Below are 227,502 nucleotides of genomic sequence, written 5' to 3' on the forward strand. Positions count from 1 at the left end.
AATAAGCAGCGGTTACATCAAACCTTGGGCTATCAAACGCCTGCCGCCGTCGAAGCCGCATTCCGTGTGCCTAAATAACTGTCCAGAAAGTCCGGACCACCTCAGGTCTGACATTCGGACACGTTCTCAGCCTTAAAACAGATCATTACAGCTTGGAAGGCTCGAGACAATCACGCTTTGGTTAAGGACTGCAGAGCACGTGTCCGATTGTCAGACCTGACCCCGAAGTCTGACCCCGAAGTTCAAACGGATCAATTAGGCATCACCATCAGCTGGAGTCCCGAGGCCGTCCCCGGCGCGCGATACACGCGCTGGGTCGCCTTCCTGAAGTCTTCCGGCTTCGCGTCGGGAATGCGCATGAAGGTCTGTGGATTCAGGTCGATCAGCGGGAACCACGAGCTCTGCACCTGCACCATGATGCGGTGGCCGCGGCGGAAAGTGTGGTTCACCGCCCCCAGCTCGTAGCTGATCGCTTCCACCTTGCCGGGCACGAAGGGCTCCGGTTTCTCATAGCCGTTGCGGAACTTGCCGCGCAGCGGATTGCCGCGCACCAGCTGCTGATAGCCGCCCAGTTTCAGGGCCGGCGGTCCGACGTCGTTGGTCGCGCGCGGCGGCGCCGGCGTCGGATAGTCGCTTGGGTAGACGTCGATCAGCTTGACTACCCAATCGGCGTCGGTGCCGGTGGTCGAGACAAACAGCTTCGGCAGCACGGGGCCGGCAACCGTCACGTCTTCTTCCAGCACCTCGCTCTGGTACACCAGCACGTCGGGACGGGTCGCGGCGAAGCGCTGGTCGGACACCATGTACTCGCGCGGTACGCCGTGCGCGGGGTAGCCGATGTAGGGCACTGGACGCTTCGGATCGGCCACATACTCGTCATAGCCTGCGCCGCCGCCAGCCGGCTGTTGCCAGGTCAGGCTGCCGTTGGCGTTGAAGTACAGGGTGCGCGCCCGGACCGGCTTCGGTGGCCAGGCGTCGTAGCTGCGCCAGACATTGGTGCCGGTCTCGAACATGGTGACCGGCGCCAGTTCCGTGGCCGGCTTGACGCCTTTCAGGTGCTGCTCGAAGAACGGGAACTGGATGTTGCGCCGGAAGTAGTCGCTCGTATTGGCGTCGAAGCGCACGTGGCCGAGGCGCGCACCAATGCCGCGCATCCAGCCTCCATGCACCCATGGCCCCACCACCAGCTTGTTCACCGCGGCCGGATTGTGGCGCTTGACGGCATCGTAAACGGTGAACGGCCCCTGGAAATCCTCCGCGTCGAACCAGCCGCCCACGGTCAGAATCGCCGCCCTGACGTTCTTCATGTGCGGGCCGATGGCGCGCGAGCGCCAGAACTCGTCATAGGTGTCGTGCTCGATGTTCGGCATGAATAGCTCGCGCTGGCGCTCGCTCATCGTGCCCGCGATCGCGCCCAGGGTCAGGCGCTTGAGGAAGAAATCGTAGCCGTCGGCCTCGTCGTAGTCGAAGCCGCCGCCCGATGCCGACTTGGGCGATGGATTCGGCGCCGCGACGAAGGACGAATAGAAGTCGAAGTTGGCGGCCAGCTTGAACGCGCCGCCATGGTAGGAGTCGTCGCCCATGTACAGGTCGGCGATCGGCGCCTGCGGCGAGGCGGCCTTGATCGCGGGATGCGAATCGATCACGCTGGCGGCGGCGTAGAAGCCGGGATAGCTGATGCCCCAGATGCCGACCTTGCCGTTGTTGTTCGGGACGTTCTTCAAGAGCCAGGCCACGGTATCGTGCATGTCCTGTGCTTCGACGCCCTCCCCCTTGCCCAGCGCCGGCTTGGCGTGCGGCGTCATTTCCTGCCACACGCCCTCGGACATGTGGCGGCCGCGCACGTCCTGGACCACGAAGATATAGCCGGCTTCCTCGAATTCGCGCGAGGGCCCGAGCGATTCGGGCATCCAGTCCACGCCGTAGCGCAGCTCTCCTTCGGCGCGCACGCCGGCGCTGTAGGGCGTGCGCTGCATCAGGAAGGGATAGGACCGGGAAGCGTCCTTCGGCACGTACACGGTCGTGAACAGGCGCACACCGTCGCGCATCGGAATCCGGTATTCGTACTTGGTATAGGTTTCGCGCACCGGCCGCTCCCTCGCGGACGGCGCGGCATCCATGCCGGCCGCAAGGACGGGCGAAGCGGCCGGCCAGGCCAGCAGGCAACCCAGGACGAGGGCGGAGAACGAACGGCGGATCATGGCTTCCTTCGGGACGGTACAAGGGGCCGCCAGTGTAATCCGTTTGCCCCGGGCGTGCCTATGCCGACAAATTCCTGGCCGGCTGCCGCAGCTCGCAAGCGACCACGCGGTCGCGGCCCTGCGCCTTGGCCTGGTACAGCAAGGCGTCGGCGGCTTCGACCCATGCCAGGGCGGGTCCGTCGTCGACGGCGGGATGGGCGGCCACCACGCCGATGCTGAGCGAGACGCATCCGTGCGGACTGTCGGCATGCGCGATCCCGAGCGCCGCCACCGCGGCACGGATATTCTCGGCGACGGCGCGTGCGCCATCGAGGTCGGTGTCCGGCAGGATCACTGCGAATTCCTCGCCGCCATAGCGCGCCGCCAGGTCGGTCGGACGGCGCGTGCCCGCGCGGATCGCGCCGGCCACCAGCCGCAGGCAATCGTCGCCCGCGACGTGGCCATAGCGGTCGTTGTACTTCTTGAAGTGATCGACGTCGGCCAGGATCAGCGCGCAGGGCTGGCCATTGCGGCGCGCGCGCTCGTGTTCCGCCGCCAGCGTCCGCTCGAAGCCGCGCCGGTTCGCCAGGCCCGTCAGTCCGTCACTGTCGGCCAGCGCCTTCAGCGACGCGTTCTGCTCCTTGAGTTTCAGGCGCGCCCCGCGCAACTGGCCTTCGAGCGCGTCGCGCACCCGCAACTGGCCGATCATGCGGTGGGTTCCCCAGGCCAGCAACGCCACCGCGAACAGGACCACGCCACTCATCTTGATCACCACCACCCACCATCCGTACAGCACTTCCTCCTTCGACTTGGCGATGGCGACCAGCAGCGGGAAGCGTTCCACGTGGCGGTAGCTGTACAGGCGCTCGATCCGGTCGATCTTCGAGGTCAGCATCGCGGTGCCGACCGGACCTGTCCTGCGGTAGAGCTGGAAAATCGGGCCGCCGCCGATATCGGAGCCGACCATGGCCTCGCTGAACGGCCGCCGGTACAACAGCGTGCCGTCGTCGATCGCCAGGATCAGGGTGCCGGTGCGGCCGACGTCGAAACTGTCGTAGAAGTCGCCGAAGAAGCTCAGCCTGAGCGACGCCATCGCCACGCCGCCGAAGCTGCCATCGGGCCGGTCGATGCGGCGCGTCAGCGGAATGCTCAGGACGCCCGTCGAACGACTGCGGATCGGCTTGCCGATCCGGGTGCCGCGGTCCGCGTGCTCCTGGTGGTAGCGGAAGTACTCGCGATCCGCCACGCTGCCCGGAAGCCTGGTGGGCAGCGAGGTGGCCACCCGTTCGCCATTGACGCCATAGATGAACAGTTCCTGGATCTGGGGCGTGACGGAGGCGATATGAGCCAGCCGTGCTTGCAGCACGGAATCCTCGTCGTTCACCGTCGTGCCAGCCTCGGCGCGCGCCGTCATCTCGTCCAGGATCGCGTCGCCCAGGTCGATCGTGCGCTCGGCATGCGAGGCGAGCGCACGCGCCATGTTGGCGGTACTGGTGCCCGTATTGTCGATCTCGGCCTGGCGCGACGCCAGCAGGCTCCACGCATGCAGGCCCACCAGCAGCAGGCAGACGCTGACGATCAGGAAGACCGAGCGCGTCACCAGGGGCTTGCGCAGGCGGTCCAGGCGATCGATCGCGGGTTGGTCGGAATCGGGCATGGGAGCGGAACCGGATCAGACGCTGCCGCGCACCGGCGTGCCCGGCGGCGCATCATGGCCCGCGTCGCCTGCCGCGCCATCCTGCTGCCAGCCGCGCACGCGCTCGCGCACCAGGTGGATGTGGCTGCGCAGCCGGTACAGCTCATCCGCATAGGCGAGCGGCACCGAGATGTGGTTGACGCGGTCTTCGAGGCTGTCCAGGCGCCGTTGCAAGTCCTTGCGCACCTTTTCGTCCGGCGCCACGCCGCTGTCCTCGAACGCCTGCTCGATCGCACGCAGCTCGCCATACCAGCGGTAGACGCGCGAGCGCACGCGCCACACGTAGATCGGCGGCACGATCTTCGACAGCGGGATCAGGAGCGCGGTGAGCGCCACCACCACGATCCACAGGCGTTCGGCCAGGTTGGCCAGCCAGAAGCTCAGGTAGCGCTGCATGAAGGGCGGACCGTCGCGGTAGTAGCGCGCGGCTTCCGGCGCCACCGGGATCTCGGTGTACTTCGGCGAAGGGAACTGGCCCTGCTGCTGGAACCAGCCGGCGCCGCCATGGATGTTCGTCGCGGCCTTCACCAGGAGGCCCACCAGGGCCGGATGGATTTCCTCGCGCGCCACCAGGGTCGCGGTCGGCGCGATCAGGTGGTAGTCCTGGGCCGGAATATTGCGGCCCAGGTCGACGATCCCGCGCGGCAGCACCACGTGCGTGAGGAAAGGCAGGCGCCGCGTATACGCCTCGGCCTGGGCGAAGTCGAACAGCCGGATGCCGGGCGTCTGCAGCAGCATCTGGATCAGCGGCGCTTCCGGCGCCGACGAAAACACCAGGCCGTCGATGCGGCCGGCCAGCAGCTCCACCGTGGCCGGCGTATCGGCCAGGTCGCCGATGCGCAGGTCTTGCGGTGCGATGCCGTTGGCGTCGAGCACCTGGCGCAGCAGGCGCGGCACGCCGGTGCCTTCCGGCCCCAGGTTGATACGCTTGCCGCGCAGGTCGGTCAGCTTCGAAATATTCGCCTCTTCGCGCAGGAACAGCCAGACCGGTTCGGTGAACAGGCTGCCCAGCGACACCAGTTCCTGGCGTTCGGCGGCATCGCCATCCTCGGCATTCATGGTGTCGCCGTCGGTCGAGCCGCTCTGCACGAAGGCGACGTCGGCCTCTCCCGCCAGCAGGCGCTGCAGGTTGTCGCGCGAGCCGAGGGTCGGCTGCAAGGTCACCTTGATGTCGTCGCGCGCGAGCAGGCTGGCGTACTGCTTGCCGAAGGTCTCGTAGGCGGAATTCTCCTGGCCGGTGGCCAGGCGCAGGCTGCGCGGCGGCGCCGGATCGACCCACCAGTAGGCCAGCAGCAGGGCCGCCGCCACCATCAGGATGGTGGGGCCGGACGCCACGACCAAGTCGCGCAGCGAGACGATGGAAAAATTCTGCAGCCGCGCGCGCAAGCCCTTGCCCGGCGCGCCGCCGCCCTCGCCCGCCGGCTTCAACGCACGCACTGGCGCTGGGCCACCGCCGCAGGTGCTGCTCCCGCGACCGGCGCCGGCTGGGGCTCGATCATCGGCATCAGGCTCGGCGCCAGCGTCACCAGCAGCTGCACCGGCAGCGCGCTGGTGAAGTCATAGTGTTCCGACTGCGGGCCGTGCACATAGGCCGTCATGCTGCCGTAGAAGCGTTCGCCGATATTAAACACGAAAGTCGCCGAACGGTTCACGTAGCGCGATTCGACCAGGCGGCCGCCGCGCGCATACACGTCGAAGCGCTGGTCGCCGGTGCCGGTCTTGCCGCCCAGCGCGATCACGCTGCCATCGGCCTGGACGAAGGCGGTCTTGACGCGCTTGGCGGTGCCGTCCGAGACCACGCCCTGGATGGCGTCGGCCACGGTGCGCGCGACTTCCGGCGCCAGCACCTGCTCCTTGCCGCCGCCCTTGTTGCGCTTGACCAGGGTCTCGTATGGCGTGTCCTTGGCGAAGTGCAGCGAATCGATGCGCTCGGTGGGTTTGCGCACGCCGCCGTTGACGATGATGCCCATCAGCTCGGCCAGCGAGGCCGGACGGTCGGCCGAGGCGCCCAGGGTGGTCGCGTACGACGGCACCAGCGAATCGAAGGGATAACCCATCTTCTTCCACTGGGCGTGGATCTTGAGGAAGGCCTCGACCTCGAGCAGGCCGGCGATGCGCTTGTCCTGGGCGTTCTTGCGGCTGGTCTTGAACAGCCATTGATAGACTTCCTGGCGCTCCTTGACGCTGGCGGCCGTCACCTCGGACCAGCTGGCCTTGGGGTGGGTGCGCAGATAGCTCACTAGCCACAGCTCGAGCGGGTGCACCGAGGCCACGTAGCCGCGGTCGGCCAGCGACATATTGCGCGGGTCGTACATCTCGTACATCTTCGGGATGCGCTCGGGATCGACCTCGTTGGCCGATGGCAGCGTCGCGTTGATGAAGGCGCCGAACTGGTCGAGCGTGGCGTTCGGCGCCACCGTGCGGTGGGCCGCGGCCAGCTTCGAGGCCAGCGGACGCACGCCGGAGAACAGCAGCGCCTCGATCTCTGCCGGGGTCTTGCCCTTGTACTTGTTCCAGAACTTGGCCAGGAAGTCCTTGCCTTCGTTGTCGGCGAAGCGCGCCAGGTAGGACGCGCGGCGCGGATCGTTGGCGTCGGCCAGCAGCTGGGCCGAGGAACCCGGCAGCTGGAACATGTAGTAGCGCACCACGTCGCGCATCATGCGCACGAACACCAGGTTCGTCGACTGGCGCAGGGCCTGGTGCACGTCCATGATCTTGCTGTCGTCGAGCTTGCTGAAGTTGCCGAAGGTGTGCAGGCCGCCGCCGGTCATGAAGCGCTCGCCCGGGCTGGCCGAATAGCGGCGCGCCATGGCGGCGTCGAGCATGGGTTTCAGGCCGCGGTCGGCGCCTTCCGGCAGGGTCTGGAAGTATTCCAGCGCCCATTGCGACATGCGGTCCTTCGGATCGACCTCGACGCCGTGCAGGCCGATCTTGTCCAGCGGCTCGAAGCGCTTGTGCAGCTGATCGAAGATGTCGAGATAGGTCACCAGCGTGCGCAGCTTGGCGGTCGAACCGAGGTCGAGCTTGGCGCCCTCGTTGATGTCGAGCGGCTGGTCGTAGTTGTCGGTCTGGACCCGCAGGTAGTTGACGTGCTCGCCCCGCTCCATCAGGGTGAAGCTGTACACCACCTGGGCCGGGTCGCCATTGCCGAGCAGGCCCTTGCCGGTCAGGCCGGCCGCCTTGGCGTGCTCGGCGTCGGACAGCTGGCGCAGGGCCGCCGTCACCGCCTGCTGGGCATTGCTGTCCAGGGTCGAGACCACCGACAGGTCGAGGCGGTCGACGTTGTACAGGCGCGAATCGCCGATCAGGTAGCCGAGGTGGTTGCGCACCGCATTGGCCGCCTTGCGAGAAACAAAAGCGTCGGCCGGTGGCGGCGCCACGCCGCTGTGCAGCGCCGGCTGCAACTTGACGCTCAGGGCGGCGTCGCGCAGCTGAGGCGAGATCACGCCGGCCTGGGCCAGCACGCGCAGGTGGCTGTCGGTCAGGATTTCGAGGTCGGGTTCGCCGGCGCCCAGGTAATAGGCCGGGCGGCGCTGGGCGATCATCAGCGACAGCGCTTCCTTGTAGGCCAGCACGGCGTCGGGGCTCGTCATCGGGCCCTTCAGCATCTGGTTCACCTTGTCGAAGTCGCGGCCATACCAGACCCACAGGCCGTCGCCGATGCCGTTCACTTCGCCATAGCCGGACTTGGCCGACAGCGGCACCGTGTTCAGGTAGTCGAGCACGATCTGGCGGCGCGAGCCGGTGGTGTCTTCGCCATCCTGGTAGGCGCGCAGGGTGGCCGAAGCCATCTGGATGATCTTGTCGGTGGTCGAGCTGGTGCGACCTTCGGGCGAATGCCGGTATTTTTCGATCTGGGTCGCCAGCGTGCTGCCGCCGGCCACGCGGCCGCCACCGCCCAGGCCGACGCTGGACAGGGTCTTGTCGAACACGGCCTTCGAGAAGCGGTCCCATTCGACCGCCGGATTGCGACGCGGATGGCTGGCGTCGAGCAGCTCGCGGTTCTCGATGAACAGCAGGCTCTGCACCAGCAGCGGCGGTGCGGCGTCGAACTTGTCGTAGAAGCGCTCGGGGAAGCGCGAGGTGAAGATCGGCTGCGAGCGGCAATCGAGGATCTCGAGGCCGACCTTGGTCTTTTCGTGGTAGGTCGCGTACAGGCCCAGGTCGGCCATCTTGACCATCTGCGGCGAGATGCGCGCCTGGCTTGCTATCGCATAGTCGCGCGTCTTCAGGCGCTCGAGGTAGTGCGGCAGGCCGGCATAGCCGAGCCGGGTGTCATACGGACTGGCGGCAGGGAAACGGATCGCATTGCTGGGACCGTTTTCCATGCGATAAGTGAGCTCGCTGGCCATGTCGGCGAAGATTTTCGCTTGCAGGCGCGAAGTGCGCGTCTCCAGCACCGCCCAGGCCGCCAGCACGGCAACCAGCAGCAGCAGGCCGAGCAACAGCCACAGCTTCCAGCGGCGCTTACGCGGGGCCGGCTCGTCGTCGCCGGGCTCGCCCGACGGGCCGCCGGGGATGCCACCATTGCCCGCCAGGTGCGGGAAGGCTTCGTACAGGGGAACGTCGTTGCCGCCGGCCGCGAGCGCAGGGACGCTCTCCACGGCGGCCGCCGCGGCACTGGCACCCGCTGGCGCGGCCGATGTCGCGACCGCGTCGCCAAAGGTCGGCTCACTGCGCTCGCTGGCGGCACGCTTGCCGGACACATTACTTGGCCGTCCTTGACGGCGAATACTTTCCATGATGGCTTAACCGGTCTGAATCAAAACGCTAGCAATCCCCGCCAACCTGCTCGCCATCCGTGGTGCTGCTGGTCCGTTCGAGTGATCGTGGTCTTTGTTAGTTCGCACGCTGATGGTGCAATCCCACTCCAGATCGCACCGTCCATAGGCAATATTCCACCACATCAATACGTCTCACGCGAGGCGCCGTTTAACAAATTTGCTGCGCTTGGAATATTTTCGCAAAAAAACAACGAGGTCTTGGCTGAGTGATATTACCGTGTGTAATTCAGGCAATACCGCTGCTAGTTTTAGCCACCAATATTTAACGCGCTGGAAATGCTTTTGGTGCACAGCTACGTTTGATCCATATCGAAAGATGGATCACGCAGGCTGCGTCACCTCTTCCGCACGTAGCTCTTCAAGTGCCTGCAGGCAGTAGTACTGGAACCACAGCCCGGCGAACAGGAAAATCATGACGTAGAGCCATAGCGACACCAGGGCCAGGATCGGGAACAACACGATCGACAGCACGGCGCCGCCCATCCAGACGATGCCGGGCAGCGCGCCCGCCAGGCCGGAAGTGAAGCCGATGGCGAGCAGGGCCGGACGGCGGCGGCGCATCAGGGCCAGGCGCTCGGCCTCGCTGGCGTGGGCGGCCAGCGCGTCGTAGCTCATCACGCGCGACGTCACCCAGGCCCACAGGCTGGCCTGCACCAGCCAGGCCAGCGGCGGCACCGCGTACAGCGGCAGGGTGAACAGCCACAGCAGGGCGAACACGGCGGTGCTGCCCAGGTTGATCGCCACGCTGCCGAAGAAGGAGCCGCCCTCCTTTTTTGCGAGCCCGGGAAACTGGCGCTTGCCGACGTGGGCCTCGATGGCCGGCATCGCCGCCACGCCCACGAACAGCAGGGCCGAGCCGATCATGAGCGGGAGCAGCAGCACGATCGCCATCAGCGGCACCACCATCACCTTGAGCATGCCCAGTCCCACCATTTCGAGCATGCTGCCGCTGGTCTCGAAACCGCCGTAGTCGGCGAACATGCCGTGCAGCCAGTCCAGCAGCGGCTGCAGGCCCAGCCACATCGCCACGCCCCACAGGACCAGCGCCAGCAGCAGCGGCGCCAGCGACAGCAGCAGCATGCGGCCGCTGAACTGCGCGCCCAGGGCGCGCCGGCAGGCGGTCAGTACACCGTTCATGGCATTTTCCTTTGCGGCATGGCGTCTCCTGATGGCAGTTCAATGCCGTCATTCTACGGGATGACATCCGATGGACCCATCGACTACAATCGTCGTTCAATCTGAACAACAAGGAAGACCATGTCCACCATCACCACCGAATCCGGCCTGCAATACGAAGACCTCGTCACCGGCGAAGGCGCCGAGGCCAAGGCTGGCCAGCACGTCACCGTGCACTACACCGGCTGGCTGCGCAACGACGACGGCAGCCTGGGCGCCAAGTTCGATTCGAGCAAGGACCGCAACGACCCGTTCGAGTTCGCGCTCGGCGCCGGCCACGTGATCCGCGGCTGGGACGAAGGCGTGCAGGGCATGAAGGTCGGCGGTTCGCGCCGCCTGACCATCCCGGCCAGCCTGGGCTACGGCGCACGCGGCGCCGGCGGCGTGATCCCGCCGAACGCCACCCTGATCTTCGACGTCGACCTGCTGGGCGTCTAAGCGGTTTTACCGTGCGCCGTCCTGCGGCGGCGCATGGTGCGGCCGTCTTGACGGCAGCTTTTGAACTTCCCTTCTAAAATGCGGCCGGATTCCCCGTGCCCGCCTCTCTCCTGCGCTAAGATTCCTGCCGCATTGTCCAAGCGACAATACCGCAACCAACCATCACAGGAGTTTCCATGAGCTTGCAGGAACAGTTCAACCAGGCCCAGGCCGATTCGAAGAACCTGTCGGAGCGTCCCGACAACATGACCTTGCTGAAGATCTACGCGCTGTTCAAGCAGGGCTCGAGCGGCGACGTGACGGGCGAGCGCCCGGGCATGACCGACTTCGTGGCGCGCGCCAAGTACGACGCCTGGGCCGGCCTCGCAGGCACCTCGCAGGAGGAAGCGCAGCAGCAGTATGTCGACCTGATCGAAGAGCTGAAGGGCTGATCGCCCACCGGGCCGGCGCCTGCGCCCGGCCCATCGCCCCGGTTACGCCGCGGCGGCGAAGGTCTTGCGCATCTTTTCCGCCACCTTGGCCTCGATGGCCGGCGCGAAGGCGCCCATGAAGAAGCCCAGGCGGATGCGCATCGCGGCGCGCTGGTCTTCCAGGGTCAACATGCCCTCCACGCCGCTGCGCTCGAAGCGCAGCACATCGCCGTCCCACCTGCATTCCAGCCCGTATTCGGCCGCGATACGCTGCGCCACCTGCTCGGCTGCCGAACGCGCCGCGTCCGGGCTCAGGCTGTGCTGCTGGACGATGCTGATTTCCGCCATCTGACTGATCCTTCCTGAATCGATTGCAAACAATCCGCCATGATGCCAGTTGCGGCCGGGCTATGCCAGAGCTCGCTACAACAGACCGGCTCGCGCGGACTCAATTGATGAGTATCAAAGCGTGCCCGGCAGGGAGCGCGAGGATGAAGGCGCAAGCCCGTCATTACGCGAGGAGTCGATATGGAAACCCCCGTCGTGCAGCCGAACCGCCTGTTACCGAGCGACCCCGAAGCGCCGCAGGCCGCGCAGCCTCCGGTGCGCTTCGTCCCCACCCCGAGCGCGCCCTACCGCCAGCAGCACCGCGCGGCGCGCCTGCTCGAAGAACCCGATGCGCCCGATCCGGCCGCGCCAGCGACCACCGAGCCGCCGCCGCACGCCTTCGGCGCCCGCGTCCTCATGTGGAAGCAAGATCCTTCGGTCACCGAAATCGGCACCCGCAAGGCCTTCCTGCCCGGCGTGGTGCTGGCCGGCCCGCGCGATGCCCGCATCGCTCCCGGCGAGCCGGGCATCGCCGCGGTCGAGCCGAACGCCTTCGGCGACTTCGTCACCCAGCCCGACACGCCGCAGTTCGACGCCGTCCACACCTTTGTCGTGGTGCGCCAGACGCTCACCATGTACCAGCGCGCCCTGGCCGCTGCCGGCGGCGCGATGCCGCTGCCCTGGCAATGGAACAGCAGCACCGACACGCGGCCGCTGCTGGTCTTCCCGCACGGCCTGCCGAACGTCATGAACGCCTTCTACAGCCGCAGCCAGGCCAGTCTCAAGTTCGGCGACTTCATCCCCAACGGCGCCACCGAGCGGGTCTTCACCTGCCGCTCGTTCGACATCGTGTCGCACGAGACCGCCCATGCGGTGCTCGACGGCATCAAGCCACTCTGGCTGCAGGCCGACGCCCCGCCCCAGACCGGCGGCCTGCACGAAGCCTTCGGCGACCTCACCGCGATCTTCCTGGCCCTGTCCCAGCTCGACCAGTGCGAAGCCGTGATCGCTCAGACCAAGGCCGACCTGCACGACAAATCCTTCCTGACCGACATCGCCGAGCAGTTCGGGCTGGCGCTCGGCAACAGCACCGGCCTGCGCAATGCCGACAACGACCTCAAGCTGAGCGAGGCCGGCACCCAGGTGCACGCCATCTCGCAGGTGTTCACCGGCGCCGTCTACGACGTGCTGGCCGACCTGTTTGCCCATGAACGCGATCCCGAGCGCGAAGACTGCGCCGCCGTCCTGCACCGGGTCGCCGGCTACCTGAGCGGCGTACTGCTCCGCGCCCTGATCGCCGCGCCCGACGCAGCCGCCACCTATGCCGACGTGGTCAACGCCATGCTCCAGGCCGTGACGAGCGACGGCAAGCCGGCCGCCTACGCCGACGCCATCCGCCTCCAGTTCAGCCGCCGCGAAGTGGTCGAGGCCAGCCATGGCGGGCCCGACGCGGTGGCCGCCTTCGTCCCCGGCCTGCCCCTGGCGGCGCGGGTGTGCGACGCGCCCGGCGCGCGGCAAGACCGGCGTTCCTGCTGCGGCACCATGCAGCTGGCCGAATACGATTGCGCCGAGCGCGTGCTGGCCTTCGAGGCGCGCCTGCTGGCGCGCTGGTGCGCCGACCACGGGCGCCACGGGCGGGCGCTGCCGGGGCTGCCTGCCGCCGGGGCGCCGACCGCCGGAGCGCCGGCCGCCGGGCTGCCGGCCGGCTCGTCGGCCGAACCGTCGACGCTCGCATGAAGATCAGCGCCCGCGCCTGTGGCGGCTTCGCCGGGCTGGCCGAATCCTACGAACTGGATACCGCCCGCCTGGCCGACGGGCCGGCCCTCGAGACGCTGCTGCGCCGCCTCGACTTCTTCGGCGTCGCGCCCACCTGCCCGGTCGGCGCCGACCTGCCGCGCTGGGAAATCACGGTCGAGGACGGCCCGCTCTGCCACACCGTGTTCCTGCGCGAGGATGGCAGCGGCGGCCAGTGGCAACATCTGCTCGACTACCTGCGGCAGGCCGGCTGAACCGGGTCTGCCGGTCTCGGCCGGTCCGGACGCCCGCCTGTCGGCGGTGCTTCTTAATCCCGGTCATCCGCCAACGCACGGCGGCTTGACAGCCCAAAAACCGCACGCTCGTGCGGATTCTTGCTTCATTTGCTTATGTAGATTGTGTATATAGGCGAATTTGTGAGAAAAGCCGAATTGCCCTAAAATACAGTGCTTTGCTCTGTCCGGCCGGCCTACTCTTCGTTCTTGCGCCCGGCGACGCGACATCCCACCAATTGATAGGACTGTTATGACCCACGTTGTCACCGAATCGTGCATCCGTTGTCGTTACACCGACTGCGTCGATGTATGCCCGGTAGATTGTTTCCGGGAAGGCCCGAATTTCCTCGCCATCGATCCTGACGAGTGCATCGACTGCGCCGTCTGCGTCGCCGAGTGCCCGGTGAATGCGATCTACGCGGAAGAAGACGTGCCTGGCGACCAACAGCAGTTCATCAAGCTGAACGCCGATCTCGCGCGCTTCTGGCCTTCGATCACCAAGACGAAGCCGGCCCTGCCAGACGCGGAAGAGTGGAAAGACGTCAAGGACAAACTCGACCAACTGGCCCGCTGATACCGCCGCTGCGCCGCCCGTGTCGGCGCCGGCCCGGGGTCGTTCTGCATGGCAGTGCTGGCTGCCATCGCCTCACCAATCAAAAATCACAGGAAGTAAGCGCATGACTATCAGTGCCACCCACGAAGCGGGCAGCATCGCTCCCAACAGTTCCTTCGCCGGCGCCATCGAAGCGGATGCCGTGATCATCGGCGCAGGCCCGGTCGGCCTGTTCCAGGTGTTCGAACTCGGCCTTCTCGAAATCAAGGCCCACGTCATCGATTCGCTGCCGGCCGTCGGCGGCCAGTGCGTGGAACTGTATCCGGACAAGCCGATCTATGACATCCCTGCCGTGCCGGTGTGCACCGGCCAGGAACTGACCGACAACCTGCTCAAGCAGATCGAGCCGTTCGAGCCGACCTTCCACCTGGGCCAGGAAGTCACGACCGTCCAGCGCCGCGAAGACCAGCGCTTCAACGTCGAGACCTCGACCGGCACCCGCTTCATCACCAAGACCATCTTCATCGCAGCCGGCGTCGGTTCGTTCCAGGCGCGCACGATCAAGGTCGACGGCATCGACAAGTACGAAGGCGAGCAGCTGTTCTACCGCGTCAAGGATCCGGCACGCTTCGAAGGCAAGAACATCGTCATCTGCGGCGGCGGCGACTCCGCGCTGGACTGGGCCCTGAACTTCGTCGGCAAGGCCGAATCGGTCGTGCTGGTGCACCGCCGCGAAGACTTCCGCGCCGCCCCGGCCTCGGTCGCCAAGATGAAAGCCCTGTGCGACGAGTACGAGATGCAACTGATCACCGGCCAGGTGACCGGTTTCGACGAAAAAGACGGCCAGCTGACCGAAGTGAAGGTCACCGGCGCCGACGGCGTCACCCGCCGCGTTCCGCTGGACATGTTGCTGGTGTTCTTCGGCCTGTCGCCGAAGCTGGGTCCGATCGCCGAATGGGGCCTGGACATCGAACGCAAGCAGCTGAAGGTCATGGACACCGAGAAGTTCGAGACCAACGTCCCGGGCATCTTCGCCGTGGGCGACATCAACACCTATCCGGGCAAGAAGAAGCTGATCCTGTCGGGCTTCCACGAAGCCGCGCTGGCCGCCTTCGGCGCCGCGCCCTACATCTTCCCGGACAAGAAGATCCACATGCAGTACACGACGACCTCGCCGAAGCTGCACAAGATCCTGGGCGTCGAAACCCCGGTGTTCGATTAAAGAAGGCCTTGCCGCCACGGTTACCACGTTCAACGGGCATTCAGTAACTTGGCGGCGACAGAGTCCCCTGAAGCGCCCCGCCTTGCGGGGCGTTTTGCTTTATGTGGGCCGACCAACGGAGCGGGTCCGGGTAAATATGCTACAAGTGCACCATGCATAAGGAATAGCGGTGGCCCTTGTTTCCACCCGCCAATGCAAATCCCCTATAATCGGATGAAGCTTATGCGCGGGCGATATTAGCGCAGTGTCAATACGAAGGATTACTTTATGCTTTATCAACTGCACGAGATGCAACGCTCCTTCCTGACCCCGCTGATGCAGTGGGCCGATGCGTCATCGAAACTGTTTTCCAATCCCGTGTCGCCGTTTGCGCATACCCCATTTTCCCAACGTATCGCCGCCGGTTACGAGCTGATGTACCGTCTCGGCAAGGAATACGAAAAACCGGCCTTCGGCCTCAAGACCACCACCATCAACGGTGAAGAGGTCGGCGTCAATGAGCGCATCGTCGTCGACAAGCCGTTCTGCAAGCTGCTGCACTTCAAGAAAGACATGGGCGACGCCGCCTTTGCCGCCCTCGGTCAGCCGACCGTGCTGGTCGTGGCGCCATTGTCCGGCCACCACGCGACGCTGCTGCGCGACACCGTGAAAGCCCTGCTGGTCGAGCACGACGTCTACATCACCGACTGGACCGACGCCCGCATGGTGCCGCTGTCCGACGGCCCGTTCCACCTGGACGACTACGTCTTCTACGTCCAGGACTTCATCCGCCACCTGGGCCCGGACGTGCATGTGATCTCGGTGTGCCAGCCGACGGTGCCGGTGCTGGCCGCGATCGCCCTGATGGCGAGCAACAAGGATCCGAAGCTGCCGAAGACGATGACCATGATGGGCGGCCCGATCGACCCGCGCAAGTCGCCGACCGCGGTCAACGACCTGGCCATCGAAAAGCCGTACTCGTGGTTCGAGAACACCGTGATCTATGCGGTGCCGGGCAATTACCCAGGCTTTGGCCGCAAGGTCTATCCGGGCTTCCTGCAGCACGCCGGCTTCATCGCGATGAATCCGGGCCGCCACGCCCAGAGCCACCGCGAGTTCTACCAGCACCTGGTGCGCGGCGACGACGACTCGGCCGAGGCGCACCGCAAGTTCTACGACGAGTACAACGCCGTGCTCGACATGCCGGCCGAGTACTATCTCGATACCATCAAGACCGTGTTCCAGGACTACAGCCTGCCGAAAGGCACCTGGAAAGTCGGCGGCCAACTGGTGCGTCCGCAAGACATCGAGTCGGTCGCCCTGCTCACCGTCGAAGGCGAGCTGGACGACATCTCGGGCCTGGGCCAGACCAGCGCCGCGCTGACCCTGTGTACCGGCATCCCGAAGGACAAGAAGCATGACTTCGTGGTCGAGAAAGCCGGCCACTACGGCATCTTCTCGGGCCGCCGCTGGCGCGAGATCGTTTGTCCGAAGATTACCGAGTTCATCCGCGCGAACGGGTAATCCGGCATCGACAATAAAAAAAACCGTGGCCAGGCGCCACGGTTTTTTTTTCGTCAGGCCGGTATCAGCGCACCGCCACCACCTGCGCCACCCGTCCGGTCGCGATCGCCACCAGCGCATAGCGTCCGCCCGCGTCGACCCACTGGTGTCCGCGCGGCGGCTTGGACAGCCGCAATGCGCGCCAGTCCTCGACCACGTGCTGGTGCGCCTGGTAGCGCGCCGGCAGGCGCTCGCCGCGCCGCAGTTCCCCATTCCCTTCCACGCTGCGGTAGCGCGCCGGATGCACTTGCGCGACCTGTGCGCGTCCCACGGCCGCTTCGGTGTCGGCCCTGTCCCGTTGCAAACCATCTCCTGCCGAAAAGATGGCGGCGACCAGCAGCGGCCCAATCAACTCGTTCATGTTCCATCCCCGGTGATCCAGCGTGAGCCGACAGTACAGCAGGATCGTGACAAGTCGTCTGTTAGCTTTCCCACGTAGTCGAATGGATGAGCACAGCCGGGTTCGCCAAAGCCGGGCCGGTCGCCTCCGGCACCGTTTTGGCGGATAATGTCGGCTTGACCAGATTGAACCCGCAAAGCCCGCCCGCCGTGACCAAGCCCCTCGCCGACCAGCTCGAAGACCTGCTGCCGCAGACCCAGTGCACCAAATGCGGCTATCCCGCCTGCCGCCCGTATGCCGAGGCGATGGCGCGCGGCGAGGCCGAGATCAACCAGTGCCCGCCGGGCGGCATGGAAGGCGTGCGCCGCCTGGCCGCCGCGACCGGACGCAAGGTCATCCCGATCAATCCGGCCAACGGCGTCGAGCGCGCGCGCCCGGTCGCCTTCATCGACGAGTCGCTGTGTATCGGCTGTACGCTGTGTATCCAGGCCTGCCCGGTCGATGCGATCCTGGGCGCGGCCAAGCAGATGCACACCATCCTGCCGAGCCTGTGCACCGGCTGCGACCTGTGCGTCGCGCCCTGCCCGGTCGACTGCATCGCGATGATCCCCGTCACCGGCGAACGCACCGGCTGGGATGCCTGGACCCAGCAGGACGCCGACGCCGCGCGCGACCGCCACGACTTCCGCACCGCGCGCCTGCGCCGCGAGCGCGAAGAGAACGATGCCCGACTAGCCGCCAAGGCCGTGGAAAAAATGCGCGCGGTCACCGCCGAAGTCACGAACACCCCGGAAGAACTGGCCGAGAAGGAGCGCAAGCGCGCCATCATCGCCGCCGCCATGGAACGCGCCCGCCTGAAGGCGGCCGGCAACCAGGAAAAGAACTGACCCAGATGAATCCCGCCAAACGCCTGGAAATCTTCACCCGCTTTCGCGCCGCCAATCCCAAGCCGACCACCGAACTCGAGTTCACGACGCCATTCGAACTGCTGATCGCAGTGCTGCTGTCGGCCCAGTCGACCGACGTCGGCGTCAACAAGGCAATGCGCCGCCTGTTCCCGGTGGCGAACACGCCGCAGGCGATCCTCGACCTCGGCATCGACGAGCTCAAGACCTATATCTCGACCATCGGCCTGTACAACACCAAGGCGAAGAACGTGATGGCGACCTGCCAGATCCTGGTCGAGCAGTATGGCGGCGAAGTGCCGCCCGTGCGCGAAGCGCTGGAATCGCTGCCGGGCGTCGGCCGCAAGACCGCCAACGTGGTGCTCAATACCGCCTTCGGCGAGCCGACCATGGCGGTCGACACCCACATCTTCCGCGTCTCGAACCGGACGAAGATTGCGCCCGGCAAGAACGTCGACATCGTCGAACAGAAGCTGTTGAAATTCGTGCCCAAGGACTTCTTGCACGACGCCCACCACTGGCTGATCCTGCACGGCCGCTACACCTGCGTGGCGCGCAAGCCCAAGTGCTGGAACTGCCTGATCGCCGACCTGTGCGAGTTCAAGGACAAGACGCCGGCGCCGGCCGGCGTGCTCGATCCGGCAGTGGCCGCGGCCAACGCGGCGACCTAGGTCCGCTTAGATCCGGGTTTCGCCGGTGGCGAACGAGGCGCGCACGATGCGCCCCTCGACCACCTCGTACACGCACAGCATCTCGACCGTGCCCTTCCCTTCGGGGAGGTTGCGGGTGACGATCTCGAGGTCGGTGACGAAGTTGCCGAGCACCGTGCGCGACAGCAGGCGCGCGTGCAGGTCGGGTTCGGCGAAGCGCATTTCGTAGCGCGGGCGGATCTGCTCGTGTCCTTCGGCGAGCAGCGAGCCGTGCAGGGCGAATTGCTGCGCGTCGGGCGCATAGGTGGCCATCAGGGCGTCGAGGTCCTTGGCGTTATAGGCGTCGAGTTGGGCCTGGACCACGGCGAGAGGGGAAAGTAGCGTCATGTAGATCAAAGCAGTGGCGCGCCGCCGCTTGCATGGCCGATCCAGGAAAGCGGGCGCGGGCTCATCTTACCCCGACGATCAGGGTTTGGTAGCAGTGGCAATGAGGACTGGCGACACCATGTGCGTCCGCTCGCCCACGGTGTACGCGTCGAGCGTCCGCAGAATGGCCCGGTCGACCTCGCGCCGGCCCTGCTCGTCGAGCGCGGCATAAGGCGGCATGAAGCGGTGCAGGTCGTGCAGCTCATCGAGATAAGCTTGCCCGGTGGCGCCTTGCCACACGGCTTGTACCTCAACGACATGGACGTCGACCAATCCAGCCTCCTCCAGCTCGGTGACGATCCGGGCCGGGTCCGCCAGTGCGATGAACCCGCCCGGCGGCGCAGGAGGCATACTTTGCGGGAATACTGCACGGATGGCTTGAGCCATGACGAGGAAGGGGCCGCCTCCGGGAGGCGTTTTCCAGGTCGCGATACAGGCCTTGCCTCCCGAACGGAGCACACGGACCTGCTCCGCCAATCCTGTCCTCCAATCGTTGAACAGGCTGACGCCGAAGATCGAGAAGGCAAGGTCGAAGCTATCGTCATCGATCGCCAGCGCCTGCCCATCCATCACCGACGCTTGCGCATTCGGGAAGGGTTTGAGGCGTTCCGAGAGAAGATTCACCATGCCTGGCGCGATGTCGACCGCCATAACGGTGGCGCCGCTGAACGCGGCCGGGATGCTCAATGCGCCGGCGCCTGCGGCGATATCGAGAATACGCGTGTACGCGTCGATGGGCCCGGCAAGCCGCAAGGCCTGGACGGCCACCGGCCCCGTGATCCGGTGCGCAGTCAGCTCGTAGACCTGGGCGAACCGGTCGCTCATATGGGGGTTGCCTGCGGGAGCCGATTCCTTCGGCAGCCATTGCCCGCCGTTCGCTGTTTCACGCATTCCTGCCCCCTTATCTCGTCGTCAATACTCCCTATTATGCAGGCATTTTGCGCCGTCACGCTGCCTGTTCTTCCGCGAAATATGCCTATCCGGACGAGCGTGTGCCTGGCCTCAGGCCTCCGCCAGCGCGCTGTGCGGCGGCGCGGCCCGTAACGCCTGCGGCTGCTCTTCGACCTTGAACACGCTCACCACCTGGGTCAGGGCCACGGTCTGGTCGCGCAGCGACTGCGCGGCGGCGGCGGCTTCTTCGACCAGGGCCGCGTTCTGCTGGGTCGCGCTGTCCATCTCCGTCACCGCCTCGTTGACCTGGGCGATGCCCTGGCTTTGTTCGCTGCTGGCGGCGCTGATCTCGCCAATGATGTCCATCACCTGACGCACGCTGGCGACGATCTCGCCCATCGTCGCGCCGGCCTCACCGACCAGGCGGTTGCCGTCGTCGACGCAGGCGGCCGATTCGGCGATCAGTGCCTTGATCTCCTTCGCCGCGACGGCCGAACGCTGGGCCAGGGTCCGCACCTCGCCGGCGACGACCGCGAAGCCACGGCCCTGCTCGCCCGCGCGCGCCGCCTCGACCGCGGCATTGAGCGCCAGGATATTGGTCTGGAATGCGATGCCGTCAATGACGCCGATGATGTCGGTGATCCGGCGCGACGAGGTGCTGATCGACGCCATGGTGCCCACCACCTGCTCGACCACCTTGCCGCCCTTGGCCGCCACGTCGCAGGCCGACACCGCGAGCTGGCTGGCCTGGCGCGCATTGTCGGCGTTCTGGCGCACGGTCGAGGTCAGTTCCTCCATCGACGACGCGGTCTCTTCGAGCGCGCCGGCCTGGCGCTCGGTGCGCGCGGAGAGGTCCAGGTTGCCCTGCGCGATCTCGTGCGAGGCCACGGCGATGATCTCCGCGCCGCCGCGCACCTGCAGCACGATGCGCTGCAGGCTGGCCGACATCTCCTTCAGCGCGAGCAGCAGCTGGCCGGTCTCGTCGTCGCTCCTGACCGTGATCGCGGTGCGCAGGTCGCCGGCGGCCACGCTGCGCGCCGCCTCCACCGCCGCGTCGAGCGGCCGGGTGATCGAACGCGACACCAGCACGCCGGCCGCCACCGCCGCCAGCGCGCCGAGCAGCATCAGGCTGTAGCTGAGCGTGGTCGCGCGCGCACCGACGGCGTCGGCCTGCCGCACGCTGGCGGCGCTGAGCGCGGACATCTTTTCTTCCGCCTGCACCAGCAGTTCGGCCGGCGCCCGGTCCTTGCCCTTGACCGCCACGTCGCCGGCGGCGGGATCGAAGCCGGCGGCGACGAAGTCCTGGTAACCGCGCCGGTAATCAAGGCCCATCTGCGCGTGCGCGGCGCCGAACTGCGCCACCAGCGTACGCACCTCTCCCTCCGGAAGGCTTGCCAGCAAAGCCGCAACCTGGACCGCCACCTCGGTTTCGTTCTGCTGGAACGCAGCCCAGTACTTGGCGCGTTCGCCGTCGTCCTTGCCGCGCAAGAGCGTGTTCTTCCACTCCTGCAGCTGCTTGCGGAAATGGGCCAGCATGGCCTCGACCTGCGTCGACTGCCCCTCCATGGCGACGGCCTGGCGGTAAGTGTCGACGGAACGGTTCATCTGGCTCATGCCGAAGAATCCGGCGCAGGCGACGAGCAGGGTGACGGCTGCAAAACCCAGCGGGAGCTTGCGGCTTAGTTTCATGGGGTGATCCTCGGATGGGTGGGCGCCGCGCGACGGTAACGCCGGCGACCCCTGGAAAACATGGAATGCGGCCCGGATGGGCGGATATGCACAGTGTATAGGCTGGCGCGTGGTTTACCGCCGCCAACTGTGCATTCCAGACGGAAAGTGATGCGAAACAGCCCTTACGTCCTGCCGGCGCAACACATATCCGAAGTAAGCAAGCGCTTACTGATTACAGAAGCACCATATTATCGCGATGAACCAGTTCGGGCCCCTCGACGAAGCCGAGGATGCGCTCGATCTCGGTCGAGGAATGGCGCATGATGCGCCGCACCTCGCTGCTGGCGTAGTTGGTCAGCCCGCGCGCCAGCGGCTTGCCGGCTTCGTCGACGCAGGTGATCACCTGGCCGCGGCCGAACTCACCGTTCACGGCCAGTACGCCGATCGGCAGCAGCGACTTGCCCTCTCTGGTCAGCTTGGCCGCGGCGCCGGCGTCGATCACGACCTCTCCCGTGGTGTGCAGGTGGTCGACCATCCACTGGCGGCGCGCCGTCAGGCGGCCGGTGGCGGCCAGCAATTGCGTGCCGATCGATTCGCCGCCGGCCAGGCGCGTGAGCACGTCCGGCTCGCGGCCCCAGGCGATCACGGTATGGGCGCCGGAGCGCGCCGCGCGCTTGGCGGCCAGCACCTTGGTCAGCATGCCGCCTCGGCCGATGCTGCTGCCGGCGCCGCCGGCCATCGCCTCCAGGGCCACGTCGCCGGCCTGGGCCTGTTCGATCAGCTGGGCGTTTGGATCCTTGCGCGGGTCGGCCGAGTACAGACCGGGCTGATCGGTCAGGATGACCAGGGCATCGGCCTCGATCAGGTTGGCGACCAGGGCGCCGAGCGTGTCGTTGTCGCCGAACTTGATCTCGTCGGTGACGACGGTGTCGTTCTCGTTGATGATCGGGACCACGTTCAGGCGCAGCAAGGTGGTGAGCGTCGAGCGCGCATTGAGGTAGCGTTCGCGGTCGGCCAGGTCGGCGTGGGTCAGCAGCACTTGCGCGGTCTTGACGCCGTGGGCGCTGAAGCTCGATTCGTAGATCTGGGCCAGGCCCATCTGGCCGCAGGCGGCGCAGGCCTGCAGTTCGTGGATGTCGGTCGGACGCTTGCCGAAACCGAGGCGCAGCATGCCCTCGGCGATGGCGCCCGAGCTGACCAGGACGACGTCCTTGCCGAGCGCGCGCAACGCGGCGATCTGGCTGGCCCAACGGGCGATGGCGGTATGGTCGAGGCCCCTGCCCTCGTCGGTGACGAGGGAGGAACCGACCTTGACGATGATGCGGGAGGCTTGTTGGAGTGCTGAGTTCATGGCGACAGAATCTTCCCCCGCGGTCGCAACGCGAGCAGGGAAAGTCCTGCCAGCAGTTCGACCGCGCAGACGACTAATAATACCCCCGTGGGCAAGCCGATCGCGAATGCCGCGACGAGGCGGCCGGCCGGCTGGGCCAGGAGGAACAGGGCAGTAAGGTCGCCGAGGATGGGCTGGTCGCCCTGCCTGGCCGCCAACAGCGCCAACCCCGCGGTAGCGAGGCGGATGCCGACGTAGATGGCGTAGAACTGGCTGTAGCCGTTTACGCCGACGAGAAACAGGCCCATCACGGCCGCGATGCGGTCGGGATCGAGCATGGCCGCGAGCGCGGCCAATGAACTTGCGGTGGCGACCAATTGCAGCAGCTGGCCGCGCAGCCATGCGCGCGACCAGGTGTTGGTCTGGGAAGCGCTGGCGCTCAAGTTCAGTCTTCGATGATCTTGAAACGTGGATCGTCAGGATCGATCGACGAGATGCCACGCGCTTCCTCGGTCATCGAGGTTTCTTCGGCGCGCTGCTCGGAATGGCGCTTTTCTTCGAGGTGCAGGTAGATCGCATTGATCAGGTCCTGGCAGCCTTCGCGATTCAGGGCCGAGATCTCGAACACCGGACCCTTCCAGGCGAGGCGCTTGATGACGTCCTTGACGCGCCTCTTGCGCTCGGCATCGTCGAGCACGTCGAGCTTGTTCAGCACCAGCCAGCGCGGCTTGTTGAGCAGCTCTTCGTCATACTTTTCGAGTTCCTTGATCAAGGCCTTGGCTTCCTTGACCGGATCGACCTTCTCGTCGAACGACGACAGGTCGACGATGTGCAGCAGCAGGCCGGTGCGCTGCAGGTGACGCAGGAACTGGTGGCCCAGGCCGGCGCCTTCGGACGCGCCTTCGATCAGGCCCGGAATGTCGGCGATCACGAAGCTCTTTTCGTGCGACACGCGCACCACGCCCAGGTTCGGGTGCAGGGTGGTGAACGGGTAGTCGGCGATCTTCGGCTTGGCGTTCGACACGGCCGTGATGAAGGTGGACTTGCCGGCATTCGGCATGCCCAAGAGGCCCACGTCGGCCAGCACCTTCAGCTCGAGGCGCAGGGTACGACGCTCGCCATCTTTACCTTCGGTCTTCTGGCGCGGCGCGCGGTTGGTCGAGGTTTTAAAGTGGATATTGCCCCAGCCGCCCTCGCCGCCCTTGGCCAGCAATTCGGTCTGGCCGTGCTCGGTCAGGTCGGCGATGATCTCGCCATTGTTGTCGTCGATGATCAGCGTACCGACCGGCATGCGGATGGTAATGTCTTCGGCGCCCTTGCCATAGCAATCGGAGCCACGGCCCGGTTCGCCATTCTTGCCGGTATGGACTTTCGAGTAACGGAAGTCGACCAGGGTATTCACATTGCGGTCGGCAACCACATAGATCGAGCTGCCCTTGCCGCCGTCGCCGCCGTCCGGACCACCGAATGGGCGGAACTTCTCGCGACGGAACGAGGCGCACCCGTTGCCGCCGTCGCCAGCGATGACTTCAATTCTTGCTTCGTCAATAAACTTCATGATTGTGACCGCTAAAAAACTAAAAAGGCCCTACCGTGGGCAGAGCCTTTCGATGGAAGGCTTGCGCCTTGCAAAGAAGCGCCGCTGGTGCGGCGCAGATGCGTTATTACGCTGCGACTGCTTCGTTAGCAACGACGGTCACGAACTGCTTCGAGCCCACGCCTTGCTTGACGAACTTGACGGTACCGTCGACCAGCGCGAACAGGGTGTGATCCTTGCCGGTGCCGACGTTGGCGCCAGCGCGCACTGGGGTGCCGCGTTGACGAATGATGATGCCGCCGGCGTTGATTGCCTGGCCGCCGTAGACTTTCACGCCAAGGCGTTTGCTTTCTGAGTCACGGCCGTTGCGGGTAGTACCGCCGCCTTTTTTGTGTGCCATTGTATTACTCCTTGATGACTAATGCTGGGAACCGGACGGCGATTAGCCGTTGATCGAAACGATCTGGATTTCGGTGAAGTTCTGGCGATGGCCCTGACGCTTCTGGTAGTGCTTACGACGGCGCATCTTGAAGATACGGACCTTGTCGTGACGACCATGCGAAACCACTTTCACCAGCACCGTTGCACCTTCGACCAGCGGAGCACCAAACTTGATGCTGTCGCCCGCGCCAACGGCGAGGACCTGATCGATCGTGAGTTCGGAACCAATGTCAGCCGGTATCTGTTCTACTTTGAGTTTTTCACCAGCGACAACTTTGTATTGCTTGCCACCGGTTTTTATGACCGCGTACATGATTTGAAACCTCATCAAATGTTAAAAGAATCCGCCAGCAACAGAGCCCCGCGCAAGCGCGCTGGACTGTTCTTAAGCCGGGGAACAGGGGATTATACATAAATCGCCGCGATGCGTCAAAAGCGACTGACGATCTCTTCCGTACGTGGCAGGCTGCCAACGGCGCACGGGCGCCCGATGTCCTCCCAAGGGCGAGCTCTACCCTGCTGGCAGGACGGATACCCCTTGCATACCGTATAATCGCGGCACTCTTATAGTTAACCCACGTTTCGCAGGTCAGCCTTGTCAGCCGCCACTCAACACGCCCAACAGAACTCCATCGTCCAGTCGATCGCTCCAGACATGGAGGCCGTCAACACGGTGATCCGCCAGCGGCTGCACTCCGACGTCACCCTGGTGAACCAGATCGCCGAGTACATCATCAGCGCGGGCGGCAAGCGCATCCGTCCAGTGCTGGTGCTGTTGCTGGCCAATGCCTACGGCTACCGCGGCACGGCCCACCATGAACTGGCCGCCGTGGTCGAGTTCATCCACACCGCGACCCTGCTGCACGACGACGTGGTCGACGAATCCTCGATGCGCCGCGGCCGCCAGACCGCCAACGCCCTGTTCGGCAATGCCGCCTCGGTGCTGGTGGGCGACTTCCTGTACTCGCGCTCGTTCCAGATGATGGTCGGCCTGAACAATATGCGCGTGATGCAGATCCTGTCCGATGCGACGAACGTGATCGCCGAAGGCGAAGTGCTGCAGCTGCTGAACATGCACGACCCGGACGTGACCGAAGCGGCCTACCTGCTGGTGATCCGCTCGAAGACCGCCAAGCTGTTCGAAGCTGCGGCCGAGCTCGGCGCACTGGTGGCCGGCGCCAACGACGCGCAGATCGCCGCGGCCGGAGAGTACGGCCGCTCGCTGGGCACCGCCTTCCAGCTGATCGACGACGTGCTCGACTACGCGGGCGACGCCGCTGAGATCGGCAAGAACCTGGGCGACGACCTGCGCGAAGGCAAGCCTACCCTGCCGCTGATCTGGCTGATGGAACACGGCACGGCGGAGCAGCGCGAGCTGGTGCGCAACTGCATCGAACAGGGAGATGAGCAGCAATTCGATGCGGTGCTGGCGGCGGTGACGTCGAGCGGCGCGCTGGATTACACGCGTCAACAGGCCGAGGATGCGGCCCGCCGCGCATCGGCTGCGATCGCCGATTTGCCCGACAGCGTCTTCAAAAACAGCCTCCTCCAGCTCAGCAGCTTCGCTGTTGACAGGAACCATTGAGTGAAATTATAGTAATGCCTTCCTGGGATGTTGTACTGACATCCCAAACCGTCGGGGTGTAGCTTAGCCCGGTAGAGCGCTACGTTCGGGACGTAGAGGCCGGAGGTTCGAATCCTCTCACCCCGACCACAGAATTCAACAGCCAGACCAGGCATCAGCCGGTCTGGCTTTTTTTGCATTTCCGCCAAGCGCTCAGCTCAGGCTGGCCGGCGCAAGCCGTACCAGCCCCCTACCGCCACCACCGATCCCAGGGTTACGGCGGACAGCGCATCCCAGATACCATCGCCCATCAGTGCGCTTACAAGGCCGACGACGGTCAGCACGCCGATCACGATCGGCGCGGTCCAGACAGGTCCGGATGGCTGCATCATGCCGCCTCCGCCGCGCACACGTCTGCCGGCTTGGCGGCCTCTGCCTTGCCACGCTTGAACCACAGGTACAGGCGCGTGATCAGCACGACGATGGTGCCGATATCGAGCGAGGCCCACAGCAGTTTCAGGGCCTGGCCACCGTAATCGCCGAAATGCAGCGGCTGCGGCACGCGCAACGCGACCATATACCACGGCAAATCGAGGCTCGCCATCACCGCGCCGGTCTGGGCATCGACCAGGATCGGCTTTTGCTGGCGCGACGTCAGCTGCGTGTTGCCATGCATGAAGACAATGTAATGATGAGGGGCGAACTTGGTGCCGGGGAGGCAACGTAGCGCACTTGCATGCCGGGCTCGGTTTTCTGGGCGAAGTCGATCACCTCCTGCATCGACCCCAGTTTGGTCACGGGCGGCAGGGCCGCGTACGGTCTCGTCATCTCGGCGAGTTCGACCTTTGCCATACCTTGAGCAGCAGGTCCGCCCACATTGGATAGGTCAGGTCTGACATCTCGACACGGCCTCAGCTTGATCCGCCAGTTCTTGTCGAGGTCGTGTCTCAATGTCAGACCAGCCCATGATTCTGCTTAGGTAAAACAGCGGGCTATCAGCCTGCTGTTTTACTTTGTGCGGTGGCTAGTGGCAGATCATTGGGAATTCTTATGCGATTTTCCTCTAAAGAACAACTCCCGGCTCCTCTAACGCTATTCGCAAGTAGCCTTCGTCAGGCTGCTTGCTTGTCCTCGTGATTCTTGTGATTCAAGTCTTGAGCAACCCTACCACTTTGCAGAACGATCACACGCTCGGCCATTTGAATCGTTTCCGGACGGTGCGCCACGATAATGCGGGTCAACGGAATCCGCTGGATCGCCTGATTGACGGCCTGCTCGTTCCATACGTCCAGGTGGCTGGTTGCTTCGTCCAGCACTAGGATTCTCGGATTTTTGTAGAGAGACCGTGCCAGCAGGATGCGCTGCTTCTGCCCTCCCGACAGTCCCGTACCGATGTCTCCCACCAAGGTATTGAAAGCCATCGGCATGGCGGAGATTTCAGCACCGATGGCGGCAAGCTCGGCACATTGATAGACGCGCTGCATGTTGATCATCGGGTCGAAGAAAGCAATGTTATCCGCGATCGATCCGGCAAACAGGGTATCATCCTGCATCACCGTGCCCAGCATTTCGCGATAGTTCGTCATGCCGAGTGAACCGAGAGGCACGTCGCCGATGCGGATCTCGCCACTTGTCGGCGTTAGCAAACCCAGGAGCAGTTTCATCAAGGTGGTCTTACCGCAGCCCGAGGGACCAGTGATCGCCACACATTGCCCGGCCGGAATGTTGAGGTTGAGCTCGCAGATGACTTCGGGCTCGCTGTCAGAATAGCGAAAGCTGAGATTCTTTATCTCTATCGAGGGCATGACGTGACTCACATCGGTCTCCGCCGCCCCGTCATCGCGCTCGGCTTCGGTCAGTACGATGTCGGCGAGGCGCTCGCCGTGCAGGCGAATCATACGCAGTTCAAAAAGTTTATCGATCAGGCCGGCCATGCGCTGGCTGAACTGGTCCTTGTAGCTGATGAAGGCGAACAGCATACCGACGGAAAACTCGTTGTTGAGCACCGCCAGGGCTGCAAGCCAGATCACGATCACCCGCTCGCCACTGAACAGCATCGTATTTGCGGTCTGGTAGGACACAGCTAGCCTGGCGATGCGTAGCTGGGCATTGAATTCGTCAGTCAAGGAGTTCATCCAGCCCGAGCGGCGCTCGTCGCTGCGTCCAAACAGCCGGATGCTCTGCATGCCGCGCACCGTTTCCATCAAATGGCTTTGCTGTTTTGCGGCGTGGATGATCTGCTCAGAATTAGCATCGCGCAAGGGCCGGAACATGGCCCATCGCAGCAGCGCGTACAGCAATACGGCGACACACGCTACCGCCGCAAGCTTGGTGCTGTATAGCAGCATCATAATGAGGGTGCCAAGCACCAGCACGCCATCGATGAAGCCTTCCACAAACTGGGTGGTCAGACTAGTTTGCATCTGCTGGATCGACCCAAAACGCGACACGATATCGCCGGTATGACGCTTTTCGAAATACGGCAGCGGCAGCTTCAAAAGATGTGAGAACGCATTACCCATCCATTGCAGATTGAGGCTGGTCGCCAGCACGGTGATCACCCAGGAACGCACTGCTCCGATTGTGGTCTGCAACAGGACCAGCAGCAGAAAGCCGCAACCAAGTACCGTGATCAGGTCGCGATCCGCCCCCAACAATGCCTCGTCCACGATCCATTGCATATAGAAGGGTGTAACCAGGGCGCACGCCTGCAGGGCCAGACCAAGTGCAAGCAGTTGAAGCAAGCCACGACGCAGACCGACTACGTGACCCATTAGGGAGAACAGCGAGAATTGCTGACGCTCTTCCTTGATCTCGAACTGCGCGGTAGGCGTCAGCTCGAGCGCGATGCCGGTGAAGTGTTTTGCAAACTCGGCCATCGGCAGGCGCCGCTCCCCTACTGCCGGGTCGTGCACGACGACGTGCTTGGCCGAGAGCGACTTGAGTACCACAAAATGACTCAGATCCCAGTGCAGCACGCACGGCAGCTTTAGTTCAGGCAAATGCTGCAGATCTAGCTTGAGCGGGCGCGTCTGCAAAGACAAGCCATTCGCCATCGCCATCAGGCCCTTCAGATTGACGCCCTTCATCGACACGGAGAAACGGCGGCGCATGCTTGGGATATCGATCTGATGACCCCAGAAGCTGGCGATCATGGCCATGCATGCCAGACCGCATTCAGCTGCCTCGGTTTGCAGCAAAACGGGCAGTCGACGGTTGTTCCAGAAGGCTAACTGATAAAGAATGGGCAATTGCATGAATCTGGTCAGGAATGCGCCAACCGAGGTAACGGGGTCACGGCCGACTGGATAATAGAGAGAGTTGTTTACAGGCGGCCGGAAATACTGAACACCGGTTCCAGCACCCATTCGTAGAGTTTGCGACGTTCGAGCATGACGCTCGCGTCGACGAGCATCCCTGAACGCAGAGGCATCGGATTGCCATAGGTTCGGACGTGCTGCTGGTCCAGTTCAAGTCGCACGCGATACACCGGTTCGGACTGGGCTGCACCTGGCATTGCAGCCGCCGACGTCTGCAGTTCCTCTGGACGCACCGAAGTGGTGGCTACCTCGCGCACGCGTGCCGAATGCTGGCCGAATTTCTGATATGGGAAAGCATGGTAGCGCAGCAAGGCGACCATATCCGGCTTGAGGAAGCCGACTGCCCGCGATGGGACATACATCTCCGCTTCCAACTTGCTCCCTTCCGGCAAAATCGACGCGAGCGACGTGGATATCCCGACGGTCTGGCCGAGATTTGCCGCGATCGTCGTGACCGTACCGCTCTGGCGCGCCCGTACCGTCACCTCACGCCGCGCCTCGTTCTCTGTTAAGTCCTGTTCAAGCGTCGAGGCATTGCGTCGCAAGGCATTTTCGTCCCGCAGCGCCTGCATAGCAATGTCTTGTTCCTCCGCTAGGGCACTTGCCAAGTCGCGTTGGGTCACAGAGCGGACGCGTTCGATTTCGAGCAGGCGCTGGCGCTGGTCGAGCAGGTCGGCTTCGCGCTCTTGCAATTGCGCAGCCGAGATGTAATTGGTCGCTTTCAACTGCGCAAAGCGTGCCACGGTTTGCTCGGAGAGGGCAATACGCTGCTTCTGCATGAGCGCCTGGTTATCCAGCCGCTTGATCTCGCCTTGCAGATCGGTGGCACGCTGCTCCAACACCGCGCGGCGATGTTTGGCTTGTACCTTTGCCTGCTGCAGTTCGGTATGAAAGCTATCGCGGCGCTGCACCAGTAAATCAGATATCAACGCTTCGGTGGAGCCTGCGTCAGCATTGCTGCGCTCACTAGAGACGACGAACAGTATCTCGCCTTCTCGGACGAACTGGCCTTCCTGAATGTGGACTTCCTTGATCACGCCCGTCTGATTTGAGTAGACCCGGATGACGCCGGCGGTCGGTACCAGCATGCCTTGCACGTGCGATTTGCGAGTCGTTTCGAAGAAGGCAAAGAAAGCGATCAACAGCAAGGTCAAGGTCACGAATACGCCGGTAAGTATTACATGGCTGACGGGGCGAGTCAGGATGACAGTTCCGTACTGACGAACAGTCACATGCTCAATAGCCTGCTGGCGAAATAATGTTTGAGATGCAGGGGGAGAGGGGATGCGGGCAGAATCATAGTTCCCCTGCTCTTCCGAACTGGATGCGTTATCGCGCAAGATAAAGACTCTCTAAATTGAATTCAATCGCACATTTTCCTGCGTAGAAAAAAGTCATCCCGACAGGCTTTTCAGCGTTTAGTCAGTCGAAAAATCGATTGCGACACCAAACCGAAATATATTGGCATTTAAGCAAGAGTCAGCCATTTCAAAAAATACTAAGAAAATCAATTATTCAAATTTTTTAGTATTTACAAATCCAATAATTTACTATCACCTCCCCAAAAAACCCGCAAATGAACTAATCAAAATTAAAAATGAAGAAAATAGTACAGAAACCAAAAAACGCTTTGCAAAAATAATAACCCAAGATGCCGACCGCTCATCAACGGTGTCGTTCCGGATTATGAGTGGAGAAAGGTTCGAGACAAAAATAATACCAAACAGCAAGAGAGGAGAGAGAGTAATTTCCGCCCGGAAATTTTGAGGTATTATTAATGATAAAATCACTATGATGACAAAGAAGGTCAAATAAGTGACCAATTCACCTGAATTTCCTTTTGAGTTGTTTTCTTTATTACTCATCTATTTGGCCTCACTTATCCGAACGCCTAACAGTAAGGCGTTCGGCTTTGTCTAATTTCTATTATTGCGCGACAGTATATGCAGCCCAGGCGATACCGCCAAACACGACTGCGCCTCCAATGATCCCTAGTGCCCCCAAGCCGATGCCACGTAGTGCGCCAGCCCCAGCAGCCCTCGCGATAGCTGCGCCCGCTCCCCCACCACCCATGCCGCCCACAACTGCACCATTTGCAACGGCATCGCCACGATCACCACCAGAAACCATTGCGATTTCATCATAAGACAAAACTTGCATAAACTCTCCTTGGATAATTGCCTGTAGTAGGCACGCTTTAGATTGCCGATTCTAAATATTTCTGTCAAGAATTTTTATTTATTATTGAAATTCCATTCGTAACGCATAGAGGTATCTCGAAAACCAGGCACAAACCAGGGCGAAATCGCAGAGCAGGGCCAGGTCCGATATTTGGACGAGCCCTTAGCTTAACCTTTTCCATCTATGCCTCGTAACAGACCGTTTCTATCAGCCGGTCGAAAGGCTCGGGGTATTTTCAGCATGTCGCCGCAATGCCCCGAACCGCCATAAATCGCTTCGCTCCATAACGAGCGGCGCACCAACTGTCTGGCGGTCAATGCTACGATTGAGTAAAACGCCAAGATGATCGGTGTGGTGCATGCGATAGCACGATCGGACCATTGCCGCTGCGTTTCCATGCCCAAATGCACACACATTTCTTCAAAGGTAACCTCGGTCTGCCAGCGACGAATAAACCCCGAGAAGATTTTTTCGGGTTTGACGGCCAGATCGGTGCAGAGAAACGCTTGCGCAGTAAGTTTGTGTTGTTGATCGCGTACCAGCACCCAGTGTAGCGGCACTGTTGCCATACCTTTGTGATAGCAGACGGCGGTACCGGTAGTTATCACGACGACCCTGTCTCCTTGACGTACGATTGGGGTAGTGTCACGCTGCGCCAACAGGTGCTCTCGGTAGTCGAAATGGCTTTCAATGTTGGCTGCCGCTCGCCCTTGCGGCGAGGTCGTCCAAGCTCGCCAGGTTCGCGCTGCGGCGCTGGATCATACAGAGCGGCGTCGAGGTGCAAGCGAATAATGATGCAGACCTTGCAGCGCGTTGCATCAAGCAGTTCCAACGCCGCAAAACTGCTGTCTGCGACGACCACGATGTGACGCTTGGGCACCCATCGCCTGACCATCAAAAGCGACTGCCGCGCATGGTCGGTGAGCTTGTTGGGTCCGTGGGCCAGGTAGCTGGTAATAGCGTTTGGATGGCGCGAGCACTGTAAAAAGCGGTAGCTCCCAGCACCGCTTCGCCCATGGGATCGGCGCGACTAGCGTTAAACAAGGCAGCGCACGCCGCTGGCTCTGACGAAATGACCGTGGCTCCAACGCACCGGGTCACGGTAGATTCCCTTTGCTGCAATCTTGGCTCCGCGGCGCCGCTCGATCGTGTCGTCCAGCGCCATGACCAGCGGACCTTCCGGCGCGAATGCCTCGATCAGCAGCTTTAGCAGACGTCAGCTGGCTCCTAACGTTGACCATCTGACGCGGTTCAACACACGATGGTATTTCTGAAATTGCCGTTCCTCCGACAAGCCCATGTTGCGTCGCGCTTATTTTTGGCGAGCGCCGTTCAAATGGACAAGTCGAGCTTAGCTCTATGCGCTGGGCAGGGTCAGTTCTGACATCGCATCTGAACACGGTCTCAGCTTTATCCGCCAGTTCTTGTCAAGGTCAGTCTCAATGTCAGACCTGCGCTAATTCCTCTACGTTCGGGACGTAAAGGCCAGAGGTTTGAATCCTCTCACCCCGACCACAGAATTCAAAAAGCCAGACTAGGCATCAGCCGGGCTGGCTTTTTTCATTTTTACATGCCTTACCTAGGCCACTTCAGTGACAAACTGAGAAAACGGGCGCCGTACTTTCTTCAGGTCGACCAACCAGTCGCCTTCGTCCGCACGATAGCCAATCGGTAAGAGAATCACCGAACGCAATCCCCGTTCGCGCAGCTTCAGGATCTCGTCGACCTTGGCTGGATCGAACCCTTCCATCGGCGTGGCATCCACCTGTTCCTCGGCCGCGGCAATCAGCGCACTACCGAGGCCGATGTAAGCCTGGCGCGCGGCGTGTTCGAAATTGGTCTGGGCGTCGCGTTGCGGATACGTCGACAGCAGTTGCTGGCGGTAGGCTTCCCAGCCTTCGTTCCTGATGCCGCGCTCGGCGTTCACCAGATCGAACATCGCGTTGATGCGCTCAGCCGTATAGGTATCCCACGCGGCAAACACGAGCAGATGCGAGGCTTCCGTCACCTGCGCCTGGTTCCAGGCATGCGCCCTGATCTGTTCACGCAGAGCCTCGTTCGTGACCACGAACATTTCGTACTGCTGCAGCCCACTGGAACTGGCCGTCAGGCGCACCGCTTCGAGAATGCGGTCGATCTTCTCCTTGGCGACCTTTTTAGTGGGATCCATTTTCTTGGTGGCGTAACGCCACTGCAAGGTTTGCAAGACATTGGACATGCAGAATTCCTTCTATGTGAGTGAATAATGCGCCATGATGCCCGACCCCGCAGTTTCTTGCCGAGCGCCGCCCAATCTGCCCGCGGCACGTCCTGGTGTCACTTACCTCTTCCACTCAAAACGTACTGCGCAACCGGACCCCGAGCTGACGCGGCGTCCCCACCAGCACGCGCATGGCGCCGTCGGCGGACGTGTAATAAGCCCGATCGAAGGCATTACGCAGCAACAGATCGAGCTTGAGCGAGGTCCCATTCCATTTGAATGCGGTCCCAACTCCCAGGTCGGCCACGGTGTACGACGGCAAGGTCACCGAATTGGCGGAGTCGCCTTCGCGCTCGCCCGCATAACGCACGGCAGCATTCGCATGCCAGGCAAGATTCCCAATGCGCCAACCCGGCGCATAGTGAGCAGCCAACGATGCCGCATGCCGCGGTGCATTCGGCAGCCGATTCCCCTTCAGCCCGCTCGCATCTTCCAACACTTCCGTCTCGGTATAGGCATAGCTCCCGATGACACTGAGCCGATCACCCACCTGCCCGACCACGTCCAGTTCGGCGCCACGCGAACGTGCCTTGCCGATGGCCTGCGCAGTGTCGTCGTCCAGGTTCACGACAATATTCTTCTTCTCGATGTCAAACAGCGCCACCGTCCCCGAAACGCGCTCGTCGACCCTGAACTTGCTGCCAAGTTCCAGCGAACGCCCCTCGGTCGGGTCGAACGCGCCCTGGGTCGGGCTGCTGGCCAGGTTCGGCACGAAGGACGTGGCGTAGTTGGCGTACAGCGACAGCTGCGGACCGAGCTTGTAGAGCGCGCCGAGACGCGGCAGCACTTGCGAGCCGGAGATATTCTGCGTCTCCACGAACTCGAGGCCGGCGCCCTCCTCCTGGCGGTAGCGCTGGAACCGTACCGAGGCCGCGACGATCCAGCGCTCGCCGAGCGCCATGCTGTCCTGGGCGAACACCGAGGTGGTGGAGAGCAGCGAGCGTGCGTTGCGGGTCTCGTCGTCGATCTCGGTCGGCACCGGTATCTGGCCATAGACCGGGTTAACGGTATCGAATCCATCGTGCGTCACCCGCGCCAGCTCGCCCATGGTGCGGCCCAGCGTGCGCTCGTGGTCCACGCCCACCAGCACTTCGTGACCGACCGCACCGGTGCGGAACTTGCCCACGACGTCGGCGACCAGGTAGTGGCTGTTGTCGTGGACGCCCAGGCGGCCGTCGACACGGCGCCGCAGCAGGCCGGTCGCCTCGTCGTAGCGGTTGGCGCGCACGCGCCAGTCGCTGTATCGATGCTGGTTGAAGGCGTAGTTCACGCGCGCCGTCCACTGGCCGTTGATCGCATGCTGCAGGCGCGTGTTGACGAAGTCCGAATTGCCCTCCACGTGAGAAAACGGCTCGCTGAGCCGGCGTTCGCGCGGGATGTCGATCGGCCGGCCGTTGGCGCCAAAAATGGCTCCGTCGTCGAAGGGCACGTCGTAATCCGTATGTTCGTAGCTGACGATGAATTCGGTGCCGCCGCTGCGCCAGGCAAGCGACGGCGCCACCAGGTCGCGCCGCGTGACGCCGAAATTGCGCCAGTCGTCGCGGTCTTCGGTCGACACGATGAGCCGGTATGACCAGCCGCTGTCGCCGATCGGGCCGGTGTGGTCGAACTGGGCGCCGTAACCGCCCGCTTCTTCGGCATCGAACTGCAGATCGGTGCGCGCACGCGCCAACGGCGCCTTGCTCACCACATTGATCACCCCACCCGGCTCCTGGATGCCGTAGAGTGTCGAGGCAGGTCCCTTGAGGACTTCGACACGCTCGGTGGTGGCGCTGAAATTGCGCGCCTGGACCGAGCGCACGCCGTCGCGCAGTACGCTGCCCGCGGATTCAGCGGTGAACCCGCGGCGCACGAAGGCATCCTGCGTCCCCGCGCGGGTAGGCGCCTGGGCAATCCCGCTGACCAGCGACAAGGCATCGTCGAGCGTGCGCACCTGCAGGTCTTCCAGCAGGGTCGGCCCAACCACCTGGACCGACTGCGCGACGTCCATCAACGACTGGTCCGTACGGGTGGCCGTGGAAGCCTGGCTCGATTCATTGATGACATTCAGGGCGCCCTTGATTTCGACCACCGCCGGGCTGGCGGTTTGTGCAATGGCGGTCAGGGCTGGGGCGGAAAGAGCAAAGAAAGTGACAAGGTGTTTTGGTGACATGGAGGCTTATGCAAAGTCTCACGCGCCTGCCAGGGACGGCAGCCGCGCAACGACAAGTATTGAATGATAATGATTCTCATTCAAGATCGTACACGATAACAGTTCGCCAAGTAAATTGGTTTTGTATTTTGTATGCCACCTCCGATGGCATTCCCCTCCGCTGTGGCCCCTTGGATAAATACGGCAAGCTCAAGCCCGGGAACTCTGGACGATTGTCCTTTGGTCTGATTGAACGATGAATATCTCTCCCTTAGGATGAAATTCTCAAACTCAGGTTTCCCGGGAGGCGCCCCATGATCCTCGCTCAACTTTTCCATCATCCGTCACGCGTGGTGGCGGGATGCTTTCTTCTTGCCCTGTCCGCGTGCTCCAGTTCAGAGTTAAACCACCAGCTTGCCACCAGTCGTGAGGCGGTCGATCAAGCGCAGATGGCGGGTGCGCAGGAAAACGCTCCTGCGGACTTCGGCGCCGCGGCCGATAAGCTGGCGCGGGCCAACGCTGCTGCCACCGGCCACCACAAGCACGACGCGATGCGCCTGGCCCAGCAAGCGCAGGTCGATGCCAATCTGGCGCGCGCCAAGAGCGAATCGACCCAGGCCAGGATCGCGGCTACCGAACTGACCAAGACTAACCAGACCTTGCGCGATGCAATCAACCGCGCAAACCAGAACCAGTAGAGGTGCGAGATGAACCACATCCTCCGATCAGCCACCGGCGCGGTTGTGGCCGGTATCATCGCAACGGGATGCGCGACATCCCCGCCGGCGTCCGAGGTGGCTGCCGCACGTACGGCAATCGACAATGCCGGGCAAGCCATCGACCATGCGTCAGCCGATCCCCACGTGGCCAAATACGCTCCCAGCGAACTGGAACGCGCAACGGCATCACTGCAAAAGGCAAAAACGGTGTGGAACGACAAGCACGACCTGACGGCCACCAGGCATTTCGCCTATCTTGCACAGCAGCGCGCAGCCACGGCGCAAGAATTTGCCAACGCGCGTGCTGCGGACGATGCAGTGAAGGTTGCGGCCGCGGAACTGAACCAGACAATGACGGTAGCGATCGAACAACGACGTGGCAAACCGAGCGCAATCGCGGAGCTGGCGCAAAAAGACCTGGTGGGTTTCGCCCCCGGAACCGCGAAAATCCCGGCCAGCGCCAAACGCGCGCTTGACGAACTGGCCGCCACACTGAAAAGCAATCCCGAACGCGAGGTCGTGATTGAAGGGTATACCGACAATGTCGGCGGTCCCCGTTACAACCAGGCCCTGGCGCTGAAACGGGCGGCGGCGGTGCGTACCGCCCTGCTCCAGCGTGGAATTGCTTCCAGCCGCATCGCGATCCGGTCTTTCGGCGAAGAGAATCCTGCGTCCAGCAACGCCAGCAGAATCGGGCGCCTGGAAAACCGGCGGGCGGAGGTCATCACTGGCGACGTGGACACGCAAATGCGCGGAGCATCGCAAATCTCCTCCACGCAATCGAGCGACGAGAACGGACAATCCAAGCAACCCGAGCGATGATGTCAGGAACACGAATCTTCATGTGCATGGGTTGAGTATTCTCGCCCCAGCCAGAGGATTGGAAAAGCCAGATACGGTGCGCCGGTCTGGCTTTTTGTCGATTGCGGGCCGACTACGCAATCGCGCGCACGTTCAGCGCGCGCGTGCGCCGGCGCGATTGCTGCCGGCGACCTGCGGCGCGTTCAGCACTTCACCCAGGCGCTCGAGCAAGTTGCGGCGCGCGAATTCTGCATGCTGCTCGGACAGTTGACCAGCCAATTCCACCTCGCCGGCGGCGATCGCGCGAGCAATGCCTTCGTGTTCGTCCCAGATCGATTCGCGCTGTCCGGCCGACTGCAGCGCCGCGCCCATCACCCGGCGCAGGTGCACCCAGTGCAGCTGGGTGGTCTCGAAAATCAAGGGATTGCCTGAAGCGCGGTAGATCGCGGTATGAAAGGCGATGTCGGCATCGATCATGGTCTTGACGTCGCCGCTCCTGGCCGCGCGCCGGCCGGCGGCGATGATGCCGGGCCCGAGGTCGATCTTCTGCGCCGCCGCCAGGCGCGCCGCCAGCGCATCGAGGGCGCCGCGGACCTGGTACAGGTTGCCGATCCACTGCGGATCCATGCCGGCGATCAGCACGCCGCGCCCGGGCGCATCCTGGATCAATCCATCCTTCTTGAGCAGGCGCAGCGCCTGCAGCACCGGCGAACGCGACACGTTCATCTGTTCCGCGATCTCTTCTTGCGTGATGCGGGCGCCGGGCGGCAGCGTCCCGGCGCTGATCGCGTCCAGCAGGTTTTGATAGACCTCGTCGACCAGGTCGGGACGAGCTTGAATCTTGGTAAGTTTACTTAACATGTCGGCACCTTTGTATTCAGTATACGTGCAAACGGAACGAAGTCAATTGCTGCGCCGCGTCAGCGAAATATGCGCGGATGCGGCATCAAAACGCTTGACTTTGGATACGCAAGAATGGATTCTGTATACAGAACACAGAATACTCATAAAGGAGACCCATGAAGGTTTTATACGATAAGGACGGCGATCTCGCACTGATGCGTACGCGCCGCGCCGCCATCATCGGCTATGGCTCGCAAGGCCATGCGCACGCCCTCAACCTGCGCGATTCCGGCGTCGACGTCACGGTCGGTCTGCGCCGTGGCGGCGCATCGTGGCACAAGGCAGAGGCCGCCGGCCTGAAGGTGGCGCAAGTGGAAGACGCGGTGCGCGCTGCCGATGTGATCATGCTGCTGCTGCCGGACGAGCAGATCGCCACGGTGTATGCCGAGAGCGTTGCGCCATACGCCCGCCAGGGCGCCGCGCTCGGCTTCGCCCACGGCTTCAACATCCACTACGGCCAGGTGGCGCCGCGCGCCGATCTCGACGTGTTCATGGTGGCGCCCAAGGCGCCCGGCCATACCGTGCGCAGTACCTACGTCGCGGGCGGCGGCGTGCCGCACCTGGTCGCCATCCACCAGGACCCTTCCGGCGCCGCGCGCGCGCTGGCCCTCGCCTACGCGATCGCCAACGGCGGCGGACGGGCCGGCATCATCGAGACCGACTTCCGCGAAGAGACCGAGACAGACCTGTTCGGCGAGCAGGCCGTGTTGTGCGGCGGCGCCGTGGAACTGGTCAAGGCCGGCTTCGACACCCTGGTGGACGCCGGGTATGCGCCCGAGATGGCCTATTTCGAGTGCCTGCACGAACTCAAATTGATCGTCGACCTGATCTACGAAGGCGGCATCGCCAACATGAACTACGGCATCTCCAACAATGCCGAATTCGGCGAATACGTGACCGGCCCGCGCATCGTCACCGAGGCCACGCGCGAGGCGATGCGCGCCTGCCTGCGCGACATCCAGAGCGGCGAGTATGCCAAGCAGTTCATTCTCGAGAACCGGGCCGGCGCCCCGACGCTGCAGTCGCGGCGGAGGCTCAATGCCGCCCATCCGATCGAGGTCGTCGGCGAACGCCTGCGCGCCATGATGCCGTGGATCGCCGAAGGCCGGCTGGTCGACCGCAGCAAGAACTGATCGCCAAAAAAATTTGCCACCATTGTTTGTATACAGAGTACAGAACACCCTGCACATGTGAACCCGGAGGAGACCCACCCATGAATACCCGAGACAAAGTCGCCGAAGCCGGCGCCCAGCCAACCGTCAAGAAGCTGATCCCGTTCGGCGGCTACCACACCAGCAAGGTCCCGGGCCACGATCCCGAACTGACCGAGGTCGGCCCCGGCACCCCGATGGGCGAATACATGCGCCGTTTCTGGCATCCGGTCTGCATGTCGCTGGAACTCACCGACACGCCGCACTTCCTCAAGATCCTGGGCGAGGAACTGGTCGCCTTCCGCGACGGCTCGGGCCGGGTCGGCTTGCTGCATGCCCACTGCGTACACCGCGGCGCCTCGCTCGAATACGGCGCGATCCAGGAGAAGGGCATCATGTGCTGCTACCACGGCATGGTGTTCGACATCGACGGCACCTGCCTGCACGTGCCCTTCCCCAAGGGCGAGGAAAAAGAGGCCGAGAAGTACGCCTGCTCGATCAAGCAGGGCGCCTACAAGGCCTTCGAGCGCCACGGCCTGGTGTTCGCCTATATGGGCCCGCCGGAGGAAGAGCCGCCCTTCCCCGAGTGGGAAGGCGATTTCACCGTGGCCGAGGGCGACGAGCTGGTTCCGTATTCGAACTTCCAGCACTGTAACTGGCTGCAGGTGCAGGACAACGCGGCCGACAACTTCCACCCGACCGCCCTGCACGCGGCCAAGAACGTCGTCAAGGGCCAGTTCCAGGGCACCACCTTCGACGAAGTCGGCGCGGCCTCGATGGAAGTGGCGCCGGACATGCAATTCATTCCGGTGCACGGCGGGCGCGGCCTGGCCTGCGCCGGCGCGCGCCGCGTCAACGGCGACAAGCTGTTCGTGCGGGTCCAGCACCAGGTGCTGCCGAACCTGAGCCTGCACGCCTACACCTCCGAAGACGGCTCGAACAAGAAGCTGTTCTCGCGCTTTCACATCGTGCGCTGGACCGTGCCGGTCGACGACACCAATGCCAAGATGATCGGCTGGCGCGTGATGGGTCCCGGGATCGATACCCGCGGCGTCGGCAACAAGGAGATGGTCGGCTACGAAACCATCGACTTCCTCGAAGGCCAGGTTGCGATGCGCCGCCCCGAGCGCTTCGGCAAGTACAAGCTGGAAGACCTGCCGCCGATTCCATCGGACCACCGCGCGCGCGCGAACTACAAGGAGTGCCAGTACGCGCCGGGCGACTACGAGGCCATCATCAGCCAGCGTCCGATCGCCGTGCACGCCCTCGAGAACCCGACCAAGTTCGACGCCGGCGTGTTCATGTTTCGCAAGCTCCTGCGCGATGCCGTCCGCGGCAGCAATCCGGCCGCCGGTCCGCAGCAGTTCGCCGAGTGGCTGCGCGAGTCGGGCGGCATGCCCAACAGCTACTGCTCGGGCAATGTGCTGGAAGTGAAGGAAGGCGCGACGGTCGAGGAAGAAGTGGCGCAGCGCCGCCATGTGACGCGCCAGATCGTGGCCATCATCACCGAGAGCGAAAAGCTCAAGGGCGACGAGCGCGCCGCCTTCGTGCGCCAGCGCCTCGACGAACTGGAAGGTTCGACCCGCAAGTAAGGCGGGCAGGCACCATGGGCCCGGGCGCTCCCGGGCCGACCAGGAGACAAGCATGGAAATGACACAGACCCACATCACGCCTTCCGACACCCGGCTCTCGCTACTGGTGCGCCAGATCCGCTTCGAAGGCCATGGCATCAATTCGTACGAGCTGGTGCACCCGCAGGGCGAAGACCTGCCGCCGTTCGAGGCCGGCGCTCACATCGACATCCACCTGCCGAACGGGATGACGCGCCAGTACTCGCTGTGCAATGCGCCGTGCGAGCGGCACCGCTACGTGATCGCGGTGCTGCGCGACGAGAAGGGCCGCGGCGGCTCCAAAGCCCTGCACGACACGCTGAAGGTGCAGGACATCGCCAGCGTCGGCGCGCCGCGCAACAACTTCGGCCTGGCGCCGGGCGCCCGCAAGGTCATCCTGCTGGCAGGCGGCATCGGCGTCACGCCGGTCAAGTCGATGGCGCACGCACTGGAAGCCCAGGGCATCCCCTTCGAGCTGCACTACTGCGCGCGCAACCGCGACTGCGTGGCCTTCGGCGAGCAGCTCGGCGCGAACTGGGAGCACGGCAGCGTGCAGTTCCACTTCGACCATGGCACGCCAGGCGAGGGCCTGGACATCGCCGGCCTGCTGCGCGAGCCGGCCGATGATACTCACCTGTTCTACTGCGGCCCGGCCGGCTTCATGCAGGCCTGCGCCGACGCCAGCCGCCACTGGCCGGCCGGCACCGTTCACTTCGAGCACTTCAAGGCGCCCGAGCCAAGCTTTGATGCCTGCGCGCCGGCGACGGCCGGCGCCTTCCTGCTCAGGATCGCCAGCACCGGCGCCGAGATCGAGGTGCCGCCCGAACGCAGCATCGCCGAAGCCCTCGAACAAGCCGGCGTGCGGGTCGAGACTTCGTGCCAGGCCGGCCTGTGCGGCACCTGCAAGATCCGCTACCTGGAAGGCTCGGTCGACCACCGCGACTACATCCTCGGCGCCGACGAGCAGGAGCAGTGGCTGACGGCCTGCGTCTCGCGCGCCACCAGCCCGGTGCTCGTGCTCGACCTCTGATCCCACCCAATCCGACGGCCACGCCCGCAGCGCCCGCATGGCGGCGGCCGGCCGTGCGCATCACCCCAACGAAGGAGACATCATGCTGGACAAAGTGAAACCCACGACCGCCCAGGCGGCCCCGATCTCGATCTACCAGCCCAAGCAGACCGGGCTGATTTATCCGGAGATCCCCGTATTCGACAGCTTCGCCGACGAGCGCCAGCACCGCAAGGAGCGCCTGGTGGCGGCCTGCCGCGCCTTCGCCCAGCACAAGTTCGACTACGGCTTCGCCGGCCACCTGACGGTGCGCGATCCGGAATTTCCGGAGCTGTACTGGACCAACCCGATGTGCGTGCACTTCGACCAGGTCAAGATTTCGAACCTGATCCTGGCCGACCACAAGGGCACGGTGGTCGAGGGCGACTACGCGATCAACCGCGCCGGCTTCGTGCTGCACGCGGCGGTGCACGAAGCGCATCCCGACATCATGGCCATGTGCCACGCCCACACCGTGTACGGCACCGCCTTCGCCGCGCTGGGCCGCCCGCTCGACCCGATCAGCCAGGATGCCGCCGCCTTCTTCGAGGACCATATCGTGATCCGCGACGAAGCCGGCCAGGTGGCGGTGGAAGAAAAGGCGGGCCTGGCGGTGTGCGACTGGTTCAAGGACGTCAAGGCGGCGATCCACCAGAACCACGGCCTGCTCACCGCCAGCCGCCACAGCATCGAGTCGGCCGCGTTCTGGTTCATCGCGCTGGAGCGCTGCTGCCAGCAGCAACTGCTGGTCGAGGCGACCGGCATCAAGCCGGTCATGGTGCCGCCGGACCGCTCGCGCTACAGCCGCGAGCACGTCGGCAGCGACTACATCGGCTGGCTGCACTTCCAGCCGATCTGGGACCAGCTGAAGCGCACCCAACCTGATATGTTCGACTGAAGGAGGATTATTTTCACCATTGCTGCACGCCGCGCCGGGGCAACCCGAAGGCACATGAAGGTGCCCTGGCGCGTATTTCATATAACAGCAGGAGACAAGACAATGTTGAGTTCTACTTCCGCGGCGGGGGTCGCGGCTACCCGTGACGAAGAAGGCGCCGTCTATGCCAAGGTGATGTGGCGGCTGCTTCCCTTCCTGTTCCTGTGCTATGTATTCGCCTATCTCGACCGGGTGAACGTCGGCTTCGCCAAGCTGTCGATGATGAACGACCTCGGTTTCAGCGAGGCGGTCTACGGCCTCGGCGCCGGCGTGTTCTTCGTCGGCTATGTGCTGTTCGAGGTGCCCAGCAATATCGTGATGCTGAAGGTCGGCGCGCGCTTCTGGATCACCCGCATCATGGTCACCTGGGGGATCATCTCGGCCTGCACCATGTTCGTCACCACGCCGACCCAGTTCTACGTGCTGCGCTTCCTGCTCGGGATGGCCGAAGCCGGCTTCTTCCCGGCCGTGCTGCTGTACCTCACCTACTGGTTCCCGTCCTCGCGCCGCGGCAAGGTGACGGCGCTGTTCATGACCGGCATCCCGATGTCGGGCGTGATCGGCGGGCCGCTGTCGGGCTTCATCATGGCCTCGATGGTGGGCGTGGGCAGCCTGTCCAACTGGCAGTGGCTGTTTTTGCTGGAGGCGATTCCGACCGTGCTGCTGGGGGTGATCGCCTTCTTCTTCCTGGATGACCGCATCAAGGACGCCAAGTGGCTCGATGCCCGCGAGAAGGCGCTGCTCGAACATAACCTGGCCCAGGACGCCCAGGGCAAGCACCTGCACAAGCTGCGCGACGGCCTGACCAATCCGCGTGTCTGGCTGCTGGCCACGATCTACCTGTTCTTCACCATGGGCCTGTACGCGATCAGCTTCTGGCTGCCGTCGATCGTCAAGGACAGCGGCGTGGTCGACGCCTGGCACATCGGCCTCCTGACCACCATCCCGTATGCGGCGGCGACCGTCGCGATGGTGATGACCGGACGCAGCTCGGACCGCCACGGCGAGCGTCGCTGGCATCTTGCGCTGGCCGGCTTCGCCGGCGCGGTCGGCCTGGTGTGGAGCGTGCTGTATGCCGGCAACACGACGATCGCCCTGATGGGCCTGACGCTGGCGACGATGGGGATCATGACCACGATCTGCCAGTTCTGGACCCTGCCGCCGACCATTCTCAGCGGTGCGGCGGCCGCGACCGGCATCGCCTTCGCCAACTCGGTCGGCAGTTTCTCGGGCCTGATCGCGCCGTCGATGCTGGGTTACGTGAAGACAGCGACCGACAGCACCGGCAACGGCCTGCTGGTGATCGCGGCATGCCTGGTGATCGGCGGCCTGCTGGTGTTCACGATCCCGGCGCACCTGGTGTCGCGCAAGAAGTAACAGGACTTCGGCGCAATCGAAAAGGCCCCGCTGCGGCAACGCAGCGGGGCCTTTTCTTACTCGTCCAGTCAGAAGCTGTGGCGGATGCCAACGCTGGTGGCCCGGTCTCCCGAGCCGGCCTCGATGGCGCTGCCGACCGTATAGCTGGCGCCGTTGCGGTTGTCGATGCGCGACCACGCGGCATGCAGCTCGGTGCGCTTGGACAGGACGTAGCGGTAGCCGAGCGCGAACTGGCTGGCGTCCTGGTTGCGCGCGCCGCGGTCGTCCTTGTGGATCCACGAAGCCATCAGCGCATGCTGGCCGAAAGGCACCGTCAGCCCGAGCAGCGCATCCTTGCTGTCGGTCGAGGCGAGCGGCGCTTCGGCGTAGCCATAGGGATTGTCATTGTTGCGCCACACCGAACTGTTCAAACCGCGGTTGCGGCCATAGCTGGCGTGGGCCTTCAGGATGCCGAAGTCATAGACCGCGGCCACGATGGCATTCCTGGCGTTCTTCGTATTGCGCAAGGTGGCGGTGTCGTTGTTGCGGTCGTGGTAGCCGAAGCGCAGGCGCAGCGGACCGGACGTATAGTCGAGCGCCATGCCGAGCTGGCGTCCGCTCTCGCGGTCGGCGGCGGTCTCGCCCGCGGCGGCGACCAGTTCCAGGAACACGCCGTACATGGTCGGCGACACGTATTTGACCGTGTTGTCCATGCGGCTGAAGGAGTTGCCGGTCACCGCCAGCATGTTCTTCGAGTCGCCCACGTAGCCGGAACCGAAGGGATCGGCCAACACCGTCGTCATGTAGTGGGGCGTGTACTGGCGGCCGACCGTCACCGTGCCGAGCCGGCCCTGCAGCCCGACATAGATCTGGCGCCCGAACAGCAGGCCGCCCTGGCCCATGGCGCCGGTATCGGCCTGGAAGCCGCTCTCCATCAGGAAGATGGCCGACGTACCGCCGCCGAGATCTTCCGACCCACGGAATCCGATGCGCGAACCCGCGCCGACCCCGCTGGTGAGCTTGGTGACCTTCCCGGCGCTGCCTCCAGCTTCCTGGACCATGGCCATGTCCACCACCCCGTACACGGTCACCGCATCCTGGGCCAGCGCCGGCGCGCCGGTGGCAGCCAGCAATGCCGCGGCCAGGCATCGGCGCCTCGTCTGCATCGTTTTCATTGTCGTCTCCTGTTTTTTGGTCCGGCAAAGGCATGCTGATGCATGGGCCCACCGGATTCATATACAGTATTCTGTATACGGAATCCATTGTGCGAGGAGCGTGATGCGGTGTCAAGAACGCGAACCTGTTCCGATAGCGCTATCGGCTTTATGATATGTCTTGCAACGGCCGGTCGCATGCATCCACCGGCCGGCATCCACCCTTCAACCAAGAGGAATCCCATGTCCGAAACCCTCACCGTCACCACCGCCGACCGCAGCTTCGACTGCTACGTCGCGCGTCCCAATGTCGTGGGTACCTACCCGGTCATCGTCGTGCTCCAGGAAATCTTCGGCGTGAACGGCGGTATCCGCAGCATCGCGGACAACTACGCCGCCAAGGGCTATATCGCCGTCGCCCCCGACCTGTTCTGGCGCACCGACCCGGGCATCCAGCTGTCTGAGGCGAACGAAGCCGACGTCGCCAAGGCCTTCTCGATGTACCAGGCTTATGACTTCGACCACGGCGTGCAGGACATCGCCGCCACCATCAGCGCCGCGCGCACGATGGAAGGCAGCACCGGCAAGGTCGGCGTCACCGGTTATTGCCTGGGCGGCCTGATGACCTACCTGGCCGCGGCCCGCACCGATGGCGACGCCTTCGCGGCCTATTACGGCGGCGGCACCGACCAGTACCTGCACGAAGCCAAGCACATCGGCGCTCCCCTGCTCTACCACCTGGCCGGCGCCGATGAATACATCGGACCGGAAGCGCAGGAACAGATCAAGGCCGCGCTGGAAGGCAAGGCCGATGCCGAGGTCCACGTCTATCCGGGCCGCGACCACGCCTTCGCGCGTCCGGGCGGCAGCCACTACGACCACGACGATGCAACGCTGGCCAACAGCCGCACCGACGAGTTCTTCGCCCGCACGCTGCGCTAAGCGTCCCGCCGCCTGCCGGCGCCATGCCGGCGGGCGCGCATCCTCCTTCTCCATTCCGCGTATTGCAGCGCCCCATGCGTGCGGCGTTCCTCTAAGGCTCATGCTTTAATGCCAACGCCGCCGGACACCAGATCGTCCGGGACGCCTTGCCACGCCTGGAGAAGCCATGATCGAATCGGTCGGTACGCCCACCCTCTATCTCTCCTTCGCCGCCTTCGTGGTGGTCATGCTGGCCATCGACTTCTTCGGCCTCAAGACCGCCGGCGACCACAAGGTCAGCACCAGGGAAGCGGCCCTGTGGTCGCTCGTGTGGATCACGGTCGCCCTCGCCTTCGGCGGCTGGTTCCACTGGTACCTGGAGGGCATTGCCGGGCCCGTCGTCGCGCGCGACAAGGCACTGGAATACCTCACCGGCTACCTGATCGAAAAATCCCTCGCGGTCGACAATGTGTTCGTCTGGATCACCTTGTTCAGCTTCTTCGGCGTGCCGGCCCAATACCAGAAGCGCGTGCTGCTGTATGGCGTGCTCGGCGCCATCGTGCTGCGCGCGATCCTGATCTACCTGGGCGCCCTGCTGCTGGCCCAGTTCCACTGGATCCTCTACGTATTCGGCCTGTTCCTGCTGTACACCGGCATCCAGATGCTGATCTCGGCCGACAGCGAACCCGACCTGGCCGACAACAAGGTGCTGAAATGGCTGCGCGGCCATATGCGCATCACCAATGAATATCACGGCGAACATTTCTTCGTCATCCAGAACGGCCTGCGCTATGCGACGCCGATGTTCGTCGTATTGATCATGGTCGAGATCACCGACGTCATCTTCGCGGTCGACTCGATCCCGGCGATCTTCGCCGTCACCGGCGACCCATTCATCGTGTTCACGTCGAACGTGTTCGCCATCCTTGGCCTGCGCGCGATGTACTTCCTGCTGGCGGACATGGCCGACCGTTTCCACCTGCTCAAATACGGCCTGGCGGCAATCCTGATCTTCATCGGAATCAAGATGCTGCTGCTCGATATCTTCAAGATTCCGACCGGCATCGCGCTCGGGGTCGTCGGCGCCATCCTGCTCGCCTCGGTCGTCGCCAGCCTGCTCACGACCAAACCGACCAAGCCGCAGAAGACTCCGCCACCGGCTGCCTGAGAGTCGACGCCGCGCAAGCCCGCGCGGCGCTTGTATCCGGCTGGAACGCCAACCCTCCCGAAGCCTGATCTTCGCCAGAGCCGCCGCCTTCGCTCCGACTACTGTATCCCGAGCCCCCCGCCGTACCCATCAGGGTGCGGCGCATGGCTTCTTGACACGAAAGGAGAATCTCATGGCGAGGTTCGGAGTCGAAGCAATCCGGTATTTCAACCATGCGCGCGCCGCCGGCGTGAGCACGGCGGGAGACCTGACGTACACCTTTAACAGAAGCAATGGGTTCGACAGCGCGCTGCGCTCGGCCGGCCACACGCGCGCCTTCTACTGGGCCAATACCGACGTCTGGGAAACCGATATCCGCGACGTCGATCAGGGCGGCAGCGACCGCAACTGGGTCGACGACGTCGACCTGTTCTGGATCGAGACGCACGGCAATTCCGAGGCCGATGGCCGGGCGCGCATGCTGTACGACATCGCGCACAGCGAATGGCGCACCTGGTCCGACGGGTGGCAGCTGGGCGAGGACTGGAACAGCGAATGGGTGATGGCCTATTCCTGCCACACGGTCAACCTGGCCGCCGTCACCGGCTTGTGGAACATCTTCGCGCGCCTGCACATCTATTGCGGCGCCTGGGGCGATATGTACGACGGCATCACCACCGACGAATGCGGCGAGGACGTGGCCGACAACCTGGTCGACGGCGACACCGTCTCCAGCGCCTGGCACGACGGCGTGTCCGACTGGTGGGTCGACAACCATCCGGTCACCGTCTGCGTGGGCGACGCCGCCACCTGGAACGGTGGCGTCATCCGCTGGGATCTGTCCGCCTTGAATCGCGACCACCTGTGGGGCCACGGCGGCGTGACTCCCGACCTGGCGCCGGCGCAGCAGGCATGTCTCTTGTGGAAGTGGACGGAGGGCTGAACCATGAACCAGCAAACCCTGATCGATACCCTGATGAAGACCGGCGCCCACGCGGTGCCGGGCCGCGCCGACGTGATCGCGCTCACCCCGCTCACCCGCGACGATGCGCGCGCCAACATGAACCGCTTCCTGACCGCGCTGCACGAAGCCGACATCTGCCGCCACGACCGCGCCAACCTGGCCGACCGCGGCGAGCGCAGCGTGGTGCACCTGCCCGATGGCGCGCGCGCCGTGGTCTATCACGCTTCGGGCGCGCTGCAGTACGTGTCCGGCCTGGCGCCGTTCCAGGCGCCCTGGCAGCGGCCGGAAGAAACGCCGGCGCTGGTGCGCCAGCTGGAACAGGCCGCGCAGCGCATCGACATCGGCGCCTGGGTCGGCGAGCGCGGCAGCCTCGCCTTCGAGCGCCTGTGGCAGACCAAGGCGCGCGGCAGCGACCGCGACCAGAAGCTCTCGGACACGCTGCTGGTGCGCGCCACCGGCGCCTGGCGCCATGCGGTGGGAGAAATCCCGGTGCTGGGGGCCGCCTCGGTGGCGCTGCGCCTGGCCGGCGACGGCACGGTCGACGCGCTCGCGCTGAACATCCGGCACAGCGATGCCGAGGTGCTCGACAGCGCGCCCGTCATCGAGGCCGAACTGGCCGCGCGCCAGCTGGCCGAGCGCCTGGCCAGCGTGCTGGGCAAATCGAAGGATCGGCTACCGGGCGACGTCGTGCAATCGGCCACGATGCGCTTCGGCTATCTCGACCTGGGCAAGCGCAAGGCCCAGCGCGTGCTGGCCCCGGCCTACGTGGCGCAGGTCGTGCTGCAGCACCGGCTCGAGCGCCAGGCCTATGTGCTGGCGGTGTCGGCCACCGAGCGGCCATACATCGAGTTGCCGCTGTTCGGCAACGAGGCGCCGGTGGTGCGCTCGCGCGGCCTGCATCCGGAGTGCCGCGACGGGGCGTCGTGATCCGGTCACACCACGGCTGAGCGCACCTCCTGCAACAGCGACCTGATCTCGGGCAGGCACGATCCGCAGTTGCCGCCGGCCCGCAGGCAGGCGGTCACCTCGGCCGGCGTCGTCAAGCCCTGCTTTTCGATCGCCGCGCAGATCGTGTTGCGGCCGACGCCAAAGCAGGAGCAGACGGTCGGCCCGGGGTCCGGGCCCAGCGTCGGCGCGCGGCCAGCCAGCAGGGTCGCGCGTTCGCGTGCGCTCAGTTCGGCCTGCGCGAACAATCCACCGAGCCAGGCGCGCGCCGGCAGGTCGGGCCGGCGCGACACGAACAGGCAGGCTTCCAGGCGTCCATCGACCACGAGCGCCGCCCGCAGCATGCCTTCCGACTTGTCCTCATACTCGATCCAGTCGGCGTCCTCGTCCGCCCCGAGCAGCGCGCGCGCCATCGCGGGCGATACCGGCTCGCGGCCGCCCAGCTCATAGCGCAGGAAGCCGCTGCCGCGTACGCGGGTCCAGTGCGCCACCCGTTCCAGGTTCAGTTCGGTGCGGCTCAGGATGAAGCCATACCAGGCCACGCCGAACGGCTCCACCCGCACCGGCGTGTGCTTGAACTCGGGCTCGCCCGACACCGGATCGACTTCCGGATTGACCAGCGCGCCGACGCGCGCATCGGAGGCAGTTTGCCCGTTCCAGTGGATCGGCACGAACACCGCGCCGCGCGCGATGCCGCCGCCATGCGCCACGCGCGCCACCATCGCGCCCCACCGTGAACTGACGCGGGCGAGTTCTCCTTCTCGTACGCCGGCCAGCAGCGCGTCGTGCGGATGCAAATCCACGAAAGGTTCCGCCGCATGGCCGGCCAGGCGCGGCGACTTGCCGGTGCGCGTCATCGTGTGCCACTGGTCGCGCAGGCGGCCGGTGTTGAGCGCCAGCGGGAACTCGCCGCCAGGCGCGTGCACAGGCGCGCGCGGCGTGGTCGCGACGAAGCGCGCCTTGCCGTCGGGGTGAGAGAAACGGCCGTCGCCGAACAGCCGCGCGGTGCCCTCGGCCGGCGCGCGCAGCGGCCATTGCACCGGTTGCAGCGCATCGTAGGCCGCGCGGTCCATGCCGACCAGTGGATCGAGGCGGAAGGCGCGGCGATAGCCTTCTTCGCCATTCTTCCAGGTCGACAGGCGCGCATGCTCGTCGAAGATCGCGTGCGCGCCCTCGTAATCGAAGCCGGCAAAGCCCATGCGCTTGGCCACGTCGCACAACGCCTGCCAGTCGGCGCGCGCCTCGCCCGGCGCCGGCAGGAAGGCGCGCTGGCGCGAGATGCAGCGCTCGGAATTGGTCACCGTGCCATCCTTCTCGCCCCAGGCCAGCGCCGGCAGCAGCACATGCGCATATTGTCCGACGTCGGTGTTCGCCACCACGTCCGACACCACCACCAGCTCGCAGGCGGCCAGCGCGCGCCGCACCTGGTCGGCATCCGGCATGCTGACCACCGGATTGGTGGCCATGATCCATACCGCCTTGACCTTGCCCGCCTCCACCGCGCGGAACAGGTCGACGGCCTTCAGGCCCTGCTTGTCGGCGATGCGCGGCGCACCCCAGAAGCTGCGCACCGCCTCGCGGTGGCCGGCATTGTCCAGGTCGAGGTGGGCCGCCAGCATGTTCGCCAGGCCGCCCACTTCGCGTCCACCCATCGCGTTCGGCTGGCCGGTCAGCGAAAACGGGCCCATGCCGGGACGGCCGATGCGGCCGGTGAGCAGGTGGCAGTTGATGATGGCGTTGACCTTGTCGGTGCCGCTCGAGGACTGGTTCACGCCCATCGAGAACGCCGTCACCACTTTTTCGGTGCGCGCGAACAGTTCATAGAAAGCGCGCAGCTGGGCCGGATCGACGCCGCAGTCGCGCGCCACTTCGTTCACCTCGCCGTCCACCTCGGCGACTTCCAGCGCCGCTTCCAACCCATGCGTGTGAGCCGCAACGAAATCATGGGCGACCACGCCCGTGCGCGCCAGATAGGCCAGCAGGCCGTTGAACAGCCGTACGTCGCTGCCCGGCTTGAGCGGCAGGTGCAGGTCGGCCAATTCGCAGGTGGCCGTGCGGCGCGGGTCGAGCACGACGATCTGCAGTTCGGGACGGGCTTCCTTCGCCTTGACGATGCGCTGGAACAGCGTCGGATGGCACCAGGCGGCATTCGAGCCGACCAGCACGATCGCGTCGGCCAGTTCGAAATCCTCGTAGCAGCCCGGCACCACGTCTTCGCCGAAGGCGCGCTTGTGGCCGGCCACGGCGGACGACATGCACAGGCGGGAGTTGGTGTCGATATTGGCGCTGCCGACGTAGCCCTTCATGAACTTGTTGGCGACATAGTAATCCTCGGTGAGGATCTGGCCCGAGACGTACAGCGCCACCGCATCCGGCCCGTGCTCGGCGATGATGCGCCTGAAGCCGTCGGCGACGGTGTCCAGCGCATCAATCCAGCTGGTGCGCGCCATGGCGCCGTCGCGGCGGACAGCAGGATGGAGCAAGCGCCCATCCAGGCCCAGCGTCTCGCCCAGGGCCGAGCCCTTGACGCACAGGCGGCCGCGGCTGGCCACATGATCGGCGTCGCCTTCGATCAGCGCGCCGCCATCGCCCAGCGGCGTGGCTTTCACGCCGCAGCCGACGCCGCAATAAGGACAGGTGGTGCGGACTTCTTGCAGCGGGATCGGCATGTGCGCCATAAATGACTCTCTTCTACGCGGCCTGCGCTTCACACATTGCAGGCCCGAACAACAATCGATCGCGCAGCGCCGACACGTCGGCCCCACGCTGGATCAGGTCGAAATACCAGGGACCGTCGAGCACGTCGCCGTACAGCACGGCGCCCGTGATGCGGTTCCCCTCGAGCACCAGGCGTTTATAGATGCCGGCGCGGCGGTCGCGCAGCACCAGGTCTTGCGTGCCCGGCCCGCCGACGATGTCGCCGGCCGAATACAGGTCGATGCCGGTGACTTTCAGCTTGGTGGCCGTGGCCTGCTGCACGTAGCGGCGATGGCCGAGGCCCGCCAGGTGGGCGGCGCACACCCGCGCCTGGTCCCAGATCGGCGCCACCAGGCCGAAGGTCGCCTTGCGGTGCTGGACGCATTCGCCCACCGCGTACACGCGCGGGTCATAGCTTTGCAAGGTATCGTCCACCACGATCGCGCGCTCGACGTGCAGGCCCGCGGCGCGCGCCAGCGCCACATTGGGACGCACGCCGGCTGCCATCACCACCAGGTTGGCCGGCACTTGCGTGCCGTCCTTGAAGCGCACGCCCTCCACCTTGCCGGCGCCGAGGATGGCCTCGGTCTGGGCGCCCAGCAGGATGCGCAGGCCGCGTCCCTCCAGCGCACTTTTGAGCAACAGCGATGCGTCGCCGTCGAGCTGCTGGTTGAGCAGGCTACCGGTCAGGTGCACCACGGTGACGTCCATGCCGCGCCGCAGCAGGCCGTTGGCCGCTTCCAGTCCGAGCAGGCCGCCGCCGATCACGACCGCATGCCGGCCCTCGCGCGCCGCCTGCAGCATGGTGTCGACGTCGTCCAGGTCGCGAAAGCCCACCACGCCCGGCAGTTCGGCGCCCGGCACCGGCACGATGAAAGGCTGCGAGCCAGTCGCCAGCAGCAGGCGGTCGTAGGCCACTTCCCGGCCCGACTGCGCACGCACGATGCGCCGCTTGCGGTCGATCGCCACCACAGGGTCGCCCGCATGCAGGGTGACGCCGTGCTCCTCGTACCAGCTGCGCGGATGCAGCACGATCTCGTCCGCCGTCTTCTCGCCGGCCAGCACCGGCGACAGCATGATGCGGTTGTAGTTCACGCGCGGCTCGGCGCCGAACACGGTGATGTCGTACAAATCGGGCGCCAGCGCCAGCAGCTCCTCGACGGTACGCATGCCGGCCATGCCGTTGCCGACCACGACCAAAGACGGCTTCATGCCGCGACCCACACCTGCCCGGCGTCGATCCGCGCCGGATAGCTGGCGACCGATTGCGCCGGCGCTTCCAGGCATTCTCCGCTCTGCAGGTCGAAATGCTGCTTGTAGATCGGCGACGCCACGACGATGCGCTCGCCGATGCTGCCCACCAGCCCGCGCGACAGCACGGCGGCCTGTGAGTTCGGATCGTAGTTATCGATGGCGAACACCCTCGGCTCATCGGCGCCGACGCGGAACACGGCCACCTGGCGGCCGTTCAGCAAGGCGCACACGCCGGTGTCGGGCACGATCTCGTCCAAGGTGCAGATGGCGGTCCAGTTAGCGAGTTGAAGATCACGGTGCATGGCTGCTCTCCTTTATGCGACGGTGGCGATGGGAATGGTGCGGCGGCGTTCATCGAAGGTGGCCGGACGCACCTGGCCGCGCTCGGGCACGAACACGACGTTCTCGTCGACCTGCGTGCTGTTGACGAAGTGGCGGAAGCGGCGGCGAACGTTTGGATCGGTGACGGCTTCCTTCCACTCGCAGGCATAGGTGTCGACCACGTGCTGCATCTGCGCTTCGAGCTCCTGCGCGATGCCGAGGCTGTCGTCGACCACCACCGCCTTCAGGTAATCGAGACCGCCTTCGAGGTTTTCTCGCCAGGTGCTGGTGCGCTGCAGGCGCTCGGCGGTGCGCACGTAGAACATCAGGAAGCGGTCGGTCAGGCGCACCACGTCTTCTTCGGAGAGGTTCGAGGCGATCAGCTCGGCGTGGCGCGGCTTCATGCCGCCATTGCCGCACACGTACAGGTTCCAGCCCTTGTCGGTGGCGATCAGGCCGACGTCCTTGCCCTGGGCTTCGGCGCATTCGCGGGTGCAGCCCGAGACGCCGAACTTGATCTTGTGCGGCGCGCGCAAGCCTTTATAACGGTTCTCCAGCGCGATGGCGAAGCCGACGCTGTCACCGACGCCATAGCGGCACCAGGTCGATCCGACGCAGGATTTCACCGTACGCAGCGATTTGCCATAGGCGTGGCCCGATTCGAAGCCGGCCGCGATCAGCTCTTCCCAGATCGCGGGCAGCTGGTCCACGCGGGCGCCGAACAGGTCGACCCGCTGGCCGCCGGTGATCTTGGTGTACAGGCCATACTTCTTGGCCACCATCCCCACCGCGATCAGGCCGTCGGCCGTGACTTCGCCGCCCGGCATGCGCGGCACCACCGAATAGGTCCCGTCCTTCTGGATGTTGCCGAGGAAATAGTCGTTCGAATCCTGCAGGCTGGCGTGCTTCGGTTTCAGGACAAAATCGTTCCACACCGAGGCCAGGATATTGGCGGCGGTCGGCTTGCAGACGTCGCAACCGAGCCCCTTGCCGTGGCGCGCCAGCAGCTCGCCGAAATCGCGGATAGCCCCGACGCGCACCAGGTGGTACAGCTCCTGGCGCGAGTGCGGGAAGTGTTCGCACAGGTGGTTGTTAACCGCCACGCCCAGTTTCTTCAGCTCGGCGTTGAGGACCTGGGTTACCAATGGCACGCAGCCGCCGCAGGCAGTGCCGGCCGAGGTGCAGCTCTTGAGGACGCCGATGGTGGTGGCGCCGCCGGCCACCGCTTCGCACAGGGCGCCCTTGCTGACGTCATTGCACGAGCAGACCTGGGCCGTGGCCGGCAGCTTGTCGACGCCGATCGCCGGACGCGCGCCACCGCTCTCCGGCAGGATCAGGTATTCCGGCGCCTCCGGCAGTTCGATCCTGTTCAGCATCGTCTGCAGCAGCGCGCCATAGGCGGACGCCTCGCCCACCAGCACGCCGCCCAGCAGGTATTTGCCGCAGCTCGACACGACGATCTTGCGATAGACCTGCTTGCGCTCGTCCATGAATTGATAGCTGCGGCTGCCCGGCGTGGCTCCGTGGGCATCGCCGATGCTGGCCACGTCCACGCCCATCAGTTTCAGCTTGGTGCTCATGTCGGCGCCAGCGAAACCGCATTCCGTGCCCAGCAGGTGCCGCGCCGCGGTGCGCGCCATGTCGTAGCCCGGCGCGACCAGGCCGAACAGCTGACCGTTCCACAGCGCGCATTCGCCGATGGCGTAGACGTGCGGGTCCGAGGTCTGGCAGCGGTCGTCGATGACGATCCCGCCGCGCGGGCCGATCTCGAGTCCCGACGCGCGCGCCAGCTCGTCGCGCGGGCGGATGCCGGCCGAGAACACGATCATGTCGGTGTCCAGGTGCGTACCGTCGGCGAACTGCATGCGGTGGGTGGTGTCGTCGCCATCGACGATGGCCAGCGTGTTCTTGCCGGTATGGACGCCGACGCCCAGCTCCTCGATGCGGGTGCGCAGCACGCGCGCGCCGGGATCGTCGACCTGCACCGCCATCAGGCGCGGCGCGAATTCGACCACGTGGGCGTTCAGGCCCAGGTCGCGCAGCGCCTTGGCGCATTCGAGGCCCAGCAGGCCACCGCCGATCACCACGCCAGTCCTGGAACGAGCACCACACTCCTGCATCGCTTCCAGGTCTTCGATGGTGCGATAGACGAAGCAGTCCTTGCGGTCGGCGCCCGGCACCGGCGGCACGAAGGGATAGGAACCGGTCGCCAGCACGAGGCGGTCGTAAGCAACAGAGGAACCGTCGGCCAGCGTCACCTTCTTCGCCGCACGGTCGATCCCGACCACTTTCGCATTCAGGCGCAACGCCATGTCTTCACGCTCGAAGAAACCCGGCGCGACCAGCGACAGGTCGTCCGCACTCTTCCCGGCGAAGAATTCGGACAGGTGCACGCGGTCGTAGGCCGGCCGCGGCTCTTCGCCCAGCACCGTCACGCGCAGATCCTGCCGGCCACTGGCGGCCAGGGTTTCGAGGAATTTGTGGCCCACCATGCCGTGGCCGATGACGACGATATGCATTTGCTGCTCCCTAATTAAGCTGCTGCGGCTGCCGGCGCCGTGTTGGCGCTGGTCGCGGTGAATCGGGCTGCGATGGCGCAGACGCTGGCGACCAGCACCAGGCCGCTGAGGATCGTAAGGGTCTGCTTGATGTCGCCCGTGCCTTTCATCAGGAAGCCGGCCGCCACCGCGCCGACGTTGCCGCCGGCGCCGACGATGCCGGCCACGCCGCCCAGCGCCTTCGGCGCGATGAACGGCACCAGGGCATAGGTCGCGCCGCAGGCCATGTGGGTGAACAGGCCGAACACCAGCATCGCGACCACGGCGAATACCACGCCCTCGGCCCGGGCGAACCACAAGAGACCCAGGCCTTCGCCGATCATCAGCACGAACAGCACGGTCACGCGGCGGTTCAGGTCACCGGAGAGCGCGGCCTTGTCCGACAGCCAGCCGCCCAGCGCGCGGGCGAACAGCGCCAGCAGGCCGAAGCTGCCGGCCGCCATGCCGGCCTGGGCCAGCGACAGGTCGAAGTGCTCGACGTAGTACACGGCGGCGATGTTGTGGATGAAGATCTCGATGCCGAAGCAGGCGCCATAGGTGACGAACAGCAGCCAGGCGCGGTAGTTGCGGCAGCCGGCGACGAAGCTCGCCCAGCCGCCCTTGCCGCCGCCCTCCGGCATGCGGCCGGTCTTGCGCAAATCGTCGTAGTTACCGGCCCGGCAATCCTGCGTATAGCGCCAATAGAAGAAGGCCATCACGATCATCATCACGCCGGGCACCACCAGCGCGAGGCGCCAGCTCAGCGACTGGCTCACGCCCAGCATCACGATGGCGGTGAGCATCAGCGGCATGACCGCCTGCGCCGCGCCGCCGCCGGCATTGCCCCACCCCGCCGCCGCCGCGTTGGCGGTGCCGACCACCTTCGGTCCGAACATGACGGAGGTGTGGTACTGGGTGATGACGAAGCTGGCGCCGACTGCGCCGATGCCCAGGCGCGCCAGCAGGAAGGCTTCGTAGCTCTGCGCCAGCGCCACGCCCAGCACCGGAATCGCGCCCAGCAGGAGCAAGCCGGTATAGGTCTTGCGCGGGCCGTAGCGGTCGCACAGCGGGCCGACCAGCAGACGCACGAAGATGGTGATCGCGACCGCCGCGATATTGATGTTGGCGATCTGCTCCATCGAGAGCCCGAATTCGCCCTTGATGACCGGCATCAGCGGCGCGCAGGCGAACCAGGCGAAGAAGCAGACGAAGAAGGCGACCCAGGTGAGGTGGAAGGCGCGCATGGGCGCCCCCTGGAAGGAAAAGAGCTTGATGCTGTCCGCTTTGCTGGCCATTGTTCTTCCTTTAAAAACGAAAAGGCGTCCGCGCTTGCTGCCATGGGCAGTAGCTGCGGACGCCGTTGTCCTGTTGCCGTCCCCGCGTTGGGCCAGCGCTAAGTGAAAATCGTGAAGAGAATCGCCATTGATCCTGTCAGAGGTATGAGCAAGAGGCGTGCCACCGGTGCTTCAGGGGGCGTACGCCCGTGGATCGCGGTCGGATGCTGCATTGCGGTGCATCGCTCCCCACGATGATGCACCCGCATGCACCGCGTTCAAGATCCGGATGGTGCGCCGGCCCAGGCATGCGGGTCGCTGCCGTCCCATACCCTGCCGCCCAACAGGGTCGAGCTGCGCATCGGGGAAGCGGGCAGCATCGTTCCGGTGCGTTCGGCCGCCTCGCGGTACAAGTCGATGCGGTTGACCTGGGCCGCCAACGCCAGGTAAGGAGGCGCTTCTCGCAGCAGGCCCCAGCGCCGGTGCTGGGTCATGAACCACATGCCGTCCGACAGCCAGGGAAAGTTGGCCTCGCCGTCGGCATGGAAGCGCAGGCCGTTGTGGCCGCGCCAGCCGCCTTCCCGGTGCTCGTCGATATGGCTGCCGGCCAGGCAGAACTGCAGCGTCTCGCGGCTGGCATTGACGTAGGCGGGACTGGCCAGCACCTCGGCCGCGGCTTCGCGGTTGGTGCGCGAGGCATCGAGCCAGCGCGCCGCCTCCAATAGCGCGGCGATCATGGCGCGGCAGGTATTCGGGTGGCTGGCCGCGAAGTCGGCGCGGGTGCCGAGCGCCTTGCCCGGATGGTTCGGCCATACCTGTTCGCTGGACGCGGCCTGGACTCCGGCGCCGTCGCGCTGGGCGCGCTGGCCCCACGGTTCGCCCGCACAGAAGCCATCCATATGGCCGGCCGCCAGGCTGGCCGCCATTTGCCCCGGGGGCACCGTCACCGCCTGGCAATCCACCAGCGGGTCGATGCCATGCGCGGCCAGCCAGTAATACAGGAACATCGCGTGGTTCCCGGTCGGGAAGGTATGGGCCAGGGTGAGCTTGCGCCCTTTCGCGTCGATCTCGCGCTTGAGCAGGCCCGGATCGAGGGCGGCGTTGGCGAGCGCGCGCGACAGCGTGATGTTCTGGCCGTTCTGGTGCAGGTTCATCAACACCGCCATATCGCACTGCTGGGTGCCGATGCCGTTCTGGATGCCATAGACCATCCCGTACAGCGCATGGGCCGCATCGAGCTGCTGGCCGATCAGGCGGTCGCGCATGGCGGTCCAGGACAGTTCGCGGGTGAGCTCGAAGCGCACCCCGTACTGCTCGTCGAAGCCGAGCACCGATGCCATCACCAGCGGCGCGCAATCGGCCAGCGGCATGAAGCCGATGCGGACGGTCTCGATCTCGGGCCGGTCGGTGCCGGCGATCCAGGCGCCTTTGCCTGCCAATGTCATACGTCTCCTTGTCCTTGTATATAGTGAAGCGTGGCCTAGCCGAGCAGGTCTTCCACGTCGATCAGGCGCTGCGCGACTTCCGCCAGCTTCAGGTTCTTGTTCATCGCCAGGGTGCGCAGGCGCTGGTAGGCCTGCTCCTCGGTCAGGCTGTAGCGGTTCATGAGCAGGCCCTTGGCGCGATCGACGGTCTTGCGCTCCGCCAGCTTCTGGCGCGTGTCGCTCAGCTCATCGAGCAGCTTCTGCTCGCGCCGGAAGCGCGCCAGCGCCACGTCCAGCACCGGCTTGACGCGCTCGGCCTGCAGGCCGGCCACGATATAGGCCGAGACGCCGGCGTCCATCGCCGCGTCCATGCTGGCCGGCGCATCGTCTTCGGTGAACAGGACGATCGGACGCCGCGCGTCGCGGGTGGCGATCACGATGTGCTCGAGCACGTCGCGCGCATCGGACTCGCTGTCGGCGATGATCAGGTCGGGCTGCAACTGGGCGATGCGCTCGGGCAGGAAGACGTCGGCCGGCAGCGATGCGATCAGGTCGTAGCCCGATTCGAGCAGACCGATGCGCAGCGCCGTGCTGCGCCGGGCCTGTGCGGCCTGGGCGGCGTCCGGGTCGGTACCGGGTGCTGTTGCGGAAAGCACGACGACGATCCGCAGGTGTGGTGAAGCACTGTCTCGCGATTTCATGTGCTTACGATATGCAAGATTCGCACCAGGCGCGAGCATCGTCAATAGCCCATGCCCTTCTTATGCAAAACGCCGTGTCCGAGATATTCGCATATCGAATATCTTGCATGAGAGCAACTTTACAACCATTCACAGAACGAATCGCTGGAATCACAAATCTAAAGTTTGTTTATGACGAGGACACCCATATACTGCAACGCAACATCGAAGTATTTATCTCAGGGGAACAATCATGACTGCAGCTATCCAACGCACCAGCTTCTTCGCGGCAGCCATCTCGGCCATCCGCAGCTTCTCGCAAGAACTGTACGTCGCCCACGGCGGCTACGCTCCAGCGGTGCGGGGTTAATCATGCACCCGCTCGAATACGTCACCATTGCCCTGGCCGTCGTCGCCGTGGCAGCTCGCGTCGCAATGTTCCTGCCGCGTCCGCCAAAAGGCCCGTTCAAGGCCATGTAATACAGGGAGTCATTGCGGCGCGTCACTGCCGCGATATCCCCTCCGCATCGGGCGCCGGCCGTACTGACGTACCGCCGGCGCTTGTCTTTACAGCAAAAAAAACCTGTCACATTTCGCAGTCCTGATGAATGCCTGCGCTAGAATGCATGCGCATTTCTCGCGAGCATTACTGGCAACCAAGCCATTTCTTCACTCATCAGACTCTACATGCGAACACCTGCACTTACCCTGTTTGCGGCCTCCTTCGCCGCACTGATCGCGCTGCCGGCGGCGGCTTCCACTCCAATCACCCTCGACCAGGCGATGAGCCATCCAGACTGGATCGGCACCCCGGTGGAAGACGCCTGGTTCAGCTGGGACGGCAAGCAGGTGTACTACAAGCAGAAGCGCACCGGCTCGCCGGTGCGTGACGTGTTCCAGGTCGCGGCCGGCAAGGCCCAGCTGGTCAAGGACGCCGAGCTGCCGAAGATCGACAGCGCCGACGTCGTCTACAACCGCAACAACAGCCGCATGCTGGTCCTGCGCAACAACGACCTGTTCGAGCGCGACCTCAAGTCGGGCCAGCTGGTCCAGGTCACGCGCGGCGCCAGCCGCATCACCGCCGCCCAGTACACGGCGGACGAGCGCGCGGTCCAGTACCGCATCGGCAACGACTGGTATGTGTGGGACCGCACCAGTAAGGTCACCGGCCCGGCCGCCCTGCCGCGCGCCGCCAAGGACCCGAATGCGCCCGAAGAAGACCCCTACCGTTCGACCGAGCTGCGCCTGATCGAGCACCTCAAGCGCCAGAAGGATGACCGCGACGCCCTGCGCGAGCGCACCGATGAACTGCGCCGCGCCGACGCCTCGATGGCGCCGAACCCGATCTACCTGGGCGACAAGGTCACCATCGAAGGCAGCTCGCTGTCGCCCGACGGCCGCTGGCTGCTGGTGGTCACCGCCGCCAAGGGCGCCGACAAGGGCCGCGCCGGCAAGATGCCGCGCTACGTGAACGAGTCGGGCTACGAAGAGACCGAAGACGTGCGCACCCGCGTCGGCCGCAATATGCCGGTGCCGCATGCACTGAAGCTGGTCGACCTGCGCACCAACAAGGTGCAGGACATCGCCTTCGACGCGCTCCCGGGCGTCAATGTCGACCCGCTGGCCGAGCTGCGCGCCGCCGCCAAGAAGGACCCGCTCAAAGGCAACCGCCCGGTGGTCGTTTCGGGCGGCCGCAACGCGATCGACTGGAGCGCCAACGGCGCGAACGTCGCCGTCATGCTGCGCGCGGTCGACAACAAGGACCGCTGGATCGCCAGCGTCGACCTGGGCGCCGCGAAACTGAAGCCCCTGCACCGCCTGACCGACGGCGCCTGGGTCAACTACGACAACGCCGAATTCGGCTGGCTGCCGGACAACCGCACGCTGTGGTACCTGTCCGAGGAAAGCGGCTACTCGCACCTGTACACCAAGGACAGCGCCACCGCCGCCGCGCCGCGCGCCCTGACCACCGGCACGTGGGAAGCCAGCGACGTGCGCTGGACCTATGACGGCAGCACCGCCTACATGCTGTGCAACCGCGCGACCCCGGGCGACTACGAAGTCTGCGCCGTCAACGCCAACGGCGGCAACGTCCGCGAAGTGACCAGGCTCGATGGCGTCGAGAAGTTCGCGCTGTCGCCGGACGAGAAGAAGCTGCTGGTGCACTGGTCGTCCAGCTACACCCCGATCCAGATCGCGACCGTGCCCGTCTCGGGCGGCGAAGCGAGCAAGCTGACCGACACCCGCACGCCGGACTTCAAGGCGCGCGAGTGGATCCAGCCGCAGTACGTGGCCGTGCCTTCCAGCGCCGGCGGCGATCCGGTGTGGGCCAAGCTGTATCGTCCGGCCCAGCTCGAGCCGGGCAAGAAGTATCCGGTCGTGATGTTCGTGCACGGCGCTGGCTACCTGCAGAACGTCAGCAAGCGCTATCCGAATTACTTCCGCGAGCAGATGTTCCACAACCTGCTGGTGCAGAACGGCTACGTGGTGCTGGACATGGACTTCCGCGCCTCTAAAGGCTACGGCAGCAAGTGGCGCACCGCGATCTACCGCCAGATGGGCCATCCGGAACTGGAAGACTACATCGACGGCGTCAAGTACATGGTGAACCAGCACCAGGGCGACGCCGCCAACGTCGGCATCTATGGCGGCAGCTACGGCGGCTTCATGACCTTCATGGCCCTGATGCGCGCACCGGACACCTTCAAGGCCGGCGCCGCGCTGCGCCCGGTGACCGACTGGACCACCTACAACCACGAGTACACCGCCAACATCCTGAACACCCCGGACATCGATCCCGAGGCGTACAAGAAGTCGTCGCCGATCGAGTACGCGCAGAACCTGAAGGGCCACCTGCTCATCTCGCACGGCATGATCGACGATAACGTGTTCTACCAGGACTCGGTGCGCATGGCGCAGCGCCTGATCGAGATGAAGAAGGACAAGTGGGAACTGGCGAGCTATCCGCTGGAGCGTCACGGCTACGTGCAGCCGGAGGCGTGGTATGACCAGTATCGCCGGATTTATGAGCTGTTCGAGCGGTCGCTCAAGCAGAAGTAATCTTCGGTAGTTCGGAAGGCGCCTGCGAGCGCCTTCTTCCGTTTACGGGGGCGGCCCGAGAAAGTCGAGCAAGGTCAGCGCCACGACCTTGGTCGCGCGGCACAAGTCTTCCAGCAGCAGGCGTTCGTCGGCCTTCTTGGCATTCGACTCCTCCACCGTGCGCGGCCCGGCGCCATACAGCACCGCCGGGATGCCATATTCACCATACAGCCGCGCATCGGCATACAGCGGCGTGCCGTGCGCGGGAATCTCCTCGCCCATGACGGCGCGGCCATGGCGCTGCAGGCTTTCCACCAGCGGCGCCACGCCCGGCAAGGGCCGCAGCGCCTGCGACAGCAGCAGGCGCCGGATCTCGAGGCGGATGCCGGGCAGGCCACGCACCGCCTCCTCGACCAGGGCGCGCACCTGCGCCTCCACCAGCGCCGGGTCTTCTTCCGGAATCATGCGCCGGTCCATCCTTAATACCACCTTCCCCGGCACCACATTGGTATTGGTCCCGCCATCGATGCGGCCGACGATCATGGTCGGCGAACCGATGCCGGGCACGTTGCTGCGGATCTTCTTCAGCGCCGGCAGTTCGCCATAGATCGCGGTCAGCACTTTCGTGGCGGCCTGCAGCGCGTCGACCGCCGTCTCCGGCATCGCTCCATGCCCCGCCCTGCCGTGCACGGTCACTTCCAGCTGCAGGCAGGCGTTGTGGGCGGTGACGATGCCGTAGCCGAAGCCGGCGGCGATCACGTAGTCGGGCCGGGTCAGATCTTGGTCCAGCAGCCAGCCCGGCCCCAGCAGGCCGCCGACTTCCTCGTCGTAGGTGAAGTGCAGTTCGACCGCGCCCGATAACGGCAGGCCCAGCGCCTCCAGCGCGCGGGTCGCGAACACATAGGTGGCGAAGTCGCTCTTGGATACCGCCGCCGCGCGCCCGTACAGATAGCCATCCTCGATCACGGCGCCATATGGTGGCCGGGTCCAGCCCTCGCCCGGCGGCACCACGTCGCCGTGGGCGTTCAGCGCCAGTGTCGGGCCGTCCCCTCCGTAACGGCGGCGTACGATCAGGTTAGTGATGCTCTCCAGGCCGTGGTCAAGGACGTCCTGCGCCGGCACCGCATGGCGCTCGACCGGCCAGCCGGCGGCCTCCAGCATGTCCGCCACCGCCTCGGCATGCGGCGCGTTGTTCCCCGGCGGCGTATCGGTCGGGATGCGCACGACCTCCTGCAAGAAGGCGACCTGTTCGTCGAAGTGTGCGTCGATCCAGTCGGTAAGACGATCGTGCAAGGGATTGTTCATGGCGCCTTTCCTGTGCCGGCACCCGACTCGAACCACGCCCCCACCTGGGCGCGTTCGGCATCGGTCATGTGGGTGAGATTCGCCAGCGGCATGGCCTTCAGTTGCACCGTCTGCTGGTAGATGCGGGCCGCATGCTGGCTCACCAGCTCCGGCGTGTGGAGCATCACGCCGCCCGGCGCCGCCGCGAAGCCGGGTTGCGTCGGCTGCTGCGCGTGGCAGGACACGCAGCGCTGCTCCATGATCGTGCGCACCGTGGCGAAGCGCGCGGCGGCGTCAAGGCCGGCGGCGGCCGCCGGATCGGCGCCAGCGCGCGGCGCCGGCGCCAGCACGACCGCCAATGCCAACAGCAGCGCCACGCCCGCGGTCGGATACCGCCATTCGATGCGGCCCTTGTGGCGCAGGTTGAAGAAGTGGCGGATCAATACGCCGGCCAGCATGATCGCGCCCAGCACGGCCCAGGCATGCGTATGATTGTAGGTCATCGCATAGTGGTTGCTGATCATGATGAACAGCACCGGCAGGGTGAAATAATTATTGTGGACGCTGCGCTGCTTGGCCTTGATGCCGTGGCTCGGGTCAGGCTTCTCGCCCGCCAGCATGGCGTTCACCATCTTGCGCTGGCCGGGAATGATCAGCATCGCCACATTGGCCACCATGATGGTGCCGATCATCGCGCCCACGTGCAGGTAGGCGGCGCGTCCGCTGAGCAGGTGGCTGAGTACCCAGCTGCTGCCGACCAGCAGCAGCCAGATGGTGGCGCCGAACGCCAGCTGGTGCTGCACCAGCTTCGAACGGCACAGCAGGTCGTACACGACCCAGCCGGCCACCAGGCTGCCGATGCCGATGCCGACCGCCTGCCAGCTGGTGAGGTCGGCCACGCTGCGGTCGACCATCATCGCCCTGGCGTTCAGGTAGTAGACCACCACCAGCAGCGCGAAGCCCGAGAGCCAGGTGGAATAGGCTTCCCACTTGAACCAGTGCAGCTCCGGCGGCAGCTCGGCGGGCGCCACGAGGTATTTCTGCGGGTTGTAGAAGCCGCCGCCGTGCACCGCCCACAGTTCGCCGGACACGCCCTTGCGCTCCAGATCCGAGCCGGGCGCCGGCGGCTTGATGGTGTTGTCGAGCCAGACGAAATAGAAGGAAGCGCCGATCCAGGCGATGCCGGTAATGATGTGCAGCCAGCGCAGCAGCAGGTTGAACCACTCCAAAGCATATGGCGCCAGGTATCCGGTGTCGAACATGGGCTTCCCTTGTGTGAGATGGATCGAAGATACGCCGATTCCAATTTCTGCGACATGAAATTTAGCGTATATTCAACATATCCACCTTGATATACGTTTCGCCCTTGCGATGTCCAGCCTGCCCCGCAACCTCGACCTGCACCTGATCCGCATCCTCTACCTGCTGCTGGTGGAGAAGAACGTCTCGCGGGTGGCGCTCAAGCTGAACCAGCCGCAGCCCTCGATCTCGGCCTCGTTGCGTAAACTCCGTGAGCTCACCGGCGACCCGCTGCTGGTGCGCGGCGCGCGCGGCATGGTTCCGACCCAGCACGGCGAGAGCCTGTTGAAACCGGCCAAGCGCATCCTCGACGAAGCCGAGAGCCTGTTCGTGCGCAAGGCGCCGTTCGTGCCCGAGCAGGCGACGCGCACCTTCCACATCGCCGCCCCCGACTATCTCGACGCGCGCTTCCTGCCGAACGTGGTGGCGCTGCTGCGGCGCGGCTCGCCCGGCAGCAAGGTGGTGATCCACGCCCTCGGCCCCGGCCTGGACTACCTGCGCATGCTGTCCGACGGCGAGATGGACCTGGTGATCGCCAACTGGGACGAGCCGCCCGCCCACCTGCACATGTCCAAGCTGTTCGAAGACCCGATCATCTGCACCATGCGCGCCGACAGCCCGTACGCCAAACGCACGGCGCCGGACGCGATGACGCTCGAGGATTACCTCGACCTGCCCCACGTGGCCCCGACCCAGATGCTGCCAGGCTACCACGGTGTGATCGACGCCTGGCTGGAGCGCCATGGCTTGCAGCGCCGGGTGGCGGTCGAGTCGCCCTATTTCGGCGTGATTCCCTATATGCTGACCCAGAGCGACCTGGTGCTGACCACCGGCCGCCAGTTCATCCGCGCCTTCGAAAAGACGCTGCCGCTGAAAAGCTTTACGGTGCCGCTCAAGTTTCCGCCGATGCGCTTCTACCAGCTGTGGCACCAGCGCGTGCACCAGTCGACCGAACACAAATGGCTGCGCGACCAGGTAAGCAGCGCGGCAAGGGCCTTGATAAAGGAATAGACATGCCGACGATCCAGGAGCTGAACGAACTCGACGCCGACGCTTTCACCAGGGCGCTACATGGCATCTACGAACACTCACCCTGGATCGCGGCGCGCGCCGCCGCGGCCCGCCCTTTTGCTACCCTGGCGGCGCTCAAGCTGGCCTTGCAGGCTGCGGTCGACGGCGCGGCCGATGCGGAGCAGCTGTCGCTTCTGCGCGCCCACCCGGAGCTGGCCGGCAAGGCCGCCATCGCCGGCGAACTGACGCTTGAATCGACCTGCGAACAGGCCAGCTCGGGCCTGGACCGCTGCACACCCGACGAATACGCCCGGCTGCACGCGCTCAACGCCCAGTACAACGAACGTTTCGGCTTTCCCTTCATCCTGGCCGTGAAAGGCCCGACGGGACGCGGCCTGGCGCGGCAAGACATCATCGACACCTTCGTGCGCCGCCTCGACAACGCCCCTGGCGACGAGCTGCGCGAAGCGCTGCGCCAGGTGCACCGCATCGCCGAGATCCGGCTCAATGCCCTGCTCGGTATCGAACCCGCCATCGGCGCCACCGTGATGGACTGGTGCGAGACCCTCGGCGCCATGAGCGACAGCGACGCTGGCCTCACCTGCGCCTACATGACGCCGGCCCACCAGCGCACCGCCGCCGCCATCGCCGGCTGGATGCGCGACGCCGGCATGGCGGTCCAGGTCGACGCCGTCGGCAACGTGGTCGGCCGCTACGCCGCCGCCCGGCCGGGCGCCAAGACCCTGATCACCGGCTCGCACTACGACACGGTGCGGAGTAGCGGCAAGTACGACGGCCGGCTCGGCATCCTGCTGCCCATCGCGCTGGTCGGCCGGCTGCATGCACGCGGCGAGCGCCTGCCCTACGACCTCGAAGTGATCGCCTTCGCCGAAGAAGAAGGCGTGCGCTTTCGCAGCACCTTCCTCGGCAGCAGCGCCGTGGCCGGCGGCTTCGACCTGGCCCTGCTCGATGCGCGCGACGCCGACGGTGTTGCGATGCGCGAGGCGCTGGCGGCCGCCGGCCACGATCCGGCCGCCATCCCCGCCATCGCGCGCTCCCCCGCCACGGTGCTCGGCTTCGTCGAGGTGCATATCGAGCAGGGACCGGTGCTGCTCGAACGCGGTTTGCCGCTGGGCGTGGTGAGCGCGATCGCGGGCAGCTCGCGCTACCTGGTCGAACTGAAGGGCGTGGCCAGCCACGCCGGCACCACGCCGATGGGCATGCGTCGCGATGCCGCCGCCGCCGCTGCTGAAATTGTGCTGCTGGTGGAAAGCCGCTGCAGCGGCCCGGCTTCACTGGTGGGCACGGTCGGCCAGCTGGAAGTGCCGGCCGGCTCGGTCAATGTGGTGCCCGGCGCCTGCCGCCTGTCGCTCGACATCCGCGCCGCCGACGACGAAACCCGGCTGGCGGCCGTGGATGACATCCTGGCCGGCATCAGCGCCATTTGCGCACGGCGCGGCATCCAGGAAAAGCTGTGGAAGCTGCTCGAGATCGATGCCGTGCCCTGTGCGCCGCGGCTGATGGCGCAACTGGGGGCCGCGGTCGAACGCGCCGGCCTTCCGTCCTTTGCATTGCCCTCCGGCGCCGGCCATGACGCGATGCGCATGGCGCAGCTGACCGAGGTCGCGATGCTGTTCGTCCGCTGCGGCAACGGCGGCATCAGCCACAATCCGCTCGAGACCATGACTGCAGACGATGCCGAGATCGCGGCGCAGGTCCTGTTCGACTTCTTCCACGGTTTTCACTGACAGGGAACGGCATGCCGCTGATCTGGACTGATTCGATCGATCACATCGACTGGCACGAATTGGCCGAGCTGTACCTGGTCGCGCCGCTGGCGCGCAAGGACCCGGACGACCTGCGCAAGGCCTTCGCCAACAGCATGTTCAGGCGCTTCGCCTTCGATGACGGCAAGCTGGTGGCGGCCGGCCGGGTGCTGGCGGACGGCGTCGACGTCGCCTACCTGTGCGACGTGGCCCTGCTGCCCAGCTACCAGGGACAGGGGCTGGGCAAACAGATCGTGGGCGAACTCCTCGACCTGGCGCGCGGGCACAAGAAGATCTTCCTGTACTCGGTGCCCGGCAAGGAGGGTTTCTATGCCGGTCTGGGGTTTCGCCGCATGACCACCGCAATGGCGATCTTCGAGGACCAGGATTCGGCGGCGGCGCGCGGCTACCTGGACCGCGAATAGCCGCGCCTCAGTCGTCCGGCAGCGCCGGCAGGATCAGCGTGGTCAGCAGCTTCTCGGTCAGCGGATGCGGCCCCGGCACGCGGAAGTTGGTGGTGGTGATGACCACCACCGCATCCCACTCCGGCAGCACATAGACCTTGTTGCCGCCCATGCCCGACATCGCATAGGTGGCCACCTTCCGGTCGCCCACGGTGAACGGCTGGAGCCACCACAGATAGCCGTAATCGACGCCCTCGCGTACCTGGGCATGCGGCTTGATCGAGCGTTCGACCCACGCCTGCGGCAGCACCTGCTTGCCCGCCCACTTGCCGCCGTTCAGGTAGAGCTGGCCCAGCTTCCACAGGTCGCGGCTGCGCAAGCTCAGGCTCCCGCCGGTCATCGCCGCCCCGGAAGGCTGCAGCTGCCACTTGACCGGCTCGATGCCGAGCGGCTTGAACAGCACTTCGTCGGCGAAGTCCTGCACGCTGCGTCCGGTCGCGCGCTCCAGCAGCGGCGCGATCAGGGCCGTGCCCGCGGTGCAGTAGCTGAAGGCGCGGCCATAGGGCTGCCTGGCGGGCGGCGGCGTCCATTCCGGAAAGCCGCGCACCGGCAGGTCGAGGTAGAAGCGGCTCCAGTCCTCGATCAGGTACATGCGCTCCTCGTGCCCACGCGAGAACTCGTTGAAATCGTCGCACTCGACGATGGAGCTCATGGTGAGCAGGTCCTCGACCGTGATGCGGTCCTTGCGCGGATCGGGGTGCGCGACCGGCATCTTGTCCTTGAAGAAGGACATCACCGGCGCATCGACCGTGAGCAGCTTGCGCTCGATGGCTGCCCCGACCAGCATGCCGCCCACGGTCTTGGTCACCGAGCGCGTATTGCGCAGCCCTTGCGCGCCTTCGCCGTCGAAGTACTGCTCGTAGAGCACCTTGCCGTGGCGCGCCACCAGCACGCTGGTGATCTGCTTGAAGTTGCCGGCCTTGATCTCGCTCGTCACGGCGTCGAAGCTCGCGGCGCCGGCGCCGCTTGCCGCAAGCAGGAAAGCCAAGGCTATCGCATATCTGGACATGCACCCCTCCTCGTCATGGAAATGGCCAGTCTATTCAAGCGCCGGCGGCGCCGTCTTGTATCCTTCAAACATCCGGCGGCGCCAGGCGCCCGGCGGCATGCCGAAGCGCTGGCGGAAGGCATGGCTCATATGGCTCTGGTCGACGAAGCCGGCGTCCAGCGCGATCTCGGCCACGCTGCGGCCGTGCTGGCGCAGCATGGCGCAGGCGCGTTCGATGCGGCGCCAGCGCAGCAGCTCGCCGGGCGAACAGCCGAACAGCTCGCGGAACACGCGCGCCAGGTGCACCGGATGCACGCCGCTGCTGGCCGCCACGTCGGCGATCGACAGGCCGGGGTCGACGGCGCCATCCATCACGGCCCCATAGGCATGGCGCATCCACGCTGGCGGCTGGCGCGCGGCCACGCCTGGCCGCGTGTCGGTATGGGCCAGCAGCTCCCACACGCCGGCTTCGAGCAGGAAGGAATCCGGCCGGCCCTGCATGCCACGGGCGAGCGAGAATGCGGTGCGCAGGCAGGCGGCATGCTGCAGATAGCTGGCGCAGGTCGGGATGCGGCGCAATTCGTCGCCCGCGTCGAGGCGCGCCGGTTCGATCGAGATCGTCATGAAGCGCCCCTTCCCGCCCAAAAAGCGATCGCGGTGCACCGTGCCGGGCGGGTTGTAGACCAGCGCCGGCGCCGGCGCCAGGCTCGGTGCGCCATGGGCGCTGGAGATATAAGTCCCGGCCAGCACCAGCACGAAATGCGCTTCCTCGTGCAGGTGCAGGTGGACGTCGTGCTCGGGCGCGTTTGCCTCCAGCACGCCGAGTTCGAAGATTCCGCCCTGGGTGCGGTCATGCCGCACGCCATAGAATTGTCCAGGGCGGAAGCGTACCGTCATCGCGCGCCCCGCTCCTTCATCCCTTTCATCATGAGGCCGTAAACCACCGCGGCGATCGCGATGCCGACGAACCACGCATAGGTGTAGATCGTCTTGAAGACGTCGCCGACGTCGGGGAAGCTGGAAGGGAAGGCCGCGTTCAGGAAGCCGGGAATATTGGGCAGCACGCCCAGCGCGAAGGCCACCAGCGCCGCCTTGTTCCAGCCATTGCCATAGCCGTAGATGCCGTCGTGGCGATACAGCTGGTCGACGTCGAGCGTGGTCTTGCGCACCAGGTAGTAGTCGACCACCAGCACGCCGGCGATCGGTCCCAGCAAGGCCGAGTAGCCGACCAGCCAGGTCATGATGTAGTTCTGGGTCGATTCGAGAATCTTCCACGGCATCATGAGCAGCGCCAGCCCGGCCGTGATGTAGCCGCCGGTGCGATAGCTGATGCGGCGCGGCGCCAGCGCCGAGAAATCGTAGGCCGGGCCGACCAGGTTGGCCGCGAGGTTCACGCTGACCGTATCGACCAGTAGCACGATCAGGGCGACCAGCACCGCGATGCCGGTCATGCGGCTGGCCAGGTCGACCGGGTCCCACAGCGCCTTGCCGTACAGCACCACGGTGGCCGAGGTGACGATCACCGCCAGCGCCGCCAGCAGGCCCATGGGCAGCGGCAGGCCGACGGTCTGGCCGATCACCTGGTCGCGCTGCGACTTGGCGAAGCGGGTGAAGTCGGGGATGTTCAGCGCGAGGGTCGCCCAGAAGCCGATCATGGCGGTCAGCGACGGCCAGAAGGTGGACCAGAACTGCCCTTCCTTCGGCCCGCCGGGCACGAACTGCGAGCGCTGCTCGAGCAGCGGACCGAACCCGTCGCCACCGACCTGCCTGTGCACCCACCACAGCAGCACGAAGCAGATCGCGATTTTCAGGGGCGCGGTCCAGGTCTCGAGCTGGCGGATCGATTCCATGCCGTGCACCACGAAGTACAGCTGGATCGCCCAGAACGCGAGGAAGCACGAGAGCTGCGCCAGGTTGATGCCGAGCCAGCCGAGAGGCTCGCCACCGATCGGGGCGCCGTTCATCACGCCCAGCAGGGTATAGATCATGCTGCCGCCGAACCAGGTCTGGATGCCGTACCAGCCGCAGGCGACGATGGCGCGCATCAGCGCCGGCAGCTTGGCCCCGCCGGTGCCGAACGAGGTGCGCGCCAGCACCGCGTAGGGAATGCCGTACTTGGCGCCGGCATGGCCGATCAGCAGCATCGGCACCAGCACGATGGCGTTCGCCAAAAAGACGGTCAGCACCGCCTGCCAACCCGACATGCCCGCCTGCACCAGGCTGGCCGACAGCGTGTAGGCGGGGATGCACATGACCATGCCCACCCACAGGGCGGCGAAGTGGTACCAGCGCCAGGTGCGCTGCGCTGCGGTGGTCGGAGCGAGGTCGTCGTTCCAGAGATCGTTGCTTGTCAAAGTCGGATGAGTCACGGCGCGCGTCGGTTGGATCGATGCGCGCGAGTGTAACGCAAACGTCAATACGACGCGAAAACCTCAGGCCTGCAGGTCGGCATGGATCGCCTGCGCAGCCTGCAGGCCATGGCGGCGGGCCTGCATCCGTTCCAGGTGCGCCGCCACGCAATCGCCGCCGGCATATATGCCCGGCAGCGCGGTGCGGAAGCACCCGTCGACCTCGATCCGGTCGCCCTCGCGCGACTGCTGGCGCACGAGCGGATCGCGGTCGGCCCCGGCCGCGCGGCCCACCGCCTTGAACACGGCGTGGGCGGCGATCTCGGTGAAGCCGCCGGTGTCGACCATGCGCTCGCCCAGCAGGCGGGTCTGCTCGAAGCGCACCGACCCGACCGCGCCGCGTTCGTCGCGCAGCACCTCGAGCGGCGCGACCCAGCCGCGCACCCGCACGAAGCAGGCGCGCGCGACTTCTTCTTCGCGGCCGTCGGGCGCCAGGGCGTGGCGCAGCGCCAGCGTGACGTCCTGGGCGCCCAATTGCTTGAGGCGCGCCGCCATCCCGACCGCGCCGCGGCTGGCGCCGATCACGATCGCGCGCTGCGGCACCGGCAGCGCCAGCAGGTCGTCCAGCGCATACACGGCGGCGAGGCGGCGGCCGGCGTCGACCAGGCCGGCCGGATCGCTGCCGGACAGCGCCAGCACGCGGCTGGACGCCAGGCCGACGCCGAGGAAGATCGCGTCGTGCCACAGGTGCAGGTCGGCCAGCTCGAGGTCGACGCCCAGCTTGCGGCCGTATTCGCAGCGGATGCGGCCCTGGGCCTCCAGCCGCTCGAACAGCGCCTGCTCGGACGCGCTCGCCGGCGCAGTCTCACACATGCGCTCGCGCGAGCGCGCTTCGTACAGCACGACGCCATTGCCGAGCAGCGCCAGGCGGATGGCGCAGGCCATGCCGGCCATGCCGGCGCCGACCACGGCCGCCTGCTTGCCGGTCGGCGGCGCCGGTTCGCCGGCTAGGGAAGATTCGTCGGATGCGGACAGGTCCAGGACGTCGGTGGTGGCGGTCATCGGTCTCTCTTTCTTGTCGTGCGGGGCGTCTCGCGCCCTCTTTAGTATCAAGCCAGTTGTGTCAGGACCCTGGCCAGCTTGCCGAACAATTCGTCGACGTGTTGTTTCTCCAGAATCAGCGGCGGCGACAGCGCGATGATGTCGCCCGTGATGCGGATGAGCAGGCCGTCGGCGAAGGCTTGCTTGAGCGCCGCATAGCCGCGCGCGCCGGGCTGGCCCGCGATGGGCGCCAGCTCGATGCCGGCGATGATGCCGATCGAGCGCAGGTCGATCACGTGCGGCAGGCCGCGCAGCGATTGCAGCGCTTCCTCGAAATACGGCTGCATGCGCGCAGCGTTCTCCAGCACCGCCTGTTCGCGGAACACGTCCAGGGTGGCCAGCGCGGCGGCGCAGGCCAGCGGGTGGCCGGAATAGGTATAGCCGTGGAACAGCTCGATGCCAGCCGGCCCTTCCATGAAGGCGTCATGGATGAAGGACTTGCTGAACACCGCGCCCATCGGCACCGCGCCATTGGTGATGCCCTTGGCCGTGGCCATCAGGTCGGGCTCGACGCCGAACCAGTCGCCGGCGAACGGCGTCGTGAGGCGTCCGAAGCCGGTGATGACTTCGTCGAAGATCAGGAGGATGCCGTGGCGGTCGCAGATCTCGCGCAGGCGCTTGAGATAGCCCTTGGGAGGAATCAGCACGCCGGTCGAGCCGGACACCGGCTCCACGATCACGGCCGCGATGGTCGACGGGTCGTGCAGCGTCACCATGCGCTCCAGATCCTCGGCCAGTTCGACGCCGTGTTCGGGCTCGCCCCGTGCGTAGGCGTTGCGCTCCAGGTCATGCGTGTGGCGCAGGTGGTCGACGCCCGGAAGAAGGGGCCCGAAATGCTTGCGGTTGGCGCCGATGCCGCCGACCGAGATGCCGCCGAAGCCCACGCCATGGTAGCCGCGCTCGCGGCCGATCAGGCGCGTGCGTCCACCCTCCCCGCGCGCGCGGTGGTAGGCCAGCGCCATCTTGAGCGCGGTGTCGACGGCTTCCGATCCCGACCCCGTATAGAACACGTGGCCGAAGCGGTGGCCGCTGAACTCCATCAGGCGTTCGGCCAGCTCGAAGGCGGCCGGGTGGCCCATCTGGAAAGTGGGGGCGTAGTCGAGCTGGCCGGCCATGGCGGCGATGGCTTCGGCGATCTTCGGCTGGCCGTGGCCGCAGGCCACGCACCACAGGCCGGCGGCGCCGTCGAGCACCTGGCGGCCATCGACGTCGCGGTAATACATCCCCTTGGCGGAGACCAGCAGGCGCGGATCGCGCTTGAAGTCGCGGTTATTGGTGAATGGCATCCAGAAGGATGACATCGCGGCAGGCCTGGATTCATACATGATGCGCTCCCGTCTCGATGGCGCTCTGAAGCATTGAAGTTTGAACAAGAATGACGAGTCTTGCAACAGGCACACGGTTGGCGGCATGCGCAAGCGCAAAACATGCGGTACGCATCGTGTTAGCGCCAGGAAAACCCCGCCGGTCGCAGCCCTGCCTACAGGCGTCACGGCAGTGGTATGCTAAGCGCTTATCACACTGGCAATGCGAACCATGTCGACTTATATCACCCCCGTCCTGACCACCGAACGCCTGGTGCTGCGCCCGCTGGCCGCGAGCGACGCGCCGGCCCTGTACACCGTCTTTTCCGACCCGGCCGTGGTGCGCTACTGGAGCGCCGAACCGTGGACCGATATCTCCTTCGCCGAAGCCGCCATCGCCCGCGCGCTGGAAGCCTACCGCGACGAGACCGAGCTGCGCTTCGCGATCGAACTGGCATCGAACCGCGAGCTGATCGGCACCGTGGCCCTGCACCACTTCTTCAACCAGAACAAGCGCTGCGAACTCGGCTACGCGCTGGGCAGCGCGCACTGGGGCAATGGCTACGCCTTCGAAGCGGTATCGGCCGCGCTGGACCATGGCTTCCGCGAGGTCGGCCTGAACCGGGTCGAGGCCGACATCGACCCGCGCAACGAGGCCTCCGGCCGCGTGCTGGAAAAACTGGGTTTTCGCAAGGAGGGCTTCATGCCGCAGCGCTGGCTGGTGCACGGCGAGTACGCCGACACCGTCTTCTACGGCCTGCTGCGCGACTACTGGAACGACAGGACGGCGCACTGATGGCATCGCGGAATCACACGATGAAGGCGATGGCGGCATGCTCGACCCTGGCGCTGTCCCTGCTGGCCATGGCGCCGCAATCGGCCGCGGCCCAGGCCACGGTGCCGACCTGGCGCGAGATCACCATCTTCGCGACCGATGCCGGCTATCCGGCCGTGCTCGCGCGGCGCGGCGTGCAGGGCAATGTGACGGTCGAACTGGCCCTCGACGACAAGGGCCGCAAAGGCGTGGTTTCGGTGCGCGACTCCTCGCGCTCGGCCGAACTCGATGCGCTGGCGCTGGCCATGGCCAGGCGGCTGGACATCCCCGCCAACGGCGAGCACCGCAACGGCCTGGTGACCTTCAAGTTCAAGAAAGACCACAGCACCACCATCGCCACCAAGAGCTGCGCCGATTTCAACGTCGATGCCGCCTGGCAGGCCGCCACCTTCCCGGAACGCAGCCTGCGCGAGTTGCCGGTGACTTATGAAAGTGTCGGCATGCTGATCTACAGCATGCACCGCGAAGGCTCGGCGCGCCAGTCCTTCCCGGCCTTGGAACCGGTCCTGAACGCCACCGTGGCCGCCTGTGCACGCACGCCCGAGGCCGGCATGCTGGACGTGATGCGGCAAGAAGCACTCAAATTGATCGAGCAATAGGCGTATTTACTACTAAAAACGGGGTCGCAAGCGCCCCCGTTCATCCGCCCTCACGACCGCCCGTCCCCGAATTCGCACCGTTTATCGGATCGCTCTTGGCGTAACATGGGTGCATCCCTACAGTAGGGTCATCATTGTTAGAAAGGACTTGCACGCATGAAAACCATTCATACGCCCACCAGTCGCTTCCAATCGATCCTGCGCAATATGGAAGTTGCTGGCCGCACAACCTGGCGCCTGGCGAAGTCCAGCGCCCGTTCGCTGCGCCGCATGCCGTGGCCGGTGCTGCTGGTGATCGCGATCGTGCTGGCGGCCCTGATCACCATCGTGCCGATCGTGCTGGCGCTGTTCGTCGGCCTGCTGCTGCTGAAATTCCTCGCCATCGCCATCTTCGGCCGCGAACCGCGCCGCATCAAGCACTACACGCAAGAGTAAATACCATGGCCGCCACCCAGATCAACCGCGCACTCGACTTCGTCCGCGACGCTTTCCGCGAGGCGGGCGTGCTGTGGTGGCGCTTCTTCGACTGGCTCGCCCTGATCGAGTGGCGCCAGCTCTACCTGGTCTGGTTCCTGGTGTTCGTCACGGGCATGTTCGTCAAGCTGACGGAACCGGCGATCTGGTTCATCCTGATCTCGTTCGGGGTCAAGGTGCTGGCCGGCGGCAAGCGCCGCGCCGAGCTGCTGGCGCGCGACGCCTCGACCAAGGCCGACGTCGCCAATCTCGAGCGGCGCCTGACCGAGGCGCAGATGGCCACGCTCCAGGCCCAGGTCGAACCGCACTTCCTGTTCAACACGCTGGCCCTGATCGGCCAGCTGATCGAGACCGACCCGAAGGAAGCGGCGCGCGTGCACGGCCACCTGATCGAATACCTGCGCGCCTCGCTGCCGCAGATGCGCAATACCAAGGGCGCCGGTGGCACATTGGGCAAGCAGGTCGAACTGTCGCGCGCCTACCTGGCGATCATGCAGGCGCGCATGAAGGAAAGGCTCGCGGTGCGCTTCGAGGTGCCCGACTTCCTCGGCAGCTCGCCGTTCCCGCCGATGATGCTGCAGACGCTGATCGAGAACGCGATCAAGCACGGCCTGGAGCCGAAGGTCGCCGGCGGCACGATCACGGTGCGCGCGCGGGTCGAGGGCGCCACCCTGTGCGTCGACGTGTGCGACGACGGCGTCGGCTTCAACCTGCATGCCGGCAGCGGCGTCGGGCTGGCGAACATCCGCGAGCGGCTGGCGCTGTTGTACGGCAAGGATGCCGAACTCGTGATCGAAGCCCTGCCGGGCGGCGGCGCCTGCGTGTCGATCCGCCTGCCCTATCGCATGACGGAAGACGGCTGATGGCGCACCCGCAACCGACGGCCCTGATCGCCGATGACGAAGCGCCCATGCGCGACCAGCTGCGCGCGCGCCTGCACGAGGCCTGGCCGGAGCTGCGCATCGTGGCCGAAGCGGCCAACGGCGCCGAAGCGGTCGCGCTGGCGCTCGAGCACAAGCCCGACATCGCCTTCCTCGACATTCGCATGCCGGGCATGGGCGGCATCGACGCGGCGCGCCAGATGTACGAGCGCTGCCACATCGTGTTCGCCACCGCCTACGACCAGTATGCGGTCGAGGCCTTCGAGCAGGGCGCCATCGACTACCTGCTCAAGCCCGTCACCCTGGCGCGCCTGGAAACCACGGTGGCGCGCCTGCGCCGCCGGCTCGAACACACGCCGCAGGACATCGGCGCGCAACTGGCCCGGCTGGCGCAGCTTGGCGACCAGTTGCTGGTGCAGAACGGTACGGCCGCCGCCAAGCCGGCATACCTGCGCTGGATCCAGGCCCAGTCAGGCAACAGCCTGCGCATGGTGAGCACGCGCGAAGTGCTGTTCTTCCAGTCGGACGACAAATACACGCGGGTGCAGACCGCCACCGCCCAGCACCTGATCCGCAAGACGCTCAAGGAACTGGAAGAAGAGCTGGACCCGGACGAGTTCTGGCGCATCCACCGCTCGACCCTGGTGCGCGTGGATGCGATCGCGGAGGTGCGGCGCGACCTGCGCGGGCGCCAGATGCTCAGCCTGCGCGGCTATCCGGAAGAACTGGAAGTGAGCCGCAACCACGGCGCGCTGTTCCAGCAGATGTGAGGCCCGTCAGGGCTGCGCCGGCGTGTTCTGGTAGTTGTCCTTGACCCGCACGTAGTGCTCGGCCGAGTAGCGCAGCCAGGTCTTTTCGGCGTCCGTCAGCGGGCGCACCTTCTCGGCCGGGCGACCCATGTACAGAAATCCGCTTTCCAGCCGCTTGCCCGACGGGACCAGGCTGCCTGCGCCGAGGATCACCAGGTCTTCGACCACCACATCGTCCATCACGATGCTGCCCATGCCGATCAGGCAGTCGTTGCCGATGCGGCAGCCGTGCAGGATGACCGAATGGCCGACCGTGACGTAGTCGCCGATGACCAGGGGCGAGCCCTGTGGCTTGTGGGGTGTGCGGTGGGCCACGTGGCCCATCGTCAGATCCTGGATATTGGTGCAGCGGCCGATGACGATGTCGTTGACGTCGCCGCGCAGCACGGCGTTGCACCAGACCGAGGAATCGGCGCCGATGCGGACGTTGCCGATGACCTGGGCCGATGCGTGGAGGTAGACGCCGTCGGCGATTTGCGGGACGGCGTCGAGGTAGGGAGCGATGGGCATGATGGCCGCCATCTTACTCTGGCCGCGTCATGGATGCGACATCGTTTGCTGTTATGCTGGGTCGCTCCTGTCCACGGTCCGCACATGCCGCCACACCCTGCCGCCATCGCCGCCCCCCCCACCTCCTCTGCGTGGTCCATCTTCCGGATCTTCCTGAAACTCGGCCTCACCTCGTTCGGCGGCCCGATCGCCCATCTGGGTTACTTCCGCAACGAGTTCGTCCTGCGCCGCCAGTGGCTCGACGATGCGCGCTACGGCGACCTGGTGGCGCTGTGCCAGTTCCTGCCCGGGCCGGCGTCGAGTCAGGTCGGCTTTGCGCTCGGCGTCCTGCGCGGCGGCGGGCTGCGTGGCGGCCTCGCGGCCTGGGTCGGCTTCACGCTGCCTTCGGCGCTGCTGATGTTCGCATTTGCGCTGGGCGCCGTGACGCTTGCCGGACCGGCGGCCGTGGGTGTCGTGCACGGCCTCAAGCTGGTGGCGGTGGCCGTGGTGGCGCAGGCGGTGTGGGGCATGGCGCGCACGCTCACGCCGGACCGCCGGCGCATCGCGATCGCGCTCGCCGCCATCGCGATCGTGGTCCTGGCCGGCGGACCGGCCGGGCAACTGGCCGCCATCGCCGCGGGCGCCGGCGTCGGATACTGGCTGTGCCGGGGACCGGTCGCGCAGCCCGGCGCGGAACTGTCCATGCCGATTGGCCGCCGTGCCGGCATCGCGGCGCTCGTGCTGTTCGGCGTCCTGCTGCTCGGCCTTCCCTTATTAACCGGCCTGGCGGCATATTCCCCGCTGGCGCTGTTCGATGCCTTCTATCGCTCCGGCGCCCTGGTCTTTGGCGGCGGACACGTCGTGCTGCCGCTGCTGCAGGCCGAGACGGTGGCCAGCGGCTGGATCCCGAGCGAGACCTTCCTGGCCGGTTATGGCGTCGCCCAGGCGCTGCCCGGTCCCCTGTTCGCGTTTGCCGCCTTCCTCGGCGCCCAGGCCGGCATGACGGCGGGCGCGCCTGCCGGCGCCGCGATCGCCCTGCTGGCGCTGTTCCTGCCTGGCCTGCTGCTCGTCTACGGGACGCTACCGTTCCGGGACCGCCTGCGCCGTCATGCCGCCGCGCGCCACGCGATGATGGGCGCGAACGCCGCCGTGGTCGGCATCCTCGCCGCTGCGCTGGCCGATCCCGTGTGGACGAGCGCCGTGTTCGACGTGCGCGATGCCGGCATCGCGCTGGCAGGCTTCCTGCTGCTCGTAGTCTGGAAAGCGCCGCCATGGATCGTCGTGATCCTGTCGGCGGCTGCAGGCGTCATGCTGGCAAGCGTTTAGCCGAATAATCCCTCGTCCGAACCGTCGCCGTCGAAGAAGCCGCCCAGGCTGTCGTCGTTATTGTCGGCCAGGCTGTCGCCGCCGCCCGGTTCATCGATCGCGCCGATACCAGCCTGGTCCGCCAGCGCCCCGCCCCCGGCTGCCTCGGCGGCGCCACCGTCGGCCGCATTGTCCGCCAACAAATGGTTCGAGGCGCCCTGCCCGTCATTGCCCAGCAGGTTGCCGATGCCGTGGAACAGGAAACTGCCTGCCGCCACGCCGGCTGCCGTGGCCGCCACCGTGCCCAGCATGCTGCCGCCGGCGCCACCCAGGAAGCCGCCGCTTTTCGCCGGCTGGGCCTGCGGTGCCGATCCGGTCGGTCCGTTTTGCTGGTACGCCCCCTGGCCTACGCCTGGCACGGGATTCGATGGCTTGCTCTGTGCGGAATTGCCCCATTGATTGGCGTCGAGGAAGCCCCCGCCACCTTTGCTACCCTGGTTTTCGAGCTCGGCGATGCGCGCCTTGGCATTGCCCAGCGCCTGCTCCACCAGCAGGGCGCGCTGCACCAGCAGGTAGGCCGCGTCCGGCTGCTGGGCCACGGCGCGCTGGATCAGCGCGTCGGCCTCCGGGTCCTTGGCCACGCCACGGGCCTGCACCAGCTGGCCCAGGAAATCCTGCAACATCTTTTCGTCGGATGGGTTCATTGTCGAGCTCCTGTCTGATGGAAGGTATTCCACTATGTTGTGGATCAGTCATCGGAATTTCAAGCTCGGCATAAGCTGCGCTACCATGGACTTCCCCCCGACCGCTACAGGAGAATGCAATGAGCTCGACCGTGGTTCCCTGCCTTCGCTATCGCGACGCCTCGCGCATGATCGAATGGCTCTGCAGCAATCTTGGTTTCGAGAAGCGCCTGGTCGTTCCCGGAAAGGACAAGGACGTCGGCCATGCCGAGCTGACGCTCGGCGACGGCATGGTCATGATCGGCACCGAGGCCGACGACGAATACGGCCAGCTCCTGACCACGCCGCAAAAGACCGGCGGACTGCAGACCCAGACCATCTGGATCCGGGTGGGTGACGCGGACCAGGTTTACAGCCGCGTAGTGGAGAGCGGTGCCGACATCGTGAGAGCCATTGACGACGCCCCCTACGGCGGGCGCGAATTCGCCTGCCGCGATCCCGAGGGGCATGTGTGGAACGTCGGCACTTACGATCCCTGGAAAGCCTCCTGATCGCTTTCCGCCGCGCTTGTTGCTATCCTATCGGCTGGCGCCGCGAGCGGCATTCAACATTTCAAGGAAGCACAACATGGTCTCGCTGCAAGAGCAGTTACTAAAAGCCGGCCTGGTCGACAAGAAGAAGGTCAAGCAGGTCAACCAGGACAAGAGCAAGCAACACAAGGAAGTGCTGCGCACCGGCGTGGAAAAGGTCAATGAGTCGCGCGAAGCCGCGCTCGAGATGCAGCGCAAGAACGCGGAACGGGCGCGTGAGCTGAACGCCCAGCGCGATGCCGCGGCGACCCAGAAAGCCATCCTGGCGCAGATTGCTCAATTGGTGCAGCAGAACAAGCAATCGAAGGGCAAGGGCGACGTGCCCTATAACTTTACCTTCGGCACCAAGATCGAGCGCATCCACGTGACGTCACAGATCGTGGAGCACCTGGTGGCGGGACGCCTGGTGATCGTCCACATGAATGGCAGCTTCGAACTGGTGCCGCGCGTGATCGGCGAAAAGATCGCCCAGCGCGATGCCTCGATCGTGGTGCAGATCAAGAAGAAGGTGCAGGAAGTGGAAGAAGACGATCCGTACGCGGATTACAAGATTCCGGACGACCTGATGTGGTAATCAAAAGGCGGCCCCCGACGATATCCTGACGGGGCCGCCAGACGAACGTTTATTGCTTCGTCTTGTTTTCGACGTCCTGCACGTCCGAACCGGTCTTCTTCGAAGACCGCTCACCTTCCTTCTTCGGCTGCCCCATGCCGGATGCGGTCGTCTCCTGCTTGCTGCTGCCCTGGAAATCAGGATCCACGACATTCGCGCTCTCCGGTCCCTCCGCCGCCGGGTTCTCTCGCTTGTCGCGGTCGGTATTGGCCGGGATCTGCCGATCGACAGTTCCCGTCCGTTCAGCCTGGGTAGTGGTCGAACCGGTCTTGTCCGCCTGGGCCGCGGCGCTCGCCGCGATGATCACACCACTCAACAGCACGATGACTTACTTCATGACTACCTCCGAATTCAGGTTAAGCATATAAGGATGTCATCACAGTGGTGACCGAATCGCGGATCACAAGGCCTGTTCAATTTCCCAGGTCACGGCCCCCGAAGGCATTCGGCAACTGCGCCGCTGCGGTGGTCTCGAACACGTCGCCGGTCAGGTTGGTCAGCACCACCGGCAATTCGTTGCCACCCAGCTCCAGGATCACCTGGCGGCACGCGCCGCAAGGTGCGATCGGGCCTTCGGTCTGGCCGATCACGGCCAGGGCCGCGAAATCGCCCGGCTGGTAGCCGCTGGCGATGGCGCTGAACAAGGCGGTGCGTTCGGCGCAGTTGCACAGGCCGTAGGCGGCGTTCTCCACGTTACAGCCGCGGAAGATGCGGCCATCCTTGCACTCCAGCGCGGCGCCTACCTTGAACTTCGAGTAGGGGGCATAGGCCAGCTCGCGCGCGGCGCGCGCTTCATCGATCAGTTTCGCGTATTTCATATGTGGCTCAGGGACGAACGGTGCGGTGGATCATCGGCTCGACGGCCGGCTTGTCAAGGGCGATACGGTAGGCGGCCTGCACCTGGCGGACGGCCTGCTCGGCGGCGTCTCGCGTGCGCGCATGCACCATCGCCAGCGGCTGGCCGACGACGATCTCGTCGCCCAGTTCCGCCAGCCCGGTGAGGCCGACGGCGAAGTCGATCGCATCCTGCGGACGCACGCGGCCACCGCCCAGCGCCACCACGGCCAGGCCCAGTTCGCGGGTGTCGACCGCACTCGCATAACCGGCCTGCAGCGCAGGCACGGGCACGATAACCGGCGCCGTTTCCAGGTGTGCGTCAGGCTTGTCCATCAGGTCGGCCGGGCCGCCCAGGGCGCTGACCATGCGTGCGAAACGCTCGGCGGCTTCGCCCGAATCGAGGGCCGCCTGCAGCCTGGCGCGCGCTTCCTGCTCGGTCGATGCCAGCCCGGAGATGACGAGCATCTCGGCGCACAGCGCCATCGTCACCTCGTGCAGGCGCGCTGGACGCGACTTGCCGGTCAGGTAGTCGATCGCGACGCGCACTTCGACGGCGTTGCCGGCGGCGTGGCACAGCGATTCGTTCATGCCGGTGAGGATGGCCGAGGTGCGGGTGCCGGCGCCATTGCCGACGTTGACGATCGACTCGGCCAGCTCCAGCGATTTCGCCGGCGTCGGCATGAAGGCGCCGCTGCCGACCTTGACGTCCATCACCAGCGCGTCCAGGCCCGCCGAAAGCTTCTTGGACAGGATCGAGCCGGTGATCATGGCCACCGATTCCACGGTCGCCGTGGTGTCGCGGATGCTGTAGAAACGCTTGTCGGCCGGCGCCAGCTGGGCGGTCTGGCCGATGATGGCCACGCCCACGTCCTGCACCACCTGGCGGAACTTCTCCGGTTCCGGCACGGTGCTGTAGCCCGGGATCGAATCGAACTTGTCGAGCGTGCCGCCGGTGTGGCCCAGGCCGCGGCCCGAGATCATCGGCACGAAGCCGCCGCAGGCCGCGATCATCGGTCCCAGCATCAGCGAGACCACGTCGCCGACGCCGCCGGTCGAGTGCTTGTCGACCACCGGGCCGGGCAGGTCCAGGGATTTCCATTCCATGACCTGGCCCGAGTCGCGCATCGCCAGCGTAAAGGCGACCCGTTCGTCCACGGTCATGTCGTTGAAGTAGACCGCCATCGCGAAGGCCGCGATCTGGCCTTCGGTGACGCTGCCGTCAGGGATGCCGCGCACGAAGAACTGGATTTCTTCGGCAGAGAGGACGCCGCCGTCGCGCTTCTTGCGGACGATTTCTTGGGGGAGGAACATGATTGTTTCCGTTTTCACTGATAGCTTAAAAACGTCATTCCCGCGGAGGCGGGAATCCAATTACGCTAGCACAGAGCGAACAACTTGGATTCCCGCCTGCGCGGGAATGACAGGGTTTGGAGTCCTGGGCTAATTACACGCCGTACGGAATCCAGACATTCTTGACCTGGCTCGCATGCTGCAGCACCGTGCGGCCGCAAGCCTGCTTCGGATCGAACCAGTCGCGGCCCTTCGCGCCGCCGGTCCAGGTGCGCTTGAGCGATTCGGCCGACAGACGCTCGACCTCGGCGCAGCCTTCAGCCGAACCATCATGACGCCACACCGCATCGATATCGCCATGCGTCGCCAGCGTACGCGCCAGCTCGTCGCTTGACCCGGTAACGATGTTCAGCGCGCCGCCCGGCAGGTCCGAGGTATCCAGCACCTGGTAAAGATCAATCGCGGACAACGGATGCTGCTCCGACGGCACCACCACCACTCGGTTGCCCAGCGCCAGCGCCGGCGCCACCAGCGAGATGAAGCCCAGCAGCGGGTTCTCGTTCGGGCACACGATGCCGATCACGCCGACCGCTTCGTTCAGCGCCACGGTGATGCCGTGCATCGGCGGCTGGTGCGCCGCGCCGTCGTACTTGTCGGCCCACGCCGCCCAGTAGAACAGGCGCTCGATCGAGGCCGCCACTTCGCGCGCCGCATCCTTCGAACCGGTCTGCTGCGCGATGCGCTGGGCGAATTCGTCGGCGCGGATCGCCAGGTTCTCCGCGATGTAATAGAGCACCTGCGCGCGGTTGTGCGCGGTCGCCTTGGTCCAGCCGGCCGCCTTGTGCGCCGCTTCCACGGCGTTGCGGATGTCCTTGCGGCTGCCTTCGCCAATGTCCGCCAGGAAGTCGCCGTTGGCGCCATTGATCGCGCGGCTGTAGGCGCCGTCGGGGCGGGCCTGCTTGCCGCCGATGTACAGCTTGGCGGTGCGATCGACCGCGAACGGGCTGTCTTCCTGCACCGGCTTGGCTTTCGCCTTCTCGGCCACGAGCGGCGCCGATGGACGCGCATCTTCCGCCAGCGGCGTCAGGTACTCGTACATGCCCTCTTTGCCGCCTTCGCGGCCATAACCCGATTCCTTGTAGCCGCCGAAGCCGCAAGCGGCATCGAACTGGTTCGCGGTGTTGATCCACACCACGCCGGCCTTGATCTGCGGGACCACGTCCAGCGCCAGGCTGATCGACTCGCTCCACACGCAGGCCGCCAGGCCGTACACGGTGTTGTTGGCCAATTGCACCGCCTCGGCCGGGGTGCGGAAGCTCATCGCCACCAGCACCGGTCCGAAGATCTCGGCCTGGGCCACGGCGGCCGAGGTCGAGGCGCCCGTGATCAGGGTCGGCAGATACCACGAGCCGGTCGCGGCCAGTTCCACGTTCGGCTGCCACACTTCGCAACCTTCGGCGCGCGCCGATTCCACGAGACCGTGGAAGCGCTGCTGCTGCACCGGATCGACCAGCGCGCCGATATCGTTCGATTTATCGAGCGGCGAACCGACGCGCAGGTTCTGCATGCGCGCCTTGACCTTGCCGATGAAGCGCTCGTAGACCGATTCCTGCACCAGCAGGCGCGAACCGGCGCAGCACACCTGCCCCTGGTTGAACCAGATCGAATCGACCAGGCCTTCGACCGCCGCATCCAGGTCGGCGTCGTCGAACACGATGAATGGCGACTTGCCGCCCAGCTCCAGCGACAGCTTCTTGCCGCTACCGGCGGTGGCCTTGCGGATCAGGCGACCGACTTCGGTCGAGCCGGTGAAAGCGATCTTGTCGATGCCAGGATGATTCACGATGGCCTCGCCCACGCGGCCGTCGCCGGTCACGATATTGACGACGCCGGCCGGCACGCCGGCGCGCTGGCAGATCTCGGCGAACAGCAAGGCAGTCAGCGGCGTGTACTCGGCCGGCTTGAACACCACCGTGTTACCGGCGGCCAGCGCCGGCGCGATCTTCCACGCCAGCATCAGCAGCGGGAAGTTCCACGGCACGATCTGGCCCACCACGCCCACGGCGCGGTACTCTAGAAATTCTTCCGATTGCAGCGAGGCCCAGCCGGCGTGATGGTAGAAGTGGCGCGCAGCCAGCGGCAGGTCGGCGTCGCGGGTTTCGCGAATGGTCTTGCCGTTGTCCAATGTTTCGAGCACCGCGAACAGGCGCGCGTGCTTTTGCAGCAGGCGCGACAAGGCGTACATGATCTTCGCGCGGCCATGGCCGCCCAGCGCGACCCAGCCCGGCTGGGCGCGGCGTGCGGCGGCGACGGCGCGTTCGACGTCGTCTTGCGTCGCTTGCGTCACCTGCGCCAGCTCGCTGCCGTCGGCTGGGTTGTTGGTGGCGAAGGTCTCGGCGGCGTCCGACCAGGCGTTGTCGATGAACAGCCCGAAACGGCGGCCATGCTGGTCCAGCCACGCGAGCGCTTCCTTGGTACTCTCTGGTGCAGGACCGTAATCCATGGTGTTAAGAATCTCTTTGATTGTTGGCATGACGAAGTCCGGAATTAAGGTTGCGCGTGGCGATGGGCGGCCGAGTAGTTCCCGGTCACATAGTGCTCCAGCTGGCGCTCGATGTCGGTCAGCAGGCTGGAAGCACCGATGCGGAACAGGTGCGGCTGCAGCCAGTCGTTGCCCAGTTCTTCCTTCATCACGGTCAGGTATTGCAGCGCCGCCTTGGCGCTCGACACGCCGCCGGCCGGCTTGTAGCCGACCTGGAAGCCGGTCAATTCGTAGTAGTCGCGGATCGCGCGCACCATCACCAGCGATACCGGGATGGTGGCGTTGACGCCTTCCTTGCCGGTCGAGGTCTTGATGAAGTCGGCGCCGGCCATCATGCAGACCCACGAAGCCTTCGCCACGTTTTCCAGGGTCACCAGGTCGCCGGTGGCCAGGATCGCCTTGACGTGCGCTTCGCCACAAGCCTGGCGGTAGGCCACCATCTCGTCGTACAGCGCTTGCCAGTTACCGGTCAACACGTGCTGGCGGGTGATGACGATATCGATCTCGGTCGCGCCGGCGGCCACCGACAGCTCGATCTCGCGCACCTTGGTTTCCATGCTCGACAGGCCGGCCGGGAACGCGGTCGACACGGCGGCGATCGGCAGGCGGCCGTTCAGCACCTTGACGGCTGGGGTGATCATCTCGTGGTACACGCAGACCGCACCGGTGCTCAAGGTCTCGAGGCCCAGGGCTTGCATCAGGTCGGCGCGCAGCGGGCGCATCGCCTTCATGCACAGGCGCTCGACGCGGCCCGGGGTGTCGTCGCCGCCGAGGGTGGTCAGGTCGATGCATTCGATCGCGCGCACCAGCCAGGCGGCCTGGTATTCCTTCTTGACCGTGCGGCGGTTCGCCAGGCTGGCGGCGCGGCGGTCGGCCGCATTGCGGTTGACCTTGACGCCGTTGACCAGGCCCAGGTCCAGCGCCATGCCGGCATTACGTTTGAGATCCAGGGGCTGGGTCATAGCAGTGCGGTTCCGTTCGAAAGTGGTTTGACGCCGAGGTGTTTGGCCAGGGTGGCGCCGATGCTCGAGAAGGTGTCGGCGGTCGGCAATTCCTGCGCCTTGACGTTCGGGCCGAAGAAGATCATCGGGATGTGCTCGCGGGTGTGGTCGGAGCCGGGCGCGGTCGGGTCGCAGCCGTGGTCGGCGGTGATCACGACCAGGTCGCCATCCTTCAGCTTGGCCATGAATTCCGGCAGGCGGGCGTCCAGCTCATGCAGCGCGTTCGAGTAGCCGGCGACGTCGCGACGGTGGCCGAAGTGCATGTCGAAGTCGACGAAGTTGACGAAAGTGAGCGATTTGTCGCCCGCCTCATCGGCCACTTCCAGCAGACGGTCGAACAGCGCCATATTGTCCGGACCCTTGACCAGGCGCGTGACACCTTGCGCCGCGAAGATGTCGCTGATCTTGCCGAGGGCGATCATCTCGCCGCCCGCGTCCTTGACGTGGTCGAGCAGGGTCGGCGCGATCGGCGGCACGGCGTAGTCGTGGCGGTTCGACGTGCGCTTGTAGTCGCCGTTGGCGCCCACGAAAGGACGCGCGATCACGCGGCCGATATTGTAGGGCTTGACCAGCTCATAGGCGGCTTCGCACACTTGATACAGGCGCTCGAGGCCGAAGTGTTCTTCGTGCGCCGCGATCTGCAGCACCGAGTCGGCCGAGGTATACAGGATCGGCTTGCCGGTGGCGACGTGCTCGTCGCCCAGCTCGTTGATGACGGTGGTGCCCGAGGCGTGGCAGTTGCCCAGCCAGCCCGGCACGCCGGTCAATTCCTGCAGCTTGTCAGTCAGCTCTTTCGGGAACGACGGCACCGTCTTTGGGAAGTAACCCCAGTCGAACAGCACCGGCACGCCGGCGATTTCCCAGTGGCCGCTCTGCGTGTCCTTGCCGGTCGACTGTTCGCGCGCGACGCCCCAGGCGCCAGTGAAACCGTCGCGCTGGTCGAAGCCGGGCGCCCATTCGCCGCTCGCCTTGTGCGCAGCGGCCGCGAGGCCCAGTTTCTCGAGGTTCGGCAGCGACATCGGCTTGCCTTCTTTCGCAGCCCATTCGGCGATGTGGCCGAAGGTGTTGGCGCCCGCGTCGCCGTATTTGTCGGCGTCGGGCAGTGCGCCCAGGCCGAAGGAATCAAGCAGGAGGATGAATGCGCGTGACATGGTCTTCGCTCTTCCTATTCAAATGATTTATGCGTCGGCGCGCGGGGTCGAGCCCAGGCGTTCGATGTAAGCGTGGATCAGGGTGACCATGTCCTTGGCCGCGACCGCCGCGTACTTCAGCGTCTGCTCGTGCGACAGCGCGAACGGCGACAGGCCTTCTGCCAGGTTGGTGATGGCCGAGACGGCGGCGACCTTCAGGCCGCAGTGGCGCGCGGCGATCACTTCCGGGATCAGCGACATGCCCACGACATCGGCGCCCAGCGTTTTAAAGGCGCGGATTTCGGCGACGGTCTCGAAGTGCGGACCGGCGGCGGCCAGGTACACGCCTTCGTGCAGGACGATGCCCTTCTCCGCGGCGACGGCCTTCACCTGCTCGCGGGTTTGGGCGTCATAGGCATTCGACATGCTGAAGAAGCGCGGGCCGAAGCGTTCGTCGTTCGGGCCGGCCATCGGGCTGCCCGGCAGGAAGTTGATGTGGTCGGTGATCGCGACCAGGCTGCCGGCATCGGCTTCGACGCGCAGCGAGCCGGCGGCATTGGTGACGAACAGCAGTTCGCAGCCGATCTGCTTCAGGGTGCGGATGGCCGAGGTCATCACGCCAGGACCGTAGCCTTCGTAGAAGTGGCCGCGGCCCTTCATGCAGGCAACCGGCACGCCAGCCAGGGTGCCCAGCACCAGTTCGCCGGCGTGGCCGTGCACGGTGGAGATCGGAAAGCCCGGCAGGTCGGCATAGCTGATCGACACCGCGTCGACCAGTTGTTCGGCCAGCACACCCAGTCCGGAACCGAGGATCAGCGCCACACGCGGGGCGAAACCCGGCTTGCGGGCGCGGATGATGTCGGCGGCTTCGAATGGGGTATTGCTGGACATGATATTCCTTGATGAAAACGGGTGATGTGGGGTCGCGGATGAGAGAGGCAGATGCCCAGCGCGCGCGAGTGCAGCGTGTTTGGACAACTAGATATTATAACTATGCATGATTGGCGATATGTATGGCAAATACACTTTTTCTTCCCGATTTATATCTTTTATAGATAAATTGCACGAAGCGCCACAGAGCTGCTTACACTGGAGGAAAGATCCGTTGACAGGCTCTAAACAATTGTCTAGCATAATAAAACAATTGTCCTGAGCGCCTGACGGCGTAGTCGAACGCGATGCCGAAAAAAGAACAGTTATACGAGCTGATCCGTTCCAATCCCTTCATCTCGCAGCAAGACCTGGCCGGCCATCTTGGCCTGTCGCGCTCCGCGGTCGCTAACTACATCGCCACCCTGGTGCGCGAGCGCCGCATCCTCGGCCGCGCCTATGTGCTGCCCGACCATCGGCCGATCCTGTGCGTCGGCGCGGCCAATCTTGACCGCAAGTTGCGCACGCTCGGCAAGCTGGCACTGAATACCTCGAACCCCGCGCGCCAGACCGAATCCTTCGGCGGCGTCGCGCGCAACATCGCCGAGAACCTGGCGCGCCTGGGCGTCCCCACGGCGCTGGTCACGGCGGTCGGCGGCGATTCGTCCGGCCGCGCCCTGCTCTCCTACGCCGACGAAACCGGCATCGATACCCGCGGCGCGCTGCGCGTGGACGGCGCCGCCAGCGGCACCTATACCGCGGTGCTCGACGAGGACGGCGACATGCGCGTGGCGCTGGCCGACATGGAGATCAACGAGTCGCTCACGCCCGATTTCCTGTCCACCCGCGAACAGCAGCGCGCCGGCGCCGCCCTGATCGTCGCCGACCTGAACCTGCCGCGCGAAGCAGTCGCCACCCTGCTGGAAGGCAGCCGGCGCGACGGCGTGCCGATGGTGGTCGTCGCCGTCTCGGAACCGAAGATCGACCGCCTGCCGCGCGACCTCACCGGCCTGCGCCTGTTGATCCTGAATGTGGGCGAGCTGGCGGCGCGCGTCGGCCGCCCGCTGGCGACCGACGAGGATATCTCCGCGGCCTGCGCCGAATTGCGACGCGATGGCGTCCGGGACGTGATCGTCACGCGCGGCTCGCTGGGCGTCTTGTTCACGACCGCCACCGGCATCGGGCTGCTCGAGGGCCAGGCCGTCGATGCGGCGAACGTGGTCGACGTCACCGGCGCCGGCGACGCCTTCGCCGCCGCCGTCTGCTGGACCCTGTACAGCGGCCAGCCCGAGCTGGACCTGGAACTGGCCTGCCGCCGCGGCCAGATACTTGCCGCCATGACCATCGCCTGCGCGCAGACCGTCTGCCCGCAACTGGCGCCGGGGCTGTTCGACACCCCGGCCCAGGACATCGTCACCGACTGAATAGAGATTTGACCATGCATTCCTTCCTCCTGTTTTCGCCCGAAGTGGCGGCCGCCCGCACCGCCGGCAAGCCGATCGTCGCCCTCGAATCGACCATCATCTCGCACGGCATGCCCTACCCGCAGAACGTGCACACCGCGCGCGAAGTCGAGCAGGTCATCCGCGACGCCGGCGCCGTGCCGGCCACCATCGCCATCATTGGCGGCAAGATCTGCGTCGGCCTCTCGGAAGATCAGCTCGAGACGCTGGGCTCCTCGCCCGACGCCATCAAGGTCAGCCGCCGCGACCTGCCCTACGTGCTGGCGCAGGCCCGCCTGGGCGCGACCACCGTCGCCGCCACCATGATCTGCGCCGAACTGGCCGGCATCGAGGTCTTCGTCACCGGCGGCATCGGCGGCGTGCACCGCGGCGCCGAAACCAGCTTCGACATCTCGGCCGACCTGCAGGAACTCGCCCGGACCAGCGTGGCCGTGGTGTGCGCCGGCGTGAAATCGATCCTCGACATCGGCCTGACGCTCGAATACCTCGAGACCCACGGCGTGCCGGTGCTGGCCGTCGGCCAGCCGGGCTTCCCCGCCTTCTTCACGCGCGACAGCGGCTTCAAGGCCGACTTCCAGCTCGACTCGCCCGAGGAGCAGGCTGCCTTCATCCGCACCAAGTGGCAGCTCGGCCTGAAGGGCGGCGTGGTGGTCAGCAATCCTGTGCCGGCGGAATCGGCGATGGCGCCCGACGAGATCGACGCCATCATCCACCAGGCCCTGCAAGAAGCGCAGCAGCAGGCCGTGACCGGCAAGCAGGTCACGCCCTTCCTGCTGGCCCGCATCAAGGAGCTGACGGGCGGGCGCAGCCTGGCCACCAATATCGCGCTGGTCAAGCACAACGCCCTGGTCGGCGCGCGCCTGGCCGTGGCGCTGAACCACAAGGCTGCCTGACCAGACCGGGCCGCCATGTCGATCGACCTCAAACAGCTCAAGTACTTCCTGGCGGTGGCCGAAGAAAAAAGCTTCAGCCGCGCCGCCGAGCGCCTGCACATCTCGCAGCCGCCGCTGTCGCAGCAGATCATGAAGCTCGAGAGCGAACTGGGGGTGAAGCTGTTCACCCGCACCACGCGCAGCTTCGAGCTGACCGTGGCCGGCCGCGCGCTGATGGTCGAGGCGGCCGAGCTGCTGGGCAAGATGCGCATGACCATCGACACGATCCGCCAGATCGACCGCGGCGAGGTCGGGCGGCTGCGGGTCGGCATCGTCGGCTCGGCGATGTGGGGCCCGATCCCCGGACTGCTGGAGCAGTTCCAGAGCCAGTTTCCGCGCGTGACCTGGACCATCCACGAGCTGGGTCCGAACGACCAGTGGGAAGCGCTGCGCAGCAAGCAGATCGACGTCGGCTTCTGGCGCGAGCCGCGCATCGAGCAGGACGTGCTCAAGCAGGCCAACCTGCGCCAGGAGCTGTGTTTCAGGGAGCAGTTCTGCGTGGCGGTCAATGCCCGCCATCCGCTGGCCGAGCGCGATTCCATCGCCCTGCCCGAGATCGCGGGCGAACCCATGCTGACCCTTCACCTGGACCAGTCGGCCGAGCCGCGCTACCTGATCGGGTGCTGCGTCAACGCCGGCTTCCAGCCGACCATCTTCCAGGAAGCGGCCGAGCCGCAGACCCTGCTGGCCATGGTCGGCGCCGGCCTGGGCGTGGCCCTGATGCCGGAGACCACCAGCCGCATCGGCTGGCCGGGCGTGCGCTTCCTGCCGATCCACGCCCACGCGCCGTCTGCCAACCTGTATATCAGCTACCCGGCGCAGGACGATGCGCCGGTCGTGCGCGCCTTCCTTAAGATCCTGTTCCCGGATGAACAACCGGCCTGAACCGACCTGGATTTTTCGTGATTCGACCCACCCTGCGTGGGTCGAACCGCATTTGTCCCGCCAACCATTTCTCCAACGCATTTTATTGCACGGTTTTTAAGCAAAAACCCGCCGCACGATTGAGGCTGATTGACTAATCTTTAACATCGCCTCCGGTATGATGGTTATCAAGTTCATTAACTTTCCCAGGGAGCCCGCATGAAGACAGCCACACCGCGCTACGACGGGCTCCGCCTGGAACAGTTCGATGGCGCGCCTGTCGACGAAGTAGCCGAGCTGCGTCTCGCCATTGATCGTCGCATCGACGAACTGCTGGCCGCCAGCGGTCCGCTCGACCAGTTGACCAAGGCCATGCGCGCCTCCGCGCTCAGCGCCGGCAAGCGCATGCGTCCCCTGCTGCTGATGCTGGTCGCGCGCGACCTCGGCTGCACATCGAAGGCGCTGATCGATGTCGCCTGCGCGGTCGAACTGGTGCACGCCGCCTCGCTGATCCTCGACGACCTGCCCTGCATGGACGACGCCAGCCTGCGCCGCGGCAAGCCCGCGATCCACATCCAGTACGGCGAAGACGTTGCCATCCTCGCCTCGGTGGCCCTGCTCAGCCGCGCCTTCGGCGTGCTGTCGCAGGCCCAGGACATCGCTCCCGCCACCCGCGCGCGCCTGGTCGCGACGCTGGCGCAGACGGTCGGCGACCAGGGCCTGGTGCGCGGCCAGTTCGAAGACCTGCACGGCGGCGCGCGTTCGCCCGAGGCGATCGCCACCACCAACGAACTGAAGACCGGCCTGCTGCTGGGCGTGGCGGTCGACATGGCCTGCATCGTCTGCCATGCGGGCGACGACGTCGCGCAGCAGCTTCGCGCCTTCGCGCTGGCGGCCGGCCAGGCCTTCCAGATCAAGGACGACTTCCTCGACGGCGCCGGCAACGACAGCGCCGTCACCGGCAAGGACACCGGCAAGGACGTCGGCAAGGCCACCCTGATCAACACGCTGGGCCGCGACGAAGCCCAGCGCCGCCTGGCGGCCTGCCTGGTCGAAGCCGACCGCTGCCTCGGCGCCGCCGTCGGCGCCCACGGCCGCACGCGCCGCTTCGTCGGCGCGCTGTTCGCGAAGGAAGCCAAGGGCAAGCGCTTCGCGCCCGAGCTGGCCAAGGCGCGCGAGCTGCGTCCGGGCGCGCACCTGGCCGAACTGCGCCTCTCCTGAGGCTGGCGGTTCGCATGGCGCATTTCGCGGTCGTGGCCCCGGCGCTCTACAGCCACTTCAATACGCTGACGGTGCTCGCGCGCGAGCTAAGCGCCCGCGGGCACCGCGTCACCTTCGTGCATCGGCCGGATGCCGCCGCCTACGTGAAGGACGAACGGATCGGCTTCCACGCCGTCGGCATGGACTCGCACCCGGCCGGCTCGCTGCCGGCGATGCTCGCGCGCGTGGCCAATCCAGGCTCGCCGCTGGGCCTGCGCCGCGTGATCCTCGACATGGCGGCCAGCACCACGATGCTGTGCCGCGAACTGCCGGACGCGCTGCGCCGGCTGCAGGTGGACTTTCTCATTGCCGACCAGATGGAAGCGGCCGGCGGCCTGGTGGCCGAGGGTATCGGCATGCCCTTCGTCTCGGTCGCCTGCGCCCTGCCGGTCAACCGCGAGCCGGGCATCCCGCTGCCCGTCATGCCCTTCATGTATGAAGACAGCGAGCGCGCCTTCAAGATCGTCGAAGGCAGCACCATGGTCTACGACTGGATGATGCGGCCGCACGAACGGGCCATCTCCGCCGCAGCCCGGCAGCTCGGATTGAGTCCGCGCGCAAAACTGCACGAATGCCTGTCGCCGCTCGCCCAGGTCGGCCAGGTCGTGCCGGGCTTCGATTTTCCACGGCGCGCGCTGCCGCCGCATTTTCATCACGTCGGTCCGCTGCACAGCGGGGCCGCGGCGTCGGCGCACACGCCGGCCGAACTGGCCGCGCTGCTGCCGCCCGCATCGAGCACGCGCCCCTTCGTCTACGCCTCGCTCGGCACCCTGGTCAGCCAGCGCTTCGGCCTGTTCAAGCGCATCGCGCAAGCCTGCGCGCGCCAGGACGCGCAGCTGCTGGTCGCCCATTGCGGCGGCCTGGACGACTCGCAGGCACGCGCGCTCGAACGCATCGGCGACACCCGCGTGCGCACCTATGTGCCTCAGCTGGCCGTGCTGGCGCGCGCCGACGCCGTCATCTCGCATGCCGGCGCCAATACCGTGATGGAAGCCATCGCCACCCGCACGCCGATCCTGGCGCTGCCGATCGCATTCGACCATCCGGGCGCCGCCGCCCGTGTCGAATATGCCGGCGTCGGCCTGCGCGCCTCGCCGCGCTTCGCCAGCGTCGGCGAGCTCTCAAGCAAGCTGCGCCGCCTGCTGGACGAGCCGGTCTTCAAGGAGCGCATGGCGCCGCTGGCCGACCAGATCCGGCAGGCCGGCGGCGCGCCGCGCGCGGCCGACGTCATCGAGGCCGCGATCGGATTGGCCCCCGCATCTCGACGCCTGGCCAGCCATGGATGAACGCTACAAGGTCGACTACGACCTGATCCTGGCCGGCGGCGGCCTGGCCAACAGCCTGATCGCGTGGCGCCTGCGCAGCGAGCGTCCCGAGCTACGCATCCTGGTGCTCGAACAGGGCAAGCGCCTGGGCGGCAACCATACCTGGTCGTTCCACGACAGCGATCTCGATGCCGGGCAGCGGCGCTGGATCGCGCCGCTGGTCACGCACCGCTGGCCGCGCTACGACGTGGTGTTTCCCGACCTCGCCCGCACTGTGGCGGGCGGCTACGCCAGCATCGCCGCTCTCGACCTGGCCCACGTCGTCGAACCGGCCCTTGGCGCGGCGCTGCGCAGCGGGGTCTGGATCGACGACGTGACCCCCACCAGCGTGCGGCTGGCCGATGGCGAAACCCTGCGCGCGCGCGCCGTCATCGACGGCCGCGGCATGCGCGCCAGCAGCCACCTCGCGCTCGGCTACCAGACCTTCCTCGGGCAGGAACTGCGGCTCGACGCCGCCCACGGCTTGACGGCGCCCGTGATCATGGACGCCAGCGTGGCCCAGCAGGGCGGCTACCGCTTCGTCTACCTGCTGCCCTTCGGGCCCGACCGCGTGCTGGTCGAGGACACCCATTACGTCGACAGCGCCGCCTGGGAACCGGAGCGCCTGCGCGCCAACATCGCCGCCTATGTGGCCGCGCGCGGATGGCGCGTGCGCGACATGCTGCGCGAAGAGCAAGGCTCGCTGCCGATCGTGCTGGCGGGCGACTTCGACCGCTTCTGGGACGAGTTGCAGGGCCAACCCAGCGTCGGCCTGCGCGCCGGACTGTTCCATCCGACCACTGGCTACTCGCTGCCGCACGCAGTGCAGCTGGCCGAACGCATTGCCGCCCTGCCCGAGCTGTCGGCCCCGACGCTGTTCGCCGCCATTCGCGAACAGGCGCGGCAAGCCTGGGACGAACAACGCTTCTTCCGCATGCTCAACCGCATGCTGTTTTTGGCCGGTAGTCCCGATCACCGCTGGCGCGTGATGCAGCGTTTCTATGGCCTGCCCGCGCCCTTGATCGCGCGCTTCTATGCCGGCCGCCCGACCCTGGGCGACAAGGCCCGCCTGTTGACCGGCAAGCCGCCGGTGCCCGTCATGGAAGCCTTTGACGCCGTACGCAAGACCCATCCCTATCAGATCAGGACCGCAGAATGAACCAGATGAGAATCGAACCTAAGCGCGCCGTCGTGATCGGCGCCGGATTCGGCGGCCTGGCGCTGGCCATCCGCCTGCAGGCCGCCGGCATGCAAACGACCCTGCTCGAAAAACGCGACAAGCCGGGCGGCCGCGCCTACGTCTATGAAGACCAGGGCTTCGTGTTCGACGCCGGCCCCACCGTCATCACCGATCCGTCGGCGATCGAGGAGCTGTTCACCCTGTGCGGCAAGCGGATGGGCGACTACGTCGAGATGCTGCCGGTGACGCCCTTCTACCGACTGTGCTGGGAAGACGGCAGCCACTTCGACTACGCCAACGACCAGGATGCGCTGGACCGCCAGATCCATGCGCGCAACCCGGCGGACGTCGCCGGCTACCGGCGCTTCCTGGCGTATTCGAAGGCGGTGTTCGACGAGGGCTACCTGAAGCTGGGCGCCGTGCCGTTTCTCTCTTTCCGCGACATGATCCAGGCCGGCCCGCAACTGGCGCGGCTGGAGGCGTGGAAGAGCGTGTACGGCATGGTGTCGCGCTTCGTCAAGGACGAGCATCTGCGCCAGGCTTTCTCCTTCCACTCGCTGCTGGTGGGCGGCAACCCGTTCGCCACTTCATCGATCTATACCCTGATCCACGCGCTGGAACGGCGCTGGGGCGTGTGGTTCCCGCGCGGCGGCACCGGCGCGCTCGTGAAAGGCCTGGTGCGGCTGTTCGAGGACATGGGCGGCAAGCTGGAACTGAACGCATCGGTCGCGCGTATCGAGACCGCCGGCAATCTCGCCAGCGGCGTGCGGCTTGAAGACGGCCGCTGGTTCATGGCCGATGCGGTGGCGTCGAACGCCGACGTGGTCCACACCTATTGCGACCTGCTGAAAAACCACGGGCGCGGCAGCAGCAACGGCGAGGCGCTCAAGAAGAAACGCTTCAGCAATTCGCTGTTCGTGCTGTACTTCGGCCTGGATAAACACCACGAGCAGCTGCAGCACCACACGGTGTGCTTCGGCCCGCGCTACCGCGAGCTGATCAAGGACATCTTCAACGGCCAGACGCTGGCCGACGATTTCTCGCTCTACCTGCACGCGCCCTGCGTCACCGATCCTTCGCTGGCGCCGCCCGGCTGCGGCAGCCATTACGTGCTGGCGCCGGTGCCGCACCTGGGCAATGCGCCGATCGACTGGGAGACCGAAGGTCCACGCTACCGCGACCGCATCTTCGACTACCTCGAACGGCGCTACATGCCGGGCCTGCGCAGCCAGCTGGTAACCAGCCGCATCTTCACGCCGCACGACTTCCGCGACCAGCTCAATGCCCACCTGGGTTCGGCCTTCTCGCTGGAGCCGATCCTGACCCAGAGCGCCTGGTTCCGCCCGCACAACCGCGACGCCGAACTGCCCAACCTGTACCTGGTCGGCGCCGGCACCCATCCCGGCGCCGGCGTGCCGGGCGTGATCGGCTCGGCCAAGGCGACCGCGGGCCTGATGCTGGAAGGCGTGCATGCAGGGGTGCATTCATGAGCGCTTACGCCGGCACCAAGCTGATGGAACACGCGACCCAGACCATCGAGGTCGGGTCCAAGAGCTTCGCGGCGGCCGCCAGGCTGTTCCCGCCCGCCACCCGGCGCAGCGTGCTGATGCTGTATGCCTGGTGCCGCCATTGCGACGACGTGGTCGACGGCCAGGAGCTGGGCTTCGCCGCCGCCACGCCGAGCGCCTGCGGCGCCAATTTCGAGCTCGATCGCCTGTACGACGACACCCGGCGCGCGTATTCGGGCGAAGCAATGCGCGATCCGGCGTTCGCCGCCTTCCAGGAAGTGGCGCTGGGCCATGCGATCGCGCCGCGCTACGCCTTCGACCACCTGGCCGGCTTCGCGATGGACGTCAACGAGGCGCGCTACCGCACCATCGACGACACCATGCGTTACTGCTACCACGTGGCCGGCGTGGTCGGCCTGATGATGGCCTCGATCATGGGCGCGCGCGACGAGCTGGTGCTGGACCGCGCCTGCGACCTGGGCCTGGCCTTCCAGCTGACGAATATCGCGCGCGACATCATCGACGATGCGAAGATCGGCCGCTGCTACGTGCCGTCCGAATGGCTGCTGGAGGCCGGCATCCCGCCCGACCACGTGGCCCTGCCGCGCCACCGCGCGGCGCTGGCGAGCGTCGCGGCGCGCCTGGTCGACCATGCCGAGCCGTATTACGCATCGGCCACGCTGGGCATCGCCGCCCTGCCCCTGCGCTCGGCCTGGGCGATCGCCACCGCGCGCAATGTGTATCGGCAGATCGGGATCGAAGTGAAACGGCGCGGGGCGCGCGCCTGGGACGAACGGGTGGGCACCTCGAAGGCGGCCAAGCTGCGCCTGCTGGCCCTGGGTGGGGCCCAGGCGCTGGCCTCGCGCCTCAGCCCTGCCCGGGTAGCGTCGGCGCAGCCGCGGCGGCGCGATCTGTGGCTGCGTCCTGGCCGCGCGGGCGGCGCACCTGGCCCTGCTGCGTTTGCAGCTGGCGCTTGAGGCGGGCGACCGGCGGCGCGTACAGGAAGCCGAAGGACACGGCGCCTTCTTTGCCTTCCACCGCATGGTGCATGCGGTGGGCCTGGTACAGGCGCTTGAGGTAGCCGCTCTTGGGGACGTAGCGGAACGGCCAGCGCTGGTGCACCAGGCCGTCGTGGGCGATGAAGTACAGGGCGCCGTAGGCGGTCATGCCGGCGCCGATCCATTCGAGCGGGTGGTAGCCGCGCGTGCCGAACCAGATCAGGGCGATGGCGACACCGGCGAACACCACGGCGTACAGGTCGTTCTTTTCGAACCAGCCTGTGCGCGGCTCGTGGTGGGAACGGTGCCAGCCCCACCCGAAGCCATGCATCACGTACTTGTGCGCGACGATGGAAAACACTTCCATGAACGCGATGGTGGCAAGGACGATGAGCGCGTTGGAAAGCATAATGAGGGCTGCGAGAGCGCGTTGACGGGATGCCGACAGCCTACCATGGCGGCCCGTGCGCACGGTTGCGCGGGGCTGCCCTATACCGGTCAAAAGCGGTCAAACACGATTCACACTTAACCTTAATGGAGTTTTCATGCAGTCGATCTTTCGCACCCTGGGTTTTTCCCTTTTGCTGGCGTCAAGCGTGGGCGCTGCCGGTCTTGCCTCGGCCGCGTCGATCGAGGTCAGGGTCCAGGGTGTCACCAGCACCAAGGGCACGGTGCGGGTCGCGATCTGCGACAAGGCAACCTTCCTGAAGGATTGCCCGTATGCGGCGTCGGCCGCGGCGCGCGTGGGCGAGACCGTGGTCACCGTCGACGACCTCCCGCCCGGCACCTGGGCGGTGCTGTCGTTCCAGGACGAGAACGACAACGGAAAGCTCGACCGCAATGCGCTGGGCATCCCGAAGGAAAAGTATGCGTTCAGCCGCGATGCGCGCGGGCGCTTCGGGCCGCCGAGTTTCGAGGATGCGGCCTTCGTTCTGCGTGACGAGAAGGCGGTCAGCTATATTAAGTTGCGTTGATTCAATTTACGGTCGGGGCCGGCGAATCGCTCGAGAGCGGTCCCGGCTTACGCTGTTGATAAAATCGCGGGTCCTTCTCTTGAAACGCATTCGAGCATGCTGCCCCGCCATTTCTGCCTCTTTGCCACGATTGTTTGCATATTCGCTGTCCTGACGCTGCCCCCTGCCAGGGCACAATCTCCACAGCCCAAGCCTACGACTGGCCGATTGGAGCGCATCGACCTGCCCTCGCGCCATATCGAACAGCGCCCGGTGGACGTGTGGCTGCCGAGCGATTACGCCGAGCGTGTCGCCAAGGGCCAGCGTTTCCAGGTGCTGTACATGCATGATGGCCAGATGCTGTTCGACCCCGCGATCACCATGAACCAGCAGTCCTGGCATGTCGACGTGGCGCTCGACCGCTTGATGCGCAGCGGCCTGATTCCGCCGACGATCGTGGTCGCCATCTGGAACCGGGGCGAGTTCCGGGACGCGGAATACTTTCCACGGAAAGTCCTGGAGCGCCTGGCTCCGGGAAAATACAAGTCAACGCTCGAGAGCTATATGAAACAAGGGGCGCGGTCGGACGACTATCTGCGCTACCTCGTCGTTGAGCTCAAGCCAACGATCGACAGCCGCTATGCCACCCGGCCCGAGCGGGAATCGACGTTCATCATGGGTTCGAGCCGGGGCGCGGTCCTGTCGGTCTATGCCATGAGCGAGTATCCGAAGGTGTTCGGTGGCGCCGCCGGGCTGTCGGTTCACTGGATCGGCACGTTCGAGCGCAACGCCGCGATCCCGATGGCCACCTTCGCCTACCTGAGCGAGCATCTGCCGGATCCGGCCGGACACCGCCTGTATCTGGACCGCGGCACCGACACGCTGGATGCGCTGTATGGCCCCAGCTTCGAGTTCGGCGGTGAAGTCATCCGCGATCGTGGTTACACGGATGCGAATTACATGGAGCGGGTATTCCCGGGCACCGATCACAGCGAGAAGGCCTGGTCGGCCAGGGTGGACATCCCGCTGCTGTTCCTGCTCGCCCGGCCACGTCCTTGACGTGCCGACGATCGGGCGGCCGCATCAGCCGGTCTGCTCGCGACGGATGCGCCGGCATGCCACCTCCAGCTCGGCGCTTCCCGACCCGGGAGGATGGCCGGTGCAGGTTTTGCTGTGCACGTGCTTTCGCCGGCCGCTGGAGGCGCTGCATCGCCCGCAGTAACAGCCTTCCTTTTGCCTTCTCGATGGGTTTATTTTCTGAAACGACATCATCCCTCGCCTGAGCACATGGTGAACTTATTCTATTCGCCGGGTGCTCGACAATAGTGCCAGCGCGAAGACTGTTCGCTTGTCGGAATTCTCGTACCCACAGCGCATGAGTCGCCAGTGCTCAAGCCCGATACTGGGTCGTGATCAGGAATATCCCCAAGCAGAATACGGCTGCGGCAAGCAGCATCGGGATCGACGACAGAAGCTTCGCGCCAATGCTCGTGCGCGCTCCGCCGTCATGGCGCCGCCGGTAGCCCTGGTAGCCGTAATAAAACGCCAGCGGCGGCAGGACGAAGACCGGGATGAGCAGCCAGGCCGTCAATACAGTGAGCGCAGTCAATGCGAGCGACTCGAGCATGATGGCCGGCCGATGTTGAACTAGTGCGTGGCGCCGCCCGTTTCGCGCACGTCGGCGTCGACGCTCACGGTCGTTTCCACCGCCAGCTTGATGCCGGCGATGATGTCGTCCAGCGCCATCGACGGTGGCGCATCGGGCCGCGCCGCGGCTTGTTCCGGCAGGAAAGGCACGTGGATGAAGCCCGCCTTGATCGGCTGCGGCTGCGTTGCGGCATGATGCATCAGCCCATAGAACACGTGGTTGCACACGAAGGTCCCGGCGGTCTGCGACACCCCGGCCACGAGCCCTTTCTCGCGCAGCGCGCGCACGATGGCCTTGATCGGCAAGGTCGAGAAATAGGCGGCGGGACCGTCCGAAGCAATGGCCGCATCCACCGGCTGCTGCCCGCCGTTATCCAGGATCGCCGCATCGTCGACGTTGATCGCCACGCGCTCGACCGAGATGTCGGGCCGTCCGCCGGCCTGGCCAACCGCGATCACCACGTCCGGATGCAGCTCGTCGACCATCGCCACCAGGTCTTCGATCGCCTGCCCGAACACGCAGGGCAGCTGGCGCACCTCGACCCGGAAGTGCTCACCGCGCCAGCCTTCGAGCGCGCGCACCGCTTCCCAGGCGGGGTTGATGCTGGCGCCATTGAACGGCTCGAAGCCGGTAAGCAGTACGGTCTTGATCATCGCGGCCTCACAGGTTCATCAAAAAATACAGCAGGAAGATATTCGCTATCAGGATCGGCAGCGCGCTCGGTATCTGGGCGCGGATCACCGCGTTCTTGTCGGGCAGGTCGAGCAGCGCCGCCGGCACGATATTGAAGTTGGCCGCCATCGGCGTCATCAGGGTACCGCAATAGGCGCTGAACATGCCGATCGCCGCCATCACCGCCGGGTTGGCGCCATACACGCCGATCAGCACCGGAATGCCGACGCCGCCCGCCATCACCGGGAAGGCGGCGAAGCCGTTGCCCATCACGATGGTGAACAGCGCCATGCCGATACAGTACACCGCCACCGCGACGAATGCCGAATCCAGGCCGATATAGGTGGTCGTCAGGTGCGCCACCGCCTTGCCGACGCCGGCTTCCGAGAACAGCAGCCCCAGCACCGCCAGGATGTGCGGCAACACCACCGCCCAGCTCATCGCATCGACCAGGCGCCGCGCCTCGCGCACGCCCTGCAGCGGCGTGGCGCGCGTCAGCCAGCAGGCGGCAATCAGCGCCACGATGGCGCCGCAGCCCATGCTGACCAGGGTCAGGTGGGCCGGGTCGAGCATGGGCAGTCCGCCAATCTGCACATCCTTGAGCACGGTGGCGCCGATCACGGTCACCAGCGGCAGCAGCAGCGCCGGGATGAAGATGCGGTTGCCCAGGCGCGCGGCGCTGGCGCGGCGCGCCTCCTGCCCCAACGCCTTCGGCGCGCCGGCCTTGACGCCGCCAAAGCCGGCCAGCAAGGCCATGACGATCATCAGGGCGCCGACCGCCGCTGGCGGCATGCGCTCGCCGGCAAGATACAGCAGCGCGTACAGTCCCCAGAACAGCGCCGTGGTGACACGGCGCGGATTGCTGCGGTCCACCAGGTTCATGATGGCCACGCTCGAGAGCAGCAGGCCGACCAGGATATAGAAGTGATCGATGGTGAGAGTCACGCCGCCTCCTTCGCCGCCGCTTCACGCCCGATCTCGCGCTTGATCTCGGCATCGAGCCGGCGCAGGTTCCAGGCATGGATTACGAAGGCGGTGATCGCGGTCGGGATGCCCCACAACGCGATGTGCAGCGGATTGACCTCGATGCCCTCGGCCTGCAGGATCGTGTGCATCAAGACGATGGCGCCGAAGGCCACGAAGATATCTTCGCCGAAGAACAGGCCGATATTGTCGGTGGCGGCCGACATGGCGCGGATGCGGTGGCGCACGCGCTCGGGCAAGGTGCCGTGCTGGGTTTCCGCGGCCGCCTCGGCCATCGGCGCGACCAGCGGCCGCACCATCGTCGGATGGCCGCCCAGGCTGGTCAGGCCCATCGCGGCGGTGCTCTCGCGCGCGAACAGGTAGACGAACAACAGGCGACCGGCGGTGGCCGAGCGCACCTTCGCGATCACCGATTGCGCCTGTTCACGCAGGCCGAAGCGCTCCAGCAGGCCGATGGCGGCCAACGGCAGCAGCAGGATCAATGGCAGGTTGCGCGTCTTGACGAAGGCGGTGCCGAGCGACTCGAGCAGGGCCATGACGGGCATGGCGGCCGCTACGCCGGTCACGCCGCAGGCGGCGACGGCGACCAGCACCGGATTGGCGCGCAGCAAAAAGCCGGCGACGACGACGACCACGCCGAGCAGTGGCCACAGATTGACAGCAGATTGCATGGATTCCCCGGCAATAGTCGACAAGCGGGGAATCTTACTCCATGTAGTGTGTTATTCCGGCAAGAATTCAGGCCGGCCGTACCGGATTGCTCGCCAGGTCGCCGACGACCGTATTCCACTGGCGCACGTGGAAGGCGCGCACCAGGCCGTTCGTGACGTAAGGATCTTGCGCAGCGAACAGCTGGACCGGTTCGGGCGTCTCGCAATCGAAGACCAGCACCGCATGATCGGCCGGTTCGGTCAGCGCACCGGCCAGGACCAGCTCACCGCGTTCCTGCGCTTCCCAGGCCAATTTGAGGTGTTCATCGCGAAATTCGCCGCGGCGTTCGAGGTAGTCGGGGGCGAGGTCATAGGTGAGCAGGTAATGCACGGCGTCTCCAGAAGGCATTGGATGAAGGTGAACATCGTAACCGCAATTGCACGATCGGGACACCAGCACAACGGCAGCGCTCGATGTTGGTTTAAAACAACTTTTCAACCCATTTCGCATGGGCTGCCCAACAGTGATAGGTGTCACACAGAACAAAACTCAGCGGCTGGCGTAGACGGTCAGTCATGGATATGTCGAAGAAAATGGCGGCGGGGATCACGGGCTTTGCCAGCATGCTGTGGCTGGGGCTGACGGCGGCCGTCGCCGCCAACCAGCGCCGCCTGGTCTTCAATCCGACGCTCGAGCGCGAAGTCAAAAGCCCGCGCAGCAGCGGCCACCGCACCCGTCCGGTGGTTTTGCGCGCCAACGACGGCACCCGCCTCTCGGGCTGGCTGATGACCCCGACCATTCCCGGTCCGCGCCCGGCGGTGCTGTATTTCGGCGGCCGTTCCGAAGAAGTGTCCTGGGTCGTGCGCGATGCCGGCAAGCTGTTCCCCAACATGACCGTGCTGGCGATGAACTACCGCGGCTATGGCGAATCGCAGGGCGTGCCGGCCGAAATCCACATGATCGAAGACGGCTGCCTGCTGTACGACTGGCTCGCCACGCGCGGCCAGGTCGATCCCCATCGCATCGCCGTGGTCGGCCGCAGCCTGGGCTCCGGCGTCGCGGTGCAGGTCGCCAAGGAGCGTCCCGCCCATTCCGTGGTCCTGATCACGCCCTACGATTCGATCCTGGCGATCGCCAAGCGCCGCTTCCGCGTGATGCCGATCGAGTACATGCTGCAGCACCGCTTCGAGTCGATCAAGTATGCGCCCTCGCTCAAGGCGCCGACCTATGTGCTGCGCGCGGCCAGCGACGACGTGGTGCCGCACACCCATACCGACCTGCTGGTGGCCAAGCTGGGCCAGCTGGTGGCGGACGACATCGTGCCCGACTCCGACCACATGAACATCCCCTACCTGGAATCGACGCAGGACATGATCGCCGGCTTCCTCACGCGCCAGTTCAGCCAGCCAGTGACGCCGGCCGCCGCGGCGGCCGTCGCCGACGCGGTCGCCACTGCCGAACCACCTGCCGAGGCGGTCCCGACGCCCGCCGATTTCGCCCTCACCGCAAAATAATTGCTGAAAGTTGTCAGCAGTTATATTTCCAACGAATAAATTGGCAAGTAAAATCGTATTTGTCATCAACTTGTAGGTTGATGCATATTTGACAGCTTGCGCTGAGATGGCGTGAGTTTGCTCATGTTTTTGCCATATTCGTATCGACTTCAGCCAAATCGACGATCCAGCCTGTTGTGGGCGTGCTACATGCATGCCCTTCTGCTGAGAAAATAGTCGCCAGATACAAATCGTAACCCCCTGCGGATCGCCGGGCTGACACAATCGCGCAGCGCGAAGTGTCCTCTCCCGCCTTACCGTTCGGGGTAGCAATTGCGCAGCCCCTACCCATCGGACGCCATGCCGCGGGTACAATACCGCTATTCCAGGAGCCTATTGATGAAATTTAAGCAACTCAGCATGACCATTGCGGCGCTGTGCGTCGCCGGCAGTGCTTTCGCCGCGCCGGCCGCAGGTCCGATCGCGCAGCCGAAGCTCGGCATGGTCTACGATGCGGGCGGCAAATTCGACAAATCGTTCAACCAGTCGGCTTTCGAAGGCCTGCAGCGCTTCACCAAAGAGACCGGCGTCAAGGTGTTCGAAGTCCAGGCCAATAGCGATACCCAGGCCGAGCAGGTGATGCGCGGCCTGGCGCGCAAGAAGGTCGACATGATCGCCGCCATCGGTTTCTCGCAAACCCAGGCCGTGCAAAAAGTCGCCCGTGAATTCCCGAACGTGCGCTTCGTGCTGATCGACAGCGTGGCGCAAGGCCCGAACATCGAATCGGTGATGTTCAAGGAACAGGAAGGCTCCTACCTGGTCGGCGTCGCCGCCGCCATGGCGTCCAAGTCCAAGAAGCTCGGCTTCGTGGGCGGCATGGACATCCCGCTGATCCGCGCCTTCGCCTGCGGCTACAACCAGGGCGCCAAGGCCCAGGCGCCGAAGGTCGAGATCGTCCAGAACATGGTCGGCACCACCGCCGCCGCCTGGAACGACCCGGCCAAGGGCGGCGAGCTGGCGCGCGCACAGTTCGCGCGCGGCGTCGACGTCGTGTTCGCGGTGGCGGGCGGCAGCGGCATGGGCACGCTGCAGGCGGCCAAGGAACAAGGCAAGCTGGCGATCGGCGTCGATTCGAACCAGAACTACCTGCACCCGGGCACCATGCTGACCTCGATGATCAAGCGCGTCGACGTGGCCGTGTACGACTCCTTCATGGGCGTCAAGAACGGCACCTGGAAAGCGGGCGTGCACTACAAGGGCCTGAAGGAAGGCGGCGTGGACTGGGTGCTGGACAAGGACAACCGCAAGGTCGTCACGCCGGAGATCGAAAAGCGCGTCAACGCCGTGCGCACCGACATCATCAACGGCAAGATCAAGGTCATCGATTACCGCGCAGGTAGCAGCTGCCCGGTCTGATCGAGCTATCCCCATTCGAAGCGCGCCGCGCCGGCTAAACCCGGCCCGGCGCGCTTTTGAATGATAAAGACACTTCATATTTACGACAGATCGCAATGCAGCCAGCCGTAGAATTTCGCAATATCAGCAAGGCCTTCGGGCCGGTGCAGGCGAACGCCGACGTCAGCTTCTCGATCGCCAAGGGCTCGATCCATGGCGTGATCGGCGAAAATGGCGCGGGCAAATCCACCCTGATGAGCATCCTGTACGGCTACTATCACGCCGACAGCGGGCAGCTCGTCATCAATGGCGCCGAGCAGAAGATCCGCTCCAGCCAGGAGGCGATCGACCTGGGCATCGGCATGGTCCACCAGCACTTCATGCTGGTCGAGAACATGACCGTGCTCGACAACGTCATGCTCGGCGCCGAGGGCGGCTTCAAATTGTCGAAGAAGCGCCTTGAAACCGAGGCCAAGCTGCGCGAGATCTGCGCCCGCTACCACCTCGACGTCGATCCGCTGGCGGTCATCTCGACCCTGTCGGTCGGCGCCCAGCAGCGCGTCGAGATCCTCAAGCAGATCTACCGCAGCGCCGAGATCCTGATCCTGGACGAGCCGACCGCCGTGCTCACCACGCAGGAAATCGCCTCGCTGTTCGACATCCTGCGACTGTTCAAGGAACAGGGCAAGACCATCATCCTGATCACCCACAAGCTGGGCGAGATCATGGAGATCACCGACCAGGTGACCGTGATGCGCGCGGGCCGCGTGGCCGGCGCCGTCGCCACCGGCGACACCTCGAAGGAGCAGCTGGCCAACATGATGGTGGGCCGCCCGATCGAGGGCAACCTGCCGCGCAAACCGCACGCGCCAGGCGCGCCGGTGCTGCAGGTCGAGAATCTTCAACTGAAGGACGCCAACGGCGTCCAGCTGCTGGCCGACATTGCCCTCAACGTGCGCGCCGGCGAGATCGTCGCCATCGCCGGCGTCTCGGGCAATGGCCAGAGCGAGCTGATGGAAATCCTGTCCGGCATGCGCCTGCCGACCTCCGGCACCGTGACGATGGAAGGCGCGCCGCTGCCCTACGCCGGCCGCTCGAACGCCGACGGCCTGCCCGCCACCTTCCGTGACCTCGGCATCGGCCACGTGCCGGAAGACCGCCTGCGCGATGGCGTGATCAAGGATTTCTCGGTCATGCAGAACACCGTGTTCGGCTACCAGGACCGCGTCACCAAGCGCGGCCTGTTCGACTTCGAGGCCATCGCCAAGCGCTGCGCCGGATTGCTCGAGGAATTCGACGTGCGCCCGAAAGACCCCAATGTGCGCATCGGCCTGCTATCGGGCGGCAACCAGCAGAAGGTCGTGATCGCGCGCGAAGTGTCCGCCGCGCCGAAGCTGATGCTGGTCGGCCAGCCGACCCGCGGCGTCGACATCGGCACCATCGAAAGCATCCACACCCAGCTGCTGCGCCTGCGCGACGAAGGCGTGGCCATCCTGCTGGTGTCGACCGAGCTGGAAGAAGTGCGCGCCCTGGCCGACCGCATCGTCGTGATGTCGGGCGGCCGCGTCACCGGCGAACTCCATATTGACGAATTCGACACCACCCGCATCGGCCTCTTGATGGGCGGGATGCACAAATCATGAAAACGACTGAACTCCCACGCTGGGCCTCGGGCTTCGTCCTGCCGGTCCTGAACCTGCTGTCCGCGCTGCTGGTCGCCGCGCTGGTCATCCACCTGCTGGGCGAAAGCCCGGTGGAATCGCTGCAGATCCTCGTCAACAGCGCCGTCATCAATCCGGAAGGCCTGAGCTATACGCTGTTCTACGCCTCGACGTTCGTGTTCACCGGCCTGGCCGTGTCGATCGCGATGAAGGCGGGCCTGTTCAACATCGGCGCCGAAGGCCAGATGTACCTGGGAGGCCTGGGCCTGACCCTGGCCATGCTGGCGTTCGACGCGTCCCTCTCCGCCTGGCTCCTGATCCCGCTGGCGATCGTCGCCAGCGCCCTGTTCGGCGCGGCCTGGGCCTTCCTGCCGGGCTACCTGCAGGCCAAGCGCGGCAGCCACGTGGTGGTCACGACCATCATGTTCAACTTCATCGCCGCCGGCCTGATGAACTTCATCATCGTCAAGTACATGATCCCCGAGGGCGACCAGAACCCGGCCAGCCGCGTGTTCTCGGACGCCGCGGCGATCCCGCAGCTGTCGACCTGGCTGCCGTTCTTCGGCGAGAACACGCCGCTCAACCTCGCCTTCATCCTGGCGCTGGTGGCCCTGGTGGTCTACTGGGTCGCGGTATCGCGCTCGAGCTGGGGTTATAAGCTGCAGGCGACCGGCCTGAACGCCCACGCTGCCCACTACGCCGGCGTGCGCATCAGCCGCACCATCATCGTCGCGATGCTGATCTCGGGCGCCCTGGCGGGCCTGGCGGCGGTGAACTCGATCCTCGGTTCGACCCACTACCTGAGCCTGAATTTCCCGGCCGGCGCCGGCTTCATCGGCATCGCGATCGCGCTGATGGGCCGCCAGCATCCGGTCGGCATCCTGCTGTCGTCGGTGCTGTTCGGCGCGCTGATCCAGGGCGGCTTCGACCTGTCGCTGGAAAAGCCGAACATCCCGCAAGAGACCTTCATTTTCATCCAGGGCCTGATCATCCTGTTCTGCGGCGCCATGGAAAACATGTATGCGCCGGCAGTGCTGAAACTGATCAACGCAACACGTAGCAAGGGATAAGCCATGGAAGACTTCCAGTTCGCCAGCATCGTCGTCTCCACCATCCGCAACGCGCCGGTGCTGATCTTCGCGGCCATGGCCGGCCTGTTCGCCGAGCGCAGCGGGGTGGTCGACATCGGCCTCGAGGGCAAGATCCTGGCCTCGGCCTTCGTCTCGGCCGGCGTTGCCTACACCTACCAGGACCCGTGGATCGGCATCGCCGCCGGCATCCTCGCATCAGTCGCGCTGGCCCTGATCCAGGCCTTCGTCTCGATCACCCAGAAGGGCAACCAGCTGGTGGCGGGCATCGCCATCAATATCGCGATGAGCGGCCTGACCTTCGTGGTGGCCCAGTACTTCTTCCAGCAGGGCGGCCGCACGCCGGACCTGGGCGAGGCGCGCCTGTCGACCGTGGTGCTGCCCGGCTCGGAACTGGTGGCCGACATTCCGGGCCTGGGCTGGGTCTGGACGCGCCTGATCGGCGGCCACTCGCCGCTGGTGTATTTCGCCTTCGCCCTGCTGCCGATCGTGCACTGGGTGCTGTTCCACAGCCGCTTCGGCCTGCGCCTGCGCGCCTGCGGAGAAAACCCGCACGCGGCCGACGCCGCCGGCATCTCGGTCCAGCGCACCCGCTACATGGCAATGATCATCGCCGGCGTGCTGTGCTCGTTCTCGGGCGCCTACCTGTCGATCGTCCAGAGCGGCTTCTTCTTGCGCGATATGTCGGCCGGCGCCGGCTACCTGGCGCTGACCGCCCTGGTGTTCGGCAACTGGCGTCCGCTGCACACGGTGCTGGGCTGCATGATGTTCGGCTTCTTCGCGGCGGTGCAGATCCAGATCGAGGGTGTCGACCTGCCGGTCGTGGGCCGCATCCCGGGTTCGCTGATCCAGATGATCCCGTACATCGTGACCGTGGTCGTGCTGGCCGGCCTGATGGCCAAGTCGGTGGCGCCGAAGGCGCTGGGTAAGCCCTTCGTCAAGTCGCGCTAAGCAATACCTTCACCTGCCCGCGTTCGCGGGCAGGTATTTTCCGTTCATCCCTCCCCTCATCCACTGTTCAAAATCAGCTATAACTTGTTGTGATGATAAGTGAACGTGACTGCATTGCCACACATATCAAGAAATTTGGCATACAAAATGCAATCTTGTGCTGCAATTGCTGTCGAGTCTGAGAAAATACCTACTTTCCGTACGGCAACGAACAGACATCCGTTGTCGTCCAAATTTTCTCTATAGGAAACTTATGGCAATCGAGAACATCAAGTTGCGCAGCCTCCTGTTCGGCGGCTTCGCTACCCTGCTTGCAGCAATGCTGATCCTGGTCGGCATCGGCCTGATCCAGACCAAGAAGGCGGAAGACTTGACCGACAAGCTGACCACCCAGAGCATGGAGCGTCTGGCCATGCTGCAGGAATGGCAGGCCATCATCGAAACCAATGCGGCGCGCACGATCGCCGCCATCAAGATGGCCGATCCGGCCGACGAGAAATACTTCCTGGACGATATCGCCTCCTCGTCCAAGCGTTCGGACGTGCTGCACAAGGGACTCATCGAAAGCCTGAAGGACGACGCAGCGGCGATGGCCCTGTTCGACAAGGTCGACGAGCAGCGCGAAGGCTACCGCGCCGCGCGCAAGAGCGTGCTGGAGAAAAAGGCCGCCGGCGACGACGAGGCGGTGCGCCACTTCCTGGCCACCGATATGCTGCCGCGCGTGAAAGCCTACGTGGAAAGCCTGCGCGCGATCGTCAATTACCAGAAAAAGGTGGTCGAAGCCGATGCCCAGTCGATCGACGACGGCTTCAAGACCAGCCTGAACCTGCAATTGTCCCTGGCCGCGATCGCCCTGGTGGCCGGCGCCGTCTTCGCCTGGTGGATCGGCCGCCGCATCACCGCGCCGCTGGAAGAAGCCGTCGCTGTCGCCCAGACCGTCGCCCTTGGCGACCTGAGCAGCCGCATCGTCGCGCAAGGCCGCAATGAAACCGGCGTGCTGATGGGCGCACTGAAGGACATGAACGACAACCTGGTGGGCATCGTCGGCCAGGTACGCAGCGGCACCGAGACCATCGTCGAAGCCGCCGACCAGATCTCGGCCGGCAACCTCGAACTGTCGTCGCGCACCGAGCAGCAGGCCGGCGCGCTGGAAGAGACCGCATCGTCGATGGAAGAACTGACCTCGACCGTGAAGCAGAACGCCGACAATGCGCGCGAAGCCAATGCGCTGGCGCAGACCGCCTCGCAAGTGGCGGGCCGCGGCGGCGAGACCGTCGGCCGCGTGGTGCAGACCATGGACGCGATCAACGATTCGTCGAAGAAGATCGTCGACATCATCTCGGTCATCGACGGCATCGCCTTCCAGACCAATATCCTGGCGCTGAATGCGGCGGTGGAAGCGGCGCGCGCCGGCGAACAAGGCCGCGGCTTCGCGGTCGTGGCGAGCGAAGTGCGCAACCTGGCCCAGCGCTCGGCGGCGGCGGCCAAGGAAATCAAGACCCTGATCGGCGACTCGAGCGCCAAGGTCGAGGAAGGCAGCCGCCTGGTGTCGGATGCCGGCGCGACCATGCAGGAAATCGTGGACAGCATCGGCCGCGTCACCGCCATCATGTCGGGCATCGCCATGGCCAGCCAGGAGCAGTCGGCCGGCATCGAGCAGGTGAACCAGGCGATCGCCCAGATGGACCAGGTGACGCAGCAGAACGCGGCGCTGGTGGAAGAAGCGGCGGCCGCCTCGACCTCGATGCGCGAACAGGCGCAATTGCTGGCGCAGCTGGTGTCGACCTTCCGCTTCGAAGAGAGCTCGGCGGCAAGCCGTCCCTCGCTCAAGAATGCCGGACGTCCGGCGCTGACGATGCGTCAGGCAGCCTGACGCGCACAAGTTGTCTCCTCTTGACGCCGGGCTGGTCCCGGCGTTTTTTTATGGCGTGACCGGATCGACCGGTTCGTAGCCCGCCGCGCGGCGGCTGGAGCGCGCCAGGGTCCAGGCGAAGCCGATGCCGGCCGAGGTGCCGGTGTTCTTGAGGTGCAGCGGGCTGTCGCGGTTGGCGCTGCCCGCATACGATTCGAAGCGCACGAAGCCGAACAGGCGCACATCGGGATTCAACTGGCGCGTGGCGAACAGCCCAACGCGCGTCAGCATCAGGCCAGCGTCGGCCCCGTAAGCGGCGCGCGACGCATTCGCATACTGTGGCTGCACTTCGTAGAAATAGCGGTTGATGCGCTTGTCGCCGAACACGACCGAGACATTCCCCTCGACGCTCCACAAACCGCGCTCGCCGCGCGTCTCATACGCCAGCTTGGGCTCGAAGGTCCAGCCCTGGCGCCGCAGCCCTCCCCTTGCCTCGATCACGGCGCGCAGCGGCAGTTCCGCGCGCAGGCGGCTGCGATCGTCGAAATCGGCCACCCGGATCTTCAGGCGTGGGCCGAATTCGAACAAGGCTCCCAGGTCGGGCATGCCGGCACGGATGTCGACGTCGTCCGAATCGGATGGCAGCGCACCGGCCAGGCCGACGTCGAACTCGAGCCGGTCGGATCGGAACAGGCGCGCCCCGATGCCCGACTGGTCGGCGCGCAGGATTTCGCCGCGGTACAGCAGGTAGGGCAGCGGCAGGACGCGGTTGTTGCGGTCGTCGGCGCCGGGATAGGCCGGCGCCGTGAGACCGAAGGCGCCCACGCCGAACTCCCAGAGCGGCAATCCCGCCGGTTCAGGCGACTGCGCATTGGCGTGAAGGGAGGGAATCAGGCATGCAGCCGCGATGGCGGCTTTGAGGGTGGGACGCATGTGGCCTCGGAATCTGGTCAGGGATGACGCGATTCTAGCCGAGGCCACGAAAAAAATGCGCTACACGCGACCGGGGGTCGGCGCGGCGCAAGGAAGAACGTTACGGCCAGATCGCCTGCAGCATCGCCGCCAGGTTGTAGCCGCCCTTGATCAGCTGGGTCTTGGCGATCTCGGAGCTCGGCACCGGATAGTTCTGCGGCACTTCCAGCGCGAAGGTGTAATAGGTCTCGCCCTTCTTGCTGGTCTGCGGCGTCAGCTTGCCCGGCACCACATCCTTGTAGGCCAGCTTGGCCGACACCAGGCCATCCTCGACCCACTGCACCGGCCAGGTCGACACGTCGCCCTGCGCTTTTTTCAGCTGCGGTTGGCTGGCAACCGCGACGTCGGCGAACTGCTCCGGCGTGCGGGTCTTGATGCGGCGGAAAGCGTAGTCGACCGTGGTAGTGTCCCAGTAGGAATGGAACGGCTTGGTCAGCGCCGCCGGCACGCCTTCCTTGACGACGATTGGCTCCCCTAGAGGGATCACGCCAGCGGTCAGGACAGCCAGACGCTCGTTATCCAGCAGCAGGTTGTTGCCGCCGCGCGAATCGAAGACCAGGGTCTCGTCGATCTCGGCGCGGTTCTTCGGCACCACGAACTTGCCGTCCTTGGAAACAAAAGCCGAACCCACGTGCAGCGGCTGGTGGATGTCGCCGGCGAAGTGGGCCAGCAGGATCAGGGCCTGGCGCTTGGTGAACTTGTGCGGGTTCAGGGCGGGGTCGGTCTTGCCTTGCAGGACGGCGATGCACTGCTCCAGCGTCTGCACGATGTCGACCTCGCTCGTGCCCACGCCATGCTCATGGTAGTGGTCCAGCTGGAACGGCACATTGGTGTAGTGGTATTCGCTGTGGCGCGGATTGCCGGCCACGTACTCGACCATCTCGGGCGTCTGCGGGCCGCAGAAAGTGCCCTTGACGCAGTCGGCCCAGTTGGCCATCGACGCCAGCGATTCGCCCGGCAGCAGGAGCTGCGCGATTTCCTTTTGCGCGTTGCTGCCCTTGAGCAGGCGGTCGGCGATGGCGCCGATGGCGCGGTGGCCGTCGCGGCCCCAGGCGGCGGCGTCGGGCGCGGCCACCGATGCGAAGACGCCGGTCAGCGCCAGCACGCATGCGAGTTTTTTCATGGTGATTCCTTGTTCGATACAGTGCTGCGGGGTTACTTGATCTTCTGAATGCGTGGTGCAGCCGGCGCCATCGCGCCCTGCCCTTCGATCTTCTTCAGATAGGCGATGAAGCCGTCCAGGTCGCGCAGGCCGGTGTCGACGCGCGCCGTGCCCTTGCCGAACTCCGGATAACCGTCGCTGCCTTCGGCCAGGAAATTATTGGTGGCGATGCGGTAAGTGGCGCCGTCCTGCATCTCCTTGCCGTTCAGCTTCAGGCTGCCCGGCACCAGGCGGCTGCCCGCCGGACGCTTCGGGTCCCAGGCATAGCTGAAGCCCTCGGAAATCTGCAGCACCGACGAATTCGAATCGACGCCGTCGGCCCACTGGCGTTCCAGCAGGGCGCGGATCTGGGCGCCGGTCAGGTCCATCACGACCGTCGTGTTGCCGAACGGGAGCACCACCTGGACCTGGCCGAAGGCGACCGTGCCGTCCGGGCCGGCCTCGAGGTCGCGGCGAATGCCGCCATTGTTCATGAAGGCCAGTTGCGCGCCCATGTCACGGACCGAATCGAGCGCCGCATCGGCGATCATATTGCCCAGCACCGACTCGCCGGCATCGTTGGTCTTGCGCAGCACGGGCGCTCCGGCCACCTTGGCGATCGGGCGGGTCAAGGCTTCCTTGCTGCGCTCCTTCACCTGCGCGACGAAAGCCGTCATCTTCGGATCCGCCGGATACTCGCCCGGCTTCATCACCACATTCTTGACGACCAGGTTGCTGACCGCCCCGGTCTTCGGCTCGACCTGCATCGACACGCGGGTGAGCAGGTGGCCGGCGGTGTCGGCCTGGGTCACGGTGCGGCCATCGACGTCGCACAGATAGCCCTGGTGCGAGTGGCCGGTCAGCACCAGCTTGACCGACGGGTCGATCTTTTTCACCACGTCGACGATGTCGCCCTTGAGCTGCGAGCAGCCGGCCTGCAGCGGCGACTCCACCGTGCGGCCGCCCTGGTGCACCAGCGCCACGATGACCTGCGCGCCGGCGGCGCGCATGGCCGGCAGCGCGGCATTGATCGCCTCGGCCTCGTCGCCGAACCGCAGGCCGGCCACGCCGGAGGCCACCACCATGTTCGGCGTGTCCTTCAGCACCACGCCGACCAGGCCGACCTTGATGCCCTTGACGTCCTCGATCCTGAAGCCCGGGATGACCGGCTTGCCGGTGGCCGAGTCGATCACATTGGCGCCGAGGTAGGTGAACCTGGCGCCGCCGAAGTTCGGGGTGAACTTGCAGGCCTTGGTCGGATGCGGCGAATCGCAGCCGCCGTTCTGCTGGCGCAGCAGTTCCTTGCGGCCGCCGTCGAATTCATGGTTGCCGACCGCGCTGGCGCGCAGGTTCAGCATGTTCATCACTTCGATGGTCGGCTCGTCGGCCCACAGCGACGACAGCGCCGGGCTGGCGCCGACGATGTCGCCGGTCGAGACCAGCAGCAGGTCCTTGTCTTCCTTGCGCCAGGCCTGCAGGGCCGCCGCCACCGCTTCGGCGCCGCCGGCGCGCATGACTTCTTCCTTGCCATCCGCATGCTTGAGGACGTAGCGGCTCGGCTCGAGGTTGCCGTGGAAGTCGTTCAGCGATACGAGATTGAGGGTCACCGGGCCCTGGGGCGCGCTGACGCAGCCGGCCAGCAGCAGCGCCATGGTGAGGGTGGAAAGAGTGGCGCATGCGCGGCGCGTAACGATCATGGAAACACCTTTAGTGGATGCGGACCGGCGCGAACGGCGGGTCCGGAAAAAACCGGGTTCGAGCGAACTCGACAGCCAACATTATCCCACGCGGCTTGCGTGCAGGAAATCCTTACGGTTGCTGGGCTGCGCATTTTTTAACGAAAAAACGGCCGGTGTTTCCACCGGCCGTTCTTGACTAGCTCATGCTACGAATTCAGCGTGCTTAGAATTCGTACTTGAGGGTTGCCTGGATCGCCCACTGCGACTCGCCCTTCGACTGCTTCAGGTCTTGACGCTCGACGTCGTTACGCACGACGTAGATGTAACGGCCTTGTGCATCAGTACCAGCGAAGTCGACGAAGCTGCGCGCCTGGCCACCGGCCGACTGGAACGCGACTTCTTCGGTACGGCCCCACTTCTTGTTCAGCAGATTGCCGAAGTTCATGAAGTCGAGGGTGAAGGTCGCCTTGTTGCGCTTGAACAGGCCTGGAATTTCCTGGCTGATGCGCAGGTCGAAGGTGTTGACCCATTCCGAAGTGCTGTTGTTACGCTTCACGACACCACCGGCGGCGCCATGCAGGCCCTTGTTGGCGTTGACGACGTCCCAAAAACGCTGCTCGTTCGCGTGGTTGGTTGCGGTGTCGCCGTAGAACACGACTTCGCCGGAACCGAACGCGGTCGGGATGTACATCAGGTCGTTGCCGGCCAGGTTGTCGCCGTTCATGTCGTTGTTGAACGTCCAGCTGTATGGACGGCCTTCACGACCTTCATAGAAGATGCCGAAACGGGTGTTGTAGTTGTCGAAGAACTTCTTCTGGAAGTTCAGCAACGCGTTCACACGGTTCTTGATGGCGTAGCTCGAGGTCGCGGCGACTTCTTCGTTCGGGTTGAACACCGAACGGCCGTTGAAGTTCGAGTTCGAGACCGACGAGGTCAGCGGCGAGACTTCGGTCGCATCGGTGTAGGTGTACGACACCGACCAGCCGAGGCCCTTCTGCATTGGCTGCGACAGCGACATGGTGATCACTTTCGCGTCGCCCTTGTCGGTATCGCGCGCCACCAGCACGTTGTTGTAGCTGCGGTTGCTCAGTGCGCGGTTGGTTGCGCCGCTGTTGCTGATCAGGGTCGCTGCATTGTTCGACACGCCGTAGCTAGCCTGGTTCAGGCCGGCTGCATTCCAGAACAGCTGACGGCCATCGGCGGCGCCGATCGCGGTCGGTGCGCCCAGGTTCAGGTGCTCGTAATAGATGGCGTGCTTGTTCTTGGTGTACAGCAGCTCACCACCGAACACGAGACCGCCCCATGGCAGTTCGGTATCGAAGGCCAGGTTGGTCTTCCAGATCGCCGGCTGGCGGAAGCCCGGATCCAGGAAGTCGACGTTTGCGGCAGGCACGGCGCCCGACACGGTCGGCTGGTTGTCCGGATCCGTGCTGATCAGGCCACCGGTGGTCGGGCAACGGGTTGCGCCGACGCCCGAGCAGCTGATGGTCGCGGCGGCGACGCCCGGATTCGAGAACGGGTTCGACATCCAGACGGCAGCGGCCGCGCCCTGGAACAGGCCGAAACCGCCGCGCAGCTGGGTCGGACGCGGCGACTTGTCGAAGCGGTAGTTGAAGCCGAAACGCGGCTGGATCAGGTCGGTGCCGTCGATGGTCCGGGTGTTGTCCAGACCGAAGCCGCCCGACTGGCGCGCGCCGGTTGCCGGGTTGCCAGCAACCATCGGCTGAGCCGCGGCGGCGTTGTACAGCGGACGGTTGCCGATGTCGTTACGGTCGTAACGAACGCCGTAGGTCAGGGTCAGCTGGTCGTTGACGGCCCAGGTATCCTGCAGGAACAGACCGGTGTTCTTGGTCTCGAACTGGGCGATCGCGTCTTCGATCGATGCGCCAGGCAGGGCGCGCTGCACGCTGTAGCTCAGCGGACGGCCGCGACGGAAGTTCTCGAGCACGGCGGCTTCGACCTGCGCGTTGGTCGCGCGGGCGCAGCTCGGCAGGGCGCCGAAGCTGTAGAAGTTCGGGTCGGCCGAATCCAGGCAGGCGAAGGTGTATTCGCCGAACACGCCTTGCAGGAAGGCGTTGTAGATCTTGGTCTTGGTATGGTCGGCGCCGAATTTCAGCTCGTGGTCGCCCACGATCCAGTTGGCGCCGGCGTACAGGTCGGTGGTCTTGTTGCCCAGCACGTTGTTGTGACGGCTACGCTCGGTACCGAAGTTCAGGAAGCGGTTGCCGCTGGACAGGCCGGCCGGCGCGCCGTCCGGCAGTGCGCCGGAGAACTGCAGGGCCATCGATGGCGTACGGGTTGCGTTGACCGGAGCCGAATCGTAGTCGCGGGTCGAGTACTTGAACTCGGTCGAGAAGTTCGGGGTCCAGTCCGAGAACACCTGGGCGACGACGGTCTCGATTTCCTTGCCCTGGTTGTAGAAGCTCGACGACAGGCCGACACCAGTGTTCGAGAAGCCCGGGAAGAACGGCTCGCCCTGGGTGGTCTTGGCGTAGCGCAGGTTGGCGCGGTGGTCGTCGGTGATGTTCCAGTCGAACTTCACCATGCGCTCTTTCGAGGTCAGCATGGCGCCGGTCGGGACGGCCGGAGTGCCGATGTCGAGGCCGTAGCCCTGGGCGATCTGCTGCGCGCCGGCGATGGCCGACTGAGTGATGCCGACGGTGGTGCCGGCGCCGGAACCGATCGGTCCGAAGTCGGGGCTCGAACGCGAGCTCTCGAAGTTTTCGGCCAGGGCGAAGATGAACAGCTTGTCCTGGATCAGCGGACCCGATGCCCAGATACCCTTGGTGGTTTCCTTCGACTTCGGCGGTTCGCTGTATTTGTCGGTGACCACGTCGTAGCGGTCGCCAGCCATGGTGTCGTTGCGGAACACGTAGTAGACACCACCCTTGTAGGTGTTGGTGCCCGACTTGGTCACGGCGTTGATGTTGGCGCCGGTGTAGCCTTTCTGGGTCACGTCGTAGTTGGCGACGTTGACCTGCACCGACTGGATCGCTTCGATCGAGATCGGCTGGCGCGCGGTCGGGCTGCCGTTCGATTCCAGGCCGAAGGTGTCGTTGATCGCGACGCCGTCGATGGTCATCGAGTTGTAGCGCGAGTTCTGGCCGGCGACCGAGATTTCGCCGCGGTCCTTGTCGGTCTGCGACACGCGCGGGTCGGCGCGGGCGTAGTCCTGCAGGTTGCGGTTGATCGACGCCTGGGTCTGCAGCTGGGTGTTGCTGATCGAGGTGCCCGCGCCCATGTTGTTGCTCGAGAAGACTTCCGAACGAACAGCCGAGCCGGCCACGGTCACGGTCTGGATGCCGACGGTCGCGTCGACGGTCGCGGTCTGCGCCAGCTCGACGAAGACGTCGTTGCGCGTCTCGGTGACGCCATCCTTGGTGATGGTAATGGTGTAAGGACCACCCACGCGCAGGCCGCGCGCGGTGTAGCGGCCTTCCGCGTCAGTGACGACATTGCTGACAGAACCCGACTCGACGTGCAGGATCTGCACTTGTGCGCCGGCAGCTGGTGCGCCGGCAGCGTTCGAGATACGGCCACCGATGGCGGACGTGGTGTTCTGTGCAAACGACGGCGACGCCGCCAGTGCAACCGACAAAGCCAGCGCCAATTTGGTGAGCCGGATCTGTTGTTGAGTGATCATTGATTACCCCAAAAAGAACTTCAATTTATTGTTGGACGCCCGGGCGGACGCCCTCCCCTACGATTTACTGCTTGAATTTTTTGCTTGGTGCGGCAGCGCTTCAGCCGGCAAGCGGCTGCGATTGTATCGTTACAATGTTTCAACAACGTGACGCGGTGAAGTGATGTAATACAGCGGAATTCCGCCAATATGCATGAGCTTTGAACAAGCCGACAAATTCGTTTTGGCTTGGCTATTCAGAGCTTTTGCGTATAAATCACCGGGTAAGTGTTGTCTGTACACGACATAATCGGAGTGCTTCCGACCGAAATGTGACAAGGCGGGATTATATGTGCGGCGTTCTCCCGCGGAATCTTTTTGATAAAAATTCCGTGGAAGTGCGCGGGGAACGAAGATTTTTGTAGCGAGAAGGCGACATAAGTTAATTTTGCATTAACTTATTACCAAAAAGTTACCGGAGAAATGTGACACGCTGGCGGTCCGGCGGGCGCCGGACCGCGGATGTCACACTTTATTTGGCGCGAACGGCCGCGGCGTCCAGCGCCGCGATCTTTGCTTCGAATTCCGTGTAACGTTGGTCCAGCTGGCGGGTCAGTCGTTGCTTTTCCGCCACGGGCAGGAAGGCATAGCGAATGCTGTTATAGGAAGCCTTCTTCACTTCCGCATAGCTCGGCTTGAACTGGCTGGCGAACTGCACGTACTCATGCGACAGCGTGTGGCGGGTCACGCCGGCATCGTCGGTCGAGATCACGTAGGGCACGCCATATTTGCGGTACAGGTTGAGCGGGTGGTTCGTGGTCGACACGCCGCTGATGAAGGAATTCGAGGTCAGGTTGATCTCGACCGGGATGTCCTTTTCGCGCATGGTCTTCATGATGCCCGGAGCATTCGCCTCGTGCGCCAGGTCCAGGCCGTGGCCGATGCGGTCGGCGCCCGCCACTGCCAGCGCCTGGTCGATGTGGAACTTCAGGCCTTCCGGCGGTACGTCGCCCAGCGCCAGTTCGCCCGCATGCATCGCCACCTTCACGTTCGGATAGACCGACTTCAGGAAGCGGAACATCTTCATGTGAAGGGTGTAGTCGCGCATCGAGACGTGGGTGCTTTCCTGGCCCACGATGTTCAGGCCGACGATGCGCCCACCCTTGGCTGCCGCCTTGAAGCTCGACACCATGGCCGAGAACACCTGCGACGGGTTCAACAGGCGCAGCGTGTAGTTCTGGTAGCGCATGGTGAAGCGCTCGTCGTCGATGCCTTCGGAGGCGGCATGGATCTGCTGGACGAAGTCGTCGATCGACTTGTTGAAGGCGGCGTCCTTATCCAGCGCAGCCAGTTTCGCGCGCAAGGCGCTGTCGAGCGCCTTGTCGTCGTTCACATTGGTCCAGGCCTGGCTGTCGAAATCGGGGTTGGCGATGAAGGGCGACAGCAGGAACATCGTTTCGATGTAACCCACGTTTTCCGCGATCGCGCGCTGCTTGATCTCTTGCAGGCCGTCACGCAGGTTGTCGTTGGCCACCGGGCCGAAGTAGCCGAAGGTCTGGAAGAAGCGCTGGTCGGGCGCCGGCTGCAGGTTGGTGTGGTTGTAGAAATCCTTGTTCGACCAGCGCTTGGCCACTTCGCGCCAGGTGTCTTCGTCGGCCCGCACCTCGGCGCCCGACTTGCAGGTGCGCTGCGCGGCCGGCCGCGCGAGTTCACGCGCCACCACGGCCTTGTCGGTCTCGATGCGGTAGGTCTGCGTGTTGATGCAGAAGCCCTGCTTGTCGACGAATTCGGTATAGGTCTCGGCATACACCGAACCCGAATAATGGTGGTGCAGGTCGCCACCCTTCGGCATCTGCGTGAAGAACATCGTCAGCTCGGACAGCTTCGGCTGCTCGCCCGCGATCAGGCCCGCATAGTGGCGCGCGGTGGCCGCTTCATTGGCGTTGGCGGCGGGCTCCTTGGCCCAGGCCGGGGCGCCGGCCACGGCCAGCGCCAGCAGCGCGCTGCCGGTCAATGTCTTGTGCATGATGTGCTTTCTGGGTGAATATTGAATCGCGCCACTCTAACTGCTTCGTTCACCATTGGCAATATTGTGAGATCAACGCACGTGCACTTGGCGTCCACCAGAATAGGTGGCGGCAACCGTACGGTCATCTCCCAGCAGCGCCAGCGCGAACAGCAGTTCCTCCAGCGAGTTGCAATGATTCGTCCTGCGCGCCAGCAGCGGCGTCGCCTCACGGTCGAGCACCACGAAGTCGGCTTCCAGGCCGGGCTGGAAGCTGCCGATCGTGTCTTCCAGGCGCATGCTGCGCGCCGCGCCCAGGGTGGCGAGATAGAACATGCGCAGCGCCGGCAGGTAGCTGCCTTTCAGGCGCGCCACCTTGTAGGCTTCGTTCATGGTCTGCAGCATCGAGAACGAGGTGCCGGCGCCGACGTCGGTGCCCAGCGAGAGCAGCGCGCGCGCGCTGTCGGCGCGTTCGAAGTCGAACAGGCCGCTGCCCAGGAACAGGTTCGAGGTCGGGCACACGGCGGCCGCCGACCCGGTGGCGGCCATGCGCGCGAAGTCCTCGTCGTCGAGCCAGATGCAGTGGCCGAACAGCGCGCGCGGACGCATCAGGCCGAAGCGCTCGTACACGTCGAGGTAGCTGCGCGCCTGCGGGAACAGCTCGCTCACCCACTTGCACTCGTCCCTGTTTTCCGAGACGTGGGTCTGGATGAAGGTGTCCGGATGGCGCGCCGCCAGCTCGCCGGTCAGGCGCAGCTGGACGTCGGTCGAAGTCGGGGCGAAGCGCGGCGTGATCGCGTACAGCGACCGTCCCCGCTTGTGCCATTTATTGATCAGGTCTTCGCTCTGGCCCAGGTCGCCCTCGAGGTCGCGCAGGAAGTCCGGGCAATTGCGGTCCATCAGCACCTTGCCGGCCACCATGCGCAGGTTGCGCGCCTCGCTGGCCTCGAAGAAAGCGTCGACCGATTGCGGATGCACGGTGCAGTACACCACGGCGGTGGTGGTGCCGCAGCGCAGCAGCTCGTCCAGGAAGAACTCGGCAGTGGCGCGCGCATGCGCCGGGTCCTCGAAGCGGCGCTCGCTCGGGAAGGTGTAGGTCTCCAGCCATGGCAGCAGGCCGGGCGACGGCGAGGCGATCATGTCGGTCTGCGGGTAATGCAGGTGGGTGTCGATGAAGCCGGGGGCGATCACCTTGCCGCGGTAGTCGACCGGCTCCAGTCCGGGCGGCAAAGTGGAGACCAGCGCGGCATGGTCGCCCCCGGCCTTGACCTTGCCATCTTCAATGACCAGCAGGCCGTCTTCGTGCCACAGCGCGGCCTGGTCGTCGAAGGCCGGGTCGGCGCGAAAGTGCAGCAAGCTCGCACGGTAGGCTTGCAGATTGGGTGATGCGGTGGACATTACGAGAGTTCCGGTTGTTCTTCAGGGTGGTGAGCTGCTTCCCATACGGACAGCAGCTGGGCCGCGACGGAGGCGGCGATCACGGCCGGGGCCTTGCCGTCGATGCCAGGCAGGCCGACCGGGCACACCATATCATCGATGCGCTTGGCATCGACGCCTCGTTCGCGCAGGCGCGCCTCGAACTGGCTGCGTTTGGTACTCGATCCTATCAGGCCGAACCAATCCTTGCAGGAATCACTGCGTGATCGAGAGAGAATTGCGTGGCACAGGCGCAGGTCCAGCGCGTGGCTATGGGTCATGACGAGAAAGCTGGTGCCGGGGGCGGCTTTTTCAACCAGGGCTTCCGGGGTGTCGGTTGCTTCCACCGTCACATTGGCGGGAACCTCGGCCGGGAACAGGTCGTCGCGTTCGTCGACCCAGGTGACGCGGCAGGGCAAGGGCGCCAGCGCGCGCACGATGGCGGCGCCGACGTGGCCAGCGCCGAACAGCATCAGGTGGTCGCGTGGGGCAAGAACGGCGTCCAGCAGCCAGCGGCGACCGCCCTCGCCTTCGACGACGCGGGTTTCGAGCGGCCGCGCGAAGGATGGCGTGGCAGTCGCACCGGCGAGATGGCGGCCCGCCTCGTCGAGCACGGCCCATTCGCTGGCGCCGTCGAGGGCAACCAGGCGCCAGGTGTCCTGGTGGCGGCGCGCGCGCAGGATATCCACCTGTTCGACTTCCATGCGCTCGAATGCGAGCCAGGCCACGCCGCCGCAGCACTGGCCCAGGCTCGGGCCCAGCGCGAAGCGTTCGAAGCGGCGCGCCTCGCCCAGCTGCAGCATGAGGCGCGCGATGTCCAGGGCGCGATGCTCGAGGTGGCCGCCGCCGATGGTGCCGTCGAAATCCGCGGCGCGCACCAGCATCTTCGCGCCAGGTTCGCGCGGTACCGAGCCTTTCACGGCCGCCACCGTGACCAGCACGGCGGCCGTGCCTGCGTGCGGGTGAAGCCAGTCGTTCGTCATGCGCGCGCCGCCTCGACGAATGCAACCGCTTTCAGGATCTCTTCCGACGTCGCCGGCGCATTCAGCGGTGGATTGACCTGGTGCCCGCCCACGCTCGAGATGGCGTCGCGGATGGCGAAGAAGACCGAGAACGGCAGCAGCAGCGGCGGCTCGCCGACCGCCTTCGAGCGGTGGATGCTGTCCTCGACGTTGGCGTTGTCGAACAGGCGCACGCGAAAATCCTCGGGACAATCCGAGACGGCCGGGATCTTGTAGGTGGACGGCGCATGCGTCATCAATTTGCCGGCCGGGTTCCACCACAATTCTTCCGTCGTCAGCCAACCCATGCCCTGGATGAAGGCGCCTTCGACCTGGCCGATGTCGATCGCCGGATTGAGCGAGCGGCCGGCGTCGTACAGCGCATCCACGCGCAGCAGTTTCCATTCGCCGGTGAGCGTGTCGACCACGACTTCGGACACCGCCGCGCCATAGGCGAAGTAGGAGAACGGCCGGCCGGTCATCGTCTTCGCGTCCCAATGCAGGCCGGGCGTCGCATAGAAGCCGTCGGACCACAGTTGCACCCGCGCCAGGTAGGCTTTCGCCACCAGTGCCCCGAACGGCAGGGAAAGGCCGGCGACGAACACGGTCCCGGCGGCGAAGCGCACTTCGCTCGCAAGGCCGCCGTATTGCACAGCCGCGAAATCGGCCAGGCGCGCGCGGATCTTGCGCGCCGCATCCTGGGCCGCCTTGCCGTTCAGGTCCGCGCCGGTGGACGCCGCCGTGGCCGAGGTATTGGCGACCTTGGACGTATTCGTCGCGGTGGCGCGCACCCTCGCCAATTCCACGCCCAACTCGTGCGCCACCACCTGCATCACCTTGGTGTTGATGCCCTGTCCCATCTCGGTGCCGCCATGGTTGACCAGGATGGAACCGTCGACGTACACATGCACCAGCGCGCCGGCCTGGTTCAGGTGGGTGACGTTGAAGGCGATGCCGAACTTGAGCGGCGTGAGCGCCAGGCCCTTCTTGAGCACCGGGCTGGCGCGGTTGTACTCGCCGATCGCCGCGCGCCGCGCGCGATAATCGCTGTCGGCTTCGAGCTCGGCCAGCAGCTCGGGGAGCACGTTGTCGACGATCTCCTGGCCGAAGGGCGTGACGTTGCGCTCCGTTTTGCCGTACAAATTCAGGCGCCGGATGTCGAGCGCATCGCGCCCGAGTTCACGCGCGATCTCGTCGATCACGTATTCGATGGCGATCGCGCCCTGCGGTCCGCCGAAGCCGCGAAAGGCCGTGTTCGACTGGGTATTGGTCTTGCCGCAGGCGGCGCGGATCTCGACGTCGGACAGGTAATAGGCGTTGTCGAAGTGGCAGACGGCGCGCGTGGCGACGGGGCCCGACAGGTCGGCCGAGTAGCCGGCCCGGGTGACCATATCGACCTTCGCCGCCAGGATGCGGCCCTCGTCGTCGTAGCCGACCTCGTATTCATAGTGAAAACAGTGGCGCTTGCCGGTGACCAGCATGTCGTCGTCGCGATCGGCGCGCAGCTTGACCGGGCGGCCCGTGCGCACTGCCGCGATCGACGCCGCCGCCGCCCACAGCGCCGACTGCGATTCCTTGCCGCCGAAGCCGCCGCCCATGCGGCGGCACTCGACCGTCACGTGATGCGAGTGCAGTCCCAGCGCATGCGCGACCACGTGCTGCATCTCGCTCGGGTGTTGGGTCGAGCAGTACACCTGCATGCCGCGGTCTTCACCGGGGATCGCATAGGCAACCTGCCCTTCGAGGTAGAACTGTTCCTGGCCGCCCACGTGCAGCTCGCCCTTGACCGTATGCGGCGCGCGCGCAAAGGCCTGGGCCGCATCGCCGCGGGCCAGGCGCATCGGCGGCAGCACGTACGATGCGGCGGCGCGCGCCGCCTGCGGCGTCAGGATGGCCGGCAAGTCGTCGTAGTCGACCACGGCCAGGCGCGCCGCGCGGCGCGCATTGTCATGGCTGTCGGCGACGACGATGAAGATCGGCTGGCCCACATACTGGACCAGGCCATCGGCCAGGATCGGATCGTCGTGGACGATCGGGCCGCAATCGTTCAGGCCGGGAATGTCGGCTGCCGTCAGCACCGCGACCACGCCGCGGCTGGCGCGGACCGGGGCCAGGTCGATCCCTTTGACGCGCGCATGCGCGCGCGCCGACAGGCCGAGGGCCGCGTGCAGGGTGCCGGCGAGTTCGGCGATGTCGTCGGTATAGGTGGCCTGGCCGCGCACGTGCAGCTCGGCGGATTCGTGCTTGCGGGCGCGGCCGACTTCGGCCCAGGCATCCACGCGGTTCAAGCCTGCATCGTTCATGATCAATCCCTCACAGGCTGGCAAAGGCATTGACGGCGCTGGCCGGCAGCGGATTTTCCGGCCGCGTCTCCAGCCAGAACCGGTGCAGCAGGTTCTGCGCGGTGCGCATCCGGTAGCTGCTCGAGGCGCGCGCGTCGCTCAGCGGCGCGTAGTCGCGCGCGAGCGCGGCCATTGCCGCTCGCAGCGTGGCTTCGCTCCAGGCCTGGCCGCGCAGGACGGCTTCGGCTTCGTGCGCGCGCTTCGGCGTGGCCGCCATGCCGCCGAAGGCGATGCGCGCCTCGACGATGACGTCGCCACCCAGCGTCATGGCGAAGGCGGCGCACACCGCCGAAATGTCCTGGTCGAAGCGCTTGGCCAGTTTATAGGTTCGGAAGCGCAGTCCCTCGGCCGGCAGCGGCACGCGCACGGCTTGCACGAACTCGCCCGCGCGCAGGTCTTTCTGCTGGTAGCCCAGATAAAAATCTTCCAGCGCCAGCACGCGGGTGCCCTCGCTGCTGCGCAAGACCACCTGGCTGCCCAGCGCGATCAGCCAGGGCATCGAATCGCCGATCGGCGAACCGTTGGCGACATTGCCGCCCAGGGTACCGGCATTGCGGATCGGGAGCGAAGCGAAGCGCTGCCACAGTTCGGACAGCTCGGCCGGATAGCGCTCGCACAGCGCCGCGTAGGCATCCTGCAGCGAGACGCCGGCGCCGATCTCCAGCATGCCGGCGTCTATGCTCACGGTCTTGAGCGCATCGACCTGGCCCAGGTAGATGACGTCGCCCAGCGTGCGCAACTGCTTGGTGACCCACAGGCCGACGTCGGTCGAACCGGCCAGCAGCACGGCCGTCGGATGCGCGGCGCGCAAGGCCACCAGTTCGTCCAGCGTGCGCGGTACGTGGAAACGCTGGCCATGGGCCGTGTAGCTGAAGCCGTGGCTGCGCTGCAGGCCCCGCAGGCGCTCGGCCAGCTCTGCCTTGTCGAAGGCGACCGGCGGGAGTTCGACCATGCGGCGCGCGGCGTCGATGATGGGACGGTAGCCGGTGCAGCGGCACAGATTGCCGGACAGCGCATCGTCAATCTCGCAACGCGCCGGCACGCGGCCCTCCTGCTTGAGGTACATGCCCCACAGCGACATGGCAAAGCCCGGCGTGCAGAAGCCGCATTGCGAACCGTGGCACTCGACCAGCGCCTGCTGCACCGGATGCAGCTCACCGTCGGCCTGGGCCAGGTCTTCGACCGTGAACAAGGCCTTGCCGTCCAGCGTCGGAGTGAACTGGATGCAGGCGTTGACGGCCTTGAGCGCGAGATGGCCATCTTCCAGCGAACCGACCACCACGGTGCAGGCGCCGCAGTCGCCTTCGGCGCAGCCTTCCTTGGAGCCCGTGCAGCGCAAGTCCTCCCGCAGGTGCTGCAGGATGGTTTGCGTCGGCGGGGCCTCGCGCAGTTCGCGCACCTCGCCACGGAAGAGGAATCGGATCGGTTCTGACATGCCTGTCTCGGAGTGAAACTTTACTGTTCGCCAAGGGCGGAAGGCTACCATCCGGCGGCCGCCCTCATATCATCCAATTCTGATATCAATTATCATCAATTATGAATATCTCCGGCGCGCGCTTTCGCTCGTCATTCCAGATAAGGATGCACCGCTTTCCAGTGATTGGCGATATCGATGCGGCGCGTCACCCAGACGCGGTCATGCCGCATCACGTAGTCGAGGAAGCGCGCCAGCGCCGCCGTCCGCCCGGGCCGCCCCGCCAGGCGGCAGTGCAGGCCGACCGACAGCATCTTGGGCCGGTCCAGGCCGGCGGGGTCGCCTTCCGCGTAGAGCACGTCGAAAGCGTCCTTCAGGTAGTCGAAGAACTGGGTGCCGGAATTGAAGCCCTGGGCCGTGGCGAAGCGCATGTCGTTGGTGTCGAGCGTATACGGCACCACCAGGTGCGGCACGCCGCGCACGGCGCCATCCGGCCCGGCCGCCTCGACCCGCTGCCAGAACGGCAGGTCGTCGCCGTAGTGATCGGCGTCATAGGTAAAGCCGCCATGCTCGACCACTAGGCGGCGCGTGTTGGGCGAGTCGCGTCCCGTGTACCAGCCCTGCGGCGCGGCACCAAGCAGGGAACGCATGATCTCGACGGCTTCCTTCATGTGCGCGCGTTCAAGCGCCTCATCGACGTTTTGATAGGAGATCCAGCGCAGGCCGTGGCAGGCGATCTCGTGTCCCAGTTCGCGAAACGCGGCGACGGCCTCGGGATGGCGCGCGAGCGCCTGCGCCACGCCGAAGACGGTCAGGGGCAGCTGGCGCTCCTCGAACAGCCGCAGCAGGCGCCACAGGCCGGCGCGTGAGCCATATTCGTAGAGCGACTCCATGCTCATATGGCGCGCCGGGAAGGCGCTGGCGCCGACGATCTCGGACAGGAAGGTTTCGGAGGCCGGGTCGCCGTGCAGCACGCAGTTCTCGGCGCCCTCTTCGTAGTTCAGGACGAACTGCAGGGCGATGCGCGCACCGTCGGGCCAGCGCGCATGCGGCGGATTGCGGCCGTAGCCGGCCAGGTCGCGTGGATAGGCAGTGTCCATGGCAGCGCTCGCAAGATGAGAACGCTCCGATGATATATTGCAGGGAACACAACGGCATATCCGGCCGCGCATAATTGAGCTCAGCGGCGGAGTATAGCCCGGGTGTCCTCGTCGCGCCCCGTGACGAAATCGACGAAGGCGCGCGTCGCGGCCAGCATGCTGCGCTGGCGCGGATAGTAGAGATGGAACCCGGCGAATGGCGGGGTCCATTCATCCAGCAGCGCCACCAGGTGCCCCGACCGGACCAGGTCGTCGACCCGCGGCTCGGCCGACATAGCGATGCCCACCCCTTCGAGGGCCGCGTTCAGCCCCACCGCACGGTCGTTGACCACCAGCGGTCCGCGCACGGCGACGTCGATGCGCTCGCCCGCTTTTTCGTATTCCCACTTGTAGAACCCGTCCCTGCCCGACTGACGCCAGTTGATGCAGGCGTGTTGCAACAGGTCGCGCGGGTGGACGGGAATCTGCCTGCCCTCCAGGTAGGACGGCGCCGCCACCGTCTTCTGGCGCATCGGTGGCCCTAGGGCTATCGCAACCATGTCGACGTCGAGCAGCTCGCCAAGGCGGATGCCGAGATCGAAACCATGCTCGACGATGTCGATGATCGCATCCTCGATGGTCAGGTCGAGGATGACCTCTGGATAACGCATATGAAATTGCGCCAGCACCGGTTCGATGAACATGCGAAAGGCGATGCGCGGCACGTACAGCCGGATGGTGCCGGTGGGCCGTTCGCGGTGCGCATTCACGCTTTCCAGCGCGGCTTCCAGGCTGGACAGCGCGGGCCGCAGCTGCGCGTACAGCCTGGCGCCGGCGTCGGTTGACGCGACGCTACGGGTGGTGCGGTTGAGCAACTGGACGCCCAGGCGCTCCTCGAGCTGGCGCAGGATCTGGCTGACGGCCGACGGCGACACCCCTAGTTCGCGCGCTGCCCGTGCGAAACTGCCGAGCCGGCAGATCGCCTCGAAGACTCGCAGGTCGTGGAATTCGGAACCGCGCATGACACCTCCAGATTATGCATTTATTGCTTCACAGTCCATTCAGTATATCGGCCATTCACTTCACAGTCATGAACGCCTAAGCTTGGTCATCAAGCCTGCCGACCAAGCTCGGCAATCCAAATACTGGAGGACGCGATGGAACTTGAATTGAAAGGAAAAGTTGCAGTGGTTACGGGTGCAGCCGGCGATATCGGCAGGGCCACCGTGGCGGCTCTGCTGGCCGAGGGCGCCTTCGTGGTTGCGGAAGACCTGCGTTCCGACGTCGGTGAGATGGCCTGCGCGCAAGTGGCGACGCTGTGCGGCGACGCCTCGGATCCCGGCACCCCACAAGCCGCCATCGACCTGGCACTCGCCCGCTTCGGGCGCCTGGACATCCTGGTGAACAATGCGGGGCGCACGCTGAACCGCGCCGCCGTCGATACCGGCTTCGAGGAATGGCAAGCGATCCTGACCGTGAATGCCGGCTCGTGCTTCCTGCATGCGCGCGCGGCGCTGCCACATCTGCTTGCCCGGCGCGAGGGCGCCATCGTCAACGTCAGTTCGATCAGCGGCGCAGTGGCAATGCCGGGGCTGGCCGCTTATTCGGCGTCGAAGGGCGCCATCGACCAGCTGACGCGCGTACTGGCGGCGGAAGCGGGCGACGCCGGGGTCCGCGTCAACGCAGTGGCGCCCGGCGTGGTCGAAACAGCCTTCCTTGGCGGCGCACCGGAACAAAGCCGCGCCACCCTGGCCGGCTTCGGCGACGCTCATCTGCTCGGCCGGGTCGCGCAGCCGCGCGAAATCGCCGACGTCATCGTCTGGCTCGCATCGAGCCGGGCCAGCTTCATCACCGGCGCCGTCATCATGGCCGACGGCGGCTACACCGCCATCTGAAAGGAGAAAACATGAAACGCATTGCCATCATCGGCGCTGAACGCGGACTCGGCTTGGGCCTGTCCGAAGAACTGCTGCGGCGCGGCTGGCACGTGACCGCGACGGCGCGTGCCATGAACGACACCGGAGACCTGCAGCGGCTCGGACAGGCATTCCCGGACCGGCTGGCGCTGGGCACGGTCGACGTGACCGATGCCGCCCAAGGGCGCGCATTCGCGCGGCAACTGGCGCAAGGCGGTCTGCCGCTGGACGCCGTGTTCATGGTGGCCGGCATCTGGGGAGCGCTGCATCAGTCCATGCCTGATGCCAGCGAGCAGGAATGGACCGAGGTCTTCCACACGAACACGGTCGGCCCCTTCCGCCTGGCCAGATGGCTGCTGTCCTGCCTGGCGCCACGCGGCACGGTTGCCTTCATGAGTTCGCACCGCGCCAGCATCGCCGGCAACGTCGAAGGCGGCATGGAGCTGTACCGGGCCAGCAAGGCCGCCCTGAACATGCTCAGCCGCGGGCTGTACACGGAACTGGCGCCGGAGGGCGGTAGCGTGCTGAACATCCACCCAGGCTGGGTCGCGACCGCGATGGGCACGCTGGACGGCACCGTGCAGGCCGAGATCGACGTCGCGACCAGCGTGCGTGGGGTCGCCGACCAGCTGGAGCTGGCAATGGGTTCCGGCGAGCACCGCTACCTGGACTATCGGGGCGAGCCTCTGCCGTGGTAGCAGGCATCCGCCTTCGCCCACCCTTGCCGCGCTCAGGCCAGCGCCCGTAGCGCCGCCACCAGCCGATCGACCTGCGCCTCTTGCGTGAAGATCGCCGGCGTCACCCGCACGCAGGCGCCGGACGCCAACCCATCGCGCATGACGGCGAACACGCCGTGCTCCTGCAGCAGCCGCTTCGACAGCGCGATATTGTCCGCCACCGAGGTCTTGCCGCGCAGGCGGAACGAGGCGATCGCGCTGGTCAGGCGCTGGTCGGGTGAGGCCAGCACCTCGATGCCGGCGATCTCCCGCGCCGCCTCCACCCAGCGGTTGCGCAGGTGGTGCAGGCGCGCCTGTTTATTGGCCACGCCGATCCGCGCATGGATTTCCAGCGCCAGCGGCAAGGCCAGGTAGGCGGCGAAGTTGACGGTGCCGGTATGCACCCGGGTGCGGATATCAATGCCGTCCTGCTCGCCCATATAGGGATCGATGTCGGCCACCCTGCCGCGCCGGATATAGATCGCGCCCACGCCCACCGGCGCCCCGATCCATTTGTGCAGGTTGATGCCGGCGTAGTCGCAGCCGAGGTCGGGGATGCGCATGTCGAGCTGGCCGAAGCCGTGGGCCGTGTCGACGATGACGCCGATGCCGCGCTCGCGCGCCATGCGCGTGATCTCGGCCACCGGCATGACCATCCCGTTGCGGTGGTTGACGTGGGTGAGCAGCATCATCCTGAGCTTCGGATGGCGCTCCATCGCCTGCGCATAGCAGTCGACCAGCGACTGGACGGTCGCCGTGGCGGCGTCCGGCGCGGCGATCTTGACCACCTCGACGCCGCGCCGCGCCTTCAGCCAGCCCATGGTCGTGATCATATTGTCGTAGTCGACGTCGGCGCACAGCACGGTGTCGCCCGGCCGCAGCCGGTTGTAGCCGCCGATCAGCGCCTGCAGCGCCTCGGTGGCGCCGCGCGTCAGCACGATCTCGTCGCGCCCCACGCCTAGCGCCGTAGCTACCGCGGCGCGCGCCGCCTCGTACTCGGGCGGAAAGCGCAGGCGGCCGTAGAAGGCGTTGCCGTGGTTGACCTCGGCCACGTGACGCTGGTAGGCCGCGACCACCGGACTCGCCATCGAGCCCCAGTAGCCGTTGTCGAGCATCGCCACCTCGTCGGTGACGTCGTAGTGCGCGGCCACGCGGCCCCAATAGGCGTTGTCGCGCGCCAGCGCGCTCGGTGTCAGCGCAGGCGGCGCAATATCGGGCAGCGCCGGCGCCGCGGCCGCCAGCGCGCCTGCCGGCGCCAGCGACGTCGCGAGACCGGCCCGCAGCCAGGCCCGCCGCTGCGGGTCGGGCCGGCTCAAAACTTCACCGTGTAGTCGACGTACAGGTTGCGCCCATCGGTGTCGTACGGCGCATTGCGCGAGTAGATCAGGCCGCGGCTGGCCTGGAATACCGCTTCATCGGGATACTTGTCGAACACATTGTCGACGCCGAAGCGCAGGGTCTGTTTCGGCGTGAGCTTGTAGCTCAGCGCCGCATCGAAGAAGCGCATCGCGCCGAAGCGCTGGAAGATGTCGCCCGTCGCGTTGCCGGTGCTGTCGGTCCAGGCGCCGTAGTGACGCATGCGTCCCAGCGCGCTCCAGGCGCCGCGCTCCCAGGCCGCGCTGACGGTGGCCTTCTGGCGCGGCAGGCGGTCTTCGAAGATCGTGCGCTGGGTCAGGTTGGAGGCGACCGCGGTGCTGCCGTCGTCGACCTGCGTCTTGTTGTAGTTGTAGGCCAGGGTCAGGTTCAATCGGCCGTCTGCGATCCGGCTCAGGTGATTGGCGACGATGTCGATGCCCTGGGTGGTGGTATCGAAGTCGTTGGTGAAGTAGTTGACCGAGGTGTAGCGCAGCGGATTGGCCATCCCGGCCGGCACCGGGAACGAGGCCGAGGTACTGAAACGGTCGCGCAGCTTGATCTGGTACAGGTCGACCGATCCCGACAGGCCCATGGCGCCCTTCCAGGTCAGGCCCAGCGACAGGTTGTCCGATTCCTCGGGCGTGAGGGGCTTGGCGCCGAGCGCCACGGCGATCGGATCGCTCGTCGACAGGCGGCCGCTGGTGAACACCAGCAGGGTGCGGGTGTCGAGGCCCTGGCTGGTGCTGCTGGTATTCAGCTGGCCCGGGGTCGGTGCGCGGAAGCCGGTCGAGAAGGAGCCGCGCACGGCGAGGTCGGGCGTGACCTCATAGCGCGCCGACAGCTTGCCGTTGACGCTGTCCCCGAACTCCGAGAAATCCTCGTAGCGTAGCGCGGCGCCGACCGAGAAGCGTTGGCTGAGCGGCACTTCGACGTCGACGTAGGCCGCGTAGCTGTCCTGGTCCCAGCGGCCGGCCTGGCGGTCGGAAAAGCCCGGCGCGCCGTTGGCGCTCGGGTCGAGCCCGTAGGCGGCGCCGGGGCCGACCGCATACGAGGCCGCCTCGCCCGCGCGCACGCCATAGCGTTCGTTGCGGTACTCGAGGCCGAAGCCGACGTTGACCGGCCGCGCCAGCGCGGCCAGGTTCCACTCGTAATTGAAGTTGGCGTTGACCAGCTTTTCTTCCTGGGTCAGGCGGCCCAGGTCGAAAGCTGTCGGGCTGTTTGGGCCGAGCGAGGCGTTGATCGAATTGTGCAGGCCATAGTCGATGCGGTTGCGGCCATACGATGCACTCAGGTCCCACGCCAGCACCTCGGTGAAGCGGCCGCGCACGCCGGCCAGCACCTGCAGGTCGTCCTGCTCGTTGCTGTACTGAGGGCTGAAGCCGGTCGGGTAGATGCTGCGCACGTCCCAGCCGGGGAATGCTGCGGTTTTGTTATACACACTCCCGCTGGTGTCTGGATTGCGCCAGTTGAAGTCGGACACGCCTTCGCTGCGGCCGAACAGGCCGTAGCTGTAGGCTTCGAGCTCGCCACCCAAGCCCACGCTGGCGCTGTAGCCGATGCGCTGGCTTTCCAGCTCGGGCTGGCCCCAACGCTGCACCGGGTTCGGCACCTGCAGCTCGGGGTGCGCCGCCTGGAAGTCGAGTGCGTCCTGGCGCTGGCGGGTGCGCGAGGTGGGGTCGGCGTCCGCCGCTTCGGCGAACAGGTTGATCCGGCCCGATTCGCCGAACGTGAAGCCATACTTGGCGCGCACGGTATTCGTCTTGCCGTCGTTTTCGCCGTATTGCGAATGCTGGCCGTTGATCTCGCCGCCGGCCGTTTCGTCGAGGATGATGTTGATGACGCCGGCGATCGCATCGGAACCATACTGGGCCGAGGCGCCGTCGCGCAGCACCTCGATGCGCTTGATGGCGCTGGTCGGAATTTGCGCCATGTCGACCGCTTGCGAGCCGCGCGCGCCGAGGAAGGCGCTGCGGTGGAAGCGCTTGCCGTTGACCAGCACCAGGGTCTGGTCCGGCGACAGCCCGCGCAGGGTGGCGGGCCGCACGAAGACCTGGCCGTCGGCCATCGGCAGGCGCTGGACCACGTACGAAGGTACGAGCTGGGCCAGCACGTCGTTCAGGTCGCTTGATTCGACGGCCGCGATCTCTTCGCGGCTGAAGACATCGACCGGCGCCAGGGTGTCGAACTGGGTGCGGTTGCTGGCACGGGTGCCGGTGACGATCACGGCTTGCGGTTCGGCGGCGGCCAGCAGCGGCGCCGCTGCGGTGGAAGTGTTCTGGGCATGCACGCCAACCAGTGCATGGGTCACGCACAGCGCGGCGGCGCTGGCGATCTGGTGTCGTTTGATCTTCATTGCGGTCTTCAGGTTGGATGAAAGAGCTGCCGCGTTCCCACCTGCTGGTGCGGATTTGGCAAGCCGATAGCCTAAAGATGCAATATTTCGTGACTATGAAGTGAAGCATCGCATCACGAAATCGCGCGGGTGATATCCAGAACCAGCTGGCGCTTATATCTGTCCCTGCTGGCGTTATGATTGGCTTCCACCCACACCTGCTGACAAGGACCATGATGGGAAAACTGACTACCCACGTACTCGACACCGCCCACGGCTGCCCGGGCGCCGGCATCCGGGTCGAGCTGTACGCGATCGGCGCCGACGGCCGCACGCTGTTGACAAGCGCGCTGACGAACGACGACGGCCGCTGCGATGCGCCCCTGCTGGAGGCGGCCGAGCTGCAGGCCGGCCAATACGAACTGGTGTTCCACGCCGGCGACTACTACGCGGCGCGCGGCGTCGACCTTCCTGCTCCCCGCTTCCTGGACCGCATCACGCTCGGCTTCGGCATCGCCGACCCTGCCCAGAACTACCACGTGCCGCTGGTGATGACGCCGTGGTCGTATTCGACCTACCGCGGCAGCTAGCAGACTTGCGGGCGTCATTTGGCGTTGATCGGAAGTAAGATACTCATCAAGACCACGATCAAGGATTGACGCCATGCAGCAGCCCGCGCCCGCCGCTTCTTTTTCACCTTCGCCCGGCGACGACGACCTCATCCCAGCCTGGCTCGGCCCCGCGCGCATCGGCATCGGCCTGGCCCAGGGCCTGCTGCTCTACCTGCTGTACACGGCGGCGCAGGACAAGTTTTGGCCCGCCACCGTCCCGCTGCTGTTCGGGCCGCTCGTCATGCTCGGCCTGCTGCTGCCGGTGATCCTGATCAGCGGCCTGGGCCACCTGTCGCGCCGCCAGCTGACCGCGTGGGCGCTGAGCGCGGCCGCCGTCATCGCACTGCTGGCCGCCTACGATATGTGGCGCCGGCTCGGCGGTACGGAATGGGAGGGCGGCAAGCCGTCCGGCATGCTCACCTTGTGCCTGGTGGTCGGCTTCTTCATCGCCCATGCGCTGGTGCTGGCGGCCAGCCGCGAGGGGCGCCGCATCGCGGCGTACGCCAGCTACTTCGAGGTCGCCTGGAAGCTCAACCTGCAGATCCTGTTCTGCCTCGTGTTCGTGGGCGCCACCTGGGCAGTACTGCAACTGGGCGCCGCGCTGTTCGACCTGGTCAAACTGAATTTCCTGAGCTGGGCCATCGGCAAGCCCTGGTTCTTCATTCCCGTCACCGCCTTCGCATTTTCGGTGGCGATGCACCTGACCGACGTCAAGCCCGCCATCGTGCGCGGCATCCGCAACCTGCTGCACGTGCTGCTGTCCTGGATCCTGCCGGTGCTCACCCTGCTGGTGGGCGGCTTCCTGGCCAGCCTGCCGTTCACCGGCCTCGATCCGCTGTGGGCCACCCGCAGCGCCGGCGGCATCCTGCTCAGTGCGGCGGCCGCCTTCGTCATATTGATCAATGCGGCCTACCAGGACGGCGCCAGCCCGCCGGCGCGCGTGCTGGCCGTCTCCGCGCGCATCGCCTGCCTGCTGCTGGTGCCGCTGACCCTGCTCGCCGCCTATGCCCTCGCGCTGCGCGTCGCGGACCACGGCTGGTCGGCCGACCGCGTCATCGCCGCCGCCAGTTTGCTGGTCGCGGCTTGCTATGCCGGCGGCTATGCGGCCGCGGCGCTGCGCCGCGGTTGGCTGCGGACCCTGGCCGGCGTCAATATCGCAGCTGCCTTCGTAGTGCTGGCCGTGCTGGCGCTGCTGCTGTCTCCCATCCTCGATCCGGGCCGCATCGCCGTCAACAGCCAGATGGCGCGCCTGGCCAGCGGCCAGATCAAACTCCCGCAGCTCGATGTCGCCTACCTGTACCACCATGGCGCGCGCTTTGGCCGCGAAGCGATCGCGCAACTGGAAAAAAGCGCCGCGGGAGACGACGCCGGCTGGCTGCGGACGGAGCTGGCACGCCTGCGCCAGTCGCGGGAACCCGGCGCACCTGTCCCTGACCTGAAGGTGGCGGACAACCTGCGCGTCTGGCCGGCGGGTACGCCGCTGCCCGCCGGTTTCGTCGAGTTCGACTGGCGGCAGTTCAAACAACACCTGTACCTGCCTTATTGCCTGCAGCGCCAGGGCGCGATCTGCGACGTTTTCGTGATCGACCTCGGCGGCGATGCCCGGCCAGAAGTCATCCTGGTTGGCGCCGCCAATCACGGCAATGCCGTCCTGCGCCAAGGCGATGGCGGCGCATGGGAATTCGCCGGCGCCTTGCCGCCTGGCCTTGCCGACTGCGCGCCGCTGCTCGATGCCATGCGCGCCGGCAAGCTGCGGGCGGTCGCTCCGGCGGTGGCCGATCTCGAGATCGATGGCAGGCGAATTGAAATCAATCCTCGCCACACGCCATTCAAGTGCGGGGCCGAACCCGCGCCGATCGAAGAGGACGCGCCGCGCTGAGGATAATCGCTATGCTTGAATGTCCGTAATACATTGTTGGAGCGCGAGCACCATGGCATTGCACATCGTCCATTTCATCGGTCCGATCAACCACAACTCCGCCTGCACGGTGCGCAACTGCTGCCTGGAAGCGCTGCAAAAAGGCGCGACCGAGATCGCGCTGCACATCTCGACCGAGGGCGGCAATATGACGGCCGGCTTCGCGCTCTACTTCTTCCTGAAGTCCCTGCCGATCCCGCTCACCACCCACAATATCGGCAGCGTCGAATCGGTCGGCGTGGTGATCTTTTTGGCGGGCCAGAAGCGCTATGCCTGCCCCGGCACGCGCTTCCTGATCCACCCGCTGCACTGGGGTTTCGGCAACCTGGTGGCGGCCGACCATGCGCGCGTGTCGGAGTGGCGCGAGTGCCTGGACTTCGATGCCGAACGCTACGCCAGCATCTTCCGCGAGGCCACCCGCGAAGCGGGACACGAAACCGACATCCGGCCGCACCTGACGGGCCATGCCCGCATCTATACCGCCGAGGAGGCGGTTGGCGCCGGCATCGTCCACGAAGCCGTGCAGGCCAGACTGCCGACGGCGGGGCCAACCTGCCACTGGTGGAACTGAGACCGGCGTGTCTGTGTCACTTCAGCCACATCTGTTGGCAATTTGGCGATAAATCTCGTCAATCGTAATAAAACTGTTGCTGAGCAAATTGGCTGCTGGATAGAATCACCCCCGTCAATGACGGGCGCCCCTGCCTGCTGCCCTTGCCAGCGCCCCTTTTCTAGCAGCCCACGTAACAATCGCAGTACCTCAGATGAAGAAGAACATCCGCGCCGCCCTGCTGGCGCTCTCCCTGCTCGCGCCTGCCGTTTACGCCCAGGACAGCGCCGATGCCAGGCTCGATCCACGCACCGACTACACCGTCAACAACTGGCAATCGCTGACCGCCCGCGACGCGGCGCGTCAAGACGCAAAAGAACCACGCGGCGCCGAGCCCGACCAGGCATGCGCACAGTTCCGCATTTCGGACGACATGAACGCGCGCGCCGGCCGCATCGGCCTGTCGGCATTCATGTCGGCGCCCCACCGCAATCCGGGCGACACCAACACGCTGCAGCGTCCGATGGTCATCGTCCGCACGGCCGACCAGGCCTACGCCGAGGCGCCTTGACACCGCATGACTGGATGGACTGGTCGAACCGACCACGACCATGAAACCTTTGCCAAGACTGTTTCATCAGGGTTAACGCGACCCGCTCCATCCAGCGCAATACACGCTCATCCATTCCGGGCGATCCTGCCCGACATGCCAATTCGTCCACGTGGTACGGACGCATCTCAGCAGCACCAAATCCTTTACAAATTTAGTGCCTGTAGGCATGATCCGTTGGTCCGCCGGCCCGCCCGGCGCCCTTGTCGCTTCCCTTGAGGTTCCCACACACGGCGCATATGGCAGCAGTCCTCCCGAACACGACCACCGGCACGCAACTGTCGGGCCTGGCGCGCGCGCTGGTACAGGCCAATCGCCTGAGCGCCGCGCAGGCGGACATGCTGCACAAGAAGGCGGTCCAGGAGAAGACCGCCTTCATCGACGCCGTGCTCGCCAGCGGCGCGATCGAACCGCGCGCGCTGGCCGCCTTCTGCGCCGAAACCTTCGGCTATCCTCTGCTCGACCTGTCCGCCTTCGCGCCGGAATTCCTGCCCACCAGCGCCATCGACGCCAGGCTGATGCAGGCCCAGCGCGTGATCGCGCTGGCCAAGCGTGGCAACAAGCTGTCGGTCGCGCTGTCGGACCCGACCAATACCCAGGCCCTGGACCAGATCAAGTTCCAGAGCGAGGCGACGGTCGAGCCGGTGATCGTGCCGCACGATGCTCTGCTGACCCTGCTGGCCGCGATCGCCAAGGGCGCCGAACAGGATTTGAGCGAGCTGGCGGGCGACGACGCCGAGATCGAATTCGCCGAGGAAGACCAGCAGTCGGCAACGAACCCGGAAGCCGCCAGCGACGTCGAGGATGCGCCGATCGTGCGCTTCCTGAACAAGATCCTGATGGACGCGGTGCAAATGGGCGCGTCGGACATCCACTTCGAGCCCTACGAAAAATATTACCGGATCCGCCTGCGGGTCGACGGCGTGCTGCGCGACCATGCGATGCCGCCGCTCTCGATCCGCGAAAAACTGGTCTCGCGCATCAAGGTGCTGGCGCGCCTGGACATCGCCGAAAAGCGGGTGCCGCAGGACGGCCGCATGCGGCTGATCCTGTCGGCCACGCGCACCATCGATTTCCGTGTCAGCACCCTGCCCACGCTGTTCGGCGAAAAGACCGTGATGCGTATCCTGGACGCGACCCAGGCCCAGATGGGCATCGACGCGCTCGGCTACGATCCGGACCAGAAGGCGCTGCTGCTGGAGGCGATTACCCGCCCCTACGGCATGGTGCTGGTGACGGGCCCGACCGGTTCGGGCAAGACCGTGTCGCTGTACAGTTGCCTGAATCTGCTGAACAAGCCAGGGATCAATATTTCGACCGCAGAAGACCCGGCCGAGATCAACCTGCCGGGCGTGAACCAGGTCAACGTCAATGAAAAGGCCGGCCTGACCTTCCCGGTAGCGCTGAAATCCTTCCTGCGCCAGGATCCCGACATCATCATGGTCGGCGAGATCCGCGACCTGGAAACCGCCGACATCGCGATCAAGGCCGCCCAGACCGGCCACATGGTGTTCTCGACCCTGCACACCAACGATGCGCCGTCGACCCTGACGCGCCTGATGAACATGGGCGTGGCGCCCTTTAATATCGCCTCGTCGGTGATCCTGATCACGGCCCAGCGCCTGGCGCGGCGCCTGTGCAGCTGCAAGCAGCCGCTCGAGATCAGCCGCGAAGCCCTGCTGGCCGCCGGCTACCGCGACAGCGACCTGGACGGCGACTGGCGGCCCTATGGCCCGGTCGGCTGCGACCGCTGCCTGGGTTCGGGCTACAAGGGGCGCGTCGGCATCTACCAGATCATGCCGATCTCCCCTAGTATCGAGGCGCTGATCCTGGCCAACGGCAATTCCATGGAGATCGCGGCCCAGGCCGAGAAGGAAGGCGTCAACTCCTTGCGCCGCTCGGGCCTGCTGAAAGTGAAACAGGGGCTGACCAGCCTTGAAGAAGTGCTTGGCTGCACCAACGAATAAGACCGGACAGGAACACGAACAATGGCAACATCCCCCCAACCCAAGAGCCGCGGCGCGCAGGTCAAGGAGAACGTGTACGCCTGGGAAGGCAAGGACAAGACCGGTCGCGTCGTGCGCGGCGAAGTGCGCGCCGGCGGAGAGGCGATCGTCAACGTGACCCTGCGCCGCCAGGGCATCATGGTCACCAAGGTCAAGAAGAAGGTCTACCGCAGCGGCAAGAAAATCACCGACAAGGACCTGACCATGTTCACGCGCCAGCTCGCGACCATGATGAAGGCCGGCGTGCCGCTGCTGCAATCGTTCGACATCGTCGGCAAGGGCCACAGCAACCCGTCGATGGCCAAGCTGATCCAGGACCTGCGCAACGACGTCGAGACCGGCACCAGCCTGAACCGCGCCTTCCGCAAGTTCCCGCTGTACTTCGATCCGCTATTCTGCAATCTGGTCGGCGCCGGCGAACAGGCCGGCATCCTGGAAGACCTGCTGACGCGCCTGGCGATCTACAAGGAAAAGACGCTGGCGCTCAAGGGCAAGATCAAGTCGGCCCTGACCTATCCGATCGCGATCCTGGCGGTGGCCCTGGTCGTCACCGCCGTGATCATGATCTGGGTGGTGCCGGCCTTCAAGCAAGTGTTCTCGAGCTTCGGCGCCGACTTGCCGACCCCGACCGTGGTGGTGATGGCGATCTCGGACTTCGTGGTGGAGTGGTGGTACATCATCTTCGGCTCGCTGTTCGCCGGGCTGTACCTGTTCTTCCAGGCCTGGCGCCGCTCGCTCAGGATGCAGCAGGTGATGGACCGCCTGCTGCTGCGCCTGCCGATCTTCGGCAGCGTCATCCGCAAGGCCACCATCGCGCGCTGGACGCGCACCCTGTCGACCATGTTCGCGGCCGGCGTGCCGCTGGTGGAAGCGCTCGACTCGGTCGGCGGGGCCTCGGGCAATGCGGTCTACCTGGAGGCCACGCGCAAGATCCAGAACGAGGTCAGCACGGGCACCAGCCTGACCGCTTCGATGCAGAATTCGGACGTGTTCCCGAACCTCGTGATCCAGATGGTGCAGATCGGAGAAGAGTCGGGATCGCTCGACGCGATGCTGGGGAAGGTGGCGGATTTCTTCGAGGATGAAGTGGATGAGGCGGTGGCGGCGTTGTCGTCGCTGATGGAGCCGCTGATCATGGTGATTCTTGGGGTGTTGATTGGTGGGTTGGTGGTGGCGATGTATTTGCCGATCTTCAAGCTGGGGTCGGTAGTGTAAGAGGGGAGCGGCCTGTGGCGCGCGGGCCGAACTGTCAGTAGGTCCGCGCCCTGAACGTTTTTGATCACGCCGTTTTTTAACGTTTTTTATGTAGCAAAAATGTTTTTGTGCGAGACGCAGCCCGTTTAAACACTTTTGATCGGGTCTCGGCACAAACAATGGATACCAGTGATCGTCTTGTTGGCTATCTCAGCACTGTCCTGATCCCGCGCGCTGCCCATTCAAGAATTGCCCTCAGCAGCACACTTCCCGTCGCCCACGGCCGCTGCCGATCAAGCCCGCGCCGCCCCATCCGCTGCGGCAGGAAGAACCGCCCAAACGCCGACAGCCCACTCCCCCGCATGATCCAGAAACACCCTCCCGCATACGTCGTATCGAACCCATCCTCCGCCCGCAGCAGGTAAAGCGCCGTCCCCGAACACATCGCCACGTCGGCCTGCGCGTCGCGCGCCAGCAGGCGCAGGCCGCGAAGATAAGACAACTCGAGCGTCTGCCGCAGATCGGGCAACGCGAGCACGAGCGGACGCAGCAAACGCAAGCGCTCCAGCAGCCGCGGCAAGCCGTGCAACCGCTCCCCCGCCCGCTCGCGATACCTGAGAAAAGCCTCCTTCAACTCCGCCACCGTCGCCTGCGCCGGACGCGCCAGCGGCTCGGGCCGGTCGCGCCAGCAGCGCATCCAGTGCGCCAGCGCCTGCTCGTGCCGGGCCGCCAGGCTGGCCGGGCTGTCGAATTCGAGGTCGAAGCGCGCCCCCGGCTGCAAGAAGCGGATGATGCCGCGCTGCGCTTCGAGCCGCGGCGCCTCCAGCACGCCCAGCGGTGTACGGCGGCCGTGGTTGAGCCAGGCATTGTCGACCCGGCTGAAGCGGGCAAATGACGCGACCGGCACGATCAGTCGCGGCCTGAAGGTCTCGGCCTGCAAGGCCAGGCGCTCGATGCCCTGCTCGGCCGCCGCTTCACGCCGGGCGAAGTCGTCGGGATTGCCGCACCAGGCCATGTCGGCAAAGCCCGTCAGCAGCACATCGACGCGCTCATTGGCCCTGCGCAGGCGCTCGGCGGCGGCGCTGCAGGCGGCGCGGGTGGCGAGCGCGCGCTCGCCCAGGTGCAGCAGCGTGCGCCGGCCGCAACGGACCAGGCACCAGGAGTCGCCTTCGCCGTTCGCAAACGCCGTCAGGCGCAGGTCGCGCGCCAGGGTGCGCGGCTGCCCTTCAGGGCATTCGGACATGGCGAAACGGTTGCGCCGCAGCTCGGCGTGCAGGCGCCAGTCGCGGCCCTGGCGATACAGGAAGGTGGCGATGCCGCGAAACTCGGCGCGAAAGCGGCGCAGGAAAGGCGCCGACAGGCGATCGGGCTGGGCGCGCGAACACCAGATAAACACCGGCAAGCCGCTTGCATTCAGCTCGGCAATCAGCTTGCCGGTATTGGTGGAACGATCGAGCAGGCTCCATGCATCGTTCAGCACCGTGCCGTCCAGCCAGGGGTCGGCCAGCAGCAGCGCATGGTCGGTGCGCAGCAGGAAACCGGCGTGGTTCAGGAAGGTGAAGGTCGGGCTCGGCATGGCGGCATGGCGGCGGTAGGCTCGGCTTCAGCCTATCGCCACGCAGCGCGCCATCCATGAGGCACCGCAATCGTGTTGCAGTGCCGTACACGCAAGATCAGACCGGAATTGCCTCGATCAAGAGCGCCTGCTCAAACCCGATCTTGAGCTTGTTGCTGGACGCGCTCACTTCGCCCAGGTCGCGGTCTTCCACATAATCGCGCACGCGGTAGCGGCCTTCCTTCAAGCCGCGCAGCTCGACCTGGCCCGACCACTCCTTCGCATAGAAGGCAAAGTACAACCGCCCATCCTTTTCGACCGCATGGGTTTCCGGCTTGTCGAAGCCGATGTCGTACAGTTCCCCGCGATACTGGCCCTTGGGCAGCATCTTGTCCTTGTAGATGCCGATCCACTTGCGCCACTTCGCTTCCTTGACCGCCGTGAGCAGGTAGCTATCCTTCGGCTTCGGGTCTTCGGGCCAGGTGAACTTGGTCGAGACCACCGCGCCGATGCCCACCGACGACGCGAAATCGTCGCCGCCATCGCTGAGCTCGACGTGGTCGCCCGCGTAAGCCGCGGTCGGCCCCATCAGGGCTTTCAGGGTCTTGCCCTTGTGCCGCACCTGCCACGAGGACAGCGGGTCGGACGACGGCGCCTGGTTGGTATAGGGCAGCGTATGGAAGGCATACGAGGTGCCGCAGGGGCAGAACTCGACCACCGCCTTGGGGTTGATCTCGCGCGCGGTGTCGTACACCATCTTCCAGAAGTCCTGCAGCTTTTCGAAGGACTCTTCCGGACGCGCGTGATTGTGCGCCGGGTTGTGGCATGGCGCTACACCATTCAAGTGCTGGCCGTCGAGCTTCAGGCCCTCGTAGCCCCACTCGCCGATGATCTTGCGCACCAGCGCGCGGGTCTGCTCGATCACCGGTTCATAGGCCGGGCACAGGGTCAGGGCGTTCCACCAGGTGACGAATTGCGGCGCGCCGTTCTCGTCCAGCAGCAGCTGGTCGGTGTGCTGGTGCAGCAGGTCGGTGCCCGGATCGGCCGCCAGCGGCGCCAGCCACAGGCGCGCCTTCAGGCCGGCGCCGTGGATGTCGTCCACCAGCTTCTTCATGTCCTCTTCGCCGCGCGCGAACTTCTTGCGGTCGATCTTCCAGTCGCCTTCATTGGTTTGCCAGCCATCGTCCAGCACCGCCCATTCCAGGCCCAGTTCCTTGGCCTTGGCCAGGGTGCCGGTCATCAGCGGGATCGTGAAGTCGCGCTCATAGCCCCAGGCGCACCAGATCGGCTCGTACGATTCCTCGCCCGCCTGCGGCGCCGCCAGGCCGCGCTCGGCCATCACCAGGCGGTAGCGGTCCAGGGCCGCGAAATAGTCGCCCGTGTGCACGGTGACGAAGGTGTCCAGGGTCGTCAGCTCCTGACCCGGTTGCAGCACCACGGCTTGTTCGAACTCGATCGCCAGCGCGGCGCCGGCCTTCACCTGCCGCACCGGCAGCGCCACCAGGCGCGGCACGGTGTCGAGATGGCCCACGGCGATGCCATGCTCGGGCTGCCAGACGTCGGCCACCGGCGTGCCGCCGCCGTAGTCGGACGAGTTCATGCCCATGAAGTTGCGCTGGTCGAAGCCGTCCTTGAGCGGCTGCACCCAGTCGCGCCGGTCGGCATGCGACGAGCCGGAGAAGGTCCAGAAGCCGCGGCCTGGGGCGCGCCTGGCCGGCAGCAGCGTGTAGCCGTTGTTCGACCAGGCCTCGACCGGCAGCGCGGTCTGGCCATTGTTACGGTAGCTCACGCGCAGCAGGGCCAGGCCCGGGTGGCGTTCGTAGAAGGTGACCAGCACGGTCTTCTCGACGCCTTCTTTCGATACGCCCGTCAGGCGATGGCGCACGCCCGCTCCGTGCGGACCATCGACGCGGTCGACCGCCTGCGCGCCGAGCGCGAAGCTGTCGATCCAGCGCCCGCCCGTCACGCGCAGCCGTTCGCTGGCGTGGAAGCCCGTGACCGCAGTGGCCGCACTGCCCTTGCGCGCCAGCAGGCGGCTCTTCATCTGGCCGTCGAATTCGAGTCCCAGGGCGGCGTCGCCGATGCGCGCCACGTTTTTACCCTGGGGCGCGGCCACGGCCACGCCGGCGCCGGCGCCCATGCCGGTCGCCACGGCCGATCCGGCCAGCCACTGCAACAGGGTGCGGCGACGCTCGCTATGCACTTCGGTCATCTTGTCTCCTTGCTTGGTAAGACTACACAGCCGGCGCCGGCCGGCCGAGCCGCCCTACACCAGCACCACTTGCGCGCCGCGCGAGCGCAGCGCCTCGACCATCTCCGCCGGCACGCCGGCATCGGTGATGATCTGGTCGATCTGTTCGATCGTCGCGATCATGGACAGGCTGCGCCGTCCGATCTTCGACGAGTCGCCCACCGCCACCACGCGGCGCGCGATGCCCAGCATGCGCGAATTCAGGCGCGCTTCGAGCAGGTGCGGCGTCATCACGCCGATCTCCGGATCCAGGCCGTCGAAGCCCAGGAACAGGATGTCGGCATGCAGGCCTTCCAGCCCCTGCTCGGCCTGCGGGCCGCCCAGCGAATACGAGCTGGGGCGCAGCACGCCGCCGAGCATGATCAGGGTCACGTGCGGCGCGCCGGCCAGCAGCACGGCGATGTTCAGCGCATTGGTGATCACGTTCACCGACTGCAGCTTCAGGCCGCGGATCTGCTTGGCGATTTCGGCGGTCGTCGTGCCCGAGTCGAGCACGATGGTCTGCCCTTCCCCGATCAGCTTGACCGCTTCTTCCGCGATGCGGACCTTTTCGGCGCGGTGCAGCGACTGCTTGACGCCGATCGGCAAGTCCTCGTCGGCGCGCTGGGCCAGGGCCCCGCCGCGGGTGCGCACCACCGCGCCGACCTCGGCCAGCACGTTCAGGTCGGCGCGCACCGTCACCAGCGAGATGCCGAACATCTCCGACAGCTCGGCCACCGTCACCCGCCCGCGCTCGGCCACCATCTCGCGGATCTTGCGGCGCCGTTCCGCCACCAGCAGATCCTGGTCGGGCGCGGCTTCTGGGGGCTTGCCTTCGTTACCGTTCGAAACTTTCGCTTCTGTTTTTTTTGCCTGCTTCATTTTCATCCATCCCGCGCCGGTTCGCCGCCGCGGCTCCGTTATATACGTCATTATTGCTTCATTAACGGATTGATGATACAGGATGAAAATGCAAGAAACGAAAGTTCAGACTATTTTTTAATCCCCTTCTCACTTACGTATGAAGCCCGCATGGTCACGCTTTCCAGGCGCCGGCGAACACGCGCTCGGCATTCAGGCGGAACAGCTTGTCGGCCACCGCCTTCGGCAGCGCCAGACCGCGCACGACGCCGTCGAGGTCCGGCGTGGTGAGTTCGTCGTCGGTATTGAAATAGCGCCAGTCGCGCCGCCATACGCCGTCCAGGTCGGACACGAAATCGGCCTGGCTCTGCTCCGTCGACTGGGCCAGGTCGGAGCCGTACATCAGGCGGTCCTGATAGGTGATGAAGAACTGCCGCACCCGCTCGCGGTCGCGCTGCGACTGGTACTGGATCTGGCCGATGCGCGCCGCGATGTCCACATTGGCCGTCGGATTGCGGTCCAGGAAGCGCGCCAGCTCGTCCACGTTCCACTCCAGCGAGGCCATGTGCACGCCGACGAAACGCAGACGCGGATGGCTGGCCAGCAGGCGGTCGCGCGCGCCCATCTGGTCTTCGTAGCTCGGCATCTTCGGCTGCTTGTACATGTGGTATTGCGGGTGGTTCTTGAAGTATTCGCGGTCGTTCTTGGTCGTCATCTTCTCCAGTGGCAGCCAGCAGTTGTGCGGCTCGCCCTGGTGACCCACCAGCAGCACGTCGCGCTCTTCAAAAGCGTCAAACAGCGGCTTGATGCGGGCGTCGTCGACCATCACCAGCTTGCCCTGCGCGTCGCGCTCCGACATGCCGATGTTCTTCCACACCTTGACGCCCACCGCGCCATCCTGCAGCGCCGCATCCAGCCGGTGCAGGGTCGCCGGAATCCACGCCGGCTGCAGCAGGTTGTCGGCGCTGAAGCTGGCGATCCAGCCGACCGTGGCCGGATGCTCGTGGTGCAGCTTGCTGGCCACGCGCTGCTGCTGTTCCAGCGCCGGGAACACCGGATAATCGACATTGATCGTCAGTGCGCGGAAATTGACCTTGCGCGCCAGCTCCAGGAACGGGCTCTGTTCGAGGCCGTGCAAGTGCAGGTGGGCGTCGATCTTGGCCACGCTCTCGTAATCCTGCATGGTGTAGCTGTCGGCAGCCAGCGCGCCGATCGGCGCTGCCAGCGCGGCAAGGATGGTGCAAAGAAGGCGGATGCGCATATGTGCTCCTGTCTATCGGGTCTGGGAGGCGAGGCGCTCCAGCGCGGTCTCGCTCAATGGCTGCCCGGCGCTGCGGGCGGCGTACAGGGCGGCGCCGAGCACCGGGGCCAGCCGCGGCGCCTGCAGGCAATAGGGCCTGGCGCAGGCGGCCAGCGCCTGCTCGAACGGCGCGCGCAGCAGGCTGCCGTCGCCGAACAGCCCGCCCGTGTAGGACACGGGCAGCGCCAGTCCTGGATCGACGTCGAGCCGGTCGCGCACCGCGTCGACCATCGCGACCAGTTCGCGCGCGGCGTCGACGAAGATGGCGCGCGCCTGCTCGTCGCCCAGGGCCACCGCCTCGGACACCAGGCGCGCCAGCTGCGCGATGCGGCTGCGATCGCCGCCAAGCTCGCCGTACACCACGGCGCACAGGTCGAGATCGTCCTCCAGCGCCAGCCGCTCGCGCACCAGGCCGTACAGGGCGCCCTTGGGCGCGCGGCCGTCGCTCATGCGCGAGAACAGGGTCAGGCCGGAGCGCGCGATCCAGTGGGCCGAACCCTCATCGCTGAACAGCTCTCCCCAGCCGCCGGCGCGCGCCTGGCGGCCGGCGACTTCGCCATAGGCCATCGAGCCGGTGCCGGCGATCACGCTGATGCCGTCCATGCAGGCCAGCGAACCGGCCCAGCTGCACACCATGTCGTTGCCGCACAGGGTGCGCTCGGGGCCGAGGATGGCGCCGGCCGCCGCATCGAGCTCGCGCTGGGCCGCGCGGTCCTCGCCATACGCCGGCAGGCCGAAGAAGGCGTAGGTTACCGCTCCGCCATCGACGCCGGCCGTGGACAGCAGCGCCTGCACGCCACCCCGCAGGGTCGCCGCCACGGCGGGCATGCCTTGGTCGACGTGATAGGTGCTGCCTTCTTCATGGCGCGCCAGCACGCTGCCGTGCGCGTCGATCAGCGCGAACGCGGTCTTGGTGCCGCCGCCGTCAACCCCGAGGAACATCGGCGGCCTCGCTATCGAATGGGTAGATCGTCACGCCGCGCACGACGCGGTTGACGGTGCCGGACATGCTCGGCGTATCCGGGCGCACGCCCAGCGACAGCGAGCGCAGGAAGGCGAAGCCCTGGCAGAACACGATAAAGGGAAGCGCCAGTTCCAGGTCGTGCGCATCGTCCGCGCCGGAGAACACGAAGTCATCCTCGCCGGCCACGCCATCCTGGCGCGCGCTCAGGGCCAGCACGCGGCCGGCGCGGCGGTCGCCGCGCAGCTCGCGCAGCAGGTCGAGGTCGTAGCGGCGCGCCTGCGGATCGTTCGACAGCAGCACCACCACCAGGGTGCGGTCGTCGACGATGGTCTTGGGGCCGTGGCGGAAGCCCAGCGGCGAATCGTGGATCGCCACCACCTGGCCGTCGGTCAGCTCCAGCAGTTTCAGCGCGGCTTCGCGCGCCAGGCCGCGCAGCTCGTTGCTGCCGAGGTAGACCACGCGCTTGAAGTCCTGCGCCACCAGCTGGGCCAGCAGCGGCAGCGCGCGCTCGCCCACCTGCGTCGCCGCCGACGCCACGCGGGCGGCGACACCAGGCGCCAGCACCCGGAACGCCAGCGCCGCCGCCAGCAGCATCGAGGTGAAGCTGGTCGTCATCGCGAAGCCGCGGTCGTGGGTGGCGTCGGGCAGCAGGATCGCCAGCGCATTGGCGCGGTCCTGGGTCATGCGGTACAGCTGGCCCTCTTCGTTGCAGGTGATCACCAGGTGGTAGACGTCGTCCACCAGCTGGTCGGCCAGCTGCACCGCCGCCACGCTTTCCGGGCTGCTGCCGGAACGGGCGAACGACACCACCAGGGTCGGCGCGCCGCGCTGGAAATAACGGTCCGGGCCCGACACCAGGTCGGTGGTCGGCACCGCCTCGGCGCGCCGGCCCTGGCGCAGCAGGCCGGGCGCCAGGCATTCGCCGATGAAGGCCGAGGTGCCGGCGCCGGCCATCACGATGCGCAGTTCCGGACGCGCCAGCAAGGGCGCCAGGAAGGCGTCGATCTGCGCGCGCTGCGCGGCCACCAGCGCATCGATCTGCGGCCACACGCCCGGCTGCTGCGCGATCTCGCGCGCCGTCACGCCGCCGCCCAGCGCATCGAGGCGGGCCACATCCTGTCCAAACAACTCACTGCCGCCTTGCACGGCATCCTGTACTGCTTGCATGTTCACTGCTCCCTAGGTTCGGCGCCCGGCTGGCAGGCGCGCATATATTGGCGCAGCACGCGGGCTACCCCTTCTTTCAATAGCGCGAGCGGCGTGTTGCTCACCCGGCCCTCGCGCACCGCTTCGTAATGGAATGGCAGGTACTGGCTCAGCAAGGTGAGCGGCGCCGGATGGCGCTCCAGGTTCGCCACCAGCGCCGCCTGCGCGGCCTGGATGCGCGGGTGCGGCCAGTAGTAGCGGATCCGGTCGCTCAGGCTGTACTGCTGGTCGAACAGCAGCTTGCCGGCGTCGTGGTAGTACTTGCGCCAGTAATCCGGCTCGGCGCGCATCACGTCCAGCACCACTTCCTTGAAGCCGCTCTCGCCTTGCACGCCCATTTCAGCCTCGATGTCGGCCAGCGCCCACAAGGTCTCGCGCAGCGCGAAGGTCAGGCCGGGGCCGACCTTCAAGATGGCGAAGTGGTCGCGCACCAGCGCCTGCAGCAGGCCGGGCGTCTGGTAGTCGGTCGAGTGGGCCTCGAACACCATTGTCGGCTCGCCCTCGATGAAGCGGCTCAACGCCTGCGCCTTTTCCGGGCGGTAGTCGATCACCTTGTGGTGGTCGAATTCGACGCCCGGCTGCACCACCAGGCCGATCACGCGCGGCCACGCTGCTTCCAGGCCGGCGGCGTTGAAAGCCGCCCGATGCGCCGCGATGGTCAGCGCCGCCGCCTCCGGCGTGGTCACGGCCAGCTCGTCCAGCTCTTCGTGGGCGCCGCCCGGCACCGGCACTTCGGTGCCGACGATATACACCGGCGCCTCGCCGCCCGCGCGCTGCCAGGCGCGCTCGGCCACCAGGCCCAAGCGTGCGGCGCGTTCGGCCACGACTTCGTCCGGCAGCGGCACCGGGTCGCCCGCGCACGACATCGAGCAATCGAGGTGGATCTTGCGGAAGCCCGCGGCGACGTATTGGTCGATCAGCACCTCGGACTTGGCCATCGCGCCGGCGGCAGGCTCGCCCTGCCAGCAGTTCGGGCCCAGGTGGTCGCCCCCCAGCAGGATGCGCTCGCGTGGAAAGCCCACCTTGTCGGCGATGCCGAACACGAAGTCGCGGAAGGCGGCCGGCGTCATGCCGGTATAGCCGCCATCCTGGTTGACCTGGTTCGAGGTGGCCTCGACCAGCACCGGGCCGTCGGCCTCGAGACCGGTCTCGAAGGCGGCCTCGATCACCAGCGGGTGCGCCGAACACACTGAATGGATGCCCACGGGCTGGCCCGCGTGATGGCGTTGGACGAGGTCGAGAAGCACTTGCATTGTCGTTGACTCCAGAAAGAGGGACTTCAGGCGGCGCTCGGCTCGTCGGGCTGCAGCGCCAGAAACAGCGCCGCCGCCAGCGAGAGGCCGATGCCGGCCAGCTTGAAACCGTTCGGCAGGGTCGCCGCCATCGCCACCGAGATGATGGTGGTCAAGAGCGGCGCGCCGGCATTGACCAGGGGCGACACCACCAGCGCCTTGCCATGCCGGAAGGCATACACCAGGGTCAGCGCGCCGACCGCATTGAGCACCTGCGTGATCGCGGCCAGCCACGGGCCATCCAGTCCGTAGTTGATCGGCTGCGAGAAGTCGGTCATGGCCAGCGCGACCGGAATGAACGCCAGTGCGCTGACGGTCATGTAGAAGAAGATGCTTTCGGCATCCATGATCGCGTTGGCGCGCTTGATGAAGTAGGCCTGCAAGCCCCAGGCCACGAGCACGCCCAGCGCCAGCACGAACCACCAGCCATAGGCCACGCCGCCCTGCTCCGGCGCGTAGTCGAACAGCGGCAGCGCGCACAGCGCCAGCACGATGCCGGTCACGCCCATGGCGCCGGTGCGTTCGCGCAGGAAGGCATACGACAGGGCGATCGTGATCACCGGCGACAGCGAGATCAGGGGGAAGATCAGGTAAGTGGGTCCTTCCTTGACCGCGTGGAACAGGATCATCTGCCCGCCCGCACCCAGGAGGCCGATGGCCAGGCCATGGGCGATCGCCGGGCCGTCCCGCCGCACGCGCCAGTCGATGCGCGCCAGCGCGAACAGCGCCGGCGGAATCATGGTCAGCGCCCACACCGCATATACCAGGGTCTCGGGGAAGCCGTTCTGCACCGGACGCCCGGCGAAGGCGCCCCATACGCCCCACAGCAGCGTGGTCGCCAGCGCGTAGCCCAGCCAGTGGTTCTTGGTCGTCGTCATGGTATTCATCAGAACCTCACACTCATGCCGGCGGCGTAGGTGCGGCCCCAGGCTTCGAAACCGTAGATCGCGTCGCTGCGGCCAAGGTTCGAGCGCATCACCTCGTCACCCAGGTTCTTGCCTTCGACGAACAGGCTCACGTTCTCGTTGACGTCGTACGAGGCCGAGGCGGTAATCCAGGTGATGGCGTCGACCTTGTTCGGCAGGCCGGCGATGGCATTGGTGGCTTGCGTGTACTTGCCGGTGTAGTCGAAGGTCAGCGCGGCATTGAGCTTGCCCTTCTCGTACAGGAAACCGAGCGACGATGCGGTCGGCGCCACTCCCTCGAGCTGGCCGACGTATTCGCCGCCGGAGTAGGCGCGGGTCCAGGTCTTGGCGAACTTGGCGGCGATGCCGAAGCCGTTGTCCCACAGGTGCTGCACGCCCAGTTCCATGCCGCGCACACGCGCCTTATCGCCGTTGACCGGGTGGATCACGGTGTATAGGTAGCCCGGCACGCCGATGTCGACCCGCTCGTCGGTCTGGTAAGTGACGAAGTTCTTGATCTGCTTCGCGAACAGCGCGGCGTTGAGCGCCGACTTCGGCGCGTAATACCATTCCAGCGACAGGTCTTGCTGGGTCGCTTCGGTGGGCTTCAGCCCGGAGTCGCCGACGATGCTCAAGATATAGCTGCGGTCGAGCGTGTTGTCGGTGCGGGTTGGGGCCAGCTTGTCCAGCGAAGGCCGCGCCATCACCTTGGCCACGGCGGCGCGCAGCACCAGGTCGGGCTGCCACCAGTAGCTGAAGTTCGCCGACGGCAGCACCTTGGTGTAGGAACCCTCGTCCTCGACCGGGGTGGCCGGGCTGTAGGTCACGATCGGGCTGCTGGTCGGGATGTCCGGGGTCTTGTCGTCGATGGCGACGATCTCGTCGATCGCGCTCCTCGAGCGGGTCTTGGTGTGCACCACGCGCACGCCGAGATTGCCGTTCCAGCGCTCGCCCGACAGCTCGAACTGGCCGAACAGGGTGGCGGTGCGCTCGCGCACGTCATAGGAATCGGTCGGCACGAACACCGGCTGCGACTTGCTGGTGTCGTACACGTCGCCGGTCGGCTGGCCGTCTTCGCCGATCACCGGCTGGCCGTTGAGCGACTCCAGCGCCTTGAAATAGGCCGGCACGTCGAAGGCCACGAAGCCGGTCGGGAAGCTGCCGCCCGCCCCGCGCATATAGTTCGGCAGGGTCATCGGCCGCAGCACGTTGGCGCCCAGGTTGGCGAAGGTGGTCGAGTACATGCCGCAGTACTGGCAGGCGCCGCCGCTCTTCTCGTTGCCGATCGAGGTGCGGGTCTTTTCGCGCGAGGTGCCCGACACGCCGAACTCGAAGGCATCGACATTCCACTTGCCGTCCAGGCTCAGGCGCCCTTCGAGCGAGCCGCCGTCGACGGTGTCCTTGATGTCGACCCCGGTCAGGCCGGCGAAGTGGACGCCGAAATCCTTGTCGCCCAGGCGCCCGGCATTGAGTTCGGTGGCCAGGTCGCGGCCATCCTCGAGCTGCACGCGGATGTCGGGGAAGGCATTATTGTTGGCCCGGTAGTAGCCGGTGTTGGCGCCGGCGATGCCGGCCACGACGAAGTTGTCCTTGCCGCCCGAATCGCGCTTGGAGGTCGAGCGGTAGACGTCGCCGACCAGGCGCAGGTCGCGGTTGACCTTCCACTCGCCCTTCCAGCCGAACTGCATGGTGTCGACCACGCGGTCGGTGGTCACGTTCGACATCTCGGGGATCAGGTCCTTGATCGTCATGCTGGTGATCAGGCCATCCTTGGTCACGACGTCGGACCAGCGGTCGGCCGCGTGTTCGACGTAATACGATTGCTGGTAGCCGACCTGGGGCGAATCGAGGCGCGTGGCAAGCGCATCGAAGGTCATGCGAAAGTCCGGCGTGACCTTCCATTCGAAGGCGCCGGTGAGCGCCGCACGCTTTTTCTTCTCGAAGATCGAACCGAAGGAGATGCAGCAGGAGCCGAGCAGGTTCCGCTCGTCCGGGCTCAGTGAGCCATTGCCGTCGACGTCGAAGCTGCCCGGCGAATCGGCGTTGAAGGTCTGGTAGCCCAGCGAATCGGTGCGCACCTCGCGGTCGGACAGCACGGCGCCGAGGATGAACCCCATCTTGTTGTCATTGAAGGTATTGCTGACGACGCCCGAGAGCTTGACGCCGTTCTTGCGCGACAGGTCGTTGCGGTCGCCCTCGATGCGCGCCGAGGCGTGGTAGCCGGGATTGTCGAAGGGCCTGGCCGAGCGCAGGTTGACCGAGCCGCCGATGCTGCCTTCCATCTGCGAAGCGCTGGCCGATTTCATCACGTCGGCGCCGCTGATCATCTCGGACGGCAGCACGTCGAAGGCGAAGTCGCGGCCGTCGCCGTCGGTGGCCAGGATGCGGCGGTTCAGGGTGACGATGTTGTAGCCCGAGCCAAGGCCGCGCACATTGATGTACTGGCCCTCGCCGCCGCGGGTGCGCGAGACCGAGATGCCGGCGATGTGGGTCAGCGAGTCTGCCACGTTATCGTCGGGGAAGCGGCCCAGCTCCGTCGCCGAGATCGAGTCCTGGATGACGTCGGCGTTGCGTTTCAGGTCGAGCGCGCGCGCCAGCGCGGCGCGGGCGCCGGTGACGACCACGACCGAAGCTTGCGAGGGCTCGGCGGTGACGGCCGGAGCGCTGGTGTTGCTGTCGCCGGTCTCTGCGGCGTTGCCGGACTGGACCTGGGCCAGCGCCAGGCCGCAGAGCGCGGCGTTCACGGCGGTGGCGATCAAGGTCCGGCGGAGTCCCTTTTCGAATCTACTGCGCATTGGCACGTCTCCTTCAGGTTTTCTTCGTTCTGACCAAATAGTAATGGAAGGAATTCGAAATATCAAATAACTTTCGAAGTCTTTCGATACGGTTCGAAAATGCGTGGTTTTTGCCGCATGACAGCGCCAGGCCAAGGGCTTCGCCAAATGCGGGGAAAACCCCTACAATGAGCTTGATGTAAGGAATTACTCTGCGGCAGGCCGTCGGCACTCGGACGGCGCCGCCTTTTCGTCTCGGACCGGATCGACATGCCCCTGGAATCGTTGTTGTTTGCGCCCCCTGCCCTGCTGGGCCCCACCCTCGTGGCCGCGCTGCTGGGCCTCCTGGTCGGCAGCTTCCTGAACGTGGTCATCTACCGCATCCCGAAGATGATGCAGCGCGAGTCCGACAATTACGTGGCGCAGGAAAGCGGCAAGGAGCCGCCGCATACCGACCGCTTCAACCTGATGGTGCCGCGCTCGGCCTGCCCCTGCTGCGGCCACCAGATCACGGCCATCGAGAACATCCCGGTCGTCAGCTGGCTCGCCCTCGGCGGCAAGTGCCGCAAGTGCAAGACGCGGATCTCGGCGCGCTATCCGGCGATCGAACTGTTTACGGCCGTCGTCTCGGGCCTGCTGGTGTGGACCCTCGGCAGCGGCGCGGCGGGTTGTAGCAGCCTGCTGTTCGCCTGGCTGTTGATCGCAATGACCTTCATCGACTTCGATACCCAGCTGCTGCCGGATGACCTGACCTATCCGCTGTTGTGGGCGGGCCTGCTGATGAACATCAACGCCACCTTCGTGCCGCTGCAGGACGCCGTGATCGGCGCCGCTGCCGGCTACCTGGTGCTGTGGGCCGTGTATTGGCTGTTCAAGCTCGCCACCGGCAAGGAAGGCATGGGATATGGCGACTTCAAGCTGCTGGCGGCGCTCGGCGCCTGGCTGGGGTGGACCGCCCTGCCGACCATCATCCTGCTGTCCTCGGTGGTGGGAGCGCTGGTGGGCATCAGCCTGATCGTGTTCGCCAAGCGTGGACGCGACAAGCCGATCCCCTTCGGCCCCTACCTGGCGGCGGCCGGCCTGATCGCCATGCTGTACGGCGAGCAGTTGGGCCGTCTCAGCGCCGGCATGCTGGGCGGCGCATGAACACGGCGCGCGGCGCGGCCTTCTCGGTCGGCCTCACCGGCGGCATCGGCTGCGGCAAGAGCACCGTGGCCGAGCTGTTCGCCGGCCTGGGCGCCACGATCGTCGACACCGACGCCATCGCCCATTCCCTGACCGCCCCGCACGGCGCGGCGATGCCGGCCATCCTGGCCGAATTCGGGCCCGACTTCGCCACGCCGGATGGCGCCCTGGACCGCGCGCGCATGCGCAGCCTGGTATTTACGGATGCCGGGGCGCGCGGCCGGCTGGAAGCGATCCTGCATCCGCGCATCCGCGACGCCACCGCGGCGGCGGCGGCCATCGCCACCGGACCCTACGTGATCTTCGCGGTGCCGCTGCTGATCGAATCGGGAACGTGGGCCGAGCGGGTGTCGCGCGTGCTGGCCGTGGACTGCTCGGAAGACACCCAGGTCGCGCGTGTCATGCAGCGTAGCGGCTTGGCCGCCGACCAGGTGCGCGCCATCATGGCGACCCAGGTCACGCGGACCCAGCGCCTGGCGGCGGCCGACGACGTGATCGACAACGACGACGGCCTGGAGGCCCTGTTACCCCAGGTAACACGCTTGCACGAGCGGTATCTGTCATTGAGTATGTAACAAGTATGATGCAGTGTTTGTAATTTCGCTTCGTATGGTTCAGAATCACCAAGTTGCTTGCCAGCCTACATTCAGAGGAATGTCATTTTGATCGTCTACGAATACCCTTTCAACGAGAGGATTCGCACGTTGTTGCGGCTGGAGGACCTGTACGAGAAGTTCAAGTTCTTCGTGCAGCAGGAACACCCGATGCAGCACCATGTCGCCCTCGCGACGATCTTCGACATGCTGGAAGTGGCCGGCCGCGCCGATCTGAAATCGGACCTGCTGCAGGAGCTCGAACGGCAGAAGCAATCACTGCTGGCCTACCGCAGCAATCCCGCGGTCGCGGCCGACACGCTCGACGCCGTCCTGGCAGAACTCGACAAGGCCAGCAGCGCGCTGGTGACCAGCCAGGGCAAGACCGGCCAGAACGTGCGCGAAAACGAGTGGCTCATGAGCATCCGCGGCCGCACCATCATCCCGGGCGGCGCCTGCGAATTCGACCTGCCCTCCTACTACGCCTGGCAAAAGCGTCCGGCCGAGCAGCGCCATGCCGACATCATGGGCTGGTTCGGGCCGCTCGCCCCGCTGCTCGAGGCGCTGGCCCTGGTGCTGCGCCTGCTGCGCAATTCGGGCGCGCCGGTCAAGATGATCGCCGTGGCGGGCAGCTATCAACAGATGTTACAGGGTAAAATCTACCAGATGCTGCGCTTGACCCTGGACGAGTCGACGGGTGCGATCCCCGAGATCTCGGCCAACAAGTACATGCTGTGGGTACGCTTCACCACCCAGGACGGCGATTGCAAGCCCAAGCCGCTGGAAGAAGACGTGCCGTTCGACCTGACCCTCTGCAATTTCTGATTTTTGATTGGTAGTACCGATGACCGTAGTCGCCTGCCCCACCTGCGGCAAACAAGTCGAATGGATCGAAGCGAACAAGTTTCGTCCCTTCTGTTCCGAGCGTTGCAAGAAGATCGACCTGGGCGCCTGGGCCGAAGAGAAGTACACGATCCCGGGCAGCGCGCCGAGCGACCCGCTCGATGAGCCGCCGACCGAACGTTAGACGGCGATCCCCGCCGGCACCACCACCGGCTTGTTGCGCCGCCCATAGCGGTCCATGAACAGCCCTTCCAGTCCGATCTGGGGCTGGCGTCCTGACAGGATGTCCGCCAGCACCCGGCCCGAGCCGCACGACATGGTCCAGCCCAGCGTGCCATGCCCCGTGTTCAGGAACAGATTGCGGTACGGCGTCGGCCCGATCACCGGCGTGCCGTCCGGCGTCATCGGCCGCAGGCCGCACCAGAACGAGGCCTGGCGCACGTCGCCGCCGTCGGGGAACAGGTTCGTCACCGAATGCTCGAGCGTGTCGCGCCGCGCCTGGTGCAGGCGCAGGTCGTAGCCGCACAGCTCCGCCGTGCCGCCGACGCGGATGCGGTCGCCCAGGCGCGTGATCGCCACCTTATAGGTCTCGTCCATCACGGTCGATTCGGGCGCGCCCGATGCGTCGGCGATCGGCACCGTGATCGAATAGCCCTTCACCGGATAGACCGGGATGTGGATGCCGATCTGCCTGAGCATCAGCGGAGAGTAGCTGCCCAGCGCCAGCACGAAGGCCTCCGACTTCAGTTCACCCTTGCTTGTCACGACGCCAACCACGCGATCGCCCTCGACGTTCAGGCGTTCGATCCTGACCTCGTGCCGGAACTTGACGCCCAGGCCCTTTGCCAGCCCGGCCAGCGCCTGGGTGAACTTGAAGCAGTCGCCGGTCTCGTCGTTCGGCAGCAGCAGGCCGCCCACGTAGTTGCCGGGCACGCGCGCCAGCGCCGGTTCGTACCGCGTGCAGCCTTGCCGGTCGAGCAGTTCATATGGCACGCCGGAACGCTCCAGCACCTCGGTATCGGTGTGCGCGCCATCGAGCTGCTTCTGGGTGCGAAACAGCTGCAGGGTGCCCTTGCTGCGCTCGTCGTAGGCGATGCCGGTGTCCCGCCGCAGCTGGACCAGCACGTCGCGACTGTACTCGGCCAGGCGCACCATGCGGCCCTTGTTGACCTGGTAGCTGCGGGTATTGCAGTTGGCCAGCATCTGCAGGATCCAGCGCCACTGCTGCGGATCCATCCGCGGCCGGATCACCAGGGGGCTGTGCCGCATCGCCAGCCACCGGATGGCCTTCATCGGCACGCCGGGGCCGGCCCAGGGCGTGGCATAGCCGGGCGAGATCTCGCCGGCATTGCCGAAACTGGTCTCCATCCCCGCGCCCGGCTGGCGCTCGATCACGGTGACGTCATGCCCGGCCTTGGCCAGGAAATACGCCGATGCGGTTCCGATGACGCCACTGCCGAGGATGATGACCTTCACACGCTCTCCTTAAGATTCGCGGTCCGGATAGCGGACCCGGTCGAGCCACTCGAGCAGCGGGATGGTGGCCGGCAGCAGCGGGCTCACGCCGAAGGCGCCCTGCCAGGCGAAAGCCTGGCCTTCCAGGCTTTGCGGCTCACCCAGCCACTCGCGGCAGATGTAGAAATACAGGCGCACATGGGCGTGCTCGTACACGTGCTCGACGCAGCACCAGGCCTCGCCGCTCACCACCCGCACGCCGAGTTCTTCCATGAACTCGCGCTGCAGGGCGGCGAAGATGTCTTCGCCGGCCTCGACTTTCCCGCCCGGGAATTCCCAGTAGCCGGCATACGGCTTGCCGTCGGGACGCTGGCCGAGCAGGACGTCGCCGTCGGGCCGCATCAGGATGCCGACGGCGACGTCGACCGGTGGTTTGTTGGTATGCGTTTCAGTCATTCGATGATGCATCCGGCAGCTTGCCGGCATAGTCCTTCGCGAATTGCCAGGCCACGCGACCCGAGCGCGAGCCGCGCTGCAGGGCCCATTGCAGTGCCTCCGGCCGCGCGGCCTCGATCTGTTGCTGCGTGCAACCGAAGTCCGTCAACCAGTGGCCGACGATGTCCAGGTAGTCGTCCTGGCGGAACGGGTAGAACGACAGCCACAGGCCGAACCGCTCGGACAGCGAGATCTTCTCTTCGACCGTCTCGCCCGGGTGCAGGTCGCCATCCTCGCCGTGGCGGTAGCTGGCGTTGTCCGACATTTTCTCGGGCATCAGGTGGCGCCGGTTCGAGGTGGCGTAGATCAGCACATTGTCCGACTGCGCCGTGATGCTGCCGTCGAGCGCCACCTTCAGCGCCTTGTAGCCGGCTTCGCCTTCCTCGAACGACAGGTCGTCGCAAAAGACCACGAAGCGCTCCGGCCGGCCGGCGACCAGGTCGATGATGTCGGGCAGGTCGGCAAGATCCGCCTTGTCGACCTCGATCAGGCGCAGGCCCTGGTCGGCGAAGGCGTTCAGGCAGGCCTTGATCAGGGAAGACTTGCCGGTGCCGCGCGCGCCGGTGAGCAGCACGTTGTTGGCCGGGCGGCGCGCCACGAACTGGCGCGTGTTCTGCTCGATCTGGCGCTTCTGGGCCGCGACGTGGTGCAGGTCCTCGAGCTTGATGCTGGAGGCGTGCAGCACCGGCTGCAGGTAGTTGCTGCTTCCCTGTAAGGCGCCGGCCGGGCGCCGGCGCCAGCGAAAGGCGAAGCTGCGCTTCCAATCCGGCTCGCGCGCGGTGGCCGGCGGCAGCACCGCCTCCAGGCGCTCGAGCAGGCCTTCCGCCCGGCGCAGGAATTGATCCAGCGGCGTCATCGAATCAGGAACGGTAGTCGGCGTTGATCGAGACGTAGTCGTGCGACAGGTCGCAGGTCCAGACGGTGGCCGTGGCGTCGCCGCGGGCCAGCTTGACGCGCACCGTGATCTCGGACTGCTTCATCACGCGCTGGCCGTCTTCTTCGCGGTAAGCAGGATTGCGGCCGCCCGCCTTCGCCACCCAGACGTCGTCCAGGTAGAGGTCGAGCCTGGTCACGTCGAGGTCGTCGACGCCGGCATAGCCGACCGCGGCCAGGATGCGGCCCAGGTTCGGGTCGGACGCGAAGAAGGCGGTCTTGACCAGCGGCGAGTGTGCGATCGCATAGGCGATCTTGCGGCACTCGGCCACATCGCGGCCTTCGTCCACGGTGATGGTCATGAACTTGGTGGCGCCTTCGCCGTCGCGGATGATCTGCTGCGCCAGGTTGCGCGAGATGTCGGTCACGGCTTCCTTCAGCGCTTCGTACTCAAGGCCGCTGGCAGCGTCGATCGACAGGCCGCCGGTGCCGGTGGCGATGACGATGAAGGAATCGTTGGTCGAGGTGTCGCCGTCGATGGTGATCGCATTGAACGAGTGATCGGCCGCGTGTTTCACCAGCTCGTCGAGCACTGGCTGGGCAACCTTGGCGTCGATCGCCAGGTAGCCGAGCATGGTCGCCATATTCGGCTTGATCATGCCGGCGCCCTTGCTGATGCCGGTCATCGTGACCTGGTGGCCGCCAATGGTGACGGTGCGCGAGGCTGCTTTCGGCTGGGTGTCGGTGGTCATGATCGCCTCGGCGGCGTTGAACCAGTTGTCCGCCTTCAGGCTGCCAGCGGCGGCAGGCAGGCCGGCCAGCAGCTTGGGCATCGGCAGCTGTTCCAGGATCACGCCGGTCGAGAACGGCAGCACCTGGCCGGCCTCGAGGCCCAGCAGCTTGGCCACTTCGGCACAGGTGGCGTTGGCATTGGCCAGGCCCTGCTCGCCGGTGCCGGCATTGGCGTTGCCCGTGTTGACCACCAGCGCGCGGATCGGCGCGCCGCCGTTCTTGACGGCCTCCAGGTTGGCCTTGCTCACCTGCACCGGCGCGGCGCAGAAGCGGTTCAGGGTGAACACGCCGGAGACGGTCGCGCCTTCGGCCAGCTTCATGATCAGGACATCCTTGCGGTTCGGCTTCTTGATGCCGGCTTCGGCAAAGCCGATCTCGACACCGTTGACGGGCTTCAGGTCGGCGGCGACTGGCAGGGGGGAATTGACGGCCATGGTGATCTCGTTGGAAAAATTGTCGAATTCGTTATTGTAACGCCAGCGACCTGGCCATGCTGCGAGGTTTCTGCTACACATCAACGCGCGCGGATGCCTTTAGGAAAAACATGGGCGGGCAATGACAGGAAAGACCGCGATGCCGACCGAACCGAATCCCACCGCCCTGCGCCACTACCAGGCTTTCGACGCCGCCGCGCGCGAGTTCGGCGTGCCGCGCGCGCTGCTCGAGGCGGTCGCCTGGGCCGAAACGCGCTGGCGCCCGGCGTCGCCGCAGTCCGAATCGCACCATGGCATGCCGCTGTCCCACGGCATCATGGGCCTGCGCGACGATCCCCATTTCGGCCGCTCGCTGCGCCTGGCCGCCGCGCTGCTCGGCATGCCGTCGCACCGGCTGGTGCTCGATACGCCCAACAATATTCGTGGCGCGGCCGCCCTGCTCGCGCTGTATGGCCCGGGACTGACCCGGACGTCGCCGCTGGAAGCCTGGGAAGCCGCGCTGGCGCGCCTGTCCGGCATCGCCGGGCGCGACATCGCACAGATCCACACCTACGACATCTATATGGCGATCCGCGAAGGCCGCCAGGGCCCGGACTTCGCCGTGACCCGGCACCCGGTCAACTTGGCGCGCATCTATGGCCAGGCGCGGCTCGACGTGCTGTCGGCGCGGGTGCTGCAGCTGGCCGACTATCCGGACGCGCTATGGCTGCCGGCGGCCAGCTGCAATTATTCGGGCCGCACGCTGGCGGTCAGCCACGTGACGGTGCACACGACCCAGGGTTCGTATGCGGGCGCGATCTCGTGGTTCCGCAACTGCAGCGCCGGCGTGAGCGCCCACTACCTGGTGCGCTCGTCGGACGGCCAGATCACGCAGATGGTGAGGGAAAGCGACAAAGCCTGGCATGCGGGCAGCGCCAACGGCCACACGGTCGGGATCGAGCACGAAGGCTTCGTCGAGCAGCCTGACGCCTGGTATTCGGAGCCGATGCTGCTGGCCTCGAGCGCCCTGGCGCGCACCATCCTGGCGGAGCGCGGCATCGCGCCGCGCGTGTATGACGGCAGCCGGGGATGGAATGCGGTGCTGCCGGAGGCGGACTACAACGTGAAGGGGCATGTCAATCACGCCGGGCAGACGCATACCGATCCGGGTGCGGGGTGGGATTGGGAACGATACAGGCGAATGGTGATGGGCGAATGAAAACGGCCAGGTTTCCCTGGCCGTTTTTTCATGCTGCGGACGGTTGGCTTACGCCAGCTTGCCGTGGCACTGCTTGAACTTCTTGCCGCTGCCGCAAGGGCATGGATCGTTGCGGCCGACCTTCACGCCCATATAGCTGTTGTGGTCTTCGGCCGACACGGCCTCGCCCTCGCCGCTGCGGTTCGGGTTCGGATTGAGCAGCTCTTCCGGCGCGGCCGACGGGTTGAAGTCGGCGTGCTGGTAGTTGACGTTTTCCAGCTGCGCAGCCTGGGCCGCCATTGCCGCTTCGGCCGCCTCGACTTCTTCACGCGACTGGATGCGCACGGTCATCACGGTGCGGATCACTTCGTTCTTGATCAGGTCCAGCATATTGCTGAACAGCTGGAACGCTTCGCGCTTGTATTCCTGCTTCGGATTCTTCTGCGCATAGCCGCGCAGGTGGATGCCCTGGCGCAGGTGGTCCAGCGCCGCGAGGTGTTCGCGCCAGTGGGTGTCCACGCTCTGCAGCATGACGTTGCGCTCGAAGCCGCCGAACGATTCCTTACCCACCACGCCGACCTTGGCGCCATAGGACGCGTCAGCCGCGGCCAGCACGCGCTCGAGGATGTCGTCGTCGTTCAGGTTGGGTTCATCTTGCAGCATTTGCTGCAGCGGCACATCCAGGCTCCATTCGGACGACAGCGCGGTTTCCAGGCCCTTGACGTCCCACTGTTCCTCGACCGATTCGGCCGGCACGTAGTCGCGCACCAGGTCGGTGAACACGCCCACGCGCAGCGAGTTGATCATCTCGCTGATGTCGGTCGACTCCAGCAGTTCGTTACGCTGGGTGTAGATCACCTTGCGCTGGTCGTTGGCGACGTCGTCGTACTCGAGCAGCTGCTTGCGGATGTCGAAGTTGCGGGCCTCGACCTTGCGCTGGGCCGACTCGATCGAGCGCGACACGATGCCCGCCTCGATCGGTTCGCCTTCCGGCATCTTGAGGCGGTCCATGATGGCGCGCACGCGGTCGCCGGCAAAGATGCGCAGCAGCGCGTCGTCCAGGCACAGGTAGAAGCGCGAGGAACCCGGATCGCCCTGGCGGCCCGAACGGCCGCGCAGCTGGTTGTCGACCCGGCGCGATTCGTGGCGCTCGGTGCCGATGATGTGCAGGCCGCCGGCGTTCACCACGTGGTCGTGCAGCGACTGCCATTCGTCGCGCAGTTGCTGCGCCTTGGCGGCCTTCTGCTCCGGCGACAGGCTGGCATCGGCTTCGATGATCTGGATCTGCTTGTTGACGTTGCCGCCCAGGACGATGTCGGTACCGCGGCCGGCCATATTGGTGGCGATGGTGATCATCTTCGGACGGCCGGCCTGGGCCACGATCTCCGCTTCGCGGGCGTGCTGCTTCGCGTTCAGGACGTTGTGCTCCAGCTTGGCCTTGGTCAGGATGCCGGACAGCAGCTCGGAGTTTTCGATCGAGGTGGTGCCGACCAGCACCGGCTGGCCGCGTTCGTAGCAGTCGCGGATGTCGTTCAACATCGCGTTGTATTTTTCTTCGGACGTCTTGTAGACCTGGTCCTGGCGGTCCTTGCGCTGCGAAGGGCGGTTCGGCGGCACGACCACGGTTTCCAGGCCGTAGATCTCCTGGAACTCGAAGGCTTCGGTGTCGGCCGTACCGGTCATGCCGGCCAGCTTGGCGTACATGCGGAAGTAGTTCTGGAAGGTGATCGAGGCCAGGGTCTGGTTCTCGTTCTGGATGCGCACGCCTTCTTTCGCCTCGACCGCCTGGTGCAGGCCGTCCGACCAGCGGCGGCCGGTCATCAGGCGGCCGGTGAATTCGTCGACGATCACCACTTCGTTGTTCTGCACCACGTAGTGCTGGTCCTTGTGGTACAGGACGTGGGCGCGCAGCGCCGCATACAGGTGGTGGATCAGCGAGATATTGGCGGCGTCGTACAGCGACGCGCCTTCGGGCAGCAGGCCCATTTGCGTCAGGATCGCTTCGGCGCGCTCGTGGCCCTGCTCGGTCAGCAGCACGGTGTGCGCCTTCTCGTCCTTCAGGTAGTCGCCCGGGACTTCGATCTTGCCCTTGCCGTCCGGGGTTTCTTCGCCGATCTGCTGGGTCAGCTGCGGCGGCACTTCGTTCAGGCGGTGGTACAGGTCGGTGTGGTTCTCGGCCTGGCCCGAGATGATCAGCGGGGTACGCGCCTCGTCGATCAGGATCGAGTCGACCTCGTCGACCACGGAGAAGTTCAGGCTGCGCTGGACGCGTTCGCGCGCGTCGTAGACCATATTGTCGCGCAGGTAGTCGAAGCCGAATTCGTTGTTGGTGCCGTAGGTGATGTCGGAACCATAGGCTTTCTGCTTGCTGTCGTGGTCGAGCTGCGACAGGTTGACGCCGGTGGACAGGCCCAGCCAGCCGTACAGCTGGCCCATCTGGTCCGCGTCGCGCTGGGCCAGGTAATCGTTGACGGTAATGACGTGCACGCCCTTGCCCGACAGGCCGTTCAGGTAGACCGGCAGGGTCGCCATCAGGGTTTTACCCTCACCGGTGCCCATCTCGGCGATCTTGCCCTGGTGCAGGACCATGCCGCCGATCAGCTGCACGTCGAAGTGGCGCATCTTGAGGACGCGCTTGGCCGCTTCGCGGCAGACGGCGAAGGCTTCTGGCAGGATGTCGTCCAGGGTCTGGCCCTTGGCCAGGCGATCCTTGAATTCAGGCGTCTTGGCTTGCAGCTCGGCATCCGAAAGCTGCTCCATTTGTGGCTCGAGCGCGTTGATCTGACGCACGGTCTTTTGGTACTGCTTGAGCAGACGCGAGTTACGGCTGCCGAAAATCTGGGTCAGGAATGACATGCTGTGTTCTAGAAAAATACGCCGCAAAGAGAAGCCAAGATGATATCAAAGCGATAAGCACCAAAGACCGCGTTAGGCAAATAACCACTGATTTTATCATGCGATCCGGCCACACTTGGGGATCGTAGGCAGGATAACAAGTCCTGCCGAGCCAGAAAAGTTATCAAACTGGCTTCGATGGCGCTCGCGCGGCGGCAGATCCGCCACCCGGTCCGCCCAAAGCGCGGGCGCTGTGGTATGTTCCAAGCATGCAGCAATCTCCTCCCAAGCGTCCCTTCCATATTTTCGGGACCAGCACCCGGCAGACCTCGCACGCCGCCACAGACTTCCTGCGCGCCAACGACCGCATGGCCAGCCTGTTGCCGGCCGTCGGCCGCATGGCGCGCCTGCAGGCCGACTGCGCGGCGGCGCTGCCAGCGATCTTTCATAACTGCGACGTGCTGTCGTTCCAGGAGGGCGTGCTGATCCTGGCCGTGCCCAGCTCGGCGCTGGCGGCCCGCCTCAAGCAGCTGCTGCCGAAGCTGCAGGCCACCCTGCTGCAGAAGGGCTGGCAGGTGGAATCGACCCGGATCAAGCTGCAGGTGACGCGCGCCCTGCCCGACCGGCCAGAGATGCGCACACTCGAACTGCCGCCGCGCGCGGTGCAGGCCTTCGAGGAACTGGCGGAATCGCTGCCGGAAACGCAGCAGAACCGCGACCTGGTGGCGGCGCTCAGGGCGCTGGCGGCGAAGAGGAAATAAAAAACAATGGCTGCGGTCCTTTGCGGGACCCGCAGCCATCGTCATCATCCGTGCAGGGTGGCAGGCTCAGCTCTGCGCCCACTCCCGCGTCATCTGCCTTACATACGACGGCGGCGCCGTGCCCAGGTCGTCGAAAGTGACGATCTCGTAGGAATCCGGCTGTGCCAGCAGCGCGCGCAGCAGGTCGTTGTTGAGCGCGTGGCCCGATTTGTGCGCGGTATAGCTGGCCAGCAGCGGATGGCCGACCAGGTACAGGTCGCCGATCGCGTCCAGGATCTTGTGGCGCACGAACTCGTCCTCGTAGCGCAGGCCGTCGGTGTTCAGGATGCGGTATTCGTCCATCACGATCGCGTTCTCGAACGAGCCGCCGCGCGCCAGGCCCATGCCGCGCAGGCTCTCGACGTCCTGCATGAAGCCGAAGGTGCGGGCGCGCGCCACGTCGCGCACATAGGTGATGTCGCCGAAGTCGACGGTGGCGCGCTGCATGGTGCCGTCCACCGCCGGATGGTTGAATTCGATGAAGAAGTCGAGCTTGTAGCCATTATGGGGCGACAGGCGCGCCCATTTCTCGTTGGCGCCGCTACCCTGGCGCACCTCGACGTCCTTGAGCACGCGGATGAACTTGCGCAGCGGCGCCTGCTCTTCGACGCCGGCCTGCTGCAGCAGGAACACGAAGGACGATGCCGAACCGTCCATGATCGGGATTTCCTCGGCCGTGACGTCGATGAACAGGTTGTCGATGCCAAGGCCAGCGCAGGCCGACATCACGTGCTCGACGGTCGAGACGCGGGCGTCGTCCTTGATCAGCACCGAGGCCATGCGGGTGTCGCCCACCACGTGGGCGGAGCTGGGGATGGCCACGATCGGCTCCATGTCGACGCGGCGGAACACGATGCCGGTGTCGGGCGCGGCCGGGCGCAGGGTCAGTTCGACCTTGCGGCCGGAGTGCAGGCCGACACCCGTGGTGCGGACCAGTTCCTTGATGGTTCGTTGTTTCAGCATGGGCCGATTATAGCCCAGCGTTTACACCCTTGCTGCCGCCTCCCCCGATTGGCCCGGCGGTGGTGGCGCGCGAACGACACATCAAGGATGCTCGGCTTCGGCGTGGTCTTTTTCGTGGCGGATCAGATACAGGCCGCTGCCGATGATGATGGCCGCGCCCACCATGGTCCAGCCGTCTGGCAGCGCGCGCCACAGCAGCCAGTCCAGGCCCACGCCCCAGGCCAGGGCCGAATACTCGAACGGCGCCACGCTCGAGGCCTCGCCGCGCGAAAACGCCTCGGTGATCGCCAACTGGCCGATGAAACCCGACACCGCCAGGCCGCACAGCAGCGGGATCTCGCTGGCGGGAATCGGGACCCAGCCCGGCGCCGCCAGCAGGCCGGCGCCGGCGGCGATCATGACGATCAGCCAGAACACCGTGTGTTCGCTGCGGTCGCTGCGCGCCAGCACCCGCACCGTGATCGCCGACACCGCGTAGCAGGCGGCCGACGCCAGCACCGACAGGCCGCCGATGGTCAGAAAGCCCGCCCCGCTGGGACGCAGCACCACCAGCACGCCGCACAATCCCACGCCGATGGCGAGCCAGCGCGCCAGGTTGACGCGTTCTTTCAACAGCAGCACCGACAACGCGGTGATCAGGGCCGGCGCGATGAAGAAGATCGAATAGGCCTCGGCCAGCGACAGTTTCTTGAGGCCGAAGGCGAAGAAGGCCAGCATCAGGATGCCCAGCAGCCCGCGCAGCACGTGCATCGACCAGCGCACCTGGAACACGCCCTTGAAGGCGCCGCGCCAGGCCACGTAGGCGGCGACCAGCGGCAGTGAGCACATCGCGCGCAGCGCCGCCACCTGCATCGCCGGATAGCGCGCCGCCAGCAGCTTCATGGCCGTGTCCATCAGGGCGAACATGAAGACGGCGAGCAGCATCGCGTAGATGCTGTACAGGTTACCCCTTCTCGCGGTCATAAACGCTTTTCCATGAACAGGCTGAGGGGGTCGGGCCGGTAATCGCCGAACGGCGCGCAGCGGCTGAAACCGAAACCTTCGTACAGCGCGATCGCCTCCGGCTGGTGGATGCCGGTTTCGAGCTTCAATTCGCCCAGGCCCGACATGCGCGCGAACATCGCCAGGTGTTCCAGCAGCTTCCTTCCCGTGCCCAAGCCACGGCGCGCCTCGTCCACGTACATGCGTTTGACTTCGCCATAGGCGCCGCGGTTGGCCAGGGCCGCGCAGCCGACCGCCGCGCCGTCGATGTCGCGCGCGACCAGGAACAGCACGTCGCCGGCCAGCAGCGCGTCGATGCCCAGCAGATGGTTGCTCTCGGCCGGGTACAGCGCCGCGCAATAGGCGTCGAGCTTCTCGAGCATGGCCCGGACTTCGGGCTGGTCGGGGGTTTCGGTATTGATGATCATAAGGAAGAAACGGCGCCGCAGCGCCGTTCGTCAAGTGCGGATACGACCGGGAATCAGCCCAGTTTCTGCAGCATCGATTCGGCGCTCGAGGCGTCGATGCCCTTGGCGTCGATGTCCAGGGTCTTGACCACGCCATCCTCGACCAGCATCGAGTAGCGCTTCGAGCGCGTGCCCATGCCGTGGGCCGAGAAGTCGTTGTCCAGGCCGAGGGCCTTGGTGAAGGTGGCGTTGCCGTCGGCCATCATGCGCACGATGCCGGTGGCCTTCTGGTCGCGGCCCCAGGCGCCCATCACGAAGGCGTCGTTGACCGAGATGCACCAGATTTCGTCGACGCCCTTGGCGCGGATTTCGTCGGCGTGCTTGACGAAGCCCGGCACGTGCTGCACCGAGCAGCCCGGGGTGAACGCGCCCGGCAGGCCGAAGATCACGATCTTCTTGCCTTTGACGAGGTCCGCCACCTGGAAGGTGTTCGGACCCAGGCTGCAGCCCGCGGTTTCGGTCTCGATGAATTCCGCGAGGGTGCCTTCCGGCAGACGGTCGCCGATCTGGATGGTCATGCTGTTCTCCTGTTGATGTTTTGTGAATCTTGTCATTATCGCCGATCTGGAGTGGGTGCGCTGGCGATGACGACAACTTGCGACCCGCGGCTTTTGCACGTCGTACCCGCGAAGGCGGGTACGACGTGATGGCGGTGCGGATCGTGGGTGATTTTCGTGCTGCGCAAACAAAAAGGCCAGCTCGCGCTGGCCTCTTCATTGCAACGACGGCGCCGGGTTTAATCGGCCTGCTTGCGCAGGAACGCCGGAATGTCATAGGTCTCGACGCCATTGCGCTGCATCGCCTGCACCTGCTCCGATGCCTGCTCGCGGCGCCACACGGCCGGCTGCTTCATGCCGCCCAGCGCGTCGGCGCTGGCCTTGCCAGCGGTCAGGCCGCCTGCCACCGCCGCCGCGCCCTGCATCACCGGCGCGTCATAGGTGCCGGTGCGCAGCTGCTGCTGCGGTTGCACCAGCTGGATCGACTTCTTGTTCTTGCCCAGGCCCGTCGCGACCACGGTCACGCGGATCTCGTCGCCCATCGCGTCGTCGTAGGCGATGCCCTGGGCGATCGAAGCGTCCGGCGCCGCGAAGGCGCGCACGGCGGCCATGACTTCCTTGATCTCTTTACCCTTCAGGCCACGGCTGGCGGTCACGTTGACCAGCACGCCCTTGGCGCCCGACAGGTCGATACCGTCCAGCAGCGGCGAAGCGACGGCCTGTTCGGCGGCGATGCGCGCGCGGTCGACGCCGGCGGCGGTCGCGGTGCCCATCATGGCCTTGCCCTGCTCGCCCATGATGGTCTTGACGTCGTTGAAGTCGACGTTGATGTGGCCCGGCACGTTGATGATCTCGGCAATGCCGGCCACCGCGTTGTTGAGCACGTCGTCGGCGTGCTTCATCCAGTCGAGCATCGATTCGTCTTCGTAGATGTCTTCCAGTTTTTCATTGAGGATGACGATCAGGGAGTCGACGTGCTTGGTCAGTTCTTCGAGGCCTTCCTCGGCCACGTCCATGCACTTCTGGCCTTCGTAGGAAAACGGCTTGGAGACCACGGCCACGGTCAGGGCGCCCATGGTCTTGGCCACTTCGGCCACGATCGGCGCGGCGCCGGTGCCGGTGCCGCCGCCCATGCCGGCGGCGATGAAGACCATGTGCGCGCCGCGCAGGGCATCCTCGATGCGCGAGCGCGACTGCTCGGCCAGCTGGCGGCCGACTTCCGGACGCATCCCCGCGCCCAGGCCGGAATCGCCGATCTGGATGATGTTGTTGGCGCTGGAAACAGCCAGCGCCTGCGCGTCCGTGTTGGCGGCGATGAACTCGACACCGGACACACCTTTATTGATCATGTGCTGAACCGCGTTGCCGCCGGCGCCACCGACGCCAACGACCTTGATCACGGTTCCCAGTGCTGCGTTATCGACCATATCGAACTCCATGATGAACTCCCTATTCTCAGAATGCGGTTCCAGGGAAGAGGCCTTGGCGTTGCTGGTTCGCTGCCTCAAACCGGTAACTGCGATTGTATGTAAAAACTTGTAATCCGTGATGAATTTTCGTTACCTAAATTGTTACCAAGTGCTTTATTTGTGCCTGAATCAGAAGTTCCCAGCGATCCACTCCTTCATTCGTTGCCAGACTGCCTTCACCGAACCGTCCTGGCGCGTGACAATGTGACCGCGCAGGTACTGCTTCTTCGCTTCGAGCAGCAGGCCAAGCACCGTCGCATAGCGTGGGCTGCGTACCACGTCGGCCAGCTGGCCGCGGTAGTCCGGCGTGCCGAGGCGCGCGGGCTTGAGGAAGATGTCTTCCGCCATCTCGATCATGCCCGGCATGATCGAGCTGCCGCCCGTCAGCACGATGCCCGAGGACAGCACGCCTTCGTAGCCGGATTCGCGCACGGCCTGGTGGACCATGGCGAACAGTTCTTCCACCCGAGGCTCGATCACGGCTGCGAGGGCCTGGCGCGACAATGCGCGTGGGCCGCGGTCGCCGAGACCTGGCACTTCGAGTGTCTCGCCCGGATCGGCCAATACCTGCTTGGCCACGCCGTAGCGGATCTTGATGTCCTCCGCCTCGCCGGTCGGCGTGCGCAAGGCCATTGCGATGTCACTGGTGATCTGGTCGCCGGCGATCGGGATGACCGCCGTATGGCGAATCGCGCCGTCCGAGAACACCGCGATGTCGGTGGTGCCGCCGCCGATGTCGATCAGGACCACGCCCAGTTCTTTTTCGTCGACGGTCAGCACCGCGTCGGCGGACGCCATCGGCTGCAGGATCAGGTCCGACACCTCGAGTCCGCAACGGCGCACGCACTTTACAATATTTTGTACCGCGGACACCGCACCGGTGACGATGTGCACCCGTACTTCCAGTCGAATGCCGCTCATGCCGATCGGCTCGCGCACGTCTTCCTGGTTGTCGACGATAAATTCCTGCGGCACCGTGTGCAGCAGTTGCTGGTCGGTCGGGATGTTGACCGCCTTGGCGGTCTCGATCACGCGCGCCACGTCGGTGGCCGTCACTTCCTTTTCCTTGATCGCCACCATCCCGCTCGAGTTGAACGAGCGGATATGGCTGCCGGCGATGCCAGCGTAGACGTTGCGGATCTTGCAGTCCGCCATCAGCTCGGCCTCTTCGAGCGCGCGCTGGATCGATTCGACCGTGGCCTCGATGTTGACGACCACGCCCTTCTTCAATCCTTTCGACTCGTGCTGACCCAGCCCGATCACCTCGTGGCGTCCGTCGGACATCACCTCGGCGACCACGGCCACCACCTTGGAGGTGCCGATGTCGAGGCCGACGATCAGGTTTTTCGCGTCTTTTGTCATTGCTGTTCGCCTGCTCAGATTTGCTTGGTTGTTTTATTGGGTGTTGCTTGTTTGTGTGTTTCTTTGGGCTTCTTGGCCGCCTTGACCGGCTTGGTGGCATCGACAGGCACCGTCAGTGCCGCCGACGACAGGGCCAGTCCGTTCGGATAGCGCATATCGATGGTGTCGATACGGCCCTCCTGCAGCCGGGCGACCAGCTGCGGATAGACGCCGACCAGGCGCTGCACGCGTTTTCTCAGCGTGTTGCGGTCCTGCTCGCGTCCCAGTGCGACGCTCATGCCGTTGTCCAGCTTCACGGTCCAGGCATACCGGTTGGACAGCGACAGCTCCTGCGGCACCAGTTCCACCTGCGCGAATGCCGTGCGCAGTTCGTTGAAGCGGGCCAGCACTTCCTTCTCGCTGCCGACCGGACCGTCGAAGGCCGGCAGCGCCTGCTCATCCTCGGTCTCGGCCACGTTGGCGGTGAACACGTCGCCCTTCACCGACAGCAGGCGGCCATCCTCGCCCCAGGTGCCCAGCGCCTCGTGCTCCTCGACCTCGACCACCAGCGCATTGGGCCACTCGCGGCGCACGGTGGCGCGGCGCACCCAGGGCACGGTCTCGAAGGTCGCGCGCACCTGTTCCAGGTCGGCGGTGAAGAAGTTGCCGCGAATCTTGCCGAGCACGCCGTTGCGCACGGTGAGTTCGTTCACGTGCTTCAGCTCGATCCCGTACATGCTCTCAACCGTCACCGAGCCGAGCGAGAACATCGGGCGCTGCGACAGCCACCACACGCCCGAGATCAGGGCGGCGAGCACCGTCACCGCCGTCAGGAAGCTGGCGGTCGCGTTGAGGGCCCGGACGTCATGCCACATCGCGCGTTATCCTTTTGCCTTCTGGCCCATCTTGAGCCGCGCCGAACGCAGGATCTCGACGCACAGGTCTTCATAGCCGATGCCGACCGCGCGCGCCGCCATCGGCACCAGCGAGTGGGTCGTCATGCCCGGCGAGGTGTTCACCTCCAGCAGGAAGGGACGCATATCGCTCTCGCGCACCAGCACGTCGACCCGGCCCCAGCCTTCGCAGCCCAGGGCGCGGTAGGCGTTCACCGCATGGCGCTGGATCTCGTGGGTCAGCTCTTCCGGCAGCGGCGCCGGGCAGTGATACACGGTGTCGTCGGTGAAGTACTTGTTCTGGTAGTCGTACTTGCCTTCCGGGGCCACGATCTCGACGATCGGCAGCGCACGAGCCGCTGCGCCATGCCCCAGCACGGCGACCGTAAACTCGCGGCCGGTGACGAATTCCTCGGCCAGCACCGACTCGTCCATGCTGGTCACCAGCGCGACCGCTTCCTTCAACTGGTCGGCTTGCGTGACCTTGGTGATGCCGATGCTCGAGCCTTCGAGCGGCGGCTTGACGATCAGCGGCAGGCCCAGGCCGGCCACCACCGCATCCAGGTCGGTGTCCGCATCGATGGTCACGTAGCGCGGGGTCGGCACGCCCTCCTGGAGCCAGATCTTCTTGGTGGTGATCTTGTCCATGCCGACGCTGGACGCCATCACGCCGCTGCCGGTGTAGGGAATGCCGAGCAGTTCGAGGGCGCCCTGCAGGCTGCCGTCTTCGCCGTAGCGGCCGTGCAGCGCGATGAACACGCGGTCGAATCGTTGCGCGGCCAGATCGGCCAGGCTTTGCGTGCCCGGGTCGAAGGCATGAGCGTCGATGCCGCGGCTTTTCAGGGCCTGCAGCACGCCGTTGCCGGAAATGAGCGAGATCTCGCGCTCGGCGGAACGTCCGCCGAACAGCACGCCGACCTTGCCGAAAGCGGCTGCATCAAGGATAGGAGTGGTGGTCACGATGTTAGCCTTTTGCATTGGTCAGTTGGTTGGGCACGCCGCTGATCGAGCCGGCGCCCATGGTCAGCACGACGTCGCCGTCGCGCGCCACATTAAGGATGGCGGCCGGCATATCGGCGATCGCCTCCACGAAAATCGGCTCAAGCTTGCCCGAGGTGCGCAGCGCGCGCGCCAGCGCGCGGCCGTCGGCGGCCACGATCGGCGCCTCGCCGGCCGGATAGACCTCGGCCAGCAACAGCACGTCGGGCGTCGCCAGCACTTTGACGAAGTCTTCGAACAGGTCGCGCGTGCGGCTGTAGCGGTGCGGCTGGAAGGCCAGCACCAGGCGCCGGCCCGGATAGGCGGCGCGCGCAGCGCTGAGTGTGACCTCGGTCTCGACCGGGTGGTGGCCGAAGTCGTCGACCAGGGTGAAGCTGCCGCCGGCCGCCAGCGGCACTTCGCCATAACGGGTGAAGCGGCGGCCGACGCCGCGGAATTCCAGCAGGCCCTGGGCGGTGGCGGCGTCCTCGATGCCGATCTCGCGCGCGATCGCGATCGCCGAGCAGGCGTTCAGTACATTGTGCATGCCGGGCTGGTTCAGCACGAATTTCGTGTCCGGATAGCCTTCCTGGCGCACCGTGAAATGCATCTGCGTGCCTTCGGCATAGGCGTCCAGCGCGCGCACTTCGGCTTCCTCGCAGAAGCCGTAGGTGGTGACCGGCTTGGTCACCTGCGGCAGGATCGAGCGCACGTGCTGGTCGTCGACGCACAGCATCGCACGGCCGTAAAACGGCATGCGGTGTGTGAAGTTCACGAACGCGGCCTTCAGTTTCTCGAAGTCGTGTTCGTAGGTATCCATGTGGTCGGCGTCGATGTTCGTGATGACTTCGATCATCGGAGACAGGTTCAGGAACGAGGCATCCGACTCGTCGGCTTCGGCTACGATGTATTCGCCGCTTCCCAGGGCCGCGTTGGCGCCGGCCGCCGTCAGGCGTCCGCCGATGACGAAGGTCGGGTCCAGGCCGCCGGCGGCCAGCACCGACGCCACCAGGCTGGTGGTGGTGGTCTTGCCATGGGTGCCGGCGATCGCGATGCCGCGCTTCAGGCGCATCAACTCGCCCAGCATGATCGCGCGCGGAACGATCGGTGTCTTGTTGGCGCGGGCGGCGACCACTTCCGGGTTGGCTTCGTTGACGGCGGTCGAGGTGACGACCACGTCGGCGCCGATGACGTTCTCGGCCTGGTGGCCGAGGTGGACGGTGACGCCCAGGCCGGCCAGGCGCTGGGTGGCGGCATTGCTGCCCAGGTCCGAGCCGGACACCTGGTAGCCGAGATTGTGCAGCACCTCGGCGATGCCGCTCATGCCGCTGCCGCCGATGCCCACGAAGTGTATGTTCTTGATCTTGTGTTTCATGCTCTATGCCCTGCCCGCTTCCGCCAATTTTTCCAGTTCGCGCGCGATCGCCTCATTGGCGTCGCGCTTGCCCACGCCATGCGCCGCCTGCGCCATCGCCAGGCAACGCTCGCGCGTCGTGTCTTGCAGCAGGCTCGCCAGCCGCTGCGGATTCAGTTCGCCCTGCGGCTGGTAGCAAGCCGCGCCCTGCTTGTCCATCCACACCGCGTTGTCGCGCTGGTGGCTGGTGGTGCTGGCGACGAACGGCACCAGCACGCTGGCCACGCCGGCCGCCGTCAATTCCGACACCGTGATCGCGCCGGCGCGGCAGATCACCAGGTCGGCGTTCGCGTAGGCGGCGGCCATGTCATCAATGAAGTCGACCACGTTTGCGTTGACACCGGCCTGCAAATAAGACGCGCGCAGCGCATCGATATTCTTCTTGCCCGACTGGTGGGTCACGATCGGGCGCAGGGCCGGGTCGATCAGGGCCAGGGCCGCCGGCACGCTGTCGTTCAGGACTTTCGCGCCCAGGCTGCCGCCCACGACCAGCACGCGCAGCGGACCGCTGCGGCCGGCGAAGCGTTCGCCCGGCACGGGCAGGTCGAGGATCTGCTGGCGCACCGGGTTGCCGGTGACCACCGCCTTGCCGGCCGCCTTGCCGAAGTCCGCCGGGAAGCCGAACAGCACGCGCTGCGCGACCGGCGCCAGCGTCTTGTTCGACAACAGCAGCGCGGCGTCGGCGTTCACCAGCGCCAGCGGGATGCCGCGCGAACGCGCGGTCAATCCTCCCGGGACCGTGACGTACCCACCCATGCCCAGCACCACGTCGGGACGACGGTTGCCGAGATAACGGCGGCAGGTGATGAAACTGGCCGCCATCTTGAAGGCGCCCTTGACGGTGTGGCCCAGGCCCTTGCCGCGCAGGCCGGCGAAGTCGATGGTGTCCATCGGGATGCCGGCCTTCGGCACCAGCTCCGTTTCCATGCCGTGGGCCGTGCCCAGCCAGCTCACTTCCCAGCCGCGCGCGCGCATGGTCTGCGCGATCGCGATGCCGGGGAAGATGTGGCCGCCGGTGCCGGCCGCCATGATCATCAACTTCTTCGTCATGTGCGTCCTCCGCGCATCCGCACCCGGTTCTCGTAGTCGATCCGCAGCAGGATCGCCAGGCCGATGCAGTTGAACATGACGCCCGAGCCGCCAAAGCTCATCAGCGGCAAGGTCAGGCCCTTGGTCGGCAACAGGCCCAGGTTCACGCCCATATTGATGAAGGTCTGCACGCCGATCCAGATGCCGATGCCCTTCGCGGCCAGGCCGGAGAAGGTCTGGTCCAGGGCGATCGCCTGGCGGCCGATGTCGAAGGCGCGCTTGACCAGCCAGTAGAACATGGCCACCACCACCAGCACGCCGACCAGGCCCAGCTCTTCACCGATCACGGCCATGATGAAGTCGGTATGCGCTTCCGGCAGGTAGTGCAGCTTCTCGACCGAGGCGCCCAGGCCCACGCCGAAGAATTCGCCGCGTCCGAAGGCGATCAGGGAGTGCGTCAACTGATAAGCCTTGTCCAGCGCGTTGCCCTCTTCCCACGGGTCGAGGTAGGCGAACATGCGCGCGCGGCGGAACGGCGACAGCGCGATGATCGTGCTGAAGATCAGCACCAGCAGCGCGCCGATGCCGCCGAACCAGACGATATTGATCCCGCCCAGGAACAGGATGCCCATGGCGATGCAGACGATCACGCCGAAGGCGCCCAGGTCGGGCTCGAGCAGCAGCAAGGCGCCGACCAGGCCGATCGCGACCATCATCGGCAAGAAGCCTTTCGTCAGCTTGTGCATGTATTCCTGCTTGCGCACCGTGAAGTCGGCCGCGTACAGCACCACTGCGATCTTCATGATCTCGGACGGCTGCAGGTTCATCACTTTCAGCGACAGCCAGCGCCGCGCGCCGTTGACCGACACGCCCAGGCCCGGGATCAGGACCAGCACCAGCATGACCAGCGTGCCGATGAACAGCATCGGGGCGTATTTCTGCCACACCGCGATCGGAATCCGGAACACCACCGCGGCCGCGACCATCGAGACGATGATGTACATCGCCTGGCGATACAGGAAGTATTCGTTGCGGTCTTCCAGGTAGCGGAACTTGGGCGAATCGGGCAGCGCGATCGACGCCGAATACACCATCACCATCCCGAGCAGCATCAGGAGCAGGGTGACCCAGACCAGCGGCTGGTCGTAGTCCATCATCTTCGACGGCTTGCTGCGGCCGTCGACGGTGGCGTCGCTGGCCGTGCCGGAGAACTTGAACGGAATCTGGAAGGCCATCAGATCTCCTGTCCCTTGTCCAGCGCGATCTCGCGCACCGTGTCGACGAACACCTGCGCGCGGTGCGCGTAATTGGTGAACATGTCGAGGCTGGCGCAGGCCGGCGACAGCAGCACGGCATCGCCGGCGCGCGCGAGACCCGCAGCGCGGCGCACCGCCTGCGGCAAGTCATCCAGGTCAAAGGCCGGCACGCCGGTCGGCTCGATGGCGGCCCGCACGCTTGGTGCATCGCGGCCGATCAGCAGCACGGCGCGCACGTGATCCGCGACCGGATGCGCCAGCGGCGAAAAGTCCTGGCCCTTGCCGTCGCCGCCGGCGATCAAGAGGATCTGCTGGTCGGCCCCGGTGAAGGCCTTGCCCAGGCCGGTCAAGGCGGCCACGGTGGCGCCGACATTGGTGCCCTTGCTGTCGTCGTAGTAGTCGACGCCGTCGATGGTGGCGACCAGTTCCACGCGGTGCGGCTCGCCCGCATATTCGCGCAGGCCGTGCAGCAGCGGCGCCAGCGGCAGGCCGCAGGCGCGGCACAGGGCCAGCGCGGCCAGCGCATTTGCCGCATTGTGCAGACCGCGAATCTTCAGCGCATCGGCCGGCATCAGGCGATTGACGATGGCGTCGACTGGCTCGGGCACCTCGCCTTTCTTGCGTTTCTTCTCGATTTCTTCGCCCGGCACGGCATTGGCCAGCCACAGCACGCCACGTTCTTCCAGCAGGCCGAAGCTGTTGGCCTCCACCGGCTCGCCGGTGCCGAAGGTGTATGACGGAGTATCGACCGCCGTCATGCGCATCACGCGCGCGTCGTCGCGGTTCAGGACGCGGATGGTAGCAGTGCCGAAAATACGCGCCTTGTCCGCCGCATAGGCGTCCATGCTGCCGTGCCAGTCCAGGTGGTCCTGGCTCAGGTTCAGCACCGTCGCGGCGTCGGCCTGCAGGCTGAACGTGGTGTGCAGCTGGAAGCTGGACAGTTCCAGCACCCAGGCCTGCGGCAAGTCGTTCGCATCGATCGTTTCGCGCAGCACGTCCAGCGCGGCGGGGCTGATATTGCCGGCCACGCGCGTGGTCAGGCCAGCGCGGCGGCACAGCAGGCCGGTCAGGCTGGTCACCGTGGTCTTGCCGTTGGTGCCGGTGATCGCGATGACTTTTGGCGTGTAGCCGCTCGTTTCACGCAGGTGCGCGAGCGCCTGCGCAAACAATTCGATCTCGCCCCACACCGGCACGCGGCGCTCGGCAGCGGCCGGGATGATGTCGGCCAGCTCGCGATTCGGCGCCAGGCCCGGGCTGACGGCAACGAAGTCGACTCCGTCGAGCAGCGCGGCACTGAAACCTCCCGCGACGAATTCGGCGTCAGGCACGGCGGCGCGCAGCGCCGGCAGGCGTGCCGGCTCGGCGCGCGTATCGGCCACGCGCACGCGTGCGCCGGCCCGCGCCAGCCATTGCGCCATCGCCAGCCCGGATTCGCCCAGGCCCAGTACCAATGCGTGTTTGCCGTCGTAGTTCATCTCAGCGCAGTTTCAACGTCGACAGACCGACCAGGATCAGCACCATGGTCACGATCCAGAAGCGGACCACGACCTTGGTCTCCTTCCAGCCCTTTTGTTCGAAATGGTGGTGCAGCGGCGCCATCAGGAAGACGCGGCGTCCGGTGCCGTAGCGCTTCTTCGTATATTTGAAATAGCTGACCTGGATGATCACCGACAGGGTCTCGGCCACGAAAATGCCGCCCATGATGAACAGCACGATTTCCTGGCGCACGATGACGGCGATGGTGCCGAGCGCGCCGCCCAGCGCCAGCGCGCCGACGTCGCCCATGAACATCTGGGCCGGGTGCGCGTTAAACCACAGGAAGGCCAGGCCCGCGCCGGCCATCGCGCCGCAGAAGATCAGCAGTTCGCCCGCGCCCGGGATGTACGGGATCAGCAGGTATTTTGAGAAGGTCACGCTGCCGGTCAGGTAGGCGAACAGGCCCAGGGCGCCGCCCACCATCACGGTCGGCATGATGGCCAGGCCATCGAGGCCGTCGGTGAAGTTGACGGCGTTGGACGATCCGACGATCACGCAATACGTCAATGCGATGAAGCCCCACACGCCCAGCGGGTAGCTGATGCTCTTGAAGAACGGGACGATCAGGTCGGCCTTGGGCGGCAGGTCCATCGAGAAGCCCGACTGCACCCATGCATAGAACAGCCCCATCGCTTCCCATGGCGAAGCGGCCGACAGCGCGAACGCCAGGTACAGCGCCGACGTGATGCCGACCAGCGACATCCAGAAGTATTTCTCGCCCGAGCGCATGCCTTCCGGGTCTTTATAGACGACCTTGCGGTAGTCGTCGACCCAGCCGACGGCGCCAAAGCCGAAGGTCACCACCAGCACCGGCCAGATCAGGCGGTTCGACAGGTCGCACCACAGCAGGGTCGAGATGCCGATCGCGATCAGCACCAGCACGCCGCCCATGGTCGGGGTGCCGTGCTTGGTCAGGTGGCTTTGCGGACCATAGGTGCGCACCGCCTGGCCGACCTTCAGTTCGGTCAGCTTGCGGATCACGAGCGGGCCGGCGACCAGGCCGATCGTGATGGCGGTGATGGTGGCGAACACCGCGCGGAACGTGATGTAGTTGAACACGCGCAGAGGACCGATATAGTCCTGGAAGTATTGTGCGAGCCAGAGAAGCATATTAGTGGGCGCCCTTGCCAATGGTGGTTGATCCGGTCAGGTGCTGGACTACGCGCTCCATCTTCATGAAGCGCGAGCCCTTCACCAGCACAGTCGAATTGGTATTGCCGCCCAGTTTTTCATCCAGTGCTGCCAATAATTCGTCGAACTGCTCGTAATGCCGCGCTCCCGACGCGACCAGATGGCGCGCCAGCTCGCCCGTCGCGAGCACGGTCTCGATGCCACGCGTAGCTGCGTAAGCACCGATTTCTTCGTGAAACTCTTTTCCTTGCGCGCCGACTTCGCCCATATCGCCCACGACCAGGATGCGCGGCGCCGGGTAGGCCGCCAGCACGTCGATCGCGGCCCGCATCGAATCGGGGTTCGCGTTATAGGTGTCGTCGATGACGGTCGCGCCGTTTGCAGCGGTCTTGCGTTGCAGGCGGCCGCCGACCGGGGCGAACGCTTCCAGGCCGCGCACGATAGCGGCCTGCCCGATGCCGGCGCCGAGCGCGCAGGCGATCGCCGCCAGCGCGTTGCGTACATTGTGTTCGCCGGCGGCTGCCAGCTTGATGCTGAATTCCGCACCGCGCGCCGTCACCTGCAGGTCGCTGCCGAAACCATTGCTGGTATAGCTGGCGCGCACGTCGCAGGCATCCGACAGGCCGAAGGTGATGACCTCGCACGAGGCTAGGGCCCGCCACAGGTCCGTATAGACGTCGTCGCCCGGGAACACGGCCACGCCATCGTTCGACAGCGATTGCAGCACCGAACCGTTCTCGCGTGCCACCGCTTCCACGGTGTGCATGAATTCCTGGTGCTCGCGCTGGGCGTTGTTCACCAGGCCCACAGTGGGCGTCGCGATCGCGCTCAGGCGGCCGATCTCGCCCGGATGGTTCATGCCCAGCTCCACCACCGCGGCGCGATGAGAAGCGTCGAGACGGAACAGGGTCAGCGGCACGCCGATCTCGTTGTTCAAATTGCCCTGGGTCGCCAGCCGCGCGTCTTCGCCGACGGCGGCAGCCAGGATCGCCGCGATCATTTCCTTGACCGTCGTCTTGCCATTGCTGCCGGTGACGCCGATGACGGGAATCTGGAACTGCTCACGCCAGGCGTGAGCGATACGGCCCAGCGCCACCAACGTATCCGGCACCACGATCGCCGGCAGGGTCCAGCCTTCCGGCAGGCGCGACACGACGACCGCGGCAACATCGCGCGCAACGACCTGGTCGAGGAAGTCGTGGGCGTCGAAGGTCTCGCCGACCAGGGCGACGAACAGCGCGCCCGCTTCCACCTTGCGGCTGTCGGTCGACACGCCCTCAAAGGGCGCGTCGGCGCCGACCAGGCGCGCGCCCGGAATCGCATCGACGAGTTGTTGCAACGATCCACGCATCAATGCGTCCTCAACATGGTGAGCCGCGCCGTCAATGCCAGCGAGGCGTGGTCCGCATCCGAGAACGGCATCTTGCGACCCTTGATTTCCTGATAGGGCTCGTGGCCCTTCCCTGCCAGCAGGATCACGTCCTGCTTGGCGGCCTGCTTCACCGCCAGCAGGATGGCGGCCGCGCGGTCTTCTACCGTCTGCACGCGCGCAGCCTGCGACGTGTCCATGCCGGCCACGATCTGGGCGATGATGCTCGCCGGCTCCTCGCTGCGCGGGTTGTCGCTGGTGACCAGCACCTGGTCGGCGCCTTGCGCGATGCGGCCCATCTGCGGGCGCTTGCCCGGATCACGGTCGCCGCCGCAGCCGAACACGCACCACAGCTGGCCGCCACGATCGGTTGCGACCTGGCGCAGGGCGTCGAGGGTTTTTTCCAGCGCGTCCGGCGTGTGCGCATAATCGATCACGACCATCGGCGCATCCTGCCCGCCCATCTGCTGAATGCGGCCCGGCGCCGGGACCAGGGTCTCGATCGCATCGACCGCCGCCTTCAAGGTCACGCCTTTCGCCAGCAGCGCGCCCAGCACCGCCAGCGTATTGCTGACGTTGTAGTTGCCCACCAGTTGGGTGCGCACGGTCGCATTGCCTTGCGGCGTCTCGACCTGGAACTCGGTGCCGGCGTTCTTGCTGCGCATGCCGCCGGCGCGCAGCACGGCCACGCCATCGGGCGCCTCGGCGGCGGCGATCGTGTAGCCGGTGACGGCCAGGTCAGGGAACTTCGTGCGCAAGTGCGCCACCAGGCGCTGCCCGGCCGGATCGTCGAGGTTGACCACGGCCTGCTTCAGACCATCCCACTCGAACAGCTTGATCTTGGCCGCCTCGTAGCTTTCCATGTCGCCGTGGAAGTCGAGGTGGTCGCGCGTCAGGTTCGTGAAGATCGCGACATCGACGTGCATGCCCGCCGTGCGCTCCTGCACCAGGCCGATCGACGAGGCTTCGATGGCGAGCGCGCTGGCGCCCGCTTTCTTCAGTTCGGCCAGCTTCTGGGCCAGCAGCACCGCGTCCGGCGTCGTATAGCCTGTGACGTCGAATTGCGGCTCGGCCTTGCCCTTGATCAGGCCCACGCCCAGCGTGCCCACCACGGCGGCGGCTTCGCCCAGGCGCGCCAGGGTTTGCGCGGTCCACAGCGCGCACGAGGTCTTGCCGTTGGTGCCGGTGACGGCCACGGTGAACATGGCGCGGTCCGGATAGTCCAGCACCGCGTGCGCGATCGGGCCGGCATTCTTTTTCAGGTCGCCCACGGCCAGGTGCGGCACGGTGAATGCGGCGTCCCAGCTGAAACCGTCGGCTTCGTGCACCACGGCGGCGGCGCCGGCTTCGATGGCGGCTTCGATGTAGCGACGACCGTCAGCGGCCTCGCCCGGATAGGCGAAGAACACGTCGCCGGGCTTGACGCGGCGCGAGTCGGAAACGAGACGGCCGCCTGGGGCGGCGGCGCGAATCCATTCGATGGTGTCGTGCAGGCTCGGGGCCATCACATGCTCTCCTCTAGAGGAACTTCCGGAATGATGATGTCCGTGATCGATGAATCGGGCGGCACGTTGGCGGCCCGCAGCGCATTGGAAAACAGGTCGGCCGCGGTCGGCGCGGCGACGAAGCCGCCGGTGCGCAGGGGACCGCTCGGATCGTCGACCATCACCGCGATGATGAAGCGCGGCTTGGACATCGGCCCGATGCCGGCGAAGTAACCGATATTGTTGGTGCGCGAATAGCGGCCGTTGACGATCTTCTCGGCGGTGCCGGTCTTGCCGCCGATGCGGTAGCCGGCGACCTGGGCGCGCGAGGCGGTGCCGCCCGGGCCGACCACCGATTCGAGCATGGTGCGCACCTGGGCCGCGGTCTTGGCCGAGATCACCTGCTGGCCCACCGGCTGCTCGTCCACCTTCACGAACGACAGCGGGATGATGTCGCCGTTGCGGGCGAAGATCATGTAGGAGCGCGCCATCTGCAGCAGCGACACCGACAGGCCGTGGCCGAAGGCCATGTTGGCGTATTCCACCGGCTTCCAGGTTTTATAGGGACGCACGCGGCCGGCCGCGGCGCCGGGGAAGCCGAAGCGCGGCGCCTGGCCGTAGCCGACCTTGGTGTACAGCTCCCACATCTCCTGCTGCGGGATCATCTGGGCGATCTTGACCACGCCGAGGTTCGACGATTTCTGGATGATGCCGCTGACGGTCTGCACGCCATAGTTATGGAAGTCGCGGATGCGGCGGCCGGTCACCATCATATAGCCCGGATTGTTGTCGAACACGGTGTCGGGCGTCACGCGGCCGGTTTCCAGGCCGAGCGCCACGGTGAGCGGCTTGATCGTCGAACCCGGCTCGAAGGTGTCGGTAATGACGCGGTTGCGCAGCTGCTCGCCGGTCAGCTTGGAGCGGTCGTTCGGGTTATAGGTCGGGTAGTTGGCCAGGGCCAGCACCTCGCCCGTCTGCACGTCGAGCACCACGGCGGCGCCGGCCTTGGCATTGAACTTCTCGACCGCGTTCTTGATGCTGGTGAAGGCGATGTACTGCAGCTTGCTGTCGACCGACAGGGTCAGGTCGCGGCCCTGGTGCGGCTCGCGGAACATGCCCAGGTCTTCGGCGATGTGGCCGAGGCGGTCCTTGATCACGCGGCGGCTGCCCGCCACGCCCATCAGGGTCTTCTGGTGCTGCAGCTCCATCCCTTCCTGACCCTTGTCCTCGACGTTGGTGAAGCCCACCAGGTGGGTCATCACTTCGCCCTGCGGATAGAAGCGCTTGTATTCCTTGCGCGTGTCGATGCCGTCGATCTTGAGCGCCAGGATCTGGTCGACGATCGGCATCTCGACCTGTCGCTTCAGGTACACGAAGCTGCGGTCGGAGTCGAGCTTCTTGCGCAGCTCGGATTCCGGCATCTCGAGCAGGTTCGCCAGCGCGCGCAGCTTTTCCGGCGGCGCCTGCAGCACGTCTTCGGGGATGCCCCAGATCGCGCGCACCGGCAGCGAGGTGGCGAGCACGGCGCCGTTGCGGTCGAGGATGCGGCCGCGCGTGGCCGGCAGCTCGAGCGTGCGCTCGTAGCGGCTCTTGCCCTGCTTTTGCAGGAACTGGTTCGACACGCCCTGCAGCCAGACCGCGCGCACGGCCAGCGCGGCGAAGGCCGCGAACAGGACGAACAGCACCAGGCGCGAACGCCAGTCGGGCAGGCGCACCGCCAGGACCGGGCTCTTCGAGAAAGCCACGCCCTTCGACGCGGCCACCCGCGCATTGCTGTTCTTGGCGCCGCCACGCATCATGGGGCGCCCTCCGTCAGGTACTGGGTCCGGGCCGGGCTCAATGGCGCCATCTCGAGCTGCGAACGGGCGATCTGCTCGATGCGCTCGTTCTTGGCCAGGCGCGACTGGTCGAGCTGGAGCTGGTCCCAGTCGATGTCGAGCTGGCGCGCGTGCTGCTGCAGGCGCTCGAGCTCGATGAGCAGGTGGCGCGCCTGGTAGCGGGCATTGACGACCGATAGCGCGCAGCCCACCAGCAAGGCGGTGAGCAAGACGTTCAGCTTGACGCTCATGCAGCCGTCCCCAGGCGTTCGGCCACGCGCAGCACCGCCGAGCGGGCGCGCGGGTTCTCGCTCACTTCAGTCTCGGACGGCTTGATCTTGTCGATCAGCCGCATCTCGGGCTGCGGCAGGTCGACGGCGCGGATCGGCAGGCGGCGGTCGGGTTGTTCGACCTTGGCCTTGGAGGCGAGGAACTGCTTGACCATGCGGTCTTCCAGCGAATGGAAGGAAATCACGGACATGCGCGCGCCCGGCGCCAGCATGCCGTAGGCGGCCGTCAGTCCTGCTTCGAGGTCCTCAAGCTCTTTATTGATGAAAATCCGGATAGCCTGAAAGGTCCTGGTTGCCGGATCCTTGCCTTTTTCGCGGCCCTTGACCGCGCTTGCCACGATTGCGGCAAGCTGTCGTGTGCCTGAAATCGGTTCGACTGCGCGGCCAGCAACAATCGCCTTTGCAATCTGAAAAGCATACCGCTCTTCTCCATAATCGCGTATCACCTTTTCCAATTGAAGTTGCTCCGCGGTCGCAATCCACTCGGCGGCCGACATGCCGCGCGTGGTATCCATGCGCATGTCGAGCGGGCCATCGTTGCGGAAGCTGAAGCCGCGGCTGGCGTCGTCCACCTGGGGCGACGAGATACCCAGGTCGAGCAGGATGCCGTCGACCCGGGGGATGCCGCGCGCGGCCAGCGCGTCGTGCATCGTTGCAAAGCTGTCGTGGACGATCGTGAAGCGTGGATCGTCGATTTGTTCTGCAGTGGCAATGGCTTGCGGATCTTTGTCGAACGCGATCAGGCGCCCTTGCGGGCCCAGGCGCGACAACAACAGGCGGCTGTGGCCGCCCCGTCCGAAAGTGCCATCTATATAGATACCGTCAGCGCGTGCGCCCGCGAGGTTGAGCGCATCGACCGCTTCGTCAAGCAGCACCGTTCGATGCTGGTACATAGGCACCGTCAAGGAATCCGTCATCGGCGCCTCAGAAAGAGAAATTGGAAAGAACATCGGGCATGCCACCGGCGACGGCCTCGGCCTCGTCCTCGGCCAGCTTGGCGGCATTCCAGATTTCGAAGTGGGTGCCCATGCCGAGCATCATCACTTCCTTCTCGAGCCCGACCGCGGCGCGCAGTTCGGGCGAGATCAGCACGCGACCGGCGCTGTCGAGCTCGACATCGACGGCGTTGCCGAGGAAAATGCGCTGCCACGCACGGGCCGACATGGGCCAGGCAGCAATTTGTTTACGGTGCTCTTCCCATACCGGGCGCGGGAAGAAGAGGAGGCAGCCATGGGGGTGTTTGGTCAAGGTCATGCGGCCCTCGCACTGAAGCGTAAGGGCGTCACGGTGCTTGGCCGGAATCGACATTCGGCCTTTTGCATCGAGATTGATCGCGGACGCGCCCTGGAACACGTATTTACCTAGCTTTGGAGAGTTGTTTGTCGTTGTTTGCCGGACGCCGGGAGCCGAAGGAATTACCCACAACCCTCCCACAAATCGACACTTTTTCACACCGTTTCCCACTTTAGTGGAAGCAATGTTGACGGTCAAGCGAATTCACGATTGACGAAATCGACTTTTTTCAATGAAACCAAGGACTTAGGCGCAGGTGCGCGGCACCCGGCCCAACAAAATGTTCCGTAAAATTAGGGACTTAGCTGTAGGAGTGAAAGAAAGGCCTGAGTTGTACAGACGATGTTTACGTTTGAGCAACGTCAATCGGAAGCAAAATATTGACGTAAAGAAACAACTATTGTGCCTGCCGGACTACTGTACGGGCATCCAGCTCCCCCGGTAGACACAGCGCTTTTCAGTTCATGCCCATCTGTGCGGCGCCAGCCGGTGCGGCCCGATACAGGGCCTGCAATAGCGCTTCTCCCTCCTGGACGCTGACCAATAGCGACTGGCCATGGCGCGCGGGCAAATAGACCAGGTGTTCGCCATCGGTCACGGCGACAAACAGCGACTCCCGGTTATCAAAGCCCACGCCCTCCCCGGCGCCATCGTCGATACGATCGCCGCTGCGCCCGCCAAAGCGGCCGGCGATGTAACCCGGCAGGCTGATGCCGTTCCTGCGCGGCCCCAGCCCGTCCGGCGCCAGGGCCGCGCGGTCGCCATGGCGGGCGCGCGCCAGGTCGAACTCGGCAATGTCGCGTGCATATTCATAGAAGTAGCCCGCGCGCACCACGAGCTGGCCGTCGCGCAGCTCGAGCGTATTGTGCGACACGCTCCAGCCCAGCCCCGCCGTGAAAGGCAATACCAGCGCCGCCGCGCACGCCGCGGTGCGCAGCCTGCTGGCCAGCGGCTTCCCGCGCAGCAACAGCAGCGGCAGGCAGGCCGCCAGCAGGGTGATGCCGGCCAACGCCAGATAGACGGCAAGGCCGGGCGCGGGCACATCGAATCGCATCGTTCTCTCCATCACGGACACCGCCAGCCGGCGCCAGTGCTACCTTAGCAGAAGCGCTGGAAAGATAACCCATCCACCGCGGCGCCTGGACATGCAGATGCTTACAACTGTGGCGCACTACGCACTATCCACAGTTAACTATTTTGACTTTGGGAAACTAAAAACGTAATATCGGAAAATATGAACACCCCAACAGACCTGCAGCCGGCAGCGGCTTACAATGCCGCGGACTATTGCTCGACCAAGGAGGCCGCGGCCAGCCTGGGCGTCTCGCACCGCACGGTGCAGCTGTGGGTGGAGAACGGTACGCTGCAAGCCTGGCGTACTGCCGGCGGCCATCGCCGCATCACGGTGGAGTCGGTGAACCGCCTGGTCGACGGCCGGCGCATCGCCATCGGCGCCCCTCCGGCGCCAGCCAGCGCGCCGGCGCCGGGCAAGCCGCGGGTGCTGGTGGTCGACGACGATCCTCTGATGCTGCGCCTGTACGAACTCGAGATGGCGGGCTGGGGCCTGGACCTCGAGGTGGTCAAGGCGAACAACGGCTTCGAAGCCCTGATCCGCATCGGCGAACAACGCCCCGACCTCCTGGTGAGCGACTTGAACATGCCGGGCATGGACGGTTTCCGCATGATCCGCACCCTGCGCGAAGACAGCGGCACGGCCGGCATGAACATGATCGTCGTCAGCGGCCTGGACCGTGCGACGATCAAGGCCATGGGCCTGCCCACCGACATTCCGGTCTTCCCCAAGCCAGTGCCGTTCGGCGAACTGCGCGAGGCCGTCGAGAACGGCCTGGTGCGCGCGTAAACTGCTATGCTGGGGTCCGACGCGGCGCGGATACCATCATGACCAACACCATCCTCGTGGTCGACGACCAGGACGAATTGCGGCTCCTGATCTCGCTCACCCTGCAATCGCTGGGACGTATCGTCGAAGCTTCCAATGCCGAACAGGCACTGGCACGGCTCGCCGACGAGCGCCCCGACCTGGTCGTGCTCGACATCTGGCTCGGCCCTGGTGCGAGCGGCCTCGACGTGTGCGCCGAACTGCGGCGCGATCCGCGCCATGCTGCAACCAAGGTCATCCTGTTGTCGGCGTGCGGCCAGCAAAGCGATATCGCGGCCGGCATGGCGGCCGGGGCCGACCTGTACGTGGTCAAACCGTTCAGTCCGCTGGAATTGCTCGATGCGGTGCACGGCCTGCTGGACTGAAACGTTGCATAAAAGAAATGAATATTTCTTTTAGAGACACTTCTCTAGTTTTGACGTCAATTCCGTAAATCCGAACAGTTTCGTGACACTACGATAACGCAAATGCGTCCCTCGACACCCTTCGGCTCCTCCGTCGTCCCATATCTTTTGAACAATCCCGCAAAAGCAAAAACATACTGCCAAGACCAGTCGCGCCGGTGTCGGCGCGGCCGCGCGCAAGCCGCCTGTAAAGCCGTTATGATGGGTTCATCGACTATTTACCCGGCAATTCTCGGCTTCCACCATCATGTTGCGCGCATCCCGTCTCCTCGCGGCCAGCCTGGCCGCCGCTACCCTGGCCCTGCCGGCCGTGGCGGACGCGCGCGTGGTCTCGGCCAGCTTCGAAGCGCGCTTCGAGATTGTCGCCACCTGCTCGGTCAGCGTCGCCCGCTCGGTGGACGTCGCCTGCGCCAGCCCGGCCACGCCCTACCTGCTCGGTGCCAGCGCCGCACCCTCCCAGCGCAGCACCGACCTGGACGCACGCCGCGTCACCGTCTACTTCTAAGACGTTTTTCTTATTTGCATATCAGCATTTCTTCGTAGGCGCCTCGACGGGCGCCGTCGATAATGGCTGAGTGAATCATTCCGCCCCTACTCTCGACACCCACGCAAGCGCGGACAATGCCGACCGCCTGGTGCACTGGCTGATCGACAGCGTGCAGCTGGAAGCGACCGTGTTCCACCTCGGCCAGTACTGCGGCCGCTGGCAGGCGTCCACCGCCGGTCGTGGCCTGGGCAGCTTCCACCTGGTGCTGCATGGCGAGTGCTACCTGCACGCCGAGGGCCGCGCGCCCGTCCACTTGCGCGCGCGCGACGGCGTGTTCATGCTGCGCGATACGCCGCACTTCCTCAGCCCCGATCCCGACCCGGCCAGCGCCCGTCCCGGCCTGCCGATGCAGCAGCTCGGCCAGGCCGCGCCCGACGCCACCGCCCTGGCCTGCGGCTTCTTCCACTTTCGCAGCGCGCTCAGCACGCTGATCGCCGACTCCTTCCCGGACAGCCTGGTGCTGCGCGCCGACGACCCGTCGCTGCAGGCCCTGAACGCGCTGTTCGAACTGATCCTGCTGGAGCCGCCGCGCGACCCCGATTCTCCGTCGCCGCTGGTGGCGCGCCTGGCCGAGCTGATGTTCTTCTATGTCATCCGCCACGTGGCCCGCCAGCAAGACATCGCCACCGGACTGCTGGCCGTGGCCAGCCGCCCCGAGTTCTCGCCCCTGCTCGACCGCATGATGCAGGAGCCCGGTCAAGACTGGTCGACCGAGAACATGGCGCGCGCGGCCCATATGTCGCGCTCGAGCTTCTACAAGCACTTCAGCGAGGCCAGCGGCCAGGCCCCGGCGCAGTTCCTGTTGCTGCTGCGCATGAAGATCGCGGCCCAGCGCCTGCACGGCGGCGAGACGGTCGGGCGCACCGCCGGCCACGTCGGCTACAACTCGTATGCCGCCTTTTCGCGCGCCTTCTACAAGGTGATGGGCGAGCATCCGGGCACCTTCCGGCGCGGCCGCCACGTCCACGTCAAGACGCCTGTGAGCGGGCCGATTCGGACGATCGAGCAGAAAACAAGGACGGGTGTGTCCAAACGTGTTTTTCATTCGCCGCTAAAATGACGGACCCAACGCTTTAATAGAGAGAGCCGCCATGTCCCGCCTGACCCTGCATACCCAAGAAACCGCCCCTGAAGGCAGCCGTCCCTTCGTGGACAAGGCCGTCGCCAACAACGGCTTCCTGCCGAACCTGATCGGCGTGCTGGCCAATTCGCCGCAGGCGCTGCAGACCTATATGACGGTGTCGGGCATCAATGCCGAGACCAGCCTCACCCTGCCGGAACGCGAAGTCGTGCAGATCACCGCGGCCCGCATCCACGGCTGCGACTTCTGCATCGCCGGCCACACCGCCATCGCCCTCAAGAAGGCCCAGCTGCCGGTCGAGACCGTCCGCGCCATGCAGCAAGGCCAGGACACCGGCGACGCCAAGCTCGACGCGGTGCGCCAGTTCTCGGAAGCCGTCATCGCCACCCGCGGCGGCGTCAGCGACGACGCCCTGGCCGCCTTCAAGGCCGCCGGCTACAACGACCAGCAGGCGCTCGAAGTCGTACTGGGCATCAGCCTGGCCACCCTGTGCAACTTCGCCAACACCCTGGCCGGCAACGCGATCAACCCGCAGCTGCAGCCCTTCGCCAGCGGAGCCATCTGATGTCGAACGGCGAACAAACGACGCTGCCGCCTGGCCTGGCCGAGTGGCTGCAGGCTAACGCCGACCAGCTCGACAGCACGCCCGAGCTGGCGTCCGAGGTCGTGCCGCGCCTGGCCGGCGCCGGCCTGTTCGCCGTCGGCGTGCCGCAGGAACTGGGCGGCAGCGGCGGCGCCACGATCGACGCGATCGACGCCATCGCCGCCGTGGCCGAATATTCGGTCACCGCCGCCTTCGTGTTCTGGGGCCAGCGCACCTTCATCGAATACCTGCTGCAAAGCCCGAACGAGGCCATGCGCGCGCGCTGGCTCGGGCCGCTCGTGCGCGGCGAATTCGCCGGCGCCACCGGCCTGTCGAACGCGATGAAATTCCTGTCCGGGATCGAGTCGCTGCAGATCACGGCCACCCCGATTGATGCCGGCTGGCAGCTCGACGGTTCGCTGGCCTGGATCACCAACCTGCGCAAGGAAGGCTTCATCGCCGCCGCCGCCGTCAATTCGGCCGGCGACCTGCCGCCCGCGGTGGTCGCCTTCATCAGCGACAGCGCCGGCGTCACGCGCAGCCCCGACCTCGAACTGATGGCCCTGCGCGGCAGCAATACCGCCGCCGTCAAGATCGAGGGCGTGCAGATCGGCGAAGGCGAAGTGCTGCATCCGAACGCGCGCGCCTGGCTGCCGGGCGTGCGTCCGTCCTTCCTGGGCCTGCAGTGCGGCCTGTCGATCGGCCTGGCGCGCGCCAGCCTGCGCGCGGCGCATGCGCTGTCGACCGCCATGCGCGGCCCGCTGCTCGAACGCATCGTGGCCCAGCAACTGGCACTCGAAGACCTGGTGACGCAGCTGAAGGATGGCGTGGCCGACGGACGCTTCAAGACCGCCGCGGCGCCGATGTTCCGCCTGCGCATCGCGCTGGCCGAAAGCGTCCAGCAAGCCGTCATGCTCGAGCTGCAGGCCAGCGGCGGCCGCGCCTACCTGGTCGACCGTGACCGCAGCTTCGCGCGCCGCTGGCGTGAATCGGCCTTCATCCCGATCGTCACCCCGAGCCTGACCCAGCTGCAGGTCGAACTCGCGAAGCACGCCGCGGCATGACGATGCAGGCGATCGAACAAGGCGCGACCGCACTGTCGGCGTCCAGCCTGCGCATCGGCTACGGCGGCAAGACCGTGGTCGACGACATCTCACTGACCATCGACAAGCGCGAGATCGTCTGCCTGCTGGGCGGCAGCGGCTGCGGCAAGTCGACCCTGCTGCGCGGCCTGGCCGGCCTGAGCCCGACCCAGGCCGGCCAGGTCAGCTTTTTGGGCGAGCCGCTGCTCGAACCACATCCGCGCGCGGCGCTGGTATTCCAGCAACCGAGCCTGCTGCCCTGGCTGAACGTCGAAGGCAATGTCGGCTTCGGCCTGGACTTCGCGCGCCAGCCGGCGATCGCCCGCGACGCCCGCAAGCAGCGGGTGGTCGAGGCCATCGAGGCGGTCGGCCTGGCGGCGCGCGCGCATGCCTATCCGGCCCAGCTGTCCGGTGGCCAGGCCCAGCGCGTGGCGCTGGCGCGCGCCCTGGCGCGCCAGCCCGAGCTATTGTTTGCCGACGAGCCGTTCTCGGCGCTGGACGCGATCACGCGCGCCGAGATGCAGACCCTGCTGGTCGACCTGGTGCACCGCTGGCATACGGCGGCGCTGCTGGTGACCCATGACATCGACGAAGCGATCCTGGTCGCCGACCGCATCCTGCTGATGGCGGGCCAGCCCGGCCGCATCGTGCGCGAATGGAAGGTCGACCTGCCGCGGCCGCGCCACGAGCACGCCGAGGGCGTGGTCGGGCTGCGCCTGGACATCATCAAGGCGCTGCGCGACGGCGCCTGAGCGACGCTTTTCGAACCACGAACACGAACAACAAGGAAAACCCATGAACGACCCGATCCACATCTGCGCTTCTTCCGACTGCGATTGCGGCATGACCCGGCGCGACTTCCTGCGCATGTCGGCGCTGACCGGCGCCGCGGCCGCATCGCCGCTGCTGTTCGCGGGCGACGCGATGGCGCAGAATTTCAAGGGTGACGACCAGCCGGTCAAGATCGGCTACCTGCCGATCACCGACGCCGCGCCGCTGCTGGTGGCGCACGGCCGCAAGCTGTTCGAGCAGCAGGGCCTGAAGGTCGAGACGCCGCGCCTGTTCCGCAGCTGGGCCCAGATCATCGAGGCTTTCGTGGCCGGCCAGGTCAACGTGATCCACATGCTGTCGCCGGCGACCCTGTGGGTGCGCTACGGTTCGAAATTCCCGGCCAAGGTGGTGGCCTGGAACCACATCAACGGTTCCGCCCTCACGGTGCAGAACGAGATCAACTCGGTGGCCGACCTGGGCGGCAAGACGATCGCGATCCCGTTCTGGTACTCGATCCACAATATCCTGCTGCAGAAGATCCTGACCGCCAACAAGCTGAGCGTGGTCACCCGCGCGCGCGGCGCCGCGCTCAAGCCCAATGAAGTTAACCTTATTGTGCTGGCGCCGTCCGAGATGGTCTCTGCGCTGGCGACCAAGTCGATCGCCGGCTATATCGTGGCCGAGCCGTTCAATGCGGTGGCCGAGAATGCGAAGATCGGCAAGGTGCTGCGCTTCTCGGGCGACGTCTGGAAAAACCACGCCTGCTGCGTGACCTTCCTGGCCGAGCGCGACCTGAACGACAAGCCGGAATGGTCTCAGCGCGTGACCAATGCCATCGTGGGCGCCCAGCTGTGGTCGCGTTCGAACCAGGTCGAGACGGCCAAGCTGCTGGCCGCGACCGGCCCCAACAAGTACACCCCGCACAATCTGCAGGCGCTGACCAAGGTGCTGGCCACCACCGATTACTCGGACTACGAGAAGCGCCGCATCGTGGCCCATCCGGCCTGGCAGCAGCGCCGCATCGACTTCCAGCCGTTCCCGTTCGCCTCGTACACCGAGGAGCTGGTGCGCGCCATTGGCCAGACCAAGGTCGAGGGCGACACCGGCTTCCTGGCCAAGCTCGATCCGAAGTTCGTGGCGAAAGACCTGGTCGACGACCGCTTCGTGCGCAAGTCGATCCAGGCCGTGGGCGGCCCCGCCAAGTTCGGCCTGCCGGCCAACCTGCTGCGCACCGAGACGATCGCGGTCTGATCATGCTGGGACGTTTCTTGTGGCCGGTCGCCGGCTTTGCGATCGCGCTGCTGCTGTGGGCCTGGGGCGCCAAGGGACTCGAAGAGAGCACGCCGATCGCGGCGATGTTCGCGCCGATGGAGACCTTCGAGGCCTTGCGCGTGATGGTGCTGGGGCCGGACATCTGGGTGCACGTGGCCACCAGCCTCAAGCGCGTGGCCGTGGGCCTGGGCTTCGCGATCCTGTTCGGCGTGCCGCTCGGGATCCTGGTCGGCATGTCGAAGGCCTTCAGCCAGGCCAGCACGCCGCTGTTCCAGCTGCTGCGCATGGTCTCGCCGCTGTCGTGGATGCCGCTGGCGGTGATGGTGCTGGGCGTCGGCGACGCGCCAGTCTACTTTTTGCTGGCCTTCGCCGCCGTATGGCCGCTGATGCTCAGCACCGCCGCCGGCGTGGCCCAGCTCGACCCCAACTGGATGCTGCTGGCGCGCTCGCTGTCGGCCACCAAATGGGAAGTGATCTGGCGCCTGGTGCTGCCGGGGATCACGGCGCAGATCCTGACCGGCGTGCGCCTCGCGATCGGCATCATCTGGATCGTGCTGGTGCCGGCCGAGATGCTGGGCGTGTCGGCCGGCCTGGGTTACTTCATCCTCGATACGCGCGACCGCCTGGCGTATTCGGAACTGACGGCCGCCATCATCCTGATCGGCCTGCTCGGTTATGCGCTCGACTATGCGGCGCGCTTCGTGCACGCGCGCTGGCTGCACTCAAGGCCGTCCGATCCGCTGCGCTGAGCAATGCCCTTCCCCGCCTTGCGCGGGGATTTTTTTGTGCAACACCGGGGTCAGGTCTGACATTCAGACACGGCCTCGACAACAAACCGCTCTTGGAGGCTGAGCTCGTGTCTAAATGTCAGACCTGACCCCAGCTCTGCGCGGCCTCGACAACAAACCGCTCTTGAAGGCTGAGCTCGTGTCTAAATGTCAGACCTGACCCCAGCTCTGCGTGTCCGCCGGCCTCGGTTACTTCATCCTCGATACGCGCGACCGCCTGGCGTATTCGGAACTGACGGCCGCCATCATCCTGATCGGCCTGCTGGGTTACGCGCTCGACTACGCGGCGCGCTTCGTGCACGCGCGCTGGCTGCACTCAAGGCCGTCCGATCCGCTGCGCTGAGCAATGCCTTTCCCCGCCTTGCGCGGGGATTTTTTTTGTGCAACACCGGGGTCAGGTCTGACATTCAGACACGGCCTCGACAACAAAACGCTCTTGAAGGCTGAGCTCGTGTCTAAATGTCAGACCTGACCCCAGCTCTGCGCGTGTCTAAATGTCAGACCTGACCCCAGCTCTGCGTGACCCCAGCTCTGCGATCCGCTGCGTTGAACGACTGCCTTTCCCCGCCATGCGCGGGGATTTTTTTGCCCGCTCAGAACGTCAGCAGCACCGTGACCGTATCGCGGTAATCCCCCGGCGTCGGCGCGCGCTGGCGCGGCACCAGGCCGTACATCATGACGTTCTGCGCGGCGCCGCTGCCGGTGCCGCCGTACACCGTGGTGCCGCCGGTCCCGTCGCCCCAGACCGTGCCGTTCAGCGTGGACGAGATCCGGTAACCCATCGTCTCGCCGGTCACGCTGTTCTTCATGGTGCGCGCGGCCGGATTGCCCGACTGGCCGCCGTTGAGCGAGATCTGGTAGGCGTTGCCGGCAGTGCAGGTGACGCTCAGCGGCGCGCTGGCGCGCATCTCGGCCAGCGGGCTGCCGGAACCGAAGGTCAGGTTGCTGGTGCCGATCAGGCAGTTGTTGGTGACGGTGGCTCGCGCCTGGAACGAGAAGGCTTCGGTGACGCCGGCGGTGCATGACTTGTCGGCGCCGAACACGTACTGCAGCGTGCCGTGGCCGGCGAAGCTGGCCGTGTACAGGGTGTCGACGTTGCCGGTCGTGCCCACGCCGGCCAGGGCGGACGCGGGGATGCGGCCATAGATCGTCACGCTCTGCGTCACCCCGCCCAGGCCCAGCAGGCCGACCAGCGTGCCGGTGATCGGCTTGGCGCCGATGGTGCTGGTATTGCTGCCCCACAGCCCGGTCGCGGTATAGGATGGGTCGCCGTACAGGTTGAAGCCCAGGCGGCGGCCGGCATTGAGCATATAGCGCGGGTCGCCGGTGCCGCCGCCGCTGCCCGGTCCCAGGTTGACGCAGACGTTGGCGGCCGGCAGCAGCAGCGGCGACTGCCCCAGGGTCCAGTAGCAGGTCACGGTCAGCGTGCCGCGCGCCGTGTAATCGGTGTTCGCCAGCGGGCTGATCACGCCGAAGTCGATGTCGGTCATGGTGGCGGTGCAGTTGTCGGCGCGGGCGCCGGGAATGGCCAGCAGCCACAGCGCGGCGAACGCCAGCGCCAGCCGCAACAGGCGTGCACGCAAAGCCATCATCGTTTCATTCATTTTCACTCCCTCCTGGCACGGGGCGGCACTGCAGCGGTCCGATCGTCGGCAGCTCGCCCGCCACCGCGCGGTAGACAAAACGCACCTCGCAGGCATCCTTGCCGGCGCCGACCAGCACGCGGTTGTTTTCCTTCAATCCCTCGACGAACAGCACCCCATCGTAACCGACCATGGCGTCCTGCGCACTGCCTTCCAGCCGCGCCCGGGTGCCGACTTCGGGCGCCTTGCCGTCCGCTCGCACCAGCATCAGGGTCGCGGCCGCATAGCGCTCGATCTCGAAGCGCGCGACCACGCCGGCATACTGGCGCGGCACCACGTCCAGATTGCTTTCGCTGACCCGGGTATCCGGCGGCAGCGACGACGGATCGATCGAGATCCGGTTGGCGGCATAGGGCTGCAGTTCCGGCACCAGCAGCCGGCCGTTGCCGTCGGTGCGGCCGATCAGGCGGTTGTCCTGCAGCACCGGCAGGTCCGGCGCGCCGGCCGAGACCAGGGCGAAGCCGCGTCCGACCTGGCGCGCCGCGACCACGGCGCCGTCCATCGCCACCAGCGCGCCGCTGAAGTCCATGCTGGTGTTGCGGTTGCCGCCCACGCGCTGGGTCGAGATCGCGGCGCGGCCATGCGAGCCGAGGTACTGGACCTGGGCCTGGTCGTAGCGCTGCGCGCCGGCCGTGCCGGCCTGCAGCGCCCAGCCCAGGCCGCCCTCGAAATCGGGCGCGCGCGACAGCGACACCGCGCCCACCTTTTCTCCGCGCTGGCGTCCGCCGTTGCTGTTGAACGAGACGCGCGAATCGAAGGCCATGCTGAAGGTGGCGGTGATGCCGCGCTCGGCGCGCCGCTCCAGGTCCTGGAAGGCGCCGACGCTCAGGTAGCCGCGCTGGCCGACGCTGCGCGACCAGCCCAGCGACACGGTGCGCGTGACGGGCGGCGTGTCTTCCGGCGCGCCGATCGGACCGAGCGGATCGGTGACCGGGCCCAGGCCGACCTGCCTGGGCATGCGCAGCTGGATCAGGTTGATGCTCAGGCTGTTGCCGCGCCAGGTCGTGGCCAGGCTGGCGCGGTCGGTGGCGCGCGCCACCGGCACACCTTCGAGCACGCCCAGGTCGCCATAGCCGGCGCTGGCGCGCACCGATTGCCAGTCGAAGGCGAAGCGCGGCGCCACGTACTGGTAGCCGAGGCTGGCCTGCCAGCCGCGATGGCGGCCACTGCTGGCGGCCAGGGCGGCGCTGGCGACGCCGGCGCCCTCGATGCGCTTGAGCACGCCGCCGCCGGCCTGCACCAGGCCGCGCCCGGCTTCGGCATGCGCCTCGAGCGTCAGGGTATCGCTCCAGCCGTGGCGCCAGGAGCCGATCGCCGCCGGGCCGCCGTAGCTGAACGAATCCACGCCGTAGTCGCGCCGCAGCGCGCCGGCCGAGACGGCGAAATCGGACAGGCCGCGCGCCAGCAGCCGGGTGTCGACGTACAGCGGCAAGGTGGTGGCGACCTGGCGCCCGAGGGCGTCGCGCGTGATCACGGTGGCCTGGCCGGCGCCGTTCAGGCCGGCGACCTGGTCGACCACGAAAGGACCGGTCGGCACGTCGGCGCTGAACTGGCGCACGCCGTTCACGTACAGGTCGACACTGCTGGGCACCACGGCGGAGCCGGCCACCGAGGCCACCGGATAGGTGACCAGGTCGGGCCGCAGCTCGAAGTTGCGGCGCCACTCGATGCCGCCCAGGCGCATGGCGCGGGTCCAGGAAAGCGACGGCGCGACCGTGTCGCCCACCTGCCAGGTCGACAGCTTGTCCTGCGACGATTGCACCCAGCTGGTGTCGTAACGGGTGTAGCCGCGCCCGGCGCCGCGCACGACCGCGGCGCCGGTGCTGTTCAGTGAACCGTGTTGATCGAAGTAGCGCAGGTCGAGGGTGCCGGCCAGCGAGCGGCCGGTGCTCTGGCCGAACAGGTTGTAGTTGAGCAGCATGCCGCGGCTGGCCTGGGCCTCGCCGGCCGGACGCACCGTGTGCGCGCTCAGCACGCGCCGCTCGCGCAGGGTGTCGACCAGGGTCAGGGCCAAGGTCTGGGCCGCCGGATCGTAGGCCCAGCGCAGGCCCCGCACCTCGTCGAGCGAAAAGTCGCTGCGCCCGGCCACGCCGAAGCGCGCCGGGTCCAGTCCCAGTTCGCGCAGGGTATCGACCGTCATGCGCAGGCTCGCGCCCTGCTGGAACACGGAGACGAGGAGGCCCGTGGGCTGGCCGTCGATGCTCGCTTCGAGGAACAGCTCGACCGGCTGCGCGGCGGGAGCGGCGGTCGATGGCGATGCGGAGGGGACGGCAGATGCGGACACCGCCGCGGTCTGGGCGACGGCGGCGGCGATCGGATTCAGGGCCAGGCCAAGGATCAGCGCTCCCGCCGGCAGGCAAGCCGGTGGCCGCACCCGCCATGGCAGGCGGCCGGTCAGCATCGCGGCACGGGCGTCAGTCCCGCGCGACGGCGGCGCTGGCGGACTGCGACCGGGTATTCACGGTGGCCTGGATCGCCAGCGGCGCCGGCATGGCGCCGGCCACTTCGGGCGGCAGCTGCCATTCGCGCGCGCGGCCGGGCAAGGCATAGCCCAGCAGGCCCTTGCTCAGTTCGACGGTGCGTTCGCCCACGCGCACGCTGGTGGCGCCGATCTGGGCATGCAGGGCGCCGCTGTTGCGGGCGCGCAGATGCCAGGCGCCGGCGCGCTGGAAGGTGCTCCATTCGAGGGCTGGCGCGGCCTGGGTGTCGGCCGGCAACACGAAGGCCGGCACCGAGTACTGGAGGCGGATCGCGACGTTGCTCTGCGGGCTGTCGCCGCGCGGCAGTTCGTCGATCAGGATGCGGTAGGTCTGCTCGGCCCCGCCCGAGCTCGCGCCGGGGCGGCGCACCAGGCGGATGGTCTGGGTACTGTTGGCGGCGATCTCGATGATCGGCGGACTGGCCACCAGCTGGGTAGTCGGGGTCAGGTCATCGACGCCGTCGCGCTGGTCCCACGCGTACACGCGCACCTGGCCGTGCAAGGGCGTATCGCCGTTGTTCTGCAACTGGATCCCGGCCGAGTTCTGTCCCGGCTGGAAGCTGATCGAGACGGGAGAGATCTGCAGGTTGGCGCCATGCGCCAGGGTAGCGCTCAACAGGGCCGCCGCGAATGCGGCGCAGCGAATACTCCGCATGCAGGCTCCGATCAGAAGTAGATGGTCGCAGTGATGGTCGATTTATAGCTGTCCGGGGTCGGCGATTTCTGCACCGGGATTTCGCCGTACACGGTCAGGCTCTGGGCATTGCCGTTGCCGGTGCCGGCCAGGGTGTCGGTGCCCTGGGTATTGCCCCAGAGGCCGGAACCCGGCGCGCGGTACAGGTTGACCTTCACGGTGTCGGTGTTCGCGCCGCTGCCGTTCAGGAAACGGGTAGTACCGGTCGAGCCGACGCCGGTGCCGGCATCCAGACCGACATTGTAAGGCGTAGTGTTGGTGCATGTCACATTGATGTTCGACTGGCCCGAGATCGCCGCGGTGATGACGCCCGACTGGCCGAAATCGATGCCGGTGGCGGCGATCGTGCAGTCGGCAACGACGCGCATCGTCACGTCGAAGGTCGCGGTCTTGGTGGCGGCGAAAGCGGCGCTGCCGGTGAAAGGCATGACGGCAGCCAGGACAGCAGCCAATACGCGGTTACGGTTCGAGGTCGACATCATTTTTTTCTCCAGTCGTTGAGGATGCGATCACCATGACGCACACAGAATTGCTCAACTCGGAAAATATGATACATCGTTTCCGCACGGAATCAAATGCTTTTCATCACTTTTGCTGACTATTTCAATTTTGCTGGTTTTACGCAACAGTGTGGTGAAATTGCTACAAACGACCTCATTCCGGCGCGGCCCAGGAACGCGCATGGGCGACCGCCCGCCCCCAGCGCGCCAGCAGTTCGGCGCGGCGGCCGGCGTCCATCGCCGGTTCGTAGCGGCGTTCGACCTGCCACTGCGCCTCGATCGCCTCCAGCGATTCCCAGTAGCCGCAGGCCAGGCCGGCCAGGTAGGCGGCGCCCAGGGCCGTGGTCTCGGTGACGCGCGGGCGCACCACCTCGACGCCGAGCAGGTCGGCCTGGAACTGCATCAGCAAGTCGTTGCGGGCGGCGCCGCCGTCGGCGCGCAGCTCGGTGACGGCGCAGGCGGCGTCCTTCTGCATGGCCGCCAGCAGCTCGGCGCTCTGGTAGGCGATGGCCTCGACCGCGGCGCGCGCGATATGGGCGGCGCCCGTGCCGCGCGTCATGCCGAGTATGGTGCCGCGGGCATACGGATCCCAGTGCGGCGCGCCGAGGCCGGTGAAGGCCGGCACCAGCATCACGCCGCCACTGTCGGGCACGCTGGTGGCGAGGGCCTCCACCTCATGCGAGTGTCGGATGATGCCCAGGCCGTCGCGCAGCCATTGCACGGTGGCGCCGCCCATGAAGACGCTGCCCTCGAGCAGGTAGTCGGTGCGGCCCGCTACCGTCCAGCCGACCGTCGCCAGCAGGCGGTTGCGCGACACCGGCGCGGAGTCACCGGCATGCATCAGCATGAAGCAGCCGGTGCCGTAGGTATTCTTGACCAGTCCCTTGCGGTGACAGGCTTGCCCGAAGGTGGCGGCCTGCTGGTCGCCGGCGATGCCGGCGATCGGGATCGCATGGCCGAACCATTCCTCGGCCGCCAGCCCGACGATGCCGGCGCTGGGAACGACCTCGGGCAGCAGCGCGCGCGGGATGTCGAACAGCGCCAGCAAGTCCTCGTCCCAGGCCAGCGTGTGGATATTGAACAGCATCGTGCGCGCGGCATTGCTGGTATCGGTGACGTGGCGGCCGCACAGGCGATAAACCAGCCAGCTGTCGACCGTGCCGAAGGCCAGCTCGCCCCGATCGGCCCGGCTGCGCGCGCCGGGGACGTGGTCGAGCAGCCATTGCAGTTTGGTGGCGGCGAAATAGGCATCGAGTTCGAGGCCCGAGCGTTCCTGGATGAAGGCGGCCTTGCCCGCGTCAAGCAGGCGGTCGCACACGCCGGCGGTACGCCGGTCCTGCCACACGATGGCTCTGGCCACCGGTTCGCCGGTGGCGCGGTCCCACAAGAGGGTGGTCTCGCGCTGGTTGGCGATGCCGATCGCGGCGACTTGGGCGGCCTGGACGCCGCCTTGCGCCAGCGCTTCGCGCGCGCAGGCGAGCTGGCTGTGCCAGATGTCGAGCGGGTCGTGCTCGACCCAGCCGGGCTGGGGAAAATATTGGGGGTACTCTCTTTGACAGCTGGCCACCGGCAGGCCGGCGCGGTCGAACAGGATGGCGCGCGAGCTGGTCGTGCCCTGGTCGAGGGCGAGGATGTATTGGGTCAAGGGCGTCTCCGGTCTCTGCGGCGGCCGACGCGACACGCCAGGGCAAAGCGGTCCGGGACGACCGTCGACAAGGCGCGTGGATCACGTGCCTCGGGAATTATAAGTAAAGCAGGCCGATAGGCCGGATTCTGTGTAACGCCACCTTGCGGCGGCGCATGGACAGCCATTCCTCTAGGCGCTGAATTACTCCAGCGCTCAAGCTTCCTACCCGCACGCTCCGCGAGCAACATCAACGCGTGCCTATTTGGAATTGCTCCAGGTGGAGGTTACCGCGTTTCACCGTAACTTAATACGCTCGTCTCTGTGGCCCTATTCCTCGCCTTATACCGCTGGCTTGCGCCAGACGGCTTTCAGCGGACGGCCGTTAACCGTCACCCCGCTCTGTGGAGTCCGGACCTTCCTCCCGTCCACGACCTTGCGGCGTGGACCAGCGACTGTCTGGCCTGCTTCACGGGCGTCATTGTACCCGATCGCGCGGTGCGAACCTACTTCGGTTTGCCGACGCGGATTGCCTCAAAGAATATGCCGTCTTCGGCTATGAGCAGGCGGCGACGGTCGATCGGATAGATCACGTGGAAGCTGCATCCGACCTCGACAATGGTAACTTTCGACCCCAAAGGCAAGGTCGCAGCGTTTATCCGCCACTCCCGGTGGGGGTATTGGAGCGTGTCGTCTGTACTGCGAACATATGCAGGATTGCTGCAGTCTTCGCCATTGAACGCAAAGCTGTCTGGACGAATGGAGGCTTTTTTTCCGATGGCAGCACGGATCTGTTGGGGACTCTTCGAGGTAATCGCGCCTTCAGGAGTCAGGTCGCGAGAGATTTTCCAGTCTCCGTAGATATCGGTATTGATGTCTTGTGCGCTTGCCAATCCCCAGCCCAGACAAACGAGCAGGAGGAAAGCCGCGGTCGATCGAATGCCGATGGCGCTCATCTTGAAGCCCTCACGGTCGGCTGAATTGGCGCGGCCATGAAAGGTTCGCTTTCCTCCTTGCGACGATCAACCAGCCCCCTGGCGTTCACGAGTACGAGCTTGCCGTTCTTCCTGACCTTGACCATTGTGCTCTTCCGCATCTCCATCCCCGCAGCGTGGAAGTCGCCACCGTTGACCAGCTTGAAAACTGGTCGCGCTCCTGTAGCACCACGGTTGAAGGTATAGCTTACCAAGGCATCGAACTGTGCTTGATTCACCGTTACGGTGACATTGCGGCGCACGGCACGCTCGGCATCTGCGAGATCGGCCATGAACAATTGCTGCACGTGCGCTTCTGTCACCGGCGTCTTGAGCTCTTCCGGTGTACATGGACTCCTGCGAACCAGTGAGCCATAACCTACTGTGCAGTTACCTTTTCCTGGACCCATATCATCGTAGTAAGCCATGATTTTCTTCTCGCGCTCCTGCAAGCGCCGTCTGCCTATGGAACTCATGAACATGCCATCCTCCACGTATGATCCTTCCTGACGACCAGCTCTACCGCAGGCAGCCGAGGGGCATTGTTCCCTGATCAAGGGAGTCAGAACTTAGGCAAGGTCAAAAAGTCGTCGAATCCTTCCAAACTCATCCAAGACCTAGCAATATGAACCAACGATAGTCTGGCCCATATCACGGCGACGCTGATCCCGACAAAGGCACCGCGGGGATCCGCACCCTCTCGCGCGATCCGCTGCCACGGAAAAGCCCAGCTTTCCATTTCTGTAATTTGATGTCGCCATTTCAAAAGCCGTTCCCAGGCCGCTCGCCTAGAATGCCCGGAAAGCCTCTTTGACAAGGATGACACACCCCATGCCCTCCCCTTCCCTGCACGCTTCCCGCACCGGCGGCCAGCTCCTGGTCGATGCGCTCCACGTCCACGGCGTCGACACCGCCTTCGGTGTCCCTGGCGAAAGCTACCTGGACGTGCTCGATGCGCTGCACGACTCGAACATCCGCTTCGTGATCAACCGCCAGGAAGGGGGCGCGGCATTCATGGCCGAGGCCTACGGCAAGATGACCGGTAAACCCGGCATCTGCTTCGTCACCCGCGGTCCCGGCGCCACCAATGCCTCGATCGGCGTGCACACCGCGTTCCAGGACTCCACGCCGATGATCCTGTTCATCGGCCAGGTCGGCAACGACTTCGTCGACCGCGAAGCCTTCCAGGAAATCGACTACCGCCGCATGTATGGCCAGATGGCGAAATGGGTGGCCCAGATCGATCGCGCCGACCGCATCCCCGAATACATGGCGCGCGCCTTCCAGGTGGCCACCAGCGGCCGCCCCGGCCCGGTGGTGCTGGCGCTGCCGGAAGACATGCTGGTCTCGACGGCGGCAGTCGCCGACACCCGCCCCTACCAGCCCTCGCACGGCGCGCCGTCAGTCGAGCAGATCGCCCGCCTGCGCGCGATGCTGCAAGAAGCCCAACGACCGCTCGTGCTGCTGGGCGGCGGCACCTGGAACGCGCAGGCCTGCGCCGACCTGGCCCGCTTCGCCGAAGCCAACCGCTTGCCGGTGGGCTGCACCTTCCGCTTCCAGGACCTGCTCGACAACGCGCACCCGAACTACGTCGGCGACGTCGGCATCGGCATCAACCCGAAACTCGCCGCGCGCGTCAAAGAGGCCGACCTGGTGATCGCCATCGGCCCGCGCCTTGGCGAGATGACGACCGGCGGCTACACGCTGCTCGATTCACCGGTGCCGCGCCAGCGCCTGGTCCACATCCACCCCGATCCGGAAGAGCTGGGCAGCGTCTACCAGGCCGAACTGATGATCGCCAGCGGCATGCCGCAAGCCTGCGCCATGCTGGCCGCGATGGAGCCGGTCGACGCCACTGCCTGGCAAGACAGCGTGGCCGAGGCAAAGGCTGAACTGGCCGCCTGGCAGGCGCAGCCCGCGCTGCTCAAGGAAGGCGTGCCGCTCGACCTGTGGCAGGTGGTGCAGGACTTGATGGACCAGCTCCCGCACGACGCCATCGTCACCAACGGCGCCGGCAACTACGCCTCGTGGGCCCACCGCTTCTATCGCTACGGCGGCATGCGCACCCAGCTGGCGCCGACCAATGGCGCGATGGGTTACGCCGTGCCGGCCGGCGTGGCCGCCAAGATCGTGTGGCCGGAGCGCGCCGTGGTCACCTTCGCCGGCGACGGCGAATTCATGATGACGGGCCAGGAACTGGCCACCGCCGTCCAGTACGGCGCCGGCGTCGTGATCCTGGTCTTCAACAACAATATGTTCGGCACCATCCGCATGCACCAGGAGCGCACCTACCCGGGCCGCGTGTCGGGCACGGGCCTGCACAATCCGGACTTCGCCGCCCTCGCCCGCGCCTACGGCGGCCATGGGGAAGTCGTCGACCAGACCGCCGATTTCGCGCCGGCCCTGCGCCGCGCGCTCGACCACGCCGAGCAAAAGAAACTGCCGGCCGTGATCGAGCTGCGCTACGACGGCAACCTGATCACGCCGAACGCCACGCTGGAGACGATCCGCAAGCAGGCGGAAAGCGCGAGGGCCGGCAGCTGAACGCTCGTGTGCAATCGGGTTGCGTATTGCTGCTCTGGTAAAATATTCGCTAGTTTTTTCGTCGCCGGCCACGCCGGCGTCCGCACGCAGTCCCGCCACCAGACACTATGTTTAGCTTCTTCAAGAGAAAAAAAGCGCCCGATGCACCGGCGCCGGAACCGGTCGTGCCGGCCGCGCCGCCTGCGCCCGTATCTGCACCGGCGCCCGCCCCTGCACCGGCGCCCGCCCCGGTCGTCGCCGATGCCGCCGTCCCCAGCGTCCTGCACGAAGGCGCCAACCTGTTCCCCGAAACCGCCGAACGCCCGACCACCGAGGCTGAAAAGAAAACCTCGTGGATGGCGCGCCTGAAGGCCGGCCTGTCCAAGACCTCGAGCAACCTGTCCCTGCTGTTCGTCGGCGCCCGCATCGACGAAGACCTGTACGAGGAACTCGAGGCGGCGCTGCTGATGTCCGATGCCGGCATGGACGCCACCGAGCACCTGCTGGGCGAACTGCGGCGCAAGGTCAAGGAAGACAAGCTGCTGGACGCCGCCGCCGTCAAGGCCGCGCTCAAGGAGCTGATGATCGACCTGCTGCTGCCGCTGCAGAAGCCGCTGGAGCTGGGCCGCCACGAACCGTTGGTGATGATGATCTCGGGCGTCAACGGCGCCGGCAAGACCACCACCATCGGCAAGCTGGCCAAGCATATGCAAAGCTTCGACCAGTCGGTGCTGCTGGCCGCCGGCGACACCTTCCGCGCCGCCGCGCGCGAGCAATTGATGGTCTGGGGCCAGCGCAACAACGTCACCGTGATCTCGCAGCAGTCGGGCGATCCGGCCGCCGTCGCCTTCGACGCGGTACAGTCGGGCAAGGCGCGCGGCACCGACGTCGTCATGGTCGACACCGCCGGCCGCCTGCCGACCCAGCTGCACCTGATGGAAGAGCTCAAGAAGATCAAGCGCGTGATCGGCAAGGGCATGGACGGCGCGCCGCACGAGACCCTGCTCGTCATCGACGGCAATACCGGCCAGAATGCGCTGGCCCAGGTGAAGGCCTTCGACGACGCCCTGCAGCTCACGGGCCTCGTCGTGACCAAGCTGGACGGCACCGCCAAGGGCGGGGTGCTGGCGGCGATCGCGCGTACCCGCCCGATCCCCGTCTACTTCATCGGCGTGGGCGAGAAGCTGGAAGACCTGCAGCCGTTCAACGCCGAAGAATTCGTCGAAGCGCTGCTCGGCTGACGGAACGGGAACCCATGATCGCATTCCAGTCGGTATCCAAACAGTACACCCACGGCGATGCGCGCGGCGCGTATGCGCTGCACGACGTCTCGCTCGACATCGCCAAGGGCGAACTGGTCTACCTGGCCGGCCCGTCGGGCGCCGGCAAGTCGACCCTCATGAAGATGGTGGCGGCGGTCGAGCGTCCCAGCAGCGGCAAGGTGATCGTCAACGGCCAGGACATCGGCCGCATCAAGCCGGCCGGGATTCCCTTCCTGCGCCGGAACATCGGGATCATCTTCCAGCAGCAGCGCCTGCTCAACGACCGCAACATCCTGGCCAATACCATGCTGCCCCTGCTGGTGACGGGTGCCCGCACCGCGGACGCCGCGCAGCGCGCACGCGCCGCGCTCGACCGGGTCGGCCTGCTCGACCGCGCCAGGGCGATGCCGCTCGAACTGTCGGGCGGCGAACAGCAGCGGGTCGCGGTCGCGCGCGCGATCGTCAACCGGCCGCAAATCATCCTGGCCGACGAACCGACCGCCAATCTCGACCGCGTGGCGGCCGACAAGGTGCTGGACGCGCTGCGCGCCTTCCACGCCGCCGGCGTCACCTGCGTCATCTCGACCCACGACGAGCAGGTGCTGGACAGTGCCGCGCGGGTGATCCGCCTCGAGCAGGGCCACCTGGTCGGAGGTGCGGCATGAGTCCGTGGCTGCGCCAGCACCGCTTCGCCCTCGGGGCCGCGCTGTCGACGGTGCGCAAGTCGCCCGGCAGCTTCCTGTTCAACGTGCTGGTGGTCGCGCTTGCGCTGACCCTGCCGTTCGCGGGCATCACCCTGCTCGACAATGTGCGTCCGCTGTCCGAGCAATTATCGGTCGATCCGGAGATCAGCCTGTTCATGCGCGACGACGCCAGCCGCGCCGATGCCGAAGCGCTGGCGCCGCGGATCCGCCAGATCGTCGCGCCGCAGGGCGGGCAAGGGGCAGAGATCGCCTTCGTGCCGCGCGAGCAGGCGCTCGCTTCGCTCAAGGAGCGTAGCGGCCTGGGCGACGTGCTGGAAACCCTGGGCGACAACCCCTTGCCTGACAGCTATGTGATGAAGCTGGGCGGCTTCGCCAGCGCCGGCGCCGCCGACCAGGTCGACCTCATCACCGAGCGCCTGGGCGAACTGCCGGGCGTGGAGACGGTGCAGGTCGACTCAAGCTGGGTCAAGCGCCTGGCCGCGATGCTGGCCATCCTGCGCCTGGCGCTGCTGCTGCTGGCGGCCACCCTGGGGATTGTCGTGATCGCGGTCGTGTTCAATACGATCCGCCTGCAGGTGCTGACCCAGAAAGAAGAAATCTCGGTCTCGAAACTGCTGGGCGCGACCAACGATTTCATCCACCGCCCGTTCTTCTATACCGGCGCGCTGCTCGGCCTGTGCGCCGGCGCAGTGGCGCTGGGCGCGGTGACCCTGGCCCTGCGCCCGCTCAACGGCGCGATCGGGGAATTCGCCCGCCTGTACGGCTCGAATTTCCAGCTGACGCCGCTGGGTGGCCTGGAAGTCGCCGGCCTGCTGGCGATCAGCGCCGGCCTGGGCCTGGTCGGCGCCCTGCTGTCGGTGCGGCGTCACCTGGCGCGCCAGCGTTGAACGGCGGTCCTACAAACTTGCAGTGAAAAAAGCTGTCGAGATGGTATTGAAATCCCGATAAGCATCACCATCTGTAGTAACAGGGCAAGGCGGCCCTTCTGTGCGGCTGCCTTCCCCATTACTGGACAAGACCACGTCGCATGACACCGCAATGAATCCTACGGCCTAGCTGCCATCCCCTACGCTTCCACGCGCAAAATTCCTACAGGCTGCGCTGTGGCTACGTGCGCCATTCAACAGAATACGTGCCATTGCGGCCGTAAGCTGTGTCTAACGTTATTCCAGTCATTCCTGACTCACTGTTGAGCCGAATCAACTGGACAAGCAATACCTGCTCTACAGTGGAACCGTCGGCAATTCGATTCCTGAGAGCAATACTTTGAACAATCTTAAGCGCCGTGACCACTTCTAGCACTCACCTCGGGGGAGTGCTAATATATGGTCCAAGGCAATCGAAATTCAAGTCACGCATCCGGGTAACAAGCCGTAACAGCGGTGCCGCAAGGCAATAAGTTATGGCACATTAAGGATGCAGCAAGATTACTACGAGGGAAATGAATATGTCCGCACAATCCGCATTGGTTCCGACCGGCAGTCGTGCTCTGGGACTGGGTTTCACCGGCAATCTGGGCAATATCGACGCCTATATCTCGGCCGTCAACCGCCTGCCGATGCTCACGCACGAAGAAGAGGTTTCGCTGGCGAAGCGGCTGCGCGACGACCACGATCTCGACGCGGCGCAAAAGCTGGTGCTGTCGCACCTGCGCCTGGTGGTGTCGATCGCGCGCGGCTACCTGGGCTATGGCCTGCCGCATGCCGACCTGATCCAGGAAGGCAATATCGGCCTGATGAAGGCGGTCAAGCGCTTCGACCCGAACCAGGGCGTGCGCCTGGTGTCGTACGCCATGCACTGGATCAAGGCCGAGATGCATGAATACATCCTCAAGAACTGGCGTCTGGTGAAGGTCGCCACGACCAAGGCCCAGCGCAAGCTGTTCTTCAACCTGCGCAGCAACAAGACCGGCCTGGACGCGATGTCGCCGGGCCAGGTCGACGACCTCGCCAAGCTGCTGGGCGTCAAGCGCGAAGAAGTGATCGAGATGGAAACCCGTCTGTCGGGCCGCGACATCGCGCTGGAATCGCCGACCGATGACGAAGACGACAAGTTCTCTCCGATCGCCTACCTGTCGTCGGACCAGCAGGAACCGACCAAGGTGCTCGAGGCCGAGCAGGTCACCCGCCTGCAGTCCGAGGGCCTGGAAACCGCGCTGGGCAAGCTCGATCCGCGTTCGCGCCGCATCATCGAGGCGCGCTGGCTGGCCAACGACGACGGCTCGGGCGCCACGCTGCATACGCTGGCCGAAGAGTTCAGCGTGTCGGCCGAGCGCATCCGCCAGATCGAATCGGCCGCGCTCAAGAAGATGAAAGGCGCGCTGGCGGCTTACGTATAAGCCCCCCTTTTCCCTCACGAACCCCGCCACGGCGGGGTTTTGTTTTTTGCGGTTCAATGCACCGGCATGAAGAACGGCTTGTTCTTGTCCTTGAGCAGGAAGACCAGGAACCTGGCCGGCTTGGTCTTGCTCGCATTACGGCCCACCGTGTGCAGGTCGCGCGGGTTTTCATAGAAGGTTTCGCCCGGCCCCAGCGTCTGCTCCTTCCCACCCTTCACGCCCATCACGATCGTCCCTTCCAGCACATAGATGAAGCCATGCGCATCGTGGCGATGGACGGGGTCGCCGCCGCCGGGCGGATAGACGACGGTGATCATCAGGACCTCCTTGCCGGGATGATCGTCCAGCGCCTTGCTGAACAGCTCGTTGACGACGGGATCCAGGGCCGCGGCCCAGACGGGCGCCGCCAGCGGCAGGGTCATCAACAGGCCGGCGGCGCCGGCGAATTTTCTCAGGCGTGACATGGTCTCTCCTTCAGTACATGGTTGGTTATGGAGCCAGTGTAGGGCGCGCATTCCGGGCGCAACAGGCGTGCGCCAGTCCCCATGCTGCTGCCTCAAACGCAACAATCCACGCCAGGCGCCGCACGCCGTGCCTTGGCGGAATTCGGCTGCTATTTGTCATTTACGAAAAGGATCACACGCAACTACCATGACGATAGCCACATGAGCAACTGAGTAGCAACTGAGAGGAAGCCATGAAGAACGAACGCTTCGCGATCGGTGAATTCATCCAGCCACCACCAACAACAATGCCGGCCGCGCCTGAAATGGATGGCCTGGCCTCGAGCTTTTCCACCACCTATGCCGGCGTGCTCGCCTTCATCGCCGTGGTCCACGAAGGCTCGTTCGCCCGCGCCGCCGAGCGCCTCGGCATCGGCCGCTCCGCCGTCAGCCGCAGCGTGCAAAAACTCGAATCGCAGCTCGACACCCGCCTGTTCCTGCGCACCACCCGCAGCACCTCGCTCACCAGCGAGGGCGAACTGTTCTACGCCAACTGCAAGCCGGGCGTCGAGCGGATCGTGCAATCGGTGGAAGAGATGCGCGAGCTGCGCTGCGGCGTGCCGCGCGGCCAGCTGCGCCTGCACGCGGCGAGCGACTTCGGGCGCAAGATCGTGGCGCCGCTGCTGCGCGGCTTCCACGCCGGCTACCCGGACATCCGGCTCGACCTGATCCTCGACGACAGCCCGCTCGACTTCATCGCCGACCGCATCGACGTGTCGTTCCGCAATGGTCGCCTGGACGACAGCCAGCTGGTGGCGCGTCAGCTGATCCCGATGCAGATGCTGGTGTGCGCCTCGCCGGCGTATGCGAGCGCACACGGCCTGCCGCAGACGATCGACGAGGTGGCGCAGCACCGCTGCGTGAACCTGCGCCTGCCCTCGGGCCAGGTGTGCGAATGGGAATTCAAGGAAGACGGCCGGCGCCGCACGCTGCTGCCCATGGCGAACCACAGCTTCAACGACGCCGAGCTGGTGCTGCAGGCGGTGCTGGACGGCGCGGGCCTGGCGCAGATGGCCGGCTACCAGGTGTGCGAGCACCTGCGCGCGGGCCGCCTGGTAGCCTGCCTGTCCCAGCACGCGCCGGACGACCGCGGCCACTACATCTGCTACCTGAGCCGGCACCACCTGCCGCTGCGTACCCGGGTCTTCATCGACTACATCACCCCGCGCATCCGCGCGCTCGACCTGCACTGCCTGACCAGCTTCAGCGCTTGATGCCGCCCGGCGCGATTGTTGCGCGACGGGATACATGACGGTGACCGGCGCGGCGCTAGCAGCCGGCGCCGCGCCTTCCTACACTGGCCGAAAACCATTCCAGGAGACCGCGTTGAAAAAAAGGCTGGCGCCCCCGCCCATCACCCTGCTCGACAAATACGTCGGCGACGATTTCCACCCCTTGTACTCGACCACGGTGCGGGTGAGCGGCGGCGAGGCGGCGCACGGACGCGCGTCCGGCATCGCCCGCTCCGACGACGGCAACCTCGAACTGGCCCTGCGGCTGCCGGCCGCGCTGGGCGGCCCCGGTGGCGGCACCAATCCCGAGCAGCTGTTCGCCGCCGGTTTCGCCGCCTGCTTCCATGGTGCGCTCAAGCTGCTGGCGACACGCGCCGGCATCGCCCTCGAGGACGCGACCGTCGACGCCGCTGTGACCTTCGGCCGCGACCCGGTCGACGGCCTGTACACCCTGATGGCCGAGATCCGCATCGACCTGCCGCGGCTGCCGCGCGCCACGGCCGAGGAACTCATCCGCAACACCGAGCGCATCTGCCCTTACGCCAAGATGGCGCGCCAGGGCATCGTGTGCGTGGTGGCGCTGGTGCGCTGAACGATTGGTGCCTGGCATGCACCAGCGTGCCGCCCCGGATGGGCCTACCGCCGCGCCAGGCACGCTCCTACACTCGATACCGAGGCGAATCGTCGCACACGGCGCCCAGCCGCACTGGGATCTGAAAGGACATCATGAACATCATCGTCATCGGCGGCACCGGCCTGATCGGCAGCAAACTGGTCGCCATCCTCAGGCAGCGCGGCCACCAGGCCGTGGCCGCCTCCCCGAACACCGGCGTCGACACCATCAGCGGCACTGGCCTGGACGAGGCGCTGGCCGGCGCCGACGTCGTGGTGGACGTGGCCAACTCGCCCTCGTTCGCCGACGACGCGGTGATGGAGTTCTTCACCACCTCGGGCCGCAACCTCCTGGGGGCCGCGAAGAAGGCCGGCGTCAGGCACCACGTCGCGCTGTCGGTGGTCGGCACCGACAGCCTGGCCGAGAGCGGCTACTTCCGCGGCAAGATCGCGCAAGAGGCGCTGATCCGCGAGTCCGGCCTGCCCTATACCATCGTGCACTCGACCCAGTTCTTCGAATTCCTGGGCGGGATCGCCGCCTCGGGCACGGAAGGCGATGCGATCCGCCTGTCGCCCGCCAATATCCAGGCCATCTCGTCGGACGACGTGGCGCTGGCGATGGCCGACTACACACTTGGTGCGCCGCGCAACGGCGTGGTCGAGATCGCCGGCCCCGAGCGGGTGCGCCTGGCCGACCTGGTCCAGCACTACCTGCAAGCGAAGGGAGATAAGCGCAAGGTCGTGGCCGACCCACAGGCGCGCTACTTCGGCGCCCTGCTGCAGGAGGACACGCTGGTGCCGGGCCCCGGCGCGCGCCTGGGCACGGTGAAGGTCGACGACTGGCTCAAGGCGCAGGCGGCACACTGAGCCGCTGGCGATAGGCGCTCGGCGAGGTGTGCAGGTGGCGCTGGAAGGTCTTGCGCATGCGCCCCTCGTCGCCGAATCCGCACTGTTGGGCGATCCCGTCGAGGTGGCGCCCGGAATCCTCCAGCAGCCGGCAAGCCGTCTCCAGGCGGAAGCGCTCGACCGCCCGGGCCGGGGTCTGCCCGGTCTTGTCCTTGTACACGCGGCTGAAGTTGCGCGGACTCATGCGCATCTGCGCGGCCAGCACCTCGACGCTCAGGTCGGGCCGTTCGAGATTGGCCAGGATCCACATATGCAGTTCGTCGAACAGCGGACCGTCGCCGGCCTGGGCCTGCAGCATCCGGCTGAGCTGGGGCTGGTTGCTGGGGCGCTTGACGAACACCACCAGCTCGCGCGCGACGGCCAGCGCGACTTCGCGGCCGCAATCGGCTTCCACCATCGCCAGCGCCAGGTCGATGCCGGCGGTGACGCCTCCCGAGGTCCAGGTGTCGCCATGCTGGACGAAGATCGCTTCGCGGTCCACCTCGACCAGCGGATAGGTGTCGCGCAGCAGATCATAAGTCAGCCAGTGGGTGGCAACGCGCTTGCCGTCGAGCAGGCCGGCGGCGGCGAGCACGAAAGCGCCGGTGCAGACCGAGGACGTGCGGCGCATCGCGCCCGCATGGCGCTGCAGCCAGGCGACCAGCGCCTGCTGTTCGCGGACGGCGGTGACGATGTCCGCCGAGCCGGGCACGACCACGGTGTCGACCTCGCCCGGCGCGAAACCGTCCAGCCGCTCGGTCTGCATGGCCACGCCTTCCAGGGTCTGCACCAGGCCGCCGTCGAGGCTGACCGTGTGCCGCACATAGCCCGGCAGGCCGCGCTCTTCCATCACTTTCGACGCGCACCAGAACACCGTCTGCGGTCCGGCGATGTCGAGCATGCACATGCCGGGGAATCCGACGAACAGGACAAGGCGCGCCTGGCGCGGCGCCGCTGGCGTGAGAGGCATGTTCATTGTGCGGGATGGCTCTTACCCGCCGCGGATACGACGAGGTCAGCTATAGTATGGCCGCCCGATCCGGCAGGTCAAGCCGCGTCCTTACGCCGGCAGCGCCCGGTAGCGGAAATCGCCCAGCGTGACCGCACCCTTCCCCGCGCTGTAGATGCCCACTTTGAGGCTCAGGAAGCCGCCGAACACATTGTGGTGGATGCCTGAGACCTCCATCCGCGTGCCGTGCAAGGTCCAGGTCTTGCCGCCGTCGTGGGAATAGCGCCAGGTGACCACGTGATCGTCGTTCGTCATCCGTACCCGCACCGAGGAGGTCTTGCGCTTGCCCCGGGCCCAGCCCTGCTCCTCGGCGTACTGGAAGGTCTTGACCTCGTCGCGCGTGAAACCGATGCCGACGAAGGCTTTCTGGCTGTAGAACAGCAGCAGGCCGGCCTCGGCCTCTCCCTCCAGGGTGAGATCCACCTCCACCTCGTAGGCGCGGTCGCCCACGGAACAGGTCAGCGGGCGGCTGTCGGCCGGCGACTTGCCGCGCCCCGCGATGCGCAGGCCGTCCTTCGTGAAGCGCACGCGCGTCATCTCGTCCGGCGCCGGATCATGGAAACTCCACTGGACACCGAATCGATCGCGCCTGAAATCGTCGGACAGGGCGAAGCCGGCCGCGCCTTTCCTGCCGCCCCTGGGCATGGGCAGGGGCCTGGACAGGTCGCCGCCGAGCGCGCGGAACCAGCCATCGTCGGTCCACTCCATCGGTTCGAGCAGGGTTTGCCGCCCCAGCGTACGGTAGCCGTTTTCGTAGCCGTGATAAATCATCCACCAGTCGCCGGCCGGCCCTTCGATCAGCGTCGCATGGCCGCGCGACCACCACGGCTCGGCGGTGCCCAGCGAACGCACCAGTGGATTGTGCGGGCAGTGCTCCCACGGCCCGTGGACCGAGGTCGAGCGCGCCGCGATCACCATATGGCCGGTGACCGGGCCGGCGGTGCCGCCGACCGCCGTCACCAGATAGAACCACTTGCCGCGCCGCAGCAGCTTCGGCCCCTCGGGGGCGAAGTTCTCGACGATCCAGTCGGCCGGATAGCGCCAGGGTTCATAAGCCTTTTCCAGCGGGCCGTCGGTGGCCAGGCCGTCGTCGGTCAGGCGGATCTTGCGGATGCCGTTGACGAACAGGTAGCGCTTGCCGTCCTCGCCCACCACGTGGCCGGGATCGATGCAATCGGGGATCTTGAGGTCAACGGGATCGCTCCACGGCCCCTCGATGCGGTCGGCCCAGATCGCGTAGATCGACCACGGGTTGCCGTCCGGCGCGGCCGGAATATAGATGAAATAGCGGCCGTCGTGCTTGCACAGGTCGACCGCCCAGATCGTCCCCAGGGGTTTGCTCAGCGCCGGCGCGACCGGGCGCCAGTTGACCAGGTCGGTGGAGTGCCAGATCACCAGGCCGGGGTAGGAGTAAAACGATGAATAGGTGAGGTAATAATCCTTGCCGTCCTTCAGCACGGTCGGATCGGGATGGTCGCCCGCGATGATCGGATTCAGGTAGGTGCCGTCGCCCTGGTCGGCCTGGCGCTGGCCTTCGATGCCGCGGCGCCAGGCGTGGCCGCCAGCCTGGCAATCGGTCGAGGATGCCGCCGCCGCGGGCAGCGCCGGCAGGCTGGCGCCCGCCAGCAGGATCTTGAAGGCGTCACGACGCGAAGGGTTCGTCATGTCCTGGTCTTTCTCGTGGTAGACCGGACAGGATAGGAAATCGCCCGCGCCGACGCCAGCGGTAGCCGCCTCTTCCCCCATATGAATGCGGAAAGTTGTACGAATCTTGCAGCAAATGGCAGGGCGCCCCGCCCTTTTCGGTGCCGCGCCAACGCGTTTTTCTCCCATTGGCTAGAATGAATTCTTTGTCACGGCAAGTTCAAGGAGAGCACATGGCTGACCAAGCATCCTACGTCCCACCGAAAGTCTGGACCCCGCCCGCCTCGTCGGGCGGCGCCTTCGCCAGCATCAACCGCCCGGTCGCAGGCCCGACCCACGACAAGGAACTCCCGGTCGGCAAGCATCCGCTGCAACTGTATTCGCTGGCCACGCCGAACGGCGTGAAGGTGACGATCCTGCTCGAAGAACTGCTGGCGGCCGGCCACAACGGCGCCGAGTACGATGCCTGGCTCATCCGCATCAACGAAGGCATGCAGTTCTCGAGCGGCTTCGTCGAGGCCAATCCCAATTCGAAGATCCCGGCCCTGGTCGACCGCAGTGGCGCCGAACCGGTGCGCGTGTTCGAATCCGGCTCGATCCTGGTCTACCTGGCCGAGAAGTTCGGCGCCTTCCTGCCCAAGGACGGCGTGGCGCGCGCCGAGACCATGAACTGGCTGTTCTGGCAGATGGGTTCGGCGCCTTTCGTCGGCGGCGGTTTCGGTCACTTCTATGCCTATGCGCCGGAAAAGCTGCAATACCCGATCGACCGCTATGCGATGGAAGCCAAGCGCCAGCTCGACGTGCTCGACCGCCACCTGGCCGACAAGCGTTTCGTCGCGGGCGAGGAATACACGATCGCCGACATGGCGATCTGGCCCTGGTATGGCGGCCTGGTGCTGGGCCAGCTGTATGACGCGGCGGAGTTCCTGTCGGTGCACGAATACAAGCACGTGAAACGCTGGGCCGACGAGATCGCGGCGCGGCCGGCCGTCATCCGCGGACGCAAGGTCAACCGCTCGTTCGGACCGGAAGCCGACCAGGTGCACGAGCGGCACGCCGCCTCCGATCTCGACTGATCGCTTTACTTTAACTCTACGCGCGCGACCACCGGATGGTGGTCCGACGGGAAGCGTCCGTGGAGCGAATCGCTCAGGGCCGCATAGCCACGCACGTCGAAATGCCGGTCGACGTAGACGTAGTCGATACGGTCGAGCATTGGCGCGTCGAAACGGAAGCCGTGGTAGGTGCCGACCGGGCCGTACGGCGGCGTCTGGCTCACCTGGAAAGCGTCGCGCATGGCTTTCGCCATCACCTGCATTTGCGGCGTATCGGGCGTCGAATTGAAGTCGCCCACGCAGATTGCCGGCTCGCCGCGGCTGATTTCCGCGATCTTGCGCAGCAGCAGGTCGCTTGATGCACGGCGCGCGACGACGCCCTCATGGTCGAAGTGCGCCGAAAAGACGTAGAACACCCGGCCATTGTCGCGCTCGCGCAGCTTCGCCCATGACACGATGCGGTTGCAGCAGGTGGCGTCCCAGCCCAGCGATGGCCGGTCCGGCGTTTCGCTGAGCCAGAAGTCGCCCTTGTCCAGCAGCGCGAAGCGGCTCTTGCGATAGAAGATGGCCGAATGCTCGCCGGCCTGCTTGCCGTCGTCGCGGCCGATGCCGACGTGGTCGAATTCTTCCATCTGCGCCAGATCCGCGACCTGGCCGGCAAGCCCCTCCTGCGTGCCGACGATGTCGAACTCATGATGGCGGATCAGCGCCTTGACCATCTCCTTGCGCGCCGGCCAGGCATTGGGGCCATCCTGGGGATTGTTGTAGCGCAGGTTGAAGCTGGCGACGTTCATGGGCGCGGCGACGGCGCTGCCGACCAGGACGGCGAGCGCGGTGAAAAATGACAAGACGATCTTCATGGTCCAGGGTCGGGAAAGTGAATACCGCGGCAAGTTAACCACAATCCGCCTGCACCATCGCGCCAACAGGCCCAAAAGCGGCGCAGTTTAGGCGCTTTAGTAAACGGCGCGCTACGCCACCGCGGCATCGAGCAGATAGCGCCGCTGCATCATCGCCGCCATCTCGTTCGCCGGCACCGGGCGCGCGATGTAGTAACCCTGCACCTCGTTGCAGTCGAGGTGGCGCAATATCGCCAGCTGCTCCGCGGTCTCGACGCCCTCGGCCACCACCGACATGCCCAGCGCGTGCGCCATCGACACGATGGCCTGGAAGAACACCTTGCCCTCCTTCGAATTGGCCAGCTCGGTGGTGAAGGCGCGGTCGACCTTCAGTACGTCCATCTTCAAGCGCTGCAGCTGCGACAGCGACGAGTAGCCGGTGCCGAAATCGTCCACATGCAGTTTCACGCCAAGTGAACGCAGGGCCGCCAGTTCGGCCAGGATGTCGTCCTGGTCGCCCATCATCGCCGACTCGGTGATCTCGACCTCGATCAGGCTGGCCGGCACCCGGTGCCTCACCAGCGCCGCGCTCAGCTGGCGCTGCACGCCGCCGCGCAGGAATTGCTTGGGCGAGACGTTGATCGAGACCGGCACCAGCGCCACGCCGGCCTCGCGCCAGGCGGCCAGCTGCGCGCAGGCCTTGTCGATCACGGTCTCGCCGATGCGCACGATCAGCCCAGTGGCCTCAGCCAGCGGGATGAATTCGCCCGGCGCCACCATGCCCAGGGTCGGATGGCGCCAGCGCACCAGCGCTTCCATGCTCAGCAATTCTCCGCTGCGCGCATCCACGCGCGGTTGATAGTGCAGCACGAACTGGTCGGCCTCGAGCGCTTCCAGCATGTTCTGCTTCAGGCGGGCGCGCGAATTCAGTGTCGACGACAGCGAAGGATCGAAGAACCGGTATTGCCCCTTGCCTTCGTTCTTGCCGACGTACATGGCGATGTCGCTGTGCTTGACCAGGGTCTCGGCATCCAGCCCATCGCGCGGATACATGCTGATGCCGATCGAAGAACCCACGGCGTGCAGCTCGTCGCCGATCAGGAACGGCACCCCGAAGGCTTCCACGATGCGCGAGGCCACCGAGGCCGCCTGGCGCTCGCCGTCGCAGGGCGAGAGCAGGACCACGAATTCGTCGCCGCCGAAGCGCGCCACCCCGTCGCTCGGCCGCAACAAGGACAGCAGGCGGCCGGCGGCGGCCTTCAGCAGCTGGTCGCCGGTGGCGTGGCCGTGGGTGTCGTTCACGTACTTGAATTCATCGAGGTCGATGAACAGCAGCGCGGCGCCGGTGCTGGCGCACTGCGCCTGGGCCAGCATGGCCGGCATGCGTTCCAGGAAGGCGTGGCGGGTGGCCAGGCCGGTCAGCGAATCCTCGTTGGCCAGGCGCTCGAGCTGGTCCTCGTGGGCCTTGCGCTCGCTGATGTCCTGCAGGGTCACCGCCAGGCCGTTGCCGACCCTTACCAGGCGCCGGCGGCCCCAGCTGATGTTGAGCCGGTTATCGCTCGGCATCCTGCGGTCGTCTTCATGGAAGCCGCTGTCCATCGCCTTGCGGTAGGTGTCCAGCAGGTCTTCGCCGAACAGGCCGCTGTCGATCCCGGTCAGGCTTTTCCCGACCAGCTCGTCGCGTGTCACGCCGTAGAAGAAGGCGCCGCGCTCGTTGCAGTCGACGATGCGGAAATCCATGATCTGCCCGTCGCGCGCGCGCACCGCCGAGGCCATGTAGAAGCCGTCGTTGCCGCTCTCGGTGGCGGTGCGGTAGGCGCGCCGCACTTCGTCCTGTTCCCTGGCGCGCGCCACCGCGCGGCGCGCCAGCACCGCGCCGACCGCGCCCAGCAGCAACAGGCACAGGGTGGCGACGATCGCGCGGTCGCGGCTCTCGATCCAGTAGCCGTTGCTGGCCGCCAGCGCCTCGTGCTGCGGCAGGCCGACCAGGGCCATCAGCGGATAGGCGGACGACTGGCGCCAGCCCAGCACGCGCGACTGCCCGTCGGCGAAGCCGCCCTCGCCCTCGACCAGGCGCACGCCCTGCTCGCCCGACCAGACGGCGCCGCGGCGCGGCAGCGCGACCGCATCCGTGAACGATGCGCCATTGCTGCGCTGCTCGACCCGCAACCGCCCTTCGCTGCCGGCCAGCGCCACGATGCCGCCGGCGCCGATGGTGGCCGGGCTGACGAAGGACGTGAAGTAGCGGGCGTCGATCGCCATCAGCACCACGCCGTCGAATTCCTCCTCGCGGGTTTCCAGGCGGCGCGTGAACAGCACCACGTCGTCGGCGCTGCCGAATTGCGTCGGCGCGGTGCCGACCCGCAGGGCGGTCGAATTGTTGTCGCGATGGTGGTTGAAATACGCGCCCGAGGCCAGGTCGGCGCCGATCAGGCCGGCGCGCGTGCTGGAGCGCACGGTGCCGGTGCGGTCGAGCACCGCCACCAGGTGGAAGGCGCTGTCGGTGAACATGCCGTCGCGCCGCATCTCGTCGAGCAGGCCTGCCTCGCGCGAATTCTCCCAGCTGAACTTCAGCTGCATCGTGATCTGGTCCATCTGCGCCACCGAGCGCGTGATGTACTGCTCGTAGGCTTCGGCGTAGGCCGCCACGTCCTTGCGCGCCTGGGTGGCCACGCGTTCCTGCTCGGCCTCGACCCGCAGCAGGGTCGCCGCCCACAGCGCGCAGCACACCAGCACGGCCAGCAGCGGCCACAGCAGGATTAGGAAGCGGTTGCTGCGCGCGGGGTCCAGATAGGGAGCCAGGTAGGGGGCGAGGCCAGGATGTTTGCTCATTGCGGACGATCAGGACTAGTTGCCGCAAGTCTAGATAGCAAACATGTCAGCGTCGTGACATGCCCGATTTTTCCTGAAGCCCGTTACGACGGGCCCCGGCGCCGTTCAGGTCGGCGACAGCATGTAGCCGGCGCCGCGCACCGTCTTGATCAGCGACTTGGCCCGCCCCAGCGCCTTGCGCAGGCGCAGCACGTGCACGTCGACCGTGCGCTGGTCGAGCGACGCATGGGCTTCCCACAGCTGCTCCAGCAACTGGGTGCGGGTAAACACCTGGCCCGGATGGCACAGCAAAAAGCGCAGCAGCCGGTATTCGGCATGCCTGACCTCGACCTTGTGGTTGCCGACCCGCACGCTGCAGCTGAGCGGATCAAGCACCAGGCGGCCCGAGCGCAAGAGGCGCGATTCGGGCGACAGTTCGCGTACCTGGTCGGCCGGGGCCTGGGGAATGAATTCGGGATGGGGGACGGGCGCCGGGAGGCTGGCGGGACGTTCGCCTTCCGCGCATTGCGCCGCCAGCAGGATCACCGGCTGCTCGCGCAGGCGACGGTCGCCGCGCAGGCGCGCCAGCAGGCGCATGCCGCCTTCGTTGCGCAGCATCGATTCCTGCAGCAACAGTTCCGGGCGCTCGCGCCCGATGAAGTCCCAGGCTTGCGCCAGGCTCGGCACGTCATGCCAGACCCACTCGTCCTCGTGCAGCGAGAACTTGAGCAGCTCGGCAATGGCCGGCTTGTCGTCGATCACCAGGACGATCGTGTTCGCCGTTGTCATGGGATGCCCAAAAAGAGAGGAACTGCATCGGTGCGCTCGACGATGCGAGCGCACCAACGAAAATCCGGCAGCCTGGCTGCCGGATTGGTCGCCGTGAAGGCGTCTTACATGATGGCCTTGCCCGAAGCATCCTTCAGGTTGGCTTTCCAGGCGTCCTGCACTTGCTTGACGACGCTGGCCGGCATCGGCACGTAGTCCAGTTCGGCTGCTGCCGGAGCGCCGTTCTTGAACGACCAGTCGAAGAACTTCACGACTTCACGAGCCTTGTCGGCGTCGGCGGCGTTCTTGTGCATCAGGATGTACGACACGCCGGTGATCGGCCAGCTCTGCTTGCCGGCGCCGTCGGTCAGCACCACGCCGAAGCCTGGGGCCTTGGTCCATTCCACGCTGGCGGCAGCGGCCTTGAACACGTCGTCCGACGGTTGCAGGTCGACGCCTTCCTTGTTGCGCAGTTGGGTGTGCGACAGCTTGTTCTTCTTGGCATAGGCCCACTCGACGTAGCCGATCGCGCCCTTGATACGCTGCACGTTGGCGGCGACGCCTTCGTTGCCCTTGCCGCCCACGCCCACGGCCCACTTCACGGTGGTGCCCGAGCCGATCGACTCTTTCCATGCCGGGCTGGTCTTGGCCAGGAAGTCGGTGAACAGGAACGAGGTGCCGGAGCTGTCGGCGCGGTGGACGACGGTGATGTCGGCTGCAGGCAGCTTCACGCCCGGATTCAGGGCGGCGATTTCAGCAGCGTTCCACTTGGTGATCTTGCCCATGTAGATGTCGGCCAGCAGCGGACCGGTCATCTTCAGCTGGCCTGGGGTCACGCCGTCGACGTTGACCACGGCGACCACGCCGCCCATGATGGCCGGGAACTGCATCAGGCCTTCCTTGTCCAGCTCTTCCGCTTTCAGCGGCATGTCCGATGCGCCGAAGTCCACGGTCTTCGCCTTGATCTGCTTGATGCCGGCGCCCGAGCCGACCGACTGGTAGTTCAGGCCGGTGCCGGTGGCGGCTTTGTAGCTCTCAGCCCACTTGGCGTAGATCGGGTACGGGAACGTAGCGCCCGCGCCGGTAATGTCGGCGGCGAACGAGGTCGTCATCACGAGCGTGGCGGCAGCGCCGGCGAGGATCTTCTTGAACATTGTTATTCCTAACTCTGGTTAAGGGGTATGTTTTGGACTACAGGAAAAAGAATAGCTGCCGAATATGACCTGTTTATGACTTGGCCATTCCCTGTCTTTTCGCTGTCACGCGACCGCATGCTTGCGGTTTTGCTATGATGGGTTTCCCGTCAAACCCTGGATGACACCGATGCGCACCCTGCCCTGCGTCCTCTCCATTGCCGCCGCCGGCCTGCTGTCGGCCTGCGCCACGCCCGACCACCTGCCCGACGCCCAGTACACATTGAGCGAGCGCCAGACCCTGACCCTGCCGCCGGTACCAAGGGACGCGCGCCTGACCCTCACCTACGAGGGCGCCGACGACAGCCGCTGCCCGGACAATGCGCGCTGCATCTGGGCCGGCCAGCTGGCCTACCGCTTCACCCTGCGCACCAACAATATGGCGCAGGGCTTCTGGCTGGTGCAGGGCAAACCCGGCTTTACCTCACCGGGCCTGCGCGGCGCGCGCATCGAACTCGATCCCTCGTTCGTGCCGCCGCCGCGCGGCATGGCGGAAGAGAAACCGGCGTCGTATCCGGTGGTCTTCAATATGTACGGCACCTGATGGCGCGGGGCCGCCTGCCGCGGACCGCACTGGCGTGCGGCCTGGTCCTTGCTGTTTCACTCCAGGGCGTCGCGGCCGCGCCGGTCGCCACCGGCACCGGCGGCGCCGTCGCCACGATCAGCGCTCAGGCTTCGCAGTCGGCGCTGGCCATCCTGAACGCAGGCGGCAATGCGGTCGACGCCGCCGTCGCCGCAGCCGCCACGCTGGGCGTTACCGATCCCTTCAGCTGCGGCATCGGCGGCGGCGGCTTCATGGTGATCTACCTGGCCAGGGACAAACGCGTGATCACCATCGACCACCGCGAAACGGCCCCTGCCGGCGTGGGCCCGCAACTGTTCCAGCACGACGGAAAGCCGCTCGACTTCGAGACGGCGGTGGCGAGCGGGGCGGCGGTCGGCGTGCCGGGCACCGTGCGCGGCTGGCACGAGGCGCTCGAGCGCTATGGCAGCATGCGCTTTTCCCAGGTGCTGGCGCCGGCGATCGCGGTGGCCGACGAGGGCTTTCGCATCAACGCCAACTTCAGCCAGCTGCTGGGACAGAACGAAAAGAAATTCCGCCAGTTCGTGCCGACGAGCGAGCTATACCTGCACAAGGGCAAAGCCCTTCCCGCCGGTACCCTGCTGCGCAATCCCGGCATGGCGCGCGCCTACCGCGAGATCGCGCAAGGCGGCGTGAAAGCTTTTTATGAGGGGCCGATCGCGCGCGCCATCGTCGACAGCGTCAACCGGCCGCCGGTCGCGAAAGGGTATGCCGTACGTCCAGGCGCGATGACGATGGCGGATCTCGCCAACTACGAAGCGCGCATCCGCCCCGCCATGCGCAGCAGCTATCGCGGCTACGAGCTGTATGGCATGCCCCTGCCCAGCAGCGGCGGTCCGACGGTGGCGCATGCGCTCAACATCCTCGAGGGCTTCAACCTGGCATCGCTGCCGCGCGCCCAGGCCGAGCATCTCTATATCGAGGCCAGCCGCCTGGCATTCGCCGACCGCAATGCCTACCTGGCCGATCCGGAATACGTCGACGCGCCGCTCACCGGCCTGCTCTCGAAGAAGTATGCGGCCGAGCGCCGCGCGCTGATCGATCCACGGAAAGCCGCGCCGGGCGCGGTGGCGGCGGGCGACCCCTACCGCTACCAGGACGACCCGAGCATCCCCCTGCGCACCCAGCCGGCCGCCGCCATCAAGCTGGCGCCCGAGAGCGCCCACACCACCCACCTGACGGTGTCGGACAAGGACGGCAACGTGGTGGCGTACACCTTCACCATCGAATCCTGGGGCGGCAGCGGAATCGTCGTGCCGGGCTACGGCTTCCTGCTCAATAACGAACTCACCGATTTCGACTTCGACACCACCGGCCCGCACCCGAACGTGCCCGAAGCCGGCAAGCGCCCGCGCTCGAGCATGGCGCCCACCATCGCGCTCAAGGGCGGCAAGCCGGCCTTCAGCATCGGCAGCCCCGGCGGCTCGACCATCATCACCACCGTGCTGCAGACCATCGTCAACCACGTCGACTTCGGCATGCCGATGGACCAGGCGCTCGATGCGCCGCGCATCAGCCAGCGCAATGCGGCAGAGACGTCGGTCGAGCCGGGTTTCGCGCGCAGCGCGCAGGCGCGCGCCCTGGAGGGTTTCGGCCAGCGCTGGGAAAGCCCGGCCGAGGAAATCGGCGCGGCCAACGCCCTGGTGTTCAATCCGGACGGCACCGTCACCGCCGTCAGCGAGGGCAAGCGCCACGGCGTCGGCACGGCGCTGGTTCAGCGCCGCGGGCATTAGCCTGCCGGTCAGATGCCGAGCCCGCCCGCTACGTCGATGACGCCGCCGGTGATGTAGCCCCCGTTCTGGCCTGCCAGGAAGTTGACCAGGGCAGCCACCTCTTCGAGCGTCGCGATGCGGCGGATCGGGTGCATGTCGAGGAAGGCGTCGGGCGCCGTCGTGCTGCCCAGGGCCTCGACCATCATGTCGGTCGGCATGGCGCCGGGCTGGACCACGTTGACGGTGATGTTGCGCGGCCCGAGATCGCGCGCTACGCCCTTGGCATAGCCGATCAGGGCGGCCTTGGTGCCGGCGTAGTCGGCCACGCCCGGGATCAGCGCCAGCGTGCCGTTGAGCGAGCCGATGAAGATGATCCGGCCGCCATCGGACAGGGCCGCCGCCGCCGCCCGCGTGGTCGCGATCGTTCCCATGACGTTGACCTGCCACTGATGGTCCAGTTTGGCGGTGTCGAGCGCGGGATCGTCGACCTGCTGGCCCTTGGCCACGACTGCCGCATTGTTGACGAGGATGTCGAGGCGGCCGAAATGCGCCACCACCGCGTCGACCAGCGGCCTGGCCGCCGCCAGGTCGGCCTGGTCACTCCGGATGGCCAGCGCGCGCACACCCTTCGCCTTCAGTTTTTCCACCACCGCCTCGGCCTTGGTGCTCGAGGCCACATAGGTGATCGCCACGTCGGCGCCCTCCGCGGCGAGCGCCTCGGCGATCACTGCACCCAGCCCGCGCGAGCCCCCGGTCACCAGCGCGACCTTGCCTTTCAAACCATTCGACATACCGTCTCTCCAGATCAGCGTTTATTTCGTAACGACCGTTACGATAACGATGAGTATATAATTCGCGAATGGACTGTCAAGCATTTTTTGTAATGACCGTTATTGAAAAAGCGGAGGTATGCTGATGGGTCGCCATCGCGAATACGACGCCGACAAGGTGCTGGATGCCGCGCTGTGCGTGTTCTGGCGCAAGGGCTACGAGGGCGCCTCGTATGCCGACCTGACCGAGGCGGCCGGCGTCGAGCGGCCGGCGCTGTACTCGGCCTTCGGCAACAAGGAAGCGCTGTTCAAGCGCGTGCTGGAGCGCTACCACGAACGCTTCATGACCCACATCCCCGAAGGGCTGGCCAAGCCGACCTCGCGCGAAGTGGCCGCCCACATCTTGTACAGCTCGGTGGAGCTGAATACGCGCTATCCCGACCGCACCGGTTGCCTCGGCATCAACGGCGCGGTAGCCGGCGCGGACGAGTCGGAGCCGGTGCGCCAGGCCCTGATCGGTTTCCGCGCGCTCGGAGAAGCACAACTGCGCGAACGCTTCGAACGGGCGCAGGCCGAAGGCGACCTGCCTGCCTCGGCCCGTCCCGCCGCCCTGGCGGCCTATGTGATGGCGCTGCTGCACGGCATGGCCATCCAGGCCAAGGCCGGCTTCGAGCGCGAGATGCTCGATGCGGTGGTGGAGCAGGCGCTGTCGAACTGGCCCGGCGCCTGAGCCGCTTCCGGTCCGATTCCAGCCCGATTCTAGCGCGCGACCAGTTCGCGCACCCGCTGCGCCATCGCGTCGATCGAGAACGGCTTGGTCAGCACCGACATGCCGGGCGCGAGCTGCCCGTGGTCGAGCAAGGCGGTTTCGGCGTAGCCGGTGATGAACAAGACCTTCAGCAGGGGACGCTTGATGCGCGCCGCATCCGCCATCTGGCGTCCATTCATCATGCCCGGCAGGCCGACGTCCGAGATCACGAGGTCGATGCGCGCGTCCGATTGCAGCAGCGCCAGGCCGCCGGCGCCATCCTCGGCCTGGAGCACCGTGTAGCCCAGCTCCTCGAGCACGTCGACCACCAGCATGCGCACGCTCGGCTCGTCGTCCACCACCAGGATCGTCTCGCCCCGGCCGGCCGGCGGCGCGGCGTCGGCGGCCGGCGCCGCATCGCGCTCGTCGGCCTCACCGCGGTGGCGCGGCAGGAAGATGCTGACCGTGGTGCCCTGGCCCGGCTGCGAATCGATCGCCACCTGCCCGCCCGATTGCTTGGCGAAGCCGTAGATCATCGACAGGCCCAGTCCCGTGCCCTGGCCCAGCGGCTTGGTAGTGAAGAAGGGTTCGAAGGCCTTGGCCAGCACGTCCGGGGCCATGCCGGTGCCGCTGTCGGCGACCGACAGCACGAGATAGTCGCCTGGCGGCAGCTCATGGCCGCGCGCGGCGTCGGCGTCGAGCACGCGGTTGGCGGTGGCGATCGCGATGCGGCCGCCTTCAGGCATCGCGTCGCGCGCATTGATGCACAGGTTCAGCAGCGCGTTCTCGAGCTGCGACTGGTCGACCAGCGCCGTCCACGGCTCGCCGCTGTAATCCGGCTCCACCCGCACGCCGGGGCCCACCGTGCGCCGGATCATGTCCAGCAGGCCGTCGACCATCGTGTTGACGCAGATGGCGCGCGGCGCCAGCGTCTGGCGCCGCGAGAACGCCAGCAGCCGGTGGGTGAGCGCGGCGGCCCGCCTGGTCGCGCCTTGCGCCACCGCGACGTAGCGCTCGATCTCGTCCACGCGGCCCTGCCTGAGGCGCAGCTTGAC

At 65.9% G+C, this 227,502-nt stretch carries 202 protein-coding genes, 1 tRNA gene, 1 other RNA gene and 1 pseudogene (1 of these 205 only partly in view); 86 read left to right on the plus strand and 119 right to left on the minus strand.

Annotated features, from left to right (window positions below; genetic code table 11):
* Positions 1-251: 251 nt before the first annotated feature.
* The 5 genes from J3U95_RS00005 to J3U95_RS00025 all read right to left on the minus strand — a co-directional run bounded on the left by J3U95_RS00005 (position 252) and on the right by J3U95_RS00025 (position 9,797).
* Entirely contained in the window at positions 252-2,201 is a 1,950-nt protein-coding gene (locus tag J3U95_RS00005; RefSeq protein WP_208276684.1) for a CocE/NonD family hydrolase, read from the minus strand.
* 58 nt (positions 2,202-2,259) lie between these two features.
* Complete coding sequence (locus tag J3U95_RS00010; protein ID WP_208276685.1) at positions 2,260-3,837, minus strand: GGDEF domain-containing protein; 1,578 nt, start codon at positions 3,835-3,837, stop codon at positions 2,260-2,262.
* Between the two features lie 15 nt (positions 3,838-3,852).
* Positions 3,853-5,304 (minus strand): TAXI family TRAP transporter solute-binding subunit, encoded by a 1,452-nt coding sequence (locus tag J3U95_RS00015; RefSeq protein ID WP_229519577.1) that lies wholly within the window; start codon positions 5,302-5,304, stop codon positions 3,853-3,855.
* Positions 5,301-8,618 (minus strand): transglycosylase domain-containing protein, encoded by a 3,318-nt coding sequence (locus J3U95_RS00020; protein WP_208276686.1) that lies wholly within the window; start codon positions 8,616-8,618, stop codon positions 5,301-5,303. The genes J3U95_RS00015 and J3U95_RS00020 overlap by 4 nt, the downstream gene beginning before the upstream one ends.
* Before the next feature lie 363 nt (positions 8,619-8,981).
* Positions 8,982-9,797, minus strand: coding sequence for an EI24 domain-containing protein (locus J3U95_RS00025; protein WP_208276687.1), 816 nt, complete (start codon positions 9,795-9,797; stop codon positions 8,982-8,984).
* 120 nt (positions 9,798-9,917) lie between these two features.
* Between J3U95_RS00025 and J3U95_RS00030 the strand changes: the two genes are divergently transcribed.
* Positions 9,918-10,274 carry an FKBP-type peptidyl-prolyl cis-trans isomerase gene (locus J3U95_RS00030; protein WP_208276688.1) on the plus strand — a complete coding sequence of 119 codons (357 nt, stop codon included), beginning with the start codon at positions 9,918-9,920 and terminating at the stop codon, positions 10,272-10,274.
* 176 nt (positions 10,275-10,450) lie between these two features.
* Complete coding sequence (locus J3U95_RS00035; protein WP_208276689.1) at positions 10,451-10,705, plus strand: acyl-CoA-binding protein; 255 nt, start codon at positions 10,451-10,453, stop codon at positions 10,703-10,705.
* 42 nt (positions 10,706-10,747) lie between these two features.
* On the opposite strand, the gene J3U95_RS00040 is transcribed toward J3U95_RS00035, so the two are convergent.
* The gene (locus J3U95_RS00040) at positions 10,748-11,032 is read right to left on the minus strand and encodes a polyhydroxyalkanoic acid system family protein (protein ID WP_005668465.1); all 285 of its coding nucleotides are present in this window, start codon (positions 11,030-11,032) and stop codon (positions 10,748-10,750) included.
* Positions 11,033-11,212: 180 nt separating this feature from the next.
* Here J3U95_RS00040 and J3U95_RS00045 point away from each other — a divergent pair, with 180 nt between their 5' ends.
* From J3U95_RS00045 to J3U95_RS00065, 5 genes are all read left to right on the plus strand, one after another.
* Positions 11,213-12,748 (plus strand): gluzincin family metallopeptidase, encoded by a 1,536-nt coding sequence (locus J3U95_RS00045; protein WP_208276690.1) that lies wholly within the window; start codon positions 11,213-11,215, stop codon positions 12,746-12,748.
* On the plus strand, positions 12,745-13,020 hold the full coding sequence (locus J3U95_RS00050) for a protealysin inhibitor emfourin (protein WP_208276691.1): 276 nt from the start codon (positions 12,745-12,747) through the stop codon (positions 13,018-13,020). The genes J3U95_RS00045 and J3U95_RS00050 overlap by 4 nt, the downstream gene beginning before the upstream one ends.
* A gap of 271 nt (positions 13,021-13,291) precedes the next feature.
* Positions 13,292-13,615: a ferredoxin FdxA gene (gene fdxA, locus J3U95_RS00055; RefSeq protein WP_005668458.1), complete on the plus strand. Its 324-nt coding sequence runs from the start codon at positions 13,292-13,294 to the stop codon at positions 13,613-13,615.
* Between the two features lie 103 nt (positions 13,616-13,718).
* Entirely contained in the window at positions 13,719-14,816 is a 1,098-nt protein-coding gene (locus J3U95_RS00060; RefSeq protein ID WP_229446544.1) for an NAD(P)/FAD-dependent oxidoreductase, read from the plus strand.
* Between the two features lie 267 nt (positions 14,817-15,083).
* Positions 15,084-16,319 carry a polyhydroxyalkanoate depolymerase gene (locus J3U95_RS00065; protein ID WP_208276692.1) on the plus strand — a complete coding sequence of 412 codons (1,236 nt, stop codon included), beginning with the start codon at positions 15,084-15,086 and terminating at the stop codon, positions 16,317-16,319.
* Positions 16,320-16,383: 64 nt separating this feature from the next.
* Here J3U95_RS00065 and J3U95_RS00070 read toward each other — a convergent pair whose 3' ends face one another.
* Positions 16,384-16,719 carry an RcnB family protein gene (locus J3U95_RS00070; protein WP_208276693.1) on the minus strand — a complete coding sequence of 112 codons (336 nt, stop codon included), beginning with the start codon at positions 16,717-16,719 and terminating at the stop codon, positions 16,384-16,386.
* A 155-nt stretch (positions 16,720-16,874) separates the two neighbouring features.
* Here J3U95_RS00070 and rsxB point away from each other — a divergent pair, with 155 nt between their 5' ends.
* Both rsxB and nth read left to right on the plus strand, forming a co-directional pair.
* A complete protein-coding gene (gene rsxB, locus J3U95_RS00075; RefSeq protein WP_229519555.1) occupies positions 16,875-17,585 on the plus strand; it encodes an electron transport complex subunit RsxB in 711 nt (236 codons plus the stop codon).
* 5 nt (positions 17,586-17,590) lie between these two features.
* Positions 17,591-18,274, plus strand: coding sequence for an endonuclease III (nth, locus tag J3U95_RS00080; RefSeq protein WP_208276694.1), 684 nt, complete (start codon positions 17,591-17,593; stop codon positions 18,272-18,274).
* A 6-nt stretch (positions 18,275-18,280) separates the two neighbouring features.
* Here the strand turns inward: nth and J3U95_RS00085 are convergent, their stop codons facing one another.
* The 8 genes from J3U95_RS00085 to rplU form a co-directional block, all read right to left on the minus strand.
* Positions 18,281-18,640 (minus strand): nuclear transport factor 2 family protein, encoded by a 360-nt coding sequence (locus J3U95_RS00085; protein WP_208276695.1) that lies wholly within the window; start codon positions 18,638-18,640, stop codon positions 18,281-18,283.
* A gap of 78 nt (positions 18,641-18,718) precedes the next feature.
* Complete coding sequence (locus J3U95_RS00090; RefSeq protein ID WP_208276696.1) at positions 18,719-19,570, minus strand: class I SAM-dependent methyltransferase; 852 nt, start codon at positions 19,568-19,570, stop codon at positions 18,719-18,721.
* Positions 19,571-19,681: 111 nt separating this feature from the next.
* A complete protein-coding gene (locus tag J3U95_RS00095; protein WP_208276697.1) occupies positions 19,682-21,259 on the minus strand; it encodes a methyl-accepting chemotaxis protein in 1,578 nt (525 codons plus the stop codon).
* Between the two features lie 214 nt (positions 21,260-21,473).
* Positions 21,474-22,592: a glutamate 5-kinase gene (proB, locus tag J3U95_RS00100; protein WP_208276698.1), complete on the minus strand. Its 1,119-nt coding sequence runs from the start codon at positions 22,590-22,592 to the stop codon at positions 21,474-21,476.
* Entirely contained in the window at positions 22,589-23,014 is a 426-nt protein-coding gene (locus tag J3U95_RS00105) for a hypothetical protein (protein WP_208276699.1), read from the minus strand. The genes proB and J3U95_RS00105 overlap by 4 nt, the downstream gene beginning before the upstream one ends.
* A gap of 2 nt (positions 23,015-23,016) precedes the next feature.
* Entirely contained in the window at positions 23,017-24,129 is a 1,113-nt protein-coding gene (gene cgtA / locus J3U95_RS00110; protein ID WP_208276700.1) for an Obg family GTPase CgtA, read from the minus strand.
* A 106-nt stretch (positions 24,130-24,235) separates the two neighbouring features.
* Positions 24,236-24,508: a 50S ribosomal protein L27 gene (gene rpmA, locus J3U95_RS00115; RefSeq protein ID WP_005668438.1), complete on the minus strand. Its 273-nt coding sequence runs from the start codon at positions 24,506-24,508 to the stop codon at positions 24,236-24,238.
* A 42-nt stretch (positions 24,509-24,550) separates the two neighbouring features.
* Positions 24,551-24,862, minus strand: coding sequence for a 50S ribosomal protein L21 (rplU, locus tag J3U95_RS00120; RefSeq protein WP_005668436.1), 312 nt, complete (start codon positions 24,860-24,862; stop codon positions 24,551-24,553).
* 282 nt (positions 24,863-25,144) lie between these two features.
* On the opposite strand from rplU, the gene ispB reads away from it, so the two are divergent.
* A complete protein-coding gene (ispB, locus tag J3U95_RS00125) occupies positions 25,145-26,134 on the plus strand; it encodes an octaprenyl diphosphate synthase (RefSeq protein ID WP_208276701.1) in 990 nt (329 codons plus the stop codon).
* A 52-nt stretch (positions 26,135-26,186) separates the two neighbouring features.
* A tRNA-Pro gene (locus J3U95_RS00130) sits at positions 26,187-26,263 on the plus strand.
* Positions 26,264-26,331: 68 nt separating this feature from the next.
* Here J3U95_RS00130 and J3U95_RS00135 read toward each other — a convergent pair.
* From J3U95_RS00135 to J3U95_RS00170, 9 genes are all read right to left on the minus strand, one after another.
* A complete protein-coding gene (locus J3U95_RS00135; protein ID WP_208277068.1) occupies positions 26,332-26,502 on the minus strand; it encodes a hypothetical protein in 171 nt (56 codons plus the stop codon).
* Entirely contained in the window at positions 26,502-26,996 is a 495-nt protein-coding gene (locus tag J3U95_RS28225) for a PepSY domain-containing protein (protein ID WP_208277051.1), read from the minus strand. Before J3U95_RS28225 ends, J3U95_RS00135 begins: the two co-directional genes overlap by 1 nt.
* Positions 26,997-27,225: 229 nt before the next feature.
* A complete protein-coding gene (locus J3U95_RS00145) occupies positions 27,226-29,370 on the minus strand; it encodes a peptidase domain-containing ABC transporter (protein ID WP_208276702.1) in 2,145 nt (714 codons plus the stop codon).
* A gap of 68 nt (positions 29,371-29,438) precedes the next feature.
* Entirely contained in the window at positions 29,439-30,773 is a 1,335-nt protein-coding gene (locus J3U95_RS00150; RefSeq protein WP_229519556.1) for an HlyD family secretion protein, read from the minus strand.
* Positions 30,774-30,986: 213 nt separating this feature from the next.
* Entirely contained in the window at positions 30,987-31,298 is a 312-nt protein-coding gene (locus J3U95_RS00155; protein WP_208276703.1) for a hypothetical protein, read from the minus strand.
* Between the two features lie 483 nt (positions 31,299-31,781).
* Positions 31,782-32,222, minus strand: a complete 441-nt coding sequence (locus J3U95_RS28230; RefSeq protein WP_229519557.1) for a hypothetical protein — start codon at positions 32,220-32,222, stop codon at positions 31,782-31,784.
* On the minus strand, positions 32,219-32,572 hold the full coding sequence (locus J3U95_RS28235) for a transposase (protein WP_370662038.1): 354 nt from the start codon (positions 32,570-32,572) through the stop codon (positions 32,219-32,221). Before J3U95_RS28235 ends, J3U95_RS28230 begins: the two co-directional genes overlap by 4 nt.
* Positions 32,573-33,193: 621 nt before the next feature.
* Complete coding sequence (locus J3U95_RS00165) at positions 33,194-33,832, minus strand: NAD(P)H-dependent oxidoreductase (protein ID WP_208276704.1); 639 nt, start codon at positions 33,830-33,832, stop codon at positions 33,194-33,196.
* A gap of 115 nt (positions 33,833-33,947) precedes the next feature.
* On the minus strand, positions 33,948-36,026 hold the full coding sequence (locus J3U95_RS00170; RefSeq protein ID WP_208276705.1) for a TonB-dependent siderophore receptor: 2,079 nt from the start codon (positions 36,024-36,026) through the stop codon (positions 33,948-33,950).
* Between the two features lie 293 nt (positions 36,027-36,319).
* On the opposite strand from J3U95_RS00170, the gene J3U95_RS00175 reads away from it, so the two are divergent.
* Both J3U95_RS00175 and J3U95_RS00180 read left to right on the plus strand, forming a co-directional pair.
* Positions 36,320-36,703, plus strand: a complete 384-nt coding sequence (locus J3U95_RS00175) for a DUF4398 domain-containing protein (protein WP_208276706.1) — start codon at positions 36,320-36,322, stop codon at positions 36,701-36,703.
* Positions 36,704-36,712: 9 nt separating this feature from the next.
* Positions 36,713-37,546 (plus strand): OmpA family protein, encoded by an 834-nt coding sequence (locus tag J3U95_RS00180; protein WP_208276707.1) that lies wholly within the window; start codon positions 36,713-36,715, stop codon positions 37,544-37,546.
* A gap of 132 nt (positions 37,547-37,678) precedes the next feature.
* Here J3U95_RS00180 and J3U95_RS00185 read toward each other — a convergent pair whose 3' ends face one another.
* Positions 37,679-38,386, minus strand: a complete 708-nt coding sequence (locus J3U95_RS00185) for a GntR family transcriptional regulator (RefSeq protein ID WP_208276708.1) — start codon at positions 38,384-38,386, stop codon at positions 37,679-37,681.
* 158 nt (positions 38,387-38,544) lie between these two features.
* On the opposite strand from J3U95_RS00185, the gene ilvC reads away from it, so the two are divergent.
* The 5 genes from ilvC (at position 38,545) to J3U95_RS00210 (ending at position 44,551) form a co-directional block, all read left to right on the plus strand.
* Complete coding sequence (ilvC, locus tag J3U95_RS00190) at positions 38,545-39,561, plus strand: ketol-acid reductoisomerase (RefSeq protein ID WP_208276709.1); 1,017 nt, start codon at positions 38,545-38,547, stop codon at positions 39,559-39,561.
* Between the two features lie 80 nt (positions 39,562-39,641).
* The gene (locus tag J3U95_RS00195) at positions 39,642-41,171 is read left to right on the plus strand and encodes a Rieske 2Fe-2S domain-containing protein (RefSeq protein WP_208276710.1); all 1,530 of its coding nucleotides are present in this window, start codon (positions 39,642-39,644) and stop codon (positions 41,169-41,171) included.
* Between the two features lie 52 nt (positions 41,172-41,223).
* Positions 41,224-42,219: a PDR/VanB family oxidoreductase gene (locus tag J3U95_RS00200; protein ID WP_208276711.1), complete on the plus strand. Its 996-nt coding sequence runs from the start codon at positions 41,224-41,226 to the stop codon at positions 42,217-42,219.
* 82 nt (positions 42,220-42,301) lie between these two features.
* Positions 42,302-43,135 carry a class II aldolase/adducin family protein gene (locus J3U95_RS00205; protein ID WP_208276712.1) on the plus strand — a complete coding sequence of 278 codons (834 nt, stop codon included), beginning with the start codon at positions 42,302-42,304 and terminating at the stop codon, positions 43,133-43,135.
* 102 nt (positions 43,136-43,237) lie between these two features.
* Positions 43,238-44,551: an MFS transporter gene (locus J3U95_RS00210; RefSeq protein WP_208276713.1), complete on the plus strand. Its 1,314-nt coding sequence runs from the start codon at positions 43,238-43,240 to the stop codon at positions 44,549-44,551.
* A gap of 68 nt (positions 44,552-44,619) precedes the next feature.
* Here the strand turns inward: J3U95_RS00210 and J3U95_RS00215 are convergent, their stop codons facing one another.
* Positions 44,620-45,705: a porin gene (locus J3U95_RS00215; RefSeq protein ID WP_307728313.1), complete on the minus strand. Its 1,086-nt coding sequence runs from the start codon at positions 45,703-45,705 to the stop codon at positions 44,620-44,622.
* Positions 45,706-45,927: 222 nt separating this feature from the next.
* Between J3U95_RS00215 and J3U95_RS00220 the strand changes: the two genes are divergently transcribed.
* The 4 genes from J3U95_RS00220 (at position 45,928) to J3U95_RS00235 (ending at position 49,643) form a co-directional block, all read left to right on the plus strand.
* A complete protein-coding gene (locus J3U95_RS00220; protein ID WP_208276714.1) occupies positions 45,928-46,626 on the plus strand; it encodes a dienelactone hydrolase family protein in 699 nt (232 codons plus the stop codon).
* A gap of 166 nt (positions 46,627-46,792) precedes the next feature.
* Entirely contained in the window at positions 46,793-47,773 is a 981-nt protein-coding gene (locus J3U95_RS00225) for a TerC family protein (RefSeq protein WP_229519558.1), read from the plus strand.
* A gap of 172 nt (positions 47,774-47,945) precedes the next feature.
* A complete protein-coding gene (locus J3U95_RS00230; protein ID WP_208276715.1) occupies positions 47,946-48,695 on the plus strand; it encodes a DUF6345 domain-containing protein in 750 nt (249 codons plus the stop codon).
* Between the two features lie 3 nt (positions 48,696-48,698).
* The gene (locus tag J3U95_RS00235; RefSeq protein ID WP_208276716.1) at positions 48,699-49,643 is read left to right on the plus strand and encodes a hypothetical protein; all 945 of its coding nucleotides are present in this window, start codon (positions 48,699-48,701) and stop codon (positions 49,641-49,643) included.
* 5 nt (positions 49,644-49,648) lie between these two features.
* On the opposite strand, the gene J3U95_RS00240 is transcribed toward J3U95_RS00235, so the two are convergent.
* The 7 genes from J3U95_RS00240 to J3U95_RS00270 all read right to left on the minus strand — a co-directional run bounded on the left by J3U95_RS00240 (position 49,649) and on the right by J3U95_RS00270 (position 59,869).
* Positions 49,649-52,339 (minus strand): nitrate reductase, encoded by a 2,691-nt coding sequence (locus J3U95_RS00240; RefSeq protein WP_208276717.1) that lies wholly within the window; start codon positions 52,337-52,339, stop codon positions 49,649-49,651.
* A gap of 13 nt (positions 52,340-52,352) precedes the next feature.
* The gene (locus tag J3U95_RS00245) at positions 52,353-53,570 is read right to left on the minus strand and encodes an NAD(P)/FAD-dependent oxidoreductase (protein ID WP_208276718.1); all 1,218 of its coding nucleotides are present in this window, start codon (positions 53,568-53,570) and stop codon (positions 52,353-52,355) included.
* Positions 53,567-53,914 carry a nitrite reductase small subunit NirD gene (gene nirD, locus J3U95_RS00250; protein ID WP_208276719.1) on the minus strand — a complete coding sequence of 116 codons (348 nt, stop codon included), beginning with the start codon at positions 53,912-53,914 and terminating at the stop codon, positions 53,567-53,569. Before nirD ends, J3U95_RS00245 begins: the two co-directional genes overlap by 4 nt.
* Before the next feature lie 12 nt (positions 53,915-53,926).
* On the minus strand, positions 53,927-56,452 hold the full coding sequence (nirB, locus tag J3U95_RS00255) for a nitrite reductase large subunit NirB (protein ID WP_208276720.1): 2,526 nt from the start codon (positions 56,450-56,452) through the stop codon (positions 53,927-53,929).
* 14 nt (positions 56,453-56,466) lie between these two features.
* On the minus strand, positions 56,467-57,765 hold the full coding sequence (locus J3U95_RS00260) for an MFS transporter (RefSeq protein WP_208276721.1): 1,299 nt from the start codon (positions 57,763-57,765) through the stop codon (positions 56,467-56,469).
* A 257-nt stretch (positions 57,766-58,022) separates the two neighbouring features.
* Positions 58,023-59,189: a CmpA/NrtA family ABC transporter substrate-binding protein gene (locus J3U95_RS00265; RefSeq protein ID WP_208276722.1), complete on the minus strand. Its 1,167-nt coding sequence runs from the start codon at positions 59,187-59,189 to the stop codon at positions 58,023-58,025.
* A gap of 35 nt (positions 59,190-59,224) precedes the next feature.
* The gene (locus J3U95_RS00270; RefSeq protein ID WP_208276723.1) at positions 59,225-59,869 is read right to left on the minus strand and encodes an ANTAR domain-containing response regulator; all 645 of its coding nucleotides are present in this window, start codon (positions 59,867-59,869) and stop codon (positions 59,225-59,227) included.
* A 666-nt stretch (positions 59,870-60,535) separates the two neighbouring features.
* Here J3U95_RS00270 and J3U95_RS00275 point away from each other — a divergent pair.
* Complete coding sequence (locus tag J3U95_RS00275; RefSeq protein WP_208276724.1) at positions 60,536-62,908, plus strand: S9 family peptidase; 2,373 nt, start codon at positions 60,536-60,538, stop codon at positions 62,906-62,908.
* Positions 62,909-62,950: 42 nt separating this feature from the next.
* On the opposite strand, the gene J3U95_RS00280 is transcribed toward J3U95_RS00275, so the two are convergent.
* A complete protein-coding gene (locus tag J3U95_RS00280) occupies positions 62,951-64,192 on the minus strand; it encodes a M20/M25/M40 family metallo-hydrolase (protein WP_208276725.1) in 1,242 nt (413 codons plus the stop codon).
* Positions 64,189-65,433 (minus strand): urate hydroxylase PuuD, encoded by a 1,245-nt coding sequence (locus tag J3U95_RS00285; RefSeq protein ID WP_208276726.1) that lies wholly within the window; start codon positions 65,431-65,433, stop codon positions 64,189-64,191. The genes J3U95_RS00280 and J3U95_RS00285 overlap by 4 nt, the downstream gene beginning before the upstream one ends.
* Before the next feature lie 109 nt (positions 65,434-65,542).
* Between J3U95_RS00285 and J3U95_RS00290 the strand changes: the two genes are divergently transcribed.
* Genes J3U95_RS00290 through J3U95_RS00300 form a run of 3 tightly spaced genes read left to right on the plus strand, consistent with a single transcriptional unit; the run spans position 65,543 to position 68,672 of the window.
* Positions 65,543-66,481: a LysR family transcriptional regulator gene (locus J3U95_RS00290; RefSeq protein ID WP_208276727.1), complete on the plus strand. Its 939-nt coding sequence runs from the start codon at positions 65,543-65,545 to the stop codon at positions 66,479-66,481.
* A 2-nt stretch (positions 66,482-66,483) separates the two neighbouring features.
* Positions 66,484-68,229, plus strand: a complete 1,746-nt coding sequence (locus J3U95_RS00295) for an allantoate amidohydrolase (RefSeq protein ID WP_208276728.1) — start codon at positions 66,484-66,486, stop codon at positions 68,227-68,229.
* Between the two features lie 11 nt (positions 68,230-68,240).
* Positions 68,241-68,672 carry a GNAT family N-acetyltransferase gene (locus tag J3U95_RS00300; RefSeq protein ID WP_208276729.1) on the plus strand — a complete coding sequence of 144 codons (432 nt, stop codon included), beginning with the start codon at positions 68,241-68,243 and terminating at the stop codon, positions 68,670-68,672.
* Positions 68,673-68,679: 7 nt separating this feature from the next.
* On the opposite strand, the gene J3U95_RS00305 is transcribed toward J3U95_RS00300, so the two are convergent.
* The 5 genes from J3U95_RS00305 to aptA all read right to left on the minus strand — a co-directional run bounded on the left by J3U95_RS00305 (position 68,680) and on the right by aptA (position 74,473).
* Positions 68,680-69,699, minus strand: a complete 1,020-nt coding sequence (locus J3U95_RS00305; protein ID WP_229519559.1) for a serine hydrolase domain-containing protein — start codon at positions 69,697-69,699, stop codon at positions 68,680-68,682.
* A gap of 51 nt (positions 69,700-69,750) precedes the next feature.
* On the minus strand, positions 69,751-70,596 hold the full coding sequence (locus J3U95_RS00310; protein WP_208276731.1) for a helix-turn-helix transcriptional regulator: 846 nt from the start codon (positions 70,594-70,596) through the stop codon (positions 69,751-69,753).
* Positions 70,593-72,068: an NCS1 family nucleobase:cation symporter-1 gene (locus J3U95_RS00315; protein ID WP_208276732.1), complete on the minus strand. Its 1,476-nt coding sequence runs from the start codon at positions 72,066-72,068 to the stop codon at positions 70,593-70,595. The genes J3U95_RS00310 and J3U95_RS00315 overlap by 4 nt, the downstream gene beginning before the upstream one ends.
* A gap of 63 nt (positions 72,069-72,131) precedes the next feature.
* A complete protein-coding gene (locus J3U95_RS00320) occupies positions 72,132-73,109 on the minus strand; it encodes an FAD-dependent oxidoreductase (protein WP_208276733.1) in 978 nt (325 codons plus the stop codon).
* A gap of 47 nt (positions 73,110-73,156) precedes the next feature.
* Entirely contained in the window at positions 73,157-74,473 is a 1,317-nt protein-coding gene (aptA, locus tag J3U95_RS00325) for an omega-aminotransferase AptA (protein ID WP_208276734.1), read from the minus strand.
* 211 nt (positions 74,474-74,684) lie between these two features.
* On the opposite strand from aptA, the gene J3U95_RS00330 reads away from it, so the two are divergent.
* The 5 genes from J3U95_RS00330 to J3U95_RS00350 all read left to right on the plus strand — a co-directional run bounded on the left by J3U95_RS00330 (position 74,685) and on the right by J3U95_RS00350 (position 78,011).
* Positions 74,685-75,248 carry a GNAT family N-acetyltransferase gene (locus J3U95_RS00330; RefSeq protein WP_208276735.1) on the plus strand — a complete coding sequence of 188 codons (564 nt, stop codon included), beginning with the start codon at positions 74,685-74,687 and terminating at the stop codon, positions 75,246-75,248.
* Complete coding sequence (locus J3U95_RS00335; protein WP_208276736.1) at positions 75,248-75,886, plus strand: TonB family protein; 639 nt, start codon at positions 75,248-75,250, stop codon at positions 75,884-75,886. The genes J3U95_RS00330 and J3U95_RS00335 overlap by 1 nt, the downstream gene beginning before the upstream one ends.
* Positions 75,887-76,042: 156 nt before the next feature.
* The gene (locus J3U95_RS00340; RefSeq protein ID WP_123071649.1) at positions 76,043-76,321 is read left to right on the plus strand and encodes a hypothetical protein; all 279 of its coding nucleotides are present in this window, start codon (positions 76,043-76,045) and stop codon (positions 76,319-76,321) included.
* A gap of 5 nt (positions 76,322-76,326) precedes the next feature.
* Positions 76,327-77,223, plus strand: coding sequence for a sensor histidine kinase (locus tag J3U95_RS00345; protein ID WP_208276737.1), 897 nt, complete (start codon positions 76,327-76,329; stop codon positions 77,221-77,223).
* On the plus strand, positions 77,223-78,011 hold the full coding sequence (locus tag J3U95_RS00350) for a LytR/AlgR family response regulator transcription factor (RefSeq protein ID WP_208276738.1): 789 nt from the start codon (positions 77,223-77,225) through the stop codon (positions 78,009-78,011). The genes J3U95_RS00345 and J3U95_RS00350 overlap by 1 nt, the downstream gene beginning before the upstream one ends.
* Positions 78,012-78,017: 6 nt before the next feature.
* Here the strand turns inward: J3U95_RS00350 and J3U95_RS00355 are convergent, their stop codons facing one another.
* Complete coding sequence (locus J3U95_RS00355) at positions 78,018-78,560, minus strand: gamma carbonic anhydrase family protein (protein WP_208276739.1); 543 nt, start codon at positions 78,558-78,560, stop codon at positions 78,018-78,020.
* Positions 78,561-78,644: 84 nt separating this feature from the next.
* Between J3U95_RS00355 and chrA the strand changes: the two genes are divergently transcribed.
* Positions 78,645-79,865, plus strand: a complete 1,221-nt coding sequence (chrA, locus tag J3U95_RS00360) for a chromate efflux transporter (protein ID WP_208276740.1) — start codon at positions 78,645-78,647, stop codon at positions 79,863-79,865.
* Here the strand turns inward: chrA and J3U95_RS00365 are convergent.
* Complete coding sequence (locus tag J3U95_RS00365) at positions 79,862-80,548, minus strand: DUF2076 domain-containing protein (protein ID WP_208276741.1); 687 nt, start codon at positions 80,546-80,548, stop codon at positions 79,862-79,864. The genes chrA and J3U95_RS00365 overlap by 4 nt on opposite strands.
* A gap of 119 nt (positions 80,549-80,667) precedes the next feature.
* Here J3U95_RS00365 and J3U95_RS00370 point away from each other — a divergent pair, with 119 nt between their 5' ends.
* Together J3U95_RS00370 and J3U95_RS00375 are read left to right on the plus strand one after the other, a co-directional pair.
* Complete coding sequence (locus tag J3U95_RS00370; RefSeq protein WP_208276742.1) at positions 80,668-81,078, plus strand: VOC family protein; 411 nt, start codon at positions 80,668-80,670, stop codon at positions 81,076-81,078.
* Between the two features lie 76 nt (positions 81,079-81,154).
* The gene (locus tag J3U95_RS00375) at positions 81,155-81,691 is read left to right on the plus strand and encodes a DUF2058 domain-containing protein (protein WP_005668378.1); all 537 of its coding nucleotides are present in this window, start codon (positions 81,155-81,157) and stop codon (positions 81,689-81,691) included.
* 49 nt (positions 81,692-81,740) lie between these two features.
* Here J3U95_RS00375 and J3U95_RS00380 read toward each other — a convergent pair whose 3' ends face one another.
* From J3U95_RS00380 to xapA, 7 genes are all read right to left on the minus strand, one after another.
* Positions 81,741-82,052 (minus strand): hypothetical protein, encoded by a 312-nt coding sequence (locus tag J3U95_RS00380; protein WP_208276743.1) that lies wholly within the window; start codon positions 82,050-82,052, stop codon positions 81,741-81,743.
* A 91-nt stretch (positions 82,053-82,143) separates the two neighbouring features.
* On the minus strand, positions 82,144-82,548 hold the full coding sequence (locus J3U95_RS00385; protein ID WP_208276744.1) for a cytidine deaminase: 405 nt from the start codon (positions 82,546-82,548) through the stop codon (positions 82,144-82,146).
* 7 nt (positions 82,549-82,555) lie between these two features.
* Positions 82,556-83,878, minus strand: a complete 1,323-nt coding sequence (gene deoA / locus J3U95_RS00390) for a thymidine phosphorylase (protein ID WP_208276745.1) — start codon at positions 83,876-83,878, stop codon at positions 82,556-82,558.
* 133 nt (positions 83,879-84,011) lie between these two features.
* Entirely contained in the window at positions 84,012-86,390 is a 2,379-nt protein-coding gene (locus J3U95_RS00395) for an aldehyde dehydrogenase family protein (RefSeq protein WP_370662033.1), read from the minus strand.
* A gap of 14 nt (positions 86,391-86,404) precedes the next feature.
* Complete coding sequence (gene deoC / locus J3U95_RS00400) at positions 86,405-87,361, minus strand: deoxyribose-phosphate aldolase (RefSeq protein WP_208276746.1); 957 nt, start codon at positions 87,359-87,361, stop codon at positions 86,405-86,407.
* Entirely contained in the window at positions 87,358-88,551 is a 1,194-nt protein-coding gene (locus tag J3U95_RS00405; RefSeq protein WP_208276747.1) for a phosphopentomutase, read from the minus strand. The genes deoC and J3U95_RS00405 overlap by 4 nt, the downstream gene beginning before the upstream one ends.
* Before the next feature lie 27 nt (positions 88,552-88,578).
* Complete coding sequence (gene xapA / locus J3U95_RS00410) at positions 88,579-89,421, minus strand: xanthosine phosphorylase (protein ID WP_208276748.1); 843 nt, start codon at positions 89,419-89,421, stop codon at positions 88,579-88,581.
* A 287-nt stretch (positions 89,422-89,708) separates the two neighbouring features.
* On the opposite strand from xapA, the gene J3U95_RS00415 reads away from it, so the two are divergent.
* From J3U95_RS00415 to crtB, 8 genes are all read left to right on the plus strand, one after another.
* Positions 89,709-90,824, plus strand: a complete 1,116-nt coding sequence (locus J3U95_RS00415; protein WP_208276749.1) for a carbohydrate kinase — start codon at positions 89,709-89,711, stop codon at positions 90,822-90,824.
* A gap of 14 nt (positions 90,825-90,838) precedes the next feature.
* Complete coding sequence (locus tag J3U95_RS00420; RefSeq protein ID WP_208276750.1) at positions 90,839-91,756, plus strand: pseudouridine-5'-phosphate glycosidase; 918 nt, start codon at positions 90,839-90,841, stop codon at positions 91,754-91,756.
* 15 nt (positions 91,757-91,771) lie between these two features.
* A complete protein-coding gene (locus J3U95_RS00425) occupies positions 91,772-92,680 on the plus strand; it encodes a LysR family transcriptional regulator (protein WP_208276751.1) in 909 nt (302 codons plus the stop codon).
* Positions 92,681-92,878: 198 nt separating this feature from the next.
* The gene (locus tag J3U95_RS00430; protein ID WP_208276752.1) at positions 92,879-93,880 is read left to right on the plus strand and encodes a polyprenyl synthetase family protein; all 1,002 of its coding nucleotides are present in this window, start codon (positions 92,879-92,881) and stop codon (positions 93,878-93,880) included.
* 14 nt (positions 93,881-93,894) lie between these two features.
* Positions 93,895-95,205, plus strand: a complete 1,311-nt coding sequence (locus tag J3U95_RS00435; protein ID WP_208276753.1) for a glycosyltransferase — start codon at positions 93,895-93,897, stop codon at positions 95,203-95,205.
* Entirely contained in the window at positions 95,198-96,382 is a 1,185-nt protein-coding gene (gene crtY / locus J3U95_RS00440; RefSeq protein WP_208276754.1) for a lycopene beta-cyclase CrtY, read from the plus strand. The genes J3U95_RS00435 and crtY overlap by 8 nt, the downstream gene beginning before the upstream one ends.
* A 5-nt stretch (positions 96,383-96,387) precedes the next feature.
* Positions 96,388-97,893 (plus strand): phytoene desaturase, encoded by a 1,506-nt coding sequence (locus J3U95_RS00445; RefSeq protein ID WP_229519560.1) that lies wholly within the window; start codon positions 96,388-96,390, stop codon positions 97,891-97,893.
* Complete coding sequence (crtB, locus tag J3U95_RS00450; protein ID WP_208276756.1) at positions 97,890-98,888, plus strand: 15-cis-phytoene synthase CrtB; 999 nt, start codon at positions 97,890-97,892, stop codon at positions 98,886-98,888. Before J3U95_RS00445 ends, crtB begins: the two co-directional genes overlap by 4 nt.
* On the opposite strand, the gene J3U95_RS00455 is transcribed toward crtB, so the two are convergent.
* Positions 98,779-99,318 (minus strand): sterol desaturase family protein, encoded by a 540-nt coding sequence (locus tag J3U95_RS00455; RefSeq protein ID WP_208276757.1) that lies wholly within the window; start codon positions 99,316-99,318, stop codon positions 98,779-98,781. The genes crtB and J3U95_RS00455 overlap by 110 nt on opposite strands.
* A gap of 136 nt (positions 99,319-99,454) precedes the next feature.
* Between J3U95_RS00455 and J3U95_RS00460 the strand changes: the two genes are divergently transcribed.
* Positions 99,455-99,883, plus strand: a complete 429-nt coding sequence (locus J3U95_RS00460; RefSeq protein WP_208276758.1) for a DUF2141 domain-containing protein — start codon at positions 99,455-99,457, stop codon at positions 99,881-99,883.
* Between the two features lie 207 nt (positions 99,884-100,090).
* Complete coding sequence (locus J3U95_RS00465) at positions 100,091-100,921, plus strand: alpha/beta hydrolase (protein ID WP_208276759.1); 831 nt, start codon at positions 100,091-100,093, stop codon at positions 100,919-100,921.
* 331 nt (positions 100,922-101,252) lie between these two features.
* Here the strand turns inward: J3U95_RS00465 and J3U95_RS00470 are convergent, their stop codons facing one another.
* From J3U95_RS00470 to J3U95_RS00490, 5 genes are all read right to left on the minus strand, one after another.
* Positions 101,253-101,489: a hypothetical protein gene (locus J3U95_RS00470; protein WP_208276760.1), complete on the minus strand. Its 237-nt coding sequence runs from the start codon at positions 101,487-101,489 to the stop codon at positions 101,253-101,255.
* A 20-nt stretch (positions 101,490-101,509) separates the two neighbouring features.
* Positions 101,510-102,160 (minus strand): pyroglutamyl-peptidase I, encoded by a 651-nt coding sequence (pcp, locus tag J3U95_RS00475; protein WP_441295261.1) that lies wholly within the window; start codon positions 102,158-102,160, stop codon positions 101,510-101,512.
* 10 nt (positions 102,161-102,170) lie between these two features.
* A complete protein-coding gene (locus J3U95_RS00480; protein ID WP_208276762.1) occupies positions 102,171-103,127 on the minus strand; it encodes a DUF979 domain-containing protein in 957 nt (318 codons plus the stop codon).
* Positions 103,124-103,837, minus strand: a complete 714-nt coding sequence (locus J3U95_RS00485; RefSeq protein WP_208276763.1) for a DUF969 domain-containing protein — start codon at positions 103,835-103,837, stop codon at positions 103,124-103,126. The genes J3U95_RS00480 and J3U95_RS00485 overlap by 4 nt, the downstream gene beginning before the upstream one ends.
* 67 nt (positions 103,838-103,904) lie before the next feature.
* A complete protein-coding gene (locus J3U95_RS00490; RefSeq protein WP_208276764.1) occupies positions 103,905-104,207 on the minus strand; it encodes a YciI-like protein in 303 nt (100 codons plus the stop codon).
* A 185-nt stretch (positions 104,208-104,392) separates the two neighbouring features.
* Here J3U95_RS00490 and J3U95_RS00495 point away from each other — a divergent pair, with 185 nt between their 5' ends.
* The 6 genes from J3U95_RS00495 to J3U95_RS00520 all read left to right on the plus strand — a co-directional run bounded on the left by J3U95_RS00495 (position 104,393) and on the right by J3U95_RS00520 (position 112,278).
* Positions 104,393-105,331 carry an alpha/beta hydrolase gene (locus tag J3U95_RS00495; protein WP_208276765.1) on the plus strand — a complete coding sequence of 313 codons (939 nt, stop codon included), beginning with the start codon at positions 104,393-104,395 and terminating at the stop codon, positions 105,329-105,331.
* 378 nt (positions 105,332-105,709) lie between these two features.
* Complete coding sequence (locus J3U95_RS00500) at positions 105,710-106,726, plus strand: BMP family lipoprotein (protein WP_208276766.1); 1,017 nt, start codon at positions 105,710-105,712, stop codon at positions 106,724-106,726.
* Positions 106,727-106,821: 95 nt separating this feature from the next.
* A complete protein-coding gene (locus J3U95_RS00505) occupies positions 106,822-108,348 on the plus strand; it encodes an ABC transporter ATP-binding protein (RefSeq protein ID WP_208276767.1) in 1,527 nt (508 codons plus the stop codon).
* Positions 108,345-109,436 carry an ABC transporter permease gene (locus J3U95_RS00510; RefSeq protein ID WP_208276768.1) on the plus strand — a complete coding sequence of 364 codons (1,092 nt, stop codon included), beginning with the start codon at positions 108,345-108,347 and terminating at the stop codon, positions 109,434-109,436. Before J3U95_RS00505 ends, J3U95_RS00510 begins: the two co-directional genes overlap by 4 nt.
* 3 nt (positions 109,437-109,439) lie before the next feature.
* The gene (locus tag J3U95_RS00515; RefSeq protein ID WP_208276769.1) at positions 109,440-110,405 is read left to right on the plus strand and encodes an ABC transporter permease; all 966 of its coding nucleotides are present in this window, start codon (positions 109,440-109,442) and stop codon (positions 110,403-110,405) included.
* A 253-nt stretch (positions 110,406-110,658) separates the two neighbouring features.
* Positions 110,659-112,278: a methyl-accepting chemotaxis protein gene (locus tag J3U95_RS00520; RefSeq protein ID WP_208276770.1), complete on the plus strand. Its 1,620-nt coding sequence runs from the start codon at positions 110,659-110,661 to the stop codon at positions 112,276-112,278.
* Between the two features lie 48 nt (positions 112,279-112,326).
* On the opposite strand, the gene J3U95_RS00525 is transcribed toward J3U95_RS00520, so the two are convergent.
* The 11 genes from J3U95_RS00525 to J3U95_RS00575 form a co-directional block, all read right to left on the minus strand.
* Entirely contained in the window at positions 112,327-113,190 is an 864-nt protein-coding gene (locus J3U95_RS00525) for a MipA/OmpV family protein (protein ID WP_208276771.1), read from the minus strand.
* Positions 113,191-113,290: 100 nt separating this feature from the next.
* On the minus strand, positions 113,291-114,352 hold the full coding sequence (locus tag J3U95_RS00530; RefSeq protein WP_208276772.1) for a S1/P1 nuclease: 1,062 nt from the start codon (positions 114,350-114,352) through the stop codon (positions 113,291-113,293).
* Positions 114,353-114,384: 32 nt separating this feature from the next.
* On the minus strand, positions 114,385-116,067 hold the full coding sequence (locus J3U95_RS00535) for a bifunctional metallophosphatase/5'-nucleotidase (protein WP_208276773.1): 1,683 nt from the start codon (positions 116,065-116,067) through the stop codon (positions 114,385-114,387).
* Between the two features lie 205 nt (positions 116,068-116,272).
* Complete coding sequence (locus J3U95_RS00540) at positions 116,273-119,692, minus strand: TonB-dependent receptor (RefSeq protein WP_208276774.1); 3,420 nt, start codon at positions 119,690-119,692, stop codon at positions 116,273-116,275.
* Between the two features lie 511 nt (positions 119,693-120,203).
* Positions 120,204-121,697, minus strand: coding sequence for an adenosine deaminase family protein (locus J3U95_RS00545; protein WP_208276775.1), 1,494 nt, complete (start codon positions 121,695-121,697; stop codon positions 120,204-120,206).
* Positions 121,698-121,769: 72 nt separating this feature from the next.
* Entirely contained in the window at positions 121,770-123,074 is a 1,305-nt protein-coding gene (guaD, locus tag J3U95_RS00550; RefSeq protein WP_208276776.1) for a guanine deaminase, read from the minus strand.
* Positions 123,074-124,075: a xanthine dehydrogenase accessory protein XdhC gene (gene xdhC, locus J3U95_RS00555; RefSeq protein ID WP_208276777.1), complete on the minus strand. Its 1,002-nt coding sequence runs from the start codon at positions 124,073-124,075 to the stop codon at positions 123,074-123,076. Before xdhC ends, guaD begins: the two co-directional genes overlap by 1 nt.
* Complete coding sequence (xdhB, locus tag J3U95_RS00560; protein WP_208276778.1) at positions 124,072-126,396, minus strand: xanthine dehydrogenase molybdopterin binding subunit; 2,325 nt, start codon at positions 126,394-126,396, stop codon at positions 124,072-124,074. Before xdhB ends, xdhC begins: the two co-directional genes overlap by 4 nt.
* A gap of 10 nt (positions 126,397-126,406) precedes the next feature.
* Positions 126,407-127,870 carry a xanthine dehydrogenase small subunit gene (gene xdhA / locus J3U95_RS00565; protein ID WP_208276779.1) on the minus strand — a complete coding sequence of 488 codons (1,464 nt, stop codon included), beginning with the start codon at positions 127,868-127,870 and terminating at the stop codon, positions 126,407-126,409.
* A gap of 131 nt (positions 127,871-128,001) precedes the next feature.
* Positions 128,002-128,949 carry an allantoinase PuuE gene (puuE, locus tag J3U95_RS00570; RefSeq protein WP_208276780.1) on the minus strand — a complete coding sequence of 316 codons (948 nt, stop codon included), beginning with the start codon at positions 128,947-128,949 and terminating at the stop codon, positions 128,002-128,004.
* A gap of 80 nt (positions 128,950-129,029) precedes the next feature.
* Complete coding sequence (locus J3U95_RS00575) at positions 129,030-129,950, minus strand: LysR family transcriptional regulator (protein WP_208276781.1); 921 nt, start codon at positions 129,948-129,950, stop codon at positions 129,030-129,032.
* A gap of 165 nt (positions 129,951-130,115) precedes the next feature.
* Here J3U95_RS00575 and J3U95_RS00580 point away from each other — a divergent pair, with 165 nt between their 5' ends.
* Both J3U95_RS00580 and J3U95_RS00585 read left to right on the plus strand, forming a co-directional pair.
* Positions 130,116-130,823: an SDR family NAD(P)-dependent oxidoreductase gene (locus J3U95_RS00580; protein ID WP_370662034.1), complete on the plus strand. Its 708-nt coding sequence runs from the start codon at positions 130,116-130,118 to the stop codon at positions 130,821-130,823.
* An 11-nt stretch (positions 130,824-130,834) separates the two neighbouring features.
* Positions 130,835-131,542, plus strand: coding sequence for an SDR family NAD(P)-dependent oxidoreductase (locus tag J3U95_RS00585; protein WP_208276783.1), 708 nt, complete (start codon positions 130,835-130,837; stop codon positions 131,540-131,542).
* Between the two features lie 32 nt (positions 131,543-131,574).
* Here J3U95_RS00585 and J3U95_RS00590 read toward each other — a convergent pair whose 3' ends face one another.
* Together J3U95_RS00590 and J3U95_RS00595 are read right to left on the minus strand one after the other, a co-directional pair.
* A complete protein-coding gene (locus tag J3U95_RS00590; protein ID WP_208276784.1) occupies positions 131,575-132,876 on the minus strand; it encodes an aminotransferase class V-fold PLP-dependent enzyme in 1,302 nt (433 codons plus the stop codon).
* Positions 132,873-135,269 (minus strand): TonB-dependent receptor plug domain-containing protein, encoded by a 2,397-nt coding sequence (locus J3U95_RS00595; protein ID WP_208276785.1) that lies wholly within the window; start codon positions 135,267-135,269, stop codon positions 132,873-132,875. Before J3U95_RS00595 ends, J3U95_RS00590 begins: the two co-directional genes overlap by 4 nt.
* Positions 135,270-135,484: 215 nt before the next feature.
* Here J3U95_RS00595 and uraH point away from each other — a divergent pair, with 215 nt between their 5' ends.
* The 6 genes from uraH to J3U95_RS00625 all read left to right on the plus strand — a co-directional run bounded on the left by uraH (position 135,485) and on the right by J3U95_RS00625 (position 142,158).
* Positions 135,485-135,838 carry a hydroxyisourate hydrolase gene (gene uraH, locus J3U95_RS00600; protein ID WP_208276786.1) on the plus strand — a complete coding sequence of 118 codons (354 nt, stop codon included), beginning with the start codon at positions 135,485-135,487 and terminating at the stop codon, positions 135,836-135,838.
* 73 nt (positions 135,839-135,911) lie between these two features.
* Positions 135,912-137,738, plus strand: coding sequence for a DUF4153 domain-containing protein (locus J3U95_RS00605; protein ID WP_208276787.1), 1,827 nt, complete (start codon positions 135,912-135,914; stop codon positions 137,736-137,738).
* Between the two features lie 52 nt (positions 137,739-137,790).
* The gene (locus tag J3U95_RS00610) at positions 137,791-138,348 is read left to right on the plus strand and encodes a ClpP family protease (RefSeq protein ID WP_208276788.1); all 558 of its coding nucleotides are present in this window, start codon (positions 137,791-137,793) and stop codon (positions 138,346-138,348) included.
* A gap of 193 nt (positions 138,349-138,541) precedes the next feature.
* The gene (locus J3U95_RS00615; protein ID WP_208276789.1) at positions 138,542-138,898 is read left to right on the plus strand and encodes a hypothetical protein; all 357 of its coding nucleotides are present in this window, start codon (positions 138,542-138,544) and stop codon (positions 138,896-138,898) included.
* 278 nt (positions 138,899-139,176) lie between these two features.
* The gene (gene pilB, locus J3U95_RS00620) at positions 139,177-140,904 is read left to right on the plus strand and encodes a type IV-A pilus assembly ATPase PilB (protein ID WP_208276790.1); all 1,728 of its coding nucleotides are present in this window, start codon (positions 139,177-139,179) and stop codon (positions 140,902-140,904) included.
* Between the two features lie 21 nt (positions 140,905-140,925).
* Complete coding sequence (locus J3U95_RS00625; protein ID WP_208276791.1) at positions 140,926-142,158, plus strand: type II secretion system F family protein; 1,233 nt, start codon at positions 140,926-140,928, stop codon at positions 142,156-142,158.
* Positions 142,159-142,342: 184 nt separating this feature from the next.
* Here J3U95_RS00625 and J3U95_RS00630 read toward each other — a convergent pair whose 3' ends face one another.
* From J3U95_RS00630 to J3U95_RS00670, 9 genes are all read right to left on the minus strand, one after another.
* Positions 142,343-143,713 (minus strand): hypothetical protein, encoded by a 1,371-nt coding sequence (locus J3U95_RS00630; RefSeq protein ID WP_208276792.1) that lies wholly within the window; start codon positions 143,711-143,713, stop codon positions 142,343-142,345.
* A gap of 97 nt (positions 143,714-143,810) precedes the next feature.
* Entirely contained in the window at positions 143,811-145,904 is a 2,094-nt protein-coding gene (locus tag J3U95_RS00635) for a glycoside hydrolase family 36 protein (RefSeq protein ID WP_208276793.1), read from the minus strand.
* Positions 145,905-145,958: 54 nt separating this feature from the next.
* Positions 145,959-146,804 carry a DeoR/GlpR family DNA-binding transcription regulator gene (locus J3U95_RS00640; protein ID WP_208276794.1) on the minus strand — a complete coding sequence of 282 codons (846 nt, stop codon included), beginning with the start codon at positions 146,802-146,804 and terminating at the stop codon, positions 145,959-145,961.
* Between the two features lie 154 nt (positions 146,805-146,958).
* Positions 146,959-148,044, minus strand: a complete 1,086-nt coding sequence (locus tag J3U95_RS00645; protein ID WP_208276795.1) for an amidohydrolase family protein — start codon at positions 148,042-148,044, stop codon at positions 146,959-146,961.
* A gap of 12 nt (positions 148,045-148,056) precedes the next feature.
* The gene (locus J3U95_RS00650) at positions 148,057-149,025 is read right to left on the minus strand and encodes an N-acetylglucosamine kinase (protein ID WP_208276796.1); all 969 of its coding nucleotides are present in this window, start codon (positions 149,023-149,025) and stop codon (positions 148,057-148,059) included.
* Positions 149,009-150,214 (minus strand): SIS domain-containing protein, encoded by a 1,206-nt coding sequence (locus tag J3U95_RS00655; protein WP_208276797.1) that lies wholly within the window; start codon positions 150,212-150,214, stop codon positions 149,009-149,011. Before J3U95_RS00655 ends, J3U95_RS00650 begins: the two co-directional genes overlap by 17 nt.
* Before the next feature lie 2 nt (positions 150,215-150,216).
* Entirely contained in the window at positions 150,217-151,506 is a 1,290-nt protein-coding gene (locus J3U95_RS00660) for a D-tagatose-bisphosphate aldolase, class II, non-catalytic subunit (protein WP_208276798.1), read from the minus strand.
* A 26-nt stretch (positions 151,507-151,532) separates the two neighbouring features.
* Positions 151,533-152,432 carry a DMT family transporter gene (locus J3U95_RS00665; protein WP_229519562.1) on the minus strand — a complete coding sequence of 300 codons (900 nt, stop codon included), beginning with the start codon at positions 152,430-152,432 and terminating at the stop codon, positions 151,533-151,535.
* Positions 152,432-155,245: a TonB-dependent receptor gene (locus tag J3U95_RS00670; RefSeq protein WP_208276799.1), complete on the minus strand. Its 2,814-nt coding sequence runs from the start codon at positions 155,243-155,245 to the stop codon at positions 152,432-152,434. The genes J3U95_RS00665 and J3U95_RS00670 overlap by 1 nt, the downstream gene beginning before the upstream one ends.
* Positions 155,246-155,494: 249 nt before the next feature.
* Here J3U95_RS00670 and J3U95_RS00675 point away from each other — a divergent pair, with 249 nt between their 5' ends.
* The 4 genes from J3U95_RS00675 to yacG all read left to right on the plus strand — a co-directional run bounded on the left by J3U95_RS00675 (position 155,495) and on the right by yacG (position 158,029).
* The gene (locus J3U95_RS00675; RefSeq protein ID WP_229519563.1) at positions 155,495-156,370 is read left to right on the plus strand and encodes a prepilin peptidase; all 876 of its coding nucleotides are present in this window, start codon (positions 155,495-155,497) and stop codon (positions 156,368-156,370) included.
* Positions 156,367-156,984 carry a dephospho-CoA kinase gene (gene coaE, locus J3U95_RS00680; protein ID WP_208276800.1) on the plus strand — a complete coding sequence of 206 codons (618 nt, stop codon included), beginning with the start codon at positions 156,367-156,369 and terminating at the stop codon, positions 156,982-156,984. The genes J3U95_RS00675 and coaE overlap by 4 nt, the downstream gene beginning before the upstream one ends.
* An 87-nt stretch (positions 156,985-157,071) precedes the next feature.
* Positions 157,072-157,827, plus strand: coding sequence for a cell division protein ZapD (zapD, locus tag J3U95_RS00685; protein WP_208276801.1), 756 nt, complete (start codon positions 157,072-157,074; stop codon positions 157,825-157,827).
* Positions 157,828-157,846: 19 nt separating this feature from the next.
* Positions 157,847-158,029, plus strand: coding sequence for a DNA gyrase inhibitor YacG (gene yacG / locus J3U95_RS00690; protein WP_208276802.1), 183 nt, complete (start codon positions 157,847-157,849; stop codon positions 158,027-158,029).
* Here yacG and J3U95_RS00695 read toward each other — a convergent pair.
* The 4 genes from J3U95_RS00695 to argJ are packed head-to-tail and all read right to left on the minus strand — an operon-like array spanning position 158,026 to position 161,894.
* Positions 158,026-159,321: a D-amino acid dehydrogenase gene (locus tag J3U95_RS00695; protein ID WP_208276803.1), complete on the minus strand. Its 1,296-nt coding sequence runs from the start codon at positions 159,319-159,321 to the stop codon at positions 158,026-158,028. The two genes, yacG and J3U95_RS00695, sit on opposite strands and share 4 nt — an antisense overlap.
* A 9-nt stretch (positions 159,322-159,330) precedes the next feature.
* Positions 159,331-159,756: an NUDIX domain-containing protein gene (locus tag J3U95_RS00700; RefSeq protein WP_208276804.1), complete on the minus strand. Its 426-nt coding sequence runs from the start codon at positions 159,754-159,756 to the stop codon at positions 159,331-159,333.
* A complete protein-coding gene (locus J3U95_RS00705) occupies positions 159,749-160,651 on the minus strand; it encodes an ATP-binding protein (RefSeq protein ID WP_208276805.1) in 903 nt (300 codons plus the stop codon). The genes J3U95_RS00700 and J3U95_RS00705 overlap by 8 nt, the downstream gene beginning before the upstream one ends.
* A gap of 4 nt (positions 160,652-160,655) precedes the next feature.
* Positions 160,656-161,894 (minus strand): bifunctional glutamate N-acetyltransferase/amino-acid acetyltransferase ArgJ, encoded by a 1,239-nt coding sequence (gene argJ, locus J3U95_RS00710; RefSeq protein WP_208276806.1) that lies wholly within the window; start codon positions 161,892-161,894, stop codon positions 160,656-160,658.
* Positions 161,895-162,033: 139 nt separating this feature from the next.
* On the opposite strand from argJ, the gene J3U95_RS00715 reads away from it, so the two are divergent.
* Complete coding sequence (locus J3U95_RS00715; protein WP_208276807.1) at positions 162,034-163,092, plus strand: N-acetylmuramoyl-L-alanine amidase; 1,059 nt, start codon at positions 162,034-162,036, stop codon at positions 163,090-163,092.
* A gap of 48 nt (positions 163,093-163,140) precedes the next feature.
* Here the strand turns inward: J3U95_RS00715 and secA are convergent, their stop codons facing one another.
* Entirely contained in the window at positions 163,141-165,927 is a 2,787-nt protein-coding gene (gene secA / locus J3U95_RS00720) for a preprotein translocase subunit SecA (protein WP_208276808.1), read from the minus strand.
* 248 nt (positions 165,928-166,175) lie between these two features.
* Between secA and J3U95_RS00725 the strand changes: the two genes are divergently transcribed.
* On the plus strand, positions 166,176-166,667 hold the full coding sequence (locus J3U95_RS00725) for a DciA family protein (RefSeq protein ID WP_208276809.1): 492 nt from the start codon (positions 166,176-166,178) through the stop codon (positions 166,665-166,667).
* Between the two features lie 66 nt (positions 166,668-166,733).
* Here J3U95_RS00725 and lpxC read toward each other — a convergent pair whose 3' ends face one another.
* The 20 genes from lpxC to J3U95_RS00825 form a co-directional block, all read right to left on the minus strand.
* The gene (lpxC, locus tag J3U95_RS00730; RefSeq protein ID WP_208276810.1) at positions 166,734-167,669 is read right to left on the minus strand and encodes a UDP-3-O-acyl-N-acetylglucosamine deacetylase; all 936 of its coding nucleotides are present in this window, start codon (positions 167,667-167,669) and stop codon (positions 166,734-166,736) included.
* An 81-nt stretch (positions 167,670-167,750) separates the two neighbouring features.
* Positions 167,751-168,632, minus strand: a complete 882-nt coding sequence (locus J3U95_RS00735) for a DMT family transporter (RefSeq protein WP_229519564.1) — start codon at positions 168,630-168,632, stop codon at positions 167,751-167,753.
* Entirely contained in the window at positions 168,629-169,078 is a 450-nt protein-coding gene (locus J3U95_RS00740; protein WP_208276811.1) for a GNAT family N-acetyltransferase, read from the minus strand. The genes J3U95_RS00735 and J3U95_RS00740 overlap by 4 nt, the downstream gene beginning before the upstream one ends.
* Positions 169,079-169,131: 53 nt before the next feature.
* Positions 169,132-169,635 (minus strand): peroxiredoxin, encoded by a 504-nt coding sequence (locus J3U95_RS00745; protein WP_208276812.1) that lies wholly within the window; start codon positions 169,633-169,635, stop codon positions 169,132-169,134.
* Between the two features lie 218 nt (positions 169,636-169,853).
* The gene (gene ftsZ, locus J3U95_RS00750) at positions 169,854-171,053 is read right to left on the minus strand and encodes a cell division protein FtsZ (protein ID WP_005668244.1); all 1,200 of its coding nucleotides are present in this window, start codon (positions 171,051-171,053) and stop codon (positions 169,854-169,856) included.
* Positions 171,054-171,212: 159 nt separating this feature from the next.
* Positions 171,213-172,445, minus strand: coding sequence for a cell division protein FtsA (gene ftsA, locus J3U95_RS00755; RefSeq protein WP_208276813.1), 1,233 nt, complete (start codon positions 172,443-172,445; stop codon positions 171,213-171,215).
* 14 nt (positions 172,446-172,459) lie between these two features.
* Positions 172,460-173,299, minus strand: a complete 840-nt coding sequence (locus J3U95_RS00760; protein WP_208276814.1) for a cell division protein FtsQ/DivIB — start codon at positions 173,297-173,299, stop codon at positions 172,460-172,462.
* 6 nt (positions 173,300-173,305) lie between these two features.
* The gene (locus J3U95_RS00765; protein ID WP_370662035.1) at positions 173,306-174,277 is read right to left on the minus strand and encodes a D-alanine--D-alanine ligase; all 972 of its coding nucleotides are present in this window, start codon (positions 174,275-174,277) and stop codon (positions 173,306-173,308) included.
* Between the two features lie 4 nt (positions 174,278-174,281).
* Entirely contained in the window at positions 174,282-175,670 is a 1,389-nt protein-coding gene (gene murC, locus J3U95_RS00770) for a UDP-N-acetylmuramate--L-alanine ligase (protein WP_208276816.1), read from the minus strand.
* 3 nt (positions 175,671-175,673) lie between these two features.
* A complete protein-coding gene (gene murG / locus J3U95_RS00775) occupies positions 175,674-176,759 on the minus strand; it encodes an undecaprenyldiphospho-muramoylpentapeptide beta-N-acetylglucosaminyltransferase (protein ID WP_229519565.1) in 1,086 nt (361 codons plus the stop codon).
* Complete coding sequence (ftsW, locus tag J3U95_RS00780; protein WP_208276817.1) at positions 176,756-177,973, minus strand: putative lipid II flippase FtsW; 1,218 nt, start codon at positions 177,971-177,973, stop codon at positions 176,756-176,758. The genes murG and ftsW overlap by 4 nt, the downstream gene beginning before the upstream one ends.
* Positions 177,973-179,469: a UDP-N-acetylmuramoyl-L-alanine--D-glutamate ligase gene (murD, locus tag J3U95_RS00785; RefSeq protein ID WP_208276818.1), complete on the minus strand. Its 1,497-nt coding sequence runs from the start codon at positions 179,467-179,469 to the stop codon at positions 177,973-177,975. The genes ftsW and murD overlap by 1 nt, the downstream gene beginning before the upstream one ends.
* A 1-nt stretch (position 179,470) precedes the next feature.
* On the minus strand, positions 179,471-180,640 hold the full coding sequence (gene mraY / locus J3U95_RS00790; RefSeq protein WP_208276819.1) for a phospho-N-acetylmuramoyl-pentapeptide-transferase: 1,170 nt from the start codon (positions 180,638-180,640) through the stop codon (positions 179,471-179,473).
* Between the two features lies 1 nt (position 180,641).
* Positions 180,642-182,012, minus strand: a complete 1,371-nt coding sequence (locus tag J3U95_RS00795) for a UDP-N-acetylmuramoyl-tripeptide--D-alanyl-D-alanine ligase (protein WP_208276820.1) — start codon at positions 182,010-182,012, stop codon at positions 180,642-180,644.
* Complete coding sequence (locus tag J3U95_RS00800; protein WP_208276821.1) at positions 182,012-183,535, minus strand: UDP-N-acetylmuramoyl-L-alanyl-D-glutamate--2,6-diaminopimelate ligase; 1,524 nt, start codon at positions 183,533-183,535, stop codon at positions 182,012-182,014. The genes J3U95_RS00795 and J3U95_RS00800 overlap by 1 nt, the downstream gene beginning before the upstream one ends.
* Positions 183,535-185,313: a peptidoglycan D,D-transpeptidase FtsI family protein gene (locus J3U95_RS00805; protein WP_208276822.1), complete on the minus strand. Its 1,779-nt coding sequence runs from the start codon at positions 185,311-185,313 to the stop codon at positions 183,535-183,537. Before J3U95_RS00805 ends, J3U95_RS00800 begins: the two co-directional genes overlap by 1 nt.
* Positions 185,310-185,582: a cell division protein FtsL gene (gene ftsL, locus J3U95_RS00810; protein WP_005668224.1), complete on the minus strand. Its 273-nt coding sequence runs from the start codon at positions 185,580-185,582 to the stop codon at positions 185,310-185,312. Before ftsL ends, J3U95_RS00805 begins: the two co-directional genes overlap by 4 nt.
* Positions 185,579-186,559, minus strand: a complete 981-nt coding sequence (rsmH, locus tag J3U95_RS00815) for a 16S rRNA (cytosine(1402)-N(4))-methyltransferase RsmH (protein ID WP_208277060.1) — start codon at positions 186,557-186,559, stop codon at positions 185,579-185,581. The genes ftsL and rsmH overlap by 4 nt, the downstream gene beginning before the upstream one ends.
* Complete coding sequence (gene mraZ, locus J3U95_RS00820) at positions 186,546-186,974, minus strand: division/cell wall cluster transcriptional repressor MraZ (RefSeq protein ID WP_040776953.1); 429 nt, start codon at positions 186,972-186,974, stop codon at positions 186,546-186,548. The genes rsmH and mraZ overlap by 14 nt, the downstream gene beginning before the upstream one ends.
* 397 nt (positions 186,975-187,371) lie before the next feature.
* Complete coding sequence (locus J3U95_RS00825; protein WP_208276823.1) at positions 187,372-187,968, minus strand: hypothetical protein; 597 nt, start codon at positions 187,966-187,968, stop codon at positions 187,372-187,374.
* Positions 187,969-188,148: 180 nt separating this feature from the next.
* Here J3U95_RS00825 and J3U95_RS00830 point away from each other — a divergent pair, with 180 nt between their 5' ends.
* From J3U95_RS00830 to J3U95_RS00875, 10 genes and pseudogenes are all read left to right on the plus strand, one after another.
* A complete protein-coding gene (locus J3U95_RS00830) occupies positions 188,149-188,775 on the plus strand; it encodes a response regulator (RefSeq protein WP_208276824.1) in 627 nt (208 codons plus the stop codon).
* Between the two features lie 38 nt (positions 188,776-188,813).
* Positions 188,814-189,179, plus strand: a complete 366-nt coding sequence (locus J3U95_RS00835; protein WP_208276825.1) for a response regulator transcription factor — start codon at positions 188,814-188,816, stop codon at positions 189,177-189,179.
* Positions 189,180-189,465: 286 nt separating this feature from the next.
* A complete protein-coding gene (locus tag J3U95_RS00840) occupies positions 189,466-189,723 on the plus strand; it encodes a hypothetical protein (protein ID WP_208276826.1) in 258 nt (85 codons plus the stop codon).
* Between the two features lie 70 nt (positions 189,724-189,793).
* Positions 189,794-190,825, plus strand: a complete 1,032-nt coding sequence (locus J3U95_RS00845; RefSeq protein WP_208276827.1) for an AraC family transcriptional regulator — start codon at positions 189,794-189,796, stop codon at positions 190,823-190,825.
* Positions 190,826-190,856: 31 nt separating this feature from the next.
* Positions 190,857-191,411 carry a carboxymuconolactone decarboxylase family protein gene (locus tag J3U95_RS00850; protein WP_208276828.1) on the plus strand — a complete coding sequence of 185 codons (555 nt, stop codon included), beginning with the start codon at positions 190,857-190,859 and terminating at the stop codon, positions 191,409-191,411.
* Entirely contained in the window at positions 191,411-192,493 is a 1,083-nt protein-coding gene (locus tag J3U95_RS00855) for an acyl-CoA dehydrogenase family protein (RefSeq protein ID WP_208276829.1), read from the plus strand. Before J3U95_RS00850 ends, J3U95_RS00855 begins: the two co-directional genes overlap by 1 nt.
* Positions 192,490-193,263, plus strand: coding sequence for an ABC transporter ATP-binding protein (locus tag J3U95_RS00860; RefSeq protein ID WP_208276830.1), 774 nt, complete (start codon positions 192,490-192,492; stop codon positions 193,261-193,263). Before J3U95_RS00855 ends, J3U95_RS00860 begins: the two co-directional genes overlap by 4 nt.
* Before the next feature lie 43 nt (positions 193,264-193,306).
* Entirely contained in the window at positions 193,307-194,533 is a 1,227-nt protein-coding gene (locus tag J3U95_RS00865) for an ABC transporter substrate-binding protein (RefSeq protein ID WP_208276831.1), read from the plus strand.
* A 2-nt stretch (positions 194,534-194,535) separates the two neighbouring features.
* Entirely contained in the window at positions 194,536-195,303 is a 768-nt protein-coding gene (locus tag J3U95_RS00870; protein ID WP_208276832.1) for an ABC transporter permease, read from the plus strand.
* Positions 195,304-195,508: 205 nt separating this feature from the next.
* A pseudogene (locus J3U95_RS00875) lies at positions 195,509-195,685 on the plus strand (ABC transporter permease); the annotation flags it as partial.
* A gap of 250 nt (positions 195,686-195,935) precedes the next feature.
* Here J3U95_RS00875 and J3U95_RS00880 read toward each other — a convergent pair.
* The 8 genes from J3U95_RS00880 to J3U95_RS00915 all read right to left on the minus strand — a co-directional run bounded on the left by J3U95_RS00880 (position 195,936) and on the right by J3U95_RS00915 (position 203,738).
* Positions 195,936-196,946 carry a Csu type fimbrial protein gene (locus J3U95_RS00880; RefSeq protein WP_208276833.1) on the minus strand — a complete coding sequence of 337 codons (1,011 nt, stop codon included), beginning with the start codon at positions 196,944-196,946 and terminating at the stop codon, positions 195,936-195,938.
* Positions 196,939-199,386, minus strand: a complete 2,448-nt coding sequence (locus J3U95_RS00885) for a fimbria/pilus outer membrane usher protein (RefSeq protein WP_208276834.1) — start codon at positions 199,384-199,386, stop codon at positions 196,939-196,941. Before J3U95_RS00885 ends, J3U95_RS00880 begins: the two co-directional genes overlap by 8 nt.
* A gap of 13 nt (positions 199,387-199,399) precedes the next feature.
* Complete coding sequence (locus tag J3U95_RS00890; protein WP_208276835.1) at positions 199,400-200,119, minus strand: fimbrial biogenesis chaperone; 720 nt, start codon at positions 200,117-200,119, stop codon at positions 199,400-199,402.
* A gap of 11 nt (positions 200,120-200,130) precedes the next feature.
* Positions 200,131-200,640, minus strand: coding sequence for a Csu type fimbrial protein (locus J3U95_RS00895; protein WP_208276836.1), 510 nt, complete (start codon positions 200,638-200,640; stop codon positions 200,131-200,133).
* 172 nt (positions 200,641-200,812) lie between these two features.
* Positions 200,813-202,303: a glycerol kinase GlpK gene (glpK, locus tag J3U95_RS00900; protein WP_208276837.1), complete on the minus strand. Its 1,491-nt coding sequence runs from the start codon at positions 202,301-202,303 to the stop codon at positions 200,813-200,815.
* Between the two features lie 101 nt (positions 202,304-202,404).
* An RNA gene (gene rnpB, locus J3U95_RS00905) (RNase P RNA component class A) lies at positions 202,405-202,753 on the minus strand.
* A gap of 35 nt (positions 202,754-202,788) precedes the next feature.
* Positions 202,789-203,238, minus strand: coding sequence for a hypothetical protein (locus tag J3U95_RS00910; protein WP_208276838.1), 450 nt, complete (start codon positions 203,236-203,238; stop codon positions 202,789-202,791).
* A complete protein-coding gene (locus J3U95_RS00915; RefSeq protein WP_208276839.1) occupies positions 203,235-203,738 on the minus strand; it encodes a lysozyme in 504 nt (167 codons plus the stop codon). The genes J3U95_RS00910 and J3U95_RS00915 overlap by 4 nt, the downstream gene beginning before the upstream one ends.
* 349 nt (positions 203,739-204,087) lie before the next feature.
* On the opposite strand from J3U95_RS00915, the gene J3U95_RS00920 reads away from it, so the two are divergent.
* From J3U95_RS00920 to rpoH, 5 genes are all read left to right on the plus strand, one after another.
* The gene (locus tag J3U95_RS00920) at positions 204,088-205,800 is read left to right on the plus strand and encodes a thiamine pyrophosphate-binding protein (RefSeq protein WP_208276840.1); all 1,713 of its coding nucleotides are present in this window, start codon (positions 204,088-204,090) and stop codon (positions 205,798-205,800) included.
* Between the two features lie 107 nt (positions 205,801-205,907).
* Complete coding sequence (gene ftsY / locus J3U95_RS00925; protein WP_208276841.1) at positions 205,908-207,020, plus strand: signal recognition particle-docking protein FtsY; 1,113 nt, start codon at positions 205,908-205,910, stop codon at positions 207,018-207,020.
* A gap of 14 nt (positions 207,021-207,034) precedes the next feature.
* Positions 207,035-207,706, plus strand: a complete 672-nt coding sequence (locus J3U95_RS00930) for a cell division ATP-binding protein FtsE (protein ID WP_208276842.1) — start codon at positions 207,035-207,037, stop codon at positions 207,704-207,706.
* Complete coding sequence (gene ftsX, locus J3U95_RS00935) at positions 207,703-208,632, plus strand: permease-like cell division protein FtsX (RefSeq protein WP_208276843.1); 930 nt, start codon at positions 207,703-207,705, stop codon at positions 208,630-208,632. The genes J3U95_RS00930 and ftsX overlap by 4 nt, the downstream gene beginning before the upstream one ends.
* 560 nt (positions 208,633-209,192) lie before the next feature.
* Positions 209,193-210,083, plus strand: a complete 891-nt coding sequence (gene rpoH, locus J3U95_RS00940) for an RNA polymerase sigma factor RpoH (RefSeq protein WP_005668172.1) — start codon at positions 209,193-209,195, stop codon at positions 210,081-210,083.
* A gap of 53 nt (positions 210,084-210,136) precedes the next feature.
* Here the strand turns inward: rpoH and J3U95_RS00945 are convergent, their stop codons facing one another.
* The gene (locus J3U95_RS00945) at positions 210,137-210,547 is read right to left on the minus strand and encodes a cupin domain-containing protein (protein ID WP_208276844.1); all 411 of its coding nucleotides are present in this window, start codon (positions 210,545-210,547) and stop codon (positions 210,137-210,139) included.
* A gap of 287 nt (positions 210,548-210,834) precedes the next feature.
* On the opposite strand from J3U95_RS00945, the gene J3U95_RS00950 reads away from it, so the two are divergent.
* From J3U95_RS00950 to J3U95_RS00960, 3 genes are all read left to right on the plus strand, one after another.
* Positions 210,835-211,800 carry a LysR family transcriptional regulator gene (locus tag J3U95_RS00950; RefSeq protein ID WP_229519587.1) on the plus strand — a complete coding sequence of 322 codons (966 nt, stop codon included), beginning with the start codon at positions 210,835-210,837 and terminating at the stop codon, positions 211,798-211,800.
* A 112-nt stretch (positions 211,801-211,912) separates the two neighbouring features.
* Positions 211,913-212,410, plus strand: a complete 498-nt coding sequence (locus tag J3U95_RS00955; RefSeq protein WP_229519566.1) for an Ohr family peroxiredoxin — start codon at positions 211,913-211,915, stop codon at positions 212,408-212,410.
* Between the two features lie 134 nt (positions 212,411-212,544).
* A complete protein-coding gene (locus J3U95_RS00960; protein WP_208276847.1) occupies positions 212,545-213,297 on the plus strand; it encodes an SDR family oxidoreductase in 753 nt (250 codons plus the stop codon).
* Here the strand turns inward: J3U95_RS00960 and J3U95_RS00965 are convergent.
* Together J3U95_RS00965 and J3U95_RS00970 are read right to left on the minus strand one after the other, a co-directional pair.
* On the minus strand, positions 213,275-214,285 hold the full coding sequence (locus J3U95_RS00965; RefSeq protein WP_208276848.1) for a GlxA family transcriptional regulator: 1,011 nt from the start codon (positions 214,283-214,285) through the stop codon (positions 213,275-213,277). The two genes, J3U95_RS00960 and J3U95_RS00965, sit on opposite strands and share 23 nt — an antisense overlap.
* Positions 214,286-214,375: 90 nt before the next feature.
* On the minus strand, positions 214,376-215,989 hold the full coding sequence (locus tag J3U95_RS00970) for a family 43 glycosylhydrolase (protein WP_208276849.1): 1,614 nt from the start codon (positions 215,987-215,989) through the stop codon (positions 214,376-214,378).
* 212 nt (positions 215,990-216,201) lie between these two features.
* Here J3U95_RS00970 and yghU point away from each other — a divergent pair, with 212 nt between their 5' ends.
* Entirely contained in the window at positions 216,202-217,044 is an 843-nt protein-coding gene (yghU, locus tag J3U95_RS00975; RefSeq protein WP_208276850.1) for a glutathione-dependent disulfide-bond oxidoreductase, read from the plus strand.
* 5 nt (positions 217,045-217,049) lie between these two features.
* On the opposite strand, the gene J3U95_RS00980 is transcribed toward yghU, so the two are convergent.
* The 4 genes from J3U95_RS00980 to pstS all read right to left on the minus strand — a co-directional run bounded on the left by J3U95_RS00980 (position 217,050) and on the right by pstS (position 222,595).
* Entirely contained in the window at positions 217,050-217,871 is an 822-nt protein-coding gene (locus tag J3U95_RS00980; protein ID WP_229519567.1) for an endonuclease/exonuclease/phosphatase family protein, read from the minus strand.
* Between the two features lie 123 nt (positions 217,872-217,994).
* Positions 217,995-220,694 (minus strand): bifunctional diguanylate cyclase/phosphodiesterase, encoded by a 2,700-nt coding sequence (locus J3U95_RS00985; RefSeq protein WP_208276852.1) that lies wholly within the window; start codon positions 220,692-220,694, stop codon positions 217,995-217,997.
* A gap of 105 nt (positions 220,695-220,799) precedes the next feature.
* Complete coding sequence (locus J3U95_RS00990) at positions 220,800-221,462, minus strand: winged helix-turn-helix transcriptional regulator (protein ID WP_109344957.1); 663 nt, start codon at positions 221,460-221,462, stop codon at positions 220,800-220,802.
* Between the two features lie 104 nt (positions 221,463-221,566).
* A complete protein-coding gene (pstS, locus tag J3U95_RS00995; RefSeq protein WP_208276853.1) occupies positions 221,567-222,595 on the minus strand; it encodes a phosphate ABC transporter substrate-binding protein PstS in 1,029 nt (342 codons plus the stop codon).
* 169 nt (positions 222,596-222,764) lie between these two features.
* Here pstS and J3U95_RS01000 point away from each other — a divergent pair, with 169 nt between their 5' ends.
* Both J3U95_RS01000 and ggt read left to right on the plus strand, forming a co-directional pair.
* Positions 222,765-223,178 carry a hypothetical protein gene (locus J3U95_RS01000; protein WP_208276854.1) on the plus strand — a complete coding sequence of 138 codons (414 nt, stop codon included), beginning with the start codon at positions 222,765-222,767 and terminating at the stop codon, positions 223,176-223,178.
* Positions 223,178-224,950: a gamma-glutamyltransferase gene (gene ggt, locus J3U95_RS01005; RefSeq protein ID WP_208276855.1), complete on the plus strand. Its 1,773-nt coding sequence runs from the start codon at positions 223,178-223,180 to the stop codon at positions 224,948-224,950. The genes J3U95_RS01000 and ggt overlap by 1 nt, the downstream gene beginning before the upstream one ends.
* An 8-nt stretch (positions 224,951-224,958) precedes the next feature.
* On the opposite strand, the gene J3U95_RS01010 is transcribed toward ggt, so the two are convergent.
* Positions 224,959-225,720, minus strand: a complete 762-nt coding sequence (locus J3U95_RS01010; RefSeq protein WP_208276856.1) for an SDR family NAD(P)-dependent oxidoreductase — start codon at positions 225,718-225,720, stop codon at positions 224,959-224,961.
* 124 nt (positions 225,721-225,844) lie between these two features.
* Between J3U95_RS01010 and J3U95_RS01015 the strand changes: the two genes are divergently transcribed.
* Entirely contained in the window at positions 225,845-226,429 is a 585-nt protein-coding gene (locus tag J3U95_RS01015; protein WP_109347967.1) for a TetR/AcrR family transcriptional regulator, read from the plus strand.
* A 29-nt stretch (positions 226,430-226,458) separates the two neighbouring features.
* Here J3U95_RS01015 and J3U95_RS01020 read toward each other — a convergent pair whose 3' ends face one another.
* A protein-coding gene (locus tag J3U95_RS01020) for a PAS domain-containing hybrid sensor histidine kinase/response regulator family protein (protein ID WP_229519568.1) crosses the window boundary here: on the minus strand, positions 226,459-227,502 show its 3' portion. Its footprint extends 1,461 nt past the window's final position; only the last 1,044 of its 2,505 coding nucleotides appear in the window; its start codon lies beyond the right edge, outside the window; its stop codon occupies positions 226,459-226,461.

It is taken from the genome of Massilia oculi, assembly GCF_017582745.1.
GTDB classification, from domain to species: domain Bacteria; phylum Pseudomonadota; class Gammaproteobacteria; order Burkholderiales; family Burkholderiaceae_D; genus Telluria; species Telluria oculi_A.

What these genes read in the sequence shown, in the direction of transcription:
- J3U95_RS00005 (WP_208276684.1), bottom strand. Translation starts at nt 2,201, where the DNA reads ATGATCCGCCGTTCGTTCTCCGCCCTCGTCCTGGGTTGCCTGCTGGCC.
- J3U95_RS00010 (WP_208276685.1), bottom strand. Translation starts at nt 3,837, where the DNA reads ATGCCCGATTCCGACCAACCCGCGATCGATCGCCTGGACCGCCTGCGC.
- J3U95_RS00020 (WP_208276686.1), bottom strand. Translation starts at nt 8,618, where the DNA reads ATGGAAAGTATTCGCCGTCAAGGACGGCCAAGTAATGTGTCCGGCAAG.
- J3U95_RS00025 (WP_208276687.1), bottom strand. Translation starts at nt 9,797, where the DNA reads ATGAACGGTGTACTGACCGCCTGCCGGCGCGCCCTGGGCGCGCAGTTC.
- J3U95_RS00030 (WP_208276688.1), top strand. Translation starts at nt 9,918, where the DNA reads ATGTCCACCATCACCACCGAATCCGGCCTGCAATACGAAGACCTCGTC.
- J3U95_RS00035 (WP_208276689.1), top strand. Translation starts at nt 10,451, where the DNA reads ATGAGCTTGCAGGAACAGTTCAACCAGGCCCAGGCCGATTCGAAGAAC.
- J3U95_RS00040 (WP_005668465.1), bottom strand. Translation starts at nt 11,032, where the DNA reads ATGGCGGAAATCAGCATCGTCCAGCAGCACAGCCTGAGCCCGGACGCG.
- J3U95_RS00045 (WP_208276690.1), top strand. Translation starts at nt 11,213, where the DNA reads ATGGAAACCCCCGTCGTGCAGCCGAACCGCCTGTTACCGAGCGACCCC.
- J3U95_RS00050 (WP_208276691.1), top strand. Translation starts at nt 12,745, where the DNA reads ATGAAGATCAGCGCCCGCGCCTGTGGCGGCTTCGCCGGGCTGGCCGAA.
- fdxA (WP_005668458.1), top strand. Translation starts at nt 13,292, where the DNA reads ATGACCCACGTTGTCACCGAATCGTGCATCCGTTGTCGTTACACCGAC.
- J3U95_RS00060 (WP_229446544.1), top strand. Translation starts at nt 13,719, where the DNA reads ATGACTATCAGTGCCACCCACGAAGCGGGCAGCATCGCTCCCAACAGT.
- J3U95_RS00065 (WP_208276692.1), top strand. Translation starts at nt 15,084, where the DNA reads ATGCTTTATCAACTGCACGAGATGCAACGCTCCTTCCTGACCCCGCTG.
- J3U95_RS00070 (WP_208276693.1), bottom strand. Translation starts at nt 16,719, where the DNA reads ATGAACGAGTTGATTGGGCCGCTGCTGGTCGCCGCCATCTTTTCGGCA.
- nth (WP_208276694.1), top strand. Translation starts at nt 17,591, where the DNA reads ATGAATCCCGCCAAACGCCTGGAAATCTTCACCCGCTTTCGCGCCGCC.
- J3U95_RS00085 (WP_208276695.1), bottom strand. Translation starts at nt 18,640, where the DNA reads ATGACGCTACTTTCCCCTCTCGCCGTGGTCCAGGCCCAACTCGACGCC.
- J3U95_RS00090 (WP_208276696.1), bottom strand. Translation starts at nt 19,570, where the DNA reads ATGCGTGAAACAGCGAACGGCGGGCAATGGCTGCCGAAGGAATCGGCT.
- J3U95_RS00095 (WP_208276697.1), bottom strand. Translation starts at nt 21,259, where the DNA reads ATGAAACTAAGCCGCAAGCTCCCGCTGGGTTTTGCAGCCGTCACCCTG.
- proB (WP_208276698.1), bottom strand. Translation starts at nt 22,592, where the DNA reads ATGAACTCAGCACTCCAACAAGCCTCCCGCATCATCGTCAAGGTCGGT.
- cgtA (WP_208276700.1), bottom strand. Translation starts at nt 24,129, where the DNA reads ATGAAGTTTATTGACGAAGCAAGAATTGAAGTCATCGCTGGCGACGGC.
- rpmA (WP_005668438.1), bottom strand. Translation starts at nt 24,508, where the DNA reads ATGGCACACAAAAAAGGCGGCGGTACTACCCGCAACGGCCGTGACTCA.
- rplU (WP_005668436.1), bottom strand. Translation starts at nt 24,862, where the DNA reads ATGTACGCGGTCATAAAAACCGGTGGCAAGCAATACAAAGTTGTCGCT.
- J3U95_RS00135 (WP_208277068.1), bottom strand. Translation starts at nt 26,502, where the DNA reads ATGCAGCCATCCGGACCTGTCTGGACCGCGCCGATCGTGATCGGCGTG.
- J3U95_RS00145 (WP_208276702.1), bottom strand. Translation starts at nt 29,370, where the DNA reads ATGCAATTGCCCATTCTTTATCAGTTAGCCTTCTGGAACAACCGTCGA.
- J3U95_RS00155 (WP_208276703.1), bottom strand. Translation starts at nt 31,298, where the DNA reads ATGAGTAATAAAGAAAACAACTCAAAAGGAAATTCAGGTGAATTGGTC.
- J3U95_RS00165 (WP_208276704.1), bottom strand. Translation starts at nt 33,832, where the DNA reads ATGTCCAATGTCTTGCAAACCTTGCAGTGGCGTTACGCCACCAAGAAA.
- J3U95_RS00170 (WP_208276705.1), bottom strand. Translation starts at nt 36,026, where the DNA reads ATGTCACCAAAACACCTTGTCACTTTCTTTGCTCTTTCCGCCCCAGCC.
- J3U95_RS00175 (WP_208276706.1), top strand. Translation starts at nt 36,320, where the DNA reads ATGATCCTCGCTCAACTTTTCCATCATCCGTCACGCGTGGTGGCGGGA.
- J3U95_RS00180 (WP_208276707.1), top strand. Translation starts at nt 36,713, where the DNA reads ATGAACCACATCCTCCGATCAGCCACCGGCGCGGTTGTGGCCGGTATC.
- J3U95_RS00185 (WP_208276708.1), bottom strand. Translation starts at nt 38,386, where the DNA reads ATGTTAAGTAAACTTACCAAGATTCAAGCTCGTCCCGACCTGGTCGAC.
- ilvC (WP_208276709.1), top strand. Translation starts at nt 38,545, where the DNA reads ATGAAGGTTTTATACGATAAGGACGGCGATCTCGCACTGATGCGTACG.
- J3U95_RS00195 (WP_208276710.1), top strand. Translation starts at nt 39,642, where the DNA reads ATGAATACCCGAGACAAAGTCGCCGAAGCCGGCGCCCAGCCAACCGTC.
- J3U95_RS00200 (WP_208276711.1), top strand. Translation starts at nt 41,224, where the DNA reads ATGGAAATGACACAGACCCACATCACGCCTTCCGACACCCGGCTCTCG.
- J3U95_RS00205 (WP_208276712.1), top strand. Translation starts at nt 42,302, where the DNA reads ATGCTGGACAAAGTGAAACCCACGACCGCCCAGGCGGCCCCGATCTCG.
- J3U95_RS00210 (WP_208276713.1), top strand. Translation starts at nt 43,238, where the DNA reads ATGTTGAGTTCTACTTCCGCGGCGGGGGTCGCGGCTACCCGTGACGAA.
- J3U95_RS00215 (WP_307728313.1), bottom strand. Translation starts at nt 45,705, where the DNA reads ATGAAAACGATGCAGACGAGGCGCCGATGCCTGGCCGCGGCATTGCTG.
- J3U95_RS00220 (WP_208276714.1), top strand. Translation starts at nt 45,928, where the DNA reads ATGTCCGAAACCCTCACCGTCACCACCGCCGACCGCAGCTTCGACTGC.
- J3U95_RS00225 (WP_229519558.1), top strand. Translation starts at nt 46,793, where the DNA reads ATGATCGAATCGGTCGGTACGCCCACCCTCTATCTCTCCTTCGCCGCC.
- J3U95_RS00230 (WP_208276715.1), top strand. Translation starts at nt 47,946, where the DNA reads ATGGCGAGGTTCGGAGTCGAAGCAATCCGGTATTTCAACCATGCGCGC.
- J3U95_RS00235 (WP_208276716.1), top strand. Translation starts at nt 48,699, where the DNA reads ATGAACCAGCAAACCCTGATCGATACCCTGATGAAGACCGGCGCCCAC.
- J3U95_RS00240 (WP_208276717.1), bottom strand. Translation starts at nt 52,339, where the DNA reads ATGGCGCACATGCCGATCCCGCTGCAAGAAGTCCGCACCACCTGTCCT.
- J3U95_RS00245 (WP_208276718.1), bottom strand. Translation starts at nt 53,570, where the DNA reads ATGAAGCCGTCTTTGGTCGTGGTCGGCAACGGCATGGCCGGCATGCGT.
- nirD (WP_208276719.1), bottom strand. Translation starts at nt 53,914, where the DNA reads ATGCACCGTGATCTTCAACTCGCTAACTGGACCGCCATCTGCACCTTG.
- nirB (WP_208276720.1), bottom strand. Translation starts at nt 56,452, where the DNA reads ATGCATATCGTCGTCATCGGCCACGGCATGGTGGGCCACAAATTCCTC.
- J3U95_RS00260 (WP_208276721.1), bottom strand. Translation starts at nt 57,765, where the DNA reads ATGGCCAGCAAAGCGGACAGCATCAAGCTCTTTTCCTTCCAGGGGGCG.
- J3U95_RS00265 (WP_208276722.1), bottom strand. Translation starts at nt 59,189, where the DNA reads ATGACATTGGCAGGCAAAGGCGCCTGGATCGCCGGCACCGACCGGCCC.
- J3U95_RS00270 (WP_208276723.1), bottom strand. Translation starts at nt 59,869, where the DNA reads ATGAAATCGCGAGACAGTGCTTCACCACACCTGCGGATCGTCGTCGTG.
- J3U95_RS00275 (WP_208276724.1), top strand. Translation starts at nt 60,536, where the DNA reads ATGCGAACACCTGCACTTACCCTGTTTGCGGCCTCCTTCGCCGCACTG.
- J3U95_RS00280 (WP_208276725.1), bottom strand. Translation starts at nt 64,192, where the DNA reads ATGAACAATCCCTTGCACGATCGTCTTACCGACTGGATCGACGCACAC.
- J3U95_RS00285 (WP_208276726.1), bottom strand. Translation starts at nt 65,433, where the DNA reads ATGTTCGACACCGGATACCTGGCGCCATATGCTTTGGAGTGGTTCAAC.
- J3U95_RS00290 (WP_208276727.1), top strand. Translation starts at nt 65,543, where the DNA reads ATGTCCAGCCTGCCCCGCAACCTCGACCTGCACCTGATCCGCATCCTC.
- J3U95_RS00295 (WP_208276728.1), top strand. Translation starts at nt 66,484, where the DNA reads ATGCCGACGATCCAGGAGCTGAACGAACTCGACGCCGACGCTTTCACC.
- J3U95_RS00300 (WP_208276729.1), top strand. Translation starts at nt 68,241, where the DNA reads ATGCCGCTGATCTGGACTGATTCGATCGATCACATCGACTGGCACGAA.
- J3U95_RS00310 (WP_208276731.1), bottom strand. Translation starts at nt 70,596, where the DNA reads ATGACGGTACGCTTCCGCCCTGGACAATTCTATGGCGTGCGGCATGAC.
- J3U95_RS00320 (WP_208276733.1), bottom strand. Translation starts at nt 73,109, where the DNA reads ATGACCGCCACCACCGACGTCCTGGACCTGTCCGCATCCGACGAATCT.
- aptA (WP_208276734.1), bottom strand. Translation starts at nt 74,473, where the DNA reads ATGTATGAATCCAGGCCTGCCGCGATGTCATCCTTCTGGATGCCATTC.
- J3U95_RS00330 (WP_208276735.1), top strand. Translation starts at nt 74,685, where the DNA reads ATGTCGACTTATATCACCCCCGTCCTGACCACCGAACGCCTGGTGCTG.
- J3U95_RS00335 (WP_208276736.1), top strand. Translation starts at nt 75,248, where the DNA reads ATGGCATCGCGGAATCACACGATGAAGGCGATGGCGGCATGCTCGACC.
- J3U95_RS00340 (WP_123071649.1), top strand. Translation starts at nt 76,043, where the DNA reads ATGAAAACCATTCATACGCCCACCAGTCGCTTCCAATCGATCCTGCGC.
- J3U95_RS00345 (WP_208276737.1), top strand. Translation starts at nt 76,327, where the DNA reads ATGGCCGCCACCCAGATCAACCGCGCACTCGACTTCGTCCGCGACGCT.
- J3U95_RS00350 (WP_208276738.1), top strand. Translation starts at nt 77,223, where the DNA reads ATGGCGCACCCGCAACCGACGGCCCTGATCGCCGATGACGAAGCGCCC.
- J3U95_RS00355 (WP_208276739.1), bottom strand. Translation starts at nt 78,560, where the DNA reads ATGCCCATCGCTCCCTACCTCGACGCCGTCCCGCAAATCGCCGACGGC.
- chrA (WP_208276740.1), top strand. Translation starts at nt 78,645, where the DNA reads ATGCCGCCACACCCTGCCGCCATCGCCGCCCCCCCCACCTCCTCTGCG.
- J3U95_RS00365 (WP_208276741.1), bottom strand. Translation starts at nt 80,548, where the DNA reads ATGAACCCATCCGACGAAAAGATGTTGCAGGATTTCCTGGGCCAGCTG.
- J3U95_RS00370 (WP_208276742.1), top strand. Translation starts at nt 80,668, where the DNA reads ATGAGCTCGACCGTGGTTCCCTGCCTTCGCTATCGCGACGCCTCGCGC.
- J3U95_RS00375 (WP_005668378.1), top strand. Translation starts at nt 81,155, where the DNA reads ATGGTCTCGCTGCAAGAGCAGTTACTAAAAGCCGGCCTGGTCGACAAG.
- J3U95_RS00385 (WP_208276744.1), bottom strand. Translation starts at nt 82,548, where the DNA reads ATGAAATACGCGAAACTGATCGATGAAGCGCGCGCCGCGCGCGAGCTG.
- deoA (WP_208276745.1), bottom strand. Translation starts at nt 83,878, where the DNA reads ATGTTCCTCCCCCAAGAAATCGTCCGCAAGAAGCGCGACGGCGGCGTC.
- J3U95_RS00395 (WP_370662033.1), bottom strand. Translation starts at nt 86,390, where the DNA reads ATGCCAACAATCAAAGAGATTCTTAACACCATGGATTACGGTCCTGCA.
- deoC (WP_208276746.1), bottom strand. Translation starts at nt 87,361, where the DNA reads ATGACCCAGCCCCTGGATCTCAAACGTAATGCCGGCATGGCGCTGGAC.
- J3U95_RS00405 (WP_208276747.1), bottom strand. Translation starts at nt 88,551, where the DNA reads ATGTCACGCGCATTCATCCTCCTGCTTGATTCCTTCGGCCTGGGCGCA.
- xapA (WP_208276748.1), bottom strand. Translation starts at nt 89,421, where the DNA reads ATGTCCAGCAATACCCCATTCGAAGCCGCCGACATCATCCGCGCCCGC.
- J3U95_RS00415 (WP_208276749.1), top strand. Translation starts at nt 89,709, where the DNA reads ATGCCGAAAAAAGAACAGTTATACGAGCTGATCCGTTCCAATCCCTTC.
- J3U95_RS00420 (WP_208276750.1), top strand. Translation starts at nt 90,839, where the DNA reads ATGCATTCCTTCCTCCTGTTTTCGCCCGAAGTGGCGGCCGCCCGCACC.
- J3U95_RS00425 (WP_208276751.1), top strand. Translation starts at nt 91,772, where the DNA reads ATGTCGATCGACCTCAAACAGCTCAAGTACTTCCTGGCGGTGGCCGAA.
- J3U95_RS00430 (WP_208276752.1), top strand. Translation starts at nt 92,879, where the DNA reads ATGAAGACAGCCACACCGCGCTACGACGGGCTCCGCCTGGAACAGTTC.
- J3U95_RS00435 (WP_208276753.1), top strand. Translation starts at nt 93,895, where the DNA reads ATGGCGCATTTCGCGGTCGTGGCCCCGGCGCTCTACAGCCACTTCAAT.
- crtY (WP_208276754.1), top strand. Translation starts at nt 95,198, where the DNA reads ATGGATGAACGCTACAAGGTCGACTACGACCTGATCCTGGCCGGCGGC.
- J3U95_RS00445 (WP_229519560.1), top strand. Translation starts at nt 96,388, where the DNA reads ATGAGAATCGAACCTAAGCGCGCCGTCGTGATCGGCGCCGGATTCGGC.
- crtB (WP_208276756.1), top strand. Translation starts at nt 97,890, where the DNA reads ATGAGCGCTTACGCCGGCACCAAGCTGATGGAACACGCGACCCAGACC.
- J3U95_RS00455 (WP_208276757.1), bottom strand. Translation starts at nt 99,318, where the DNA reads ATGCTTTCCAACGCGCTCATCGTCCTTGCCACCATCGCGTTCATGGAA.
- J3U95_RS00460 (WP_208276758.1), top strand. Translation starts at nt 99,455, where the DNA reads ATGCAGTCGATCTTTCGCACCCTGGGTTTTTCCCTTTTGCTGGCGTCA.
- J3U95_RS00470 (WP_208276760.1), bottom strand. Translation starts at nt 101,489, where the DNA reads ATGCTCGAGTCGCTCGCATTGACTGCGCTCACTGTATTGACGGCCTGG.
- J3U95_RS00485 (WP_208276763.1), bottom strand. Translation starts at nt 103,837, where the DNA reads ATGCAATCTGCTGTCAATCTGTGGCCACTGCTCGGCGTGGTCGTCGTC.
- J3U95_RS00495 (WP_208276765.1), top strand. Translation starts at nt 104,393, where the DNA reads ATGGATATGTCGAAGAAAATGGCGGCGGGGATCACGGGCTTTGCCAGC.
- J3U95_RS00500 (WP_208276766.1), top strand. Translation starts at nt 105,710, where the DNA reads ATGAAATTTAAGCAACTCAGCATGACCATTGCGGCGCTGTGCGTCGCC.
- J3U95_RS00505 (WP_208276767.1), top strand. Translation starts at nt 106,822, where the DNA reads ATGCAGCCAGCCGTAGAATTTCGCAATATCAGCAAGGCCTTCGGGCCG.
- J3U95_RS00510 (WP_208276768.1), top strand. Translation starts at nt 108,345, where the DNA reads ATGAAAACGACTGAACTCCCACGCTGGGCCTCGGGCTTCGTCCTGCCG.
- J3U95_RS00515 (WP_208276769.1), top strand. Translation starts at nt 109,440, where the DNA reads ATGGAAGACTTCCAGTTCGCCAGCATCGTCGTCTCCACCATCCGCAAC.
- J3U95_RS00520 (WP_208276770.1), top strand. Translation starts at nt 110,659, where the DNA reads ATGGCAATCGAGAACATCAAGTTGCGCAGCCTCCTGTTCGGCGGCTTC.
- J3U95_RS00525 (WP_208276771.1), bottom strand. Translation starts at nt 113,190, where the DNA reads ATGCGTCCCACCCTCAAAGCCGCCATCGCGGCTGCATGCCTGATTCCC.
- J3U95_RS00530 (WP_208276772.1), bottom strand. Translation starts at nt 114,352, where the DNA reads ATGAAAAAACTCGCATGCGTGCTGGCGCTGACCGGCGTCTTCGCATCG.
- J3U95_RS00535 (WP_208276773.1), bottom strand. Translation starts at nt 116,067, where the DNA reads ATGATCGTTACGCGCCGCGCATGCGCCACTCTTTCCACCCTCACCATG.
- J3U95_RS00540 (WP_208276774.1), bottom strand. Translation starts at nt 119,692, where the DNA reads ATGATCACTCAACAACAGATCCGGCTCACCAAATTGGCGCTGGCTTTG.
- J3U95_RS00545 (WP_208276775.1), bottom strand. Translation starts at nt 121,697, where the DNA reads ATGCACAAGACATTGACCGGCAGCGCGCTGCTGGCGCTGGCCGTGGCC.
- guaD (WP_208276776.1), bottom strand. Translation starts at nt 123,074, where the DNA reads ATGTCCACCGCATCACCCAATCTGCAAGCCTACCGTGCGAGCTTGCTG.
- xdhC (WP_208276777.1), bottom strand. Translation starts at nt 124,075, where the DNA reads ATGACGAACGACTGGCTTCACCCGCACGCAGGCACGGCCGCCGTGCTG.
- xdhB (WP_208276778.1), bottom strand. Translation starts at nt 126,396, where the DNA reads ATGAACGATGCAGGCTTGAACCGCGTGGATGCCTGGGCCGAAGTCGGC.
- xdhA (WP_208276779.1), bottom strand. Translation starts at nt 127,870, where the DNA reads ATGTCAGAACCGATCCGATTCCTCTTCCGTGGCGAGGTGCGCGAACTG.
- puuE (WP_208276780.1), bottom strand. Translation starts at nt 128,949, where the DNA reads ATGGACACTGCCTATCCACGCGACCTGGCCGGCTACGGCCGCAATCCG.
- J3U95_RS00575 (WP_208276781.1), bottom strand. Translation starts at nt 129,950, where the DNA reads ATGCGCGGTTCCGAATTCCACGACCTGCGAGTCTTCGAGGCGATCTGC.
- J3U95_RS00585 (WP_208276783.1), top strand. Translation starts at nt 130,835, where the DNA reads ATGAAACGCATTGCCATCATCGGCGCTGAACGCGGACTCGGCTTGGGC.
- J3U95_RS00595 (WP_208276785.1), bottom strand. Translation starts at nt 135,269, where the DNA reads ATGAAGATCAAACGACACCAGATCGCCAGCGCCGCCGCGCTGTGCGTG.
- uraH (WP_208276786.1), top strand. Translation starts at nt 135,485, where the DNA reads ATGGGAAAACTGACTACCCACGTACTCGACACCGCCCACGGCTGCCCG.
- J3U95_RS00605 (WP_208276787.1), top strand. Translation starts at nt 135,912, where the DNA reads ATGCAGCAGCCCGCGCCCGCCGCTTCTTTTTCACCTTCGCCCGGCGAC.
- J3U95_RS00610 (WP_208276788.1), top strand. Translation starts at nt 137,791, where the DNA reads ATGGCATTGCACATCGTCCATTTCATCGGTCCGATCAACCACAACTCC.
- J3U95_RS00615 (WP_208276789.1), top strand. Translation starts at nt 138,542, where the DNA reads ATGAAGAAGAACATCCGCGCCGCCCTGCTGGCGCTCTCCCTGCTCGCG.
- pilB (WP_208276790.1), top strand. Translation starts at nt 139,177, where the DNA reads ATGGCAGCAGTCCTCCCGAACACGACCACCGGCACGCAACTGTCGGGC.
- J3U95_RS00625 (WP_208276791.1), top strand. Translation starts at nt 140,926, where the DNA reads ATGGCAACATCCCCCCAACCCAAGAGCCGCGGCGCGCAGGTCAAGGAG.
- J3U95_RS00630 (WP_208276792.1), bottom strand. Translation starts at nt 143,713, where the DNA reads ATGCCGAGCCCGACCTTCACCTTCCTGAACCACGCCGGTTTCCTGCTG.
- J3U95_RS00635 (WP_208276793.1), bottom strand. Translation starts at nt 145,904, where the DNA reads ATGACCGAAGTGCATAGCGAGCGTCGCCGCACCCTGTTGCAGTGGCTG.
- J3U95_RS00640 (WP_208276794.1), bottom strand. Translation starts at nt 146,804, where the DNA reads ATGAAGCAGGCAAAAAAAACAGAAGCGAAAGTTTCGAACGGTAACGAA.
- J3U95_RS00645 (WP_208276795.1), bottom strand. Translation starts at nt 148,044, where the DNA reads ATGCGCATCCGCCTTCTTTGCACCATCCTTGCCGCGCTGGCAGCGCCG.
- J3U95_RS00650 (WP_208276796.1), bottom strand. Translation starts at nt 149,025, where the DNA reads ATGTTCCTCGGGGTTGACGGCGGCGGCACCAAGACCGCGTTCGCGCTG.
- J3U95_RS00655 (WP_208276797.1), bottom strand. Translation starts at nt 150,214, where the DNA reads ATGCAAGCAGTACAGGATGCCGTGCAAGGCGGCAGTGAGTTGTTTGGA.
- J3U95_RS00660 (WP_208276798.1), bottom strand. Translation starts at nt 151,506, where the DNA reads ATGCAAGTGCTTCTCGACCTCGTCCAACGCCATCACGCGGGCCAGCCC.
- J3U95_RS00665 (WP_229519562.1), bottom strand. Translation starts at nt 152,432, where the DNA reads ATGAATACCATGACGACGACCAAGAACCACTGGCTGGGCTACGCGCTG.
- J3U95_RS00670 (WP_208276799.1), bottom strand. Translation starts at nt 155,245, where the DNA reads ATGCGCAGTAGATTCGAAAAGGGACTCCGCCGGACCTTGATCGCCACC.
- J3U95_RS00675 (WP_229519563.1), top strand. Translation starts at nt 155,495, where the DNA reads ATGCCCCTGGAATCGTTGTTGTTTGCGCCCCCTGCCCTGCTGGGCCCC.
- coaE (WP_208276800.1), top strand. Translation starts at nt 156,367, where the DNA reads ATGAACACGGCGCGCGGCGCGGCCTTCTCGGTCGGCCTCACCGGCGGC.
- yacG (WP_208276802.1), top strand. Translation starts at nt 157,847, where the DNA reads ATGACCGTAGTCGCCTGCCCCACCTGCGGCAAACAAGTCGAATGGATC.
- J3U95_RS00700 (WP_208276804.1), bottom strand. Translation starts at nt 159,756, where the DNA reads ATGACTGAAACGCATACCAACAAACCACCGGTCGACGTCGCCGTCGGC.
- J3U95_RS00705 (WP_208276805.1), bottom strand. Translation starts at nt 160,651, where the DNA reads ATGACGCCGCTGGATCAATTCCTGCGCCGGGCGGAAGGCCTGCTCGAG.
- argJ (WP_208276806.1), bottom strand. Translation starts at nt 161,894, where the DNA reads ATGGCCGTCAATTCCCCCCTGCCAGTCGCCGCCGACCTGAAGCCCGTC.
- J3U95_RS00715 (WP_208276807.1), top strand. Translation starts at nt 162,034, where the DNA reads ATGCCGACCGAACCGAATCCCACCGCCCTGCGCCACTACCAGGCTTTC.
- secA (WP_208276808.1), bottom strand. Translation starts at nt 165,927, where the DNA reads ATGTCATTCCTGACCCAGATTTTCGGCAGCCGTAACTCGCGTCTGCTC.
- J3U95_RS00725 (WP_208276809.1), top strand. Translation starts at nt 166,176, where the DNA reads ATGCAGCAATCTCCTCCCAAGCGTCCCTTCCATATTTTCGGGACCAGC.
- lpxC (WP_208276810.1), bottom strand. Translation starts at nt 167,669, where the DNA reads ATGCTGAAACAACGAACCATCAAGGAACTGGTCCGCACCACGGGTGTC.
- J3U95_RS00735 (WP_229519564.1), bottom strand. Translation starts at nt 168,632, where the DNA reads ATGACCGCGAGAAGGGGTAACCTGTACAGCATCTACGCGATGCTGCTC.
- J3U95_RS00740 (WP_208276811.1), bottom strand. Translation starts at nt 169,078, where the DNA reads ATGATCATCAATACCGAAACCCCCGACCAGCCCGAAGTCCGGGCCATG.
- J3U95_RS00745 (WP_208276812.1), bottom strand. Translation starts at nt 169,635, where the DNA reads ATGACCATCCAGATCGGCGACCGTCTGCCGGAAGGCACCCTCGCGGAA.
- ftsZ (WP_005668244.1), bottom strand. Translation starts at nt 171,053, where the DNA reads ATGGAGTTCGATATGGTCGATAACGCAGCACTGGGAACCGTGATCAAG.
- ftsA (WP_208276813.1), bottom strand. Translation starts at nt 172,445, where the DNA reads ATGACAAAAGACGCGAAAAACCTGATCGTCGGCCTCGACATCGGCACC.
- J3U95_RS00760 (WP_208276814.1), bottom strand. Translation starts at nt 173,299, where the DNA reads ATGTGGCATGACGTCCGGGCCCTCAACGCGACCGCCAGCTTCCTGACG.
- murC (WP_208276816.1), bottom strand. Translation starts at nt 175,670, where the DNA reads ATGAAACACAAGATCAAGAACATACACTTCGTGGGCATCGGCGGCAGC.
- murG (WP_229519565.1), bottom strand. Translation starts at nt 176,759, where the DNA reads ATGACGAAGAAGTTGATGATCATGGCGGCCGGCACCGGCGGCCACATC.
- ftsW (WP_208276817.1), bottom strand. Translation starts at nt 177,973, where the DNA reads ATGGCCTTCCAGATTCCGTTCAAGTTCTCCGGCACGGCCAGCGACGCC.
- murD (WP_208276818.1), bottom strand. Translation starts at nt 179,469, where the DNA reads ATGAACTACGACGGCAAACACGCATTGGTACTGGGCCTGGGCGAATCC.
- mraY (WP_208276819.1), bottom strand. Translation starts at nt 180,640, where the DNA reads ATGCTTCTCTGGCTCGCACAATACTTCCAGGACTATATCGGTCCTCTG.
- J3U95_RS00795 (WP_208276820.1), bottom strand. Translation starts at nt 182,012, where the DNA reads ATGCGTGGATCGTTGCAACAACTCGTCGATGCGATTCCGGGCGCGCGC.
- J3U95_RS00800 (WP_208276821.1), bottom strand. Translation starts at nt 183,535, where the DNA reads ATGGCCCCGAGCCTGCACGACACCATCGAATGGATTCGCGCCGCCGCC.
- J3U95_RS00805 (WP_208276822.1), bottom strand. Translation starts at nt 185,313, where the DNA reads ATGATGCGTGGCGGCGCCAAGAACAGCAATGCGCGGGTGGCCGCGTCG.
- ftsL (WP_005668224.1), bottom strand. Translation starts at nt 185,582, where the DNA reads ATGAGCGTCAAGCTGAACGTCTTGCTCACCGCCTTGCTGGTGGGCTGC.
- J3U95_RS00825 (WP_208276823.1), bottom strand. Translation starts at nt 187,968, where the DNA reads ATGCGATTCGATGTGCCCGCGCCCGGCCTTGCCGTCTATCTGGCGTTG.
- J3U95_RS00830 (WP_208276824.1), top strand. Translation starts at nt 188,149, where the DNA reads ATGAACACCCCAACAGACCTGCAGCCGGCAGCGGCTTACAATGCCGCG.
- J3U95_RS00835 (WP_208276825.1), top strand. Translation starts at nt 188,814, where the DNA reads ATGACCAACACCATCCTCGTGGTCGACGACCAGGACGAATTGCGGCTC.
- J3U95_RS00840 (WP_208276826.1), top strand. Translation starts at nt 189,466, where the DNA reads ATGTTGCGCGCATCCCGTCTCCTCGCGGCCAGCCTGGCCGCCGCTACC.
- J3U95_RS00850 (WP_208276828.1), top strand. Translation starts at nt 190,857, where the DNA reads ATGTCCCGCCTGACCCTGCATACCCAAGAAACCGCCCCTGAAGGCAGC.
- J3U95_RS00855 (WP_208276829.1), top strand. Translation starts at nt 191,411, where the DNA reads ATGTCGAACGGCGAACAAACGACGCTGCCGCCTGGCCTGGCCGAGTGG.
- J3U95_RS00860 (WP_208276830.1), top strand. Translation starts at nt 192,490, where the DNA reads ATGACGATGCAGGCGATCGAACAAGGCGCGACCGCACTGTCGGCGTCC.
- J3U95_RS00865 (WP_208276831.1), top strand. Translation starts at nt 193,307, where the DNA reads ATGAACGACCCGATCCACATCTGCGCTTCTTCCGACTGCGATTGCGGC.
- J3U95_RS00870 (WP_208276832.1), top strand. Translation starts at nt 194,536, where the DNA reads ATGCTGGGACGTTTCTTGTGGCCGGTCGCCGGCTTTGCGATCGCGCTG.
- J3U95_RS00880 (WP_208276833.1), bottom strand. Translation starts at nt 196,946, where the DNA reads ATGAATGAAACGATGATGGCTTTGCGTGCACGCCTGTTGCGGCTGGCG.
- J3U95_RS00885 (WP_208276834.1), bottom strand. Translation starts at nt 199,386, where the DNA reads ATGCTGACCGGCCGCCTGCCATGGCGGGTGCGGCCACCGGCTTGCCTG.
- J3U95_RS00890 (WP_208276835.1), bottom strand. Translation starts at nt 200,119, where the DNA reads ATGCGGAGTATTCGCTGCGCCGCATTCGCGGCGGCCCTGTTGAGCGCT.
- J3U95_RS00895 (WP_208276836.1), bottom strand. Translation starts at nt 200,640, where the DNA reads ATGATGTCGACCTCGAACCGTAACCGCGTATTGGCTGCTGTCCTGGCT.
- J3U95_RS00910 (WP_208276838.1), bottom strand. Translation starts at nt 203,238, where the DNA reads ATGAGCGCCATCGGCATTCGATCGACCGCGGCTTTCCTCCTGCTCGTT.
- J3U95_RS00915 (WP_208276839.1), bottom strand. Translation starts at nt 203,738, where the DNA reads ATGTTCATGAGTTCCATAGGCAGACGGCGCTTGCAGGAGCGCGAGAAG.
- J3U95_RS00920 (WP_208276840.1), top strand. Translation starts at nt 204,088, where the DNA reads ATGCCCTCCCCTTCCCTGCACGCTTCCCGCACCGGCGGCCAGCTCCTG.
- ftsY (WP_208276841.1), top strand. Translation starts at nt 205,908, where the DNA reads ATGTTTAGCTTCTTCAAGAGAAAAAAAGCGCCCGATGCACCGGCGCCG.
- J3U95_RS00930 (WP_208276842.1), top strand. Translation starts at nt 207,035, where the DNA reads ATGATCGCATTCCAGTCGGTATCCAAACAGTACACCCACGGCGATGCG.
- ftsX (WP_208276843.1), top strand. Translation starts at nt 207,703, where the DNA reads ATGAGTCCGTGGCTGCGCCAGCACCGCTTCGCCCTCGGGGCCGCGCTG.
- rpoH (WP_005668172.1), top strand. Translation starts at nt 209,193, where the DNA reads ATGTCCGCACAATCCGCATTGGTTCCGACCGGCAGTCGTGCTCTGGGA.
- J3U95_RS00945 (WP_208276844.1), bottom strand. Translation starts at nt 210,547, where the DNA reads ATGTCACGCCTGAGAAAATTCGCCGGCGCCGCCGGCCTGTTGATGACC.
- J3U95_RS00950 (WP_229519587.1), top strand. Translation starts at nt 210,835, where the DNA reads ATGCCGGCCGCGCCTGAAATGGATGGCCTGGCCTCGAGCTTTTCCACC.
- J3U95_RS00960 (WP_208276847.1), top strand. Translation starts at nt 212,545, where the DNA reads ATGAACATCATCGTCATCGGCGGCACCGGCCTGATCGGCAGCAAACTG.
- J3U95_RS00965 (WP_208276848.1), bottom strand. Translation starts at nt 214,285, where the DNA reads ATGCCTCTCACGCCAGCGGCGCCGCGCCAGGCGCGCCTTGTCCTGTTC.
- J3U95_RS00970 (WP_208276849.1), bottom strand. Translation starts at nt 215,989, where the DNA reads ATGACGAACCCTTCGCGTCGTGACGCCTTCAAGATCCTGCTGGCGGGC.
- yghU (WP_208276850.1), top strand. Translation starts at nt 216,202, where the DNA reads ATGGCTGACCAAGCATCCTACGTCCCACCGAAAGTCTGGACCCCGCCC.
- J3U95_RS00985 (WP_208276852.1), bottom strand. Translation starts at nt 220,694, where the DNA reads ATGAGCAAACATCCTGGCCTCGCCCCCTACCTGGCTCCCTATCTGGAC.
- J3U95_RS00990 (WP_109344957.1), bottom strand. Translation starts at nt 221,462, where the DNA reads ATGACAACGGCGAACACGATCGTCCTGGTGATCGACGACAAGCCGGCC.
- pstS (WP_208276853.1), bottom strand. Translation starts at nt 222,595, where the DNA reads ATGTTCAAGAAGATCCTCGCCGGCGCTGCCGCCACGCTCGTGATGACG.
- J3U95_RS01000 (WP_208276854.1), top strand. Translation starts at nt 222,765, where the DNA reads ATGCGCACCCTGCCCTGCGTCCTCTCCATTGCCGCCGCCGGCCTGCTG.
- ggt (WP_208276855.1), top strand. Translation starts at nt 223,178, where the DNA reads ATGGCGCGGGGCCGCCTGCCGCGGACCGCACTGGCGTGCGGCCTGGTC.
- J3U95_RS01010 (WP_208276856.1), bottom strand. Translation starts at nt 225,720, where the DNA reads ATGTCGAATGGTTTGAAAGGCAAGGTCGCGCTGGTGACCGGGGGCTCG.
- J3U95_RS01015 (WP_109347967.1), top strand. Translation starts at nt 225,845, where the DNA reads ATGGGTCGCCATCGCGAATACGACGCCGACAAGGTGCTGGATGCCGCG.